This is a genomic window from Vagococcus jeotgali (assembly GCF_035918315.1).
GTDB classification, from domain to species: domain Bacteria; phylum Bacillota; class Bacilli; order Lactobacillales; family Vagococcaceae; genus Vagococcus; species Vagococcus jeotgali.
This window is the reverse complement of the sequence record NZ_CP142146.1, coordinates 1,614,800-1,845,485: the sequence shown is the minus strand read 5'-3', so window position 1 is coordinate 1,845,485 and position 230,686 is coordinate 1,614,800. Positions and strand designations below refer to the sequence as shown.

The 230,686-nt window shown below is 33.8% G+C and carries 219 protein-coding genes, 3 tRNA genes, 1 other RNA gene, 14 pseudogenes, 1 riboswitch and 4 other annotated features (2 of these 242 cut by a window edge); of the genes and pseudogenes, 175 read left to right on the top strand and 62 right to left on the bottom strand.

The window, feature by feature from the left end; genetic code table 11:
- Both VSF34_RS09175 and VSF34_RS09170 read left to right on the top strand, forming a co-directional pair.
- Window positions 1-1,155, top strand: partial view of a glycoside hydrolase family 3 C-terminal domain-containing protein gene (locus VSF34_RS09175; protein ID WP_326717003.1) — the end only. It extends 1,194 nt beyond the left edge of the window; only the last 1,155 of its 2,349 coding nucleotides appear in the window; the start codon falls outside the window, past its left edge; its stop codon occupies window positions 1,153-1,155.
- 438 nt (window positions 1,156-1,593) lie between these two features.
- Window positions 1,594-2,415 carry a phosphatase PAP2 family protein gene (locus VSF34_RS09170; RefSeq protein ID WP_326717002.1) on the top strand — a complete coding sequence of 274 codons (822 nt, stop codon included), beginning with the start codon at window positions 1,594-1,596 and terminating at the stop codon, window positions 2,413-2,415.
- Window positions 2,416-2,487: 72 nt separating this feature from the next.
- On the opposite strand, the gene VSF34_RS09165 is transcribed toward VSF34_RS09170, so the two are convergent.
- Window positions 2,488-2,868: a GNAT family N-acetyltransferase gene (locus tag VSF34_RS09165; protein WP_326717001.1), complete on the bottom strand. Its 381-nt coding sequence runs from the start codon at window positions 2,866-2,868 to the stop codon at window positions 2,488-2,490.
- Window positions 2,869-3,141: 273 nt separating this feature from the next.
- Between VSF34_RS09165 and VSF34_RS09160 the strand changes: the two genes are divergently transcribed.
- Window positions 3,142-4,194 carry an endonuclease/exonuclease/phosphatase family protein gene (locus VSF34_RS09160; protein ID WP_326717000.1) on the top strand — a complete coding sequence of 351 codons (1,053 nt, stop codon included), beginning with the start codon at window positions 3,142-3,144 and terminating at the stop codon, window positions 4,192-4,194.
- Between the two features lie 60 nt (window positions 4,195-4,254).
- Here VSF34_RS09160 and VSF34_RS09155 read toward each other — a convergent pair whose 3' ends face one another.
- Entirely contained in the window at window positions 4,255-4,848 is a 594-nt protein-coding gene (locus VSF34_RS09155) for a histidine phosphatase family protein (RefSeq protein WP_326716999.1), read from the bottom strand.
- 114 nt (window positions 4,849-4,962) lie between these two features.
- On the bottom strand, window positions 4,963-6,132 hold the full coding sequence (locus VSF34_RS09150; RefSeq protein WP_326716998.1) for an IS256 family transposase: 1,170 nt from the start codon (window positions 6,130-6,132) through the stop codon (window positions 4,963-4,965).
- A 115-nt stretch (window positions 6,133-6,247) separates the two neighbouring features.
- Between VSF34_RS09150 and VSF34_RS09145 the strand changes: the two genes are divergently transcribed.
- Window positions 6,248-6,754 carry an HD domain-containing protein gene (locus tag VSF34_RS09145; protein WP_326716997.1) on the top strand — a complete coding sequence of 169 codons (507 nt, stop codon included), beginning with the start codon at window positions 6,248-6,250 and terminating at the stop codon, window positions 6,752-6,754.
- Window positions 6,755-7,086: 332 nt separating this feature from the next.
- On the opposite strand, the pseudogene VSF34_RS09140 reads toward VSF34_RS09145, so the two are convergent.
- The 4 genes and pseudogenes from VSF34_RS09140 to VSF34_RS09125 form a co-directional block, all read right to left on the bottom strand.
- Window positions 7,087-8,328, bottom strand: a pseudogene (locus VSF34_RS09140) (IS256 family transposase).
- 135 nt (window positions 8,329-8,463) lie between these two features.
- A complete protein-coding gene (locus tag VSF34_RS09135; protein ID WP_326716996.1) occupies window positions 8,464-9,147 on the bottom strand; it encodes an ABC transporter ATP-binding protein in 684 nt (227 codons plus the stop codon).
- Between the two features lie 4 nt (window positions 9,148-9,151).
- Window positions 9,152-10,216, bottom strand: coding sequence for an ABC transporter permease (locus tag VSF34_RS09130; RefSeq protein ID WP_326716995.1), 1,065 nt, complete (start codon window positions 10,214-10,216; stop codon window positions 9,152-9,154).
- A gap of 117 nt (window positions 10,217-10,333) precedes the next feature.
- A complete protein-coding gene (locus tag VSF34_RS09125) occupies window positions 10,334-10,963 on the bottom strand; it encodes a TetR/AcrR family transcriptional regulator (protein ID WP_326716994.1) in 630 nt (209 codons plus the stop codon).
- Window positions 10,964-11,125: 162 nt separating this feature from the next.
- On the opposite strand from VSF34_RS09125, the gene VSF34_RS09120 reads away from it, so the two are divergent.
- From VSF34_RS09120 to VSF34_RS09095, 6 genes are all read left to right on the top strand, one after another.
- Entirely contained in the window at window positions 11,126-11,761 is a 636-nt protein-coding gene (locus VSF34_RS09120; protein WP_326716993.1) for a DUF1054 family protein, read from the top strand.
- 109 nt (window positions 11,762-11,870) lie between these two features.
- On the top strand, window positions 11,871-13,883 hold the full coding sequence (metG, locus tag VSF34_RS09115) for a methionine--tRNA ligase (protein WP_326716992.1): 2,013 nt from the start codon (window positions 11,871-11,873) through the stop codon (window positions 13,881-13,883).
- 93 nt (window positions 13,884-13,976) lie between these two features.
- Window positions 13,977-14,753, top strand: coding sequence for a TatD family hydrolase (locus VSF34_RS09110; RefSeq protein ID WP_326716991.1), 777 nt, complete (start codon window positions 13,977-13,979; stop codon window positions 14,751-14,753).
- Entirely contained in the window at window positions 14,746-15,318 is a 573-nt protein-coding gene (gene rnmV / locus VSF34_RS09105; protein ID WP_326716990.1) for a ribonuclease M5, read from the top strand. The genes VSF34_RS09110 and rnmV overlap by 8 nt, the downstream gene beginning before the upstream one ends.
- Window positions 15,315-16,196 carry a 16S rRNA (adenine(1518)-N(6)/adenine(1519)-N(6))-dimethyltransferase RsmA gene (gene rsmA, locus VSF34_RS09100; protein ID WP_326716989.1) on the top strand — a complete coding sequence of 294 codons (882 nt, stop codon included), beginning with the start codon at window positions 15,315-15,317 and terminating at the stop codon, window positions 16,194-16,196. The genes rnmV and rsmA overlap by 4 nt, the downstream gene beginning before the upstream one ends.
- Before the next feature lie 37 nt (window positions 16,197-16,233).
- A complete protein-coding gene (locus VSF34_RS09095; protein WP_326716988.1) occupies window positions 16,234-16,797 on the top strand; it encodes a hypothetical protein in 564 nt (187 codons plus the stop codon).
- A gap of 89 nt (window positions 16,798-16,886) precedes the next feature.
- Here VSF34_RS09095 and VSF34_RS09090 read toward each other — a convergent pair whose 3' ends face one another.
- Window positions 16,887-17,993, bottom strand: coding sequence for an ABC transporter ATP-binding protein (locus tag VSF34_RS09090; protein ID WP_326716987.1), 1,107 nt, complete (start codon window positions 17,991-17,993; stop codon window positions 16,887-16,889).
- 161 nt (window positions 17,994-18,154) lie between these two features.
- A riboswitch (THF riboswitch) is annotated at window positions 18,155-18,259 on the top strand.
- 31 nt (window positions 18,260-18,290) lie between these two features.
- Between VSF34_RS09090 and VSF34_RS09085 the strand changes: the two genes are divergently transcribed.
- The 3 genes from VSF34_RS09085 (at window position 18,291) to VSF34_RS09075 (ending at window position 20,153) form a co-directional block, all read left to right on the top strand.
- The gene (locus tag VSF34_RS09085) at window positions 18,291-18,815 is read left to right on the top strand and encodes a folate family ECF transporter S component (RefSeq protein ID WP_326716986.1); all 525 of its coding nucleotides are present in this window, start codon (window positions 18,291-18,293) and stop codon (window positions 18,813-18,815) included.
- Window positions 18,816-18,905: 90 nt separating this feature from the next.
- The gene (locus tag VSF34_RS09080) at window positions 18,906-19,586 is read left to right on the top strand and encodes a YjjG family noncanonical pyrimidine nucleotidase (protein ID WP_326716985.1); all 681 of its coding nucleotides are present in this window, start codon (window positions 18,906-18,908) and stop codon (window positions 19,584-19,586) included.
- Window positions 19,587-19,667: 81 nt separating this feature from the next.
- Window positions 19,668-20,153: an LURP-one-related family protein gene (locus tag VSF34_RS09075; protein WP_326716984.1), complete on the top strand. Its 486-nt coding sequence runs from the start codon at window positions 19,668-19,670 to the stop codon at window positions 20,151-20,153.
- 84 nt (window positions 20,154-20,237) lie between these two features.
- Here VSF34_RS09075 and VSF34_RS09070 read toward each other — a convergent pair whose 3' ends face one another.
- The gene (locus VSF34_RS09070) at window positions 20,238-20,720 is read right to left on the bottom strand and encodes a nucleoside 2-deoxyribosyltransferase (protein ID WP_326716983.1); all 483 of its coding nucleotides are present in this window, start codon (window positions 20,718-20,720) and stop codon (window positions 20,238-20,240) included.
- A gap of 147 nt (window positions 20,721-20,867) precedes the next feature.
- On the opposite strand from VSF34_RS09070, the gene VSF34_RS09065 reads away from it, so the two are divergent.
- Complete coding sequence (locus VSF34_RS09065; RefSeq protein ID WP_326716982.1) at window positions 20,868-21,965, top strand: 3D domain-containing protein; 1,098 nt, start codon at window positions 20,868-20,870, stop codon at window positions 21,963-21,965.
- 91 nt (window positions 21,966-22,056) lie between these two features.
- On the opposite strand, the gene VSF34_RS09060 is transcribed toward VSF34_RS09065, so the two are convergent.
- From VSF34_RS09060 to VSF34_RS09050, 3 genes are read right to left on the bottom strand one after another with little or no spacing between them, the layout of a single operon-like run.
- Window positions 22,057-23,280: an ABC transporter permease gene (locus VSF34_RS09060; protein ID WP_326716981.1), complete on the bottom strand. Its 1,224-nt coding sequence runs from the start codon at window positions 23,278-23,280 to the stop codon at window positions 22,057-22,059.
- Entirely contained in the window at window positions 23,273-23,989 is a 717-nt protein-coding gene (locus VSF34_RS09055; RefSeq protein ID WP_326716980.1) for an ABC transporter ATP-binding protein, read from the bottom strand. Before VSF34_RS09055 ends, VSF34_RS09060 begins: the two co-directional genes overlap by 8 nt.
- A 3-nt stretch (window positions 23,990-23,992) precedes the next feature.
- Window positions 23,993-25,162, bottom strand: coding sequence for an efflux RND transporter periplasmic adaptor subunit (locus VSF34_RS09050; protein ID WP_326716978.1), 1,170 nt, complete (start codon window positions 25,160-25,162; stop codon window positions 23,993-23,995).
- Window positions 25,163-25,337: 175 nt separating this feature from the next.
- Here VSF34_RS09050 and VSF34_RS09045 point away from each other — a divergent pair.
- The 3 genes and pseudogenes from VSF34_RS09045 to VSF34_RS09035 all read left to right on the top strand — a co-directional run bounded on the left by VSF34_RS09045 (window position 25,338) and on the right by VSF34_RS09035 (window position 27,515).
- Window positions 25,338-26,283 (top strand): annotated as a pseudogene (locus VSF34_RS09045) (ring-cleaving dioxygenase).
- A 12-nt stretch (window positions 26,284-26,295) separates the two neighbouring features.
- The gene (locus tag VSF34_RS09040) at window positions 26,296-26,901 is read left to right on the top strand and encodes a flavin reductase family protein (RefSeq protein WP_326716977.1); all 606 of its coding nucleotides are present in this window, start codon (window positions 26,296-26,298) and stop codon (window positions 26,899-26,901) included.
- A gap of 14 nt (window positions 26,902-26,915) precedes the next feature.
- Window positions 26,916-27,515 (top strand): alpha/beta hydrolase, encoded by a 600-nt coding sequence (locus VSF34_RS09035; RefSeq protein ID WP_326716975.1) that lies wholly within the window; start codon window positions 26,916-26,918, stop codon window positions 27,513-27,515.
- Between the two features lie 12 nt (window positions 27,516-27,527).
- On the opposite strand, the pseudogene VSF34_RS09030 reads toward VSF34_RS09035, so the two are convergent.
- The 5 genes and pseudogenes from VSF34_RS09030 to VSF34_RS09015 form a co-directional block, all read right to left on the bottom strand.
- Window positions 27,528-28,277: pseudogene (locus VSF34_RS09030) on the bottom strand (YibE/F family protein).
- The gene (locus tag VSF34_RS09025) at window positions 28,267-28,605 is read right to left on the bottom strand and encodes a YibE/F family protein (RefSeq protein ID WP_502628175.1); all 339 of its coding nucleotides are present in this window, start codon (window positions 28,603-28,605) and stop codon (window positions 28,267-28,269) included. The pseudogene VSF34_RS09030 and the gene VSF34_RS09025 overlap by 11 nt, the downstream one beginning before the upstream one ends.
- Window positions 28,590-28,769: a hypothetical protein gene (locus tag VSF34_RS09975; RefSeq protein WP_502628176.1), complete on the bottom strand. Its 180-nt coding sequence runs from the start codon at window positions 28,767-28,769 to the stop codon at window positions 28,590-28,592. Before VSF34_RS09975 ends, VSF34_RS09025 begins: the two co-directional genes overlap by 16 nt.
- Window positions 28,770-28,807: 38 nt before the next feature.
- Window positions 28,808-28,987, bottom strand: coding sequence for a hypothetical protein (locus VSF34_RS09020; protein WP_326716974.1), 180 nt, complete (start codon window positions 28,985-28,987; stop codon window positions 28,808-28,810).
- 27 nt (window positions 28,988-29,014) lie between these two features.
- Window positions 29,015-29,185 (bottom strand): hypothetical protein, encoded by a 171-nt coding sequence (locus VSF34_RS09015; protein WP_326716973.1) that lies wholly within the window; start codon window positions 29,183-29,185, stop codon window positions 29,015-29,017.
- A gap of 206 nt (window positions 29,186-29,391) precedes the next feature.
- Here VSF34_RS09015 and VSF34_RS09010 point away from each other — a divergent pair, with 206 nt between their 5' ends.
- Window positions 29,392-31,614, top strand: a complete 2,223-nt coding sequence (locus tag VSF34_RS09010) for an NlpC/P60 family protein (RefSeq protein WP_326716972.1) — start codon at window positions 29,392-29,394, stop codon at window positions 31,612-31,614.
- Between the two features lie 157 nt (window positions 31,615-31,771).
- Here VSF34_RS09010 and VSF34_RS09005 read toward each other — a convergent pair whose 3' ends face one another.
- Genes VSF34_RS09005 through VSF34_RS08990 form a run of 4 tightly spaced genes read right to left on the bottom strand, consistent with a single transcriptional unit; the run spans window position 31,772 to window position 34,379 of the window.
- Window positions 31,772-32,401 (bottom strand): ECF transporter S component, encoded by a 630-nt coding sequence (locus VSF34_RS09005; RefSeq protein ID WP_326718066.1) that lies wholly within the window; start codon window positions 32,399-32,401, stop codon window positions 31,772-31,774.
- Window positions 32,402-32,416: 15 nt separating this feature from the next.
- On the bottom strand, window positions 32,417-32,953 hold the full coding sequence (locus VSF34_RS09000) for a flavoprotein (RefSeq protein ID WP_326716971.1): 537 nt from the start codon (window positions 32,951-32,953) through the stop codon (window positions 32,417-32,419).
- The gene (locus VSF34_RS08995; RefSeq protein WP_326716970.1) at window positions 32,946-33,716 is read right to left on the bottom strand and encodes a phosphopantothenoylcysteine decarboxylase domain-containing protein; all 771 of its coding nucleotides are present in this window, start codon (window positions 33,714-33,716) and stop codon (window positions 32,946-32,948) included. Before VSF34_RS08995 ends, VSF34_RS09000 begins: the two co-directional genes overlap by 8 nt.
- Before the next feature lie 33 nt (window positions 33,717-33,749).
- Window positions 33,750-34,379 carry an NAD-dependent epimerase/dehydratase family protein gene (locus VSF34_RS08990; RefSeq protein WP_326716969.1) on the bottom strand — a complete coding sequence of 210 codons (630 nt, stop codon included), beginning with the start codon at window positions 34,377-34,379 and terminating at the stop codon, window positions 33,750-33,752.
- 150 nt (window positions 34,380-34,529) lie between these two features.
- On the opposite strand from VSF34_RS08990, the gene VSF34_RS08985 reads away from it, so the two are divergent.
- The 9 genes from VSF34_RS08985 (at window position 34,530) to VSF34_RS08945 (ending at window position 43,579) form a co-directional block, all read left to right on the top strand.
- Window positions 34,530-35,330, top strand: coding sequence for a TIGR00282 family metallophosphoesterase (locus VSF34_RS08985; protein ID WP_326716968.1), 801 nt, complete (start codon window positions 34,530-34,532; stop codon window positions 35,328-35,330).
- 16 nt (window positions 35,331-35,346) lie between these two features.
- Window positions 35,347-35,745 (top strand): YlbF family regulator, encoded by a 399-nt coding sequence (locus VSF34_RS08980; RefSeq protein ID WP_326716967.1) that lies wholly within the window; start codon window positions 35,347-35,349, stop codon window positions 35,743-35,745.
- Between the two features lies 1 nt (window position 35,746).
- Complete coding sequence (mutS, locus tag VSF34_RS08975; RefSeq protein ID WP_326716966.1) at window positions 35,747-38,332, top strand: DNA mismatch repair protein MutS; 2,586 nt, start codon at window positions 35,747-35,749, stop codon at window positions 38,330-38,332.
- A 16-nt stretch (window positions 38,333-38,348) separates the two neighbouring features.
- Window positions 38,349-40,280, top strand: a complete 1,932-nt coding sequence (gene mutL, locus VSF34_RS08970; RefSeq protein ID WP_326716965.1) for a DNA mismatch repair endonuclease MutL — start codon at window positions 38,349-38,351, stop codon at window positions 40,278-40,280.
- Between the two features lie 12 nt (window positions 40,281-40,292).
- Entirely contained in the window at window positions 40,293-40,844 is a 552-nt protein-coding gene (locus VSF34_RS08965; RefSeq protein ID WP_326716964.1) for a Maf family protein, read from the top strand.
- Between the two features lie 4 nt (window positions 40,845-40,848).
- On the top strand, window positions 40,849-41,277 hold the full coding sequence (msrB, locus tag VSF34_RS08960; protein ID WP_326716963.1) for a peptide-methionine (R)-S-oxide reductase MsrB: 429 nt from the start codon (window positions 40,849-40,851) through the stop codon (window positions 41,275-41,277).
- A 112-nt stretch (window positions 41,278-41,389) separates the two neighbouring features.
- Window positions 41,390-42,007 carry a Holliday junction branch migration protein RuvA gene (ruvA, locus tag VSF34_RS08955; protein WP_326716962.1) on the top strand — a complete coding sequence of 206 codons (618 nt, stop codon included), beginning with the start codon at window positions 41,390-41,392 and terminating at the stop codon, window positions 42,005-42,007.
- Window positions 42,008-42,069: 62 nt separating this feature from the next.
- On the top strand, window positions 42,070-43,032 hold the full coding sequence (ruvB, locus tag VSF34_RS08950) for a Holliday junction branch migration DNA helicase RuvB (RefSeq protein ID WP_370659287.1): 963 nt from the start codon (window positions 42,070-42,072) through the stop codon (window positions 43,030-43,032).
- Between the two features lie 109 nt (window positions 43,033-43,141).
- Window positions 43,142-43,579 carry a CsbD family protein gene (locus tag VSF34_RS08945; protein WP_326716960.1) on the top strand — a complete coding sequence of 146 codons (438 nt, stop codon included), beginning with the start codon at window positions 43,142-43,144 and terminating at the stop codon, window positions 43,577-43,579.
- 35 nt (window positions 43,580-43,614) lie between these two features.
- Here VSF34_RS08945 and VSF34_RS08940 read toward each other — a convergent pair whose 3' ends face one another.
- Window positions 43,615-44,262, bottom strand: a complete 648-nt coding sequence (locus VSF34_RS08940) for a hypothetical protein (RefSeq protein ID WP_326716959.1) — start codon at window positions 44,260-44,262, stop codon at window positions 43,615-43,617.
- Window positions 44,263-44,452: 190 nt separating this feature from the next.
- On the opposite strand from VSF34_RS08940, the gene queA reads away from it, so the two are divergent.
- The 7 genes from queA to VSF34_RS08905 all read left to right on the top strand — a co-directional run bounded on the left by queA (window position 44,453) and on the right by VSF34_RS08905 (window position 53,094).
- Complete coding sequence (gene queA / locus VSF34_RS08935; protein WP_326716958.1) at window positions 44,453-45,487, top strand: tRNA preQ1(34) S-adenosylmethionine ribosyltransferase-isomerase QueA; 1,035 nt, start codon at window positions 44,453-44,455, stop codon at window positions 45,485-45,487.
- Between the two features lie 16 nt (window positions 45,488-45,503).
- Window positions 45,504-46,649 carry a tRNA guanosine(34) transglycosylase Tgt gene (tgt, locus tag VSF34_RS08930; RefSeq protein ID WP_326716957.1) on the top strand — a complete coding sequence of 382 codons (1,146 nt, stop codon included), beginning with the start codon at window positions 45,504-45,506 and terminating at the stop codon, window positions 46,647-46,649.
- A 78-nt stretch (window positions 46,650-46,727) separates the two neighbouring features.
- Window positions 46,728-47,111 carry a preprotein translocase subunit YajC gene (gene yajC, locus VSF34_RS08925; protein ID WP_326716956.1) on the top strand — a complete coding sequence of 128 codons (384 nt, stop codon included), beginning with the start codon at window positions 46,728-46,730 and terminating at the stop codon, window positions 47,109-47,111.
- A 242-nt stretch (window positions 47,112-47,353) separates the two neighbouring features.
- Window positions 47,354-49,957 carry a bifunctional acetaldehyde-CoA/alcohol dehydrogenase gene (adhE, locus tag VSF34_RS08920; protein WP_370659286.1) on the top strand — a complete coding sequence of 868 codons (2,604 nt, stop codon included), beginning with the start codon at window positions 47,354-47,356 and terminating at the stop codon, window positions 49,955-49,957.
- Between the two features lie 172 nt (window positions 49,958-50,129).
- The gene (gene mreC / locus VSF34_RS08915; RefSeq protein ID WP_326716955.1) at window positions 50,130-50,996 is read left to right on the top strand and encodes a rod shape-determining protein MreC; all 867 of its coding nucleotides are present in this window, start codon (window positions 50,130-50,132) and stop codon (window positions 50,994-50,996) included.
- Entirely contained in the window at window positions 50,996-51,523 is a 528-nt protein-coding gene (mreD, locus tag VSF34_RS08910) for a rod shape-determining protein MreD (protein WP_326716954.1), read from the top strand. Before mreC ends, mreD begins: the two co-directional genes overlap by 1 nt.
- A 143-nt stretch (window positions 51,524-51,666) precedes the next feature.
- Window positions 51,667-53,094, top strand: a complete 1,428-nt coding sequence (locus tag VSF34_RS08905) for a C40 family peptidase (RefSeq protein WP_326716953.1) — start codon at window positions 51,667-51,669, stop codon at window positions 53,092-53,094.
- A gap of 148 nt (window positions 53,095-53,242) precedes the next feature.
- Here VSF34_RS08905 and VSF34_RS08900 read toward each other — a convergent pair whose 3' ends face one another.
- The 3 genes from VSF34_RS08900 to VSF34_RS08890 all read right to left on the bottom strand — a co-directional run bounded on the left by VSF34_RS08900 (window position 53,243) and on the right by VSF34_RS08890 (window position 56,568).
- Window positions 53,243-53,353, bottom strand: coding sequence for a transposase (locus VSF34_RS08900; RefSeq protein ID WP_370659285.1), 111 nt, complete (start codon window positions 53,351-53,353; stop codon window positions 53,243-53,245).
- Entirely contained in the window at window positions 53,349-54,386 is a 1,038-nt protein-coding gene (locus tag VSF34_RS08895) for an ISL3 family transposase (protein WP_326718064.1), read from the bottom strand. Before VSF34_RS08895 ends, VSF34_RS08900 begins: the two co-directional genes overlap by 5 nt.
- Window positions 54,387-54,756: 370 nt before the next feature.
- Complete coding sequence (locus VSF34_RS08890; RefSeq protein ID WP_326716952.1) at window positions 54,757-56,568, bottom strand: M3 family oligoendopeptidase; 1,812 nt, start codon at window positions 56,566-56,568, stop codon at window positions 54,757-54,759.
- A 98-nt stretch (window positions 56,569-56,666) separates the two neighbouring features.
- On the opposite strand from VSF34_RS08890, the gene VSF34_RS08885 reads away from it, so the two are divergent.
- The 11 genes from VSF34_RS08885 to VSF34_RS08835 all read left to right on the top strand — a co-directional run bounded on the left by VSF34_RS08885 (window position 56,667) and on the right by VSF34_RS08835 (window position 64,138).
- Window positions 56,667-57,161, top strand: coding sequence for a VanZ family protein (locus VSF34_RS08885; RefSeq protein ID WP_326716951.1), 495 nt, complete (start codon window positions 56,667-56,669; stop codon window positions 57,159-57,161).
- A gap of 55 nt (window positions 57,162-57,216) precedes the next feature.
- Window positions 57,217-57,939 carry a YebC/PmpR family DNA-binding transcriptional regulator gene (locus VSF34_RS08880; protein WP_326716950.1) on the top strand — a complete coding sequence of 241 codons (723 nt, stop codon included), beginning with the start codon at window positions 57,217-57,219 and terminating at the stop codon, window positions 57,937-57,939.
- 132 nt (window positions 57,940-58,071) lie between these two features.
- Window positions 58,072-59,022: a competence type IV pilus ATPase ComGA gene (comGA, locus tag VSF34_RS08875; RefSeq protein ID WP_326716949.1), complete on the top strand. Its 951-nt coding sequence runs from the start codon at window positions 58,072-58,074 to the stop codon at window positions 59,020-59,022.
- Window positions 58,940-60,040, top strand: a complete 1,101-nt coding sequence (gene comGB, locus VSF34_RS08870; RefSeq protein WP_326716948.1) for a competence type IV pilus assembly protein ComGB — start codon at window positions 58,940-58,942, stop codon at window positions 60,038-60,040. The genes comGA and comGB overlap by 83 nt, the downstream gene beginning before the upstream one ends.
- The gene (comGC, locus tag VSF34_RS08865) at window positions 60,040-60,342 is read left to right on the top strand and encodes a competence type IV pilus major pilin ComGC (protein WP_326716947.1); all 303 of its coding nucleotides are present in this window, start codon (window positions 60,040-60,042) and stop codon (window positions 60,340-60,342) included. Before comGB ends, comGC begins: the two co-directional genes overlap by 1 nt.
- Window positions 60,329-60,799 carry a prepilin-type N-terminal cleavage/methylation domain-containing protein gene (locus tag VSF34_RS08860; RefSeq protein ID WP_326716946.1) on the top strand — a complete coding sequence of 157 codons (471 nt, stop codon included), beginning with the start codon at window positions 60,329-60,331 and terminating at the stop codon, window positions 60,797-60,799. The genes comGC and VSF34_RS08860 overlap by 14 nt, the downstream gene beginning before the upstream one ends.
- The gene (locus tag VSF34_RS08855) at window positions 60,783-61,082 is read left to right on the top strand and encodes a hypothetical protein (protein ID WP_326716945.1); all 300 of its coding nucleotides are present in this window, start codon (window positions 60,783-60,785) and stop codon (window positions 61,080-61,082) included. Before VSF34_RS08860 ends, VSF34_RS08855 begins: the two co-directional genes overlap by 17 nt.
- A gap of 35 nt (window positions 61,083-61,117) precedes the next feature.
- Window positions 61,118-61,510, top strand: a complete 393-nt coding sequence (locus tag VSF34_RS08850; RefSeq protein WP_326716944.1) for a competence type IV pilus minor pilin ComGF — start codon at window positions 61,118-61,120, stop codon at window positions 61,508-61,510.
- Entirely contained in the window at window positions 61,479-61,817 is a 339-nt protein-coding gene (locus VSF34_RS08845) for a hypothetical protein (protein ID WP_326716943.1), read from the top strand. Before VSF34_RS08850 ends, VSF34_RS08845 begins: the two co-directional genes overlap by 32 nt.
- A gap of 111 nt (window positions 61,818-61,928) precedes the next feature.
- On the top strand, window positions 61,929-62,939 hold the full coding sequence (locus VSF34_RS08840) for a class I SAM-dependent methyltransferase (RefSeq protein ID WP_370659254.1): 1,011 nt from the start codon (window positions 61,929-61,931) through the stop codon (window positions 62,937-62,939).
- Window positions 62,940-62,953: 14 nt separating this feature from the next.
- Window positions 62,954-64,138 carry an acetate/propionate family kinase gene (locus tag VSF34_RS08835; RefSeq protein ID WP_326716942.1) on the top strand — a complete coding sequence of 395 codons (1,185 nt, stop codon included), beginning with the start codon at window positions 62,954-62,956 and terminating at the stop codon, window positions 64,136-64,138.
- A 50-nt stretch (window positions 64,139-64,188) separates the two neighbouring features.
- On the opposite strand, the gene VSF34_RS08830 is transcribed toward VSF34_RS08835, so the two are convergent.
- The 4 genes from VSF34_RS08830 to VSF34_RS08820 all read right to left on the bottom strand — a co-directional run bounded on the left by VSF34_RS08830 (window position 64,189) and on the right by VSF34_RS08820 (window position 66,512).
- Window positions 64,189-64,659 carry a universal stress protein gene (locus VSF34_RS08830; protein ID WP_326716941.1) on the bottom strand — a complete coding sequence of 157 codons (471 nt, stop codon included), beginning with the start codon at window positions 64,657-64,659 and terminating at the stop codon, window positions 64,189-64,191.
- A 15-nt stretch (window positions 64,660-64,674) separates the two neighbouring features.
- Window positions 64,675-64,932: a hypothetical protein gene (locus VSF34_RS08825; RefSeq protein WP_326716940.1), complete on the bottom strand. Its 258-nt coding sequence runs from the start codon at window positions 64,930-64,932 to the stop codon at window positions 64,675-64,677.
- A 70-nt stretch (window positions 64,933-65,002) separates the two neighbouring features.
- A non-coding RNA gene (gene ssrS, locus VSF34_RS09970) (6S RNA) lies at window positions 65,003-65,191 on the bottom strand.
- Window positions 65,192-65,252: 61 nt separating this feature from the next.
- A complete protein-coding gene (locus tag VSF34_RS08820) occupies window positions 65,253-66,512 on the bottom strand; it encodes a replication-associated recombination protein A (protein ID WP_326716939.1) in 1,260 nt (419 codons plus the stop codon).
- 116 nt (window positions 66,513-66,628) lie between these two features.
- Here VSF34_RS08820 and VSF34_RS08815 point away from each other — a divergent pair, with 116 nt between their 5' ends.
- The 13 genes and pseudogenes from VSF34_RS08815 to tnpA all read left to right on the top strand — a co-directional run bounded on the left by VSF34_RS08815 (window position 66,629) and on the right by tnpA (window position 78,103).
- Entirely contained in the window at window positions 66,629-67,105 is a 477-nt protein-coding gene (locus VSF34_RS08815) for a DUF3013 family protein (protein WP_326716938.1), read from the top strand.
- Window positions 67,106-67,120: 15 nt separating this feature from the next.
- The gene (gene prmA, locus VSF34_RS08810) at window positions 67,121-68,068 is read left to right on the top strand and encodes a 50S ribosomal protein L11 methyltransferase (protein WP_326716937.1); all 948 of its coding nucleotides are present in this window, start codon (window positions 67,121-67,123) and stop codon (window positions 68,066-68,068) included.
- 3 nt (window positions 68,069-68,071) lie between these two features.
- Window positions 68,072-68,830: a 16S rRNA (uracil(1498)-N(3))-methyltransferase gene (locus VSF34_RS08805; protein ID WP_326716936.1), complete on the top strand. Its 759-nt coding sequence runs from the start codon at window positions 68,072-68,074 to the stop codon at window positions 68,828-68,830.
- Window positions 68,831-68,850: 20 nt separating this feature from the next.
- Window positions 68,851-71,067, top strand: a complete 2,217-nt coding sequence (locus VSF34_RS08800) for a RelA/SpoT family protein (protein WP_326716935.1) — start codon at window positions 68,851-68,853, stop codon at window positions 71,065-71,067.
- Between the two features lie 5 nt (window positions 71,068-71,072).
- The gene (dtd, locus tag VSF34_RS08795) at window positions 71,073-71,510 is read left to right on the top strand and encodes a D-aminoacyl-tRNA deacylase (protein ID WP_326716934.1); all 438 of its coding nucleotides are present in this window, start codon (window positions 71,073-71,075) and stop codon (window positions 71,508-71,510) included.
- Window positions 71,511-71,652: 142 nt separating this feature from the next.
- On the top strand, window positions 71,653-72,684 hold the full coding sequence (locus VSF34_RS08790; protein WP_326716933.1) for a DUF916 domain-containing protein: 1,032 nt from the start codon (window positions 71,653-71,655) through the stop codon (window positions 72,682-72,684).
- Between the two features lie 29 nt (window positions 72,685-72,713).
- The gene (locus tag VSF34_RS08785; protein WP_326716932.1) at window positions 72,714-73,337 is read left to right on the top strand and encodes a hypothetical protein; all 624 of its coding nucleotides are present in this window, start codon (window positions 72,714-72,716) and stop codon (window positions 73,335-73,337) included.
- 4 nt (window positions 73,338-73,341) lie between these two features.
- Window positions 73,342-74,439, top strand: coding sequence for a WxLIP family cell surface protein (locus VSF34_RS08780; RefSeq protein WP_326716931.1), 1,098 nt, complete (start codon window positions 73,342-73,344; stop codon window positions 74,437-74,439).
- Window positions 74,439-74,663, top strand: a complete 225-nt coding sequence (locus tag VSF34_RS08775; protein WP_326716930.1) for a hypothetical protein — start codon at window positions 74,439-74,441, stop codon at window positions 74,661-74,663. The genes VSF34_RS08780 and VSF34_RS08775 overlap by 1 nt, the downstream gene beginning before the upstream one ends.
- A 27-nt stretch (window positions 74,664-74,690) precedes the next feature.
- Complete coding sequence (locus VSF34_RS08770) at window positions 74,691-75,044, top strand: LPXTG cell wall anchor domain-containing protein (protein WP_326716929.1); 354 nt, start codon at window positions 74,691-74,693, stop codon at window positions 75,042-75,044.
- A 312-nt stretch (window positions 75,045-75,356) separates the two neighbouring features.
- Window positions 75,357-76,414: pseudogene (locus VSF34_RS08765) on the top strand (IS30 family transposase).
- A gap of 178 nt (window positions 76,415-76,592) precedes the next feature.
- Entirely contained in the window at window positions 76,593-77,363 is a 771-nt protein-coding gene (locus VSF34_RS08760; protein WP_326716927.1) for a WxL domain-containing protein, read from the top strand.
- A gap of 266 nt (window positions 77,364-77,629) precedes the next feature.
- Window positions 77,630-78,103: pseudogene (gene tnpA, locus VSF34_RS08755) on the top strand (IS200/IS605 family transposase).
- Between the two features lie 240 nt (window positions 78,104-78,343).
- On the opposite strand, the pseudogene VSF34_RS08750 reads toward tnpA, so the two are convergent.
- A pseudogene (locus VSF34_RS08750) lies at window positions 78,344-79,302 on the bottom strand (IS30 family transposase).
- Window positions 79,303-79,556: 254 nt separating this feature from the next.
- Here VSF34_RS08750 and VSF34_RS08745 point away from each other — a divergent pair.
- Entirely contained in the window at window positions 79,557-82,838 is a 3,282-nt protein-coding gene (locus VSF34_RS08745) for a MucBP domain-containing protein (RefSeq protein ID WP_326716926.1), read from the top strand.
- A gap of 308 nt (window positions 82,839-83,146) precedes the next feature.
- Here VSF34_RS08745 and VSF34_RS08740 read toward each other — a convergent pair whose 3' ends face one another.
- Window positions 83,147-84,223 (bottom strand): ISL3 family transposase, encoded by a 1,077-nt coding sequence (locus tag VSF34_RS08740; protein WP_326718062.1) that lies wholly within the window; start codon window positions 84,221-84,223, stop codon window positions 83,147-83,149.
- 268 nt (window positions 84,224-84,491) lie between these two features.
- Here VSF34_RS08740 and VSF34_RS08735 point away from each other — a divergent pair.
- Window positions 84,492-85,621 (top strand): annotated as a pseudogene (locus tag VSF34_RS08735) (IS3 family transposase).
- 124 nt (window positions 85,622-85,745) lie between these two features.
- Here the strand turns inward: VSF34_RS08735 and VSF34_RS08730 are convergent.
- The 4 genes and pseudogenes from VSF34_RS08730 to VSF34_RS08715 all read right to left on the bottom strand — a co-directional run bounded on the left by VSF34_RS08730 (window position 85,746) and on the right by VSF34_RS08715 (window position 89,250).
- On the bottom strand, window positions 85,746-86,990 hold the full coding sequence (locus VSF34_RS08730; protein ID WP_326716925.1) for an ABC transporter permease: 1,245 nt from the start codon (window positions 86,988-86,990) through the stop codon (window positions 85,746-85,748).
- Window positions 86,983-87,885: an ABC transporter ATP-binding protein gene (locus VSF34_RS08725; protein ID WP_326716924.1), complete on the bottom strand. Its 903-nt coding sequence runs from the start codon at window positions 87,883-87,885 to the stop codon at window positions 86,983-86,985. Before VSF34_RS08725 ends, VSF34_RS08730 begins: the two co-directional genes overlap by 8 nt.
- 9 nt (window positions 87,886-87,894) lie before the next feature.
- On the bottom strand, window positions 87,895-88,239 hold the full coding sequence (locus VSF34_RS08720) for a PadR family transcriptional regulator (RefSeq protein ID WP_326716923.1): 345 nt from the start codon (window positions 88,237-88,239) through the stop codon (window positions 87,895-87,897).
- Window positions 88,240-88,291: 52 nt separating this feature from the next.
- A pseudogene (locus VSF34_RS08715) lies at window positions 88,292-89,250 on the bottom strand (IS30 family transposase).
- A gap of 278 nt (window positions 89,251-89,528) precedes the next feature.
- On the opposite strand from VSF34_RS08715, the gene VSF34_RS08710 reads away from it, so the two are divergent.
- The gene (locus tag VSF34_RS08710) at window positions 89,529-90,806 is read left to right on the top strand and encodes an ISL3 family transposase (RefSeq protein ID WP_326716709.1); all 1,278 of its coding nucleotides are present in this window, start codon (window positions 89,529-89,531) and stop codon (window positions 90,804-90,806) included.
- Between the two features lie 221 nt (window positions 90,807-91,027).
- Here VSF34_RS08710 and rpsD read toward each other — a convergent pair whose 3' ends face one another.
- Window positions 91,028-91,639 carry a 30S ribosomal protein S4 gene (gene rpsD / locus VSF34_RS08705; RefSeq protein ID WP_326716922.1) on the bottom strand — a complete coding sequence of 204 codons (612 nt, stop codon included), beginning with the start codon at window positions 91,637-91,639 and terminating at the stop codon, window positions 91,028-91,030.
- Between the two features lie 333 nt (window positions 91,640-91,972).
- On the opposite strand from rpsD, the pseudogene VSF34_RS08700 reads away from it, so the two are divergent.
- Window positions 91,973-93,260, top strand: a pseudogene (locus VSF34_RS08700) (ISNCY family transposase).
- A 121-nt stretch (window positions 93,261-93,381) separates the two neighbouring features.
- Here the strand turns inward: VSF34_RS08700 and VSF34_RS08695 are convergent.
- Window positions 93,382-94,104 carry a DUF6681 family protein gene (locus VSF34_RS08695; RefSeq protein ID WP_326716921.1) on the bottom strand — a complete coding sequence of 241 codons (723 nt, stop codon included), beginning with the start codon at window positions 94,102-94,104 and terminating at the stop codon, window positions 93,382-93,384.
- Window positions 94,104-94,643 carry a hypothetical protein gene (locus tag VSF34_RS08690; RefSeq protein ID WP_326716920.1) on the bottom strand — a complete coding sequence of 180 codons (540 nt, stop codon included), beginning with the start codon at window positions 94,641-94,643 and terminating at the stop codon, window positions 94,104-94,106. Before VSF34_RS08690 ends, VSF34_RS08695 begins: the two co-directional genes overlap by 1 nt.
- Before the next feature lie 205 nt (window positions 94,644-94,848).
- Between VSF34_RS08690 and VSF34_RS08685 the strand changes: the two genes are divergently transcribed.
- From VSF34_RS08685 to VSF34_RS09955, 3 genes are all read left to right on the top strand, one after another.
- A complete protein-coding gene (locus VSF34_RS08685) occupies window positions 94,849-96,015 on the top strand; it encodes a WxLIP family cell surface protein (protein ID WP_326716919.1) in 1,167 nt (388 codons plus the stop codon).
- Window positions 96,016-96,620: 605 nt separating this feature from the next.
- A complete protein-coding gene (locus VSF34_RS08680) occupies window positions 96,621-97,121 on the top strand; it encodes a hypothetical protein (protein WP_326716918.1) in 501 nt (166 codons plus the stop codon).
- Window positions 97,122-97,360: 239 nt separating this feature from the next.
- A complete protein-coding gene (locus tag VSF34_RS09955) occupies window positions 97,361-97,423 on the top strand; it encodes a hypothetical protein (protein WP_370659284.1) in 63 nt (20 codons plus the stop codon).
- A 149-nt stretch (window positions 97,424-97,572) separates the two neighbouring features.
- Here the strand turns inward: VSF34_RS09955 and VSF34_RS08675 are convergent, their stop codons facing one another.
- Entirely contained in the window at window positions 97,573-98,028 is a 456-nt protein-coding gene (locus tag VSF34_RS08675; protein ID WP_326716917.1) for a helix-turn-helix transcriptional regulator, read from the bottom strand.
- A 219-nt stretch (window positions 98,029-98,247) separates the two neighbouring features.
- A pseudogene (locus VSF34_RS08670) lies at window positions 98,248-99,377 on the bottom strand (IS3 family transposase).
- A gap of 148 nt (window positions 99,378-99,525) precedes the next feature.
- On the opposite strand from VSF34_RS08670, the gene VSF34_RS08665 reads away from it, so the two are divergent.
- The 5 genes and pseudogenes from VSF34_RS08665 (at window position 99,526) to VSF34_RS08645 (ending at window position 104,188) form a co-directional block, all read left to right on the top strand.
- The gene (locus tag VSF34_RS08665; RefSeq protein ID WP_326716916.1) at window positions 99,526-99,984 is read left to right on the top strand and encodes a hypothetical protein; all 459 of its coding nucleotides are present in this window, start codon (window positions 99,526-99,528) and stop codon (window positions 99,982-99,984) included.
- 99 nt (window positions 99,985-100,083) lie between these two features.
- Window positions 100,084-101,361: an ISL3 family transposase gene (locus VSF34_RS08660; RefSeq protein ID WP_326716709.1), complete on the top strand. Its 1,278-nt coding sequence runs from the start codon at window positions 100,084-100,086 to the stop codon at window positions 101,359-101,361.
- Between the two features lie 71 nt (window positions 101,362-101,432).
- Window positions 101,433-101,633, top strand: coding sequence for a hypothetical protein (locus tag VSF34_RS08655; RefSeq protein ID WP_326716915.1), 201 nt, complete (start codon window positions 101,433-101,435; stop codon window positions 101,631-101,633).
- A gap of 69 nt (window positions 101,634-101,702) precedes the next feature.
- Window positions 101,703-102,832, top strand: a pseudogene (locus VSF34_RS08650) (IS3 family transposase).
- A 186-nt stretch (window positions 102,833-103,018) separates the two neighbouring features.
- Window positions 103,019-104,188, top strand: coding sequence for an IS256 family transposase (locus VSF34_RS08645; protein WP_326716914.1), 1,170 nt, complete (start codon window positions 103,019-103,021; stop codon window positions 104,186-104,188).
- 514 nt (window positions 104,189-104,702) lie between these two features.
- Here VSF34_RS08645 and VSF34_RS08640 read toward each other — a convergent pair.
- The 3 genes from VSF34_RS08640 to groES form a co-directional block, all read right to left on the bottom strand.
- Window positions 104,703-105,944 carry an IS256 family transposase gene (locus tag VSF34_RS08640; protein ID WP_227258472.1) on the bottom strand — a complete coding sequence of 414 codons (1,242 nt, stop codon included), beginning with the start codon at window positions 105,942-105,944 and terminating at the stop codon, window positions 104,703-104,705.
- Between the two features lie 204 nt (window positions 105,945-106,148).
- Complete coding sequence (groL, locus tag VSF34_RS08635; protein WP_326716913.1) at window positions 106,149-107,777, bottom strand: chaperonin GroEL; 1,629 nt, start codon at window positions 107,775-107,777, stop codon at window positions 106,149-106,151.
- A gap of 31 nt (window positions 107,778-107,808) precedes the next feature.
- Window positions 107,809-108,093: a co-chaperone GroES gene (groES, locus tag VSF34_RS08630; protein ID WP_326716912.1), complete on the bottom strand. Its 285-nt coding sequence runs from the start codon at window positions 108,091-108,093 to the stop codon at window positions 107,809-107,811.
- Window positions 108,094-108,376: 283 nt separating this feature from the next.
- On the opposite strand from groES, the gene VSF34_RS08625 reads away from it, so the two are divergent.
- The gene (locus VSF34_RS08625) at window positions 108,377-108,874 is read left to right on the top strand and encodes a CPBP family intramembrane glutamic endopeptidase (RefSeq protein ID WP_326716911.1); all 498 of its coding nucleotides are present in this window, start codon (window positions 108,377-108,379) and stop codon (window positions 108,872-108,874) included.
- A gap of 81 nt (window positions 108,875-108,955) precedes the next feature.
- Here the strand turns inward: VSF34_RS08625 and VSF34_RS08620 are convergent, their stop codons facing one another.
- Window positions 108,956-109,591 carry a redox-sensing transcriptional repressor Rex gene (locus tag VSF34_RS08620; RefSeq protein ID WP_326716910.1) on the bottom strand — a complete coding sequence of 212 codons (636 nt, stop codon included), beginning with the start codon at window positions 109,589-109,591 and terminating at the stop codon, window positions 108,956-108,958.
- Window positions 109,592-109,853: 262 nt separating this feature from the next.
- On the opposite strand from VSF34_RS08620, the gene VSF34_RS08615 reads away from it, so the two are divergent.
- From VSF34_RS08615 to VSF34_RS08580, 8 genes are all read left to right on the top strand, one after another.
- Window positions 109,854-111,068, top strand: coding sequence for a CinA family nicotinamide mononucleotide deamidase-related protein (locus VSF34_RS08615; RefSeq protein ID WP_326716909.1), 1,215 nt, complete (start codon window positions 109,854-109,856; stop codon window positions 111,066-111,068).
- Window positions 111,069-111,158: 90 nt separating this feature from the next.
- Complete coding sequence (recA, locus tag VSF34_RS08610) at window positions 111,159-112,208, top strand: recombinase RecA (RefSeq protein ID WP_326716908.1); 1,050 nt, start codon at window positions 111,159-111,161, stop codon at window positions 112,206-112,208.
- Window positions 112,209-112,554: 346 nt separating this feature from the next.
- Window positions 112,555-114,108 carry a ribonuclease Y gene (rny, locus tag VSF34_RS08605; RefSeq protein WP_370659253.1) on the top strand — a complete coding sequence of 518 codons (1,554 nt, stop codon included), beginning with the start codon at window positions 112,555-112,557 and terminating at the stop codon, window positions 114,106-114,108.
- A gap of 118 nt (window positions 114,109-114,226) precedes the next feature.
- The gene (locus VSF34_RS08600; protein WP_326716906.1) at window positions 114,227-115,102 is read left to right on the top strand and encodes a helix-turn-helix transcriptional regulator; all 876 of its coding nucleotides are present in this window, start codon (window positions 114,227-114,229) and stop codon (window positions 115,100-115,102) included.
- Window positions 115,103-115,176: 74 nt separating this feature from the next.
- Window positions 115,177-116,268 (top strand): Gfo/Idh/MocA family protein, encoded by a 1,092-nt coding sequence (locus VSF34_RS08595; protein WP_326716905.1) that lies wholly within the window; start codon window positions 115,177-115,179, stop codon window positions 116,266-116,268.
- A complete protein-coding gene (locus VSF34_RS08590) occupies window positions 116,265-116,990 on the top strand; it encodes a ThuA domain-containing protein (RefSeq protein ID WP_326716904.1) in 726 nt (241 codons plus the stop codon). The genes VSF34_RS08595 and VSF34_RS08590 overlap by 4 nt, the downstream gene beginning before the upstream one ends.
- Window positions 116,987-117,955 (top strand): sugar phosphate isomerase/epimerase family protein, encoded by a 969-nt coding sequence (locus VSF34_RS08585; protein WP_326716903.1) that lies wholly within the window; start codon window positions 116,987-116,989, stop codon window positions 117,953-117,955. The genes VSF34_RS08590 and VSF34_RS08585 overlap by 4 nt, the downstream gene beginning before the upstream one ends.
- An 11-nt stretch (window positions 117,956-117,966) precedes the next feature.
- The gene (locus VSF34_RS08580) at window positions 117,967-118,998 is read left to right on the top strand and encodes a Gfo/Idh/MocA family oxidoreductase (protein WP_326716902.1); all 1,032 of its coding nucleotides are present in this window, start codon (window positions 117,967-117,969) and stop codon (window positions 118,996-118,998) included.
- A 104-nt stretch (window positions 118,999-119,102) separates the two neighbouring features.
- Here VSF34_RS08580 and VSF34_RS08575 read toward each other — a convergent pair whose 3' ends face one another.
- Together VSF34_RS08575 and VSF34_RS08570 are read right to left on the bottom strand one after the other, a co-directional pair.
- Window positions 119,103-121,040, bottom strand: coding sequence for a heavy metal translocating P-type ATPase (locus VSF34_RS08575; RefSeq protein ID WP_370659252.1), 1,938 nt, complete (start codon window positions 121,038-121,040; stop codon window positions 119,103-119,105).
- Window positions 121,041-121,334: 294 nt separating this feature from the next.
- Window positions 121,335-121,913 (bottom strand): GNAT family N-acetyltransferase, encoded by a 579-nt coding sequence (locus VSF34_RS08570; protein ID WP_326716900.1) that lies wholly within the window; start codon window positions 121,911-121,913, stop codon window positions 121,335-121,337.
- Window positions 121,914-122,233: 320 nt separating this feature from the next.
- On the opposite strand from VSF34_RS08570, the gene rplK reads away from it, so the two are divergent.
- The 5 genes from rplK to VSF34_RS08545 all read left to right on the top strand — a co-directional run bounded on the left by rplK (window position 122,234) and on the right by VSF34_RS08545 (window position 126,263).
- A complete protein-coding gene (gene rplK, locus VSF34_RS08565) occupies window positions 122,234-122,656 on the top strand; it encodes a 50S ribosomal protein L11 (protein WP_326716899.1) in 423 nt (140 codons plus the stop codon).
- 105 nt (window positions 122,657-122,761) lie between these two features.
- Entirely contained in the window at window positions 122,762-123,451 is a 690-nt protein-coding gene (rplA, locus tag VSF34_RS08560) for a 50S ribosomal protein L1 (protein ID WP_326716898.1), read from the top strand.
- A 59-nt stretch (window positions 123,452-123,510) separates the two neighbouring features.
- Window positions 123,511-123,638 (top strand) — a sequence feature (ribosomal protein L10 leader region).
- Between the two features lie 37 nt (window positions 123,639-123,675).
- On the top strand, window positions 123,676-124,176 hold the full coding sequence (gene rplJ / locus VSF34_RS08555; protein WP_326716897.1) for a 50S ribosomal protein L10: 501 nt from the start codon (window positions 123,676-123,678) through the stop codon (window positions 124,174-124,176).
- A gap of 59 nt (window positions 124,177-124,235) precedes the next feature.
- Window positions 124,236-124,604 carry a 50S ribosomal protein L7/L12 gene (rplL, locus tag VSF34_RS08550; protein WP_326716896.1) on the top strand — a complete coding sequence of 123 codons (369 nt, stop codon included), beginning with the start codon at window positions 124,236-124,238 and terminating at the stop codon, window positions 124,602-124,604.
- Window positions 124,605-124,808: 204 nt separating this feature from the next.
- Window positions 124,809-126,263, top strand: a complete 1,455-nt coding sequence (locus tag VSF34_RS08545; protein ID WP_326716895.1) for a nicotinate phosphoribosyltransferase — start codon at window positions 124,809-124,811, stop codon at window positions 126,261-126,263.
- 87 nt (window positions 126,264-126,350) lie between these two features.
- Here the strand turns inward: VSF34_RS08545 and VSF34_RS08540 are convergent, their stop codons facing one another.
- Complete coding sequence (locus VSF34_RS08540) at window positions 126,351-128,261, bottom strand: fructose-1,6-bisphosphatase (protein WP_326716894.1); 1,911 nt, start codon at window positions 128,259-128,261, stop codon at window positions 126,351-126,353.
- A 143-nt stretch (window positions 128,262-128,404) separates the two neighbouring features.
- Here VSF34_RS08540 and VSF34_RS08535 point away from each other — a divergent pair, with 143 nt between their 5' ends.
- The gene (locus VSF34_RS08535; RefSeq protein WP_326716893.1) at window positions 128,405-129,094 is read left to right on the top strand and encodes an O-methyltransferase; all 690 of its coding nucleotides are present in this window, start codon (window positions 128,405-128,407) and stop codon (window positions 129,092-129,094) included.
- Between the two features lie 43 nt (window positions 129,095-129,137).
- On the opposite strand, the gene VSF34_RS08530 is transcribed toward VSF34_RS08535, so the two are convergent.
- A tRNA-Arg gene (locus VSF34_RS08530) sits at window positions 129,138-129,211 on the bottom strand.
- Between the two features lie 300 nt (window positions 129,212-129,511).
- On the opposite strand from VSF34_RS08530, the gene VSF34_RS08525 reads away from it, so the two are divergent.
- The 4 genes from VSF34_RS08525 (at window position 129,512) to rpmA (ending at window position 131,257) form a co-directional block, all read left to right on the top strand.
- Entirely contained in the window at window positions 129,512-130,126 is a 615-nt protein-coding gene (locus VSF34_RS08525) for a TetR/AcrR family transcriptional regulator (protein ID WP_326716892.1), read from the top strand.
- Window positions 130,127-130,207: 81 nt separating this feature from the next.
- Window positions 130,208-130,280, top strand: a sequence feature (ribosomal protein L21 leader region).
- Window positions 130,281-130,300: 20 nt separating this feature from the next.
- A complete protein-coding gene (gene rplU / locus VSF34_RS08520) occupies window positions 130,301-130,609 on the top strand; it encodes a 50S ribosomal protein L21 (protein ID WP_326716891.1) in 309 nt (102 codons plus the stop codon).
- 23 nt (window positions 130,610-130,632) lie between these two features.
- Entirely contained in the window at window positions 130,633-130,959 is a 327-nt protein-coding gene (locus tag VSF34_RS08515) for a ribosomal-processing cysteine protease Prp (protein ID WP_326716890.1), read from the top strand.
- Between the two features lie 22 nt (window positions 130,960-130,981).
- Entirely contained in the window at window positions 130,982-131,257 is a 276-nt protein-coding gene (gene rpmA, locus VSF34_RS08510) for a 50S ribosomal protein L27 (protein ID WP_326718061.1), read from the top strand.
- A gap of 134 nt (window positions 131,258-131,391) precedes the next feature.
- On the opposite strand, the gene VSF34_RS08505 is transcribed toward rpmA, so the two are convergent.
- The gene (locus tag VSF34_RS08505; RefSeq protein WP_326716709.1) at window positions 131,392-132,669 is read right to left on the bottom strand and encodes an ISL3 family transposase; all 1,278 of its coding nucleotides are present in this window, start codon (window positions 132,667-132,669) and stop codon (window positions 131,392-131,394) included.
- A gap of 206 nt (window positions 132,670-132,875) precedes the next feature.
- On the opposite strand from VSF34_RS08505, the gene VSF34_RS08500 reads away from it, so the two are divergent.
- The 10 genes from VSF34_RS08500 to recN all read left to right on the top strand — a co-directional run bounded on the left by VSF34_RS08500 (window position 132,876) and on the right by recN (window position 141,273).
- Window positions 132,876-133,940, top strand: a complete 1,065-nt coding sequence (locus VSF34_RS08500; RefSeq protein WP_326716889.1) for a M24 family metallopeptidase — start codon at window positions 132,876-132,878, stop codon at window positions 133,938-133,940.
- A gap of 67 nt (window positions 133,941-134,007) precedes the next feature.
- On the top strand, window positions 134,008-134,436 hold the full coding sequence (locus VSF34_RS08495; RefSeq protein WP_326716888.1) for an Asp23/Gls24 family envelope stress response protein: 429 nt from the start codon (window positions 134,008-134,010) through the stop codon (window positions 134,434-134,436).
- Window positions 134,402-134,875: a transcription antitermination factor NusB gene (nusB, locus tag VSF34_RS08490; RefSeq protein ID WP_326716887.1), complete on the top strand. Its 474-nt coding sequence runs from the start codon at window positions 134,402-134,404 to the stop codon at window positions 134,873-134,875. The genes VSF34_RS08495 and nusB overlap by 35 nt, the downstream gene beginning before the upstream one ends.
- Before the next feature lie 71 nt (window positions 134,876-134,946).
- On the top strand, window positions 134,947-135,810 hold the full coding sequence (gene folD / locus VSF34_RS08485) for a bifunctional methylenetetrahydrofolate dehydrogenase/methenyltetrahydrofolate cyclohydrolase FolD (protein ID WP_326716886.1): 864 nt from the start codon (window positions 134,947-134,949) through the stop codon (window positions 135,808-135,810).
- Window positions 135,810-137,132, top strand: coding sequence for an exodeoxyribonuclease VII large subunit (xseA, locus tag VSF34_RS08480; RefSeq protein ID WP_326716885.1), 1,323 nt, complete (start codon window positions 135,810-135,812; stop codon window positions 137,130-137,132). Before folD ends, xseA begins: the two co-directional genes overlap by 1 nt.
- A 50-nt stretch (window positions 137,133-137,182) precedes the next feature.
- Window positions 137,183-137,377 (top strand): exodeoxyribonuclease VII small subunit, encoded by a 195-nt coding sequence (locus VSF34_RS08475; RefSeq protein ID WP_326718060.1) that lies wholly within the window; start codon window positions 137,183-137,185, stop codon window positions 137,375-137,377.
- Between the two features lie 2 nt (window positions 137,378-137,379).
- Window positions 137,380-138,282: a polyprenyl synthetase family protein gene (locus VSF34_RS08470; RefSeq protein ID WP_326716884.1), complete on the top strand. Its 903-nt coding sequence runs from the start codon at window positions 137,380-137,382 to the stop codon at window positions 138,280-138,282.
- Complete coding sequence (locus VSF34_RS08465) at window positions 138,279-139,106, top strand: TlyA family RNA methyltransferase (protein ID WP_326716883.1); 828 nt, start codon at window positions 138,279-138,281, stop codon at window positions 139,104-139,106. Before VSF34_RS08470 ends, VSF34_RS08465 begins: the two co-directional genes overlap by 4 nt.
- 12 nt (window positions 139,107-139,118) lie before the next feature.
- Window positions 139,119-139,565 (top strand): arginine repressor, encoded by a 447-nt coding sequence (locus tag VSF34_RS08460; protein WP_326716882.1) that lies wholly within the window; start codon window positions 139,119-139,121, stop codon window positions 139,563-139,565.
- A 13-nt stretch (window positions 139,566-139,578) separates the two neighbouring features.
- A complete protein-coding gene (recN, locus tag VSF34_RS08455; RefSeq protein ID WP_326718059.1) occupies window positions 139,579-141,273 on the top strand; it encodes a DNA repair protein RecN in 1,695 nt (564 codons plus the stop codon).
- 180 nt (window positions 141,274-141,453) lie between these two features.
- On the opposite strand, the gene VSF34_RS08450 is transcribed toward recN, so the two are convergent.
- Window positions 141,454-141,573 (bottom strand): DUF4044 domain-containing protein, encoded by a 120-nt coding sequence (locus VSF34_RS08450; protein ID WP_326716881.1) that lies wholly within the window; start codon window positions 141,571-141,573, stop codon window positions 141,454-141,456.
- A 266-nt stretch (window positions 141,574-141,839) separates the two neighbouring features.
- Between VSF34_RS08450 and VSF34_RS08445 the strand changes: the two genes are divergently transcribed.
- The 17 genes from VSF34_RS08445 (at window position 141,840) to ileS (ending at window position 159,590) form a co-directional block, all read left to right on the top strand.
- Window positions 141,840-142,211, top strand: a complete 372-nt coding sequence (locus VSF34_RS08445) for a DUF3397 domain-containing protein (RefSeq protein ID WP_326716880.1) — start codon at window positions 141,840-141,842, stop codon at window positions 142,209-142,211.
- Between the two features lie 197 nt (window positions 142,212-142,408).
- On the top strand, window positions 142,409-142,840 hold the full coding sequence (mraZ, locus tag VSF34_RS08440; protein ID WP_326716879.1) for a division/cell wall cluster transcriptional repressor MraZ: 432 nt from the start codon (window positions 142,409-142,411) through the stop codon (window positions 142,838-142,840).
- Window positions 142,841-142,860: 20 nt separating this feature from the next.
- Window positions 142,861-143,826 carry a 16S rRNA (cytosine(1402)-N(4))-methyltransferase RsmH gene (rsmH, locus tag VSF34_RS08435; protein WP_326716878.1) on the top strand — a complete coding sequence of 322 codons (966 nt, stop codon included), beginning with the start codon at window positions 142,861-142,863 and terminating at the stop codon, window positions 143,824-143,826.
- A gap of 1 nt (window position 143,827) precedes the next feature.
- Window positions 143,828-144,214, top strand: a complete 387-nt coding sequence (locus tag VSF34_RS08430) for a cell division protein FtsL (RefSeq protein ID WP_326716877.1) — start codon at window positions 143,828-143,830, stop codon at window positions 144,212-144,214.
- Window positions 144,214-146,109 (top strand): peptidoglycan D,D-transpeptidase FtsI family protein, encoded by a 1,896-nt coding sequence (locus tag VSF34_RS08425; protein WP_326716876.1) that lies wholly within the window; start codon window positions 144,214-144,216, stop codon window positions 146,107-146,109. Before VSF34_RS08430 ends, VSF34_RS08425 begins: the two co-directional genes overlap by 1 nt.
- Window positions 146,109-147,074 (top strand): phospho-N-acetylmuramoyl-pentapeptide-transferase, encoded by a 966-nt coding sequence (gene mraY / locus VSF34_RS08420; RefSeq protein WP_326716875.1) that lies wholly within the window; start codon window positions 146,109-146,111, stop codon window positions 147,072-147,074. Before VSF34_RS08425 ends, mraY begins: the two co-directional genes overlap by 1 nt.
- A 15-nt stretch (window positions 147,075-147,089) precedes the next feature.
- A complete protein-coding gene (gene murD / locus VSF34_RS08415; RefSeq protein ID WP_326716874.1) occupies window positions 147,090-148,460 on the top strand; it encodes a UDP-N-acetylmuramoyl-L-alanine--D-glutamate ligase in 1,371 nt (456 codons plus the stop codon).
- Window positions 148,457-149,548 (top strand): undecaprenyldiphospho-muramoylpentapeptide beta-N-acetylglucosaminyltransferase, encoded by a 1,092-nt coding sequence (gene murG, locus VSF34_RS08410; protein WP_326716873.1) that lies wholly within the window; start codon window positions 148,457-148,459, stop codon window positions 149,546-149,548. The genes murD and murG overlap by 4 nt, the downstream gene beginning before the upstream one ends.
- Before the next feature lie 21 nt (window positions 149,549-149,569).
- On the top strand, window positions 149,570-150,568 hold the full coding sequence (locus VSF34_RS08405; RefSeq protein ID WP_326716872.1) for a cell division protein FtsQ/DivIB: 999 nt from the start codon (window positions 149,570-149,572) through the stop codon (window positions 150,566-150,568).
- Between the two features lie 134 nt (window positions 150,569-150,702).
- Complete coding sequence (gene ftsA / locus VSF34_RS08400) at window positions 150,703-152,037, top strand: cell division protein FtsA (RefSeq protein ID WP_326716871.1); 1,335 nt, start codon at window positions 150,703-150,705, stop codon at window positions 152,035-152,037.
- A 21-nt stretch (window positions 152,038-152,058) separates the two neighbouring features.
- Window positions 152,059-153,327: a cell division protein FtsZ gene (ftsZ, locus tag VSF34_RS08395; RefSeq protein ID WP_326716870.1), complete on the top strand. Its 1,269-nt coding sequence runs from the start codon at window positions 152,059-152,061 to the stop codon at window positions 153,325-153,327.
- The gene (locus tag VSF34_RS08390; protein WP_326716869.1) at window positions 153,287-154,027 is read left to right on the top strand and encodes a YggS family pyridoxal phosphate-dependent enzyme; all 741 of its coding nucleotides are present in this window, start codon (window positions 153,287-153,289) and stop codon (window positions 154,025-154,027) included. Before ftsZ ends, VSF34_RS08390 begins: the two co-directional genes overlap by 41 nt.
- A 19-nt stretch (window positions 154,028-154,046) precedes the next feature.
- The gene (locus VSF34_RS08385) at window positions 154,047-154,643 is read left to right on the top strand and encodes a cell division protein SepF (RefSeq protein ID WP_326716868.1); all 597 of its coding nucleotides are present in this window, start codon (window positions 154,047-154,049) and stop codon (window positions 154,641-154,643) included.
- 19 nt (window positions 154,644-154,662) lie between these two features.
- A complete protein-coding gene (locus VSF34_RS08380) occupies window positions 154,663-154,932 on the top strand; it encodes a YggT family protein (protein WP_326716867.1) in 270 nt (89 codons plus the stop codon).
- Window positions 154,933-154,953: 21 nt separating this feature from the next.
- Entirely contained in the window at window positions 154,954-155,736 is a 783-nt protein-coding gene (locus tag VSF34_RS08375; RefSeq protein ID WP_326716866.1) for a YlmH family RNA-binding protein, read from the top strand.
- A 15-nt stretch (window positions 155,737-155,751) separates the two neighbouring features.
- Window positions 155,752-156,537, top strand: a complete 786-nt coding sequence (locus tag VSF34_RS08370; protein WP_326716865.1) for a DivIVA domain-containing protein — start codon at window positions 155,752-155,754, stop codon at window positions 156,535-156,537.
- Window positions 156,534-156,748 (top strand) — a binding site (T-box leader). (Overlaps the previous gene by 4 nt.)
- 55 nt (window positions 156,749-156,803) lie before the next feature.
- Window positions 156,804-159,590, top strand: a complete 2,787-nt coding sequence (ileS, locus tag VSF34_RS08365) for an isoleucine--tRNA ligase (RefSeq protein ID WP_326716864.1) — start codon at window positions 156,804-156,806, stop codon at window positions 159,588-159,590.
- Between the two features lie 285 nt (window positions 159,591-159,875).
- Here ileS and VSF34_RS08360 read toward each other — a convergent pair whose 3' ends face one another.
- Both VSF34_RS08360 and VSF34_RS08355 read right to left on the bottom strand, forming a co-directional pair.
- Entirely contained in the window at window positions 159,876-160,463 is a 588-nt protein-coding gene (locus VSF34_RS08360) for an FUSC family protein (RefSeq protein ID WP_326716863.1), read from the bottom strand.
- Between the two features lie 11 nt (window positions 160,464-160,474).
- Window positions 160,475-161,110, bottom strand: a complete 636-nt coding sequence (locus VSF34_RS08355; protein ID WP_326716862.1) for a hypothetical protein — start codon at window positions 161,108-161,110, stop codon at window positions 160,475-160,477.
- A 115-nt stretch (window positions 161,111-161,225) separates the two neighbouring features.
- Between VSF34_RS08355 and VSF34_RS08350 the strand changes: the two genes are divergently transcribed.
- The 18 genes from VSF34_RS08350 to VSF34_RS08265 all read left to right on the top strand — a co-directional run bounded on the left by VSF34_RS08350 (window position 161,226) and on the right by VSF34_RS08265 (window position 178,340).
- The gene (locus tag VSF34_RS08350; RefSeq protein WP_326716861.1) at window positions 161,226-162,185 is read left to right on the top strand and encodes an aromatic acid exporter family protein; all 960 of its coding nucleotides are present in this window, start codon (window positions 161,226-161,228) and stop codon (window positions 162,183-162,185) included.
- Window positions 162,186-162,298: 113 nt separating this feature from the next.
- Window positions 162,299-162,859, top strand: coding sequence for a hypothetical protein (locus tag VSF34_RS08345; protein WP_326716860.1), 561 nt, complete (start codon window positions 162,299-162,301; stop codon window positions 162,857-162,859).
- A gap of 5 nt (window positions 162,860-162,864) precedes the next feature.
- Window positions 162,865-163,629 (top strand): M15 family metallopeptidase, encoded by a 765-nt coding sequence (locus tag VSF34_RS08340; protein WP_326716859.1) that lies wholly within the window; start codon window positions 162,865-162,867, stop codon window positions 163,627-163,629.
- A 7-nt stretch (window positions 163,630-163,636) separates the two neighbouring features.
- Complete coding sequence (locus VSF34_RS08335; protein WP_326716858.1) at window positions 163,637-164,266, top strand: glycoside hydrolase family 73 protein; 630 nt, start codon at window positions 163,637-163,639, stop codon at window positions 164,264-164,266.
- Window positions 164,267-164,290: 24 nt separating this feature from the next.
- The gene (locus VSF34_RS08330; protein ID WP_326716857.1) at window positions 164,291-164,986 is read left to right on the top strand and encodes a beta/alpha barrel domain-containing protein; all 696 of its coding nucleotides are present in this window, start codon (window positions 164,291-164,293) and stop codon (window positions 164,984-164,986) included.
- Between the two features lie 6 nt (window positions 164,987-164,992).
- The gene (gene lepB / locus VSF34_RS08325) at window positions 164,993-165,814 is read left to right on the top strand and encodes a signal peptidase I (protein WP_326716856.1); all 822 of its coding nucleotides are present in this window, start codon (window positions 164,993-164,995) and stop codon (window positions 165,812-165,814) included.
- Between the two features lie 16 nt (window positions 165,815-165,830).
- A complete protein-coding gene (locus VSF34_RS08320; protein ID WP_326716855.1) occupies window positions 165,831-166,616 on the top strand; it encodes a bifunctional hydroxymethylpyrimidine kinase/phosphomethylpyrimidine kinase in 786 nt (261 codons plus the stop codon).
- A 107-nt stretch (window positions 166,617-166,723) separates the two neighbouring features.
- Complete coding sequence (locus VSF34_RS08315; RefSeq protein WP_326716854.1) at window positions 166,724-167,110, top strand: DUF1149 family protein; 387 nt, start codon at window positions 166,724-166,726, stop codon at window positions 167,108-167,110.
- Window positions 167,111-167,247: 137 nt separating this feature from the next.
- Window positions 167,248-169,305: a coiled-coil domain-containing protein gene (locus VSF34_RS08310; protein WP_326716853.1), complete on the top strand. Its 2,058-nt coding sequence runs from the start codon at window positions 167,248-167,250 to the stop codon at window positions 169,303-169,305.
- Window positions 169,306-169,324: 19 nt separating this feature from the next.
- Entirely contained in the window at window positions 169,325-171,502 is a 2,178-nt protein-coding gene (locus VSF34_RS08305; protein ID WP_326716852.1) for a Tex family protein, read from the top strand.
- 17 nt (window positions 171,503-171,519) lie between these two features.
- Window positions 171,520-171,954 (top strand): SprT family protein, encoded by a 435-nt coding sequence (locus VSF34_RS08300; RefSeq protein ID WP_326716851.1) that lies wholly within the window; start codon window positions 171,520-171,522, stop codon window positions 171,952-171,954.
- Window positions 171,955-172,001: 47 nt separating this feature from the next.
- Window positions 172,002-172,087 (top strand) — tRNA-Leu (locus VSF34_RS08295).
- A gap of 74 nt (window positions 172,088-172,161) precedes the next feature.
- Window positions 172,162-172,989 (top strand): DUF72 domain-containing protein, encoded by an 828-nt coding sequence (locus VSF34_RS08290; protein ID WP_326716850.1) that lies wholly within the window; start codon window positions 172,162-172,164, stop codon window positions 172,987-172,989.
- Window positions 172,990-173,003: 14 nt separating this feature from the next.
- Window positions 173,004-173,846: a Cof-type HAD-IIB family hydrolase gene (locus tag VSF34_RS08285; RefSeq protein WP_326716849.1), complete on the top strand. Its 843-nt coding sequence runs from the start codon at window positions 173,004-173,006 to the stop codon at window positions 173,844-173,846.
- A gap of 217 nt (window positions 173,847-174,063) precedes the next feature.
- Window positions 174,064-174,783, top strand: a complete 720-nt coding sequence (locus VSF34_RS08280) for an ATP-binding cassette domain-containing protein (protein WP_326716848.1) — start codon at window positions 174,064-174,066, stop codon at window positions 174,781-174,783.
- Window positions 174,784-174,788: 5 nt separating this feature from the next.
- On the top strand, window positions 174,789-175,466 hold the full coding sequence (locus VSF34_RS08275; protein WP_326718058.1) for a methionine ABC transporter permease: 678 nt from the start codon (window positions 174,789-174,791) through the stop codon (window positions 175,464-175,466).
- A complete protein-coding gene (locus VSF34_RS08270; protein WP_326718057.1) occupies window positions 175,466-176,302 on the top strand; it encodes a MetQ/NlpA family ABC transporter substrate-binding protein in 837 nt (278 codons plus the stop codon). The genes VSF34_RS08275 and VSF34_RS08270 overlap by 1 nt, the downstream gene beginning before the upstream one ends.
- A 313-nt stretch (window positions 176,303-176,615) precedes the next feature.
- The gene (locus VSF34_RS08265; protein WP_326716847.1) at window positions 176,616-178,340 is read left to right on the top strand and encodes a septation ring formation regulator EzrA; all 1,725 of its coding nucleotides are present in this window, start codon (window positions 176,616-176,618) and stop codon (window positions 178,338-178,340) included.
- Window positions 178,341-178,486: 146 nt separating this feature from the next.
- Here the strand turns inward: VSF34_RS08265 and VSF34_RS08260 are convergent.
- A pseudogene (locus VSF34_RS08260) lies at window positions 178,487-179,785 on the bottom strand (ISL3 family transposase).
- 253 nt (window positions 179,786-180,038) lie between these two features.
- Between VSF34_RS08260 and VSF34_RS08255 the strand changes: the two are divergent.
- The 9 genes from VSF34_RS08255 (at window position 180,039) to VSF34_RS08215 (ending at window position 189,803) form a co-directional block, all read left to right on the top strand.
- Window positions 180,039-181,190: a cysteine desulfurase family protein gene (locus VSF34_RS08255; RefSeq protein ID WP_326716846.1), complete on the top strand. Its 1,152-nt coding sequence runs from the start codon at window positions 180,039-180,041 to the stop codon at window positions 181,188-181,190.
- A gap of 13 nt (window positions 181,191-181,203) precedes the next feature.
- Window positions 181,204-182,421, top strand: coding sequence for a tRNA uracil 4-sulfurtransferase ThiI (gene thiI / locus VSF34_RS08250; protein WP_326716845.1), 1,218 nt, complete (start codon window positions 181,204-181,206; stop codon window positions 182,419-182,421).
- Window positions 182,422-182,563: 142 nt separating this feature from the next.
- A complete protein-coding gene (locus VSF34_RS08245) occupies window positions 182,564-183,220 on the top strand; it encodes a redox-sensing transcriptional repressor Rex (protein ID WP_326716844.1) in 657 nt (218 codons plus the stop codon).
- 77 nt (window positions 183,221-183,297) lie between these two features.
- Window positions 183,298-183,789, top strand: a complete 492-nt coding sequence (gene tpx, locus VSF34_RS08240) for a thiol peroxidase (RefSeq protein ID WP_326716843.1) — start codon at window positions 183,298-183,300, stop codon at window positions 183,787-183,789.
- 42 nt (window positions 183,790-183,831) lie between these two features.
- Window positions 183,832-184,022: a binding site (T-box leader), on the top strand.
- 58 nt (window positions 184,023-184,080) lie between these two features.
- Window positions 184,081-186,726 (top strand): valine--tRNA ligase, encoded by a 2,646-nt coding sequence (locus tag VSF34_RS08235; protein ID WP_326716842.1) that lies wholly within the window; start codon window positions 184,081-184,083, stop codon window positions 186,724-186,726.
- Between the two features lie 13 nt (window positions 186,727-186,739).
- Window positions 186,740-188,032, top strand: a complete 1,293-nt coding sequence (locus tag VSF34_RS08230) for a bifunctional folylpolyglutamate synthase/dihydrofolate synthase (RefSeq protein WP_326716841.1) — start codon at window positions 186,740-186,742, stop codon at window positions 188,030-188,032.
- A 4-nt stretch (window positions 188,033-188,036) separates the two neighbouring features.
- Window positions 188,037-188,702, top strand: coding sequence for an HAD family hydrolase (locus VSF34_RS08225; RefSeq protein WP_326716840.1), 666 nt, complete (start codon window positions 188,037-188,039; stop codon window positions 188,700-188,702).
- Between the two features lie 51 nt (window positions 188,703-188,753).
- Window positions 188,754-189,440, top strand: a complete 687-nt coding sequence (radC, locus tag VSF34_RS08220; RefSeq protein WP_326716839.1) for a RadC family protein — start codon at window positions 188,754-188,756, stop codon at window positions 189,438-189,440.
- A gap of 162 nt (window positions 189,441-189,602) precedes the next feature.
- Window positions 189,603-189,803 (top strand): cold-shock protein, encoded by a 201-nt coding sequence (locus VSF34_RS08215; protein ID WP_326716838.1) that lies wholly within the window; start codon window positions 189,603-189,605, stop codon window positions 189,801-189,803.
- A gap of 119 nt (window positions 189,804-189,922) precedes the next feature.
- On the opposite strand, the gene rnjA is transcribed toward VSF34_RS08215, so the two are convergent.
- Both rnjA and VSF34_RS08205 read right to left on the bottom strand, forming a co-directional pair.
- Window positions 189,923-191,596 (bottom strand): ribonuclease J1, encoded by a 1,674-nt coding sequence (rnjA, locus tag VSF34_RS08210; RefSeq protein WP_326718056.1) that lies wholly within the window; start codon window positions 191,594-191,596, stop codon window positions 189,923-189,925.
- A gap of 2 nt (window positions 191,597-191,598) precedes the next feature.
- A complete protein-coding gene (locus tag VSF34_RS08205) occupies window positions 191,599-191,814 on the bottom strand; it encodes a DNA-dependent RNA polymerase subunit epsilon (protein ID WP_326716837.1) in 216 nt (71 codons plus the stop codon).
- Between the two features lie 883 nt (window positions 191,815-192,697).
- Between VSF34_RS08205 and VSF34_RS08200 the strand changes: the two genes are divergently transcribed.
- From VSF34_RS08200 to VSF34_RS08125, 16 genes are all read left to right on the top strand, one after another.
- The gene (locus tag VSF34_RS08200) at window positions 192,698-193,171 is read left to right on the top strand and encodes a pilus assembly FimT family protein (protein ID WP_326716836.1); all 474 of its coding nucleotides are present in this window, start codon (window positions 192,698-192,700) and stop codon (window positions 193,169-193,171) included.
- A gap of 108 nt (window positions 193,172-193,279) precedes the next feature.
- Window positions 193,280-194,053, top strand: coding sequence for a prepilin peptidase (locus VSF34_RS08195; protein ID WP_326716835.1), 774 nt, complete (start codon window positions 193,280-193,282; stop codon window positions 194,051-194,053).
- Between the two features lie 95 nt (window positions 194,054-194,148).
- Window positions 194,149-194,370, top strand: a complete 222-nt coding sequence (locus VSF34_RS08190; RefSeq protein ID WP_326716834.1) for a hypothetical protein — start codon at window positions 194,149-194,151, stop codon at window positions 194,368-194,370.
- 169 nt (window positions 194,371-194,539) lie between these two features.
- A complete protein-coding gene (locus VSF34_RS08185) occupies window positions 194,540-195,529 on the top strand; it encodes a hypothetical protein (protein WP_326716833.1) in 990 nt (329 codons plus the stop codon).
- A 270-nt stretch (window positions 195,530-195,799) separates the two neighbouring features.
- Window positions 195,800-196,504 carry a DNA/RNA nuclease SfsA gene (gene sfsA / locus VSF34_RS08180; RefSeq protein ID WP_326718055.1) on the top strand — a complete coding sequence of 235 codons (705 nt, stop codon included), beginning with the start codon at window positions 195,800-195,802 and terminating at the stop codon, window positions 196,502-196,504.
- A gap of 17 nt (window positions 196,505-196,521) precedes the next feature.
- Window positions 196,522-197,550, top strand: coding sequence for a Gfo/Idh/MocA family protein (locus VSF34_RS08175; RefSeq protein WP_326716832.1), 1,029 nt, complete (start codon window positions 196,522-196,524; stop codon window positions 197,548-197,550).
- A gap of 2 nt (window positions 197,551-197,552) precedes the next feature.
- Window positions 197,553-198,842 (top strand): DEAD/DEAH box helicase, encoded by a 1,290-nt coding sequence (locus VSF34_RS08170; RefSeq protein ID WP_326716831.1) that lies wholly within the window; start codon window positions 197,553-197,555, stop codon window positions 198,840-198,842.
- Between the two features lie 16 nt (window positions 198,843-198,858).
- The gene (locus VSF34_RS08165) at window positions 198,859-201,516 is read left to right on the top strand and encodes a sigma-54-dependent transcriptional regulator (protein ID WP_326716830.1); all 2,658 of its coding nucleotides are present in this window, start codon (window positions 198,859-198,861) and stop codon (window positions 201,514-201,516) included.
- 83 nt (window positions 201,517-201,599) lie between these two features.
- Window positions 201,600-202,769, top strand: coding sequence for an IS256 family transposase (locus tag VSF34_RS08160; protein WP_326716335.1), 1,170 nt, complete (start codon window positions 201,600-201,602; stop codon window positions 202,767-202,769).
- Between the two features lie 330 nt (window positions 202,770-203,099).
- Window positions 203,100-204,500 (top strand): PTS sugar transporter subunit IIC, encoded by a 1,401-nt coding sequence (locus VSF34_RS08155; protein WP_326716829.1) that lies wholly within the window; start codon window positions 203,100-203,102, stop codon window positions 204,498-204,500.
- 46 nt (window positions 204,501-204,546) lie between these two features.
- Window positions 204,547-204,732, top strand: a complete 186-nt coding sequence (locus VSF34_RS08150) for a DUF3188 domain-containing protein (RefSeq protein WP_326716828.1) — start codon at window positions 204,547-204,549, stop codon at window positions 204,730-204,732.
- A gap of 70 nt (window positions 204,733-204,802) precedes the next feature.
- Window positions 204,803-205,861, top strand: a complete 1,059-nt coding sequence (locus VSF34_RS08145) for an IS30 family transposase (protein WP_326716671.1) — start codon at window positions 204,803-204,805, stop codon at window positions 205,859-205,861.
- Window positions 205,862-205,971: 110 nt separating this feature from the next.
- Window positions 205,972-206,385, top strand: coding sequence for a DUF3284 domain-containing protein (locus VSF34_RS08140; protein ID WP_326716827.1), 414 nt, complete (start codon window positions 205,972-205,974; stop codon window positions 206,383-206,385).
- A 92-nt stretch (window positions 206,386-206,477) separates the two neighbouring features.
- Window positions 206,478-206,798 carry a PTS sugar transporter subunit IIB gene (locus VSF34_RS08135; RefSeq protein ID WP_326716826.1) on the top strand — a complete coding sequence of 107 codons (321 nt, stop codon included), beginning with the start codon at window positions 206,478-206,480 and terminating at the stop codon, window positions 206,796-206,798.
- Between the two features lie 26 nt (window positions 206,799-206,824).
- Complete coding sequence (locus tag VSF34_RS08130; RefSeq protein ID WP_326716825.1) at window positions 206,825-207,145, top strand: PTS lactose/cellobiose transporter subunit IIA; 321 nt, start codon at window positions 206,825-206,827, stop codon at window positions 207,143-207,145.
- 110 nt (window positions 207,146-207,255) lie between these two features.
- A complete protein-coding gene (locus VSF34_RS08125) occupies window positions 207,256-208,215 on the top strand; it encodes an IS30 family transposase (protein WP_326716323.1) in 960 nt (319 codons plus the stop codon).
- A 119-nt stretch (window positions 208,216-208,334) separates the two neighbouring features.
- Here VSF34_RS08125 and VSF34_RS08120 read toward each other — a convergent pair whose 3' ends face one another.
- Both VSF34_RS08120 and VSF34_RS08115 read right to left on the bottom strand, forming a co-directional pair.
- A complete protein-coding gene (locus VSF34_RS08120) occupies window positions 208,335-209,630 on the bottom strand; it encodes a PTS sugar transporter subunit IIC (RefSeq protein ID WP_326716824.1) in 1,296 nt (431 codons plus the stop codon).
- Between the two features lie 25 nt (window positions 209,631-209,655).
- A complete protein-coding gene (locus tag VSF34_RS08115; protein WP_326716823.1) occupies window positions 209,656-209,958 on the bottom strand; it encodes a hypothetical protein in 303 nt (100 codons plus the stop codon).
- 313 nt (window positions 209,959-210,271) lie between these two features.
- Between VSF34_RS08115 and murQ the strand changes: the two genes are divergently transcribed.
- The 6 genes from murQ (at window position 210,272) to VSF34_RS08085 (ending at window position 215,355) form a co-directional block, all read left to right on the top strand.
- Window positions 210,272-211,168: an N-acetylmuramic acid 6-phosphate etherase gene (gene murQ, locus VSF34_RS08110; protein WP_326716822.1), complete on the top strand. Its 897-nt coding sequence runs from the start codon at window positions 210,272-210,274 to the stop codon at window positions 211,166-211,168.
- 17 nt (window positions 211,169-211,185) lie between these two features.
- Entirely contained in the window at window positions 211,186-212,091 is a 906-nt protein-coding gene (locus VSF34_RS08105; RefSeq protein ID WP_326716821.1) for a BadF/BadG/BcrA/BcrD ATPase family protein, read from the top strand.
- Window positions 212,091-213,182, top strand: a complete 1,092-nt coding sequence (locus tag VSF34_RS08100; protein ID WP_326716820.1) for a DUF871 domain-containing protein — start codon at window positions 212,091-212,093, stop codon at window positions 213,180-213,182. Before VSF34_RS08105 ends, VSF34_RS08100 begins: the two co-directional genes overlap by 1 nt.
- Before the next feature lie 22 nt (window positions 213,183-213,204).
- A complete protein-coding gene (gene anmK / locus VSF34_RS08095; RefSeq protein WP_326716819.1) occupies window positions 213,205-214,341 on the top strand; it encodes an anhydro-N-acetylmuramic acid kinase AnmK in 1,137 nt (378 codons plus the stop codon).
- Window positions 214,342-214,361: 20 nt separating this feature from the next.
- Window positions 214,362-215,228 carry a MurR/RpiR family transcriptional regulator gene (locus tag VSF34_RS08090; protein ID WP_326716818.1) on the top strand — a complete coding sequence of 289 codons (867 nt, stop codon included), beginning with the start codon at window positions 214,362-214,364 and terminating at the stop codon, window positions 215,226-215,228.
- Window positions 215,229-215,281: 53 nt separating this feature from the next.
- Window positions 215,282-215,355 (top strand) — tRNA-Arg (locus tag VSF34_RS08085).
- A gap of 143 nt (window positions 215,356-215,498) precedes the next feature.
- Here the strand turns inward: VSF34_RS08085 and VSF34_RS08080 are convergent.
- Together VSF34_RS08080 and VSF34_RS08075 are read right to left on the bottom strand one after the other, a co-directional pair.
- On the bottom strand, window positions 215,499-216,776 hold the full coding sequence (locus VSF34_RS08080; protein WP_326716709.1) for an ISL3 family transposase: 1,278 nt from the start codon (window positions 216,774-216,776) through the stop codon (window positions 215,499-215,501).
- Between the two features lie 136 nt (window positions 216,777-216,912).
- On the bottom strand, window positions 216,913-218,151 hold the full coding sequence (locus VSF34_RS08075) for an aminopeptidase (RefSeq protein ID WP_326716817.1): 1,239 nt from the start codon (window positions 218,149-218,151) through the stop codon (window positions 216,913-216,915).
- A 275-nt stretch (window positions 218,152-218,426) separates the two neighbouring features.
- Between VSF34_RS08075 and VSF34_RS08070 the strand changes: the two are divergent.
- The 4 genes and pseudogenes from VSF34_RS08070 to VSF34_RS08055 all read left to right on the top strand — a co-directional run.
- Window positions 218,427-219,467: pseudogene (locus VSF34_RS08070) on the top strand (IS256 family transposase); the annotation flags it as partial.
- 107 nt (window positions 219,468-219,574) lie between these two features.
- Window positions 219,575-220,633 carry an IS30 family transposase gene (locus tag VSF34_RS08065; protein WP_326716671.1) on the top strand — a complete coding sequence of 353 codons (1,059 nt, stop codon included), beginning with the start codon at window positions 219,575-219,577 and terminating at the stop codon, window positions 220,631-220,633.
- Window positions 220,634-220,709: 76 nt separating this feature from the next.
- A pseudogene (locus VSF34_RS08060) lies at window positions 220,710-220,850 on the top strand (IS256 family transposase); the annotation flags it as partial.
- 148 nt (window positions 220,851-220,998) lie between these two features.
- Entirely contained in the window at window positions 220,999-221,577 is a 579-nt protein-coding gene (locus VSF34_RS08055; protein WP_326716816.1) for a TetR/AcrR family transcriptional regulator, read from the top strand.
- A gap of 53 nt (window positions 221,578-221,630) precedes the next feature.
- Here the strand turns inward: VSF34_RS08055 and VSF34_RS08050 are convergent, their stop codons facing one another.
- Both VSF34_RS08050 and VSF34_RS08045 read right to left on the bottom strand, forming a co-directional pair.
- Window positions 221,631-222,950 carry an ISL3 family transposase gene (locus VSF34_RS08050; RefSeq protein WP_311873860.1) on the bottom strand — a complete coding sequence of 440 codons (1,320 nt, stop codon included), beginning with the start codon at window positions 222,948-222,950 and terminating at the stop codon, window positions 221,631-221,633.
- 185 nt (window positions 222,951-223,135) lie between these two features.
- Window positions 223,136-223,585, bottom strand: coding sequence for a flavodoxin (locus tag VSF34_RS08045; protein ID WP_326716815.1), 450 nt, complete (start codon window positions 223,583-223,585; stop codon window positions 223,136-223,138).
- Window positions 223,586-223,738: 153 nt separating this feature from the next.
- Between VSF34_RS08045 and map the strand changes: the two genes are divergently transcribed.
- A complete protein-coding gene (gene map, locus VSF34_RS08040; RefSeq protein ID WP_326716814.1) occupies window positions 223,739-224,491 on the top strand; it encodes a type I methionyl aminopeptidase in 753 nt (250 codons plus the stop codon).
- 13 nt (window positions 224,492-224,504) lie between these two features.
- Entirely contained in the window at window positions 224,505-225,551 is a 1,047-nt protein-coding gene (locus tag VSF34_RS08035; RefSeq protein WP_326716813.1) for a YihY/virulence factor BrkB family protein, read from the top strand.
- Here VSF34_RS08035 and VSF34_RS08030 read toward each other — a convergent pair.
- Window positions 225,548-226,684 (bottom strand): glycosyltransferase family 4 protein, encoded by a 1,137-nt coding sequence (locus VSF34_RS08030; RefSeq protein ID WP_326716812.1) that lies wholly within the window; start codon window positions 226,682-226,684, stop codon window positions 225,548-225,550. The two genes, VSF34_RS08035 and VSF34_RS08030, sit on opposite strands and share 4 nt — an antisense overlap.
- Before the next feature lie 181 nt (window positions 226,685-226,865).
- On the opposite strand from VSF34_RS08030, the gene VSF34_RS08025 reads away from it, so the two are divergent.
- From VSF34_RS08025 to VSF34_RS08010, 4 genes are all read left to right on the top strand, one after another.
- Complete coding sequence (locus VSF34_RS08025; RefSeq protein WP_326716811.1) at window positions 226,866-228,011, top strand: LCP family protein; 1,146 nt, start codon at window positions 226,866-226,868, stop codon at window positions 228,009-228,011.
- Window positions 228,012-228,193: 182 nt separating this feature from the next.
- Entirely contained in the window at window positions 228,194-229,216 is a 1,023-nt protein-coding gene (locus VSF34_RS08020; protein WP_326718054.1) for an ABC transporter ATP-binding protein, read from the top strand.
- Window positions 229,197-230,330: a CDP-glycerol glycerophosphotransferase family protein gene (locus VSF34_RS08015; RefSeq protein WP_326716810.1), complete on the top strand. Its 1,134-nt coding sequence runs from the start codon at window positions 229,197-229,199 to the stop codon at window positions 230,328-230,330. Before VSF34_RS08020 ends, VSF34_RS08015 begins: the two co-directional genes overlap by 20 nt.
- Window positions 230,327-230,686 carry the beginning of a WecB/TagA/CpsF family glycosyltransferase gene (locus VSF34_RS08010; RefSeq protein ID WP_326716809.1) on the top strand. 381 nt of this gene lie beyond the right edge of the window, so only the first 360 of its 741 coding nucleotides appear in the window; it begins with the start codon at window positions 230,327-230,329; its stop codon lies beyond the right edge, outside the window. Before VSF34_RS08015 ends, VSF34_RS08010 begins: the two co-directional genes overlap by 4 nt.

The window sequence follows — 230,686 nt, the reverse complement described above, 5'->3', positions numbered from 1 at the left end:
GTTGATACTGTTTTATTATTTGTTGGATTAGATGAGTCGATTGAAGCAGAAGGAATTGACCGTAAAAATTTAAGTCTACATCAAAATCAACTAGATTTAATCAATGTAGTTACAGCGATGAATAAAAATGTCATTGTCATTTTATCAGGTGGTGGCGTTATTGAGATGCCGTTTATTAATCAAGTCAAAGGTGTGATTCATACTTATTTAGGTGGTCAAGGAATGGCAGAGGCGATTGTTAATACATTAACAGGACAAGCTAACCCAAGTGGTAAATTGACAGAAACATATCCATTTAAATATAGTGATTTACCAACGGCCAAATACTATCCAGGTATGGAGAGAACAGCTGAACATAGAGAATCTATTTTTGTAGGTTATCGTTATTTTGAAACAGTAGATAAACCAGTATTATTCCCGTTTGGTTATGGGTTATCTTATACAACATTTGAATACAGTAATATTGTATTAAAAGATAATAGTATTTTTGTTGATATCACAAATACAGGTCAATACGCTGGCGAAGAAGTGGTTCAACTCTATATTGAAAAAGTAGATCATGTTAATTTTAGAGCTAAAAAAGAATTGAAGAATTTTACTAAAGTTTATGTACCTGTTGGCCAAACTAAAACAGTTCGTTTTGATTTAGTAGATATTGATCTATCATTTTATAGCATTGATGCTAAAAAATGGGAAGTTGAAAAAGGTGAATATCATATTCATATTGGAGCATCATCAAAAGACATTAAAGAAACCATTAGTGTTGATGTTGCTGGAGTAGAATCAAGAGAATATGCTCAATTTGTTTACCCGACTTATTTTTCAGGTGAGGTAAGTCATGTACCTGATGAGGAATTTTACCGACTACTTGGTTTTATCCCGTCAGAAGTTCTATGGAATGAAGCTGATTTATTAGGAATGAACGATACTATCTCCCAAGCTCGTCATAAGCACTGGCTAGGTAAGGGAACGTATGGTGCTGTAGCTTTAGTTCGTGATGGGTTTATGAAAGTAAACAATCCAATTTGGTCAAATAATATGTATTTTATTCTAAATATGCCATTTAGACAAATCGAGAGGTTTACTGGTGGTAAAATCAATGACAAGATGGTAAAAAAATATTTAGAGATTATTAATAAACCAACTAAAAAATAAAGAATCACATGATGAAGAATGTAAGGATTATTTACTACCTTTCCCAGTAGTAAATAAACAAGAAAACTTATCTTTTTCGTCTCTTTATAAGATATGACTATTGTAATAGTTAGCCATATTCTATAAGGGATGCTCTTTTTGATTGATATTATTAAGTTAAGAAGTAATAACTTATAAATAATTTATCCTCGTTTAAATGTATTTTCCCAAAAAATCAAAAGGTATGATGTGTAAAATTTAATTTTTAGATATTCTACTAACTATTATTGCAATATATTAGATAGTGATATTTAGTTGGTATACCTGAGTTCTCAAAATATATTGAAACTCAGGTTGTTTATTTTCTAAGTAGAGAGGGTGACATAGGTTACATGAGTTATAAATAGTCAGTTAAGTCATATCCAGTGATCATAATTAAAATAAAAAGGAGTATCGTGTATGAAAAAAACATATAATATTTTGGGGTTAGTGCTATTATTGTTACTTATTATTGGAACATTTTTTGATTTAGGAATTGCTAAAGTGGTTTTTATTGAAGGAAACGCGTATTCATATGCTTTTGAGCATTTAGCACCGGCAGTTTATGGGACTATTTTAATGATATCTGTGTCCTTAATGTTGTGGACTGTCGATGTTAAGCAGGAAAGTAAGTTGAAACTAATTTGGTTCATTATTCTTTATCTATTATTTACAGCTTTTGGTTTATTAATGTGCTATAGCTACTTAGGTTTATTTGGTGCTATTTATTTTGTAGTAGCAGTGGTTGTTACATTTATTTATGTCAGAAAGATACCAACAGATTCAGTCAGATTATATAGACGTGTGGGGGCGACAATATTACTTACTGCTTTATGCTCGATGATTGTGGTAGAATCTATTAAACCAATTGTCGGACGTGTGAGATTTAGAGCTATGCAAGGAGATTATAATCTGTTTACAAGATGGTATGTTATTAATGGTGATAAATACTTACCTGTTGTGTCTTCTATGGAAGAAATCAAATCATTTCCATCTGGACATTCACAGTGGGCAGGAACAACGCTTACAGTTAGTTTACTAGCAGCAGCTCTACCAAAATGGCGTCATAAAGAAAAAACAGTATTCTTGATTGCATTATTATATGCAGTCATTGTCATGAGTAGTCGTATGTTACAAGGTGCGCATTTTTTATCTGATGTAACTGTCGGGTTTGGATTCTCATTTTTATTTTTTATATTATTCCGTCAATGGCTCTTAAAAAAAGAATCACCAATAGATTAATATTTGAATAGAGAAAAGAAGAGGATGACGGTTTAGTCATCCTCTTTACTGCTATTAGTAAGTATTGTCGTATTAAAGATTATCTAAATAGAAATAGATATCTTTTTTATTTTCTTGAGGCGTTCCTTGATAGACTTTAGTATCTAATCCACCAATATGAAAGCCAGCACTTAGATAAAATAGGCAAGCTCCTAGGTTATTATCTTGAGCTTGAGTGTAGAGACCAATATAACCTTCTTGTCTTGCTATTTCTTGAGCTTTTTCGATTAATAATTGTGCAATTCCAAGACCTCTACATGCCTTAGCTACTTTCAAGTCATAGAGATATAAGTATTTGAAAAAAGCACGCTGCACAATAGCCAGACCGACACATTCATTGTTGATATAAGCACCAATGAAAAAGCTATTTTGACTTAGTTCATCAAAATCATAATTTTTATTTGGAAATGTCATGTCAAAGGTTTCATCAAATAACTCAGTCGTGTAACCTCATTTTTCTCCCATGTAATCAGGAATCATGCGACCAAATGAAGTAAATGGTTCATTTTTAATATTAATATCTGCTTCATTTTTTTTTGGTAATGATTCTAATATCGATGTTCTCAGACATATAACAACCTCCTAAAACTTGTTTTTATTTGGTTGATTATAGCATAAATATGAGTCGTTTTTTTAGATTAGATTTAGTAAACTGTAGCAAAGAATATAGATGAGTGAGGAAAACGCATGAAAAAATTAAGTAAAATCATTGGGAGTATTGTTGCAGTAGTACTGATACTACTCTTAGTATTTGTTTTATTTTTATCTATCAATGAGTACAAACCAAAAGAGGTGGAACAATTAACCCCGATTAGTGGTCATAAAAAGATTAGTCAAGATGATTTGATGTCATTGCTAAGCTTTAATATAGGTTATGCTGGTCTGTCTGATTCTGAAGATTTTTTTATGGACGGTGGTAAAAAAATAGAACCGGCAACAAAGCAATTGGTGGAGGAAAATTTAGAAGGGATTACAGATGTTTTACAAGATAACCCTGCAGATGTTTATCTATTACAAGAAGTTGATCATGATTCTAAGAGATCAAAATATATAAATCAAGAGGATTATCTGACAGAAAAATTGGGTATGGATAGTGTATTTGCTTATAATTTTAATGTTCCTTACGTGCCGTTTCCGTTGCCACCAATTGGGCGAGTTGAAAGTGGTATTATGACGATGACAGACTTTGAAATGACCTCAGCCAGTCGAATTGCTTTACCAAATCCTTTTAAGTGGCCAATTAGTATGGCGAATCTAAAACGAGCATTACTAGAGACAAGGTATGAGGTTGAAGGGACAGATAAGGAATTAGTTATCTATAACTTACATCTTGAAGCATATGACAATGGGGATGGTAAGGTTGAGCAAAGTAAATTACTAAAGAAGTATTTAGAACAAGAGTATAAAAAAGGCAATTATGTGATTGCTGGAGGAGATTTTAACCAAGTATTTGAGGGAAGTCACGTGTTTCCTGACACAAAACAAGAAGGTTGGCACCCTGGGAATCTAGAGAAAACTGATATTCCAGCACATTTTACTTTTGCCTTTGATGATGAGTATCCAACGGTTCGTGTGTTGAATCATGAATATACTGGAGATTATAATACCTCGCAAGTTTATGTGATTGACGGGTTTATTGTATCTGATAATGTCAATGTTAAAGAGGTATCTGTATTAAATCAGAATTTTAGATATTCAGATCATCATCCAGTGAAAATGGAAGTAGAACTTGGAAAATAATAGATCAAAAAGACACGCCTAGTTGTGGAAACGAGGTGTGTCTTATTTTTTATGTATGAATTAGTTGTTTTCATCTAGACTAATATTAGAAAAATCATGATTAATAATCTCTTTTGAAATAAAGGTATCATCTAGATATTCATATGCCATAATAGAGCAATTTTTAATACTACCATGTCGCTTAACAGGGCTGAATTCTTCCCATTCTCTATAAAAGTTAGCAATACTAGCCCCGTGAGATACAATTAAAATGTGTTGTTTATTAGAATGCTTAGCAATATCAGTAACAGCCTGATTAATTCTTTTAGTGAGGTCAGTTTGTGATTCACCACCAAATTGAACAAAGAAGTCGCCATAAGGTAGAGGCGGATTTAAATGCTCGCCTTCTCCCTCATAAGTACCAAAGTTCCATTCTCTTAAATTTTTGTGAGTTTTAAAAGGTAAGTCAGTTATCAGTTGGAGAGTATCAATGGCTCTTTCAGAAGTTGAAACGAAAGCCTCGTCAAGTGGTATATTAGCCTCTTTAAAATAACGACCAGCTATTTTAGCTTCTTCCACTCCTAAATTAGTTAGAGGAGAATCACAAAATCCCTGTATTTTGTGTTGTAAATTAAATAGTGTTTGTCCATGTCTTACTAAATAAATCATTGTCATATAAATAGCCCCCTTTTTCTAATTATAGTTTAACTAATTACAGTCAATAATAGTAGGTAATCAGGTTGCGTCAAGAATTATGTGTAAATGGAAAATCCATTCCATTATTTTAAGTTAAAACATTGATTCTAATGTATCTTGAATTTCCTTAAATCCTTTATGCACTCTATCTAAAAACTTTTGGTTATATTCATTGAACTGAGAAACAAGGAATCTCTCCAGAGATTCTTCATTAGGAAATTGTTCTTTTCTCTTTGTATATTTTTTTAACTGTTTATTGAATCCCTCAATCAAGTTAGTTGAGTAGATAGTTCTTCTGATTGATGGCGGGAAGTTATAGAAAGTTAATATAGCAGGATTCATGAGTAACTTCACAACTCGTGGATACTGCTTTTTCCATTTTTCTGTCATAAAAGTTACTTGTTCAATTGCTTCCTCTTTTGAAAGAGCTTGATAGACAGTTTTAAAATCATCACAGATTTCTTTTCTATCCTTAACGCGAACTTTATGAGCAATATTTCTAGAGACATGAACACAACATTGTTGAAATTGAGCATTTGGATAGACACTATGGATGCTATCGTGAATACTGCTTAAACCATCAGTTACAACTAATAAAACCTCTTCTAAACCACGGTCTTTTAGGTCTTGAAGTATCTCTTTCCAAATGTAGGCAGATTCAGTTGGAGCAATAGTAAATCCTAGAACTTCTTTGGTTCCATCTAACCGGATACCAATTACTATGTAAATAGCTTCTTTTGCTACAGTTTTCCTTTTTACTGGAATATGAGTAGCATCCATAAAAACAACTGAGTATTTAGCCTCTAAAGTTCTTTCTTTAAAAGCTAAAACATCTTCAGATACAATTTTACTTATGTTTGAAATAGTTTGTGGCGTGTAATAATGACCATACATCTTTTCAATTAAATCAGAGATTTCAGACATCGTTATTCCTTTTTGAAATAGCTGAATAATAGTCGTTTCTAAAGAGTCATTGGTTCTTTTATAAGCAGGTAATGTTTGTTGAGAAAACTCACCATTCCTATCTCTAGGGATTACTAAATTTAGTTCTCCATACTCCGTTTGAAATGAACGTGAATAATTCCCATTTCGGGAATTACCTGAATTAAATCCAGATCTATCATATTTTTCATAGTCAAGAAATGCTGTCAGTTCAGCTTTTAATAATGAATTAATAGCTAGCTCTAAATGATGGCGAAACAAATCATCTAAATCACCTTTATTGATTAGTGTTTCCATAATTTCTGTAGTAAAATTATTCATGAGAAAGTCCTCCTCTAAAATTTCTGTGTGGTAACTTTAATTTTACAGAATGGACTTTCTTTTTTTCTATCTATTTTTGTTTAGTTTATTTATGATAGTATAAGAGATGAAGATGATGACAAGTTTACAAGAAAAACAATTAGTAAGTATCTATGATTACACGTCAACTAAGTTAATATCTGATAAAACAGGACATGATATGTCTCATATTAACCGAATCGTTAGGTATGCTAAGGATATTCAGAAAAAAGAAGAGGGTTCTGAATTTACTATTTTATCAGCTGCTATATTGCATGATGTCTTAGATGATAAATTAGTGGATAATCCTGAAGAAGCAGAAAGAGAATTGATTGACTTTTTATATGCTATTAAGGTTTCCAGTATTGATATAACCCATATTTTAGAATGCATATCTAAAATATCTTTCAGTGGGCAGTTAGGTAAATGTGATACTTTAAGTTTAGAAGCGAAGATTGTACAAGATGCAGATAGACTAGATGCCATTGGTGCTATAGGAATTGCTAGAACATTTTATTACGGTGGAGGTGCGGGGCATATTATGTATGATGATGATATCTTGCCAAGAGAGGACATGACTAAAAAGGAGTGTCGAATTAATTAAACGGTTATTAATCATTTTTATGAAAAACTATTCAAGCTAGGTGAGATGATGCAAACTGAGTCAGCTAAAGAATTAGCTGTTGAAAAAACTGATTTTACGAGGAATTTTGTTGAAAAATTTGAAGCGGAGTGGGGATAAAAAAATAAGGCTAGGGTTTGTCAAGTTAAGTGTGTAAATTCCTTAAAAATAAAAATAGAAACTCAATTTGACAATGAGTCGTCCTGTGATAATCTCTAGGAATAAGAGGGTATTTTTAATAAACCTCTTGTCCCGATAAAAAATCGCAGGACGAGAGACTCGTTGTCAAATTTTATATGTCTCACTTATTTTGATTAGTAACGATTATATTTTTCGACACGTTTTGAAAAAGAGTCGTTGACCGTTAATTGGTTAAGCACCATAGCTCAATTATGAACATGCCCACCTTCCCATTTACTTTGAAGTTCTTTCACTCGAAGATATAATAGCTTAAGAAGGGCATTCTCATTAGGGAAAGCTCCTTTTTTAGTTACCTTGCGGAAACTAGAGTGAACACTTTCTACAGCATTTGTCGTGTACATTATTTTTCGAATAGCTGAGCCGTAATCAAATAATTGTTCGACATGGTGGAAATTTCTTTTCCAAACATCAATAGCTCCAGGATAGACTGCCCACTTTGTTTGAAAGGTATCAAAAGCTGTTTGAGCCGCTTTTAAAGAGGAGGCACTGTAAAAAGACTTCATATCCTTACAAACCTCTTTATAACTTTTACTTGGCACATAACGAAGGGCATTTCTAACTAAATGGACCAGACAACGTTGAACGACAACACCTGTGAAAATAGCTTTGGCTCCATTCTCAAGCCCTGATACACCATCCATTGAAATAAACAAAATATCTTCAACGCCACGCTCTTTAATCTCATCAAAAATCTGCATCCATCTATTTTTCGATTCTGTTTGATTTAGCCAAAGACCTAGAATTTCTTTATTTCCTTTTAAATCATAACCAAGAATTGTATACACCGCACATTCTTTCACTTCATGATTTTCTCTTAGAGTGACATACATACAATCGACAAACAAGAAGGCATAGCATTTGGCCAGAGGTCTGATTTGCCATTCCTCAAGTTCTGGTAATATTTGATCTGTGATATCCGATACCATATCATGAGAAATAGTAAAACCATAAATATCTTCAATTGTCGAGGCAATATCTCGTTGACTCATGCCTTTGGCATACATAGAAAGAACTTTTCCTTCAATACTTGAAACGTCTCTGCTTCTTTTAGGAATGATTTCTGGCTCAAAAGAAGCGTCTCTATCTCTAGGAACCTGAATGTCTAATTCACCAAAACTTGTTTTTAATTTTTTATTTCCATATCCATTCCGTCTGTTTTGAGTTTCTTTTTCTTGTCTTGACTGATTCTCATAACCTAAATGATTATCTAATTCTCCACGAAGCATTGCTTCAAACATCGGTCCAAAAATATCTTTTAGGGCTTCTTGCATGTCTTCAACCGATTCTGGTTGATAGGCATCAATAATTGATTGAGCTAACTTCGCTGATTTTTGATCTTTTTTCTTTTTTGTCATGACTTACCACTCCTTTAATCTATTGTAAAAAAAGAAAAACCGCGAAGCAACCCACTACCTAGGATGGTAGGTTACTTACACGGTTTATATTACACTCTCTAAGGCTATGCCAAATTTAGCATAGCCTTGTTTTTATTATTTAAAATCTAACACTTCACTAAGAGTTCCATCTTCCATTTTAAAGACCTTATCACTCCATTTAATCATACGCTGATCATGAGTTACCATAATCGTTGCTTTATTTTTTTCATGGGCTTCTTTAACAAGTAATTTCACCACATTATAAGCATGTTCCGTATCTAAGCTAGCTGTGGGCTCATCTGCTAAGATTAAGCTTGGATTGTTATATAAAGCACGTCCAATAGCAACACGTTGACGTTCTCCTCCTGATAAGTCACTTGGGTAGTTTTTTCTTAGGTGATCAATGTCAAGTGAGTTAAGTAAATCATCTAAACGCGTTGTATCTGTTTTTTCTTTTTTTATTTTTCCAACCAACGTAAATTGATCTTCAATAGTTAGAAACGGGATCAAGTTAGAACTTTGTAAAATAAAACCAATCTCATCGAATCTAAGCTGGGCACGGTTTTTTTCTTTTAGAGAAGTAAACTCTTTATTATTAATCGTCATGCTACCAGAAGTAGGTGTTTGAAGTCCTCCAGCAATAGTTAAAAACGTACTTTTACCAGAACCAGAAGGGCCGATGATACTGACGAATTCTCCTGCATTGACGGTAAAATTTAAATCATGAAGTGCTGTGACTTCGTTATGACCTTTACCGAATTTTTTTGTAATATGTTCCATTGTTAAAATAGGTTTCATTATTTTACCCTCCGATTGCATTTATTGGATCGACTTTGTTTACAGTAATAGTTGAGAATAAACCACCAATGATTGAAACGATTATTAAAATAACACCATAAATTAGCCATTGTTTGATATCAATTGCAAAAGGCATAGCAGCAGGAAAGACAAAGCTTAACCCATAAGTGACAACAGCGGCAAGTACGACACCAAATACACCAACTAAAAATGATTGAGCAATAATTGATTTAGAGATAAACCAAGTGTTAATACCTTGAACTTTCATGACACCAAATATGGCTGTTTTTTGTAGGGTGATGACATACATAAAGATCGCAATAACAGCAGCAGCAATGACAAATAAGAAGTAAATCATGGCGTTTAGCGTTAGACTTTGTTCAGAGTATCCAGGTAAATTTTCAATTAATTCTTGAGTTGATAATCCTACTAAATGGTCACTATCTAGATTTGTAGTACTGTTGGTTAAAATAGCATTGATTGGAAAGTTCTCATTTTGAGCTACCATTTGTTTACCAAATTTAAGTTCAGCTACGACCTTAACAGAACCATACATCACAGGTGTGACAACATATGATGTTTCAGGAAAAATACCTACGACTTTTACTGGTGTCTCTTCACTACCTAATGTAATAGTATCTCCAATGTCATAACCTTTATCAGCTAAGTTTTGTGAAATAACAACTTCATTTTCCTTTTTAAATGGTTCACCGTGAGTCATCTCTGGTAAGAAAAAAGCATCAGTAGTTGTACCAAAAAAGGTGATATTTGTTTTATCACTACTATCTCCAATAGCGCTACTATAAATACCTAATGGTGATTTGTCATTTGAGCTGACAAATTCTAAATCTTCCATACTTAACTGAGAGGCAGCCAGGACTTTATTTGATTCTTCAGATAAAACAATTTCTTTGGCATCCCACTGATCTATCACTTGTCTAAATTCAGTAGATAAACCATTTGCTAGACCTGATAGTAAAAAAACAACTAGACTGATTAAAAACATAATCCCGATAATCAAGGTATAACGTAGCTTTGAATATGTCATTTCTTTTAATGCTAGAAACATGATACAAACCTTCTTTCTGTAATTAGTGACAATTTGTCACTTTTATTTATAAAAAAAACGAGTTACTTAGGGCATTTAATTTAATTCCTAGATGAATTAAATTAATAAAACCATTATCTATGATTTTAGTCCATTTAGCAACCATTTTGTTTTGTAACGATAATCCTTAATTAGCTCCTCTTGATACCAATCGTTTACAATATAATCGGAAATAGAAGTCATCACAAGCTCCATAATAAAATAGAGTAGGCTGACGGCTTCATCAGTATCTTGAATAGCAAACTGATTTTTTTCAAGGAGAGTTATCCATTCTATTAATTCTTTAGATGAGGTAGATAAAGGTCTTCTTTTTATTGTTTGTTGTTCGCCTGAGTGAGTTAAAAGTTTCAGTCCCTTGTAATAGGGATGACTCACATCTAGAGAAGTACACCAAACTAAATATTGTTCAATGCCTAAAAAGAAATTTTCTTGATGCTGTCTAATATGAAATAAAATATCTTGATGAACAACCAGGGCGTGTTTTCTAACGGTATATTCATAAGCATCTTCTAAGTCTTCGAAATATTTATAAAAAGCACCACGAGACATATTCATCTGCTCCACAATTTGTGAGACGCTCACTTGACTAACTGGTTGATTAAAAAAAATATCTAAAAGGATATTGTCTATCCTAGTTAGCTTATCTAAGGGAAGATTTAGGAATGTTTCCTTAGGCATAATACCCCTTCTTTCTAAAAAACTTGTCATTATTCGTCATTATATTAGCATTTTTCTTTAATAATCACAAATTAATCACGTATAATGAATCATGTAAATAAATCATTAACTGAGTTAGAGTATAGACTTAGAATATGAATAAAATATAGAGTTTTTATGAGGGAAAAATAAATTTGGAAAAGGTGTGTATTGATGAAAATGTTTGATGATAAGTCATTTGATGTGTTTAACATTGAAGGATTAGAGGCAAGAATGGTTGGGATTAGAGAGGTGATTCAACCGATTTTTAATGAATTAGACACTTATTTTGTAGACGAGTTGTCTTCTGAAGTCGGGGAAGTCTTACCTATACATATCGCCCAACATAGAAGAAGAACAGCGAATGCTCCTGATTTTACATGGAGTGCCATGGGGGGAGATAAACGTGGCTATAAAAAATACCCACATTTTCAGTTAGGTATCACCCCAGAGTATGCGCTCATGTGGTTATCATTTATTGATAATCCAGAGTTTGAAGTGGATATGGCTGAGTTGATGCTAGAGAACTTAGCATGGTTTACTCAGTTGCCTAGTGAGATGATGATAAATACAGATCACACTAAAAATAATTATCATAGTTTAGAAAAGGAGCAACTGGTTAAAGATTTAACTCGGTTTAAAACGGTGAAAAAAGGAGAATTTCAAATAGGTAGAGTTTTAACTAGGGAAAAATTAGTTAAATTAAGTCAAGATGAAGCTAGAGAATATATGTTAGAAACTTATAAATCTTTAGTCCCGATTTACTTAGCTTGTATGTCTTTAAGACAAGCTAATACAAGTAAATCTTAATGAATAATGAATTTACCTTTAAGACTAAACCTTCATTATAAAGTATGCTATAATGGACGGGATTATACGCTACAGAGGCTAGTTCTTTGTTAATTTAGGAGGAAGAAAAGTGGAGGAGAAGCAAACATTTTATATCACAACCCCCATTTATTACCCAAGTGGAAAATTACATATTGGAAGTTCATATACAACAATTGCTTGTGATGCTATGGCGCGTTACAAACGATTAAAAGGATTTGATGTGTTTTATCTAACAGGTCTTGATGAACATGGGCAAAAAATTGAGCAAAAAGCAGATGAATTAGGTATTGAACCACAACAATATGTGGATGATATGGCGATGGATGTTAAAAAATTATGGAAATTATTAGATATTGATTATACAAAATTCATCCGTACAACAGATGTTGATCATAAACAATCTGTTCAAAAGATATTTAACCAGTTACTTGAGCAAGGTGATATCTATTTAGGTGAGTATGAAGGGTGGTACTCTGTATCAGATGAGGAGTATTTCACAGAAAATCAATTAGCAGAAGTCTTCCGTAATGAAGATGGAAAAGTAATTGGTGGGCGTGCACCAAGTGGACATGAAGTAGAGCTTGTTAAAGAACAAAGCTACTTCTTTAAAATGAGTAAATATGCTGATCGTTTAGTGAAGTACTATGAAGATCATCCGACATTTATTGAACCTGTTTCAAGAAAAAATGAAATGCTGAACAATTTTATTAAACCAGGCCTAGAAGACTTAGCGGTTAGCCGTACGTCGTTTACTTGGGGAGTTCCTGTTGAAACTGATCCAAAACATGTGGTTTACGTGTGGATTGATGCATTATCAAACTACATCACAGCTCTAGGTTATGGAACTGATGACGATGGCAATTTTGAAAAATATTGGCCAGCAGATGTACATATGGTGGGTAAAGAGATCATACGTTTCCATACGATTTACTGGCCAATTATGTTGATGGCACTAGACTTACCCCTGCCAAAACAAATTTTTGCTCATGGTTGGTTAGTGATGCAAGATGGTAAGATGTCTAAATCAAAAGGTAATGTGGTTTATCCAGAGATGTTAGTTCGTCGTTACGGATTAGATGCTCTACGCTATTACTTAATGCGCGCTATACCATTTGGTTCAGATGGTGTGTTTACACCTGAGGATTTTGTGTCCCGTGTTAACTATGATCTAGCTAATGATTTAGGTAACTTACTAAATCGTACGATTGCTATGGTAAATAAATACTGCGGCGGTCAAGTTCCAAAATATGCGTCACAAGTCACAGCTTTTGATAGTGAGTTATCAACAACCGCAGCAGATATCATCGGTAAATATAATAAAGCGATGGAAAAGATGGAATTTAATATAGCTTTAAGTGAAATCTGGAGACTTATCTCAAGAGCGAATAAGTATATTGATGAAACTGAGCCTTGGGTATTAGCAAAAGATGATGAACGTAAAAAAGAGTTAGATAGTGTGATGGTTCACTTATCTGAAAGTTTACGAATTGTTGCGATTTTACTACAACCAATCATGACTCAAACACCAAAAGAAATTTTCCGTCAATTAGGCCTAGATGAAAACTCTGCTTCTATGGAAGATATCCGTTTTGGCGATTTCCCGGAAAATACAACAGTGACTAGTAAAGGGACACCAATCTTCCCTAGATTAGATGTAGAAGAAGAAGTTGCTTATATTAAAGAACAAATGGCTCAAAGTATGACATCATCTACAAATTCAGAAGAAGAGTGGGTACCTGAAGAGGTAGAACTTATATCTGCTAAAGAAAAGGCTGTTAAATTTGATACGTTTGAAGAAGTGGAGCTTAAAGCTGCAGAAGTACTTGATTGCCGTAAGGTTGAAGGAGCAGATAAGTTACTCCAATTTAGGTTAGATGCAGGAGATAAGGGTGACCGCCAAATTTTATCAGGTATTGCTGAATATTACAGTGATCCAATGGAACTTGTTGGTAAAAAAGTAGTCATCGTAGCTAATCTAAAACCAAGAAAAATTCGTGGTCATATTAGTCAAGGTATGATTTTGTCAGCTGAAAATGCAGACGGAACACTCCATGTCGTTGAGGTGCCTAAAGTAGTAGAAAATGGTGCTTTAATTGGCTAGTTTATAATGAAGTAAAACATGATAAAAAATAAAAGAGGCTGACTTTTTTGGTCAGCTTTTTTTCTATCCCAATAGATAGAAAGGACGAGATAAATGATTTTTGATACACACACACATCTTAATGCTGAACAATTTAATGATGACATCCCAGAAGTTATTGAAACAGCTAAACGTCTTGGTGTAAATGAGATGGCAGTCGTTGGTTTTGATACGCCAACTATTTATAAATCACTGAGCCTAAGTCAAGAGTACGATTTTATTTATAGTATTATTGGCTGGCATCCAACTGAGGCTGGTAGTTACAATAAGGAAATTGAGACCAGATTACAAGAACAATTAACCCGTGACAAAATCGTTGCTTTAGGTGAGACTGGATTAGATTATTACTGGATGAAAGATGATAAATCTACTCAAGAAAAAATATTTAGACGCCAAATAGCGATTGCTCGTGAGATGAATTTACCAATTAGTATTCATACAAGAGATGCGATGGAAGATACGTATAAGATATTAAAATCTGAAAATATCTCTGATATTGGTGGGATTATGCATAGTTTTAGTGGCGATGGTGAATGGGCAAAACGCTTTTTAGATTTAGGTATGCACATTTCATTCAGTGGAGTGGTGACGTTTAAAAAAGCCTTAGAAGTTCAAGAAGCAGCTAGCATTGTACCTCTTGATAAGATGCTAGTAGAAACAGATGCGCCTTATCTTGCGCCAGTACCTTATCGTGGTAAGCGTAATGAGCCTGGCTATACGCACTATGTAGTCGATAAAATTTCTGACATCAGACAACTACCTTATCAAGGGGTAGCAAGACAGACAACTGAAAATGCACATCAATTATTTAGGATTGAAACTAATGAATAAATTGGATATTAAAGAAATTATTGTGGTTGAAGGACGAGATGATACAAAGCGTATTCAGCAGTACGTGAATGCTGATACAATTGAGACAAACGGCTCAGCGATTGATAAAACAATTATTGAAAACATTAAACATGCACAAGAGGTTCGCGGAGTGATAGTTTTTACTGATCCAGATTTTCCTGGTGAAAAAATTAGAAAACAAATTATGATGGCCATACCTGATGCTAAACATGCTTTTATCTCAAGAAAAAATGGTGAATCTAGGAAGAAGAGAAGTAGTTTAGGTGTGGAGCATGCTAGTAGGGAGGTTATTATTGAAGCCTTACAATCAGTAGCAACTCCGCAAAGCAATTCTTTTGAGTCATCTATTACGACAGAAGATCTTATTAATTTTGGCTTAATTGCAGGTAGTGGGTCAAGACGGCGACGTGAGGAATTAGGAGATAGACTCCGTATTGGCTATACTAATGGTAAACAACTAAAAAAACGCTTGAGTATGTTTCAAATTAGCACAGAAAAATTTCTAAAAACAATGCAAGATATTATAGAGGAGGAGAAAGTATGACAGACTATAAAGATATAGCAACGCCAAATAGAACTAGAGAAATATTGAAAAAACACGGTTTTTCATTTAAAAAAAGTCTGGGACAAAACTTCTTAACAAATCCAGGGATTTTAGGTGAGATTGCTGAAACTGCAGAATTAACTAAAGATGATAATGTAATTGAAATAGGACCAGGGATTGGAGCCTTAACAGAACACTTAGCAAGAGATGCTGGTAAAGTGTTGGCTTTTGAAATTGATCAGCGTTTAATCCCTGTGTTAGAGGATACACTTAGTCCTTATGAAAACGTGACGGTTATAAATGAAGATATTTTAGAGGCTGATATCGTTAGTGAGTCTGAAAAAGTATTTGGTGAGGCCAAAGACATTAAGGTTGTAGCTAATTTACCATACTACATCACCACACCAATCATGATACATTTACTAATGTCACCACTTGATATTAAGACGATGGTTGTGATGATGCAAAAAGAAGTAGCAGATAGAATGAGTGCTAAGCCCTCAACAAAAGCTTACGGATCACTATCCATTGCCGTTCAGTACTATATGGAAGCAAGTCTAGCTTTTATTGTACCAAGAACAGCTTTTGTCCCACAACCCAATGTAGATTCTGCTATTATTAAACTAGAAAAACGTGATACACCTTTAGTTGATGTGATTGATGAGGAATTCTTTTTTGATTTGACACGTAGCGCTTTCCAGCAACGCCGTAAAACATTGTGGAACAATTTATTAAATCGCTTTGGTAAAAGTGATGAAGTAAAAGAGTGGTTAGAAGTATCTCTACAAGAGGCTAATATTGATCCAAAACGTCGGGGTGAATCTCTAAGTATCGAAGAGTTTGGTGCTTTAGCTAATGCTTTAATTAAAAATAAATAGGTATGCTTGATTATAAGACATATGATGGAGAAAAATAATGAGAAGAAGTTCTGCACAACCCATGGTTTATGCATCATTTTTAATTGCATTAGGGATTTTAATTCCTATCATGATGCCAGTTAGAATTGTTATTGGTCCAGCTTCTTACACTTTAGGTAGTCATATTCCAGTGATGTTAGCTATGTTTATCTCACCTAAAGTTGCTGTGATGGTCGCATTAGGGACAGCTTTTGGATTTTTTTTGACTGCTCCTTTTATTATTGTGATGAGAGCTTTTACCCATGTTGTTTTTGCTTATTTTGGAGCTCTTTATTTGGAAATGAGTCCCCAAAGTATTCAATCAAATAAAAGAATATGGGTATTTAATGTTGTGTTAGGGGTTTTACATGCAGCTTGTGAAGTTTTAGTTGTGACAATTTTTTTCATGATGGATAATTCAGGAGAGGCTGTATACACACCAGCCTTTTTTCAGACGGTGATTGTCTTAGTTGGATTTGGTGGCTTTATTCATAGTTTAATTGATTTTTCTTTATCTTTAATTATTGCTAGAAAAATAGGGAATAGATTTAAGTTCCCAACATTTTTAGAAGCTACTAAATAAAATATATAAAAGCCCTGTTAATTTCCTAAGCGGAAGAAATTAACAGGGCTTTTTAACTTCACTAATAAAAGTGAAAATAGGGAATGATTTTAGCGAATCACTTGTTCTGTTTCTGTATCAAAGAAGTGACTCTTATTTAAATTGAAGGCAAGTTCAATGACTTCACCAGGTGAGTAAGCTGATCTAGCATCTACTTTGGAGATGAATTCAGTGTCGCCTGTTCTAGTATAAAGCATTGTTTCAGCACCTAATAATTCAGATACCACAACTTCAGAGCTGACAACACTGTGAGGTGCCGCTTCTTTAGCAATTGGTTCTGTATGAATGTCTTCTGGACGAATACCAAAGATTAGTGGTTTACCGACATAACCTTTTTCACGTAAGACTTTAAATTTACCTTCAGGAATTTGTATGCGTAGTTCAGTGCCATCACTAATATACCCATTTTCATCTAATGTGACATTAAATAAATTCATAGCAGGTGATCCGATAAAACCAGCTACAAAGACATTGTCTGGTGTGTCATAAACTTCTTTAGGAGTTCCAATTTGCTGAATGAAACCATCTTTCATAATGACAATTCTATCAGCCATAGTCATGGCTTCTGTTTGGTCATGGGTTACATAGATAGTTGTTGTTTCTAAACGACGGTGTAATTTAGCGATTTCAGCACGCATTGCTACACGAAGTTTTGCATCTAAGTTTGATAAAGGCTCATCCATTAAGAAGACTTTAGCATCACGAACAATAGCACGACCTAGGGCCACACGCTGACGTTGTCCTCCAGATAGGGCAGCAGGTTTACGTAGTAAGTAATCAGTTAAACCTAAAATCTCACCAGCATTTTCTACACGTCGTCTAATTTCTTCTTTGTCATATTTACGAAGTTTTAGACCAAAAGCCATATTATCGTAAACTGTCATATGAGGATATAAAGCATAGTTCTGGAATACCATAGCGATATCACGGTCTTTTGGTGCAACATCATTAACAAGACGATCCCCAATCCATAATTCACCTTCTGAAATATCTTCAAGACCTGCGATCATACGTAGTGTTGTTGATTTACCACAACCAGATGGTCCAACGAATACGATGAATTCACGATCTTCTACATTTAAGTTAAAGTCTGTAACCGAATAATTTGGGTTACCTTCGTATTTTTTATAAATATGTTTTAAGGCTATTTCTACCATTATATAGTACCTTCTTTCGCTTGATTGAATACATAAAGTATAACCAACATGTAATGCGCTTACAATGTGAAAGGTGACTATTTATTTTCGTCATAGTGACAAAAGAGTCTGTGAACTTGTTTTTTTTATCAATATATGTTATAGTCAATATTGAAAAAATAAACAGAGTAGGACATATAGCGTTAAGTGTTACTAAGATGGGATGTTGCTTAGTAAACGAAAGATACATTTTTTGTATTTGCGATTATATGACCGCATTCGCTGCATACGTGTAGCAGCTCTAAAGGAGATGCTAGAATGGAAAAGAATAGATTTACCGCAAAATCGGTTGCTTTAATGGGGGTATTAATGGGGTTACAAATTATTTTGACTAGATTTGTCTCCATACAATTACCTACTGTTCGAATTGGTTTTGCTTTTATTGCTGTTGTACTTATGGCTATGATGTTTTCACCGGTTATTGCTGGTGTTGCTAATGCCTTAGCAGATTTTATTGGGATTACTTTATTTCCAGTATCTGCTGGATTTTTCCCAGGATTTAGTGTGTCTGCTTTTTTAACAGCCTTTTTATACGGTGTTTTTTACTATAAAAAGGAAATAACCTTAACAAGGATTATCATTGTCAACTGTATAGTGACGATTTTTGTTAATTTAGGTTTAAACACATTTTGGTTGTACTTAATGTATGGTCCAGGGATTGTTGCCAGTATTCCAAGTAGAATAGTAAGTTCACTCATATTACTTGTAGTTCATATTATTGGTACGTATTGGATTGTCAATGTCAATGTTATTAAACAACAATTATTGCGTTTTAATTCTTAAAAAGACATTTTATAAGGGGCCTTGATAGACAAGGTCTCTTTTTTTTGATATAAAACAAGTAATCAAATTATTTAAAAAAGGAGCCGTCACATGTCTAAATATAAGTACGTTATTTTTGATATTGATAATACCTTACTAGATTTTAGTAAGTCAGAATATAAAGCACTACAAAAAGTATTTGCTAAACAGGGTGTGGTTTTTAATGAGGAGACCTTTGAGCAGTATAAGAAAATCAACGGAGAGTTGTGGCATCAACTTGAAGAAGGGAAAATTAGTAAGGAGTATTTATTAGAGCAACGTTTTTACCGTTTCTTTTTAGAACATCATATAGTCGTTAATGGAGCCAAGGTTGACCAAGATTTTCGCCACTATTTAGAAGAAAATAATGATTTAATGGATGGAGCCATTGAATTATTGGAAGATATCAAAGGAAAAGGGTATACTGTATTTGCAGGGACAAATGGTATAGGTAGTACACAAAGAATTCGTTTGAAAAATGCACAAATGGATCATTTTTTTGACGAGTTATTTATATCTGAAGAAGTTGGGTTTGAAAAACCAGATGTTAGATTTTTTGATTATATTTTTAATCAGGAAAGAATTACTGATAAATCAACAGTTATTATGATAGGGGATAGTTTGACATCTGATATTGAAGGAGCAAGACGAGTAGGGATAGATTCTATTTGGATTGAAGATGGTAAAGAACTACCAGAAGATTTCGCATCAAAAAAAGTTCGTTTTTTGAATGAAATATCCCAAATAATATGATAAAGATGAAAGTGTTATGGCCTTTATGTTACAATTAGGTTAGAAAGCTATGAAAAATTGTATGTGAAAAGAGGTGAGAACGTGCGTCAATTATTTATATTAAGGAAAGAATTTACTACAGAACATAACATACCTGTTACAAATCGAAAAGGTGACATCCAGTATACTATTAAACGTATAGGAGAGGGTGAAAAAGAGTCTTATACTATTTTAGACTATTTGAATAATGAAGTCTTACATGTTAACAGTGAGTTTCAAGATGGTCAAATAAAAGTAGGTGTGTGGACTGAAGAGAAATGTTTGTTTACAGTTAAACAAACTCATAACTCTTTGGATGAAGCTTATCAGATTATGGACTCTATGCTAGATATCTATGGTGATTGGCGTACACTAGATTTTGACATAAATTCTGGGTATAGGAAAGTAGCAAAAGTTAGAAACAGATGGATTTCATTTGGTGATGCCTTAGAATTAACAGTCTTTGAAAAGTCTAGTGAAGTAATCTCTTTAGGAATTTTAGTTGCTTTAGAATCCATTTGCCAGAAAGATTACATGTCATCTAGATAGTTGAAACATGCCCATATATATTGTCATAAAACAAATTAGACACTACTAAAGCAGTTTTTCTACTGCTTTAGTAGTGTTTTTTTATTATTTAATATATTCAGTAATAGCATCAATGACGTCATCTTCATTCGTTACGATAATACCATTTAGTTTAATTAAGCCAACTGTATATAAGTTAACATATGGAAACTGAGATTCTGCTACTTCAGACAAAGCTTTTAACTTTGATTTATTTGTTGCTCCATCTTGTCTACTATCTGTAAATAACCCAACAATTGGAATACCAGCTTGATAAGCGACACCAATTTCTGAGGCAACCCCGACATCAATGGTTGCTCCGTCTAATATTGCAATCATGAGATGACTTTGTAACAAAGCATTTGTATCAAATGTTGCAATCATTTTTGAGTCTGCAAAGCTGTGTTTATCATTGATAACTAATTGTTCCTGTGGTAGGTATACGTTAATTTCAGGGTATGATTCTCTTATTTTTTCAACAAAAAGTTCATTATAAGTTCGCTCCATATTTGAGAATAAAGGGCTTGCAAAGTAGATTGTTTTTGACATTAAATCTCTCCTAACTGTTACATGATTATGTATAGCATATCTTAAAATGTAACAATTTGTAAAGAGAATGTCATAATATCCAATGAGCTATCTTGTATAATGAAAAAAGAATATGGACGAGACAGTAAGAATGAAAGGTGTTGTCGATTGTTGAAATCAAAAAGGATAACCATTGCAATCATGAGTTTAATGGTATTATTTAGTTCTCCAGTGTCATTACTTGCAGCAGCAAGCGAAAGTGATGTCAAGAAGGAAAGTGTTGAGATTAGTACAAAAATAGATAAAGCATTAGATGATGTTAATGCTAAGTATCGTGATGTAGAAAATTTAAAAACAGAAGTATCAAAAACAGAAAGTTCAATTGAATCAACAGAGCAAGAAATCAAAGATACTCAAGTTAGTATTAAACGTCGGAAAGAGTCAATTGGTTCACGTATGCAAAACATTCAATCTAATGGAAGTAGTATGAGTGTGATTGATGCTTTAATGAATTCTAATAGTATTTCTGATTTTATTAATCGTGCTTATGCGATTACTGTTTTACAGGGTGCTGAAAAATCTAAAGTGGATTCATTATCACAAGATCAAGAGCATTTAGAAAAATTAAAATCTGAGCTAATAAAAGATAGAGAAAATTTAGCTATGAAACAAGCAGCTGTTGAAGAAGAAACAATGATATTAGAAAATCAAGTATCTGATTTAAAAGTTGAATTATCTTCAAATGAAGCTCTGCTTAATAAATTAGCTAATGAACGTATCGTCAAAGAAGTTAGGAAAGAAAAAGAAGCTATTAAAGAAACGACTAAAGCAACTAAAGAAGAAAAAGAAACAAGCCACTCAAGTGAAGAAGTATCAGAATCATCAAGTAGTGCGTCATCTTCAGAAGTAAGCTCAGAAACAAGTGAGTCAAGTGAAGAGTCAAAACCAAGTGATAATGGTCCAAGTCCAGAATCATCAAATGGTGGTACGACTATGACGATGGAATCAACAGCTTACTCTTACAGTGAAGCTGGAGCATCGCATTTAACAGCAACAGGAATTGATTTAAGAGAGAATTCTCGTGTTATTGCTGTAGATCCAAGTGTTATCCCTTTGAATTCATTAGTTGAGGTATCAGGCTATGGTTTTGCTATTGCGGCTGATACGGGTGGAGCAATTAAAGGTAATATTGTTGATGTTCATTTTAATACAGTAGAAGAATGTAATAACTGGGGTCGTCGTATGGTAAGTGTCACAGTTCTATAAATATAATAAGCCTACCAAGAAATTATTTCTTGGTAGGCTTATTTTTTTTAATACACTAGAGTATTTAGATTATACTGTGAATTAATAATTTTTATTGATAAATGGCTTTGATAGGATCCATCTTAGCAGCATTGATTGCTGGAATGACACCAAAGAATAGACCAATACCAGCTGAAATACTAGCTGAAATCATTGCCATTTTAGGACTAACTACAGCTTGGACGCCAGGTACTAGACTGGTTAATAGACTAGCAAATCCCCAACCAAGAAGTATTCCGATAATACCACCAATTAAAGTAATAAAGGCAGCTTCTAGTAAAAATTGAATTAAAATATTAGCAGGCTTTGCCCCAATTGCTCGCCTAATTCCAATTTCTCGTTTACGTTCTGAAACAGAGACATACATAATATTCATCACGCCAATTCCACCAACAAGCAGAGAAATAGCTGTAATCAAAATTAAACCAGAGATAACAGCTTGTAGCATTTGCTCTATTTGCTGGCGCATCTGTTCGTTTGTTCTATCTTCTTCAAACTTTCCAACCAAATCTGGATGGTATTCTTTTAATAAATCATTGGCAGCTGTAATGACAGCCGTACGATCAGCTGAAGGTGCTACCTTTAAATTAATGGCATTAATAGGTTTGTTTTTGGCTAACTCATTATAAGCTTTTTTAGGGACTGTGTTGGAAAAAACAGAATCATCTGTAATCATATCACTGCCCCCAATTTTTTTCTTAACACCAATGACTTGAAATTTTTCCCCATCAACATCAATAGCCCGTCCAATAATATCTTCTGGTTTTTTGACATTAAGAGCAGTTTGCATGGTGTCATAGCTTAAAATAATATTATTTCGATCCATATCATCTTCAGAAAAATCAGAACCAAAAGCTATGGTTTTATCAGGAGACGTATATGGCTTGATTTGTCCACTACCAATAGCACTAAAATATGAAATAGTAGCTGTAATACTCTCGCTAGAGGCAAATCCGTAACCATAATCTGCAGAAATATTATCTACACCATCTAGTTTTCTTAGAGTTTTTAAATCAGATCGACTAAAAGCAAAGGTTTCTAGAGAGACTTCATTAGCACTTGTTTCATCATCCATATCTACATTATAGATTAAGCGAGCGGTAGAAGCATCAGTAGACTCCAACACTTTCATACTACTTTGCTTCATCCCCTCACCAATGGCTGAGACTGTCACAACAGCTGCAATCCCAATTATAATACCAACCATAGTTAGAAAAACTCTAAGTTTATGAGCTCTCAGACTTAGAAAAGTACTTAGCAATAAATTTTTAACCATTTAAATACTCCTCCTCATTTAAGAAAATGCCATCTTTCATATAAATCACTCTAGTCGCATATTTTCTCATATCAGGATCGTGAGTGACCATTACAATGGTTTTTCCTTGTTTGTTTAAATCAGATAAAATCCCCATAATATCACGGCTAGTCTGACTATCTAGAGCACCAGTTGGCTCATCTGCCATAATTAGTAGAGGATCATTCACTAACGCTCTGGCAATGGCAACACGTTGTTGTTGTCCGCCTGATAATTCGGTTGTTTTAGAGTTTTCTTTTCCTTCTAAACCCACTAGTTTCAGGTACTCTTCAGCTATTACTTTACGCTCAGATTCCCGGCGCTTACCTTCATAAATCATAGGTAGCTCTACGTTTTGTCTAACATTTAGTGATTGGATTAAGAAGAACTGTTGAAAAATAAAGCCGACATATTTGTTTCGTAAATCAGATTTTTGATTTTCACTTAAAGTCGATACATCTTGATTATTAAATAGATAAGCCCCGTCAGATGATTGATCTAAAAAGCCGATAATATTCATTAAAGTTGTTTTTCCGCTACCTGACTTTCCCATAATCATTAGAAATTCACCTTGTTCAATAGTTAAATTTAACTTTTTCAATACATGGAGCTGCTCTTTTCCTACAGGGTAATATTTATCCATCTCCACAATGTTAACTAAGGGAGTGTCTTGTTTGATATTATCAGTCATAAGTTATTCCCCCTCACTCATTTGTGTACCAGATTCATTAGTATTCCCTTCAGCATTTAGCATTTCACCATTTTTAAGCTCACGATCACTTTTAACAATCACTTTATCTAAACTCTCAAGTCCACTAGTTACTACAACATGATCTTTAGTAGCACCTTTGTCTGTTGTGGTGATATTTTTTCTAAGGACTGTACCAAAATCATCCACTAACACATAGGATTGTTTTTTATCTTTATCTTCTTTAACTGCTGATTTAGGAACCTCTATTTTTTGTTTATCTAATTTAATAGAAGCTTGGACGTGGAATCCTTGTTTAACATTTTTTGTGTCTTTTAAAGATAATTTGACAATATATTTTGATAAACCACCTTCACTACTACCTCCAGCTCCTGCAGCAGGTGTTTCTTGAATAGGTGTGTTTGAAACATAGATAACTTCACCTTGATACACTTCATTACTAGCAATCATTTTCACTTCAGCTGGTTGCTTTTCTTTTACTTTAATCAAATCTTTTTCATTGACGTCACCTTCTACATAAAAATCATTAGAAGTTAAAGTCATGATAGCACTATCTCTATTTTGCTCTTGAGGAATAATCACTTGGCCACTAAAAGGAGCAGTGACTTGATTAACTTGTTTTTCGTTAAGTTCGTTGACTTGTGTTTGTAATTGTCCGATTTTAATATCAAAACTACCTAAATCATACTTTAGTTCAATGGACTCTCTAGATGGTGCCCCTGTATCTTGTCCTTCTTCAACTTGCTCACTTGCTTTGTTTAATTCATCTATTTCTAATAGCATTTGCTTTCTAGTTTTTTCTTTTTCTGCTTGAGTTGATTCTATTTGAAAGTTCAACTCGCTAATTTGAGTACTAGTGGCTTCATCTGTGTATTGGTACAAAAGAGTTCCCTCTTCGACATTTTCTCCGTTTTTTACTTGTAGTTTACCTAATTTACCCAGAGAATTGTCTTGAATGAATTCTTTAGATTTAACAGGTGTCACCATACCATTAATAAAAACTTGATCCACATCAGCTACTGTGAAAAATTCAATATTATTTTCTGGCAGAGTATCTTGTTTATTATTTTTTCCAATTCCCATACTAAATAAAATCACAACAACAATAATGACTCCAATAATACTACCAATAACAATCTTTTTCTTTTTTGACATCTTGGTACCCCTTTTCTATTTATATAATGTTATTGTATAAGAACTTTTTCAAAGGCACATCAGCCATAAGACCTATAATTGATATTATAAAACAAAAAAGTTGCTTACTTTTAGGAAGTGATTTAAAGTAAGAGTGAGCCTTCAACTAGGAAAAAAGAGAAAAGAGGAATGAATAATGCAAGCTAATCACGAATTATTAGGGATTCATCACATGACAGCTATGACAAGTGATGTTCAGAAAAATTATGAGTTTTTTACTAAGGTGTTAGGAATGAAGTTAGTCAAAAAAACAGTCAATCAAGATGATATTCAGACCTATCACACGTACTATGCTGATGATATCGGTACACCAGGAACAACGATGACGTTTTTTGATTTTCCAAATAGCCCACAAGGTATACCAGGAACAAATGCTATTACTAGAACAAGCTTTAGGGTACCTAGTGATGAAGCACTTGAATATTATAAAAGATATGGGTGTATTTCATGATGAGATAAGTGAAGAATTTGGTAAAAAGATATTAAAGTTTCAAGATGCAGATAATCAGCGCTATCAATTGATTTCTGATAGGTATAATAGCGGTATGTTACCAGGAACAGCATGGATTGGTGGTCCTGTGCCTGAAGAATTTGCTATTTACGGCTTAGGACCAACGGAAATATCAGTTAGTTATTTTACTGAGTTTAAAGATGTTTTGGAAGGTATTTTTGGTTTTAAAGAAATAAACTCTGATGGAAATCGTCACTTATTTGAAGTTGGGGAAAAGGGCAGTGGTGCTCAAGTCATTTTAGTTCATGATGACAAGTCTCCTGATGCTAGGCAAGGGTACGGAGAAGTACATCATGTAGCTTTTCGCCTAAGTGAGCAGGCTGGGCTTTATGCTTGGAAGGATATCTTTGATAAACTTGGACTACCAAATTCAGGTTATGTAGATCGTTTTTACTTTGAATCTTTATATGTAAGGATTGGTCATATATTAATAGAACTTGCAACAGATGCTCCTGGTTTTATGATAGATGAGGAGTATGACGAGTTAGGAAAAACTCTATCATTAGCTCCATTTATTGAAAATAAGCGAGAATATATTGAGAAGAGTGTGAAACCATTTGTGACAGAATAAGGAGGAGAGTAAATGTTAAGTATTAATCCAAACCAACTAAGTGATAGGGAACGTTATAAATTGTTAATAGGAAGTATTATTCCTCGTCCTGTTGCATTAGTGAGCACATTATCAAAAGAGCGGGTCATTAATTTAGCACCGATTAGTTATTTTAATATTGTCTCAGCTACCCCACCAATTGTATCCTTGTCAGTTTCAAGAAGGCAAGGGAAAATGAAAGACACAGCCAAACATTTATTAAATCAAAAAGAAGCAGTGATTCATATCATTGATACATCTATCGTCAATGATGCCAATGAAACAGCTGTGGAATTTTCAGAAGATAAAAGTGAGCTAAGCGTGACTAATTTTTCAGTGGTGCCATCAAAGATTATTAATACACCAGGGATTAATGAGGCTAAGATTAGATTTGAAACGAGTTTATATGACCATATTGAAATTAAAGAACAAGATCAAGTTAGTAATGATTTATTTTTATTGAAATTAGAGCAATATTATATTGAAGAAGCTATTTTTGAAGAGGGTAAAATTGACCCTCTTGGACTAGATCCTATTAGTCGTTTAGCAGGATCAACTTATGCTACTTTAGGGAAGTTATTTGATTTAGAGAGACCATAGAAAAGAGGGGGATTATGAAACATATTTTTATACAAGGTGAGAAGAGTCAACCGGTTTTTGTGTTACTTCATGGTACAGGTGGCTCAGAAGAGTCATTGATTGACGTAGGAAATAAGTTAAATAGCAAAGCCTCTCTTTTAGGTATTAAAGGTGAAGTTAATGAGCAAGGAATGGCTCGTTATTTTAGAAGACTTAGAGAGGGAGTTTATGATGAGGTAGATTTATATGAAAAAGGTATGTTACTTAATCAGTTTATTAAACAAGCTTCCAGTGAGTATCATTTTTCTTTAAATGAAGTGGTATTAGTGGGCTATTCTAATGGTGCCAATATTGGTCTTCATTTATTATTAAATGAAGCTAGTGTGTACCGCCAAGCTATTTTATTTCACCCCATGTACCCACTTAGTCAGATTAAAGAAGTCACCTTATCTAAGACGAAGGCATTTATCAGTTTTGGAATAAATGACCCTATCGTGCCTTTAGAGGAGAGTCAGCATGTGATTGATATATTAAGAAATAGACAAGCAAGTGTTGAAATATTTGAAACTATTGGTCATAATTTAAGTCTTGAAGAGGTAGAAGCAACAAAGAACTGGTTACAAAAAGAGGTTTAAAGAAGTCCTTCTTTAGGCCTCTTTCTTGCTTTTAAGGAAGACCCAGATAGTTAAGGGAACAGAGGTAACAATGCTAATGGCACTTAAAATAATAGCGATGATTTCTTGAACTAATAATTTGTTATTTAAAATTTGTTCTAGAGGGGAATTTAAATCGAAAAGCCAAATAAAAAGAGCTAGTTGGCTACCGACTGTAGCAAATAGTAAAGTATTAATAGTCGAGCCTAAAACATCTTGACCCACAATAAAGCCTGAATGTCACCATTCTTTTAAGCTAATATGTGGCAGTTATGTTTTTATTTCAACCATTGCAGCAGTGATAGAAATAGTCATGTCATTAACAGCTCCTATCATGACTATAAGTAAGACAGATGCGCTTAGCTCAGTAAAAGAAAGACCGATCTTTAAAGAATATATATCCATCTCCATAAGCCCTTCCATAGGTAACCCTTGACTATGGGAAATTGAGATGATGTAGTAAATAGGATAAAGCATTAAAGTGATGACTAGTGAGCTACTTATAAAGGCGGTTTTACTAGCTAAAGTGATACTGTTAATATTGAATAAATTATTAGCACTAATTAACAACGCAACTACATAGGTAAGTAAAATAGGAGAAAAACCTAGATTAATGAAGACTAGCATAAAAAATAATAAGGCAAGATTTACTCCTAAAGTTACTAAAGTAATCAGGCCTTTTCGATTTTGAAAATACCATAAAAGTCCAACTAATATAATAAACAAGACTAAATTAACGCTCATAAGACACCTCTTTTGTGAAGAAATAGCTCGCCAGATGACTTGTGATAGGAATGCTTAAAACAATGCCAATACTACCTACTAAGGCCCTTGTTACTTCTAATGATAAGGAAACAGGAAAGGTAAAATTAAATGACATATCATTTCTTAAAAAAATAAGTGCCATAGGAATAGAACTACTTAAATAAGAGAAGAACATGATATTAACCATAGGACCAACAATGTCACTTCCTACTTTTAAGCCAGATTGATAGAGTTGAGCTTTGGTTTTTTCTGGTTCATAAGAGATGATTTCTCCTAGTGAAGAGCTAAGTGTTATGGCAATATCCATAGTTGCTCCAATAAGCCTACAAGTAGACTGGTTAAAAATAGCATATGCTGAGGTCTTGTAATTAACTCCATCTGTTCATAATGAAGTCCTCCATGTTTAGTAATGGTTATAACACCAAGACCAATTAAAAAGGTAATTAAAGTAGAACAATATGTAGATAAGATTGCAATCCGTGTTTTCTTATACCAACCATTGGCTAGTATTAAAGTAAGGCTAATGTTGTATCTCTTTTTGAATCGATAATTGAGGCTTGGTTTATATCTTGATTGGGAATAGATAGAAAAAAAATGTCTCCAGTTTTATACTGTTGATCTTCAATAAGAGATTGGCTATAAGTATTGCTTATGGTTATTGTTTTATGCTGATACTTACTTTGCTTCAAAAGGACCTCTAGTTTCTGAGTAGTTAGCTAATCAGTGTTATGATGTTCATCTTTTGTATCTGTCTGACTAAGAACTTGTATTGTGGTAATTTCACCTACAGCTTGTGTGTAAGCATCATATTGATATGTGTGATAGATCCAAATGAGATTTAAAAATAGTAAACAAGTAGCAAGGACTAGCCATAAGCGTTTCATCATTATAATAAAGCTCCATTTTTCTAAATTTGTTTTTTTAAAGTGTAACACAATGTATCGGGCAAAAAAATAAGAAGTTAGCCAATATCAACTAACTTTTTATTTTATAATAACTAAACATTTTTTATAAATAAATGGGATAGTATCTAGTTTACTAAAGTTTTTTATACTATAATGAGACTATCATTACTAATGGAGAGTGGTAAAATATGAAGAAAAAAAGTTGGTTAACGGGGTTACTGTTGTTATCCCTTTGTTTTCCTAGCGCTGTTGGAGCAAGTGAAGAAACTAAAAGCTCATCTAGTGTAGATATAGTCGAACAAACAAGCAGTGAAAGTATCATTCAAGAAAGTACAAGTACCACAGAATCAGTAGTAGAAAGTATGACCCAAGAGTCTAGTGATACAACAACAGATTCAACAGTTGAAAGTAGTACTTCCTTAGAAGAGGAACCGACAAAGGAACAAGAGGTTACAGTGACACGAGAAATTGAATCTTTTTATGTCAGTGTGACGTCAGAGCATGATGATATATTTGATAAAGTAGGCGGGGTAGTGATTGGTAAAACAAGTCAGTTAGTTAATCACACCTTTTTAGTTTCTGAAGCAGTTGAGGAAAACGGAGAAACTTATTATGCTTTATACAACGGTAAAAATAAATTAGAGGGTTACGTCTTAAGCACAGCAGTAAAAAAAGCAGATGGAGCCCAAGGGATTTACATGAGTTTTGGTAAATACGTCACAATTAAGAATTCTACAGATAAAGTTTATCAAAATTTTGATTGGAAAGTTAGAACAACGACAGATAAAATCAAAAATAAAACTTATTTAGCAAAAGGTTATTATCAACATATTGACGGTCAAGTCTACTATAGTCTTTATGATGATAAAGGTAGTTGGCAAGGTTATGTGAACGCTAAAAGTACTAAAATTGCCCCTGGTAAAGAAGGATTTCCCATTAAGATGGATGAATATGTGACTATCACAAAGAAAAATTACCAAGTATGGGAAAATTTTAAATGGGTAGAAAAAAACAACTCAAGCAATATTTTGAATAATTTATATCAAGTAAGAGAGCGTTTTGAGCATATGAATGGGTCAACTTATTACTCTTTATATGATAATAAAGGGAAGTGGATGGGCTATATCAATGCTAATGGTGTAACTAAAGCTAGTGGTGCTCAAGGCCCTTGGATTAAGGAAAACAAATATGTTACTGTATCAAGTAATAATTATGATATGTGGCAAAATTTTAATTGGGTGAAGAAGCAGTCATCAAGCAAGTTATACAATAAAACATATAAAGTAACAGGTAAGTACAAACATTTTAATGGTTCAACTTATTATTCTTTATATGATAACAAAGGTAGTTGGCAAGGTTATGTCAACGCCAATGCAACGAAAACGGGTAACGGAGCTCAAGGAGCATTTATCTCAGATAATCGTTATGCAACTATTACAAAGAAAAACTATGATATGTGGCAAAACTTTAGCTGGAAACAAAAATCTAAAACCAATGGTATCTATCATGAAACACTACAAATCAGAGGGTACTATAATCATTTCAATGGCTCGAAGTACTATTCTTTATATAATAACAAGGGGACTTGGAAGGGGTATTTAAATTCAAGTGCTGCTCAAATAGGAGATGGAAAACAAGGTATCTGGCTATCTTCAAATGATGCTGTAACTATTAGCAAACGTAATTATGATATGTGGCAGAATTTTAGTTGGAAAAAGAAAAACAATACGAATCAGTTTATCAATCAACGTGTTCGTGCAAAAGGGTATTATAATCACTTTAATGGAGATAGATATTATTCAATATATAACAACAACGGTACATGGTTAGGTTACTTAAATTCAAATGCTGTAAGCTTTAAACGTACAGTAGGAGATTTTTTAGGAACAGATCGCAATCGTTTAGTATCAAGGTTAAAAAGTCATGAAAATGACCGTTTTTACTTAGGAACACCTTATCGTAGCTTAAATGGTAACCCATATAATAGAGGCTATGTCATGAGTCCAAACGGAGCACCAACTGGCTTTGGTCCTGGTATGAATTGTACAGGTTTTGTAGCCTATGCTTATCAAGATGGTGGTGCTAACTTAAATAAAATCACATCAGCTTCAAATCAATGGGGTGGTATTGGTAATGCTTATAATTGGCGTAATGCACTAACTGCTAATACTGATTATCAAGTGTTTAATTCAATTAATCAATTATTATCAAGTGGACAGGCAAAACGTGGTGATATTTTATACTTTGAACCAAACTATAACCTTCCAGGTCCAGATCCACATATTGGTATCTTCTGGGGAGCTAATGGAAAAGATAATAAAATCTGGCATTCAACATATCCAGTAAATAATATTTCTCATATTTATTCTGGAACACCATTTACTAAAATTTATTTATTCTCATTAGACTAGACATAGTTAAAAACCACCAGGGTCAAGTAATTACTCATGACCCTAGTGGTTTTTTATAATATGGAGAAAAAGTGATGAGAGCACCTGGACTGATGTCACTCACCTAGTGTCGTTGTTGTAATTAGTATAGCATGTTAGTCATTTATGCCTATGGGTCTTAGGGCTGATTTTTATTATACATCTTTAAAAGTGGCCCTGTCATAGCAGCTACAACAATACCTGCAACAAGGGCTTCAGGTACTCCGTTAATAAAGATAACACTAAGAACAGCATTATAAAGACCACCGCCTACTGAGATACCGGTCACTTGTGCGTAGGCTGATTGGAATAAAAAGTATATTAAATTCATAACTAGTAAAGTATTAACTAATGACCCTGCTACACCGGAAATGAAAAGTGACCATTTCTGAGATAAGGTGCCATCAGGTTTATATAGCCACTTGTAAACATAATAAGGGATAATGCCTACAAGAACACGTGGTATTAAGGCAATGACCACAGCCCATAAACTTCCTTGTGTTGTTCCAATAACCGGAATAAACGGTGAAAAGGCAAAGGATAGGATGGAAGGTGTGATTGTGTTAACTGTCATACTAAGTAGTCCAAAGACTAATCCTAAAAAAGCCCCAATTCTAGGACCAAGAATAATAGCCCCTACAATAACTGGAATATGAACTAGTGTAGCTTTGATAATGCCAAGATTTAAAAACCCTAGTGGTGTAAATGAAAAAATAATGATGAAGGCTAGAAAGATAGCCGTTAAAGTTAGACGTCTTGTTTTCAAAATGTAACTCCTTTGATTTTAAAATAATTGTTTATTGATAGCATCAATGATGACATTAATATCAGCTAAAGCCCCTTTTCCATAATCTCCACAAGCAAGTAAACTTTCTTTAGGCTCGATGATAGTATAATCATACTTTTCAAGTGTTGTTAAATTATCAACCATAGCAGGGTTTGAATACATATAGGTATTCATCGCTGGGGCAATAAGTTTAGGGATATCATGAACAGCCATGGCTGTTGTAGATAGCATATCATCACAAATCCCATTAGCGATTTTACCAATAATATTAGCTGTAGCTGGCGCGATTAAAAATAAATCAGCTCGTTTTACTAAATCGATATGATTTATTTCGAGTGGGTTTTGCTCAGTCATCACATCAAGGTGAACTGTCTCTTTAGATAAAACTTGCAGTGTTAGAGGTGGAATAATTTTGGTGCTGTTTTTTGTCATGATAACTTCCACATCAATTTGTTGTTTTTTAAGTTGACTGATTAAATCAGCTGCTTTGTAAGCAGAAATACTGGCAGACACTCCAAGTAAGACTCTAGGCATGTTTTTTCTTCCTCTCTAAGATGACTTCCATCAATCCATTAGCAATATCTTCTTTTGTAAAAAAGTTTTTTTCGATTCCTTTGCGGCTTACTAGAACTGCTTCATGTTGATTATCATTGATATTAGTCAAATCATTAGCAACAATGAAGTCAGCTTGATTTTTTTCAATACTTTCCCTAGCATTTTCCACAAGCTCACTCTCAGGGACATCCACTAATAATTTGAAGCCTATTAATAACGTATCTGGTTGCCAATGTTTAATTTGATGAATAATTTTTGGTGCCTTGCCTAAGACAACAATGAGTTGCTCACTAGTTGATCTAATTTTTTTCTCAGCTGTCGTTTGACTAGTATTGTATTGAGTCAGCTCTTTTGCGATGAGATTAGTGAGCGTTGCTTCATTTAGATCAGGTGTATGGTGGATTGTTTTAGCTAGTTTTTTAGCTAAATCGACTTCTGAGATAGTGTAATCAAGCTCATAATCACTCACTGCCATACTATGAATAACTGCTGTAATTGATTCATGAGTTAATAATCGCTTCATAGTATACTCTAAATCTCTAACAGAAGAAATAGGGAAAAACAATATATTTGATAGCTCTGGTAATACGGCATTTGGTCCATGAATGTAAAAAACAGTGTCACATTCGGGACTCATTTTTTCAGCAATTTGTTTACCTAATCTTCCAGTGGCGTGATTAGCTAAGTATCTCACTGAATCAATCGCTTCAACGGTTCCTCCTGCTGTAATTAAAATGTTCATGATAAAACCTCCATCTGATAATTATGAATTCTTTTATTTTGTTAAATCGATTAAACGACTATCTCCTTTGGCTGTTTTCAAGCAACTAATTATCATGTTTGCTAGTTTGTCTACTGGAACAGGGTAAACTTGACTTAGTAAGCATTTAAATAAAGGGAATTGATACCCAAATTGTATGATCTGTCCTTGTCGTTTTTTTAGCCCCCAATTATCATCTACCACTAAACCTGAGCGGATAATAGTGATATCACTACCTCTTGTTAAAGCTTCTTGTTCAGCTTGTTTCTTTGCTTTAATATACCCAATTGGTCCTAATTTAGCAGATAGAAAGAGATAAGGGATTTGTTTCTCTTTTGCCCACTGACTAATCAAGTGATTGGTGTTAACAATCATATCATCATAAGTTTGAGAGGCTGATTCAAAAAAAATACCAATTAAGTTCAGACAATAATCTACATCAAGCAAGTCTTTTTGCCAAGAGGTATCCTCTAACACATCATAGGATTTCCAAGTCATATTAGGATGATCCATCCACTCTTTATGGGTCTTTGGTTGACCTCCTCTAGAGATACTAATGACATGATAGGAGTGCTCAAGAGCTTTTTGACAGACTTTTCTTCCAATAAAGCCACTACCACCAAAAATAACAATAGTTTGAGTCATAAAGTGTCATTTCTCCTTTTACATGAGACTTTTTCTCATTTTAACATAAACCAATGAGAATAACAGAGAGATGTTTCTTGTCTTCTTTTCTTTACCTTGTAAAATTGTTAAAATGAGAGGTAGAAGTTAATTTAGAAATGAGGCAGACAGATGCGTTTATTATTTGTAGGAGATGTAGTAGGTTCAATGGGAAGAGATGCCATTAGTACTTACTTACCAAAATTAAAGAAAAAATATCGTCCACAGGTGACGATTGTTAATGGTGAAAATGCGGCAGGTGGCCGTGGTATCACAGAAAAAATATATAAAAAAATTCTTCAAGACGGAGCAGATGTTGTTACTTTAGGAAACCATGCTTGGGATAACCGTGAGATTTTTGAGTTTATATCAGATGCTAAAAAGCTAGTTCGTCCTGCTAATTTCCCAGAAAAAACAACACCTGGGCAGGGGATTGTCTATGTTAAAGTTAATGCAATTGAACTGGCAGTCATTAATTTGCAAGCTAGAGTATTTATGGTAGCTGTTGATGATCCTTTTGAAGTGATTGATAGATTAGTAGAAGAGGCATCACAAAGAACACCACATATTTTTATTGATTTTCATGGTGAGGCGACAAGTGAAAAGCAGGCACTAGCTTGGTTTTTAGATGGTCGTGTATCAGCTGTTGTGGGGACACATACTCACGTTCAAACCAATGATGCTAGAATTTTACCTAAGGGGACTGCTTATTTAACAGATGTTGGTATGACTGGTCCTTATGACGGCATATTAGGTATGGAAAAGTCAGCTGTGATTGATAAATTCAGAACAGCTCTACCACACCGCTTTGAAGTGGTGAGTGAAGGACGAGAGATTATTTCTTATTGTGTGATTGATACTGATGACAAGACAGGCCATGCTAAAAAGATTGAAGCAGGCGTGATAAATGCTGATCATCCATTTAGAGATTAGTCGGAGGTGTTCTTAGATGGTTGATAAAAAATATGAGTATGAGCCTGTTTTAGATCAAGTGTTTTATAGGTTATTAGAAAAATTAGCTCATCATGATACGATAAAAGAGTATCGTAAATTAGAGCGTCAAATAGGTGAGCATGATGGTTTACAACGACTGGTCGATGACATCAAAGCACAGCAAAAAGAGATGGTCAGGTTTGATCATTATGATAAACCAAATGCTTACAAAGAAGCGAAACGACTAGCTGATGAGAAACAACAACAATTTGATAATCACCCCTTAGTGATTGCTTATCGTGAAAGTTTAGTTGAAGCTAATGACTTATTGCAACACGTGACTAATCGCTTGCAAAAAAAAGTCAATGACTCACTAGAAAAAAAATTAAATCAAAAAGAAGAAGGTGAAAAATAAGGTGGAAAAGAAAACAAAGCATACCCCTATGATGGAGCAATACTTAGGTATTAAAGCACAATATCCAGATGCTTTTTTGTTTTATCGTCTAGGTGATTTTTATGAAATGTTTTATGAAGATGCCCAAGAAGTCTCTCAATTACTTGAAATCACATTGACTAGCCGGAATAGAAATGCTGATGATCCTATTCCCATGTGCGGTATTCCTCATCATTCGGCTCAAGGTTATGTGGAAACATTAGTTGAGATGGGTTATAAAGTAGCTATTTGTGAGCAAGTAGAAGATCCTAAAGAAACAAAAGGCATGGTGAAGCGAGAAGTTGTTCAACTCGTTACACCAGGTACTATGCTAGGTTATGGTGAGCTAGAAGCCAAAGTTAATAATTTTTTAACAGCTCTAGTTTATGATGATACAAATAGCAAATATGGTTTTGCTTATGCTGATTTAAGTACAGGAGAGATCAAAACGACGACTTTAGATAACGATGAAGCTATCAAAAATGAATGTAGTAGTTTAGAAACGAAAGAAATTGTAGTAGATGATGCTATCCCTGAAGAGTTGACAAACTATTTTGAGGCCCGTAACATTTTGATATCTAGACAAAGTAAGGTAACGCATCAGGCAGAATTAAGTTATTTATCCGAAAAAGTAGAAGATGAACTAAGTCAATCTGCTGTTCAGCTATTACTATCTTATCTAGGAGAAACTCAAAAACGCCAGTTAAGTCATTTACAACAAGCTAAAACTTATGAACCGAGTCATTTTTTGAAAATGGATTATTATTCAAAATATAATTTAGAACTAACCCAATCCATTCGTGGAAAAGATAAAAAAGGGACATTGATTTGGTTACTGGATGAGACAAAAACAGCTATGGGTGCTAGGTTATTGAAACAATGGATCGATAGACCGCTGATTAGTGTGACAACTATTGAGCAACGTCAAGCAATGGTTGAAAGTTTTATTTCAGCTTATTTTGAGCGCATGGATTTAAAGGAGCACTTAAAACATGTGTATGATTTAGAGCGTTTAGCAGGACGAGTAGCTTTTGGCAGTGTCAATGGTCGTGATTTGTTACAACTTAAAAAATCTTTAGAACAGATACCGGTTATTCGAGAGCTTTTAATTGGTATTAATCAAGGTGAATGGGATAATTTATTAAAAATGGTGACACCAATGGATGACTTAGTGGGTGTGATTCATCAAGCCATAAATGAGGATGCACCTTTATCAGTTACAGAAGGTAATGTGATTAAGGATGGATTTAATCAAGAGTTAGATACTTACCGTGATGCTATGAAAAATGGGAAAAAATGGTTAGCTGAAATGGAAGCTAGGGAGCGTGTTGAAACAGGAATTAAAACGTTAAAAATAAAATTTAACCGAGTATTTGGTTACTTTATTGAAGTGACAAAAAGTAACGTTCAAGACGTTCCAACTGGAAGATATGAACGTAAGCAAACCTTAGCAAACGCAGAGAGATATATCACACCTGAGTTAAAAGAGATGGAAACGTTAATTTTAGAAGCTGAGGAAAAGTCACAAGAATTAGAATATCAATTATTCTTAACTATTCGTGAGGAAGTTAAATTAAGTATTAGTGCCTTACAAACACTAGCACAGTCTGTAGCGACTATCGATGTGTTACAAAGTTTTGCAGAAGTTAGTGAGACGTATCGATACGTTAAACCTAGTTTATCTGCCACAGAGTCAACTATTGACATTATTGATGGTAGACACCCTGTTGTTGAAAAGTTTTTAGGGCATCAAGCTTATGTGCCAAATGATATTAAGTTAGACCAAGAAACGATGATTTTACTTATAACCGGACCTAATATGTCAGGCAAAAGTACCTATATGAGACAACTTGCCTTAACTGTCATCATGGCACAAATTGGTTGTTTTGTACCTGCCAGCTCAGCAGTGTTGCCAATCTTCGATCAGATTTTTACTAGAATTGGGGCATCAGATGATTTGATTTCAGGTCAAAGTACGTTTATGGTAGAGATGATGGAAGCCAATCAAGCTTTGAAACATGCTACATCTAGAAGCTTAATTTTATTTGATGAGTTAGGTCGTGGGACAGCGACTTATGACGGAATGGCACTGGCTCAAGCGATAATTGAGTACATTCATGAACACGTCAAAGCGAAAACATTATTTTCGACTCACTATCATGAAATCACGAGTCTAGAAGAGGAGTTACCCGCTCTTAAAAATGCCCATGTAGGTGCTATTGAAAAAAATGGTGAGTTAGTCTTTTTACATAAAATGTTATCAGGACCGGCAGATAAAAGTTACGGTGTTCATGTAGCTAAACTTGCTGGATTACCAGATAAGTTGTTGGTTCGTGCTAGTGATTTATTAGAGGCATTTGAGTCTCAAACCATAGAGTTAAGTCGTGCTAAGGAGAATAAGGCTATACCTGTAGCAAGTGGTTTAGTGGAAGAAGCTCAGTTAAGCTTGTTTTCAGAAGTAGATGAAGCACAAGAGGCTGTTATTGATGAATTAAAACAATTAAATTTATTAGATATCACACCTCTGAAGGCATTAAATATTTTATCTGAATTACAAAAGAAAGTATAAAGAAGGGAATAATCAAATGGCAAAAATTGAAGAGCTTTCTCAAATATTAGCCAATCAGATTGCCGCTGGAGAGGTAGTGGAGCGACCTGCTTCAGTTGTTAAAGAATTAATAGAAAATGCTATTGACGCAAATAGCACACAGATTGATATATTTATTGAAGAAGCAGGTCTTAAAACTATTCAAGTTATTGATAACGGAGATGGTATTGAAAGTGATGATGTTCTTAATGCTTTTAAGCGTCATGCTACAAGTAAGATTCATAATAGAGAAGATTTATTTAGAATTCGTTCTTTAGGTTTTCGGGGAGAGGCTTTACCGAGTATTGCCTCTGTGTCTGAAGTGACACTAGAAACGTCGACAGGAGAAGAAGGGTCATTTGTCTTTTTATCAGGAGGTGAGCTTAAGGAACAAAAGCCTCATTCTTTAAGAAAAGGAACTAATTTGACAGTGAGCCAGCTCTTTTTCAATACACCAGCTAGACTGAAGTATGTGAAGACTCTACAAACTGAAACATCAAATGTGATTGATGTGGTCAATCGATTGGCAATGAGTCATCCGAGTATTGCCTTTAGATTAGTTCATGATGGTAATCAGTTGCTAAAAACACTAGGGAATGGTGATTTAAAACAAGCTATTGCGGGTGTTTATGGTGTAGCGACTGCTAAGAAAATGATGCAAGTTACAGGAGATGATTTAGACTTTAAGTTAGTGGGGTATGTGTCATTACCAGAAGTCACAAGAGCTAGCCGTAATTATATTTCTATTATGATTAATGGCCGCTACATTAAAAATTTTGCTCTTAATAAAAGTATTGTTGAAGGTTACGGCTCTAAGCTAATGGTTGGCAGGTTTCCTATTGCTGTCTTATCTATTGAAATGGATCCACTTTTAGTAGATGTGAATGTTCATCCGACAAAACAAGAGGTGAGGCTAAGCAAGGAAAAAGAATTAGTGGAGTTGATTAAGCGAAGTATCTCCAGAGCTTTAGGTGAGGAAGTTTTGATACCTCGAGTTAACGACACTAAACCTTTTAGAAGAGAAGTAGAGTCAGAGAGTACTTTAGAGCAGACAAGTTTATCTTTTCATTCTACCAAAGAAAAATTGACGCCAAAAATAAAAGAGACTAACTTAGCTTATGATTCTAAAACAGGTGATTTTTATCTCAAAAATGAAGAACAAGTATCACCTTCTTTTGTTGAGAAACCACAAGAAGATTCTGATTCACTAAAACCTTTTACTGTACATGAAGACATACGTTTAGCAAGTGAGATAGACCAAACTGTTCATTCACTCAAAGATGTCCCAGTTATTGAAGCTGATCAATTAGAACCTATTGAAGAGGATATACCTAGTCATGAGTTTCCGGATTTAGAATACTTTGGACAGATGCATGGCACTTATTTATTTGCTCAAAGTAGGGAGGGTCTCTATATTATTGATCAACATGCAGCCCAAGAACGAATTAAATACGAATATTTCAGGAAAAAGATAGGTGAGGTGACTGATGATTTACAGCAATTACTTGTACCAATTGTGCTAGAATTTCCAAAAGATGAATACTTTCGTATTAAAGAAAACATAGCTGTTTTTGAAGAGGTGGGAATTGAACTTGAAGACTTTGGTAAGCAAAGCTTTATCGTACGCTCACACCCGACTTGGTATGAGCCAAACCAAGAAGAGGCCGCTATTCATGAAATGATAGCTATTTTCTTAGAGGAAGGTAGAGTAGATGTAGCCAAGTTTAGAGAAGACACAGCGATTATGATGAGTTGTAAACAATCGATTAAAGCTAATCATCATTTAAATGATATCCAAGCAAGATCCTTGTTAGAGGAGCTTAAATTATGTGATAATCCCTTTAACTGTCCTCATGGTAGGCCTGTTTTAATCCATTTTAATAATCAAGATATGGAAAAATTATTCAAACGAATTCAAGATCCACATTAAGGAGATGATAAGATGATTTTAGCTTCACAATCACCAAGACGAAAAGAATTATTATCAAAAGTGACAGGTCATTTCACTATTGCTCCAGCTAACATAGATGAAACGGTAGATATTAATGAAACACCAAAATACTACGTTGAGCGAATGGCTAAAAATAAGGCTGAAAAAATCAAAGAATTATATCCTGATGAGGTGATTATTGGGTGTGGCACAACAGTTGTACTTGGTGATACCATTTTAGGTAAACCAATTGATGATCAAGATGCCTATGCCATGTTATCTTCTTTAAGTGGTAAAACACATCAAGTGATGACAGCAGTGTGTGTCATCACACCAGAAAACGTATATGAGCACACAGAGATAGTAGATGTTGTGTTCTATGAATTAGAAGATGGACATATTAAGCAATATATTAAATCTGGTGAGGCTAGTGATAAAGCAGGTGCTTACGGGATTCAAGATCAAGGGAGCTTATTTGTAAAATCAATTTCTGGTGATTATTTTTCAGTTGTTGGTTTACCGATTGGTTATTTAAATCAATTATTTACTGAGTTAGGTAGGTGAGAAGATGACAAATCAAGATGACTTAAGAAAACGATTAACACCGATTCAATATCAAGTAACTCAAGAAAATGGAACAGAGTATCCTTTTACAAGTGAATACGATGCTTTATTTGATGAGGGGATTTATGTGGATATTGTCAGTGGGGAACCTCTATTTTCTTCCCTAGATAAATATGATGCAGGTTGTGGGTGGCCTTCATTTACAAAACCAATTGTTACTTTAAAAGAACTAGAAGATACTAGTTTGACTCGTGTTAGAACGGAAGTAAGAAGTGAGCAGGCCAACTCTCATCTAGGTCATGTGTTTCCTGATGGCCCAGTAGAAGCAGGTGGTTTACGTTACTGTATTAACGGTGCAGCTTTAAAGTTTATCCCAGTATCAGAGCTTGAGAGTCAAGGCTATAAAGAGTATTTAACTTTGTTTAAATCTTAAATAAAAAGATGGAGCTGTACTAAAAGTCAGCTTCATCTTTTTATTAGCTATACCTGAAAAGTCTATTGTGGTACAATTTATGGGAACATGCGTACGGGAAAAGGAGATTATTATGTTTGAATATATGACAGGGGCAGTGACATTTATCAGCCCATATTACATTGTGTTAGATGTTAATAATATTGGTTATCAGATTGCTGTAGCGAATCCCTTTCGCTACTCTAGCAAGTTAAATCAGGAAATTAAAATCTATATGCATCAAGTAATTCGAGATGATGCCCACACCTTATATGGCTTTTCATCTTTAGAGGAAAAACAATTGTTTCTAAAAGTGATTAGTGTATCAGGGATAGGGCCAAAAAGTGGTCTAGCTATTATGGCTTTAGATGATCATGTAGGTTTAGTCAATGCTATTGAGTCACAAGATGCTACGTATTTAACTAAATTTCCAGGTGTCGGGAAGAAAACAGCTCAACAATTAATTTTAGACTTACAAGGTAAATTAGATGATGTGGCCATTGATTTAGTTAAAACACCAGTGGCAGGCTCACAAGAAAAACTATTTGCCACAAGTACTTCTCCTTATCTAGATGAATCCCTTGAGGCACTAAAAGCTTTAGGTTATTCTGAAAGAGATATTAAACGAATTAAGGGAGAGCTTGAAAGTCATCATGATAAAACAACAGATGAGTATTTGCGTATTGGTTTAAAATTATTAATGAAAAAATAAGGAGGTAAACTTACGTGGAAGAAGAACAACGTATTGTCTCTTATGAAAGCCACGAGCATGAGATGGAAGATGTGGCAGAGAAAAGTTTACGACCAAGCACCTTATCCCAATACATAGGGCAAACAAAAGTCAAAGAAGAGCTTCATATTTATATCAAAGCAGCTAAGCAAAGACAAGAGGCTCTAGATCACGTATTATTATACGGACCACCAGGGTTAGGGAAAACGACTATGGCCATGGTTATTGCTAATGAAATGGATGTTCAAATTAAGACGACTAGTGGTCCAGCCATTGAGAAACCTGGAGATTTAGTAGCAATATTAAACGAATTAGAACCAGGAGATGTGTTGTTTATTGATGAAATTCATAGATTACCTCGTGTAGCAGAAGAATTATTATACTCTGCTATGGAGGATTTTTATGTGGATATTATGATAGGTCAAGGGCCAACTTCTCATCCTGTTCATTTTGAATTACCTCCCTTTACTTTAGTTGGGGCCACTACAAGAGCAGGCATGTTATCAGCACCTTTAAGGGATCGTTTTGGTATTGTGTGCCACATGGAATATTATGAAACAGAGGATTTAAAAGAAATTGTCCTGCGTTCTGCTGATATATTTGATGTGACTATTGAGGAAAGTGGTGCATATGAAATTGCTTTAAGATCAAGAGGAACCCCTAGAATTGCTAATCGTTTATTAAAGCGGGTGAGAGATTTTGCTCAAGTAAAGAGTGAGGGGCTTGTGACGGATGAAATTGCTGATGAGGCTCTAAAGATGTTACAAGTGGATCATAAGGGATTAGATTATGTGGATCAAAAACTATTAAAAGCTATGATTGAATTATATGACGGTGGTCCGGTAGGGTTGACAACGATTGCAGTTAACATTAGTGAGGAGCGGGAAACTGTTGAGGATATGTATGAGCCATATCTTATTCAAAAAGGTTTTATCAAGCGAACGTCAAGAGGAAGAGTAGCGACTTATCTAGCTTATGAACATTTAGGATACGACTGGAAGGAATAAAATTAAATAATTATTAAATGACTTAAGAAACGAAGGGTTATTATTAGAACTTTCTTATGTTTTAAGGTATACTAGATGTATCATGAGATTAAGAAAGGGTTTGACAAATATGAAAAAATCAAACGTAATTTTAGGAATCGCAGTGGGAGTAGCAGCAGGTTATGCCTATGCTGTATGGAAAAAAATGCAAGAACCTCAATGGAACAAACAATCTATTAAAGGTCATGCAGAAGAATTCGCAGGACATGTCTTGCATAATGATGACTTAGCAAGAGAAGGTAAGATGGATCAAGTGATTGGTGCTTCTCGTGCCGTTGCTAATGATATTACAAAACAAACATCTCAAATCATTGATGATGTGATTGGTACTGGAACAAGTATGATGGTTAAAGGTAAATTAGATGAAGTTGAAGGCAAACATAGTGGCGACAAAATCTTAAAAACAAAAGGGAATGTCGAAGAAGTAGTAGGTGCAACACAGTTTACTAAAGAAAAAATCGACAACCATTTAGAGAAAAAACACGAAGCACATCAAGATAATAAATAATAAATGAAAAAAGAAAGCTAGACAGCTTTCTTTTTTTATTTGCGTCTAGAGCTTGAATGCCATTTTTTTACTTGTTGGCGCTTGATATAGGCATCATGCTTTTTGTGAGTAGGTTTTTCTTTAAGTGAATTCTTGGAATAAATATTAATAGTGGAAACTAATAAATCGAAAATAAGTAGGATCCCTAAACAGAAAATTTCTAGAAAAATAATGACAATTAATTTTTGGAAATGCTCTGGTAAAAAAGTTAAATCCAGTAAGGGAATACAAAATGAGTAAATATTAATTGATAACCAAATCATTGCCGTAAACAGCACTCGCCCCAAATAAATTTCTCTAATATTGTTATTAGGATCAATCTCATCATTAGTAAATAAACTATTAGAAATATTAGATGTCGTTAAAAGTAGAGACAAAGCAGTTAGTGATACGGGAAAATATGAAGCTATTTTCACATCTTTTAAGTCAAAAATAAAAAGAGCGCAAATGAAAAAAACTAATAGAATAATATTTTTTGTTGTTGTAAAAATCAAAGGGTATGCCTTTTTTATCAAAGTATGAATGGCTTTTCTATTTGAGTCGATTCGTTTTAGCTTAGCGTTACGACTAGTTTTGACTAAAATATACCAAAATACTAAAAAGATGAAGAAGGTGAGAGCTTCGTAAATACTAGATTTAAACATATTAAGTTCATATCTCCTTTAACAAGTTTTTTTTATTATACCAAATAACTATCTTTTTATCTTCTACTGTCTTGATGGATATATCTTTTTATTGGAAATATATGAGTTAATACTTGGGACTATTTTTATTTTGAGATAAAGATGATAGAATACTACAGAAAGCTTTTTTGAAAGGAAATAGGTGTTCAAGATGACATTAAAGACAACAGATTTTGATTTTGATTTACCAGAGGAGTTGATTGCTCAAACACCTCTAGAAAATAGAGCAGCCTCAAAATTATTAATCTTAGATAAAAAAACAGGTCAAATAGAAGACAAAGAGTTCCCAGCGATTATTGAGGAGCTGCACCAAGGAGATGCTCTTGTCATGAATAATACTCGTGTGTTACCTGCCAGACTTCACGGAGAAAAACCAGAGACAGGTGGACATTTAGAAGTACTTCTTTTAACAAATACAACAGGTGACACATGGGAGACGTTAATCAAGCCAGCTAAACGTGCTAAAAAAGGAACAGTGATTTCCTTTGGTGATGGTAGGTTAACAGCTGTGGTCGATGAGGAGTTAGAGCATGGTGGCAGAATTATTACGTTTTCCTATGACGGGGTATTCCTAGAAATATTAGAATCTCTTGGAGAGATGCCACTACCTCCTTATATCAAGGAGCGTTTATCTGATAGCGAGAGATACCAAACAGTTTATGCTAAGGAAAATGGTTCAGCAGCAGCCCCTACTGCAGGACTACATTTTACACCAGACATTTTAGAGAAAATTCAACATAAGGGTGTGAAACTAGTCTATTTAACTCTTCATGTAGGCCTTGGAACATTTAGACCTGTGAGTGTGGATGATTTAGATAATCATCATATGCATAGTGAATTTTATAAATTAACTAAAGAATCGGCTGAGACTTTAAATGAGATTAAGAAAAATGGAGGCAGGGTTGTTGCTGTGGGAACGACATCGATTCGGACTCTAGAAACCATTGGCACTAAATTTGATGGTAAACTTGAAGCAGATAGTGGTTGGACAGATATTTTTATTAAACCAGGTTATAAGTTTAAAGTTGTGGATGCTTTTTTAACTAATTTCCATTTGCCGATGTCAACACTCATTATGTTAGTCAGTGCTTTTGCAGGAAAAGATAATGTCATGCATGCCTATAAACACGCTGTAGCTCAAGAATATCGTTTCTTTAGCTTTGGTGATGCTATGTTTGTAAAATAGAGAGGAAGATAAAAAAATGACAGAACCAGCGATTAAATATCGTTTAATAAAAAAGGAAAAACATACAGGAGCTAGATTAGGTGAAATTATTACACCTCACGGAACATTTCAAACGCCTATGTTTATGCCAGTAGGAACGCTTGCTACAGTTAAAACTATTGCACCAGAAGAATTGAAAGAGATGGATGCTGGTATTATTTTAAGTAATACTTATCATCTATGGTTACGTCCTGGTGAGGATATTGTAGAAGAGGCTGGTGGCTTACATAAATTCATGAATTGGGACCGTGGTATCTTAACAGATTCTGGTGGATTCCAAGTCTGGTCACTTTCAGATATGCGTCAAATTGAAGAAGAAGGGGTTCATTTTAGAAATCATTTAAACGGCTCTAAAATGTTCTTATCACCAGAAAAAGCGATTAATATTCAAAATAAATTAGGACCAGATATTATGATGAGTTTTGATGAGTGTCCTCCTTTTGAAGAGAGTCATGATTATGTTAAAAAATCGATTGAAAGAACATCACGCTGGGCAGAGCGTGGGTTAAAAGCTCATAAAAATCCAGATCGTCAAGGCTTATTTGGTATTATTCAAGGAGCAGGATACAAAGACTTACGTGAGCAAAGTGCGAAAGAATTAATTGGGATGGACTTTCCAGGTTACTCAATTGGTGGATTATCTGTAGGTGAGCCTAAAGAAGAGATGAACCGTGTTCTAGAATACACAACGCCTCTAATTCCTGATGATAAACCAAGATATTTAATGGGTGTTGGGACAGCTGATTCTTTAATTGATGGGGTAATCAGAGGAGTTGATATGTTTGATTGTGTCTTGCCAACACGTATTGCTCGTAATGGTACTTGTATGACAAGTCAAGGTCGTTTAGTTGTAAAAAATGCTAAGTATGCCCGTGACTTCAGACCTCTTGATGAGAAATGTAACTGTTACACTTGTCGTAATTATTCTCGTGCTTATGTTCGTCATTTGATTAAATGTGATGAAACATTTGGTATTCGTTTAACGTCATATCATAATTTATATTTCTTAACAAATTTAATGAAACAAGTTCGTCAAGCTATCATGGATGACAATTTATTAGAATTTAGAGAAGCGTTTTTCGAAGAATATGGTTTTAATAAAGAAAATGCTAAGAATTTCTAAATTTTGTTAAAATAAGTATAGTTAATTGGTTAAAAATTTGTTACAGTTATCTGTGAATAAGAAAAGTGAGGTGTAAGCATGGGAGGATTAGCAAATTTTTTACCACTACTATTAGTTTTAGGTGGGATGATGTTTTTTATGAATCGTACTCAAAAGAAACAACAAAACCAACGCCAACAATTATTAGATAGTGTAAAACCAGGAAGCGAAATCATCACGATTGGTGGATTATACGGTATTGTCCATGAAATCGATACAGATAAAGGAACAGTCACAATTGATTGTGAAGGTGTTTATTTAGAATTCGAACGCGGTGCTATTAAAAATGTAAAACCAAGTGATACCCCAGTAGCAGAAGTTGTGACAGAAACAGTGACAACAGATGTTGCAGATGACACAGTAGTGGAAGAAGACACGACTGAAGTTATTGAAGAGCAAGTAGAATCAGAAGAAAGCAAATAAGCTTTCTTCTTTTTTTATAAAACCCATGTGATTTTTTTATCAATCATAGGGATATCTTTCTTTTTATAAGGTTATTTCAATATGTTTATTTCTAAAACAAACCTTATTTAAACAACGAAGCGCTTCGGAAAACGTATTCATTTTGTTAAAGTGGAAAAAATCACAAAAAGATGTTTACAAAAGGATCGATATGTTGTATATTTTGTTTGTGAAGTAAATAACGAATTTTTCTGGAGGGTATTATTTTGAAAACAAAAGATAAAAAAGTTGACGTAGTAGTAGAAGAGACGATTACTGACAAGATTGACCAATTAGTTGCTAACGCACAAGTTGCCTTAAAAGAAATGAAAACATTCGACCAAGAAAAAGTGGATCATATCGTTCATCAAATGGCCATGGCAGCTCTAAATGAGCATATGCCTTTAGCTAAAATGGCTGTTGAAGAAACTGGACGTGGTATTTATGAAGATAAAGCGATTAAAAATATGTTTGCCTCAGAAAGCATTTGGAATAATATTAAAAATGATAAAACTGTAGGTGTCATTAGTGAAGATAAACAAAAAGAAATTATAGAAATAGCTGATCCAGTAGGTGTAATTTGTGGGGTAACACCGACAACAAACCCGACATCAACTACTATTTTTAAAGCGATGATTGCAATTAAAACTCGTAATCCAATTATTTTTGCTTTCCATCCATCAGCTCAAAAATGTTCAGCAGAAGCAGCACGAGTTGTTCGTGATGCAGCCGTTAAAGCGGGTGCTCCAAAAGACTGTATTCAGTGGATTGATACACCATCTATTGAAGGAACAAATGGTTTAATGAATCATGAGGGTGTAGCAATAGTTCTTGCAACAGGTGGGTCTGGTATGGTCAAGGCTGCTTATTCAACGGGTAAACCAGCTCTTGGGGTGGGTCCAGGTAACACACCAGCTTACGTTGAGAAGTCAGCTAAAATAAAACGAGCTGTTAATGATTTAATCGTGTCTAAATCATTTGATAATGGGATGATTTGTGCATCAGAACAAGGTGTCATCGTTGATTCAGAAATTTATGATGATGTGAAACGTGAATTTGAAGCACACCAAGTTTATTTTGTTAAACCTGATGAATTAGAAAAATTAGAAAACGCTGTGATGAATGAAGCTAAAACAGCTGTTAATCCAAAAATTGTAGGTCACTCAGCTGTCTCTATTGCAAAAGATGCTGGTATTAATGTACCTGAGGGAACAAAAATTTTAGTAGCAGAACTTGATGGGGTAGGACAAGATTACCCATTATCAAGAGAGAAATTATCTCCGGTCTTAGCAATGATGAAAGCTGAGAACACAGAGCATGGTTTAGAGTTATGTGAAGCAATGTTACGTTTAAACGGAGAAGGACATACAGCAGTCCTGCATTCTGAAGATGAGGATTTACACTTAGATTTTGGACTTAGAATGAATGCTTGTCGTATTCTAATCAACTCACCAGCAGCTCAAGGTGGTATTGGTGATATTTATAATGAAATGATTCCATCATTAACATTAGGTTGTGGCTCTTATGGTAAAAACTCAGTATCTAAAAACGTGACGTCAGTTAACCTAATTAACACAAAAACTGTAACGAAACGGAGAAATAATATGCAATGGTTTAAATTACCTGAGAAAATCTATTTTGAGTTAAATTCTCTACAATATTTACAAGATATGGATGATATTGAACGTGCGTTTATCGTGTGTGACCCTGGTATGGTGGAATTAGGCTATACGGACCGTGTAATCAATGAATTGATGAAACGTGAGAAACCAGTAACCTTTGAAGTGTTCTCAGATGTTGAACCAAACCCTTCAACAAATACAGTGTATGCTGGAACTGAGCAGATGGCTAAATTTGAACCAGATACTATTATTGCTATTGGTGGTGGTTCAGCAATGGATGCAGCTAAGGGTATGTGGTTATTCTATGAACATCCAGAGACAGAATTCTTTGGAGCAAAACAAAAATTCTTGGATATTAGAAAACGTGCTTATAAAATTCCAAAAGCTAAAAAAGCTAAAATGGTAAGTATTCCAACAACATCAGGGACAGGAGCTGAAGTAACACCATTTGCAGTTATTACTGACAGTGAAACACATGTGAAATACCCACTAGCAGATTACGCCTTAACACCAGATGTAGCGATTATTGATCCACAATTTGTATTAAGTGTACCGGCTTCTGTAACGGCTGATACTGGAATGGACGTGTTAACTCATGCTCTAGAATCATATGTATCAGTGATGGCAAGTGATTACACTCGTGGATTAAGTTTACAAGCAATTAAGCTAGTCTTTGATAATTTAGAAGATTCAGTGAAACGACCTAATTTAGAAAATCGTGAAAAAATGCATAATGCTTCGACAATGGCTGGTATGGCATTTGCCAATGCTTTCTTAGGAATTTGTCACTCAATCGCTCATAAGATTGGTGGAGAGTATAACATCCCACATGGTCGTACGAATGCTATTTTACTGCCACATATTATTCGCTATAATGCTAAAGACCCATCAAAACATGCTATCTTCCCTAAATATGATTACTTTAGAGCAGATCAAGATTATGCTGATGTGGCTAGGTATTTAGGTCTAAAAGGCGATACAAATGAGGAACTAGTAGCAGCCCTTGCTGAAGCTGTTTATGATTTAGGTGTTCGTTGTGGTATTGATATGAACTTAAAAGCACAAGGTTTAACTCAAGAAGTATTAGATAACACAGTTGATCGTATGGCAGAGCTTGCTTATGAAGATCAATGTACAACAGCTAATCCAAAAGAGCCATTAATTAGTGAACTAAAACAAATCATTATTGATGCTTATGAAGGATAATCTTTTATGAAAGTTGCTGATAGAAACGTTTCGTTTCTATCAGTTTTTTTGTCTATAGCCTCATTTTATTAATTTTTTTGAAACATGTCATAGATTTATGGCTAAATAAAAGGAATAATGATAGAATAAGACGGATGTATATTCAGTTATAGAAGAATTTTGAGGTGAAGAAGTGAAAAAGTTTAATTCAAGTCGAAATATTATTATTGCCATAACTGTTGCAGTAATTATTGTATTACTAGTGACGTTTAGTGCTATTCAGAGAAATGATAAAAATAAAAGTATGCCAGGTCAATCACAAATCAACAACGCTGTTGCTCAGATTGATAAAATTATCAAGGCTCCATTTAGAGGCTTAGAAAATGGCGTCAGAAGTATTAATAATTTATTTAATACTTACTCTGAAAATGAAGCATTAAAACGTCGTATGGATCATAGTTTGACGATTGAAACAGAATTAGCAGATCAAAAAGCTGAAAATGAGAAACTAAAAGAACAGTTAGACTTATCTAAGACATTAACTGATTATGAAACAGTTAATGCTAATGTGATTAATCGCTCTCCTGATAGTTGGCAAGATGTTTTGATTATTGACAAAGGGACAAAAGATGGTGTCGAGGTTAATATGGCTGTCATGGGTAATAAAGGTTTAGTAGGACGTGTGATCATTGCTGAAGCCAACAGTGCTAAGGTAGAACTATTAACGACTCAAAACCAAAATACTAACCATTTTCCTGTTAAAATTAACACAAACGGTAGTAAAAAAGCCTATGGTCTGATGGAGTCGTACAACAGTAAAACAAATACGTTAGTTGTCTCTCAACTGACAACAGTTGAGGATGTTAAGAAGGGTGATGCTGTTGTAACAAGTGGTTTGGGTAGTAATTCACCAGAAGGATTAGTTGTTGGTGAAGTGACAGAAGTTAAAAAGAGCAAAACAGGTTTAGATTCAGAAGTATTAGTCACACCTGTTGCAGATATGTATGATGTAACACATGTGACAGTTATTAAACGCTTAGTCGGAACAGGAGAAAAATAATGAGCGAATCAAAATATTTCTCTTACTATCTACCAATCTTATTGTTTATCACGATGTTAGTAGATGCGCATATTAGTAGTGGATTGATGAGTTTGTTTGCTGTACCTATGACTTTTACTAGTAATTTAACCCTTCTATTATTTATGTTTTCAACATTTAAAGTAGGCAAAGTCTATTTAACTAGTTGGGCAGCTGTTATTGGCTTGTTGTATGACTCATACTTTTATAATGTTATAGGGATTAATCTGATTTTATATCCTTTACTAGTTTTATTGATGTATCTTTTGTTTGAGCATGTTATTCCTAATACATTTACATTGATATTAAGTTTTATCGTATTTGTGACATTATTATCCATCGGTAGAGTTTTATTATTAACAGCCTTTAATTTAACGAATACAACGTTCTTAGACTTTTTTACTAGAAATTTAACGCCTACCTTGTTGATTAACACACTCTATATCACATTGTTTGTTATTCCATTATCTAAATTATTCGGATTAAAAAAGAAAAAGAAGGCACGTTGAAATACTTTTGTAACATTTCTATTATATGAGTGACATGTAGGTGTGTTACAATGACCTTGTCGTTGAAATTAAAAGTTAAATTAATCAAGAAAAATACATTTGAAATTACTAGAAGATATCTATTACATGGAGGAAAATAAAACGTGAAAAAGAAAATTCTATCAACTTTATTATTAAGTAGTATTGTTATAACATCAACATCTGGTGCCTTTGTTGCACAAGCAGCAGATGCTAATTCAAAAATTGCTGAGCAAGACCAAAAAATTAGTGCTTTAGCAAGTCAAGAAGCACAGGCTCATGAGCAATTAGCTTCTATTCAAGAAAACATTTCATCTATTCGTGAAGAAGCAGAATCTCTACAAGGTGAACAAGCAAAATTAAGTAAAGAAATCACTTCATTAAATGGTGAAATAAAAGATTTAGAAAAACGTATCCAAAAACGTGATGCATCTATTAAAGAGCAAGCTAGATCTGTACAAGTAGATTCAGCAAATTCTAACGTTGTAGATTTAGTTTTAAATGCTGATTCTGTATCTGATGCTGTTACTAAAGTAGTAGCTGCTACTCGTCTAGTAGGTGCTAACAACTCAATGATGAAAGAACAAAAAGCAGATAAAGATGCTGTTGTTGAGAAAAAAGAAACTGTTGAAAAAAAAGCAGCAGTTGTTCAAGAAAATGCTGTAGCTCTAGAAGCTAAAAAAGGTGAGTTAGAGGACCAAGAATTAGCACAAAAAGCAGCTGTAAGTCAAATTTCAGCTGAAAAAGCAACTGAAGAAAGTAAAAAACAAGAATTTGTAGCTGAACAAAAAGCTGCAGAAGCACAACGTGAAGCACAACGTCAAGCAGCTGAGAAATCAGAAAAAGCAGCTAAAGAAGCAGCTAAACAAGAAGTTGTAAAAGAAGAAGCAACTAAAGAAGAAACTGTAAAAGAAGAAACAACAACATCATCAGTTGTAAAAGAAGAAGCAACTAAAGATGAAACTGTAAAAGAAGAAACAACAGTATCAACTCCAACAGATGAAACAAGCGAAAATACAAACAACAATAGTTCAGAAGAGGTTGTGAATACAAATAACAACGATAACTCTTCTACAACTCAAGATAATGGCGATTATGAAGTAGAAGAAGAAGTATCAACACCAGCACCATCAGCACCATCAACACCATCAACACCAGCTCCAGCACCAAAACCATCAACACCAGCACCACCAGCTGCAAATGGTAGTGCAGTAGTTGCTGAAGCTTATAAATACATTGGTGTTCCATATGTATGGGGCGGAAAAGATCCAAGTGGATTTGACTGTTCAGGTTTTACTTCTTATGTATATCGTCAATCAACTGGTAAAGAAATCGGTGGTTGGACTGTACCTCAAGAAAGCGCTGGAACTCAAATATCTCTAAGTCAATTAGAACCAGGAGATTTAGTATTCTGGGGAGCTAGAGGAGCGACTCATCACGTTGGTATTTATGTAGGTGGTGGACAATATATCCATGCACCACAACCAGGTGAATCAGTAACAGTTCAAAGTATTTCAGCATGGTCTCCAGATTTTGGAGTACGTGTAAACTAAGAAATTATTTAAAAAGGAATGACTTAATTGTCATTCCTTTTTTTGTCTTAACTTAACTTTTTTTGGCTCTTCGTCAAATCGTGTTGATATTTAAAAATTGATAAAATAAGGGCATTAGAAGAAGGGGGATTTTTCCTCCTTCTTCTTTTTAATTAAATTGAAATGATTGACCTTGAATAAGGAAAATCCGTCGCTTAAAAGTTAAGAAATTTCGGTAACCATAGGCTGTTGGTTTGATAGCTTTGATTCGGTTGTTAATTCCTTCTAAAAAACCATTTGAATAAGAATAATTTAAAGCATTGGTAACAACCTTGCCTGAAGGTTTGGAATGTTTTGAACTTGGCTTTAAATTCCTTAGGAAGCTCATTAGAGATAGGATGGGTTAATTCTAAAAATAAGTCTGAATCCTTTGTTTCATAAGCATATTTTAACTCTTGTATATAATCATATGCGATTTTTATAGTTGAGTTATAGGAAAGAAGTTCTTCAATGACACCAACTTGTGTCATACTTTTATTGAAAAGAGGATAATTACTATATGTAGTGGCACTTAATTGACTAGAGTCTTTTAAAAATAGTTTCCAATATTTTTTTATTCTCCGGTATTGTTTTGCTTCTTCATTATCATAACGTTTTAATTGATTCATTTCTTTTATTCTTAGTTGATTAAAAGAACGATTGATATGCTGAATGATATGGAATCTATCTGTCACAATTTCTGCATGTGGAAATACAGTTTTAAGAAGGCCACCGTAGTTGGCATTCATATCCATGACGAGAAACTTCACTTTTAACCGCTCTTTTCTGGAGTATTTCAGGAAGTACTTAATAAGAGAGAAGAGGCGTCTATCTGGTAAAATATCAATAATCTTTTTACTTTCAGCATCAGCACAAATAAAGCTCATACCAGATTGACATGACTTAGTTGATTTAAATTCATCGATACATAGTACTTTTGGTAGATGTTGAAAGTTGGTTAGACAGTGGTTGGTAAAGTCGTATAAAACACGTTGTACCGTGTTATCAGAAACATGATGGAATCTAGCAATCTCTTTTCTTGAACGATCTTCTTTCAAATCTAAGGCGATTTGATACTTTAATGTTTTCGATATATGACAATAGTCATCGACTAACGCAGTATCAGCACTGAATGTTGTATGACATTCTTTACATAGATATCGTTCTCTTTTAAGTTCTAAATAAGTTGTGATCCTATTAAACTCTGGTAGCTGTGTTTTAGTAGTATAAGTACCATTTTTAACACACGTATTCTGATGACAAGAGGGGCATATTCTGTCTGGAGACGTTAGTCTTCCCCTTATTATATTTGAGCGTCTACCTCTAATAGTAGCCTCAGTTAACCAATCTTTTTCAAAAATAATAGATTTGTCTGTTAAATTAAGTCATTTTCTAGTATGATTATCCATGGGAACATCCTCCTGATAATTTGGTTTTTGTCGACTTTATTTTATCATGTTTGGATGTTCCTTTTTGTATTTAAAAACAAAAAATCGTGTTAATGGAAACTATCCATCAACACGATTTATTATAGACCCATTTATTTTAATCCAAGAGGCTAGGTTAGATATTATCATTTAGTTATACATAATTATTCATGTAGAAAAATAGAGGCTGGATTTTAAGCTAGCCTCTATTGAAATGTTATACATATGGTTTGGTTAATTCTAAAAATTCGTTGACGTCTTTAATAATGATATCAATACCAGCTTGCCAGAAGTCAGGTTTAGTTAAATCAATACCTAAATGTTTTAGAGCTAGTTCTTCTGTTGTCATAGACGCAGTATCACGTAGTAAAGCAACATATTCATCTTCAAATGACTTACCTTGTTTTGCAGCATGAGCATAGATACCTAGACTAAATAAGTAACCAAATGTATATGGGAAATTATAGAAAGGTACGCTATCAATGTAAAAATGTAATTTGCTTGCCCAAAAATGTGGATGGTAAGATTCAAGAGAGTCTTTATAGCTTTCTTTTTGAGCTTCTAACATTAAGTCAGTGATTTCTGTATCTGTCAGTACTTTATGTTTTCTTGCTTCATGATAGTTATTTTCAAAAATAAATCTAGCATGGATATTCATAAACATGGCAATCGCATTTTGAATTTTAATATCTAATAAATTAATTTTTTCTTCTGTTGATGAAGCTTGTTTAAGTGTCGCATCAGAAACAATCAATTCAGCAAAGGTACTAGCAGTTTCTGCCACGTTCATAGCATAATCTTGGCTTATTGCAGGTAAATCCCACATAACGTGTGAGTGGTAAGCATGTCCTAGTTCATGAGCTAGAGTAGATACTTCATTCACTGATTCTCCGTAAGTCATAAAGATACGTGACTCCTGACTTTCAGGAAATCCAGTGCAATAACCACCAGGGCGTTTTCCAGGACGATCTTCTGCTTCGATCCAACTTTTTTCAAATGTCATTTTAGCAAAATCAGCCATTTTAGGACTAAAGTTATTAAAGTTCTCTATTATAAAATCTGCTGCTTCATTAAAAGTATAACGTTTTTCTTCAAAATCACCTAAAATAACAGGAGCATCTTGATCTTGCCACTCCATTTTTTCTTTTCCAAACAAATTAGCTTTTCGTGTTAAGAAATCAACGAATGGTTGTTTATTAGCTGCGATAGCATCCCACATAGCAGTCAATGTTTTTTCTTGCATACGGTTGTATTCTAAAGGAATTTGTAAGTGATCTGTGATACCATGAAGTTTATTATTTGTTAGACGGTACCCATCAAGGTGATTTAAGGTATCTGCAAATAATGGTGCTTGCTGAGACCAAACTTCCTCCCACTTGTCAAATAAACGTTTACGTGTATCACTATCAGCACTGCTCATCATTTTATTAAAAGCCTGTCCAACAGATAGTTCAATAACTTCACCATCTTCTTCAAAAGGAATGGTAATATTGGCTACAATCGTATCGTAATGTGTACTCCAAGCATTAAAGCCATCTGTGGAAAGTTGGTTAATGATTGTTTCTTCTTCTTCACTTAACAAACGTTTGCCAGTATGTCTTGTTTCTTCTAGATTAAAAGTAACTCCTTGTTTTTTTGCAATAGGTGTTTCTAGAAGTTGAGACCAAGTAGCATCAGGCATAGAGGTAAGTTTCTTCGTCAGTAAGACTTCAGCATTTTGAAAACCAGTATGTTTAGTGTATAATCCAGCAAGTAAACTACCAGCTTCTTTGTTAGAGACATCAGCAGATTGAATGGCATTAACAAAACTAAATGTTTGTCCCAAACCATTTGAAACCTTCTCTTGAACAGTCATGATTATTTCAAATTGTTTAAACTCAGGTTTATCAGTGTCAGGATTCCAATCAGTCACGAGTGTTTGGTATTCTGTAATTTGATCATCCAGAAGTAAAATACGTTGTTTTAGAGCTTCAGATTCGACTCCTCCATCAAAGATTGAGTCTAAATCCCATGTTAATGAATATGTCATAATAGTATCCCCTTTCAATATGTAATTGTTATTATACACTAAAAATTAAAAAATAATGATAAAAATGCGGTTTAATTTAAGAAAACGAGGTATTTATAATGAAAAAACAGTTTAAATCAGGTTATGCTTATTTAATTATTTGCTGTTTGATTATGTTAGTTTTATTTATCAGCTCTTCTCAAACCTATGAACAACAAAATTCAGTCCCTTTTTTAGAAAATTGGTTACCAGGGGAACCTTTTAAAGAAAGTTTATCATCTATTGAATTTTCCTATGCTAATTCGGTAGTGAGTATTAAAACCATGGGTTATGCTAAGTTTATTGAGTTTTTTATTCGAAAAGGAGCCCATTTTTTTACTTTCTTTGTTCTAGGTGGTAGTTTATTTTTAGTGTTAAAACCTAAACTAAAACCAGTGTATTTAGTTGCTATTATCTCTTGGTTTAGCGCCACAGGATATGCTGCTATGGATGAATTCCATCAAATGTTAACAGGAGGTCGAACCCCTTTATTTCAAGATGTGATGCTAGACAGTTCAGGGGCATTAACTGCTTGTGTGGTGTTGTTAATTTGGTTTTTAGTTAGGAAAAAATAGACATTAAAATATGCTATGATATAAGTAATAACTAAAAAGAAAGTAGGGATTTAGTATGGCGGGACATTCTAAGTGGAATAATATAAAAAATCGAAAAGGTGCTCAAGATGCTAAACGAGGTCAAATTTTTCAAAAACTAACACGCGAGATCTATGTGGCAGCAAAAGCAGGAGGGGCAGATCCAACAACTAATCCTTCGCTAAGGCTAGCTCTAGATAAGGCAAAAAGTGCCAATATGCCAAATGATAATGTCACCAGGGCAATTAAAAAAGCGACAACTGCTGGTGAAGGTGAACAATATGATGAAGTTGTTTATGAAGGGTATGGTCCAAGTGGTGTTGCTATTTTAGTTCAAACATTAACTGATAATAAAAATAGAACATCGACAAACGTACGAGTAGCCTTCAATAAAAATGGTGGATCTCTTGGCGAAACTGGTTCAGTAGCTTATATGTTTGATCGAAAAGGTTATATAGCTATTGAAAGAGAAGAACTAGATGTGGATGAAGATGTGATGACGATGAGTGTGCTTGAAGCAGGTGGGGAAGACATTATCATATCAGATGATGTGTTTGAGATTTATGCAGAAGCTAGTGACTTTACTCAAGTCAGGGATGCCTTAGAAGCAGAAGGTTACGTGCTGGCACAAGCAGAATTGACAATGGTGCCTCAAGTTTCAACGACACTTTCTGAGGGTGATAGTGATATTTTACAAAGTATTGTAGATGCTTTAGAGGATGATGATGATGTATCAGAAGTTTATACATCTGCTGAATAATAGGTAAGAGAAATTGAGTAGTTTTGATCATGGTATTTAGTGATTAAAACTACTCAATTTTTTATACAAAAAAATAAAAATTAAATATTTAGCGAATATATTAAATAAGCAAGTAAGTTTAGGGGGGAGGAGATGAAACAACTTGTTAAGCGTTTGATTCATTATGGGTATAAGAACAAAATGAGTGATTTATACATTTTACCAAAGAAAAAAGGATACCATTTGTCTTTTCGTTTTCATTTAGAAATAAAGGATTATGAGTACATAGACAAAAAAACTGGAGAGCAACTTATTTTGTACTTTAAGTATTTAGCAGGTATGGATATTGCTGAAAAGAGAAAAGTTCAGATGGGTTCAACATCAGTTAAGGTGAAGCAACAAACTTATCGTATCCGCTTATCAACAGTCGCCGATTTTTTAAATCGTGAAACATTGGTGATTCGTTTTCTTTATCCAATTAAAACAACAGAAGATATCGCATTTATTGATCAAAAACAATTTGAAAGTCTTAAAACAATGATACCAAGACAAGGATTATTTATTTTTGCTGGTCCTACAGGGTCGGGTAAGTCAACGAGCACTCATTTATTACTACAAGAATTAATTCATTTAAAACACAAACAAGTCATAACAATTGAAGACCCGGTTGAGATTGAAGATGATGATTGTGTTCAGTTTCAAGTAAATGAAAAAATTGGTTTAACTTACCAAGAGTTAATCAAAGTTTGTTTAAGACATAGACCAGATGTATTGTTGATTGGTGAAATCAGAGATAGTGAAACAGCCAAAATGGCAGTTCGTGCTGGTTTAACAGGACACTTAGTATTTTCAACGATTCATGCTATGAATCAAAAAGGTGTATTGATTAGATTGAAAGAACTAGGGATATCTGATCAAGATATTAAAGAAAGTGTGAAAGGAGTGGTTTACCAAGAGATGATTCCTATGAAAAATCATGAATATGGTGTGTTATATGACATATTAGATAATGAGGAAAATAATGAGTGGGAAAAAAACTTACAATTGGCGTATAAACAAGAAAAAATCACTAAAGAAGTTTTGGAAATCTATAAAAAAAGGTGAGAAGTCAAATAGGTTTAGTAAATTAGAAAGACAAAGATTTATGACGCTGTTAGGGGAACTTTTAGACAATGGCTTTAGTTTAGAACAAAGTATTCATTTTATGATGATGGTATCTAAGAAACAAAAAGGGAAGCTTCGTTATATTGAAAAGAGATTACTAAAAGGTGACACGTTAGCAAAAAGTTTAGAAACATTAGGGTTTACGAAAAATCAATTAGCTCCTTTGCGTTTTGCTGAAATTCATGGGGATATGGTTTCTACCTTGAAAAGAATGTCAAAACAAATGAGTGAAAAAGGAAAACAGCAAAAAGATATGCTAAAGATACTAAGTTACCCGGTAACTTTATTGCTATTTTTAGTCTTGATGCTAATAGGTATGAAACAGTTTATCATACCGCAATTATCTAGTTTATCCATGGATCAAGAGTCATCTGCTCCCAAGTCTTTTGCCTGGCTAGATCAAGGGTTGAGGTGGGGTAGTTTGTCTATATTGGTAGGATTACTGACTTTCTTTTTAATCATAAAATATCTAGGTGAAAAATCAGAAGTTATTAAAATGAATTTTTTAGCTAAGACACCTATTGTTGGGAAGTTAGTAACCAGTTATTACACTGCCCTTTTTGCAACAGAATGGGGGAATTTATTATCACAGGGGATGACATTTAAATCTGTTGTTTTAGTGATGGAACAAGATGGGTATTCACCTTTGATGCAAGAGATGGCACGAGAAATTCAAAGGGAAATCGAAAGAGGCTATTTTATGAATGAGCCGATGAAACAGTGGCATTTTTTAACTCCAGAATTGACTTTGATTATCAGGCAAGGAGAGGTAAATGGTAGGCTTGGGGAAGAGCTTGTCATGTATGGGAAAAAAGAATGGGAAACTTTTATTAGTGAGGGGGAGAAAATCATTCAATATCTACAACCAATGACGTTCATTTTAATAGCAGTCTTAATTGTATCTATTTATGGATCACTATTATTACCAATCTATGGTGGAATGGGAGAGTTTTATTGATGATTTTAAAAAAATGGAAAAAAGAAAATGATGGTTTTACTCTTTTAGAGATGTTAATTGTACTATTAGTTATAGCTGTATTACTTATTTTATTTGTTCCTAATTTAACCAAACAACAAGCAAGTATTAATAAACAAGGTGATGATGCTTTAGAAAAAGTTATTCAAACCCAAGCTGAGATGTATTATTTAGATAATTCAAAAAGGGCACAAAGTTTAGATGTGTTAGAAAAAGGCGGGTATATATCCAAAGAACAACAAGAAAAAGCTGAAAAAATAGGTATTACTCTTGAAAAGGATTAAAGATCAACAAGGCTTCACTTTGTTTGAGAGTGTTTGTGTGTTATTGATAGTTAGCATTCTTAGTATCATACCTGTTTTAAAATATACTCAGTGGCAACAACAACGAAGTATTAATCAGCAATTAAATCAATTTGAAAGATTATATGAAAAATGTCAGCAACATGCTATTATGACAGGATTTCCTAGTCTTATCGAGGTAGATAGTAATAGGCAGTCTATTTTTTTTACATATTCAAAAAATGGTAAAAATCAAATGGAGATATTAAATATTGGCAATGGTTTAAGTGTTCAGGTATATAAATTAGAAGGGATAGATAAATTAACGTTATCTAGTTCTACTGGACGTCCTTCATCTCTTATGATATTTACTTTTATTGATGTTGTTAACCAAGTTAGTATCGAATATAAAGTGCAGATGACCAATAGTAAGGTGATGCGACATGAAGAAAAATTGTGAGGGTTTTTTATTATCTGAAGCATTATTAGCTATGTTTATTGTCACTGTAGGGATATTGTTTATGTTGGATAGTCTTATTTTTTTAAGGGAACAAACAAAAAGACAACAAGATATGTTAGAACTTGCTATATTTGCTTCGGAGATAGTCAAATTTGACTTGTCAGAAACAAACGAAGCTGTTCAAGAAAAATGTGAGTTGTTTGGTATTAAGATAATAGAAAGTGGTGATGGTCAATTGATTTTAGAAAAGCAAAATGTCATCCTAGATCTTTCTCGGAAATAATTCATCAAGACAGTGGGTTCACTTTGTTAGAGAGTATGATAACTTTAGTAGTTACCATGAGTTTATTAATATTTGTGACACCATTTATAACATTACTAACCCAGATGGAAGCTCTAGAAAATCAAAAAGATTATGTTGAGTTACAAATAGGTAAAAGACAATTAGATCATGATATTAAAAAAATGCGATTTAAAGAAATCAAAGATGGGAAGAAATTACGATTTTTTGTTAAACCTCAACCAAATAAGAGCGATGTAGTAGAATATAATCACTACAATGACATGTTACGACAAACACCAGGCCATCAACCGCTTATTCAAGAAGTAGTTGATGTGGGTTTTACCGAGTACGAAGAGATGATTAAAATGACAATAACCTTAACAGGAGGCGATACATTTGTTTATTTCTTGGATAAAGGGGGATTATAGGGGTGGCATAGCCACCCCTTTTATTTGTTTAATGGCTATGATTACGATTAGTTTTATTTATTTCATTGATGATTATTATCATAAGCAAGATATATTGAAAGTGAGTACTGATGCTTATTTATGTGACATATTAATGCAGTACGGGGAAGAAGAATCTGAAAATGTAGCAAAAGGCGAAATGGTAACTCTTGCATACACTGTAGGAGAGGTTGTTATTGATAAGCGAAGTGAGTATTCTTTTTATAGTATATCCTGTTATTTAAAAAGTGGTTTTGAACAGAAAAAAACGCAAAGATATGAAACTTAAAAAGAAACCTTTGATAAATATATTTTATGCTTGTTTACCTTGAATTATTCACATTCTTTCGCTAAAATGGGAAGGTAGGAGATTTATAAAATCAATAGTGAGGTGGGCAACTTGTCTCAAACGAATATTGAGCTAGGCTTTGAGTATATGAGTGAGTCTGTGATGATTTTACAGCAGAAACTAGAGACTTCTTTTTTTGATGCATACATTGAAAATGGTGAAAACATATTAGATAATGGGAAGGTCCGTGTTATTGATAATGTTCCTAGCCCAGTAGATGTTGAAAAACTAGAAAAATTATACCAAGAAATTTCAAAGCTTGATTTATCAAAAGAAGATAAACGAAAAATTACTCAACTAACTTTACTAAAAGGGCTACAAGAAGAACCACTTCAGGCTAATCATCAACTAACACCAGATAGTATTGGTTTTTTATTTGTCTATATCATTGAGCAATTAATGAAAGATAAAAAAGAATCCGTGGTCATTGGAGACCTAAGTGTTGGAATGGGTAATTTATTGTATACTATTTTGGCTAATCTATCCTTAGCTGGTTTTACCTCCTCAGGTATCGGAGTTGATACTGATGAGTTACTACTACAGATTGCAGCTATTGATAAAAACTGGATTGATTTAGATGTCTCTTTAATACATAAAGATAGCTTGAGTGACTTACCAATTGATCCGCTAGATGTCGTTGTGGGGGATTTGCCGATTGGTTTTTATACTAATGATGAGCAAGCTAAGAACTTTACAACCTCAGTTGCTGATGGGCATAGTTACGCGCATCATTTATTAATGGAGCAAAGCATGAATTATGTAACAAATGATGGTGTTGGGTTATTTTTATTACCTAACAATTTCTTGGAAACAGAACAAGCACCTGCTTTAACAAAGTGGTTAAAAGAGAGTGTTTATGTTCAGTCAATTTTGAGATTACCAACTTCTTTATTTAGTCAAGAAAGTTTAGGGAAATCAATTGTCTTACTACAACACAAAGGTGAGCATGCCAAACAAGCCAAGGAAGTCTTAGTAGCAGAGATACCATCTTTAAAAGATAGTGAAAGTGTCATTAATTTTGTGAGTCAATTTCGCCAGTGGAGCGAAGATAATATATTCTAAAAGGAGAAATACACATGTCAAAAACAATCGCAATTAACGCAGGTAGCTCAAGCTTAAAATGGCAATTATATAATATGCCAGAAGAAACAGTTATCGCTAAGGGAATCGTAGAACGTATTGGATTAAATGATTCAATCTTTACAATTAAATATGGTGATGGTGAAACTTATGAAGTTGTTCAAGATATTGAAAATCACGATATCGCTGTAAATATGTTATTAGAACAATTAACAGAACTAAATATTATTGACTCATTTGATGAAATTACAGGAGCTGGTCATCGTATTGTAGCTGGTGGAGAGCATTTTAAAGAGTCAGCTATTATCGATGATGAAGCTTTATTATTAGTTGATGAGTTAGCAGAATTTGCTCCATTACATAACCCAGCTGAAGCACAAGTAATCCGTGTTTTCCAAAAGTTATTACCAAAAACATTAAACGTTGGGGTGTTTGATACATCATTCCATACAACAATGCCAGAAGTTAGCTATTTATATAGTATTCCAACTGAGTATTATGAAAAATATGGTGCTCGTAAATATGGTGCACATGGAACGAGTCATCGCTATGTGTCTGAAAGAGCAGCAAAAATGTTAGGTAAACCAATTGAGGATACTAAAATCATTACATGTCATTTAGGTAATGGTGCTTCTATTACAGCTGTTGATGGTGGAAAATCTGTTGATACTTCTATGGGATTCACACCACTTGCAGGTGTTACTATGGGAACTAGATCAGGGGACATTGACCCATCACTTTTACAATATTTAATGGGCAAATTAGGTTTAACTGACATTAAAGATATGATTAACATTTTAAATAAAGAATCTGGACTTTTAGGTCTTTCAGGTGTATCAAGTGATATGCGTGACTTAGAGGCATCTACAAAACCATCAGCAGAACTTGCACTTGAAATTTTTGCAGACCGTGTTCGTAAATATATTGGTAATTATGTAGCGACAATGAACGGTGTGGATGCTATTGTCTTTACAGCAGGTATTGGTGAAAATGACATTAACATGCGTAAAGAAATTATTGATGGCTTAACTTGGTTTGGTTGTGACATCGATCCTAAGAGAAATGATGTTCGTGGTGTTGAGCGTGTGATTTCTACTGATGATGCTAAAGTTAAAGTACTTTTAGTACCAACAGATGAAGAATTAATGATTGCTCGTGATGTGGAAGCTTTAAAAAAATAAATAAATAAAAATGACTTTGGCTTATTTGTTACATAAGCCAAAGTCATTTTTTATTTGTCAGATTTAATGGGGTTGTTATTCATATCCGTTCTAACGATCAACACGTCACATGTTGCATGACGAGCTACATAGCTAGAAACAGAGCCAATCAAGATTCTCTCCATCGTATTAAGACCTGTGGCACCTAACATGATTAAATCAATATTATATTTCTCTTGTAACTCATTAGATAAAACACGTTTTGGAATACCTACTTCAATGATATCAATCACATCAGTTAAGCCATTATTATGAGCGTAGTCTGTGTATTCTTTTAATGTCTTGTTTGCTTCACTAGCAGCATCTTTTTCTAAAGTTTCATCATATGATGTCATTGATTCAAAAGCTCTCATGTCAATGACGTGTACAATATATAAGGTTGCATTGTTTCTTTTAGCTACATCAACAGCCTTATTCAAAGCAGATTCTGCTTCTTTTGATCCATCGACGGCGACTAAAATTGAGTTGTATTGTTTTAACATAGTGATCACCTATCCTTAAGATTTCATATTGTTTGCAATTTTTGTACTGAAGATAGCTGAGATGATTAAGACAATAGCTACATAAACTAAAAGAATCATCTTAGTGGGGATGAAGATGCCAAGGATGATACCCATACAAGCTAGAGTGATAAACCAAATAGCTAAAGTTGATATATTTTTACTGTTATCTTGAGTGAATAACAGGAGTAGTTGTTCTTTTTGTTTGTTTAAGTAAATACCAATAAATATGAGAACAAGTGCAAATAATAACATAATAATTCGATACAATTATATCACAGCCTTTTCTAAAAACGCATTTATTTAAATATGAAAGCAAAACAAAAAAATATCCGTAGATGCCGTTTTGTATCCCTGATGGTTGAACCCGCGAAATATGCAGGTGGGAATCTTGACCAGTATCGCAAACTACCAAATGACAAGGCATGTTTTTGACAAAGGTACGTTAATTCCCAAGGTAAAACGATTTGTTCGGTCAACACTAATGGGGATACTGCGCACATCACAGATATCTTCTATATATATACTAACATAGGATAATAATTTCTTCAATTATTACGTTACGATTTTTTAATCTACTTTAATTGTTCCAGTTGTTTTTTTAAAGCGGATTCATATTTACCAGTTGTTTTAGGTATATAGTAGCGTTTATTTTTTATTTTATCTGGTAAGTATTGCTGTTTAACCCATCCATTTTGGAAATTATGAGGGTATTTGTAACCAACTCCGCGGTTTAATTTTTTAGCACCACTATAGTGAGCATCTTTCAAATGACTAGGAACTTCTCCAGCATTTCCTTGCCTGATATCTTGAATGGCATTATCTATGGCTTCAATGCTAGAATTAGATTTTGGAGATAAGCATAAATCAATTACAACTTGGGCTAGGGGAATTCTAGCTTCAGGTAACCCTAGTTTTTCAGCAGCTTGAACAGCAGAAACGACTCTAGCACAAGCCCCAGGGTTTGCTAAGCCAATGTCTTCATATGCTGTAACAAGAAGTCGTCTACATAAAACAATCAATTCCCCAGCTTCGACTAGTCGTGCCATATAATGAAGGGCCGCATCCACATCACTTCCTCTAATAGATTTTTGAAAGGCAGAAATAACATCATAGTGAGCATCTCCATCTTTGTCATGTAGTAGAGCTTTTCTTTGAACACATTCTTCTACAACATCTAAAGTTAAATTAATCACACTGTCTTCATCTGGTTTTGTTGATTTAACAGCTAACTCAAGTCCATTTAACGCACTTCTCAAGTCACCATTAGTTGCTCTTGTTAAATGAGTCATAGCCTCAGGTGCAAGATTAATCTTAAGATTTCCAAATCCTTCTTCTGGATCATTTAAAGCTGTGCTAATAGCTTGTTCGATCTCTTCTTGAGCGAGTGAATGCACTTCAAAAATTTGAGTTCGACTTCTAATGGCTGGATTGATCGAGATATAGGGATTTTCTGTTGTCGCACCAATTAAAATAATTTGTCCGTTTTCTAAATGTGGTAATAAAAAATCTTGTTTGGGCTTGTCTAAGCGGTGAACTTCATCTAGTAGTAAAATAACAGTCCCACTCATTTTTGCCTCTTCTACTACAACTTGTAAATCTTTTTTTGTGTCTGTTGCTGCATTAAGCATACGAAATGCATAGTGAGTTGATCCTGCAATAGCACTAGCAATACTTGTTTTTCCAGTACCTGGAGGACCATATAAAATCATGGAAGTCAGTTGTTTAGCATCAACCATTCGGCGAATAATTTTTCCTTCACCAACTAAGTGTTGTTGACCCACAACGTCATCAATATTTTCAGGTCGCATGCGATAAGCAAGTGGTTTATTCATCCTAAGTCCCTCCTTGAAGATAATATTCATTATAACATAGGATTGTTATTGGCAAATGTAGGGAACTTTTGTATGATAATAGAAAGACTGAAAAGAAAGTATAAGAGGAAAAAATCATGAGTAAAGAAAACATGTTAGATTATTTAGAAAACTCATTAATAACGTCATTTGGAGATAGAGAGTTCGCAATTGATTGGGATGTAAGAGAGCATCGTATCGAAGTACTTTTTAGATTATTTGCTGAAAATAAAAAAGGCAATGTGATTGAGGATGAATCAGGAGTCCAATCAGAAGAAGCTTATATTGAATTTGAAGATAGCTTAGTTTTTTATTCAACAGATAAAAAAACACCAAGTAAAGAGGATTATTTGACTATAATTCCTTTTGATAGAAAAAAAGGCATAGAAAAAGGTATAATTGAAGCAGTTACTACTTATTTAAATGACGTATTAGTAGATGGTGAAGTTGATTTATTGGATTTTTTAACAGATGAGAGCATTGAAAGTTTTGAGCTTATTTGGAATGAAGAAGATTTTAATCAAGTAAAAAAAGAGTACCCAAATAAAACGTATGTATCATACCCGAAATATTAAAAGGAGATTATTATTATGAAATGGAATCAATTATCTGTTATCACATCAAGTGAAGCAGTTGAAGCAGTATCTAGCATTTTAATGGAGGCAGGCGCTAATGGGGTAGCTATTGAAGATTCTCTTGATTTAGTTAATTTTAAGAGTGACCCGTATGGTGAAATTTTAGATAAAGAGACTTTTGAACATCGAAAAGAAGGGGCAGAAGTTATAGCGTATTTCCCAGAAACTTTATTTTTACCAGAAATCATTCCAGGTATTGAACTTAAAATAAATGAACTTAAAACATTTGGTTTAGATATTGGTGAGAATACAGTGACTGCAAGTGAAGTAGAAGAAAGTGACTGGGCAACGGCTTGGAAAAAGTATTATCACCCTGTTAATATTAGTCGTTATTTAACGATTGTTCCGGAGTGGCAAGATTATACTCCGCATAATAAAGACGAGCATATCATGTATCTTGATCCAGGTATGGCCTTTGGTACAGGGACGCACCCGACAACAAGACTAACACTACAAGCTCTTGAAGTGACACTCAGAGGGGGAGAGATTGTACTAGATGTTGGGACAGGTTCAGGTGTTTTAAGTATTGCTAGTAAGTTTTTAGGAGCTAAAGACGTTCATGCTTATGATTTGGATGAAGTTGCAGTAAAGCAAGCTAAAGAAAATATGAATTTAAATCCTATAGCTCAAGATGTATCAGTTTCAGCAAATAACCTGTTAGTAGGTATTGATATTAGTGCTGATGTGATTGTGGCAAATATCTTAGCAGATATTATTATTTTAATGTTAGATGATGCTTACCGTTGTCTAAAAGATAATGGGACTTTAATTGTTTCAGGTATTATTGAAGACAAACTACCTCTTGTTTTAACAGAGCTTGAAATACATAATTTTAAAGTCGATCAAACCTGTAAACAACAAGATTGGTATGCTTTAATTGTTAAAAAGAATGTTGAGGAATAAGATATGCAGCGCTATTTTTTAGAAGAAGATTATATAGAAGGTAATCCTTTAACTTTAATAGAGGAAAATTACCATCATGCAGCTCGCGTGATGCGAATGAAGCTAAAAGATAAGTGTTACCTATCTTTTATGAATGATCAGACAATCGTGGCAGAAGTGATTGAAATTGATGGTAATACCATTACTTTATCTGAAGTATCAAAAGAAGTGATGGATAAAGAATTACCAGTTTCAGTAACCATTGCCTGTGGTTATACAAAAGGTGATAAGTTAGAACTTGTCGCCCAAAAAGCCACAGAACTGGGGATGGATAGATTGGTTGGTTTTCCAGCACAAGCATCTGTTGTTAAATGGGATCATAAAAAATTAAATAAAAAACAAGAGCGCTTATCCAAAATAGCAAAAGAAGCAGCAGAACAGTCTCATAGGCAATCTGTGCCAGATATTGAGTTGTTCTCAAGCTATCAAGAACTACTAGAGAGTCTTAAATACTATACTTACGTGCTGATTGCTTATGAAGAGTCAGCAAAAAGTGGAGAAGCTAGTCAATTTGCTAAAGTGGTAAGTCGTTTAGATACTAAAGACAGAGCACTTATTATTTTTGGACCAGAAGGTGGTCTATCACTAAAAGAAGTACAAGAAATAGAGGATGTGAACGGAGTACGTTGTGCGTTAGGGCCTCGTATTTTAAGAGCAGAGACAGCCCCAATGTATGCCTTATCAGCTATTAGTTATGAATTAGAATTACGTCGACAGCTTTAATTAAAAGGAGGAGAAAAAAGATGCCAAAAGAAAAAGATCTAACAGCTGAAGAAGTCATCAAAATGGTCTCCACCTATATGAGCGAAGAACATGTGGCTTTTGTTCAGAAGGCCTGTGATTATGCTACAAAAGCCCATATTGATCAGTTTAGAAAATCTGGAGAACCATATATTATTCATCCTATCCAAGTTGCAGGGATTTTAGCTGAGTTAAATATGGATCCACACACCGTTGCCACTGGTTTTTTACATGATGTGGTGGAAGATACAGATGTGACTCTACAAGATTTGGAAGATGAATTTGGAGCAGATGTTGCCAATTTAGTTGATGGTGTGACTAAATTAGGAAAAATCAAATATAAATCTCATGAAGAGCAGCTAGCTGAAAATCACCGTAAGATGCTTCTTGCTATGTCACAAGATTTACGTGTGATTATGGTGAAACTAGCAGATAGAGTTCATAATATGCGTACGCTTCATCATCTAAGAGAAGACAAACAACGACGTATTGCTAAAGAAACCATTGAAATTTATGCTCCCCTTGCTCATCGTTTAGGTATTAGTTTGATTAAATGGGAACTAGAAGATCGCTCACTTCGTTACTTAAATCCTAGACAATATTACCGAATTGTCCATCTTATGAAATCAAAACGTGGTGAGCGTGAGGCCTATATAGAGCAAGCTGTCAATGAAATTACAGAAGCAACAGAAGAATTAGGTATTTATGGTGAGATTTATGGTAGACCTAAACATATTTATTCGATTTATTTAAAAATGCATGACAAGAAAAAAGAGTTTGCTGAGATTTATGATTTACTTGCCATGCGTGTGATTGTGGACTCGATTAAGGATTGTTACGCTGTGCTTGGTGCCATTCATACAAAATGGAAACCACTACCAGGAAGATTTAAAGACTATATTTCAGTTCCTAAAACGAATATGTATCAATCACTTCATACGACAGTCATTGGTCCCAATGGTAATCCGATTGAAATACAAATCAGAACACATGATATGCATCAAATCGCCGAGTTTGGTGTGGCTGCTCATTGGGCTTATAAAGAAGGTAAAACAGAAGAACAAAAAGATGATAATGCTAATCAAATTAGCTTGCTTAGAGAAATTATTGAACTTCAAGATGAGAGTTATGATGCATCAGAGTTTATGGATAGTGTTAAAGGTGAGATTTTTAGTGATAAGGTCTATGTCTTTACACCAAAGGGGGATGTGACAGAACTTCCTAAGGGATCTGGTCCACTTGATTTTGCGTATAATATCCATACGGAAATTGGAAATAAAACCACTGGTGCTAAGGTAAATGGTAAGATGGTACCACTTGATTACAAACTTAAGAATGGTGATATCATTGAAGTCTTAACGTCAAGTAACTCTTTTGGACCTAGTCAAGACTGGGTTAATATGGTAGCCACAAGTAAAGCCAGAAATAAAATCAAGCGTTTCTTTAAAACTCGTGACCGTGATGAGAACGTGGAAAAAGGGAAACAACAACTTGAAAAAATGTTAGTGGATAATGATTTTCCACTTAAAGAATTTTTAAGTAAAGAAAAACTAAATGATGCACTAGAGCGCTTTAATTATCAACAAGTAGATGATCTGTATGCTTCGATTGGTTTTGGTGAAGTCACCACACAAGTTGTTTACAATCGTTTAACTGAAAAAGAGCGTAAAGAGCGAGGTATCAAAAAGCAACAAGAGGAAAATGAGGAATTATTAAAGCAAGCACCTCACAAAAAAGAGACTAATAAAATGACTATCCGCCATGAGGGTGGTGTCGTTATTCAAGGGGCAGATAATTTATTGATTCGCCTAAGTAGATGTTGTAACCCTGTTCCAGGAGATGATATTGTGGGGTACATTACAAAGGGGCGGGGAGTATCTATTCATAGACAGGATTGCCCTAATATGAATCATTCGCCAGAAACTAAAGAAAGACAAATTGATGTTTCTTGGGAGAGTGCTGCTGCAAATAGTGAACAAGAGTATAACGCTGATTTAGAAATTTTTGGTTATAACCGAACAGGACTTTTAAATGATGTGTTACTTGTAGTCAACGCTAGTACTAAAAAATTAATTAGTATCGATGCTAAGCCTGCTAAAAATAAAATGGCAGTGATTCATTTGACAGTATCGATTAAAAATTTAGCACACTTAGAACAAATGGTGGACAAAATCAAGATTATACCTGATGTCTATAGTGTGAAAAGAACGAAAGGGTAAGGATTATGAAAGTTGTATTACAAAGAGTGACTCACTCTAGTGTCAGTGTAGAAGACAATCAGTTGGCTAGTATTGGACTTGGTTATATGTTACTAGTTGGTGTTGAGGAAGGGGATACGACTGAGACTGCGACTTATTTAGCAAATAAAATTAGTAAACTTAGAGTATTTGAAGATGATGAGGGGAAGATGAATTTAGATATTCACCAAGTAGAAGGACAAATTTTATCTATTTCTCAGTTTACTCTTTTGGCTGATACTAAAAAAGGAACTCGCCCAAGCTTTACTAAAGCAGGGGATCCCAAAGAAGCTGAAAAATTATATAATTTTTTTAATAAGAGTTTAAGAGAAACTGGTCTAGAGGTATTTGAAGGTCAATTTGGGGCACATATGGTTCTTGATATAAAAAATGATGGACCATGCACCATTATTTTAGAGAAATAGAACATGGTTATTAAACCTGTCATTTAGGTAAATTTTTTAAATAGCTAGGTATCTATTAGTCTTATAGGTTTATAAATTAAGTGGATTATGGTATGATAGGGTTGAATTATGATTATAATGAATGATACAGAATGTGAGGAATATGATGCGATGTAAACTAAGTATCATCTACCTTTTTCTGATGGCTCTGTCCCTGTCTTTATTAGGTTTAGGAATTGTGGTAGATGCTAGTAGCGAAGGGTTTAGTGTTAGTGTAACAAAACCACCTAGTCAAGTAGATGATAAAGTAGATTATTTAGATCTTAGGATAGAACCATCAAAAAAAGATAAACTTGAAGTAACAGTGATTAATAACTCTAAAGATGATCCTATAGAGATTGATATTAGTTATAACTCTGCTACGACTAATAAAAATGGGATTATCGAGTATGGCAAGTCTGATGCTAGATTATCTGATAGCTTACAGACCCAGTTTCAAGATGTCGTAACAGGTCCAAAACAAATCACGTTAAAACCAGGTGAGACAAAAGTGTTGAAGTTTGACATCACGATGCCAGATGAAAAATTTGATGGCTATATCGCAGGTGGGATTGAATTATCAGAAAAACTTGCCAAGTCAAAAAAACCATCAGTTGTGACTGAGTTCAGCTATAAAATTGGTATGAGACTGAGTCAAAATGACAATAAAGTAGATTCTGAGCTGATTTTTAAAAAAGTTCAAGCTAGCTTTGTCAATTATGAGCCGGCTCTTTTAATTACTATCGATAACGTTCAGCCTGAATATATTGAAGCATTAGAGATGAGTGTAGATGTTGTTCCAATTGGTAAGGAAGTCGTATTAGCAAGTGCTAGTCTTGACAGCTTACGAATTGCCCCAAACTCTTTGTATGAGTTCCCTTTATTTTTAAAAGAGCCCATGTTAAAAACGGGAAGATATGAAGCTATTATTAATTTAAAAACGGGAGACGGGTATACAAGAGAGTGGCGGGAGCCTTTCTACTTTGACCAAAATAGTGTCATCATAGAAAATACTCCAGAAGAGAGCAACAAAAGTAATAAAGCAGTGATTATTTTAGCTACGGTGATTGTTTTAGCCGTTATCATTATTTTGATTGTCTACTTTGTCATATTAAAACAAAAAAATAAAAAAACACCGCCTCATTTGAGAAGGTAAAGGTGTAAAAAGAATCAAAGGAGCTATATATGGATAAGGAAAAGAGAAATAATAATATGTATTATATTATTAATATAATATGTATTGTAGCCTTAATCGTATTTACTTATATGTTTCTAAATTTTTATAACACAGAAGCAGTTGAGTTTATCACAGAAGGTGCTAGAAAAGATGTTCAAGTTTTAGAAATATACAGCTTTAGGGGAAGCCAGTTAAACATGTATTTTTTAATTGACTTCATTATCATGACTGTGTCAGTATTTATGCTCTACTTAAGCTATTTACGCGGATTTAAAACAGATAAAATATTAAGTATTATATTAGCTATTACGATTATTGGTAGTCTATTAGCAAGTTTTACTACAGTTCTTTGGTTAATTATTTTAGGTCTGTTTATTTTAGCCTTAGTTATAAACTTCATTATCTATATCTTATCTAATAAAAACGAAAAACATTTTGAAGATGAGGTTCTTTATGAAAAAGACGGGTTTAAAACGGAGCAAGAAGCAAAAGAAGCCGTAAAGAATTATATGAAAGAACAACAAGAAACTTATTCCAAAAAGAAAATCAGAGTTGATTATGAAATAAATAAAACAGATGCTGGCTATGAATTTGTTGTCTTTGTAGCTGAAGGCAAGACGGGTAAGGAGTAATATGATGAAGAAATTAATAAAAAGACTGTTTTTCTTAGTAGCACTGATAAGTCTGTCTGCCGTAACAGCTCAAGCAGTCGACAGGGAAGAGGGAATTGGTTTTCAAATTAAGCCAGTTTTTAATTCTAATCAAATTGATCCCAGTGTGTCTTACTTTTATACAAAAGTAGAACCAGGGCAAGAACAAAAAATTGAAGTGATTGTAGAGAGTAATCGTAAAGCCCCAGCAACGTTAGCTGTGGAGGTATTAGATGCTTATACTGGTAATAAAGGAACAATTGCTTATGGAACACAAGAAAAAATTGGTGAGAGTGATCCCACTTTAAAAAATCCAGTGTCTCAACTAGTGAAACCAGAAACGGAAAAACTGACAGTTCAAGATTTTGAAAGAAAAGTAGTAACATTTACTATTACACCTCCTGCTGAAAAATTTGAGGGTGTGAAAATGGGATCAATTCGTTTTATGCTTGTTGATGAAGACGAAGATGCCGCTATGAAAAATAATATTGCTTTAGAGACAGGTTTAATCCTTGCTTCAAATGGTGAGCAATTTAATAATGGTAAAGATTTAAAGATGAATGGTGTGAAAGCAGAACTTGTGCGTGGTCAAAAAATGGTTATTGCCAACCTGCAAAACCCAGAACCTAAAACACTAGAAGGATTAACGATTGATGCTAGACTAAAGGACAAAAAGTCTGGTAAAATAATAAAGAATAAAAAAATTAATGGTGCTGCAATGGCACCAAATAGTAATTTTGACTTTGAGATGGCCTTTGGTTTACAAGAGCTTCCAACAGGTCAGTTTATCTATGAAATGAAAGTCAACAATGACTTTTATAATTGGGATTTTAAAGAAGAATTTGAAATCACAGGTGCCCAGGCCAAAAAGATTAATAATGAGAGTGCTTTTAACATCGATGTTCCTTTATGGATTAAAGTAGTAACAGGTGTACAGGTGTTACTAGTAATCATCATATTAGTTATGATTATTGTTCGTCGTAAGGGGATGAGTGAACAACTAAAACGCCAAAAACGAAAAGGCTCAAACCGTAAACATCAATCTGGGCGTAAAAAGAGCTCATCTAGAAAAGGAGGGGCATAATGGGTAATTATTTATGGGTTTATATTATTGGAGCTGTTGCTTTTGTTACGTTATTGATTTTTCTAATTACCTTTCCTAAGGATCATTCTTATATTAAGAAATTAAAAAAATCAAAAACAAATTATTTATTAAATTTTAGTTTACTGATTTTTTCTTTAGCAGATATTGGTTTAATTATTTACCTGTTTATGTTACTGAAAGATCAAGTTGAAGTCTTTTCATAAAACTAAGCATTTAAAGGAGGTGTTTTAATGAAAAAATATGGCACATATTTCTTTATAGCAATATTAATGATGGCCATGGTTCCTATGACAGTATTGGGAGTGACAGAAGCAGATAGCCCTGTCTCTGTTCAAATCGGTGAAATAGAAAAACCTAATCCAAAGCCAGAACCAAATCCCAAACCTAAGCCACCTGTGGATGTTTATAAGCCAGCACCTCCCAAAGATGGTGGTGGACGTTTACCTCAAACAGGAGAGATGATTCAAACTTTAATTTTTCTATTAATTGGTGTGAGTGTCATTTTAATCGTTATTGGTTTAATCGTGATGAAGCAAATCTTTGGTCGAGATTTTGATGAGTTTGAAGATGTAGCAACTTTATAAAAAAGAGGGTGACCCAAAAGTCTCTTGAATAAACACAAAAGGAACAAAATCTTTTTTGATTTTGTTCCTTTTTTTGACGAAAAAAATAGCACTATCCTTTATAATTAAAGTATCCACACAAAAATTAAGAGGAGTGCTATTCATGTATAAAAATTATAACACGAAACAGATGACTTTATCATTAAATCTAGAAGTTTATTTAGAAGCTTAGTTGTAAAATCAAGTTAGCCACTCTAAAATAATAAAAAAACACCATGGTAAAAATTCGTGTATCATTGAAGTAACTACCCAACAACGAAAGGAATTTTTATCATGGTGAAAATTAAGAATAACACAAAGACATCTAGTTATAAACATCTTCCTTAAAGGAAAGGCAGCTTATTGAAGTTTGGCATAATATGGGAGACTCTAATAGAGAAATTGGTAGACGATTAGGCCGACACCATCAAACAATAAGTAATGAGCTTAAACGAGGAACGACCACGCAAATCAAAGAAAATAAGAAACCTAAACAACTCTATTTTGCTGATACGGGGCAAGCTAAATACATAGAAAACAGGAAACGCTGTGGTTCGAAATCTAAGCTAGTTAGTGCTGTTGATTTTATTAATTATGCTTGTAAACAAATGATAGACTTTAATTGGTCACCAGATGCAATTGTTGGCTTTATCAAGTCTTTAGGGACTTGGGATAAACCTATTGTTTCTACTAAGACACTTTATAACTATATTGATAAAGGTTTTTTACCGGTCAGAAATCATCATCTCAAGATGAAAGTTAGACTATCACCTAAAAAGAAAAGAAGTCGTCAGCATAAAAAAGCTCTTGGAAAATCAATTGATGAACGACCTAGCAAAATTGATTCTAGACAAGAGTTTGGTCATTGGGAAATAGACAGTGTCATTGGTTCAAAATCTAAAGATGATAATGCTCTACTTACACTTGTTGAAAGAAAAACTCGCTACATGATTACTGTTGTTCTAGATGATCATACTGAAGAGTCTGTTAGTTACGCTATTAAACAGTTAAAATATGAGTTTGGAAGAGCCCGATTTAGTAGCATATTTCAATCGATTACTGCTGATAATGGCAGTGAATTTAGCTCACTTGATGATACTCTGCAACAAATGACTGATATCTACTTTGCTCACCCTTATTCATCTTGGGAACGAGGAACAAACGAAAGACATAATGGTTTATTACGGCAATTTGTTCCGAAAGGAACGCCTATCTGTCACTACTCAAAGCAGTTCATACAACTGGCTACTGAAAAAGTTAATCTTTTGCCGCGTAAAATTTTAGACTATAGACAACCAGCAACATTATTTTTAGAAGAAATTCAAAATCTAAAGATCAAAACATGTTGGTAAGTAAGGGGTTCAATAAAATAACACTGATATTTAGATATTTTTACCAGAGTGGCTAACTTAATGTTGCAATTTAGAAGTTAAAAAAATTGATTTTTTTTTTGTAAGATGATATAATTGAATTATCTGATAGGTAGTTTTATCAGAAAAAAAAGAATATGATATAAGGAGAGGAAATAATATGAAAAAACAAATTTTAGGTTTTGCTCTTGTTGCAACAAGTGTTTTAGCACTTGGAATTAATGCAAATGCTGCTACTGAAGCTACTAGTGAAGTAGGAGTTGGTTTCCAAGAAGACTCAAATACAACTGACCCAACTGAACCAGGGGAGGCTAGAGGTAGATTATCTCTAAAAGGTGTTCCAACTGCATTCCAATTTGGTAATAAACACAAAATCACAACAAACGGAACTATGGCATTCCCAGTAGTAAATACTGGAGCAACTGATGCTCGTGAATTAAACGTTTATGATGACAGACCATCTGAAGTAAAAACTGGTTGGGTATTAAGTGGTGAATTAAGTGATTTAGTAGCTACAAACGATCCAACTAAAACATTAAATGGTGCTCTAGATTTTAGAATGAATCAATTAATGGCCTATAAAGCTAGTTTACCACAAGGTGCTACAGCAAGTACTCCTTTAGAGTTTCCTGAAAATCCATATACAGATACTAATAGTAAGATTGTAACAACTGCTGTCGCACCAGGAATTGACTTCATCAAAGCTAATGCTGATGGACGTTCTGAAAGTGTGGAATTAGAAATGGGTGGCGATCCAGTTAACCTATTTGGTATCCAAGGTGGAGATAATGTTTACAAAGGTGGTATCGTGACTCAATTAACTGATATCGACTTAGTAGTTAAAGGTGGAGCAGAAGCTCAAACTGACTACACTGGTGAAGTAACTTGGAAATTATCTGAAGCTTATACTGGTTCTACAACTACTCCATAACGGTTAATCTAACCTAAAAAATGTTTGATTATGCTCATACGATAAAAACAGGCTCTTTGTCAACTACTGTTGGTGAGAGAAAAAAACCGTTAAAATGAAGATCTAGAAAACATCTGTTTTCTAGGTCTTTTTTATATGTACTGAAAACCACCTGCTATGCAGGTGGTTCTAAAGAGCTTCTAGCGTGGTATTAAAAAAGCCTCCTAAGATGATAAGATAGATTTGGTTTCCCGACCACAAACTATCAAATCACAAGGAGGTTCCTTATGAAAAAGGACAATCAAAGTTTATCACACACAACATGGAAATGTAAGTATCACATAGTTTTTGCTCCTAAATATAGACGCCAAATAATTTATGGAAAGTACAAAAAAAGCATAGGAGAAATATTACGAGATCTATGTGAAAGAAAAGGTGTTGAAATTATTGAAGCGAATGCTTGTAAAGATCATATCCATATATTAGTAAGTATACCACCTAAACTAAGTGTTTCTAGTTTTATAGGGTATTTAAAAGGTAAAAGTAGTTTAATGATTTTTGATAGGCATGCAGAATTGAAATATCGTTATGGGAACAGAAAATTTTGGTGTCGAGGTTATTATGTAGACACAGTTGGTAGAAATAAAAAACAAATTGAAGAATACATAAGAAATTAAATTCAAGAAGATTATGTAGCAGATCAACTTACGTTATTTGAAGAGTATGATCCATTTACAGGAGAAAAAAACAAAAAGAATTGAATAAGTAATCCTTTTAGGATTAGCGAGTAAATGTGGTGCACGAGGGGAACCATTCAGTAAGCCTTTTAGGCTTAGGCCGGAAAAAGAGGCTTCCAGCCGAAGAACAAACCTCCAGTTCACACTGGAGGTTTTGATTGGGCTCTTCGTCAAATCGTGTTGATATTTAAAAATTGATAAAATGAAGGCATTAGAAGAAGGGGGATTTTTCCTCCTTCTTCTTTTTAATTAAATTTTCATTTGTCAAATTAAGCTAGACAAAATGTCATTGTCTACATATCTCAAAAATACTTCTAATGGTGTTTTATAGTTTAATGATTTTCTAGGAATATTATTTCTTTTGGATGCAACAGATTGAATGAAAGATTCATCAACTTCGTTGAAATCCATTTTCTTAGGCAATCCATCCTTACGCAATAGCCCATTAGAATTTTCATTTAAACCTCGTTGTGAAGGTGTACCAGGGTCAGCAAAGTAGATATCAATATCATTTAAGTTACTGATAGATTTCCAGTTAGAAAATTCTTTGCCACAATCAAATGTGATAGATTTAAACAAGTGATTAGGGCATTTTTTTAACCATTCATTTAAGCTATTCTCAATATCTATAGCGTGTCTTCCTGTTGGCTTCAAGGTAATAATAACTTTTGATAACCTTTCAACTAATGTAATAACAGCACTGTTATGATTTTTCCCAACAATAGTGTCACCTTCTAGGTGACCAAATTCACTTTGAAACTCGTTATGCTCAGCGTCTCTCTGATGAATGGTTTGTTTAAATGCTTGTTTACCTCGTTTTTCTTTATGCCCATTAGGTTTTCTTTTACCTTTCATTGGTAAAGTTGTGGAATCAAAAGATTCACGCGAGAACAATCTATAAAGTGTCCGAACAGAACAAGAAATAGAAATCTCATCATGACCGATAATCACGTCAGGAGTCCATCCTTGAGCCACTTTGTTTTGAATATATTTTGTTTCATTATCAGGTAAAGAAATAGGACGCCTTCCACATTTCTTTTTATTTTTTTGTATCTTTGATAGTAATCTAGAATAGATAATCCCTCATTTAAAGCGTTGTAAACATTATAAATAGTTTGTCTTGATCTTTTTAAAGTATCAGCAACATGTTTAACTTTTTTAGCTTGGTGATAATAAGATTCTATTAAAACAAGCTCGTCTGTAGTAAGCTGTACATAGGTCATTTGTGATCACTCTCCTTGTTTTCTTTCGTCGGAAATACAATTTGGACAATTTGAGTGTATCACAAATGATTTTTTTATTTGTCTAGCTTAATTTTACAATCGGCGTTTTACAGAATGGACTTTCTTTTTTTCTACCCTAAATTTCTATTTACACAAAATATTTTACGCTATCTGATTTTTAAAAATGAATTAATATGTTATAATTAATGTTAATAAGGAACTGTGACTAATAAACAAAAGGGGGACTTAATTCTATGAATAAAAAATATATAAAATATATAAAATATTTATCACTAATTTTTATAATATCTATTTCATTTGGAATAACAAGTTTTGCAAATGAACTTATTTATGAAACTAAACAAATTACATCGACTGATAATGAGGCTTTAACTGAACAAGGTATTTTTAATGACGGATGGAGACTGGGAACCTATAGTGAGAGTGCTGGATACTCTCCTGGTAGATTACCTAATAATGAATTATTTGAAAAAAATTTAGACACAGGATGGTACCAGAGTCCTGAGCGACTTACTGTACCGGGCGAAAAAGGAAGAACTCCTATGTATATTGGATTCCACTTTTCAAGTACTGGACACTTGATGTTTGGAAACAATTTAGATGGGAAAGATGATACACAATATAAGAATTACCTAAAGGCAGAAGATAATGTAGCTGTCCTTGCTAAGGAAGGAATACCAGTAGTACCTGATACGGTATTAGAGCTCAGTTTTGACTATTTTAATGTTCAAATTAATGGTACTATCACTTCCAATAATTTGATATTAGCTTTTTTTAAAGATGAAAATGGAGAGCAAATAGGTGATAAATCAGCATACATCAATCCATTCATAAATTCTGCGGGTGAACAGAGAAGACATGAGAGAAAGATTAGGGTACCAAAAGATGCTGTTTCTATGTCTTTACAATTTTATCCATTAGACCGTTCACTTCCATGGAGATCCTCACAAATAGTAGTTTCTAACTTAACAATTTACGGCGAAAAAGTGGCTAATGAAAAAAGTGCTCCTGTTAAAGTTATTCATAAAGATGAAAAAACGGGTAGAATATTAAAGACTGAAGAATTCACTGGATCTATTGGCTCATTTTATACAACCTCTCCTTCTGATTTCACAGGATACCAATGGAATGAGATCGCCCCTGAAAATTCTATGGGGATATTTACTAAGTTGCCTCAAACAGTTATTTATGAATATGAACCTAAATCTGAAGGAAAACCAGTATACATTAAGTTTTTAGATAAATTATCTCAAGATGAAATAGCTGAAGATGAGGTGATTGAAGGCCCTATAGGTTCAGTATACAAAGCACAACCGAAGGAGATAGAAGGATATGAACTTACTTCACCTTTTCCAGAAAATGAAGAAGGAAGAATAAGTGATGATGTACAGACGGTTACTTATTATTATGATAAAATAAATAAAGTTCAATGGTTACCATCATATTCAAAATGGAAGAATTCCAATACTGCTACAATTCCTAAAGAAAATGCTTTTGTGATGATGTATTCAGATAAAACGAAGGTAGAAGAGTATTCTGATGGCATTAAGATGGATGAGGCTTTACAAAAAGATGGTGATAACGTGCAATTTGATCCAACTAAAGGAACACAGTGGATTAGATGGTCGAATGTTGGTTATTATAAAGGACAAAATATTGGAGTGAAACTAAGTGTCACACCTGATAAAGATAAACCTGGTCCAGTATCAGAATGGAATTTTATTGGTTTTAGGAACAGTGATTTTCTAGATGTTGCGGCAGATAAAGAAATGGGACACCTAGATGTTAAATATGAATTTTTAGATGAGAAGGGTCAACCCATTGAAATTAGTGGTTATTGGACGATGGGTGGACTAAACGATTCTAAATTAATTAAATTAAAAACAAGTCAGTTTGATTATTTATTTAGTACGCCAGCTACTGGTGACAATCCTATCTTGATAAGTTATGAATTGAATGGTGATATAATTGAAATGACTGGGCATGGACATGATGCAACTGATGAGGTTCCTGCAAAGCCAGAAAATCTGATACCTAGTCAACTTGAAGTGACAGCGACGTATACAGATCAAACTTCATTTTCTTATGTGATGTCTTCGACACCAAATAATCCATTTAAGAATTCTTTGTTGTCTTACAATAGTTCTTCAATCGCTAAAGTCGGTATTTCTGATCCTCAACCAATTGATCAGACAGTGAAGAGCGTGACGAAAGATAATCGTGACAAGCTGACCAATGAATTTGTCCAACAAATCCCTTACGAATCAAGTGGTAATCGTAATCAAAATATGACATGGACAGTTTCAAATATTGAAAATGATGATGTGTTTAAAACAGGTGTATGGCAAGTCTATGATGAAACTGGTAAAGAACAAACAGATTTATTTGAATTTGACAAGGTCAATCAGACGATTAAGCCGAAAGATTTAAAAAATAGTAACTTATACAATCACTACTACAGATTTGTTTATAGCTTGCCATTTGATGAATCAAAAGAAATCCAAGAAAATCAGTTAGTTGAACAAAATAATGGGAAGTATCTAAATTATAGCCAAGATATTTCATTAACAGTGGATAAGCTATCTCCAGTAGTAGCGACACCTACAACGGATATTAATTTCATGGCTACGATTAATTATAGTTACACAGATGAAGAAGGTAAGCCAATTACTATGGATGGTCTAGCTAAAACAGGAACTGGTTTGATCACTCAGCCTTATCCAGTAAATGAAGCGCCAGACATTCAAGGTTATACGTTTAATAGGTCAGAACCAAGTGATTTAATGAATAAAAAAATTCTTTATACCGATAACCCTGTGAACTTCATTTATGATAAAATAAATAAAGTTCAAATGACCGTTAATTATTATCAATTAGACCGTCAAGGAAAAGAGACAACTCATAGAGTTATAGACGATTTACAAACCGGTAATACTGTTGAAGCATTAGTTGAAGAAGTTGAAGTAGGTAAGAAAATTAGTGAGTTTATCCCTCAACCAGACTTTAATAGTTATCTTTATAAATCATCTATAGTGACAAATGATGTGACGAATGAATCCATTGAAGATGATATTGTTCCAATGAATGATTTTACAGTAAATCGTTACTATCAACCATTAGAAAATTTAAGTGTGCCGAAGACAATATCATTTGGTGAAAAAAATGCTCAAAGATTAAAAGATGAATATTCTGTCAAAAATGATCCTTCACCAATCGGTTTAACCAGTGGTTATTCAGATGTTAACTGGTCTCTGCATGCAAGTAGTGATGGACTATTCTCAGAAGGTACGAAGACAAGATTATTGTCAGACATGTACTTTAGATTAAACGATGAAAAAATGATAATTAATGAAGAAGATACGGTATTAGCTTCCCAGGTAAACGAGCATTATTATGATTTACCACTTGTGACAGAAGATAATAAGGAAGGTCTGTTTTTAAAAATTGGTAATAGTGGAACAAAAGACTCTAAGTATAGTGGAAAAATTAAATTTTCCATGGTAACTGGACCATAATCAATGAATTAGTGATTTGTTCAAGGAATTCAGACTTCAATATTGTATTTTGTTATTAATCTAATTAAAAAAGAATCACCTTTTTATGTTGTATGTCATCAATCCTAAAAGTTAGATGTTTTTGGATTATGACATTACTCAAAAAAGGTGTTTCTTTTGGCTCTTCGTCAAATCGTGTTGATATTTAAAAATTGATAAAATAAGGGCATTAGAAGAAGGGGGATTTTTCCTCCTTCTTCTTTTTAATTAAATTGAAATGATTGACCTTGAATAAGGAAAATCCGTCGCTTAAAAGTTAAGAAATTTCGTTAACCATAGGCTATTCGTTTGATAGCTTTGATTCGGTTGTTAATTCCTTCTAAAAAACCATTTGAATAAGAATAATTTAAAGCATTGGTAACACCTTGCCTGAAGGTTTGGAATGTTTTGAATTTGGCTTTAAATTCCTTAGGAAGCTCATTAGAGATAGAATGGGTTAATTCTAAAAATAAGTCTGAATCCTTTGTTTCATAAGCATATTTTAACTCTTGTATATAATCATATGCGATTTTTAGAGTTGAGTTATAGGAAAGAAGTTCTTCAATGACACCAACTTGTGTCATACTTTTATTGAAAAGAGGATAATTACTATATGTAGTGGCACTTAATTGACTAGAGTCTTTTAAAAATAGTTTCCAATATTTTTTTATTCTCCGGTATTGTTTTGCTTCTTCATTATCATAACGTTTTAATTGATTCATTTCTTTTATTCTTAGTTGATTAAAAGAACGATTGATATGCTGAATGATATGGAATCTATCTGTCACAATCTCTGCATATGGAAATACAGTTTTAAGAAGGCCACCGTAGTTGGCATTCATATCCATGACGAGAAACTTCACTTTTAACCGCTCTTTTCTGGAGTATTTCAGGAAGTACTTAATAAGAGAGAAGAGGCGTCTATCTGGTAAAATATCAATAATCTTTTTACTTTCAGCATCAGCACAAATAAAGCTCATACCAGATTGACATGACTTAGTTGATTTAAATTCATCGACACATAGTACTTTTGGTAGATGTTGAAAGTTGGTTAGACAGTGGTTGGTAAAGTCGTATAAAACACGTTGTACCGTGTTATCAGAAACATGATGAAATCTAGCAATCTCTTTTCTTGAACGATCTTCTTTCAAATCTAAGGCGATTTGATACTTTAATGTTTTCGATATATGACAATAGTCATCGACTAACGCAGTATCAGCACTGAATGTTGTATGACATTCTTTACATAGATATCGTTCTCTTTTAAGTTTTAAATAAGTTGTGACCCTATTAAACTCTGGTAGTTGTGTTTTAGTAGTATAAGTACCATTTTTAACACACGTATTCTGATGACAAGAGGGGCATATTCTGTCTGGAGACGTTAGTCTTCCCCTTATTATATTTGAGCGTCTACCTCTAATAGTAGCCTCAGTTAACCAATCTTTTTCAAAAATAATAGATTTGTCTGTTAAATTAAGTCACTTTCTAGTATGATTATCCATGGGAACATCCTCCTGATAATTTGGTTTTTGGCGACTTTATTTTATCATGTTTGGATGTGAATAGGTTACACTTAGTTGAACAATAAAGATAAGGTGTCTATACTTAATAAAAAACAAAGTAGGAGCTTATTTCATGACAACTAACAGAAAACCAAGACGGACCTTCAAAGAATCATTTAAGAAACAAATGGTGGAACTGCATAAATCAGGAAAACCTAGAAAAGATATTTTAAGAGAATATGACCTGACACCATCAACCTTTGATAAATGGGTAAAACAATATAATCAGTCAGGATCATTCAAAGAGAAAGATAATTTGACACCAGAAGAAAAAGAGTTGCGTGAATGACGAAAACTAAATAAAGAACTGATGATGGAGAATGATATTTTAAAGCAAGCGGCGCTGATATTCGGACGAAAGTAGAAGTTGTTAGGGAAAACAAAAAGAAGTATAGTGTATCAGCGATGTGTCGAAAATTAGAAATTTCTCGTGGGGCTTATTATTATGAAGTCAAAAGAAAAAAATCAGAAGCTATTGTTGAAAAAGCAGTCATTGAGTCATTTACAGATAGCCGTAACTCCTACGGAGCAAGAAGAATTAAAGATGATTTAAACGATCAAGGATTAATTGTTTCAAGAAGAAGGATACGACGAATCATGAATAAGTTTAATTTCATTTCAAGCTACACAACACTGAAATTTAAACCTCAAGCAACGACTAAAAATGAACAGAAAATCGATAATGTTTTATCACGTCAATTTGATAAAATGCAACCTATGGAAGCTTTAGTGACAGATTTAACCTATGTTAAAGTAGGCAAAAAGTGGCATTATGTCTGCTTTATTCTCGATTTGTTCAATCGAGAAATAGTTGGGCATTCTAGTGGTCCTAACAAATCTGTGGACCTTGTGCTACAGGCAATCGGAACGATTGAACAGCCATTAGATGATGTTGAAATTTTTCATACAGACCGAGGAAAAGAATTTGATAACCAAAGTATTGATGAATTATTGGATGTGTTTCAGATAAAACGGTCTTTATCACGTCCTGGCTGCCCCTATGACAAGGCTGTGGCAGAAGCAACCTATCGAGCTTTTAAAATTGAGTTTATTTACCAACAATCTTTTGACTCATTGTTTAAACTACAATATGAGTTAATGGATTATGTCAATTGGTGGAACAAGTTTAGAAAACATGGCAAGCTTGGCTATCAATCCCCGATTAATTACCGTTTAGATTGGGAGTTGAAACAGGTTATTTAGCAGAACATAGAATAACTATCTAAATAAAATAAAGACCTTATAATTTTTGTACAGAAAAGTGTTGCCAATTCAATGTTCCTTTTTGTATTTAAAAACAAAAAATCGTATTAATGGAAACTATCCATCAACACGATTTATTATAGACCCCTTTAAAGACTTGCATCATACTCTTATCACTATAAATTAAAACTGTTGATTTATAAACTTTTGCTGAAAATTTAAGAAGCAACACACTCGCCAAGACTAACAGGCCTAAAGAAATAAGAATTTCTGGTATTGTCACATTACCATTAGCAATTCTTATAGGCATTGAAAAAGATGAAAAGAATGGGACGTATGAAAAGACTCTAATCAAGATGTTATTTGGGCTCGATAAACCTAGTAACATTGTCGGCAGTGAAGCTATCATAATTAAGTAAGTCACTGGAGTTACAGCCTTAGCTGCATCTTCTGACTTACTAACAAGAGATCCTGTAAAAGCTGAGAGAATCGTATATATCAAAACACCAAACAATAGATATAGTAAATTATAACCCAATATCCCTCTAACCAACTCACCCATTGATACATTAGCTAAAAATGATTTCACCATAGGCATGTCTTTAGCTAGTATATATCCTACAATACCTGATAATAAATAAATCAAAACTTGAGTTAAAATGACCAAAAAGATCCCCATGATTTTACCATAAAAATGCTTAGCAGCTGTTGTGCTTGATAAAATAACCTCCATAATACGCGTGCCTTTTTCGCTAGCTACTTCCTGAGCAGTAATTGAAGCGTAAAGTAAGACAATCATATACATAGCTAAAACAATAAAGAAACCAACTAAAATAAGAGCTTTTCTATCATTTTCACTTTTAACTAAGACGCCATTCTTTAGAGAAACTTGGTTTTCAGATAACTCTGGATGAGATAATAATTCAGCCACTTGCCCTTCAGATAGACCTAATTTTTTTGTATTAAGTGCTAGCTGAATACCATTTAAAGCTTCAAAAAGCTGTTGCTCTTTATCTACTCCTAACGTTTCAAAACCAGTGTACTCACCTTTTAGCTGATGATCTGCCACACTCACTTCTAAATAACCATCAATTTCTTCAGCTTCCATAGCCACTTTGGCCTCATCCACTGAATCAATTGATTTATTAATATCAAATTCTTGTTGAGCTGTTAAGATAACGGCCTCTCTCAACGTTTTTTCTTGACTGACAATAGCAATCTCGTTGACTGGATCCAATTTAGTACTAATATAGCCTGAGCCTATAGAAAATAAAATTAACACAAAAGGAGCCAGAACCATCATCACAAAACTTAAAGATTTCACATTTTTTTTATACGTCTCAAGAGCTACTACCCAAAATTTATTCATTCTCCTCACCTACTTTCAGTTTAAATATATCCTCTAAAGTGGGTGGTTGTTGATTAAAAATTTGGATATAATCTGACTTTTCTAAAGCAAGTTTAAATATATCTTGCCCTATTTCTGGTTTATCTAATTTAATTAAATAGTGATTGTCACCTTTTTTATCTAATATTGTCACACCATTTATCTCTAGCAACTCCTCTTCACTGAGCTTGCTTTCGATTTCTAAAAAAGTTCTCCCAAAACTCTCACGAATTTCTTGAACATCACCATCTAAAACAGTTTCTCCATCTCGAAGCATTATTAAATGGTCACAAATTTTCTCCACATTTTCCATATTGTGACTTGAAAAAATCACACAAGACCCTTTCTCTTTTAGCTCTAAAATCCCAGTCTTGAGTAATTCAGCATTCACTGGATCTAGACCACTAAAAGGCTCATCTAAGATAACTAATTTTGGATTGTGAATCAGTGTGGCAATCAACTGGACTTTTTGTTGATTTCCTTTAGATAAAGATTTGACTTTATCTGTTTTTTTACCTTTTACTTGAAATTTTTCCATCCACTCATCAATTAATGGGACAATCTCTTCTTTCGCCTTACCACGTAGGCGACCAAAATAAATTAATTGATCCTCAATGGTGACTTTTGGGTAAAGACCACGCTCTTCTGGTAAGTAACCAATGATATTATAATCCTCTTCAGTAATCGGTTCACCATCCCAAAAAATAGTCCCACTATCTGCATCAATAAAATTTAAAATCAAACGAAACGTCGTGGATTTCCCTGCCCCGTTTTGACCAATTAATCCTAAAATTTGACCATTTGGTATCGTAAAACTCATCTCATCGACTGCCGTCATGTCTCCAAAACGCTTCGTTAGGTTTTTCACCTCTAACATGCTACTCCCTCATTTCTCATTAAAATCAGATTCTTCAATAATACCTCTAGCAGAATTACCTTTTAGTAAAGCCTCTCCCACTTCAGCAAATAACTGCCTACGCTCAACTTCAAGTTTTAATTTTTCTAAACCAAGATTTGTAATAACATACATTTTTTTGCGATTAATATCTTGTTTTAATGAAATATCACCACTATCGACTAATTTTTTTAAAATCGTGTACATACTAGCTGGTCCTATTTTAATCTGACCTGTAGACGTATCCTCAATGACTTTCATAATTCCGTAACCATGTCGCTCTTCTAGTAAACTTAGCAAAATCAAATAAGTTGAATCTGTCATTGGTACATTCATACTAGCCTTCCTTTCAACTTTTCTCCTTATTAATATATCATAATTTCATTTGTCAAACTAAGCTAGACAAAATGTCGTTGTCTACATAGCTCAAAAATGCTTCTAATGGTGTTTTATAGTTTAATGATTTTCTAGGAATATTATTTCTTTTGGATGCAACAGATTGAATGAAAGATTCATCAACTTCGTTGAAATCCATTTTCTTAGGCAATCCATCCTTACGCAATAGCCCATTAGAATTTTCATTTAAACCTCGTTGTGAAGGTGTACCAGGGTCAGCAAAGTAGATATCACTATCATTTAAGTTACTGATAGATTTCCAGTTAGAAAATTCTTTGCCACAATCAAATGTGATAGATTTAAACAAGTGATTAGGGCATTTTTTTAACCATTCATTTAAGCTATTCTCAATATCTATAGCGTGTCTTCCTGTTGGCTTCAAGGTAATAATAACTTTTGATAACCTTTCAACTAATGTAATAACAGCACTTTTATGATTTTTCCCAACAATAGTGTCACCTTCTAGGTGACCAAATTCACTTTGAAACTCGTTATGCTCAGCGTCTCTCTGATGAATGGTTCGTTTAAATGCTTGTTTACCTCGTTTTTCTTTATGCCCATTAGGTTTTCTTTTACCTTTCATTGGTAAAGTTGTGGAATCAAAAGATTCACGCGAGAACAATCTATAAAGTGTCCGAACAGAACAAGAAATAGAAATCTCAGCACGACCGATAATCACGTCAGGAGTCCATCCTTGAGCCACTTTGTTTTGAATATATTTTGTTTCATTATCAGGTAAAGAAATAGGACGCCTTCCACATTTCTTTTTATTTTTTTGTATCTTTGATAGTAATCTAGAATAGATAATCCCTCATTTAAAGCGTTGTAAACATTATAAATAGTTTGTCTTGATCTTTTTAAAGTATCAGCAACATGTTTAACTTTTTTAGCTTGGTGATAATAAGATTCTATTAAAACAAGCTCGTCTGTAGTAAGATGTATATAGGTCATTTGTGATCACTCTCCTTGTTTTCTTTCGTCGGAAATACAATTTGGACAATTTGAGTGTATCACAAATGATTTTTTTATTTGTCTAGCTTAATTTTACAATCGGCGTAATTAAATATGTCACGCTATGATATACTTTTTTAACATAAAAAGGGTCTATAATAAATCGTGTTGATGGATAGTTTCCATTAATACGATTTTTTGTTTTTAAATACAAAAAGGAACATCCAAACATGATAAAATAAAGTCGACAAAAACCAAATTATTAGGAGGATGTTCCCATGGATAATCATACTAGAAAATTACTTAATTTAACAGACAAATCTATTATTTTTGAAAAAGATTGGTTAACTGAGGCTACTATTAGAGGTAGACGCTCAAATATAATAAGGGGAAGACTAACGTCTCCAGACAGAATATGCCCCTCTTGTCATCAGAATACGTGTGTTAAAAATGGTACTTATACTACTAAAACACAACTACCAGAGTTTAATAGGGTCACAACTTATTTAGAACTTAAAAGAGAACGATATCTATGTAAAGAATGTCATACAACATTCAGTGCTGATACTGCGTTAGTCGATGACTATTGTCATATATCGAAAACATTAAAGTATCAAATCGCCTTAGATTTGAAAGAAGATCGTTCAAGAAAAGAGATCGCTAGATTCCATCATGTTTCTGATAACACGGTACAACGTGTTTTATACGACTTTACCAACCACTGTCTAACCAACTTTCAACATCTACCAAAAGTACTATGTGTCGATGAATTTAAATCAACTAAGTCATGTCAATCTGGTATGAGCTTTATTTGTGCTGATGCTGAAAGTAAAAAGATTATTGATATTTTACCAGATAGACGTCTCTTCTCTCTTATTAAGTACTTCCTGAAATACTCCAGAAAAGAGCGGTTAAAAGTGAAGTTTCTCGTCATGGATATGAATGCCAACTACGGTGGCCTTCTTAAAACTGTATTTCCACATGCAGAGATTGTGACAGATAGATTCCATATCATTCAGCATATCAATCGTTCTTTTAATCAACTAAGAATAAAAGAAATGAATCAATTAAAACGTTATGATAATGAAGAAGCAAAACAATACCGGAGAATAAAAAAATATTGGAAACTATTTTTAAAAGACTCTAGTCAATTAAGTGCCACTACATATAGTAATTATCCTCTTTTCAATAAAAGTATGACACAAGTTGGTGTCATTGAAGAACTTCTTTCCTATAACTCAACTATAAAAATCGCATATGATTATATACAAGAGTTAAAATATGCTTATGAAACAAAGGATTCAGACTTATTTTTAGAATTAACTCATTCTATCTCTAATGAGCTTCCTAAGGAATTTAAAGCCAAATTCAAAACATTCCAAACCTTCAGGCAAGGTGTTACCAATGCTTTAAATTATTCTTATTCAAATGGTTTTTTAGAAGGAATTAACAACCGAATCAAAGCTATCAAACGAACAGCCTATGGTTACCGAAATTTCTTAACTTTTAAGCGACGGATTTTCCTTATTCAAGGTCAATCATTTCAATTTAATTAAAAAGAAGAAGGAGGAAAAATCCCCCTTCTTCTAATGCCCTTATTTTATCAATTTTTAAATATCAACACGATTTGACGAAGAGCCCTTTAAAGAAGCACTTAAAGCATCTAAATGATATGCAAACTGATTTGGAAATTTATTTTCTAAATCAGTTTTTTTATACAAAAAAAGACTTAAAAGGCCAAAGCCTTTTAAGTCTTTTAAAGGTATCTTGTATAAGATTATAGTTTTTGGTTGTAGTACTCAACTACGAATGCTTCATCAATATCTTGTGGTAATTCATCACGTTCTGGTAAACGGATTAAGCTACCTTCTAATTTTTCAGCATCAAAACTAACGTAAGCTGGACGACCTAATGTCGATTCAACAGCTTCTTTAATGATAATCATATCTTTAGATTTTTCACGGATAGAAATAACTTGTCCAACACTTACTTCGTAAGAAGGGATATCAACGCGTTTTCCATCTACTAAAACGTGACCGTGGTTAACTAACTGACGTGCTTGACGACGAGTTGAAGCTAAACCTAATTTGTAAACAACATTATCTAAACGTTGGTCTAATAAGATCATGAAGTTAACACCATGTTTACCTTCTCTGATTTTACCAGCTCTAACGAATAAATTACGGAATTGACGTTCGTTTAAACCGTACATATGACGTAATTTTTGTTTTTCTGTTAATTGCATACCGTATTCAGATGTATTTCTTCTTTGGTTTGGTCCGTGTTGACCTGGTGCGTAAGGGCGACGTTCTAATTCTTTACCAGTTCCTGATAATGAAATTCCTAAACGACGAGAGATTTTCCAACTTGGTCCTGTATAACGTGACATAATATGATTCCTCCAATAAATATATATTTTTTTTGGAGTAAAATAATTTCTTGAAAATATTAACAGTCGTCTAGTTTATTCTTCAATCTTCACCTTTGCAGCCGCGGTTACGCAATTGAACCCATCGTGGCAATAAACAAATCAACGAGCTATCTACTTTCTAGCTGCATTATTTTACACAAAGAGTATTATACTTCATATTAGAAGAATTAACAAGTCTAAATTGCAACATTAAGTTAGCCTATCATTCGAAAGTGATAATGTCCTAAGTAGGTCGAAAGACAAAATGTCCCAAAATGATAAAATAACTTTATGAAAAGGATAAATCTAACAATGAATGAAACCAAAAAGTATCAAGTTATTAAAGCTGTCGCTGAAAATAAAAAACAAAAAAAGAGAGCTAGTGTTGAACTTAATTTATCTATACGACAAATTAACCGTTTAGTGAAATCATACAGGGAAAATGGTAAATCAGCATTTGTCCATAAAAATCGAGGGAGAAAAAATAAGCACTCTGTGCCTGAAAAAAGTAAAACAACAAATAATCACTAGTTATCAATCGTTTAGTATTAAACCAAATATTAGGCATTTTACTGAAATACTGAAAAACGACCATCATATCTGTTATACAGATACTACAATTAGAAGCATCCTGTACAAAGCAAAAATACTTTCACCAAAAGCTCAAAAAAAGACAAAAAGAAGACTCAAACAATTAATAAAGCAAGAAGGTCAACAAACCAAACAATCAGAAAACCTATTGGTTCCAAGAGCTGAAGACTACCTAGAACTCCCTGAAAAGACCCATCCTAGTCGACCTAGAAAAAAATACAAAGGAGAATTAATTCAATTAGATGCTAGTTCATATAATTGGTTTGGAAATCAAATAACTCATCTTCATTTAGCTATTGACGACGCATCAGGTAATATTGTTGGCGCTTATTTTGACCAACAGGAAACGCTCAATGGTTATTACCATGTTCTTCATCAAATTCTGACAAAACAAGGGATTCCTGCCACTTTTCTAACAGATAAACGAACCGTCTTTTAGTACAACAAAAAATCAACAAAAGCTGTAGAAGAAGATACGTTCACGCAGTTTGGGTTTGCTTGTCATCAATTAGGTATTGACATAAAAACATCCTCTATTCCTCAAGCGAAAGGTCGTGTAGAACGTTTAAATGAGACAGTGTAGTCAAGATTGCCTGTTGATCTTGAGATAGCAAATATACATTCTATAGAGGAGGCTAATCAATTTCTATCTACTGTCTCTCATCGTATCGTCGATAATGGCCATCATATTAAGTATCAAAATAAATGTTATCTTCCAACGGAAGGTAGTAGCGACAAATATTTTACAAGGAAAACAAAAGCATTAATTATAAAAGCTTTTAACGGGGAGATTTATGTTAATATAGCAGAAAAAATTTATCCTACTAGACGATTAAAAACCCATGAGACCTATTCAAAAGAGTTTGATGGGGTTTCTTCAGATATAAAAAAAGAAAGACGCAAGTACATTCCACCACAGTCACATCCGTGGAAACTTGAGTCTTTCAAAAGGTATCTTCAAAGTATTGACCGTACTATCGAAGAATATGAGGCTGAAAAAACAGCCTGAAACAAAAAGTACCTTATTTTACCAATAATGGTCACATTAGTGCAAGTTTTACGCAGTAAAGATTGCGCTAATGTGAGCCCTCATTTTGGGACATTTTTATGTTCGATTGACAGGAAAATTTTTAAGGAGTAGCTGTTTCATCATCAATTGTCTCATCATCTAAATCTTTTACTCTAAGTTCTAATGAGTAAGGTTCTTTATAAATGACACCATCTAATTCATAAGCGCCTCCCTTAACAAAAACACCTAAAGGAACAAGAGTATCAGCATCTTCATCAACATGGATGGTAGCAACCTCTTTTAAATCAGAATAACTACTACCAATAAACAATTGTTTTTTTCTAATTTTGTAGTAAGGAATTAACGTGTATTTATCAAGTTCAAAAGTATGTTCTTGAAGTGCTGTTGCAGTGATATTATGTTGATTAACTAAGGATTCGATGACTTGCTCGATAATCATATCACTATCTTTATATAACTGAATATCAAGTTGTTTTCCTTGAATAATTGGTTTTCCATTTTTTGGTGTTGTTCCGTCAAAAGTGACATCCTCAGGTACAATATCTTCGATAAAGTTAGTGACATCCCACTTTACTTTTTGATTTTTAAAGTAGTAAATAAAGTTTAGAACAATAAAGTAAGCTAGAATGATGAAAATACCAACATAGATAAAAGATTTAACATAGTTGCCGTTTCGGTAAAATCCTCTAGCAATTCTTAAAATATAGAGGGTTGATAAACCACTAGCTACTGTTAAAATTTTATTTTGAAGTCTTGGATTAATATTTAAGTAATTCAAAAATTTAGTCACATTAGTCAATAACAACGCAATTAGAGCTTCCATTAAGACATGTCTCCTTTATCATCGTTATTTTTTTGTGAAACACCAGCATCATTAACTGTATCTGGATTTTTATCAGGGTTTTCCTCGTTTTTCCCTGGTTTATCTTTTCCTGGCTTGTTAAAGGTATCTGGTTGATTCTGATTATCCTCATCAGCAGCTGGTGTGGCTTCACTTGATTCAGTCGTACCAGACTGTTGTACATCTTCACTTGACTCTTCTATTTTAGAGTCTGGAGTTGAACTATCTGCTGTTTTTCGATTTTTTTTGGTTTCATCAGATTCTTTTGTTTTATCTCTATCTGAATTTATTTCTTCTTTCTTATTATCCACCTTTTCACGCTCACGAGATTCCTCTGTTAGTTGACTAGAGTCTTTTATTTGTGTATCTTCCGTTTGTTGGACTTCTTCAACCTTAGGCTCTTCAGGTGGTTTGTAGCTTTTTCCATCAACCACAGCAGTTGTTGCACTAATACCTAAAGAAATACTTAAAATAGCAATAGGTTTTAAAAAAGGTGCAACGACTTTTTTTGATTTTGGCATAAAAAAACTCCCTTCAATGATTATGCTCATCTTTATCATAGCAAATATCTTTGAAATAAAAAAGAAAAGGGGAATAAGTTTATATTAAATCAATTAATTTTTTAAGCTTATCAATTAATCAAGGCAATATAGCAAAGTAGTATCTAAATATAAAAGGTGATACAATGAGTCTATTAAAAAATGTATCGTATGAGGGAGCGGCTTTATGCAACGTAAAAGATTAAGTTTAGTTATTTTACTTGGCTTTATAATGTGTTTTGTTTTTACAAGTAAACAGGTTAGCGCTAAAGAGATGCCATTTTCTGTTTCTACACAACAATCCAAAAATCAGCGGGATAAAACGAAGTCTTATTATGATTTACGAGTTAAACCTGGAACGGTTGAGCATTTGGAAGTAGATATTCAAAATAAAACAGATCAAAAAATGACGGTGAGTATTTTAGCTAATACAGCTATTACAAATAATAATGGTATTATTGATTATAGTAAAACATCTCCAAAACTAGAAAAATCATTAAGTATCCCTTTTTCTAGCTTAGTGGATGACATACCAGATGTTGAGTTAGGAGCTAATGAATCAAAAACAGTTAAAATACCTGTTAAAGTCCCAGATAAGCCATTTGATGGTATCGTTTTAGGTGGCTTACATTTTTTTGAAAAAAATAATCGTGATACTAAAGAAGAAGTAACAGATATTCAAGCAAAAAATAATTTTTCTTATGTCATAGGAGTTAGACTTTCTGAAAATGACAAGCAAGTTCCAGTACAATTAAATTTACTAAGTGTTCAAGCAAGTCAGAGGAACTATAAAAATATCATAGCTGCTAAATTACAAAATCCAGAACCACGTATTTTAAGCCATTTAGAGATTCAATCAGAAGTTTATATGGCTAAAGGAAAAAAAGAACCTATATACACTCACCAAACAAAAGATATGAGTATGGCACCGTATTCAAGTTTTGAATATGAAATTCCTTTAGATTCAGAGCGTTTTAAGGCAGGTGATTACCTATTACATTTAGTCGCTAAAACTAATAACCGTGAGTTTGAATTTCAAGAACCTTTTACAATCACTAAAGAAGAAGCCAGTCGGTTAAATAGCACCATGGTAGGTGGCAAATCTAAGCCAACACATACATTGCTAATTATAGGTGTGATTGTAGTTGCATGTATTTTAGTTGTGCTCTTTATTGTAGTAAAAAATAGAAAAACTAATCATCCTGTAGCCAAAACAGACAGAGAAAAGCGTATGTTGGCAAATAAAAAAGGACAAGCAAACAAATCTGTATTTTCTGTTTTTAAACTTACTAAAAATACTAAGTCATTAAAATCCTCCCGCCATGAACGACTTGGTGATAAAAATAAAAAGTAAAGTATTTAAGTACAAACAAGTATGTTAAAAAATATTTATGGATTAGTTAATAGTCTATTTATATGAAAACCCCACATGAGAATTAATTCTCATGTGGGGTTTTCTATATTATTATAGGTCTAAAACGTAGTTTACATCATACCGCCCATCATTGATGATAAAGTTAGGTTTTTAGGTTTAACCTACTGTTAAAACATAAAAAAATAACGAAAACACAGTTAAAGACGAATGTTTAATTAGTTATTAAATTTATAGTTAAGTTTATTTTGGTGGTTATTGGGTTTTACATCACAATTCACATCTAAATATAAAATAGCTTCTCTAGTATTGTCAGTAACTATAGAAAGATTTAAAATTTATCTTCACTGATTTCATCACAAAATACATCTAAATCCACATCTAGCAATGTCTTTGGCTTCTAACTATGTAACTAATACGTTGTTTTTACAACGTTCTTGAGTGGGGAAGTATAGAATTTGGATGTAATGATTTTTGGTTTACGTTGCACCTTTTCTTGGTTTGAGTCATCGAAGATTATTTAATTTATAAAATTTGAAATATGATATGATTAAATTAATAGAGAAAGTGAAGAAGGTGTTTCAATTTTGATTATTGATGGTAAAGAAATCAATTTTTTTCAGGACAGAAATGATGTGTCCAAAAGGTATTATGAAATTATTTCACAAAGTATAAGAGAAGGTCTAAATAAAATATCAGCTGTTCAACAAGTAAAATCTAGTGTTTCTAAAACAACGGATTCTTTTTACTTTGAAGTGAAAATGAAATACTTGAATAAAATTATAACTATTTCTCTAAGGACTCATTCACCTAAAGAAAGAAAAACTAATTACGTTTATCTTTATATTCCAAACTATAAAGAAGTAAGTAGTTTAGTGGAAAGTACACAGCTTAATTTAGTTAATCACTACAATAGATTAGCTGAGGAAAATAATTTTCCACCTATTAAGGCACCAAATAAAAATCAAGAGATAATAAAACAACCACGAAAAAAAGAAATTAAACGAAAATTAAGAGGAACCAAAATAGAACTGTTAGATGTTCAGACTAATTCGTTTCAGTCTTTTTTAGATGAGTTTAATAAATAGTTGGAGATTTTTTGTTATGTAATTGAAAATTAGAAGAGCTAGCTGTTTGATGATAGGTAGGTTGTGTCTATTTTGTAAAGAACTAATATTTATTCATGAAATTATGTTATACTGTCGTCAGTAGAATATAGAGGTGAAAAAGATGGTGGCTAAACTCTTGAAAGAGGGTGATGCCTTTATGATTATAATTACAGGCTGTACCCTAGAAAGGACTAGCTTTGTCAGTATACGAAGCATTAATGTTTGCAATTAGTTTTGCAATGTTAGTGATTGCGATATTGAAATTTAATCAAAAAAAATAACCATCTTCTAACTTTGGCGAGTTAAGATGGTTAAGCACATTTTATAAAGCCACCGTCTTTTTAACGGCTAATTCTACTGCAAGAGGCATATTAGCGTATGCCTCTTTTTCTACGTCTATAATACCACATATTGGTATTATTTCCAAATGTTAATCGTCAGTAAGGTCAAGAACAAGATTACGATTACTTTTTGCTTTTTTAATTTCATCTTCTGATAACTGTATATCTTTAAAATTGTACTTAACAGTCCGTAATGATATATTAAGCCGAATAGCAATTTCTTCTAATGTTGCTCCTCTTGTATATAATCTTTTTATTGCTTCTTTTCGTTTGTTGATATTTTCTTGCTCTAAATTTTTTGTAGTTTTGTATTGAAAATTATTATGTCTAGTCGAATTTAGAAAGTCATTAAGATTTTTATTATTAGTTTTTTCAATAGTTAAATAGTAATAATTTAAGAAGGAAATCATATTATTATCCGTAATATCTTTTTTAGTTAGGTTCAGTGAATTATAAATATTTTCAATTGATAGTTCACTTGTTAAATATTTAAAAGATTTACTCTTAAATTCTTGTCTGATAATCAATGCTTCCTGTATTCCCAATAATACTGTCTGATTTATTTTTATTTTATGTTTACTTTGTTCAATGAATGCTTTTGAATAAGTAAACTCTTTATTTAGTGAAACATGGGCTGTTGATAGTAATGCCTCTTCTAATAATAATAGTCGGTCAAAGTTAGGTACTGGTAGTGAATTGGCAACACTTTTCTGTACAAAAATTATAAGGTCTTTATTTTATTTAGATAGTTATTCTATGTTCTGCTAAATAACCTGTTTCAACTCCCAATCTAAACGGTAATTAATCGGGGATTGATAGCCAAGCTTGCCATGTTTTCTAAACTTGTTCCACCAATTGACATAATCCATTAACTCATATTGTAGTTCAAACAATGAGTCAAAAGATTGTTGGTAAATAAACTCAATTTTAAAAGCTCGATAGGTTGCTTCTGCCACAGCGTTGTCATAGGGGCAGCCAGGACGTGATAAAGACCGTTTTATCTGAAACACATCCAATAATTCATCAATACTTTGGTTATCAAATTCTTTTCCTCGGTCTGTATGAAAAATTTCAACATCATCTAATGGCTGTTCAATCGTTCCGATTGCCTGTAGCACAAGGTCCACAGATTTGTTAGGACCACTAGAATGCCCAACTATTTCTAGGTTGAACAAATCGAGAATAAAGCAGACATAATGCCACTTTTTGCCTACTTTAACATAGGTTAAATCTGTCACTAAAGCTTCCATAGGTTGCATTTTATCAAATTGACGTGATAAAACATTATCGATTTTCTGTTCATTTTTAGTCGTTGCTTGAGGTTTAAATTTCAGTGTTGTGTAGCTTGAAATGAAATTAAACTTATTCATGATTCGTCGTATCCTTCTTCTTGAAACAATTAATCCTTGATCGTTTAAATCATCTTTAATTCTTCTTGCTCCGTAGGAGTTACGGCTATCTGTAAATGACTCAATGACTGCTTTTTCAACAATAGCTTCTGATTTTTTTCTTTTGACTTCATAATAATAAGCCCCACGAGAAATTTCTAATTTTCGACACATCGCTGATACACTATACTTCTTTTTGTTTTCCCTAACAACTTCTACTTTCGTCCGAATATCAGCGCCGCTTGCTTTAAAATATCATTCTCCATCATCAGTTCTTTATTTAGTTTTCGTCATTCACGCAACTCTTTTTCTTCTGGTGTCAAATTATCTTTCTCTTTGAATGATCCTGACTGATTATATTGTTTTACCCATTTATCAAAGGTTGATGGTGTCAGGTCATATTCTCTTAAAATATCTTTTCTAGGTTTTCCTGATTTATGCAGTTCCACCATTTGTTTCTTAAATGATTCTTTGAAGGTCCGTCTTGGTTTTCTGTTAGTTGTCATGAAATAAGCTCCTACTTTGTTTTTTATTAAGTATAGACACCTTATCTTTATTGTTCAACTAAGTGTAACCTATTCAGTTAATTCATCTGTTGCGTTAGTAAGATTTATATGGGATACATACAATGAAATAAGTAATTAGGAGTTAAAAATGATTAAAGATAAATATTATTATTTTACTAATAGGACAAAAGAAATAAAAATAGCAGATTTAAGTTTAGAAGAGAAAATAATGGTAGAAAATTACGTTGAAAAAACAAGACATTTCGTAGAATTATTTAGGCTGTATAAGGTATTTAGATGTAATCTAAATCTTATGCTTTCCGACTTTATTATTTATACGAACGATTCAATACTCCATAAAAGAATGAGTTTGAATGAAGAAGAAATGTATACATTAATTAATACTTATACTGTAAATTTAATAAGTTCTGGAAGAGTGTTGGTAGAATCTATAGAAGTATATTTTAAAAAAAATATGAAAGAAAAAGACTACATTGATTTCAGAAAACTTAGTTCTAGTAAAGTTTATGATGAATTTTTTTCTTATAGGTTTTTAAACCTACTAAGAAATTATTCTGGGTCTATAATAAATCGTGTTGATGGATAGTTTCCATTAATACGATTTTTTGTTTTTAAATACAAAAAGGAACATCCAAACATGATAAAATAAAGTCGACAAAAACCAAATTATTAGGAGGATGTTCCCATGGATAATCATACTAGAAAATTACTTAATTTAACAGACAAATCTATTATTTTTGAAAAAGATTGGTTAACTGAGGCTACTATTAGAGGTAGACGCTCAAATATAATAAGGGGAAGACTAACGTCTCCAGACAGAATATGCCCCTCTTGTCATCAGAATACGTGTGTTAAAAATGGTACTTATACTACTAAAACACAACTACCAGAGTTTAATAGGGTCACAACTTATTTAGAACTTAAAAGAGAACGATATCTATGTAAAGAATGTCATACAACATTCAGTGCTGATACTGCGTTAGTCGATGACTATTGTCATATATCGAAAACATTAAAGTATCAAATCGCCTTAGATTTGAAAGAAGATCGTTCAAGAAAAGAGATCGCTAGATTCCATCATGTTTCTGATAACACGGTACAACGTGTTTTATACGACTTTACCAACCACTGTCTAACCAACTTTCAACATCTACCAAAAGTACTATGTGTCGATGAATTTAAATCAACTAAGTCATGTCAATCTGGTATGAGCTTTATTTGTGCTGATGCTGAAAGTAAAAAGATTATTGATATTTTACCAGATAGACGTCTCTTCTCTCTTATTAAGTACTTCCTGAAATACTCCAGAAAAGAGCGGTTAAAAGTGAAGTTTCTCGTCATGGATATGAATGCCAACTACGGTGGCCTTCTTAAAACTGTATTTCCACATGCAGAGATTGTGACAGATAGATTCCATATCATTCAGCATATCAATCGTTCTTTTAATCAACTAAGAATAAAAGAAATGAATCAATTAAAACGTTATGATAATGAAGAAGCAAAACAATACCGGAGAATAAAAAAATATTGGAAACTATTTTTAAAAGACTCTAGTCAATTAAGTGCCACTACATATAGTAATTATCCTCTTTTCAATAAAAGTATGACACAAGTTGGTGTCATTGAAGAACTTCTTTCCTATAACTCAACTATAAAAATCGCATATGATTATATACAAGAGTTAAAATATGCTTATGAAACAAAGGATTCAGACTTATTTTTAGAATTAACTCATTCTATCTCTAATGAGCTTCCTAAGGAATTTAAAGCCAAATTCAAAACATTCCAAACCTTCAGGCAAGGTGTTACCAATGCTTTAAATTATTCTTATTCAAATGGTTTTTTAGAAGGAATTAACAACCGAATCAAAGCTATCAAACGAACAGCCTATGGTTACCGAAATTTCTTAACTTTTAAGCGACGGATTTTCCTTATTCAAGGTCAATCATTTCAATTTAATTAAAAAGAAGAAGGAGGAAAAATCCCCCTTCTTCTAATGCCCTTATTTTATCAATTTTTAAATATCAACACGATTTGACGAAGAGCCATTATTCTCAACATGGACATTTACCAGTAGAAGTTAATGAAGGTCGTGTGAGTTTTAATTTAGATGAGATATTGAGCAAGCCTCATATAAAATTAAATAAATCTTTATTAAAAGAAATGGGGGAAATTAAGGAAGAGATAGTAAAGGAATTAGACAATAATCCACATATATCTTATTTATATGAATAGGTTACACTTAGTTGAACAATAAAGATAAGGTGTCTATACTTAATAAAAAACAAAGTAGGAGCTTATTTCATGACAACTAACAGAAAACCAAGACGGACCTTCAAAGAATCATTTAAGAAACAAATGGTGGAACTGCATAAATCAGGAAAACCTAGAAAAGATATTTTAAGAGAATATGACCTGACACCATCAACCTTTGATAAATGGGTAAAACAATATAATCAGTCAGGATCATTCAAAGAGAAAGATAATTTGACACCAGAAGAAAAAGAGTTGCGTGAATGACGAAAACTAAATAAAGAACTGATGATGGAGAATGATATTTTAAAGCAAGCGGCGCTGATATTCGGACGAAAGTAGAAGTTGTTAGGGAAAACAAAAAGAAGTATAGTGTATCAGCGATGTGTCGAAAATTAGAAATTTCTCGTGGGGCTTATTATTATGAAGTCAAAAGAAAAAAATCAGAAGCTATTGTTGAAAAAGCAGTCATTGAGTCATTTACAGATAGCCGTAACTCCTACGGAGCAAGAAGAATTAAAGATGATTTAAACGATCAAGGATTAATTGTTTCAAGAAGAAGGATACGACGAATCATGAATAAGTTTAATTTCATTTCAAGCTACACAACACTGAAATTTAAACCTCAAGCAACGACTAAAAATGAACAGAAAATCGATAATGTTTTATCACGTCAATTTGATAAAATGCAACCTATGGAAGCTTTAGTGACAGATTTAACCTATGTTAAAGTAGGCAAAAAGTGGCATTATGTCTGCTTTATTCTCGATTTGTTCAATCGAGAAATAGTTGGGCATTCTAGTGGTCCTAACAAATCTGTGGACCTTGTGCTACAGGCAATCGGAACGATTGAACAGCCATTAGATGATGTTGAAATTTTTCATACAGACCGAGGAAAAGAATTTGATAACCAAAGTATTGATGAATTATTGGATGTGTTTCAGATAAAACGGTCTTTATCACGTCCTGGCTGCCCCTATGACAACGCTGTGGCAGAAGCAACCTATCGAGCTTTTAAAATTGAGTTTATTTACCAACAATCTTTTGACTCATTGTTTGAACTACAATATGAGTTAATGGATTATGTCAATTGGTGGAACAAGTTTAGAAAACATGGCAAGCTTGGCTATCAATCCCCGATTAATTACCGTTTAGATTGGGAGTTGAAACAGGTTATTTAGCAGAACATAGAATAACTATCTAAATAAAATAAAGACCGTATAATTTTTGTACAGAAAAGTGTTGCCAATTCAATATACAGATAGCGTAAAATATTTTGTGTAAATAGAAATTTAGGGTAGAAAAAAAGAAAGTCCATTCTGTAAAATTAAAGTTACCACACAAAAATTTTATAGGAGGACTTTCTCATGAATAATTTTACTACAGAAATTATGGAAACACTAATCAATAAAGGTGATTTGGATGATTTGTTTCGCCATCATCTAGAGCTAGCTATTAATTCATTATTAAAAGCTGAACTGACAGCATTTCTTGACTATGAAAAATATGATAGATCTGGATTTAATTCAGGTAATTCCCGAAATGGGAATTATTCACGTTCATTTAAAACGGAGTATGGAGAACTAAATTTAGTAATCCCTAGAGATAGGAATGGTGAGTTTTCTCAACAAACATTACCTGCTTATAAAAGAACCAATGACTCTTTAGAAACGACTATTATTCAGCTATTTCAAAAAGGAATAACGATGTCTGAAATCTCTGATTTAATTGAAAAGATGTATGGTCATTATTACACGCCACAAACTATTTCAAACATAAGTAAAATTGTATCTGAAGATGTTTTAGCTTTTAAAGAAAGAACTTTAGAGGCTAAATACTCAGTTATTTTTATGGATGCTACTCATATTCCAGTAAAAAGGAAAACCGTAGCAAAAGAAGCTATTTACATAGTAATTGGTATCCGGTTAGATGGAACCAAAGAAGTTCTAGGATTTACTATTGCTCCAACTGAATCTGCCTACATTTGGAAAGAGATACTTCAAGACCTAAAAGACCGTGGTTTAGAAGAGGTTTTATTAGTTGTAACTGATGGTTTAAACGGTATTCACGATAGCATCCATAGTGTCTATCCAAATGCTCAATTTCAACAATGTTGTGTTCATGTCTCTAGAAATATTGCTCATAAAGTTCGTGTTAAGGATAGAAAAGAAATCTGTGATGATTTTAAAACTGTCTATCAAGCTCTTTCAAAAGAGGAAGCAATTGAACAAGTAACTTTTATGACAGAAAAATGGAAAAAGCAGTATCCACGAGTTGTGAAGTTACTCATGAATCCTGCTATATTAACTTTCTATAACTTCCCGCCATCAATCAGAAGAACTATCTACTCAACTAACTTGATTGAGGGATTCAATAAACAGTTAAAAAAATATACAAAGAGAAAAGAACAATTTCCTAATGAAGAATCTCTGGAGAGATTCCTTGTTTCTCAGTTCAATGAATATAACCAAAAGTTTTTAGGTAGAGTGCATAAAGGATTTAAGGAAATTCAAGATACATTAGAATCAATGTTTTAACTTAAAATAATGGAATGGATTTTCCATTTACACATAATTCTTGACGCAACCAATATACAATTGCAGATTATAATAGGTGTGTAATTAAAATTTATTTTGATTATATTGATGCTATAAGAGAAGATTTAAAGAAAGTAGATAAAAGTGTCAAAAAACTTGTACTTAATAATCCTGATATTAAATTCGAAGGTCAAGTTTATTATAAGGTTGAAGATGAGATTACACATTGTTTTAATCCCGATGATAATATTTTGGGCTTTTTTTCAGAAGTAAAAAAAGAAGTAAGAAAAGATTTTATTAAAGAAGAAGAGGAACTATTAAGAATAAAAAGAAGGGTTTGTCAAGTTAAGTGTGTAAATTCCTTAAAAATAAAAATAGAAACTCAATTTGACAATGAGTCGTCCTGTGATAATCTCTAGGAATAAGAGGGTATTTTTAATAAACCTCTTGTCCCGATAAAAAATCGCAGGACGAGAGACTCGTTGTCAAATTTTATATGTCTCACTTATTTTGATTAGTAACGATTATATTTTTCGACACGTTTTGAAAAAGAGTCGTTGACCGTTAATTGGTTAAGCACCATAGCCCAATTATGAACATGCCCACCTTCCCATTTACTTTGAAGTTCTTTCACTCGAAGATATAATAGCTTAAGAAGGGCATTCTCATTAGGGAAAGCTCCTTTTTTAGTTACCTTGCGGAAACTAGAGTGAACACTTTCTACAGCATTTGTCGTGTACATTATTTTTCGAATAGCTGAGCCGTAATCAAATAATTGTTCGACATGGTGGAAATTTCTTTTCCAAACATCAATAGCTCCAGGATAGACTGCCCACTTTGTTTGAAAGGTATCAAAAGCTGTTTGAGCCGCTTTTAAAGAGGAGGCACTGTAAAAAGACTTCATATCCTTACAAACCTCTTTATAACTTTTACTTGGCACATAACGAAGGGCATTTCTAACTAAATGGACCAGACAACGTTGAACGACAACACCTGGGAAAATAGCTTTGGCTCCATTTTCAAGCCCTGATACACCATCCATTGAAATAAACAAAATATCTTCAACGCCACGCTCTTTAATCTCATCAAAAATCTGCATCCATCTATTTTTCGATTCTGTTTGATTTAGCCAAAGACCTAGAATTTCTTTATTTCCTTTTAAATCATAACCAAGAATTGTATACACCGCACATTCTTTCACTTCATAATTTTCTCTTAGAGTGACATACATACAATCGACAAACAAGAAGGCATAGCATTTGGCCAGAGGTCTGATTTGCCATTCCTCAAGTTCTGGTAATATTTGATCTGTGATATCCGACACCATATCATGAGAAATAGTAAAACCATAAATATCTTCAATTGTCGAGGCAATATCTCGTTGACTCATGCCTTTGGCATACATAGAAAGAACTTTTCCTTCAATACTTGAAACGTCTCTGCTTCTTTTAGGAATAATTTCTGGCTCAAAAGAAGCGTCTCTATCTCTAGGAACCTGAATGTCTAATTCACCAAAACTTGTTTTTAATTTTTTATTTCCATATCCATTCCGTCTGTTTTGAGTTTCTTTTTCTTGTCTTGACTGATTCTCATAACCTAAATGATTATCTAATTCTCCACGAAGCATTGCTTCAAACATCGGTCCAAAAACATCTTTTAGGGCTTCTTGCATGTCTTCAACCGATTCTGGTTGATAGGCATCAATAATTGATTGAGCTAACTTCGCTGATTTTTGATCTTTTTTCTTTTTTGTCATGACTTACCACTCCTTTAATCTATTGTAAAAAAAGAAAAACCGCGAAGCAACCCACTACCTAGGATGGTAGGTTACTTACACGGTTTATATTACACTCTCAAAAAGAAAGTTAACTAGTTCACATCACATTCCACATCAAAAAACCACATGAGAGTAAAATCCTCATGTGGTTCTTTTTATATCAACGTAAGTCTTTTAAAGAGTTTACATCATACCGCCCATCATTGATGGATCCATACCACCTGGCATAGGAGGCAGGTCATTAGATTTAACATCTGCAATAACACCCTCAGTAGTTAATAATAAAGCAGCAACACTTGCAGCATTTTGTAAAGCTGAGCGACTTACTTTAGTTGGATCGACAATACCTGCTTCAATCATGTTTACCCACTCATTTGTTTTAGCGTTATAACCTATACCAGGCTTAGCATGTTTTAGCTTGTCAACAATAACAGAGCCTTCCATTCCAGCATTTTCTGCGATTTGACGAACAGGCTCTTCTAATGCACGTAGGACAATATTAATCCCAGTTTGCTCATCACCGTCTGCTTTTACATTAGATACTTTTTCAAGTACATTGACAAAAGCTGTACCTCCACCAGGAACGATGCCTTCTTCAACAGCAGCACGAGTTGCATTAAGCGCATCTTCAATACGTAATTTTAACTCTTTTAATTCTGTTTCAGTAGCTGCTCCGACTTTAACAACAGCAACACCACCAGATAATTTAGCTAAGCGTTCTTGTAATTTTTCACGGTCAAATTCTGATGTTGTATCAGCTGCTTGAGAACGGATTAATTCAACGCGGTTTTTAATAGCTTCTTTATTACCATTTCCTTCAACAATTGTTGTTGTATCTTTTGTAATAACAACTTTACTTGCACTTCCTAAAGCTTCTAAAGTTGTATCTTTTAGGTCTAAACCTAATTCTTCAGTGATAACTGTACCACCAGTTAAAACAGCAATGTCTTCAAGCATCTCTTTACGTCTATCGCCAAAACCTGGTGCTTTGACAGCTGCGACATTGAATGTTCCTCTAATTTTATTTAAGACAAGAGTAGGTAGAGCTTCCCCGTCAACATCATCAGCAATAATAACTAATGGTTTGTTTTGTTGTAAAATTTGTTCAAGTAAAGGTAAAATATCTTGGATATTAGAGATTTTTTTATCTGTAATTAAAATATATGGACTTTCTAAAACAGCTTCCATTTTGTCATTGTCTGTTACCATATATTGAGATAAGTACCCACGATCAAATTGCATCCCCTCAACAACTTCTAATTCTGTTTCAATTCCTTTAGATTCCTCAATTGTAATAACTCCGTCGTTACCAACTTTAGCCATAGCCTCAGAAATCAAAGTACCTACAGTGTCACTACCAGAAGAAACAGCTGCAACTTGAGCAATTGATTCTTTAGAATCGACTTGTTGAGATAAGTCATGTAATGCTTTAACAGCTTCTTTAGTTGCCATTTCAATTCCTGTACGAATTCCAATAGGATTAGCTCCAGCTGTCACATTTTTTAACCCTTCACGAACAATCGCTTGAGTTAACACAGTAGCAGTCGTTGTACCATCTCCAGCAATGTCATTTGTTTTTGATGCAACTTCAGCTACTAATTGAGCTCCCATGTTCTCAAAGCGGTCTTCTAATTCTACCTCTTTAGCAATTGTCACCCCGTCATTTGTGATGAGTGGTGAACCAAATGATTTATCTAAAACCACATTACGTCCTTTAGGTCCTAATGTTACTTTTACAATATCTGCTAGTGTATCAACACCACGCATCATTGAGCTACGTGCGTCTTCAGAAAATTTAATATCTTTTCCCATATTATTCCACCTCGTTAATTTTTTTTATTTATTATTCTACGATTGCGATGATATCTTGTTCATGAAGAATTAAGAAATCTTCGCCTGCATCTGTGATTTCTTGACCAGTATATTTTTCAAATACGACGGTTTGACCGACTTCAACACTCATAGGTAAAACTGTTCCATTATCTAATGTACGTCCATTTCCAATAGCAACAATTGTTCCTGTTTGAGATTTTTCTTTTGATGCAGATGTTAATACCAACCCGCTAGCAGTAGTTTCCTCTGCTTCTTGTACCTTAATCATAACACGATCTCCTAATGGTTTTAACAATGTGTATCCCCCCGTAATATTTCAAATTTTAGCACTCGATATATTCAAGTGCTAATTACACTTACTATAATACCTATTAACTATTTTTTTTGCAAGTAAAATGCGCATATTTTTAAAGAGTATGCTATTATATTTTAGAAGTGAGAGGGGTTAGTTTATGTCGATTAATAAAAATATGCTTTGGAGTGTTTTTTTCTTTCTGTTCGCCATTAATATGCCGGTATATGTCACCGCATTTTTTCCTAACTTACTAATTCAAATAGTGATAATACTGTTAATTTATATGATATGTACCAGTTTAGTCGTATATATATATTATCAAACGGCTCAAAAAATTAGTTTATCAAAAGTGTTGACTAGTAAAATTTTATTAAGTGGTATATTTGGTATGTTAGTAGGAGTTTTATTTCAATTTTTTATGATTTGGTTGAGTCATTTTGTTATCCAAAGGACACAAATTCCTTTTAATATGCTAAATCAATTGCCTATTAGTCAAGGAAATAGTTGGTTGTTACTTATTCCGATTGTATTTGTTCCTATTATGGAAGAGTGTGTATTTCGTTATAGTATGATTAATTTTCTAAATCAAAAGTTACCTGTAACTTTTTCTATTTTGATCAGTTCGCTTTTATTTGCTTTGATGCATGGCGGGGGACATATTTTAACTTACACAGGATTAGGCATTTTATTTTATTTCATTTACCATTACTCAAAAAGTCTCATCTCACCAATAATAGCTCATGTTGGAATGAATTTATTAGTTATTTTATTTAATATTTAACTAAAATAAAAAAATACACCCCACAAGGTTAGATGTTTAGTTCTAACTTTGTGGGGTGTGTGGGTACTACAGAACCTCTTTTTACTCTTCGTTATAATTTGATAAGAAGTAAATTAATGTTTGCATTTCATTAGTTAAATCAACATTTTGAATTTGAACACCTTTTGGAACATCTAAACTAATAGGTGTAAAATTCATAATCCCTTTGATACCAGCCTCAACCAATTTTTCAGCATTTTCTTGAGCTGATTCTGGTGGGACAGTTAGAATAGCGACTTCAATATGTTGATCACTGATTTGTTCAATCAACTCATCAGAATGATAAACAGGGACACCATCTAATATACGTCCAACAATATCTTCTTTAACGTCAAAGGCAGCACTAATACGAATACTGTTACTTTGATGAAATCTGTAATTAATTAAGGCATGTCCTAAGTTACCAACACCGACTAAAGCAACATTAGTTAAACGGTCTTCACTAAGTGTTTTAGCAAAAAAATCCATCAATTTTTCGACGTCATAACCATAACCACGTTTTCCCAACTCTCCAAAATAAGAAAAATCACGACGGATAGTAGCACTATCTACTTTAATCGCTTCACTTAATTCAGTTGATGATACCTTTTTTTTCCCCGACGTATGTAAAAATTTCAAGTATCTATAGTATAATGGAAGCCTTTTGGCAGTTGCCTTTGGAATATTTGTTTCTTTCATATCGTTCAATTCCTCACTTTTTTCCTTAATAGAACTTTGCCTATTTCATTCATAAGAATACCTGTGATGGCTGATAAAATCAATAATAAAGCTTGTATTTTTAGGAATTTATCACTCTAGCATGAGGGTTAAATGAAAAATTGCGAATAATATCACACAGTATCAAAATGAGGTTAATAGAAGTTTTTAAAAATATGTTCGTTGAAAGTCTGTGATAGAATGAAATAAGATTAGCGTATTTTATAAGTAGTGGGGGATGGATATGAAAACAGAGTTAATTATAGTCGGTACAGAATTATTACTGGGACAAATTATTAATACGAACGGCGCTTTCTTATCAAAAGAACTAGCAGATTTAGGTTATGAGGTTTATTTTGAAACGACAGTTGGCGATAATCAAAATCGGCTACTTGAAACAATCAAGCTAGCTTCATCAAGAAGTGAATTAGTTATTTTATGTGGTGGTTTAGGACCAACAACAGATGATTTAACAAAAGAGAGTTTGAGTAAATTTATTGGAGAAAACTTAGTGTATGATGAAGTAGCTCTTGAGAAGATTACTCATTTGTTTTCATCTACTGATAAAATCATGCCAGAAAACAATAAAAAGCAAGCACTAACTTTTGCTGATGGCGTAACAATCCAAAATCCAACTGGCCTGGCTTGTGGTTCACTTATTAAGCATCGAGATACTTATTATTTAACGCTACCTGGACCACCAAGGGAATTAGAGACGATGTTTAGGCAAGAAGTTATCCCGCTTTTAATAGAGTTATCACCAAGTCACCTACATTTAAAATCAAGGTATTTTCGTTTTATTAATATTGGAGAGTCTCAAATTGTGACAGATTTAGCTGAATTGATTGACCATCAAAGCAATCCCACTATAGCACCTTATGCTAAGTCAAATGAAGTGATGTTAAGAATTACCGCACAAGCTGTGACGGACGTTGATGCCAAAGTGTTACTTGATAAGATGGAAGTAAGTATTATGGAAAAAGTTGGGGAATTTTTCTATGGTTACGGAGAAAATCTGACTATTCAAGAGGTTGCTATAAATGAGCTATCTCGGAAAAACAAAACGTTATCAATTATTGACTTAGTAACAGGTGGTGATATCTATTTACAAGGGACTCACACATCAAGTGCTAAAGGTGTTTTAGTAGGGTCTATCGCAGTCCCTAATATAAAAGCACTTGAAAAAGTACTAGCTGCAAATCTAATAGCTGAAGCTAAAGAGATGGATACTTTAATTGGCAAATTAGGAAATCGGTTGTTTGGCTCAAATTATTGTTTAGTCATTCTAGGAGATCTATCAAAAGTTGAAGAGCGCTTGCCTGAGGGAATTATTTATTTTAGCCTTATTAGCAAAGATAACATTATAAAAGAAGAACGAGTTATTAAACGTGATTTGGCATATATTAAAAATGGAGCCTTAAAGCATGGCTATAACTTAATTCGCAATGCAGTAAAATAAAAGCGAATATTTGTTCGCTTTCCTATTGCTTTTTCTATTTAAAAAAAGTATGATAACAAGTGAAGAGAAATGAAACTGGAGGTATTACATATGTCAGATAATCGCCAAGCAGCCTTAGATGCTGCTTTAAAGAAAATAGAAAAAGATTTTGGTAAAGGTTCTGTAATGAAATTAGGAGAAAAAGTTGACACGCAAATTTCAACGATTTCTAGTGGCTCACTTGCTCTTGACTCAGCATTAGGTGTAGGTGGCTACCCTCGTGGAAGAATCATTGAAATTTATGGGCCTGAGAGTTCAGGTAAGACAACAGTAGCTCTACATGCTATTGCAGCTGTACAAAAAGAAGGTGGAACAGCCGCATTTATTGATGCAGAGCATGCCTTGGATCCAAAATATGCTCAAGCTTTAGGAGTTAATATTGATGAGTTATTACTATCACAACCAGATACAGGCGAGCAAGGATTGAATATTGCTGAGGCTCTAGTTTCTAGTGGTGCGATTGACATTGTAGTAGTCGATTCTGTGGCAGCCTTAGTACCAAGAGCTGAGATAGATGGCGAGATGGGGGATGCTCATGTTGGGCTTCAAGCTCGTTTGATGTCACAAGCATTAAGAAAATTATCTGGAACGATTAATAAAACTAAAACAATAGCTATCTTCATCAACCAAATTAGGGAAAAAGTTGGGGTTATGTTTGGTAATCCAGAGGTAACACCTGGTGGCCGTGCTTTGAAATTTTATGCAACAGTTCGTTTAGAAGTACGCCGTGCAGAACAATTAAAAACGGGAACAGATATTATTGGGAATCGTACTAAGATAAAAGTAGTGAAAAATAAAGTAGCGCCACCATTTAAAGTAGCTGAAGTTGACATTATGTACGGAGAAGGCATTTCTCAAGAAGGAGAACTACTTGATATGGCATCTGAAGAAGATATTGTCAATAAGAGTGGTGCTTGGTATTCATACCAAGAAGAGCGCATCGGTCAAGGAAGAGAAAATGCTAAGAAATATTTAGCAGATCACCCTGACATGATGGAGGAAATCTATAATAAAGTACGTATTGCTTATAATATTGATGATGTAGAAGTAGTTGAGGAAGAAGTAACAGAAGACATAGCTCTAGATTTAGATAAAGAATAATATAAATTCAAAAAACTCGCCTTTAAATTAGGTGAGTTTTTTATATGTAGAAAACACCTAATTTAATAACAATCCTTATAATGATAATAAACTCAAAAGAAAACAAGAACTTTAAAACTTTATGCCTATTAATAGTAAAAAAACCTCTGTTTTAATTTGATTTTGTTGTTTAGCAAAGTAGTTAGGGAGTCATGACAATTTACTTTTTAAGTTGACACTCCATATAACAAAGCTTAGAATGGATAGTGTATAGTTTATCTATATATTTATATTTTTTCATTAAAAAAGTTTTATTTTATAAAGTAAACAAAATAAAATAAAGAAAGATAGTATGGAGGTGTTTTTTATGACTACGGTACTCCTCACTATCATCGGTTTAATTGTAGGTCTAGCAATTGGCTATGTTATTGTAAAGGCTCGGTATGAGAAATCGATAGCAGGAGCTAATAATACTGCTAGTGGCATTATCGAACAGGCGCAAAAAGAAGCTGAAACTCTTAAAAAAGAGTATTTGTTGGAGGCGAAGGAAGAGAATCAACGACATCGACTAGAAGTAGAGGGTGAACTAAGGGAAGAAAGATCTGAGCTTAAGAGTCAAGAAAATCGTTTGCTGCAACGAGAAAGTAATCTTGATCGTAAAGATGATTTCTTAGAAAAGCGTGAGCGTTCAGTAGAGGAAAAAGAAGAAAAAGTTGATTCGAAAAAACAATTAATTGATGAACGAGAAAAAGAAGTATCAGTTTTAATATCGAAACAACAAGATGAGCTTGAGCGAATCGCAGAATTATCGCAAGATGAAGCAAAAGAGATCATCATGACAGAAACAAAAGAAGAACTAACTCATGAAAGAGCAGTGATGGTTAAAGAAAGTGAGCAACGTGCTAAAGAAGAAGCTGATCGTAAAGCACGTAATATACTATCTTTAGCGATTCAAAGAAGTGCAGCTGATCAAATTTCAGAATTAACTGTAACAGTCGTTAACTTACCAAATGATGATATGAAAGGTCGCATCATTGGTCGAGAGGGACGTAATATCAGAACACTAGAAACGTTAACAGGTATTGACTTAATTATTGATGATACTCCTGAAGCAGTGGTTTTATCAGGTTTTGATCCAATCAGACGTGAAATCGCTCGGATGACTTTAGAAAAATTAATTCAAGATGGCCGTATTCATCCTGCTCGTATTGAAGAAATGGTTGAAAAATCTCGTAAAGAAATGGATGAACGTATTCGTGAATACGGGGAGAATGCTGCATTTGAGGTTGGGGTTCACTCGCTTCATCCAGATTTAATTAAGGTTCTAGGTAGATTGAAGTTTAGAACTAGCTATGGACAAAATGTCTTAAATCATTCGATTGAAGTTGCTAAACTAGCTGGTGTATTAGCAGCAGAGGTTGGCGAAGATGTGACACTAGCAAAACGAGCTGGCTTACTACATGATATTGGTAAAGCACTAGATCATGAAGTAGATGGCTCTCATGTGGAGATTGGAACTGAACTTGTTAGTAAGTACAAAGAAAATACTGTTGTGATTAATGCTGTTGCATCCCATCATGGTGATATTGAAGCAACTTCTGTTATTTCAGTTTTAGTAGCAGCTGCTGATGCATTGTCAGCTGCTAGACCAGGTGCTAGAAGTGAATCACTAGAAAATTATATCAAACGTTTAGAACGTTTAGAGCATATTGCTAATGACTTCCCTGGAGTTGAGCGAAGTTTTGCAATTCAAGCCGGTCGTGAAATTAGAGTGTTAGTTAAACCAGAAGAGGTTTCTGATGATGAGGCGATTCTACTAGTTCGTGATGTTAGAAAACGTATCGAAGACGAATTAGAGTATCCTGGACACATTAAAGTGACAGTGGTACGTGAAGTTAGAGCTGTTGATTACGCGAAATAAAAAGAAAATAGTATGGGTCAAAAGTTGTTTTACCCCTAGCTATGACAAGTGCTTGGGTAAGCAAAAAAAGAGGATGACTTTTGAGTCATCCTCTTTTTTTGAGTTAGGAGTGGGTGTGTTGAGTTTATATTTAGAAATTCCAAGTTGGGATAATATGCTACCTTTTCGCTCATTTGAAGACTTAGGTAAAACAGTTGTCCCACCTCATTGGCATAAGGAAATTGAGATTATTTATGTGAAAAGTGGATCAGCTTATATTGGTTATGATGAACAATTGATTCAGGTACGTGAAGGTGAAATTTTTGTATTTGGTAGTGGAGAGTCTCATTATTTTTTAGCTTCTCCTGATAGTGTTCGTTTAGTTTATCAATTTGACTTACTCCTTTTTAGAGATCAATATTTAGAAAAACTAGATTATAAGGAGTTGATACGTTTATTTGAAACTAGTGAAAATCATAGTGTAAACTGGCCGAAAAATGTCACGGTGAGTATTCAAGAGATTTTAGAAATGTTATTTGAAGAACCTATGAAAAGACGTATCGGTTATGAATTTTCTTTAATCGGTCTGCTTCATCAATTACTCGTCTTTTATTTTAGAGAGATACCTAAGAAGGCAAAGACTTTAGAGATAGGTAATTTTGTTGAAGCAGTTAATCAAAAAGAAACACTTGAGCGTCTAAATAATATTTTTATTTATATAGAAACTCATTCTCAAGAAAATATTACTTTAGAGGATGTAGCTAAACATGTAGGGTTTAGTCCTCACTATTTTGCACGCTTTTTTAAAAAAAATACAGGACAGACATTTATTCAATTTTTAACAGAGTACCGGATTAGTCAGGCTAAAAGTATGTTGAGTAAAGAGAAAATGCCTATGATTGAAGTATCTGAAAAATCAGGATTTAATAGTGTTAAGACGTTCCATCATGTTTTTAAAGAGCAAGTTGGCATGTCTCCTCTAAAATATCATAAGTCAATATTCGGGAATAATTGACTTTAAATACAGGAAGAAACCCCTATCAATATTGTGTATGATAAGCACAATACGACATTGATGGGGATTTTTTTATGGTATTAAAAGTTGGAATTATTGGTTGCGGGGGTATTGCTAATGGTAAACATATGCCTGCTCTAAGCAAAATAGAAGAAGTTGAAATGGTTGCTTTTTGTGATGTGTTGGAAGATAGAGCTAGGAAGGCAAAAGAAGATTACGGGACAAGTGAATCACTTATTTATACAGATTATCAAGAATTACTTCTTAACAAAGAGATTGATGTCATCCATGTTTGTACACCCAATAACACCCATGCCGAGATTTCAATTGCAGGTATGAAGTTAGATAAACATGTGATGTGTGAAAAACCAATGGCTAAAACAAGCCAAGAAGCAAAAGAGATGATTGAAGCACAGGTGGAAACAGGGAAGAAATTAACAATTGGTTATCAGAACCGCTTTACAACAGCAGCTACTTATTTGCACGAGGTTTGCAAGGCCGGTGAATTAGGAGAAATTTATCTAGGGAAAGCTCATGCTATTAGGCGACGTGCTGTACCTACTTGGGGTGTGTTCTTAGATGAGGAAGCTCAAGGTGGTGGTCCTTTGATTGATATTGGAACTCATGCGCTAGATTTAACGCTTTGGATGATGAATAATTATAAACCAAAATATGTAGTAGGAAATACTTATCATAAATTATCTCAAACAAAAGATGCAGCTAATGCTTGGGGATCGTGGGACCCAGAGGAATTTACAGTAGAGGACTCAGCTTTTGGTTTCATTACTATGGAAAACGGTGCAACTATTACACTTGAATCTAGTTGGGCTTTAAATAGTTTAGATATTGGTGAAGCTAAAACAAGTTTATCAGGCACAAAAGGTGGTGCGGATATGCATGATGGACTGACTTTAAATGGTGAAGACCGTGGTTTGTTATATGAAAAGAAAATTGAGCTTGAAACAGGTGGTGTTGACTTTTATGATGGTGCAGGAAGTGATCCAGCTTATCTAGAAGCTAGGTCCTGGATTGATGCGATATTAAATGACACACCACCCATTGTAAAACCAGAAGAAGCTTTAGTTGTTACTGAGATATTAGAAGCAGTTTATGAGTCTGCAAAAAGCGGAGAACCTGTCTTTTTAAAAAAGGAGGCGAAAAAATGATTCATGTTACAGTGTGGAATGAGTACCGTCATGAGTTAAGTGATGAACAAGTTAGACAAGTTTATCCTAACGGTATCCATGAACAATTAAAATTTTTTTTACAAGAAGATTTTACAGTTAAAACAGCAACCTTAGATGAACATGAACACGGATTAAGTGAGGATGTGTTAAACGAAACTGATGTTCTAATTTGGTGGGGGCATATTGCTCATAGTGAAGTTCAAGATAGTATAGTAGATCGTGTTCACAAACGTGTATTAGAAGGTATGGGGCTGATTGTCTTACATTCAGCTCACATGTCTAAAATTTTTATGAAACTAATGGGAACATCTTGTGATTTAAAGTGGCGTGAAGCAAACGAGAAGTGTCGTATATGGAATGTAAATCCTTCTCACCCAATCGTTGAAGGGATTGGGGAATATATTGAATTAGAGCAAGAAGAAATGTACGGGGAGCACTTTGATATTCCGGCTCCTGATGAGTTAATTTTTATTAACTGGTATCAAGGTGGCGAGGTGTTTAGAGGAGGATGTACATATAGACGTGGCAACGGTAAGATTTTTTATTTCCAACCAGGACATGAAACATACCCGTCATATTACCATCCTAAAGTTCAGCACGTCATAAAAAATGCTATCAAGTGGTGTAGTCCAACGGAAAATACGTATCCGACATATGGTAATGCGCAACCTTTAGAAAAATTAGAGGAGGAAAAGTTATGAAATTAGGTGTGTTTACCCCATTGTTTAATCATTTAACTTTTGAGGAGATGATTGAGGTTGTCTCTGAAAAGGGACTAGACATGATTGAGATTGGTACAGGAGGTTCTCCTGGAAACGCTCATTGTGATGTAGATAAATTACTGGCTAGTAGTGAGGCAAGAGCTGATTATTTACATAAATTAGCAGACAAAGGCCTAAGCATCAGTGCTTTTAGTGCTCACCATAATCCGATTTCTCCTAATCAAGCAGAAAGCCATGAAGCAGATGAATTACTTAGAAAAACTATTAAACTAGCTTCTTTGATGAATGTTCCTGTTGTTAACGGTTTTTCAGGGGTAGCTGGAGGGAATAAAACAGATACATCTGTCAATTGGCCAGTACTACCTTGGCCAACTGAGTACGCAGATATTTATCATTATCAGTGGGAAGAAAAATTAATTCCTTATTGGAAAAGTATTAACGCAGATTGTGCATCAGCTGGTGTTGATATTGGAATTGAATTACATGGTGGGTTTTTAGCTCATACTCCTTATACGATGTTGAAATTAAGAGATGCTACAGGAAAACACATTGGATGTAACTTAGATCCATCTCATTTATGGTGGCAAGGGATTGATCCGGTTGCAGCCATTAAAATATTGGGCAAAGAAAAAGCAATTCATCATTTTCATGCAAAAGACACTTACTTAGATCAAGATAACATTAATATGTATGGCTTAACTGATATGCAACCTTATAGCGATGTAGCGACAAGGTCATGGACATTCAGATCAGTAGGGTGTGGACATGATTTGAAAGAGTGGTCAGATATGATTAGTACTCTTAGAATGTATGGTTATGACTATGTTTTAAGTATTGAGCATGAAGATCCTTTAATGTCGATTGAAGAAGGATTTACTCGTGCTGTGACAAATTTAAAATTCATCATGATAAAAGATGAACCAGTAGATATGTGGTGGGTGTAAGGAGGAGAGTTATGTTAAATATTGGTATTATTGGTTATGGTGGTATGGGTAGTTATCATCATCAGCAGTTAATTAAAGAAGAAGATCAAGTAAGTGTGACGGGTGCTTTTGATATAAAAGTGGATAGACTTGATTTAGCAAGACGAAATGGTATTAAGACTTATCATTCTTTAGATGAGTTATTAAGAGATGATACAATTGATGCTGTACTTATTGCCACACCAAATGATAGTCATAAAGAACTGGCGATTAAAGCGATGGAGCAGGGTAAGCATGTTGTTTGCGAAAAACCAGCTATGATGAGTGTCAAAGAACTTGACGAGGTATTAGATGTTTCAAAAGAAACAGGTAAGACATTTATGGTTCATCAAAATAGACGTTGGGATAGCGATTTTTTAATGATTAGGGATTTATACAATCAAAAGCAAGTCGGAGATCTCTTTCAAATAGAAACACGAGTTCACGGAGCTAATGGTATACCTGGAGATTGGCGCCACATGAAAGTTCATGGTGGTGGTATGCTATTAGACTGGGGAGTTCATTTATTAGATCAAATACTATTTATGGTGAATAGTCCAATCAAAGAAGTTTCTTGTGATTTGAGTTATGTTTTGGGAGACGAAGTAGATGATGGATTCATTGCTTATCTGACTTTTGAAAATGGAGTTAGGGCTCTTGTTGAGGTGGGGACAACAAACTTTATTAAATTACCTAGATGGTACGTCAAAGGACTCGAAGGAACAGGGGTTATTTATGATTGGGATTTATCTAATAAGCTAGTAAAGCAAACAGGAGCGATTGACCACCATAATCTTGTTCCGATTAAAGCAGGTCAAGGGCTAACGAAAACGATGGCACCGCCTTCAGAAGAAGCGGTGACTGAGCTTGATTTTCCCCCCGTAGCAGCTGACTTCCCTAATTTTTATGCTAACTTTTATGATGTTGTCGTTAATCATCAAGAACCGGTTGTTAAAAACGAAGAGGTTAGACGTGTGTTAGCATTAATTGAAACATTATTTGATGAAGCAGGTCAAATAGATTAAAACAAAGAGGATGACTTTTTTAGCCATCCTCTTTGTTTTTTAGTTCATCTCCAATTATTCAGAGTAAAACGATTTTTAATTTATCTTGTTATTTAATTATTTATTTAGTGAAGTGGTTTTAATAAGCGTAAGCCATTTAGTAGAACAACGATTGTGCTACCTTCATGAGCTAAGACTCCAATTGGTAAATTCATTTTACCAAAAATATTTAAGGTAACTAAGAGTAACACGACACTCATTGAAAAGACAATATTTTGCATAACAACTTTATCTAATTTTTTAGACAAGCGGTGTGCATAACTTAATTGTGTTAAATCATTTTTCATTAAGACCACATCAGCTACATCAATTGCCACATCAGTTCCTTCACCTATAGCCACACCAATGTCAGCCTTAACAAGAGCAGGAGCATCATTGACCCCGTCACCTACCATAGCAGTTAATCCGTACTCATCATGTAATTGGGTAATGATTTTTGATTTATTTTCAGGTAACACGTTACCAACGACTTGATCCATCCCTAAAGAGTGAGCTACAGCTTCTCCTGTTGTCTTAGCATCTCCTGTGATCATAGCAGTGTGTACCCCTGCTTGTTTCAAATAATTAATGACTTTTTGAGCTTTTGGATTTGGTAAATCCATCATAGCAATCAGACCGACAACATCATCATTATCAGAGAAATAAACAACTGTTTTACCTTCTTTAGTATATTGATTGTTAAATTTTTCGATATCTTTTGGTACTTGAGTGAACTGACTAGGTTTTCCAATGCGATAAGTATGTTTATTGTAATGTGTTATTAGACCTTTACCAATTTCATTTTCAATGGTAACGTCCAAATCTGTGGTTGTCACAATGGATTCGATAATCGCATTTGCTAATGGGTGATTAGCTTTTTTTTCCATAGCTACGATAATGTCTGAGTAAAATGATATTTGATTATTGACTGTATCAATAAAATGAACATCTGTTACTTTTGGTTTACCTTCAGTTAAAGTACCTGTTTTATCAAAGGCGATTGCTTTAATATCTGAAAGGTTTGATAAGTAAGATCCACCTTTAAATAAAACGCCACGTTTAGCCAAGTTAGAAATAGCCGAAAGAGTAGCAGGAATATCGCTAGCAGCTAAAGCACAAGGAGAAGCAACTGTTAGAAAAACCATTCCTTTATAAAAACTTTGGTCAAAAGTATAATCTAGTAAATAAGGAGTTGCGATAATGTAGATAGCTACAATTATTAAAACAGCCGTAACATATTTAGGTTCAAAACGTTTAATTTTTGTTGCAGTTTTGGATAGGTTACTTTGAGATTCATTAACTAATTTTAAAATTTTAGCAAAAACAGTATCAGAACTATCTTTTGTTACTTCCATAATAAAGGTTCCATCCCCGTTAATGGTACTTCCGTAAACCTCATCACCGACTGTTTTTTCAGCAGGAATACTCTCCCCATTAATTGAAGACTCATCAATGGATGTGTAGCCTGTTAAGATTTTACCATCTGTTGGAATTTGATCCCCGTTTAACACTTGCAGATGATCCCCAATTTTGAGTTTAGATACATCAACTACCTTAATTGTTCCATCTGGTTCGATTAACCTAGCCTTAGTTGGGTTCATATTCATTAAAGCTGTTATTTCTCTTTTACTTTTTCCTTCAACGTACTCTTCTAAAAAGTGTGCTGCTGAGAAAATTAAAATTAACAATGCTCCTTCTTTAAAATCTCCGATTAAAGAAGCACCTAGAGCTGCTAGAGCCATTAAAACATGGACGTTTGGTGTGAACTTTTTATTTCGTTTTGTTTCGACATATGTATCTTGAAATCCTTCGATAATGACGTGGTAGCCAGATAAAATAATCGTAGCAAAAGCAAAACTATTACTCCAAACTCCAGCAGGTAAGAAGAAGCTAATGATAAAAATAGCTAGTCCAACAAAAAATAATATTATCGGTGTTTTTCCGTGTTCATGTTGATCGCTATGAGAATGTGAACAACTAGATACATGAGTGTGTGCTGTGTGTTCGTGTGACATATTAATCATCCCTTTCGATTTTTAAAACATAAGTTTGCATTCATATGATTGTTTATTCATATATAGTATAAACTTTCTTAGAGAAAAAGGCAAACGAAAGGTTAGCAAACATAATGAGTGATAGCGGATATCTTAAGGTGGTGATTTCTGTAATAAAAAAGAGTAGATTTCTCTATTTCAAAAATCTAACTTTTAGGTTTCACTACATTCCTTTCTATTGATATTGTTTATTATTTTTATTTAATGAAAAGAGTCTACCAAAAACGTGAATAGAGCATTCAGTTTGGTAGACTCTTATATTAATTATGTGATGTTATCCAACTTTTTTTGTAAATGTTCATAGGCGTGATTAGCAATAGTTAACTCACCTACGTTTTCAAAACCGCTTCTAAGGTAGATTTGTTTAGCATGTTCATTAACTTTGTCAACGTTTAAACCAAGGACTTGTTTATCACATTGTTTTGCCAAATCAGCAATAGCATTTAATAACTCAGATGCTACACCTTGACCTCTAAAATCAGGTGAGGTAACTAATGTATCAATATACCACTCATTTTGGAACACTTCTGGTTCAGTAAAGAGTTTAAACTCTTCAGAAAGATTATTTTCTGATAAAACAGTAATAAAAGCGTTGTCGATATCATTTTCTAAATGATCGGGAAATCCAAAGACAATACCTGCTACAGATCCATTTATTTCTTTTACTAAGGCGTTACGGAAACCGTAACGGTAAGCTTCATCTTTCATGTAGGACTGAACAAGTAAGTCTCTTACTTGTTCTTCAGGCAACCTATTAAAGATATCAAGGTCCATATCCTTCAATACTATCATAATTAAATTAGCTGCCTCTAGAGCATCTTCTGGTCTTGCAGGGCGAATCATTAATAACAACCTCCTAGGTAATTTCATCTGTATCGTATCACGATTGTATTGTATCACGATTTTTAAATAAGTTCCATTTAGGTGAATTATCAACAATGTTTAATAAATGAAGCAGTTTATTACGTAAATTGAATCAGTTAACAAATATTTGATGTATATGAGAGTTTTGAAAAAATTTAAAAAAGGTCTTGCAATTTTTATAAAACAAAGTATAATTTTGAAGAGCGTGTATAACACGTACTTCTAGATTAGATAGAAGTGTGGGAGGAGAAATTTTCATCTCCATTAAACCACATCACGGACTCAAGGAGGTATGTCTCGTGGCAAAAAAAGTAGAAAAATTAGTTAAGTTACAAATTCCTGCAGGGAAAGCAACACCAGCTCCACCAGTAGGTCCAGCTTTAGGTCAAGCAGGTATCAACATCATGGGATTCACTAAAGAATTCAATGCACGTACAGCTGATCAAGCAGGTTTAATTATTCCAGTTGTAATCTCAGTATATGAAGATCGTTCATTTACTTTCATTACAAAAACACCACCAGCTGCAGTATTATTAAAAAAAGCTGCTAACGTGGAAAAAGGTTCTGGAGAGCCAAACTCTAAAAAAGTTGCTAACGTAACTAAAGAGCAAGTAAAAGAAATTGCTGAAGCAAAAATGGCAGATTTAAATGCAGCTGATGTTGAAGCAGCTATGCGCATGGTAGAAGGTACTGCGCGAAGCATGGGAATCACTGTAGGTTAATTCTTACAAGATTCACTAAGTAGTTGCTTCTCAGTCGAATTACATGTATTCATGTGATTACGTGGGAGGTACAACCGTTATAACCACAATCAAGGAGGAAACAAAATGGCTAAAAAAGGTAAAAAAATGCAAGATGCATTAAAAAAAGTAGATGAAACAAAAGTATATCCGGTAGCAGAGGCAGTTGCCTTGGCAAAAGAAACTAACTTTGCAAACTTTGACGCAACAGTTGAAGTAGCTTACCGTTTAAATGTAGATCCTAAAAAAGCAGATCAACAAATTCGTGGTGCTATGGTATTACCAAATGGTACAGGTAAAACACAATCTGTTTTAGTATTTGCTAAAGGGGAAAAAGCTAAAGAAGCAGAAGCTGCAGGAGCAGATTTTGTTGGTGAAGCAGACATGGTTGAAAAAATTAAAGGTGGATGGTTTGACTTTGACGTTGTCGTAGCAACACCAGACATGATGGCGCAAGTTGGTCAATTAGGACGTGTATTAGGACCTAAAGGATTAATGCCAAACCCTAAAACTGGTACTGTAACAATGGACGTTACTAAAGCTGTTGAAGAAGTAAAAGCTGGTAAAGTAACTTACCGTGTTGACAAACAAGGAAATGTTCATGTACCAATCGGTAAAGTTTCATTTGATGATACTAAATTAATTGAAAACTTTGCAGCTTTAAATGATACAATCTTAAAAGCAAAACCTGCTGCAACTAAAGGTAACTACATCCAAAACCTAACTGTTACAACAACAATGGGCCCTGGTGTAAAAGTTGATCATTTTTCAATTTAAGAAAATTTAAGAAAAAGCAGAAATATAGTTGACCTAGATAACTGTAAATGTTATAGTTGTCTAGGTTAAATATTATGCCGAAGACAGTAGGTGGTTTTAGACCTTAATTTCCTACCGAGGACAATGATTAGATATGATCAAGAGTCCCTCTATGTCAACGGTGGCATGGGGTTTTTTATATTTTAGGAAATCTCACCATCTATTAATTCAGGAGGTGAAAATAAATGAGTGAAGCATCAATCATCAAAAAAGCACAAGAGGTTGACGTGATTAGTGAAAAAATCAAAGAATCTGCATCTGTAGTCGTTGTTGATTACCGCGGACTAACTGTTGAGGAAGTTACTGAATTACGTAAACAATTACGTGAGGCAAACGTTGAGATGAAAGTTATTAAAAACGGAATCTTACGTCGCGCTGCTGTACAAGCAGGCTTAGAAGGAATGGAAGATGTGTTCGTAGGACCTACAGCTGTAGCGTTCAGTATGGAAGACGTTGTTGCACCTGCTAAGATCATGAGTGACTTTTCAAAAGAAGCAGAAGCATTAGAAATTAAAGGTGGTATTGTGGAAGGTAAAGTTTCTTCAGTTGAAGAAATTAACGCTTTGGCAAAATTACCAAGCCGCGACGGTTTACTTTCTATGTTACTATCTGTACTTCAAGCTCCTGTCAGAAACGTGGCTTATGCAGTCAAAGCTGTGGCAGAAAAAGAAGAAGAAGTAGCTTAATTGCTGCTTAAAACAAAAAAATTAAATAATCGAAAGATTTAAAATGGAGGAAACATATCATGGCATTAAACATTGAACAAATTATTGCTGATTTAAAAGTATCAACTATTATCGAATTAAACGACTTAGTTAAAGCTATCGAAGAAGAATTTGGTGTATCTGCTGCTGCTCCTGTAGCTGCAGCTGGTGCTGCAGACGCTGGTGCTGCTGCAGAACAAACTGAATTTGACGTAGAATTAACTTCTGCTGGAGATTCAAAAGTTAAAGTTATCAAAGCAGTTCGTGAAGTAACTGGTTTAGGTCTTAAAGAAGCTAAAGCTTTAGTTGATGGAGCTCCTTCAGCAATTAAAGAAGCAGCATCTAAAGAAGAAGCTGAAGAAATCAAAGCTAAATTAGAAGAAGTTGGCGCTTCAGTTACAGTTAAATAATTTAACTTTCAAAAGAGAAGGGAAACCCCTTCTCTTTTTTTATTGGGAATTTTTTATATTAAATCTCGTATCTATCAACAATACAAGAACATTTTTTTGTGTAAACCCTTAAAAAAAATGGTATGATAGAGCCAGTATTAGGTCAGTTTTAATTAGTTTATCATTGTAAAAAATATTAAAAAGGCGATAGAATTGGAGAAGTTTATGAATAAGAGATACCAAGATGATAGTTTAGCGTTGCATACAGACTTATATCAACTGAATATGATGAAAACATATTGGGAGTTAGGACGAGCTGATAAACATGCAGTGTTTGAATGTTATTTTAGGAAAATGCCCTTTAAAAATGGTTATGCTATTTTTGCTGGATTAGAGAGAATCATTGAGTATTTAGACAACTTAAAGTTTAGTGAGTCTGATTTAACATACCTAAGAGAAGTGATGGATTACCCTGAGGCATTTTTAACCTATTTAAAAGAGTTTAAATTTAGTTGTACGGTTCGCTCTGCTGTAGAAGGTGAGATGGTATTTGCTGATGAGCCTCTACTGCAAGTAGAAGGCCCTCTAGCGCAGTGTCAGCTTGTTGAAACGGCTATTTTAAATATAGTTAATTATCAAACTTTGATTGCCACAAAAGCAGCTAGGATTAGTTCTGTGTGTGAGGGTGATGGCGTTATGGAATTTGGAACAAGACGTGCTCATGAGCTTGATGCAGCGATTTGGGGGACTAGAGCAGCCTATATTGGTGGATTTGATGCCACAAGTAATGTGAGAGCTGGGAAAATTTTTGGTATTCCTGTAGCTGGGACTCATGCTCATAGTTTGATTCAATCATATTTGGATGATTATGAAGGATTTAAAGCTTACGCTAAAACCCATAAAGACTGTGTGTTTTTAGTAGATACATTTGACACGCTACGCTCAGGGGTACCAAATGCGATTCGGGTAGCAGATGAAATGGGAGATAAAATTAATTTTTTAGGAGTTAGAATTGATAGTGGGGATATGGCTTATATTTCTAAGAAAGTTCGGCATCAACTAGATGATGCGGGCTATCCTGATGTTAAAATTTATGCTTCAAATGATTTAGACGAAGCAACTATTTTAAATTTAAAGATGCAAGGTGCTAAAATTGATGTTTGGGGTGTTGGGACCAAGTTGATTACAGCCTATGACCAACCAGCTTTGGGTGCTGTATATAAGATTGTATCAATTGAAAATGACGCAGGTAAGATGGTAGATACTATTAAGTTGTCAGGAAATGCTGAGAAGGTATCAACTCCAGGGAAAAAACAAGTGTGGCGAATTACTGGAAAAAAAGATGGAAAATCAGAAGGGGATTATGTCACTCTTTGGACGGAAGATCCTAGAGAAAAATCTGAACTATATATGTTCCATCCGGTTCATACCTATATCAATAAAACTGTTACTGATTTCGTTGCTAGACCTATTTTGCGTGATATTTATGATCAAGGAAATAGAGTTTATGAGGTACCTTCTTTGATGGAAGTTAAACTGTTTGCTCAAGAAAACAAAAATTCTTTATGGGAAGAGTATAAGCGTAATCTAAACCCTCAAAAGTATCCAGTTGACTTATCCCAGGAATGTTGGGATAACAAAATGGCTATTATAAAAAAAGTCAGAGGCAGAGTTCATTAGTTAACACGTTTTAGGAATGGATCATCTCATTTTAATAAAAGATACTTGCTATGACACAACATGTGCGAATAGCAAGTATCTTTTTTGTTAAGTTAAAAAATTGAGTAAATTGGTTAGGTCGTTAATGGATTCTTGAAGTTGTTGACCAATTGTTGTGTCTTTCACTAACTGACGTTTAGTTGGTTGATCCACTAGGCGTTTAATGGAGATAATGTCATCGTGCTGGGTAATAACGTCATGAACGGAAGAAAAAGGCTTGTGTGCTACAAGTTGCATACCATAAGAGTTATACAGGAGTGTGTAACCGGCTAAACCAGTCATTTTTTGATAAGGTTTAGAAAAACCACCATCAATCACTAACATTTTTCCTTCAGCTTTAATAGGGCTTTCTCCTTTTATTTCTTTAACGGGTGTATGCCCGTTTATCAAATGACTATGCTCGCTAGATAAACCGAATTCTTTCAAAATACTTTGAATAATTTGCTTGTCTTCACGTTTAGCGTAATAAGGGTTTTTTTCCTCTAGATGTGTCGTAGTATCTTGGATGAAATATCGTTCAAAAGTCGTCATTTCTTTTTTTCCAAATAAAGAAGATAATTCCCCAGTCCATAAATACCAAATTAAATCAGTAGCAAAATCTTCACGTTCTTTTTTGTTTTTATAAGCAGATCTCAAATTATCTTCAAAAAAGTCTAATAATTCCCTGCCTTTTAACTGTTGGTTTTGAATGGTGAATGTTTTAAGAGAACCATCCTCATTTAAAGGGATGCACCCATGTAGTAAGAGATTGTTGTTGTAAATCAGGTACATGCTACCTTTTTTCATTAGAAAATCAATATGTCGCTGTAATTTCTCTGAATGAATAAAGTTATGGACTAATTTGTCGATAATCACTTTTTCTTCTTGTGTTAATTTTGAAGGGTTAACTGGATCAATTGTCTTGAAACAGGTATTTGTTAAGGAGTAGTGTGTGCCTTTAATTGAGATACTAGATGTGTTGTAATCGATTTTATTTAATAATTGTCGATGTTCCATCTTGAATTCAGGTCGTCTAGTTATCAATTGTTCTTCTAGTTTGAACTGCAAAATAGCTGATGCTTGATGAATATTGGTTATCTCTAAAAGATCTTGTTTTTTTGAGTCTTTACTTGTTTCTGTCTTAGGTATAAAAGCTTTGTTTTCAGTATAGTGCTGATTAGCATAGGTTGATAAAGATCGTAAGTTAATACCATATGTATCTTCAATGATATCTAAATTATTATATCTTGCACAAATTCTAATGATTGCCATAATACAAATAGGAGAACCTGCAGCAGCTCCTATCCAAATGACATCGTGGTTACCCCACTGAATATCTACAGAATGATAATTAATAAGCGCTTCCATGATGTTGTCTGGTTCTGGTCCTCTATCATAAATATCTCCAACGACATGAAGGTGGTCTACAACAAGTTCTTGAATGGTATAGCATAAATCGGTAATCAAAGAGTCTGATTGGCCTAGTTGTATAATGTCTAATATGATCTGATTATAGTAGTCTGTTTTATTGTCGTTATCCTTAATTTGATACAGTAATTCCTCGATAATATAAGCATATCTTTGTGGTAGAGCTTTTCTAACTTTAGAGCGGGTATATTTTCTACCAGAGTGTTTTGTCAGCTCGATTAACTGATCAATAGTGACCTCAAACCATTCTTTATTTAATTCGGTATTCAAGTGATTTAATGTTTCTTCTGGGTAGTAAATTAAGGAAGCTAATTCATTTTGTTCGTAACATGTTAACTGTTCTTTGAATACTTCTTTGATTTTTTCTTTAACACTTCCTGAACCGTTTCTTAAAATGTGTTGAAAAGCATTAAATTCCCCGTGTAGATCACTAACGAAATATTCAGTACCTTTAGGTAAACGTTGGATTGCTTTTAAATTAATAATTTCTCTAATGATACTTTCTTTAGTTGGGTAAGATTTGGCTAGTAAAGATAAATATTTGTTATTCATTACGACTATACCTTTCTGAGTTTTTAAATTATAATAGTTCAAAAACAAAAAATAGTCAAATCTATACCAATTATTATAAAGTGTGATTGTAATTCGTTTGAGAAATTTGTATAATTTATTGGTAAGTAAGAAAGGGGTTTGTTATGAGAAATGAAATGATGCATCGTTCGGTTTTGTCGGATGATATTTTGACTTTAGTTAGAAAAAGACAACCTGGTATGACAGGAATGTTAGGAGAAGTGCAAAAAGAAGCGACAGAATCAGGAGTTCCGATTATTCCTAATGAAACAGCGACTTTTTTGAATTTTTTCCTAAAGCAAATTAAAGCTAAAAATGTGTTGGAAATTGGAACAGCTGTGGGTTTTTCAGCAAGTTTAATGGTGGAAGCTATGGGTGAGGGAAGTCATGTGACGACTATTGACCGTTTTGATGTCATGATTAGAAAAGCTAAATTGACCTTTGAAAAAATGGGGATTAGTGAGCAGGTGACTCTTTTAGAAGGAGATGCTAAGGATGTTTTATCGACTTTAACTGGACCTTATGACTTTATTTTTATGGATAGTGCTAAAAGTAAATACATTGAATTTTTGCCAGATTGTTTAAGGTTGATAAAAAAAGGTGGTTCCGTGATGTTGGATGATGTGTTTCAAGCTGGGACGGTCATGCATGACATTCAGGATATCCCAAGAAATCAAAGAACTATTTACCGAAAATTAAACTTGTTGTATGACACAGTTCTTAATCATCCAGATTTAACTGTGACTATTTTACCTTTAGGAGATGGTGTGTTATTAATTTCTAAAGATGTAGAGGAAATAGAGTTAGGCATATAAAAAACAGGATTGCCCCAAAAGGCAACCCTGTTTTTTTATATGACGTCGCAGGAGGGATTCGAACCCCCGACCGTTCGCTTAGAAGGCGAATGCTCTATCCAGCTGAGCTACTGCGACTGGTTTGTTTGGTGCTCGTTACCGAACAACATAACTATCATAATCAATTTTAAGCCGATAGTCAATATTTTTTTAAAAAAATTTTAATATTTTTTTAGGCTCCCCAAAACCTTATAAACCCTAACAAACAGATAAGACTATTAAATGAAATAAGAAGAATATGTAGAGTTTAATTGAACACTTACGAATAATGCTAGACAAAAAGGAAATACTTGTTATATACTAACCTCAGTATTGTTGAAAGAATTGGGAAGCTTTAAACAATAAGATAATCAATTTGAATGTTAAGGGGAATGAAAAATGGGGAAAATTGATCCACGAGTGATTAAAACTCGTAAAAAATTGAGACAGGCTTTTTTAGATTTGTTAAAAACACGTAGTTTAAGTGAAATGAATATTAAAGATTTAACAAATCGTGCAGGAGTTACTAGGGGAACGTTCTACTTACACTACCGAGATAAAGATACGTTTATTGAAACAATTATGGAAGAGATCATCGAAGACTTTTATAATGATGTTGTCATTTATAAAGCCTATGATGAGGATGAAGATAAAAAAATTCCACAAATTGTTTTAGATCGAGTATTTTCTTATATCGGGCAGTCACCAGAATTTTTTGTAACATTGCTTAAGGAAAATGATGCTGAGAAGTATCGTCTGTTATTCAGTGATAGACTATATGATTATCTTTTAGAACACGTTAATTATGGGAATTCAATTCCAGTAAGAAAAATGCCGAAAGAATTAATAAATAACTTTATTGCTTACTCGCTACTTGGAATTTCTGATGCGTGGGTAGTAGAAGGACAAATTTATGCAAATCATTATATCGCAACTATGGTAGCGAAAATGTATCGTTCTGATTTATTTGAAGAAGTTGGTCTATCTGACTTTTTTGTATCAGAGTCTGCATAAAAAATATCAAAAAGAAAGGTCGATATTCTATTGACCTTTCTTTTTGATTTTGGTATAATTCTAATGTTGTATTTGTGTGCACCACAACTACAACCGCACGGAGCAAGTTTTAAAGAGCTTATGCCACTTGTAACGGCGTGTCTATAGTCAATGAAAGGGAGGTGCGAAGCAAACATGTACGCTATTGTAAAAACTGGTGGAAAACAATTAAAAGTTGAAGTAGGTCAAGCAATCTACGTTGAAAAATTAGACGCAGAAGCTGGCGAGAAAGTTGTGTTTGATGAAGTCGTTTTAGTAGGTGGAGATTCAATGAAAGTTGGTACTCCAATCGTCGAAGGTGCAACTGTTGAAGGAACTGTTGAAAAACAAGGAAAACAAAAGAAAGTTGTTACTTTCAAATATAAAGCTAAAAAAGATTCTCATCGTAAACAAGGACACCGTCAACCATACACTAAAGTTATGATCGACGCTATCAACGCTTAAGATGAGAAAGTAGGGGGCTCATTGTGATTGAAGCTAAATTTAAACAGTCTAAATCAGGTGATTATGTTTCTTTTGAAATAAGTGGTCATGCAGGGTCTGGCCCTTTTGGTTATGATATTGTGTGTGCTGCTGTGTCAGCATTATCAATTAATACAGTCAATAGTATTAATCAATTAGCTGAGTACATACCTTTAGTTGAATCAGAATCTGGTTATTTGTATTTCGAAAGATTACAAGAGCTGTCTGATGAACAAATAAGGGTAACTAATTTACTTGTTGAAAGCTTATTAATTGGCTTAAAAGCAATTGAGACCGACAATAAGACATTTATAAAGACTCAAAGTGAGTAAGGAGGTGCATGTCATGTTAACAATGAATTTACAATTATTCGCTCATAAAAAAGGTGGGGGTTCTACAACTAACGGTCGTGACTCTCAATCAAAACGTTTAGGTGCTAAACGTGCTGATGGACAAACAGTAACTGGAGGTTCAATTTTATACCGTCAACGCGGAACTAAAATTTATCCAGGTGAAAACGTTGGTCGTGGTGGAGACGATACATTGTTTGCTAAAGTGGACGGTGTTGTTCGTTTTGAACGCAAAGGTCGTAGCAAAACTCAAGTATCAGTTTACCCAATCGCAAAATAATATTTGTATCTAAAGCAACTTGTTCTTAGGAGCGGGTTGCTTTTTTATTTGGCTCTTCGTCAAATCGTGTTGATATTTAAAAATTGATAAAATAAGGGCATTAGAAGAAGGGGGATTTTTCCTCCTTCTTCTTTTTAATTAAATTGAAATGATTGACCTTGAATAAGGAAAATCCGTCGCTTAAAAGTTAAGAAATTTCGGTAACCATAGGCTGTTCGTTTGATAGCTTTGATTCGGTTGTTAATTCCTTCTAAAAAACCATTTGAATAAGAATAATTTAAAGCATTGGTAACACCTTGCCTGAAGGTTTGGAATGTTTTGAATTTGGCTTTAAATTCCTTAGGAAGCTCATTAGAGATAGAATGAGTTAATTCTAAAAATAAGTCTGAATCCTTTGTTTCATAAGCATATTTTAACTCTTGTATATAATCATATGCGATTTTTATAGTTGAGTTATAGGAAAGAAGTTCTTCAATGACACCAACTTGTGTCATACTTTTATTGAAAAGAGGATAATTACTATATGTAGTGGCACTTAATTGACTAGAGTCTTTTAAAAATAGTTTCCAATATTTTTTTATTCTCCGGTATTGTTTTGCTTCTTCATTATCATAACGTTTTAATTGATTCATTTCTTTTATTCTTAGTTGATTAAAAGAACGATTGATATGCTGAATGATATGGAATCTATCTGTCACAATCTCTGCATGTGGAAATACAGTTTTAAGAAGGCCACCGTAGTTGGCATTCATATCCATGACGAGAAACTTCACTTTTAACCGCTCTTTTCTGGAGTATTTCAGGAAGTACTTAATAAGAGAGAAGAGACGTCTATCTGGTAAAATATCAATAATCTTTTTACTTTCAGCATCAGCACAAATAAAGCTCATACCAGATTGACATGACTTAGTTGATTTAAATTCATCGACACATAGTACTTTTGGTAGATGTTGAAAGTTGGTTAGACAGTGGTTGGTAAAGTCGTATAAAACACGTTGTACCGTGTTATCAGAAACATGATGGAATCTAGCGATCTCTTTTCTTGAACGATCTTCTTTCAAATCTAAGGCGATTTGATACTTTAATGTTTTCGATATATGACAATAGTCATCGACTAACGCAGTATCAGCACTGAATGTTGTATGACATTCTTTACATAGATATCGTTCTCTTTTAAGTTCTAAATAAGTTGTGACCCTATTAAACTCTGGTAGTTGTGTTTTAGTAGTATAAGTACCATTTTTAACACACGTATTCTGATGACAAGAGGGGCATATTCTGTCTGGAGACGTTAGTCTTCCCCTTATTATATTTGAGCGTCTACCTCTAATAGTAGCCTCAGTTAACCAATCTTTTTCAAAAATAATAGATTTGTCTGTTAAATTAAGTAATTTTCTAGTATGATTATCCATGGGAACATCCTCCTAATAATTTGGTTTTTGTCGACTTTATTTTATCATGTTTGGATGTTCCTTTTTGTATTTAAAAACAAAAAATCGTATTAATGGAAACTATCCATCAACACGATTTATTATAGACCCTTTTATTTCCTTTTCGTTTTATTTATTCATTATATTTGCTATAATGTATAGAAGAACAACGAAAAGAGGCGACGTAAATGATAGAACGTGTGGAAAAATTACGAAGCAAGATGAGAGAGCATGATCTTGATAGTTTTTTAATTACTAACGAGTTTAACTTGCGTTATTTAACAGGGTTTACTGGGACGACAGGTTTAGCACTGATTACTTTAGAACACGCTTATTTTGTCACAGACTTTAGATATACAGAACAAGCAAGTGAGCAGTGTGAAGGTTATAAAATTATTAAAAATGTTAAACCTTTATACGAAGAATTAGGAGATTTAGTTAACCATTTAGCTTTAGCTAATATGGCTTTTGAAGAACAAACTGTAACGTTTTTCCAATATACAGAATTAGAAAGATTAGTTGAGTGTGATTTAATTCCAGTTACAGGTATAATTGAGTCATTACGTGAAGTGAAAGATGTTTCTGAAATTGAAACAATCCGTAAAGCTTGTCAAATTGCAGATTCAGCTTTTGAGCATATTTTAACATATATTAAGCCTGGTATGACGGAGATTCAAGTTGCAAACGAGCTAGATTTTTATATGAGAAGTCTAGGAGCTAGTGGTGTTTCATTTGAAACGATTGTAGCAAGTGGTTTAAGGTCAGCTATGCCTCATGGTGTTGCTAGTGACAAGGTTATTGAAGAAGGTGATTTTATCACCATTGACTTTGGATGCTATTATGACGGGTATGTATCTGATATGACTCGTACTATTTCTTTAGGTGAACCAAGTGATAAGTTAAAAGAAATTTACCAAATTGTAAAAGGTGCCCAGCAACGTGTGTTGGATGTAGCAAAACCTGGTATGACAGGTATTGAGCTTGATGCAGTAGCTAGAGATTATATTACAGAACATGGATACGGTGAAGCGTTTGGTCACTCGACAGGGCATGGTATTGGTTTAGAGATTCATGAAGGGCCTAATGTTTCTAAAGTGGCGGATAAAGCTTTTGTTCCAGGTAATATCATTACAAATGAGCCAGGGATTTATTTGCCAGGTATTGGTGGAGTTAGGATTGAAGATGACATGTTGATTACTGAAGATGGTATGGACCGATTGACACATTCAACAAAAGAGCTTATCATCTTATAGAATATAAGAATCAACTAAGTGATAAATAAATCAGTTGGACTAAGCGTAACTTAAAGGAGGAATTCTGATGACAGAAAATAAAAATTTAGTATTAGATAGTCAAAATCAAGCAGTTGGTGGAGAAATTGTCGTAGCTCCTGAAGTGTTAGAAGTAATTGTTGGTATTGCAGCATCAAAAGTTGATGGTGTTTATGCTATGCGTGGTACCTTAGCTTCAAATGTAACAGAATTATTTGGTATTTCTGTTCATGATAAAGGTGTTTCTTTAAAAAATGATGAAGGTGCTATCAAGATTGATTTATATTGTTACTTAGATTATGGTGTATCTGTACCTAAAGTAGCGATTGATATGCAAGAAAAAGTGAAACAACAAGTTTTATATATGACAGATTTAGAAGTATCAGAGGTTAATGTGCATGTTGTCGGTGTTGTACCAGAAAAAATCACATTGCCAGATTTAGATGAATTATTTGATACAGAAGACGAGGAAAAGTAAAGTGGAGTTAACTAGACACCAATTAAGAGAAGTAGCATTTCAAGCGATGTTTTCAATGATGTACCAAGATGATGTATCAATGACTGATGCTATGCGTTATACATTACTACTTGCAGACAACTCATTGACTGAGGAGGAAGAGATTGTTATTCCTTTATATGTTGATGCTGTTGTAGCAGGGGTGAGCGAAAAGCAGGAAGAATTAGATGGTGTGATTGAAAAGCATTTACGTGGTTGGAAAATCAACCGAATTGCAAAAGCAGATTTAATTATTTTAAGATTAGCTATTTTTGAGATGTTATATCTACAAGATGTGCCAAATAAAGTATCCTTAAATGAAGCTTTAGAATTAGCAAAAACATACACAGATGAAGAATCAAAACGTTTCATTAACGGAGTGTTATCATCTGTTATGGCAGAAATCGACTCTAACAAGTAGAAACTTGTAAGAGTCTTTTTTTTATACTATTTTATGATAAAATGAATAAGAAGAAATGAGGGGGAGTAGACATGGCTAAAAAATTAGATGGACGTCAACTAGCAAATAAGATGCAATTAGAGTTACAAGAAGAAGTGTCACGTTGGTCAGAGAACAATCAGCGGCTGCCAAAACTTGTTGTGATATTAGTAGGTGAAGATACAGCTAGTCAAGTTTATGTTAGAAATAAAGAAAAAGCAGCTAAAAAAATAGGGATACTCTCTGAAGTTGTTAAATTAAATGATACTATTTCAGAAAAAGAATTATTAAGTTTGATTGCAACCTATAATGCAGATGATACAGTTGATGGCTTACTAGTTCAGCTTCCTTTACCAAAGCAAATTAATGAGGAACATGTTTTGCTAGCGATAGATCCTAAAAAAGATGTGGATGGATTCCACCCGATGAATGTAGGTAAATTATTTGTTGGTAGTCCTAACATGGTGCCTTGTACACCGTTTGGGATTGTAACGTTACTAAAGGAAAATGGTGTAGTATTAGCAGGTAAAAAAGTGGTGATTATTGGTCGTAGTAATATTGTAGGAAAACCTTTAATGCACTTGTTGCTACAAGAAGATGCTACGGTAACTATTGCTCACTCAAAAACGAAAGATTTAAAAGCTGAAACATTAACAGCAGATATTTTAGTTGTTGCCATAGGACAAGCTGAAATGATCACAGCAGATTATATCAAGCCAGGTGCAGTTGTAGTAGATGTAGGGATGAATCGAAATCATGAAGGTAAGTTAGTTGGGGATGTTAATTTTAGTGAGGTAGAGCCTATTGCTAGTTTCATCACCCCAGTACCAGGTGGCGTTGGTCCCATGACGATTACTATGTTAATGGAGCAAACAGTTAGACAAGTAAGAGAAGAGAATCAAAAGAGGTCTTTATAATGAGTGTGGATTATTTATCAGTAAGTGCCTTAAGTGCCTACTTAAAGCGTAAATTTGAAGCAGATCCTTATTTAGGAACGGTTTATTTAACTGGAGAAATATCCAATTTTAGACCAAGAGCTAATAGTCATCAATATTTTAGTTTGAAAGATGAAAAAGCTAAAATTTCAGCTGTTATGTTCAAATCAGCTTTTCAAAAGTTGAAGTTTCAACCGGAAGAGGGAATGAAAGTTCTGGTTATTGGTCGAATCTCTCTTTATGAGGCGACTGGACAATACCAAATCTATATTGAACATATGGAGCCTGATGGTATTGGCGCCTTGTACCAAGCTTATGAGAAATTAAAATCAGATTTAGAAAAAGAGGGAGTGTTTAGAGAGTCGTTTAAACAACCTCTAGTAAGATTTCCTAAACGAATAGCAGTCATCACCAGTCCTAGTGGAGCGGTGGTTAGAGATATTATGACAACGGTTGAAAGGCGTTATCCCATTGTTCAACTTGTTGTTTTCCCAACTTTAGTTCAAGGGGACAAAGCTAGTGGAGATGTGGTTAGGCGAATTGAGGAAGTTAATGAATTAGGTGACTTTGATACGATTATTGTGGCTCGTGGTGGTGGATCAATTGAAGATCTGTGGCCCTTTAATACTGAAGCTGTAGTGAGAGCAGTTTTTGAATCAAGAATTCCTGTGATTTCATCAGTAGGGCATGAGACAGATACGACATTAACAGACTTAGTAGCAGACGTTAGAGCAGCGACACCAACAGCTGCAGCTGAATTAGCTGTACTAGTTTTACAAGATGAACTACTAAAAATATCAGAAAAGAAAGCAAGATTGTTTAATAGTTTTAACCAGCAGTTAAAACGCAAGCAAGACAAATTAAATCATTTAACAGCTTCAGTGATATTCAAACAACCAAGAAGATTATATGAATCCTTTTATTTACAATTAGATGGATTGGATAGACGATTGAAGCAAATTATGGAATCAACCATGATGCTTAATCAGCGAAAGTTTGATTATTTGAGTAAAAAACTTGATCGGCAAAATCCGATTGATAAAGTGGTTCATCTAAAGAAGGATGTCGCTTATCAGACTAGACAGTTACATTTTTTAAGTGAGCACTTTATTAAAAATGAAAAAGTACGATTACATAATTTAATAGAAGCTCTGGATTTACTTAGTCCTCTAAAAACTATGAGTCGTGGGTATAGTTATGTGACAAAAGAAGATGCAATCATAAAAAGTGTGGCCGATGTCAATAAGGGTGATGACGTGATAATTCATTTAAGTGATGGAGAAGTTAGAGCAAAAGTAGAATAGAGAGGCGTGTGGATATAGTGGAAAAAGAAAAACAAACATTTGAGGCATCAATGGTAGAACTTGAGAGTATCATTAAGAGTTTGGAAGTCGGAGATGTCCCTTTAGAAAAAGCCTTAGAGCAATTTAAAAGAGGAATGGAATTAAGTAAAGAGTGTCAAGATACTCTAGCTGATGCAGAGGTGACGCTGACTAAAATGATGACAGATGATGGGCAAGAAGTTGATTTTTCTGTTAAAGGAGATTAACTATGAAACAAACTTATCTTCGATTTCAAGTAGAGCAAAGTCAACAAGTTCAACAAACGATAGTTGACTTTTTAAAAGAGAATACAATAAACGACGAGCTGACATCTTCTATGATTTACTCTATTGAAGCTGGAGGGAAACGATTTAGGCCGATGTTGTTCTTATCAACTTTATTATTTTTAAAAAAAGACATTGAGTTGGTAGACTATGATATTGCTGGTGCAATTGAAATGGTACACACTTATTCATTGATTCATGATGATTTACCTGCTATGGATAATGATGATTTAAGGCGAGGTAAGGCTACAAACCATGTTGTTTATGGAGAGAGTACAGCTATTTTAGCAGGAGATGGCTTGTTAACGGAGAGCTTTCATTTGATTAGCTCGTCTCATATCAAACCTAATTATGCTATCCTTTTAGTGAAAGAGTTAGCGCAAGCATCAGGAGGTAGTGGTATGATTTCGGGGCAGATGGCTGATATTGCTGCTGAAAAGCAGCAAGTTTCTTTAAGTACTTTACAAAAAATCCATAGTGAAAAAACAGGTGCTTTAATTGTAGCAGCAGTAAAAATGGCTTGTTTAATGTGTGATACACCAAAAGAGCTGACAGACTTTTTAATTGGGTATGCAGAGCATATTGGTCTTGCTTTTCAAATTAGAGATGATTTATTAGATGTTTTGGGTAGTGAAGCTGATATTGGAAAACCAATCGGCTCAGACGTTGGCCTTGGTAAATCAACTTATGTTTCATTACTGGGTATTCATGGAGCTAAAATAGCCTTTGAGAAAGAGTGTCATAAGTCAAGTGAGATGCTAGAAAAAGCTAAGTTGCATATAGGATATAACGCAGAAGAGGTAACGTATTTAGATGACATGTTACAACAGTTAAAGGAGAAAATATGAGTAGTAAAGTAGGAAAAGAGCGTGTTGACGTTTTGTTAGTACAACAAGGCTTGTGTGACACTAGAGAAAAAGCAAAAAGAACAGTGATGGCAGGACTAGTGTGTGATGAAAAAAACATTAGATATGATAAGCCAGGTGAGAAGATACCAGTAGATACTGTGTTGAGGTTGAAAGGTCAAGTTTTAAAATATGTATCTCGTGGTGGGTTGAAGTTAGAAAAAGCTAAAGATGTTTTTGGAATTGATTTTTCTGATAAAATTTTGTTAGATATAGGGTCATCAACAGGTGGGTTTACAGACGTTGCTCTACAAAATGGTGCTGTAAAGAGTTATGCACTTGATGTGGGATCTAATCAATTGGCTTGGAAATTAAGACAAGATGAGCGAGTTATCGTAATGGAGAAAACAAATTTTAGATATGCTTTGCCTGAAGATTTTAAAATGGGACAACCCACTATCTCTACTATTGATGTATCTTTTATCTCTTTAAGATTAATTTTACCTGTTTTAAGAAAAATTTTAGCAGAAGATGGTGAAGTAGTTGCTTTAATTAAACCTCAATTTGAAGCAGGAAAAGAACAAGTAGGTAAAAAAGGGATTGTAAGAGACTCTAAAGTACATGAAATGGTATTAGAGACGATGCTAACAACTATGTCGGAGTCAGGATTTGATATTTATCAGCTAGACTTTTCTCCGATTACTGGTGGCGATGGAAATATTGAATTTTTAGCTTACTTAAAACCAGCAACTGATATGGGTAGTTATCTTGGAGAAGAGTCTATTCCTGATTTAGTAGCACGAGCTCATAGTCAATTAAAAGGATAAGAGGCGGGGGAATTGAGAAAAAAGGAACGCCAAAAATGGATAAAACAAATGATTGGGCAAGAGAGTGTTAGTAAGCAAGAAGAGTTAGTTTGTTTGCTTCAAAGACACGGGGTGCCAGTAACCCAAGCTACCGTTTCCAGAGATATTAAGGATTTGAATTTAGTTAAGCATGTAGATGATGATGGAAGTTATCGCTACGGGTTACCTAAAACAGATACAATAGAAAAACGTCGTTTAGAAAAAATGATTAAAACGTCTTTTGTTAAAGTAGAAGTGATGAATAATATGCTCTCTTTAGTAACTACACCAGGTAGTGGGGTTGCTATTGGCAAACTGATTGAACATGTTTATCATGAGGAGTTGTTTAGTATTATGACGAATGACGATAAAATATTAGTCATTACTAGAAACAATGACCAAGTAAAAATGATTGAAAAAGAGTTAGTAGCAATGAGATGAGAAGGTGAATAAAATGATTCAAGAGTTAACTGTACAAGATTTTGCGATTATTTCTAATTTGAATATTCCTTTTAAAGACGGAATGACAGTGTTGACTGGTGAAACAGGAGCAGGGAAATCAATTATTATTGATGCTATGGGATTACTTGTTGGTGGTAGAGGCTCTTCTGATTATATTAGAGACGGGAAAGAAAGGTGCCGGATTGAAGGGTCCTTTTATATAAAGGATACCCTTCATGCTTTGCAATTTTTAAAAGAGCGAGGTATTGATATAACAGATGATATGGTTGTTATCCAAAGAGAGATTTATCGATCTGGTCGTAATAACTGCCGGGTTAATGGTCAACTTGTTACAACGAAATTTTTGAGAGAATTAGGTCGTTTTTTAGTGGATATTCATGGTCAAAATGAACATCAAGAATTGATGCAACCACATAATCATTTGAAATTGTTAGATCAGTATGCAACATCTGGTCTGCATAAAAAACTAAAGGATTATCGTGAAAAGTTTCATATCTATAAATCATTAAATGATCAACTCATTAATTTAGCTCAAAATGAAAAAGAACAAGCCCAAAGGATTGATATGTTGATGTTTCAACATAATGAAATAGAGGCTGCTCAATTAATTGAGGGTGAAGAAGAGCAGTTAATTGAAGAGCGGCGCAAACTGATGAATTTCCAAAAAATTTCAGAATCCTTGTCTAAAGCCGGACGTTATTTAGAGTCTGAGGAGATAAGTGCTGTGTCTTTAGTAGGTAGTGCTATGAGCGATATGGAACAAATCGAGGAGATAGACACTGTATACCAAGATACAGCTGACTTGTTGCGAACAGCCTACTATTCTTTGCAAGAAGCATCAGGCAATATAGCTGACTCTCTAGAGAGTTTAGAAATGGATGAGTCGAGACTACTTGAAGTAGATAATCGTCTAGATCTCATCCGTCAACTAAAACGTAAGTATGGTGAGAGTGTCATAGATATTCTGAATTATTTTGAGGATATTAACAAGGAGTTATCGTTAACATCAGTTGATAATTTAAGTGTAGACGACTTAGAGCAAAAGTTGAACAAATTAAAAAAAGAATTACAAGTATTAGCAAATGAGCTGACCCAGATGAGAGAAGTAACGGCTAAAAGTTTGGAAGAGGCCATAATGAAGCAGTTATCAGAACTCTACATGGCTCAAACTGTCTTCTCAGTTAAGTTTACTAAAGCTGCTGACTTTCTAGAAACAGGGCAAGACAAAGTGGAATTTTATATTTCAACTAATGTGGGTGAATCTTTAAAACCATTAGCTAAAGTTGCTTCTGGTGGTGAGTTGTCTAGGATGATGTTAGCTTTGAAAACTATTTTTTCTAAAACTCAATCAATTACAAGCATTGTGTTTGATGAGGTTGATACAGGAGTAAGCGGACGTGTTGCTCAAGCGATTGCTGAAAAAATTCACCAGATCGGTTTGAATTCTCAAGTGCTATGTATCACTCACTTACCACAAGTAGCAGCCGTTGCGGATACTCAGTATTTTATTAAAAAAGAAGTGAAAACAAATCGAACAGAGACAATCGTGCAAGATCTAACAAAAGAGCAAAGAGTGAATGAGATTGCTAGAATGCTATCAGGTAGTGAAGTGACGGAACTTACAAAAGAACATGCAAAAGAGTTGCTTGCATTGGCTAAAAGGGAGTCAAAAAAGAGGCTGACTTAATATAAAGTTCGCCTTGGAAATTAGATTTTTCATCTAATTTTCAAGGTGAGCTCTAAAAGTCAACCTCTTCTTTGTCTGTTTTGAATGATTCGTCATAGTAAGGAGGAAAATCCTGTCCCTGTTATGAGTTAACTAATCTATAAGTCCGTTGAATTCTAACGACTTTTGAGTTACTATGTTTTAAATGATTCCTAAAGCAGCAAGGGCTGTTAGGACAGCACCACCGATAATAGCAAACAACATCACCCAAATAACGACTGTTGTAATTTTTTCAAATGTTGATTTTGGTTTTTTATCCACTGTGTTCCCACCTTTATTTTAACAATATGTCTGTTAGTATTCTACACTGTTCTAAGCAAAAATAGCAAGTAAATCCTTAATTTTTAAAAACTATCTAAAAAAAATTGAAAGAGGAAATAATATTGCTTATAATGAAAAGAGAGAAAAACACAGGAGTGTCATACTTGTTACAAAGATGTTTTGATTTGTTAAGGTCTTGTGACCTACTTTATTAAGATATTACCTATACTTCATGTGTGAGTGTGAAAAGAGGAGTTAAATAAATAATGCCAACCTTTAATGCAATGATGTTATTTTGGTACATGTTTCCATTTGTTATCTATTTATTAAGTAGTATTATAACGAAAAAAATGGGTCTATATACACGCTACGGTATCAAAGCACCAGATATATCAATTCCCTTTTTCTTAATAGGAATTCATTACGTATCTGTGGGTACCTTTGATGAAAGTTTTTTACCCTATGTTTTTTTGATGATCTTCTTAGTAGGAATGATTGTTGCAGTGTTTCAAACATATCATTTTAAAGAGATCAATTACAGGCGCTACTTTAAAATGTTTTGGCGTATTATCTTTCTTGTTACGTTATTAGTTTATATTTTGTTAATTATTGTGAGCATCATTATGTTTTTACGATAATTTAGAAAAATGAGGGCTATGGGACTAAAAGGACAACTTTGAATGAACAAATCGACACTCTAGATATTTAGAAGTCGGTTTTTTTTTATTTGGCTAGGAAAGCTTCTGTGAATTCCTATTTTTTTCTTAAGACGGTGGTAGAATGTGGGGGAATGTGGTAGACTTATGCTAGTGAATGGTGATTGAGGTGACCGACCATGTTTATGGGTGAATTTCAGCATAACATCGATAGTAAAGGGCGTTTGATTGTGCCTTCCAAGCTAAGAGAAGATCTTGGTAATAAGTTTATTGTAACAAGAGGAATGGATGGATGTCTGTTTGGTTATACGCTAGAAAGATGGTCACAATTAGAAGAGAGCGTCAAAGAAATGCCACTCACAAAAAAAGACGCGAGAACTTTTGTCCGATTTTTCTATTCAGCAGCGACTGAATGTGAAATTGATAAACAAGGTCGAATAAACCTGCCTTTAAAGCTTAGAGAATTTGCAGCGATTGAAAAACCCTGTGTGATTATCGGGGTATCAGATCGAATTGAAATTTGGAGTGAAGAGCGGTGGCTAGCATTTTCAAAAGATGCAGAAGAAAATTTTGATGATATTGCAGAAAGCCTAATCGATTTCGGACTTTAGTCAAATAATGGAGACTAATTATGACAGAAAATTTTAAACATACAACTGTACTGCTAACAGAAACAGTCGATGGACTTGAGATAAAAGAAGATGGTATTTATGTTGACTGCACACTAGGTGGTGCGGGTCATAGTCAGTATTTGTTATCTAAGTTATCAAAAAAGGGCCATTTATATGCTTTTGATCAAGATATCACAGCAATTGAAAATGCAAAAATTAAATTAGAAAAAGAAATAAAAGAAGGTAAAGTTACCTTTATTCAGAGTAACTTTAGATATTTAAAGCAAGAGTTAAATGACTTAGGGGTCTTTGAAGTTGATGGGGTACTTTACGATTTAGGTGTGTCATCGCCACAGTTAGATGAAGCCCAGCGAGGGTTTAGTTATCATCAAGATGCGCCTTTAGATATGCGAATGGACCAATCAGCACCTCTGACAGCTCAAGACGTTGTCAATGATTATACTTATGAGCAATTAGTTAAGATTTTTTTTAGATATGGTGAGGAAAAATTTTCAAAACAAGTAGCTCGTGGGATTGAAAGAGTTAGAGAAACAAAACGAATAGAGACGACTGGTGAACTAGTAGATATTATTAAAGATGCTATTCCAGCTCCAGCTAGAAGAAAAGGTGGTCATCCGGCTAAACGGATTTTCCAAGCGATTCGTATTGAAGTTAATAGTGAGTTAGATGTGATTGGAGAGTCATTAGAACAAGCAATTGAGCTACTTAAACCAGATGGTAGAATTAGTGTGATTACGTTTCATTCTTTAGAAGATAAGTTGGTAAAAAATATCTTTAAAGAATACAGTACTCCGCAAGATTTCCCACCAGGTTTACCTGTCATACCAGTGGAGTACCAACCAGATTTTGCTTTAGTTAATCGTAAACCAATGACAGCTTCAAAAGAAGAATTAGAAGATAATAATAGATCACGAAGTGCGAAGTTGCGTATAATTAAAAAAATAACATCTGAAAGGAAGGGTTAATATGTCTTTGCCAAATAAACAATCTGTTGACTATTCTGAGCAACAGACATCGATACCTTCTGGGGATGACCGCCATCTAGAAGAAGTGCAAAAGCATAATGCACCTCAAAGTAGGTTAAAAAAAGTGAGTAAGTTAGAAAAAATTATCTTTGCATCATTAATTGTGACCTTTTTATTAATGGCGGTGGCAACTATTCGAATGACGACTGCTGTTAATCGTGAGGAAGAAGCTATTTCAACGATGCAAGTAGCACAAAAAGAAACACAAAAAGAAATAGATAAATTAGAACAAGAAAAAAGCGAACTATTAAAGTCTGAACGTGTGAAAGACATAGCTGAAAAAGCAGGTATTGAGCTTCGTGAGGATAACATAAGGAAAATTAAATAATGGATAAAATAAAACTTTTTTTGAAAAATATAAATAAAAAAATTCAACAAAATAGTTTAACACCAGCAGGCAATAGAAAGAAAGTGGGGATTATCCTTTTTTATGCTTCTATTGCCATCTTTATGCTTTTTGCCGTGAGATTAACTTATGTTATATCGGTAGGAAAAGTGGGTACCGGTAGTCTTGATGCCGAAAGACAAAAAATATATCAAGGAAGTAGCGTCATTAAAGCGAAGCGTGGGACCATTTATGATCGTAATGGACAACCTCTCGCAGAAGATGCTGCTTCTTATTCGTTATATGCAGAGTTAAGCAAAGATTACATTGGTATTAATGGTGTTGAACTTTATGTTCACGATGATGATCATGAACAAATTGCAGATATTTTAAATAAATACACAGGTATGGATAAAAAACTTGTGTTAGAGCAACTAACACCCAAGAAGAATGATAGTGGGAAACCAATTAATACAGTTGAGTTTGGTTCTAAAGGGAAAAATTTAAGTTTAGAAACGAAAACAAAAATTGAAGAAGCCTTAGAAAAAGAGAAGATTACTGGTATTTATTTTAAAGAACACCCTGATCGTATGTATCCTAACGGCAATTTTGCTTCATATTTTATTGGATATGCTCAACCTGAAAATACCGAGGCAGAGGATTCTAAATTAAGTGGTAAAAATGGTATGGGGATTGAAAATGCGTATGATGAGGTATTAAGAGGAACAGATGGTTTTAAGTATTTCCAAAAGGATAGCAAAGGAAACGAATTACCAGGATCAGAAGTAGTTGAACAAGAAGCTCTTGATGGTCAAGATATTTATACGACTTTTGATAGTAATTTACAAGTACGCCTTGAAGACGTTATGGATAGTGTATTTGAAAAGGCTCATCCAGAAGATATGACAGCGATACTTATGGAAGCCAAAACAGGAGATATTTTGGCAGCTAGTCAAAGGCCAAGTTTTGATCCGCAAACAAAAGAAGGGCTTGTTGCTAAAAAAGAACAGCCAGATCCTGTTTGGGAAAATCTTTTAGTTCAAAGGCCATATGAACCGGGATCAACGATTAAACCTTTCACAGTAGCAGCAGCTATTGATTCTGGAAATTACGATGCTAATGCGACATTTAATTCTGGAAGAATGGATTTATATGATGCAACGATTAGTGATTGGATTCCTGATGGGAAAGGCCTGCTAACTTATCGCCAAGCACTTTCTTGGTCAAGTAACGTAGGGATGGTTTTACTCGAGCAAAAGATGGGGAATACATGGCTAGAATATCTACAACGCTTCGGATTTGGTCATTCTACTGGATCAGGATTACCATTGGAAGCACCAGGGGATATTCGTGATAAAAATGCAGTTGATACAGCGATGACAGCTTTTGGTCAAGCTATATCTGTGACAAATCTTCAAATGATGCAGGCTTATACAGCTTTGACGAATGAAGGTAAAATGTTACGTCCTCGCTATATTAAACAAATTATTGATAGTGAGGGAAATGAAAAGGAAATTCCAGTTGAAGTAGTAGGAGAGCCAATAAAAGCTTCAACAGCTAAAACAGTACTAGAGTACATGCAAGATACTGTTACTGATGAAGTGTACGGGACAGGGTATGGGATTTATAATATTGAAGGTGTGAATGTATCAGCTAAAACAGGGACAGCACAGATTTTTGAAAATGGTCAGTTGTTAACTGGAGCAAATGATTATATTTATTCTGTAGTTCAGATAGCACCAACAGAAGATCCAGAGTATATCATGTACGTCACCATGAAAAAACCAGTTATAACTGGTGAGTATGGTTCACCAAGTGAATTAATTTCAGAAATTTCAAATGGTATGCTAAAGCATGCATTTAAAGTGGACACGACAACAAACGAAGGAGAAGAGTAATGAGTGGAGCGAAACTATTAATTCCTATCTCACTGGGGTTTGCCTTTGTTTTAATGGCAATGCCTCAGTTTATAGGGTATTTTAAAATGAAAAAGATGGGTCAAGCAATTAGGGAAGAGGGCCCCCAAGGACATTTAGCCAAAACAGGAACACCTACTATGGGTGGTGTGGTTTTTTTAATCAGTATTGTTTTATCATCTATTATTATGGGGATATGGCAAAAAGAGTTAACACCATCATTTTGGAGTGTTATATTCATTTTAACTCTTTACGGTTTGTTAGGTTTTTTGGATGATTTTATTAAAGTGTTTAAAAAGCGTAATATGGGTTTGAATTCCAAACAAAAGTTAATTGGTCAAATTATTGGTGGAATTATTCTTTATGCCATTATGAAGATGGATGGTATGTCGGATGAGTTGTTTATCCCATTACTAGGTGATGTTAATTTAGGATTCTTCTTTGGAGTATTTGCAGTTATTTGGTTAGTTGGTTTTTCAAATGCTGTCAATTTAACAGATGGTATTGATGGTCTTGTAGCAGGACTTGGGACTATATCATTTGGAACGTATGCCATTATTGCTTATAACCAGGATCAAATTGGTGTGCTTCTCATTTGTTTAACAACAGTTGGTGCTCTTTTAGGGTTTTTAGTCTTTAATAAAAAACCAGCTAAAATTTTTATGGGGGACGTCGGATCGTTAGCCCTTGGAGGTATGCTTGCCGCTATCTCGATTTTACTACATCAAGAGTGGACGCTACTTTTAATTGGTTTAGTATACGTACTAGAAACCTTAAGTGTCATGTTACAAGTTGCTTCATTTAAATTAACGGGAAAAAGAATTTTTAAAATGTCTCCAATTCATCATCACTTTGAATTAAGTGGCTGGTCGGAATGGAAAATAGATATTGTTTTTTGGATAGTAGGATTGGTTATGTCAGCCATCACACTGGGAATTTTATACTAAGGGGAATCGATGAGGATGAAAATATCAGATAATTATAAAGGGAAACATATTTTAGTGTTGGGGTTAGCTAGAAGTGGTATGGCAGCAGCCAATTTACTACATGATTTAGGTGCTAATGTCATCGTTAATGATGCTAAAGAATTATCAGATAATCCAGCTGCACGTCAGTTACAAGAAAAAGGTTTAACTGTTGTGACAGGTGGGCATCCTCTTGACTTACTCAATGATAATATTGAGCTTATTGTTAAAAATCCAGGGATTCCATACACGAATCCTATTCTCGAAAAAGCAATTGAAAAAGAAATACCAATTATTACAGAAGTTGAATTAGCTTATCATGTGTCTGAATCAGAAATAATAGGTATTACAGGAACTAATGGTAAAACTACGACAACATCAATGATTAAGGCTATCTTTGATGTTGAAGAAAAAAACAAAGCTTTACTTGCAGGAAATATAGGTTTTCCAGCAAGCGAAGTGATTGTTGAGGCAACTAGAGAACAAGTTTTAATTACTGAATTATCTAGTTTTCAGCTAGTTGGGACAATTGAATTTAGACCAAATATTGCCGTCATTACGAATTTATTTGAAGCACATATTGATTACCATGGTACAAGAGATGAATACGTCAAGGCAAAATGGCATATTCAGCAAAATATGACAGAGTCAGATGTTTTGATTTTTAATGGTGATCAAGTTGAATTGTTGGAGCTAGTTAAGACAACTAAAGCCACAGTGCTACCTTTTTCAGTAGAAAAAGTAGTTGAGGACGGCTGTTACTTAGAAGATGATTATCTAATTTTCAAAGGTGAGAAGATTATGAGGCAAAAAGAGCTTGGCGTGCCAGGTATCCATAATATCCAGAATGCCTTAGCTGCTATTGCCGTTTGTAAGATTTATGGTGTGTCAAATGAATCTATTAAGACGGGTTTGACTCATTTTTCAGGAGTACCACATCGCACAGAATTTATTGGAGAGTATAATGGTGTTAAAGTTTATAATGATTCAAAAGCAACTAATATATTAGCTACTAAGCGTGCACTTAGCGGTTTTGATAATGAGCATGTAGTATTAATTGCTGGTGGTTTAGATCGTGGTAATTATTTTGAAGAATTGGAGCCAAGTCTTGAAGGGTTGAAATCAATCATAATATTAGGAGAAGCTAAAGATAAGATGGCAACATCAGCTAGACATGTGGGTGTGACAAACATTATATTAGTAAATACGATGGCAGAAGCTGTTGAAAAAGCCTTAGAACAGGTGAAATCAGAGGATGTTTTATTACTATCACCAGCTTGTGCTAGTTGGGATATGTACCCAGATTTTGAAACAAGAGGCGACGATTTTGTAGCAGAAATAAATAAGCAAGTAGGTAAAGATAAATGAAAGTATTAGTATCAGGTGGTGGTACGGGTGGTCATATTTACCCAGCAATCTCCATTGTTAATTATATGAAAGAAAAATACCCAGATGCAGAATTCTTGTATATTGGAACAGAAAAAGGATTAGAAAGTCGTCTAGTACCAGAGCAAGGGATTCCTTTTGAAACTATTTCTATTCAAGGTTTCAAGCGCTCTATATCCTTAGATAATTTTAAAACGATGTATTTGTTTTTAAGTAGTATTAAATCAGCTAAAAAACTAATTAAAGATTTTCAACCAGATGTTGTGATTGGGACAGGCGGTTATGTGTGTGGTTCAGTTGTTTATGCAGCAAATAAGTTAGGTGTTCCAACCATCATTCATGAACAAAATAGTGTGGCAGGGATGACCAATAAATTTTTATCTAAGTATGTCAATAAAATAGGTATTTGTTTTCCAGATGCGGCAGATTATTTTCCAAGTGAAAAAGTAGTGTTAGTCGGCAATCCTAGAGGTCAAGAAGTTGCCGGAGTTAAGCCATCAAATATATTAATGAATTTTGATTTGGATCCTGATAAACCAACAGCTATTATTTTTGGTGGGAGTCGCGGAGCTCAGACAATCAATAATGCTATGAAAGAAGCTCTTCCTTTATTAGAAGATAAGCCTTATCAAATTCTTTATGCTTCAGGGTCTATTTATTTTGATGAATTTGATGAATATCAGGAACAATTAGACACGTTGAAAAATGTAAAAGTTGTGCCTTACATTGATAATATGATTCAAGTTTTAGTCAATGGAGATGTTGTAGTAGGGCGTGCTGGTGCAACTAGTATTGCTGAAATTACTGCTCTTGGTCTACCATCTATTTTAATCCCTAGTCCCAATGTAACAAATGATCATCAAACAAAAAATGCAAAAAGTTTAGTGGATCAAGGGGCGGCATTAATGATTAAAGATACGGCATTAACTGGAGAAAGCTTAGTAACTACTCTTGATCAGGTGATGTTAAATCAAGGTTTAAGAGAAAAAATGGCAAAAGCTTCTAAACAAGAAGGAATTCCAGATGCTACTGATAGAATGTATCAAGTGATTCAAGATTTAACTAAGTAAGAGTTAGGAGGCTAGTGATAAATGACAAAGCAACATGATGGTAGCTCTTCTCAAGATAAAAATGAGATGACGATTACAAGTCAACAAGAAGATAAACAAGAAAATGGTTCTACTGAGAAAAAAAGTCATAAGAGCCACCAAAACAAGCAGTCAACTGTATCATCAAAAATGCAAATTTTATCTCCTTTTGATGGGTTAAGTGTGTCAGAAGAAAAAACTCTTGTTAGGCGATTATCGTTTATTCTTATTAGTCTGACACTAGCTGTATTAGTTACCCTTTATATAATCTCTCCTCTTAGTAAGCTAGATAGAATAGTGTTAAGTGGGCTAGAGCATGGTAGTCCAGAAGAAGTAATAGCTACATCAGACTTACAAACAGGAAAAAGTCTGTGGCCTCAATATTTTGACAGGCAAGCAGAGATGAGTCGAATTGTAAAAAAAAATAAAAGAATTAAGTCTGCTGACTTGAAGTTAAAGAAACTAAATCAATTTTATGTTACAATCACAGAATACCAAACAGTAGCCATCGTTAAAAATAAAGAGACGAGCTACCCTGTTTTAGAAAATGGTAAAGTAGTAGAAGAAGCTGTTAGAGAATCTGATAATAAATACCCAGTTTTATTAAATTTTGAAGAAGGTGAGAGTTTGGATGCTTTTTTAAAAGCTTATCAAACATTTTCTCCAGATTTAAAAGGAAAAATTATTGACATTGAATCACTAGCAACCAAAACGAATCCATTTCGTGTAAAGTTTAAAATGAAAGATGGAAATGAAGTTATTGGTCTTTCACCGACAATCGCTGATAAGATGGTATTTTATGATAAGATTGCTCGCGAAATGAAAGAAAATGGTGTGATTGATATGGAGGCTGGTGCCTCTGGGATTTATTCTTATCCGTTTAAAAAAGATGAAAAAACAGATGAAACACAAGATACAGCAGAAGATACAGACATAAATGACACCATAACAGGCGACGAAACAAATGAAGTGGATGGTATTGCTGAAGAATGGAACGAATAATTTTAACAATGAAAAAAAAAATAACAAATGAAGTATTCTTCTTTATTTCATAAGCCTTTATATGATAGAATGGTGTGAGGTATTATGCATAATAGAGGAAGACTCTGTTAGAAAAGTAGGAGGGAAAACCTTTCATGGCAAAAACAGGTATATATGTGAGTCTAGATATCGGAACAACATCAGTGAAAGTTGTTGTAGCTGAATACATAGAAAATCAAGTGAACATTATTGGTGTGGGGAATGCTAAATCAAACGGATTAGACCGTGGTATTGTGATTGATATCGATAAAGCGGTACAGTCTATTCAACGTGCGGTAAAACAAGCTGAAGAAAAATCAGGAGTACAAATCAGAAGTGTCAGTGTCGGTATTCCAGCTAACTTATTAGAAGTTGAAAAATGTGAAGGTATGATTGCAGTTAACAGTGAATCAAAAGAGATTACTGATAAAGATGTGAAAAATGTAGCATCAGCAGCAGTTGTTAGATCAACACCTCCTGAAAGACAAGTGATTACTTTAATTCCTCAAGAATTTAAAGTAGATGGTTTTGAAGGAATTAAAGATCCAAGAGGGATGATTGGTGTACGTTTAGATATGAAAGGTTTATTATTCACAGGGCCTAAAACAATCGTTCATAATATTCGCAAATGTGTGGAAAAATCAGGACTTGCGATTGATGAGATGGTGATTACACCGCTTGCTTTAGCATCATCTATTTTATCTGATGGTGAAAAAGATTTTGGAACAACGATTATCGATATGGGTGGTGGTCAAACAACCACATCTGTTATGTATGAAAGAGAATTGAAGTTTGCTCACGTTGAGCAAGAAGGTGGCGAGTTTGTCACAAAAGATATCTCTGTTGTCTTAAATACATCTTTATCAAATGCCGAAGCTTTAAAAATTAACTATGGCTATGCCTATCCAGAAAGAACATCTTCAAATGAAGAGTTCCCAGTGGATGTTATCGGTAAAAATGAGCCGGTGAAAATTGATGAAAGATATTTATCAGAAATCATCGAAGCTAGAGTTGAGCAAATCTTCTCTAAATCAAAAGCACTACTGGATAGTATTGATGCCTTAGATTTACCTGGTGGCGTTATCTTAACGGGTGGGGCTGCAAGTTTACCTGGTGTCGTTGAACTGGCTGCTGATATGTTTGGAACAAACGTTAAATTATACGTACCAAATCATATGGGGCTTAGAAATCCAGTGTATGCTAATTCAATTGCTATTGTAGAATACGTAGCACAACTTGATGAAGTATATCATGTAACAAAACTTGCTATAACAGGTGAGAAGAAAAAACATATAAAAGCAAATCGCGAAGTACACATGGATACAGTAAAACATGAGAAAATCGTAGAGAAACCACAAGAGCCTATTGTAGAAGTCAAACAAGAAGATCCAGAGACTGGTGAAGGTTTTGGTAGTAAAGTAAAAGGTTTCTTATCTAACATATTTGACTAATAAACTAGGGGGAAACAAATAATGGAATTTTCATTAGATAACACAGTGAACACTGGGGCCGTAATTAAAGTAATCGGTGTCGGTGGCGCTGGTGGTAACGCTGTTAATCGTATGATTGATGAAGGCGTAAAAGGTGTAGAATTTATTGTTGCAAATACTGATGTTCAAGCATTGCAACACTCAAAAGCAGAAACAGTGATTCAATTAGGACCAAAATTTACTAAAGGTTTAGGTGCAGGCTCACTACCAGACGTTGGTGAAAAAGCAGCTGCTGAGAGTGAAGACCAACTTGCAGAAGCTCTAAGTGGAGCTGATTTAGTGTTTATTACTGCTGGAATGGGTGGAGGAACTGGTACAGGGGCTGCTCCAGTTGTAGCTGGTATTGCTAAAGAGCAAGGTGCTTTAACTGTCGGTGTCGTAACACGTCCATTTAGTTTTGAAGGACCAAAGCGTAGCCGTTTTGCAGCAGAAGGTATTTCTGCTTTTAAAGAAAATGTTGATACATTAGTTATCATTTCAAATAATCGTTTACTAGAAATTGTTGATAAACGTACACCAATGTTAGAAGCTTTTAGAGAAGCTGATAATGTTTTAAGACAAGGTGTTCAAGGTATTTCAGATTTAATTACATCTCCAGGCTATGTTAACTTGGACTTTGCTGATGTGAAAACAGTAATGGAAGATCAAGGAACAGCTCTTATGGGTATTGGTGTTGCTAATGGTGAAGACCGTGTTATTGAAGCAACAAGAAAAGCAATTGCTTCTCCTTTACTTGAAACGTCAATTGAGGGGGCTGAACAAGTTCTATTAAACATTACAGGTGGATTAGACATGACACTATTTGAAGCACAAGATGCTTCTGAAATTGTAGCTAGTGCTACAGGTGGTGATGTTAATATTATTTTAGGAACATCTGTCAATGAACAATTAGGTGATGAAATTATTGTTACTGTTATTGCAACAGGAATTGATCCTTCTAGAAAAGAACAACGTGGTGGTGTGAATCGTAGCAACGTGACGGGACAAAATGGTGTTGTTCAACAACGTGTTGTAAGACAAACACAAGAAGTTATTCGTGACAGGGAAGTTCCAGAAGTTGAAGAAACAGTGACTGAAACAAGTGCTTTTGGTGATTGGGATATCAGAAGAGAGCCAAATACTCGTCAAATTCCAGATCAAGAGGAGTTTGAAACAATCGAGAAAAAGGATTTTGATAGTTTAGTTCAAGATACTGATTTCCATGCTGAAGATGAGATTAGTACACCGCCATTCTTTAGAAGAAAAAAATAAGGAGGACAGTGGATTGATTATACAACAATTACAACAAAATATTGAAAATATTCAATGTCGTGTTGATAAGGTTTGTCAAATCAGTCACCGCTCCATTGATAGTGTTCAAACGATTTGTGTGAGCAAGTCTGTGGATGAGTTAACAACAAAGGCCGTTGTGGACCTTGGTGTGACTCATCTTGCAGAAAATAGGACAGAAAAATTTTTAAAAAAGTATCAAGCTTTAGAAAGTTACCCTAGTCTGACGTGGCACTTTATAGGAAATCTTCAAAGACGAAAAGTAAAAGACGTTATTAATAAAATAGATTATTTCCATGCCTTAGATACACAACGTTTGGCGAATGAAATCCAGAAAAGAGCAGAAACATCAATCAAATGTTTTGTACAGGTGAATATATCTGGTGAGGAATCAAAACAAGGTATATCTCCAGAAGAAGTGAATTCATTTATTCAAGACTTAAAGAAATTTGATAAAATTGAAGTTGTAGGCTTAATGACTATGGCTCCAATTGATGCAACTGTTGAAGAGTTGAAATATTACTTTTCCGGGATGAAGAAGTTGCAAACACAAATAGCTAGTAAAAAGCTGACACATGCCCCTTGTACAGAATTAAGCATGGGGATGAGTAGAGATTTTGAGGAAGCTATTGAGTGTGGCTCTACTTTTATCCGAGTCGGGACGGATTTTTTTAAAAAATAGGAAAAAAGAGGTGATGGAGATGAAATTATTCAAAAATCGTGATATTGCTGGATTTTTTGGTTTAAATAGTCAGGATGATGAATACGATGAGCATATTTTTGAAGATGAACTGGTGGAAGAGGATGAGCAAATAGAAATAGATGATGAGCCTGTAAACCAAAAACAGCAAGAAAGTACTGAGATGGGATCAGGTGTATCATATGACACAGAAAAACTTGAGAACACTCGTAATTATCGTATTTCGGAAGAGCCAATTAATCGCTATAAAAACGAAAAAGTTGTTAAAATGGATAATTATCAGTCACCTTCATCAGCAAACAAACGAATTAGTACGCCAAAGCAAAATCGTAAAATTTCTGTTTATGAACCTCGTGCGTATAAAGATTGCCAACATATCGCTGAGGCTCTATTTAGAAAAGAGATAGTCATTGTCACCTTTACCTTGATGGAGGAATTCCAAGCAAGGCGAGTTGTAGATTTTGTCACAGGGACAATTTATGCAATTGATGGTGACATTCAAAGAATAGGTGATGAAATTTTCATTTGTACACCAGCTAATGTCGATATTGACTCTAGTGTTGCAAAGAGTTTAGTTTCAACTCACTTACCTAACTAATAAGGATGTGTTCAATTAGATGGCATTGATAATTATTGTTTCTAAAGCCATAGAAATATATACGTGGGTACTTGTTATTTATGCTTTATTATCTTGGTTTCCAGGTGCCTATGATAGTACGCTTGGCAAATTCATTATAAAAATATCACGTCCCTATTTAAGTTTATTTGAACGTGTTAGATTGAATGTCGGACCAATTGATTTTACAATTATTGTAGCAGTATTCGTTTTACAACTTGCAGGACGAGGCTTAATTTTGTTATTAAGTAAAATATTAATGATGGTTTAATAAGGAAAGGATGTGAGTTTTTTGCAAGCTAATGTGTATCAGCATTTTCGCAAGGACGAGCATCCTTTTATTGACCTTGTTTACAATTGGTTGGAGACAGTTGAGATGCAATATGCTCCAGTAGTAACAGAGTTTCTAAACCCAAGAGAAGCCTTCATTTTGGAGTCTTTGATTGGGAAACAAGAAGATGTGTCGTTCTCATTTTTTGGAGGATTTATAGAAGCTGAGAGAAAATGTGCAATTATTTACCCAACTTACTATGAACCAAAAGAAGAAGATTATGAGATTGTCATTTATGATATTCAATATCCAGTTAAATTTGGTCAGTTATCTCATGGTAAAATCTTGGGAACATTGATGAGTACAGGAATCAAACGAGAGTATATTGGTGACATTATCACTGATGGGAATAATTGGCAAGTATTCGTTAAGCGCTCAGTGGCTAATTATATATACCAACAAATTGATAAAATAGGCTCTTTTGGTGTTAAATTTAAAGAAGTAGACTGGCATGATATTCTAAGTCCTATTGAAGAATGGCAGTTAGAAGATGTGACGGTTAGTTCTTTAAGAATTGATAATATTATCTCATCAGTATATAATATCTCTAGACAAAAGGCTAAACTTGCAGTAGAATCAAAAAAAGTTAAGCTAAACTGGGTAGAAATGGAACGAATTGATCTTCCAGTGGATTATTTAGATATCATCTCCGTTCGTGGAATGGGACGAATTCAAATATTAGAAACATTAGGAAAGACACGAAAAGATAACATTAGATTAAAAATTAGAGTATTAAGAAAGTAGTAGGGGTGTATAAATATGTCAATTAAACCAATAGATATTACGAATAAAAGTTTTAATTCAAAATTTAAAGGATATGATCGTGATGAAGTTGATGACTTTTTAGATCAAGTTGCTTTAGAAGTTGAAAAATTAACACAAGAAAACAAAGAATATGAAAAAGAAGTACGTCAAGCTAATGAAAAATTAAGTTACTTCTCAGAGTTAAAAGATTCATTAAATCAATCTATTATTGTTGCTCAAGATACAGCAGATAAGTTAAAAGAGAATGCTTCAAAAGAGTCAGATTTAGCCATTCAACAAGCCCAAGCTCAGTCAGAAGATATTCTAGCACACGCTAATAAAATGAGCGATGAGTTGATTAGTGGTGCGACTAACAAAGCCAATGAAATTTTGATGGAAGCAAGCGAGCGTGCTAGACAATTAGCTGTTGAAACAGATGATTTGAAGAAAAAAACACGTGTATTCCACAGAAACTTATCTGTATTAATTGAATCTCAATTACAGATTGTTCAAAATGAAGAATGGGATGAAATCTTGAAACCATTTGGTGCATATGTTGATAGCCATCATGCTGCCTTTAAAGAAGTACTAGAAGCAGTTGAATCAGCTAACACAGCACCTGTCACTGAGACAAAAGGTATTGCAATCGAGGTTCAACCGACATTTAACACAGAACCACAACAAAAAGAACTAACACCAGAAGAGCAATACAGAGAAAATGTTAGACTTGCAAAAGAAACAGCAAAAAAAGAACAACACCAAACAGATAGACCAGAGCGTGCTAGTCGCGACCGTGTCTAATCGAAATGAAACAGAAAAGTCATTGTTATCATTTCCAGTGAGCTAGGGCTAAGTGGAAACCTAGTAATCCCTGACAATGAAAAGATCCTTCATTTATAGAATGACTGAAAAAAGTAAGTCATTCCGGTTAAACCCGTTATCCTTATCAAGAGAGTATGCTTATTTTAGTATACTAAATATTGGGTGGTACCACGCTAACTTCGTCCCTGTTTATCAGGGGGGGAGTTTTTTTATTGTCTATTACTATTAAAAAGGAGTTTACGCATATGAAAATGAAAGAAACACTACGTCTTGGAAAAACAAGTTTTCCAATGAGAGCTAACTTACCCGTTAGAGAATTAGACTGGCAAAAAGATTGGGAAGAAGTGGATATTTACGAAGAACGTCAAAAAATAAATGCTGACAAGCCAACATTTATTTTACATGATGGGCCTCCCTACGCTAATGGTAATATCCATTTGGGACATGCTTTAAATAAAGTAAGTAAAGATATTATTGTTCGTTATAAGTCTATGTCAGGTTTTCGTGCTCCTTTTGTACCGGGATGGGATACTCATGGTTTACCAATTGAGCAAGTGCTAACCAAAAAAGATGTTAAGCGCAAGGAAATGCCAAGAGCTGAGTATTTAAAAATGTGTGAAGAATATGCTTTAAGTCAAGTAGATAAACAACGTGAAGATTTTAAACGACTAGGTGTAGCAGCAGATTGGGAAAACCCATATGTTACATTGACACCAGATTATGAAGCAGCACAAATTCGTGTTTTTGGGAAGATGGCTGATAAGGGTTATATTTATAAAGGATTAAAACCAATTTATTGGTCACCATCAAGTGAATCATCACTTGCCGAGGCAGAAATTGAGTATAAAGATGTTAAATCTCCATCTATTTATGTTGCTTTTGATGTTTTAGATGGTAAAGATATGTTAGATGATGACACACAATTTGTTATTTGGACAACAACACCTTGGACATTACCTGCTAACTTAGCGATTAGCGTGAATGAAAACTTTACTTATGTTGTTGTTGAAGCAGATGGTAAAAAATATGTGGTTGCAAAAGACTTACTAGAGACAGTAACCAATGCAATTGGTTGGGAAAATGTAGCAGTTGTGAAAGAATTAAAAGGGTCTGATTTAGAAGGAATGGTAGCAAAACATCCGTTTTATGACCGTGAATCAAAAGTATTGGCTGGAGATCATGTGACACTTGAAGCAGGTACAGGATTAGTTCATACAGCTCCAGGACATGGTGAGGATGACTATATTGTTTGTCGCAAGTATGGTATTGACGTTATTTCACCAGTTGATGGCCGTGGGGTATTTACTGAGGAAGCACCAGGTTTTGAAGGGATCTTCTATGATAAAGCTAATCCGATAATCACAGAATTATTAGACGAAAATGGTCACTTATTGAAACTCGACTTCTTTACTCATAGCTATCCGCATGACTGGAGAACTAAAAAACCAGTGATTTTCCGTGCAACACCACAGTGGTTTGCTTCAATTGACAAGTTTAGAGAGGATATTTTAACTGAGATTGACGGTGTTGATTGGATTATTCCTTGGGGGCGTACCCGTTTGTATAATATGGTGCGTGACCGTGGTGATTGGGTAATTTCAAGGCAAAGAGCCTGGGGTGTACCTTTACCAATTTTCTATGCTGAAAATGGAGAAGCTATTATCACACCAGAAACAATTGATCACGTAGCAAATTTATTTAGCGAGCATGGCTCAAGTATTTGGTTTGAAAAAGAGGCAGTAGACTTATTACCAGAAGGATTCACTCATCCAGGTAGTCCAAATGGAGAGTTTACTAAAGAAGATGATATTATGGATGTTTGGTTTGATTCAGGATCATCTCATGAAGCAGTTCTTCGTGGTAGAGAAGATCTAAGTTTTCCAGCCGATTTATACTTAGAAGGATCTGACCAATACCGTGGTTGGTTTAACTCAAGTATCACAACGAGTGTTGCAATTAATGGTGTAGCACCTTATAAAGCTGTATTATCACAAGGGTTTACACTAGATCCACAAGGGCGTAAACAAAGTAAATCTCTTGGCAATACGATTGAACCAAATAAAGTGATTAATCAAATGGGAGCTGATATCCTGCGTCTGTGGGTGGCTAGTGTGGATTATGAGTCTGATGTAAAAGTAGATATGAACACATTAAATCAAATCTCAGAAGTTTATCGAAAAATTAGAAATACAATGCGTTTCCTTTTAGCTAATACAAGCGATTTTGATGCTAAAGTAGATCGTGTTGCTTATGAAGATTTACGTTCAGTTGACAAATACATGATGATCAGATTAAATCAAGAAATCAAAACTATTCGTGATCAAGGTTATGACAAATACTCATTCCAGACAGTTTACCGTGCCTTTGTTAACTTCTGTACGAATGATTTATCAGCCTTCTATTTAGATTTTGCTAAAGATGTCGTTTACATTGAAGCTGGAATGAGCCGTGAACGTCGTGCTATGCAAACAGTATTCTATGATATTTTAGTGAACCTAACGAAATTAATGACACCACTTATGCCTCATACTGCTGAGGAAATTTGGTCTCACTTACAAGAAGAAGAAAAATATGTTCAGTTAACGGAAATGCCAGGCTATCAAGAATTTGCTAATCAAGAAGAAATTCTAGAGCTTTGGGAAAATTTCATGGAAATTAGAAGTAAAGTATTAAAAGCCTTAGAAGAAGCAAGAGATAATAAGTTAATTGGTAAATCATTTGAAGCCAAAGTCACACTTTTCCCTAATGAGCCAATGAGAATGCTTTTAACAGCATTAAATACAAATCTTGCCCAAGTTTTAATTGTATCTGATTTAGAAGTAGCAAGACCAAATACAGAAATACCTGAAGCAGCTGTTAAGTTTGATGATATTGCTGTTTTAGTTGAGCCTGCACCAGGAGAGACATGTCAGCGTTGTCGCGCGATTAAAGAGGATGTAGGAAGTCATAAAGATTTACCTACTTTATGTAATCGTTGTGCTGCAATTGTAGAAGAGATGTTTCCAGACGAAGTTAGAGAAGGATTAGAGTAAAATAAAAAATCTAGTGAGAAGGTCAAATTGTAGTGAACCCTAAAAGTTAGATCTTTTTGGAGTAGAGAAATCTACTCCTTTTTTTATGTTTTTACATTGCCATTTTTAGCTGAAAATTAACTGGACTTAATTCATCTTTTTTCATCAATAAAGAGTAACTAACATCCTTTTTATGATACCCTTAGACAACCTTAAGCTTAAAATTATAATCATATTTTGTCATAAAAGTACACCCCTAAAGTTAGATTTTTTGGCCTAACTTTAGGGGTGTACAATAAATTAGATTTAATCACTAGATTTTTTAATTTTATTAATATCTTCTTGAAGTTGTTTGATTTCTTGCTCTTTATCATAGATTTGTTGTTCTTTTTCTTCAATAGACTCTTCCTTATCTTCTAAGGGAGATTTAATGATATAGTTCCAAAAAATAGCGATGAAGGTACCGATGAAAGTATCAACTACTCTATTAATTGCATAGATAAAATAATTAGAATCTGGTATAGAAAAAGAAATAAATAATAGTGTCGCAACACCACCAATGATACCATTTTGATTATTCATTCTTGTCGAAACAACAATAGTTAAAATAACAAAAAAAGGGACAAGAAAAATTTGTGCAAGGCTCTCATGAGTGAAATATTGTAAGATGACGTAGTAGAGTAGGCCACTAACACCACCAAGTGTATTGCCAAGAATTCTAGATTTACCAAAACTCATGGTTGAGGATAAATCTTCTCTTAGGGCAAAAACAGCTGATAAGGTAGCGACCATGGGAGAACCACGGTGAGTGATATGAAATAAAATAATGCAACACATCACAGCAATTGCTGTTTTAAATGTTCTTAGACCGATATGGGTTTTTCCGATATTCATAAATCAAACTCCTATTTGTGTGAGGGGGATTGTGCAGATTTTTGAAAGTTATTAATTAGGTCTTTAGTGTATAAAATATTACTACAAGTTTCTTCAGCTAGTAAAATGATAGAACCATTTGTTCTTTCTAATAGAGGCATCTTCTCAACAATAGCCTCTTCATTTAGATCTTGATAGAGTTCTTTTTCTTGGCTTAGACTAGATTCCATAAAGGGTTTTATGGCTTCAATATTATTAATAATAATATCTAAGCTATCTCTAATGGTCGTAAGAGCTTCATTATCAACATCAACTGCTTGATTATTTACGATACGCTCTAGTTCTTTTTTATAACTGCCAAGTTTCTTTTTATCCTTGTTTATCTCTTCAAGAATATCAACGCGTTTTGAATAATTTTTAAATAATTCACTGTCTTCTTCTTTTAAAATATTATCACCAGCGAATTGTTCAATATCTGTTTCATAAGCTTTGATTATTTTTTCAGATAGTGAAATAGTACTTTGCATTGTGTCATATTGATTTGTTAATTGTTTAGACAACTCTTTTGTTGTATCAAGGGATTGTTCAAGTTCTTGAGTCATACCACAAGCAACTAGTGTCATTAGGGACAAGGTAAAACAGATAACTAGTTGAATTTGTTTTTTCATAGTTCACTACCCTCCTTATTTATTCCATGATAAACGAAACCTAGGCTTTATGCTAGTATTTGACGAGAAAGTTTTTTTGATTTTTAATAGAAGTAAAGTAATTATTCAGGAGGATATGATGAAAATTGGTCTTAGAACACTTAAAACAGTTGTGAGTGCCACATTAGGTATTGTCATTGCCAATTATTTTGGCTTAATGTTTCCAGCAACATCCGGCATTGTAGCGATATTAAGTGTTACAAATACAAAAAAATCATCTTTTAAAATTGGAATAGGTAGATTAGTAGCATTTGTAGTTGCCACACTGATTGCTTTGTTTACTTACCATTTGTTAGGTTATACAGCATTAGCTTTTGGTTTATTTTTACTATTATTTATTCCTATAGCAGCTAAATGGCAAATGCCAGAAGCTATTCCGGTTAATTCTGTGTTAATGACTCATTTTTTAAATGAACAGTCTATGAGTCCGTATTTAATAGCTAATGCTTTTTTTCTGTTATTAATCGGAGTAAGTTTAGCTTTAGTAGCTAATTTATACATGCCAAACAAAGAAGCAGCTATCTTGGAAAATAAAGTCCAAGTAGATGAGACTATTCAACTACTTTTAAAGCAATTAGGTGAGTTGTTAATGAGTCCTCATCAGACACTAAAATGTGATGATTTATTTAAAGAATTATCACAAGAAATTAAACAAGGTAGAACTTTAGCAAAACAAGATTTAGAAAATAAACTGTTAAATCAAGACAGCTATTTACTAAATTATTTTAATATGAGAAAACATCAGTTTAATACGTTAGAAGATATGTACCAATTGATTCAACATATCAGGGTGGAAGAAGACATAGCTATGATTGTTAATGAGTTGTTAATTGATATCTCTAAATCTTATTCTGAAGCAAATGATGCTCTAGGATTGAAACAACAAGTATTGGATGTGTTTCAGATTTATGAACTAAAACCTTTACCTACTAGCCGAGTAGAGTTTGAAAACAGAGCTAAATTATATCAATTGTTATTAACGATTCAAAGTTTCATAGATATTAAAGTTAACTTTTTTGAATTGAATCAAAAGTAGTTTTTTTCTTTAAGCTTTTTTTAGATATAGAGAGGAAAAGGTGCAAAATGGGGAAGAAAATAGTAGAATGGAATATATAAGTAAAAAGCAAAGACAAAGAAAGGAAGAGACTTATGCATACTGCAATGGTTAATATTATTTTAGATCGTATTCAAGATCAATACGTGAGTGAAGAATTATTTTGTCATGATGTATTAGATTTATCAATAGATAAATGGACTGATTGGAAGAGTGGTAATAAGCCATTACCTACTGATAAAATGCAAAAAATCAAGGGTTTATTTTCAGATTATGAATGGATGTTAATTCAAAAAATTATTAGTCAAACTTTAGTATTTCCAGAAAAGAGAAATTTTGCGGTTATGGAATACAAACATTTAAAATCTGTGATTGCTACAACATGGATTAAATCAGGTATTGCAAAAGTCGAATTAATTGCTGAACAACGATTTAGTAGTGAAGATATTTTAACTACTTCTCAAAAAAGAGTGATTAATTTACGTATTATTATGTCCTATGATGAATGGGGTTATGATGATATTTTAGAATTTTTCATGCCAAGTGTTGTCCAACAACAAATAGAGGAATCAAAAGTGGATTTACTTGAATGGTTAGATGAAAACTTAGTGAATACATATACAGATAAAAGTGGGAATAGTGAGGAGAACGAGTAGTACCTATGGCAAAGAAGTTATTTTTTGGGTTGATTTTGTGTTTTATAGCCTTTTCAATTGTGTTCTACGTTCAAAAAAAACCAGAATTAGTTAGTCATCAAACCAGTGATTCAAGTGCTATGATAAGTAGTTCAGAAACTAGGGATAATGAAACAACCAGTACTAGTGAAAAACCAATATATCCAGGACGTGCGGATGATTGGGAGTTGTTGGTTGTTAATGAAAAACATAAAATAAAAGAAGAACCAACTGATTTAAAAGAACTACCAAACGGAATGCAGATTGATTCCAGAATATTTGATTCATATGAAGCATTAAACAAAGCAGCTAAAAAAGCGGGATTTGACTTAACGATCATATCTGCTTACCGCTCCGTTGCAGAGCAAGAAAGTATTGTTGCTCGTGATACTCAAAGTTACTTAGACCAAGGTTTTTCTGAGGAAGAATCAAAAAAAAGAGCGATGGAGTATTTAACAGTACCAGGGCTTAGTGAGCATCATACAGGTTTAGCAATGGATGTGTTGGAAGAAGATTGGTACAATGATGGCAATATGTTGGAAGAGGAATTTGGAGAAACAAAAGCAGGAAAATGGTTAGATGAAAATGTTTGCCATTATGGTTTTGTCATTCGTTATCAAAAAGGTAAGGAAAAAATCACAGGGATCAATTATGAGCCATGGCATATTCGCTACGTAGGTAAAGAAAATGCTGAATATATGAAAGATCATGATTTAGTGTTGGAAGAATACGTAGAACAAATAAAGAAGTAGGTAAATTATGACAAGACGACAAATAAAAAAAAATAGACGTAAAAAGAAGTTTCCACCAGTTTTTATTATTGGTGGACTTTTACTCGTGGCAACTATTGTGGTTTTTTTCATTAGTTTAGCAGGACTTAGTGATACTAAGGTGATTGAATACAAAGAACCTAATAAAACACATGATCAACTTAGTTTTATTGATGAATTAGTTCCTGTTGCTAAAGAGATGGAGCATAGTCATGGTGTCTTACCTAGTATTATTTTAGCCCAAGCGATTTTAGAGTCGGATTGGGGAACGAGTGAGTTAGGCGCAACTTACAATAATTTATTTGGAATTAAGTCCTTCTCACCTAATGATGATTCGGTTAAATTAGAAACAAAGGAATTTAAAGATGGTAAGTGGATTACGATTCAAGCTAATTTCAAAGTATATGCTAGTTGGGAAGATTGTATTAGGGATCACACACAGTTATTTGTTAATGGAGTAGATTGGGATCCTTATATTTATCAAGGAGTCTTACTAGCTGATGATTATAAAACAGCAGCAAAAGCCCTCCAAGTTTCAGGTTATGCAACAGATCCAACGTATGCTAGTAAGTTAATTGGTATTATTGAAGAATATGATTTAGATCAGTATGATAGTTAAAATTTGATAGTATAGGTGGAGAAGATGAATAGAGAAAAAAGAATTGCTCCAGAAATTGTCACAAATCTTAGAAAAGACATGATTCATGTTCCTAGTGTGATTCGGGATTGTTCAGGAATCAAAATATATGGTAAGCGAATTAAATCAATTTGTTATTCAACAGATATTGCCATTATTAGAAACATTGATGCTGATGCGATTATTGCTGTGTATCCTTTTACGCCACACCCAACTATTACAAAAGCGATTATCGAATCAGCTGATGTTCCAGTTTTTTCTGGTGTTGGTGGAGGATTAACTCAAGGAAATCGTTCGGTAAATATGAGTATGTTTGCTGAGGCAAATGGCTCTTTAGGTGTAGTGGTAAATGCCCCGACACCTAAAGAGACAATTTATGATATTTCTCAAATGGTGGATATTCCGATTATTGGGACTATCACGAGTGAATTTACAGATATAGATGAAAAAATTAATGCTGGCGTTCAGATTTTAAATGTGAGTGGTGGGAAAAATACAGCTAGCATCGTCAGACAAATCAGAAAACGATATCCATTATTTCCGATTATGGCTACTGGTGGACCTACAGAGGCTTCCATTCAAGAGACGATTGATGCTGGAGCAAATGCTATTACTTATACACCACCATCAAATGGAGAACTCTTTAGTAAAAAAATGGAGCATTACAGAGAAGTAGAAAAGGAAGAGAAGAATGAGTCGTGATAATGAGTGAAAAAGAAAAAAAAGACTACGTCATCAAATCAATACAGAAAACGTCGGTCACAAGCTAGAAAAATGCGACAGGTAAATCAGGGTGAACAATCTGATCAGTTAAGTATCTCACAATCACCAAATAAACAGGTTAAAAAGCAAAAAGTTAATCGCCATTTAGTCCATGAATTGGACAAGCAAAAAATTTCTAGTGAGTTAGAAGAAAAAAATAAGTTCCATCAAAAAATAACTGATAAACAAGAAAAACGTCGTAAAAAAAATAAATTCAGTCAATTTTTAAAAATATGTCTGTGGTTAATATTGTTAATTATCATTGGTTTGGGTGTGTTTTATTCTTTTATATTTGATTTGACTACTGTAGAAACTAAAGAGATGGGACACACGCTTCAAGTAGGTGAGAAGGTGTTATATCATCAAAAAGATATGAACCGCTTTAGTGTGGTTAAAGTGAATGATGAAGGCAAAAGTTATTGGTCAAGAATCATTGGCATTCCTGGGGACACTCTAGAGATGGAGAATGATACATTATACATTAATGGCTTGGTGTATGAAGAGCCTTATTTGAAAAGTAATTATTTAGATTTTAAGTTAGATAAAAAAAACATGTCAAAAAATTATACGAAATCATTTAATATGACAGACTTCTCTAATGATGGTGAGATAATAGAAGTCATTCCAGAAGGCTACTATTTGGTTTTAAGTGATGACAGAGAAAACGATGTCGATAGCCGTTTTAGTGGTCTAGTTAAGGCTAAAGATATTGAAGGCGTAGCGACTCTCATTATTTGGCCTCCATCAAGAGTAGGGGCACTAAAGTAAGTTAGGTGGTAGAGTGATGAAGAAGATTCTAGCGATTTCAGGATCAGATACTCTTAGTGGTGGTGGCTTACAAGCTGATTTAAGAACCTTCTATGAGTATGGTTTACAAGCAAAACAATTATTAACTTGTATGGTGACTATTGATCAGCTGGTAGACGGTGTGACGGTATATGATTTAAAAAAAGAGGTACTCATTAAAGAATTAGACTTTATCAAAAAACAAAAGCTAGATGGTATCAAAGTAGGTATGCTAGCTAATTTAGAAACGGCCGAATTAATATCAGAGTATTTGTCTACTCAAGATAGACCAGTAGTATTAGATCCTGTTTTAGCGTTAAAAGAAAGTCAATACACAGGAAATAAGGAAATTGTTCCTTTTTTTAAAAAAGTGTTGTTACCTAAATCGACTGTCACAACACCTAATTTAAGGGAAGCAGAACTACTTAGTGGCATATCATCTATTAAAACGACTGATGAGATGAAAGAGGCAGCTAAAATTATTTTTGAAACGGGTGTGACTTATGTCGTTATAAAGGGCGGAGAGCGACTGGACAAACAAATTGCCAGAGACATTTTATATGATGGCCACATGTTTGTTCAATATGACAATCCCATCATTAACAATGGCTATATCAACGGGGCAGGATGTACATTTGCTTCTGCCATTTGTGCTAATCTAGTCAATCAGTTACCAATAGAAAAGGCAGTGGCTGATGCTAAAACGTTTGTTTTTAATGCCATTGAAAACGGAGTGACCTTTACTCCTGAATTGGGCAACGTTTGGCAACAAGCAAAAGAATAGATAAATACTTAGAGAAATGTAAATTAAACTTTTCATTTTAAGCGTTTATCGTGTAAAATGGTAGTTAGAAATGATAAATATGAGTATATGATTTAGGAGAGAATAATATGGAACTATTGAGACAAAAAGAATTTGTACAGAATTTTCATTACGATGCACTGGCAAAAGACCATAAAGAAGAAACAGCAATTAACGTTAGTCTAAATCCTTTTGAGATAACAGAAGAGATGGACATTGATGCACAAAACAACTCTGTCTTAGGTCTAAGAGTAGAGTTTAATATTGCTATGGATGTTTTTAAAATTTCAGGAGATGTGGCTCAATTTGTACAAATTGTTGGTCGTAAAATTGAAAAAATTGAAGATCTAACACCTGATGAGGTAAATGAATTAGCGCGTCCTTTATTTGTTTTAATTGAAAGATTGACTTATGATATGACTGAGATTGCTTTAGATAAACCAGGACTTCAATTGAATTTTTCACAACAAAATTAAACAGCTTAAAAAATAAAGGAATAGGTAGTCCATTTATTTAAGTGTGATACCCTGATGACAAAAAGTTTGTAAATAAATGAAAAGGTTGACTTTTAGGTCAGCCTTTTATGGTGATAAGAAGGAGGGAAGTGATCAAAGTGGATCATGAATTTACATTAATAGACATTCGTTTATTTAAAAAAGAGAGAATCGAACCAGATAAAAGTAGTCAGTTGTACATAGAAAATAATCAGGAAATACCCACCTTACTAAATCAACTTGAATTGACTTTTACTAAGGAATCAAAGGAGAATTTCTATCGGTATAATCAATTATTTTTAAGTAATTGGAATCACTACTTACCTGATTACCAGATTATTTTAGCTTTTGATACATTATCAGATAAAGATTATCCAGTTTTATGTGTGACTTTTTCAATAAAAGAGTTATTAACGAGTATGGAGATGGAGATGTTGTTTGATACCATTAAATATATGGTTGGGGAGAGTACTCTTGGTATTAATCAGAATGTACCTACTCAAGCTAAAGTACTGACAGAGGTAGAAGAGCAAGTAGTTTCTAATGATGACCAACATATGATGGAGTTATTACGTCAACAAGTAAAAGAGCAACAAGATACTATTATTGAGCTAGAAAACCGAGTATTAAAACAAAACGTTATGTTAGAGAGGTCTACTGAGAATAATTCCACTGAACATATTAAAATTAGTGATCAGCTTTTTGCTTTAGAAAATGAAAACAGTGAACTTTATGAGCGACTAAAACAAATGACTAAAGATAGCGTTGAGCTTGATGAGTATAAAGAAAGTGTAAAAGAAGCTCAAAAAATTATTACTCATTTTGAAACAAAGGTAGAAAGTGAGAAAAATAAACGTCGAAAACAAGCACGATATTTTAAGAAGAGATTAGAATATAGAGACTTGTTAAATCAGCAACTAGACCGGGCAAATCGTCAACTTAGTGATCGATTAAAAGAATTTCAAAGCCATCCTGATAATCATAAAAAGGTAAAAGAGCTAGAACAAGCTCTAGCTATTAATCAACAGGAGAATTTAGATTTGACCCAACAAGTTAATGAGTACGAGGTGACTATTGAACAGCTATCTCAAACGAATGAGCGTCTAACTCAAAATATTGAGCAGATGAAAGAGTATCATGATGAGAGAATCACCAATAAAAATAAAGATATAACAGATAGACAAGCCGTGTTACAAGAGCAGATGGCTCAACTCCAAAAAGACTATACAACGTTACGAGAAACGCTAGAAAATGAGCGTTCCCAGTCAAAAGAAATGGTCGGGGAGTACTCTAGTCAGGCACAAAATTATGTGGAGCAACAAGAAGAGTTAGTGGCAGCTAAAAATCAGATTGTATTACTGGAAGAAAAACTTCAAGTAAGCCAAGAACATTATCAGATGCAAGTAAACCAGTTTAAAATGGCTTTTTCTCAGTTGCAGACAGACAATAAGCGTTTGAATAAAGATAGTCAATTGTATCAAGAAGAGATGAATGATTTAACACAAGAGATGGACGAGCTAAATCAAGAATTAAAAGATTTACAAGCATTTATTATTGATATTTTAGAGTATAATATGTCAAAAACAGATACAGAATCAAAAGAAGAAGAAAAAGAGATATCAGGAATGATTGAAGCAAAAGAAATGCTTGATGCCCAACACCTTATTTCTCATATGTATCAACAGGAAGAAGAAACAAGAGAGCCTGCCTATGATGATGATGATTTGTATTATGAAAAAGACCCTTATGTCATGCAAGTAGAACAGACTGAACTATTTAGCTCAGGATACAATCATCAAAAAGAAGATGAGGCAGATATTGAAGGGTTATTCAAAGCTTCAGATGTAGCAGAAAGTGTTGATGTGAAACTGGAAATCACGTCATACAAACAAAGTCATACAGAACTTAAGTTTTTAGAATATCGCTGGCAACAAGTTAGGGCTGTCCATAAGGATAAGACTAACGTGGTATTTTTAGATTGGTGTGAGCCATATATTTCTGATGTAAATAATTTCTTGGATGAGTTACAAGGTGTTGTCAAACATCCAATTTTTTCCAAAAAATATGTCCAACTTCCAAAAGATGCTAAATTAAGATTAAAGGCTTATAGTGCCCTTTCTGTTTATTTAGAAACATATTATTTAAAAGCTTCATCAAATAAAAAACAGTATTTTTAAATTAGGAGACGAATAATTAATGAGCCAAGATAAACAAGTCAATCATATTCTAGAAAAAGAACTGGATAGTATTAAGCCTAAGTACATCCACGCCGTTTTAGAGTTATTAGCTGAAGGTAATACAGTCCCCTTTATTGCTCGTTACCGTAAGGAGCAAACAGGTAGCTTGGATGAAGTTCAGATTAGAGAAATAGAAGAACGTCATGCTTATATCAAAGGATTAGTTAAGCGAAAAGAAGAAGTGATTCGTTTAATCGATGAACAAGGGAAATTAACAACTGAGTTAGAAAAAGAGATCAATAGTGCTAAAAAAATGCAACGAGTGGAAGATTTATATCGCCCGTTTAAGCAAAAACGCCGTACTAAAGCGACGATTGCAAAAGAAAGTGGCCTAGAACCCTTTGCCAACTGGTTACTAACTTTTCCAGAATCAGGAGATATTGACCTGGTAGCTAGTGAATACATTGATGTGACAAAAGAAGTTCATTCAACTGAAGATGTACTAGCAGGTGCTCATGAAATAATCGCAGAGATGATTAGTGATGAACCAAGTTACCGTGAATGGCTAAGAAATATGATGAAGAAAACAGGTATTTTTAGAGCAGTTGAAAAAGATAAATCTCTAGATGAGAAACAAATATTTTCTATGTATTATGATTTTAGTGAGCCAGTTTACAAAATGGCATCTCATAGAGTTTTAGCTGCTAATCGTGGTGAAAAAGAAGGTATCTTAAAAATCTCTATAGAATTTGATCAAAACCGAGTGAATCAATACTTTGAGCGCCATGTTATTAAGAGTGAGGCAAGTATTGCAACACCGATTATCCGTCAAGCATATGAGGATAGCTACAAACGTTTTATAGGTCCTTCAGTTGAGCGTGATATTCGTAATGACTTAACAGAAATAGCTGATGAACAAGCTATTTCAATATTTGGTGAGAACTTGAAAAATTTATTGTTACAACCGCCTTTAAAAGGAAAAATTGTACTAGGTTTTGATCCAGCTTATCGAACTGGTTGTAAATTAGCAGTAGTAGATGAAACAGGTAAGTTACTAGCAGTACAAGTAATCTATCCACATAAACCAGCTAATGCTACAAAGCAGCTAGAAGCTAAAGAAGAATTAATTAAATTAATTAAAGAGTATCAAGTTGAAATGATAGCTATTGGTAATGGGACAGCTAGTCGTGAGTCTGAATCTTTTGTTGCTGAAACATTAAAAGAGATAGGGCAAGAAGTTTTTTATGTCATAGTGAGTGAAGCAGGTGCATCTGTCTATTCTGCTAGTGACATAGCTCGGGATGAGTTTCCTAGTTTACAAGTTGAAGAGCGAAGTGCTGTTAGTATTGGTCGTAGATTACAAGATCCTTTAGCTGAATTAGTAAAAATTGATCCAAAAGCAGTCGGTGTGGGTCAATATCAACACGATGTAGCACAAAAACGTTTAAGTGAGCAACTAGATTTTGTAGTTGAGATGGTAGTTAACCAAGTAGGTGTTAATGTCAATACAGCTAGTGCTCAGCTACTTCAACATGTGGCAGGACTTAATAAAACGACTGCTAAAAATGTCGTGATTTATCGTGAAGAAAATGGTGTGTTTAATAGTCGTTCAGAACTTAAAAAAGTGCCTCGCTTAGGACCAAAAGCTTATGAGCAGGCAGTGGGCTTCTTACGTATTCCTGATGCTAAAAACATGTTAGATAATACAGGGATTCATCCAGAAAGTTATCCTTTAGTGAAAGCTTTGGCTAAAGAATTAAACTTTTCTTTAGATGCACTAGGTACAGAAGAGGTTAATCAGCATCTAGCACATGTTTCTATTGAGGAGATGAGTAAGACTCTAGACGTTGGCTCAGAAACCCTAACAGATATCTTAGATGCTCTAAGACAGCCAGGTAGAGATATGCGTGATGAGTTAGATGCTCCTATCTTAAGAAAAGATATTATGAACTTGAAAGATTTAGTTCCTGGAATGGAATTGGATGGTACGGTACGTAATGTTGTTGATTTTGGGGCATTTGTTGATATTGGGGTAAAACAAGATGGTTTAGTTCATATTTCAAGATTAAGTGAATCCTACATCAAACACCCAACAGATGCAGTAGCTGTTGGAGATGTGGTTCATGTTTGGATTATTGATGTTGATGTTTCAAAACAACGTATTTCACTATCTATGATTGAACCAAAAAACAAATAATTTAGGAGGGTGTGAGTGTGACAAATGAGGAATTACAACATCTAGTCGAAAACATTTCTTTGAATTATTTTCATAAACCCTTTTTGCATCTTGCAACCTTTAATAAGCGATTAAAAACAACTGGTGGGAGGTATCATTTATCTACTCACCAGTTAGATTTTAATCCTAAAATATTAGCTGTTTATGATGAAGCAGTTCTAATTAGTATTATAAAGCATGAATTATGTCACTATCATTTACATTTAGAAGATAAAGGATTTCAACACAAGGATAGAGCGTTCAAAGAATTACTTGCTAAAACAGGTGGATCGCGTTTTACACCTCCTTTAACTAAGGATAAAAAAAAGTATCAGATAGAATGCTTAGATTGTCATCATACTTTTTATCGTCAGAAACGGATGAATTTAGAAAGATATCGGTGTCGTTGTGGTGGTAAACTAGCTTACAGGTAGCAAACGAGATAGATTGAGCAATTTATGTTAAACTATTTATTAGAGAAGCGAAAATGGCGGAACTGGCAGACGCGCAAGGTTGAGGGCCTTGTGGAGAGTATTCTCTGTGAGGGTTCGAATCCCTTTTTTCGCATCAAAAAAGTGTCAGGTGATTTAGTAACCTAGCACTTTTTTATTATAAAGTAATAAGTAAAAGAGAGGGTTATTGTGATAAAAATAGGATTAACGTCGTTTAACGAGCATGGATCATTACTAAATAAAAATAAATTAACACTAGGTGAGTACGCATCTGTTTTTCCTGTGGTGGAGATGAATACATCGTTTTACGGGATAAAGCCCAAATCAGTGAGCAAAAAATGGGTTCAAGAGACACCTAGCGAATTTAAATTTATCGTTAAAGCATTTAAAGCCATGACCAAACATGCTAATTGGGAAGATTATTATCAAAGTGAAGAAGATATGGATCAGGCTTTTTTTGAGTTTATCTCACCCTTAGTTGACACTAATCGTTTAGAAGCTATTTTATGTCAATTCTCTAGTTATTTTACTTGTACAAAAGAAAATGTTGATTATTTAAGAAGGTTACGCCAACGTTTTCTCGGCTTACCCTTAGCCATTGAACTTAGAAGTGATAGTTGGTATCAAGCAGACTTTCAAGACAAGATGTTACAGTTTATGAGGGATCATCATTTATCTTTGGTTATTGTAGATGAGCCCCAAGTGCCAATTCATTCTGTTCCTTTTTTAAAAGAAGTGACTAGTGAGTCTTTAGTTTATGTTAGATTACATGGTAGACAAAAAGCACACTGGACAACAGAAGATTTAGATTGGCGTAAGAAAAGAAACTTATATTGTTATAACTCAGCTGAATTAAGCCAGTTAGCTCAAGAGGTATCTGATTTACCAGGGAAAAATAAAGTTGTTATTTTTAATAATAATTCAGCAGGAGATGCTGCACCAAATGCTTTATTATTTAAAGAGATGCTAAATATTGATTATATAGGATTAAATCCGAGTCAAACAACATTATTTTAGAAAGAGGGAGTAGGATGATTAAAGCAGTTTTTTTTGATATTGATGGGACGTTATTAACAAGTAAAGGGACATTATCACCACTAACTATTCAGGGAATCAAAGACTTAAGAAAAAATGGTATCAAATGTTTCATCGCCTCAGGTAGAGGACCAATGAGTATTGATAGTTTAGTTGGTGAATTAGATTTAGATGGTTATGTGTTATTTAATGGTCAATTAGTTTTTTCACACGATAAAGGAATTTATCAAAATCCTTTTCCAACTGATACAGTAAAAGATTTGGCTATATATGGTGATTTAGAAGACAAACAGATGATTTTTGGTGGAAGAAAAACGTTTTATGGTAGTGAATCTATGAAAATTGGGCAAAAAAAGTGGATAAATGCCTTAACTCATGTGGTATCAAAATCAACCATGTTTAAAATTGCTGACAAAGGTGCTAATTTATATCCAAGTGCTGATTTATTTATAGATTTACCGATTTTTGATCAACCTATTTATCAAGTGGTGATGAAAAGTCCGCTAGAAGAGCAAGCAACTCTTGAAAAAGAATTTCCAACTTGTACGATTACAAGGTCTAATCCTTTTTCTGTAGATATTATTCCAAAAGGTGGGTCTAAACTAAAAGGCATTGAAAAAATGGTTGAGTATTTTGGTATTGAATTATCTGAAACCATGGCTTTTGGAGATAACTTTAATGACGTAGAGATGCTAAGAGGTGTTGGTTTAGGTATTGCGATGGGGAACTCTCCTGAGCAAGTCAAGGTATTAGCAGATGAGGTAGCAGGTAGTAATGATGAGGATGGTATTTATTACATGTTAGCTAAACAGCATTTAATTGGTCAAAAAATAAAATAAAAAACAAAATTGTTTCTATTTCAAAGAGATAAAAAGTTGTTAAATACTGTTAAATAAAGATTTTTCACAAAAAGTAAGGGAATCAGTTGTGACTGTTTCTCTTACTTTTTTTGATTGCATTGCTATTTAGGTAGCTAGGGGCTACTATTATGCCTGTCGACAATAAATAAAAAAATAACACATATGTGAAAAAAAACAATCAAAATAGGGGATAATCATGATAAAACTAGAACATGTCAGTAAGTATTATGAATCATTTTTATTAAATGATATCTCAGTTGAAATCCCCTCTGGACAACTAGTGGGTATTGTTGGACAAAGTGGTTCTGGTAAATCAACGTTACTTAAGTTACTCAATCTAACTGAAGTTCCTGATCAGGGCAACATCATAATGGCAGATAAAGAGGTCTCGACATTACCAAAAAATCAAATAAGAAAAGTAAAACATGACATTGGCATGATTTTTCAAGATTATCACTTATTAAATAATTTAACTGTTTTAGAAAATATTTTCTTACCTCTTAAATTATTAGGAGATAAGGATAAAACAAAGGCTTGTAGATGGTTAGATAAAGTAGGTCTACTAGAGTATCAAGAAAAATACCCATCCCAATTGAGTGGTGGTCAAAAACAACGTGTGGCAGTTGCTAGGGCTTTAGTAAACAAACCTAAGTTAATACTACTAGACGAGGCGACAAGTGCTTTGGATGATCACACAACTCATTTAATTTTAGAACTAATAAAAGAAGTTCATCAAGATTATCAACCAACTATTTGTTTTATCAGTCATGAGTTAGATAGTGTGAAATATTTATGTGAGAGATGTTTAGTGTTAGATAAGGGGAATCTGGTAGCTGATATTCAAGTAAACCAGTCAAGTCTAGATACACTAACTGAGACGTATAAAGAAAAAGCCATTAGGAGATTAGAAACATGAGTAACATGAGTCATTATGAGAGTATTAGTTATTATTTTCCTGAACTAGTGATGTCTTTAAAGCAAACACTTCTGATGGTATCCATCGCTATGGGGATTGGTGGGGGGCTTGGACTTTTAATTGGGACACAGCTTTTTTTAAGCCAGATGAATCAAAAAAAATCATTATCTGTCAGTTACATTATCCTAAATAGTTATGTTAATGTTATCCGCTCATTTCCTTTTTTGTTATTAGTGGTAGCTTTAATCCCTATGACAAGGTGGTTAGTTGGGACTGGATTTGGTCCTATTGCTGCTTCTGTCTCCCTAAGCGTTGTATCTATTGCCATATATGCTAGGTTAGTAGAGCAAGTTTTACTAGATATACCAGTAGGTGTGTTAGAGTTAGCAGATTGTTTAGGTGTGAGTTCTTGGCAGTTTGTTTATCACTTTTTATGGTTAGAAGCTAGAAGTGGATTAGTTCTAAGTTTAACGTCAATGTTAATAAGCCTTGTCTCCTACTCGACAGTTATGGGAGTAGTTGGTGGAGGAGGAATTGGTGATTTTGCGATTCGATATGGGTATCAGCGTTATGAAACAGCAGTGATGTATACAGCTGTTACGATTATGATTTTAATCGTTGGTTTGATCCAGTTTATAGGATCATTTATAGCAAAAAAAATAGATAAAAGGATGGATAGATGATGAAGAAAGGTTTGAAATGTTTAGCTTTAATAGGTTTAGTCGTAAGCTTAGCAGCTTGCTCAAATAATGAAGCAGCAAACAAAGAAGCAACTGCTAGTCATACTAAAGAGGATAAAGTTATTAAAGTGGCTACTCAAGCACCACCTATGACAGATGTTGTGTTAGCAGCTAAAGATGCTGCAAAAAAAGATGGCTGGGATATTGAAATTGTATCAGTAAATGATAATATCCAATATAATGAAATGTTAAAAAGTAAAGAAGTTGATGCTAATTTTGCACAACATAAACCTTATATGGAAAAATTTAATGAAGAAAAAGGTGCTGATTTAGTGGCTATTCAGCCGGTTTATGATGCTAAAGTAGGCTATTATTCAAAAGATTATAAAACCATTGAAGAGTTACCTGATGGCATGACAGTAGCTATTCCAAATGATGTGTCAAATGAAGGTCGTGCTTTAGCTATGTTAGATGAGCAAGGACTGATCACGTTAAATGATGGGGTTGGATTTAATGGTACCATTAAAGATATTAAAGAAAATCCAAAAAATATTGAATTTCTCCAAGTTGACCTATTGAACTTAGCAGAGGCGTATAATGAAAAAAAGGTAGCCTTAGTTTATAATTACCCAGCTTATATTGCTAAAGTTGGCTTGACACCAGATGATGCTTTGTTTTTAGAAAATAAAATTGATACTCGTTTTGCTATTAGTTTAGTTGCTAGACAAGATAATGAGAACTCTGAAAAAATTCAAGCTTTAAAAAAAGCTATGACTAGTCAAGAAGTTAAAGACTATCTTGAAAAAGAGCATGGTAATACTGCTGTGCCATCATTTTAAATTTAAATATCAACACTAGCTATGGTTATTTGTAAAGACTAATTATAGTTAGTGTTTTTATATTTAATACAAATTAAAATATTAAAAAAATTGAAAATAAGTGATAAGGTCATGAAAAAATCTGATTTTACAGAATAAATTAGTGATACAACTTTGTGAGTGTGCTATAATACTTCATAGATGTAAATTTTCTAATATACAGATCAATAGCGTGTTAATAGATTTTCATAAATCTCCATGAGAGAGATATTAAAATCTTTTTTTCTGGTGAGTGAAAGGGTAGTGGTCACAAACATTATATGGAGGAAATTTAATGAATACAACAGCCTGGCTATGGATATTACTGATAATTATTATCATTGTAATAGCCGCTTACTTAGTGGCATATTTCATGCGTCGTAAAAATCAAGAACAACTGGAGGAGCTTGAAAAACGCAAGACTGCATTGTTTGATTTACCTGTTTTAGAAGAGGTAGATGACGTTAAAAAGATGCATTTAGTAGGGCAAAGCCAAAATACTTTCAGAGAATGGAACCAAAAGTGGATTGACATATCTACTATATCTTTTGCCGAGTTAGAAAGCCTTATTTTTGAAATTGAAAGTTTAAATGAAACCTTCCGTTTTATGAAAGTTAAAGAAGCATTGGAAAATGCCAATGTGACGTTAACTGAGATGGAAAAAGAAGTTCAAGAGATTCGCCAAGGACTAAAAGATTTAAGAGAGAGTGAAGAACGTAACTCTGAAGCTGTTCAAAAAGCCTTAGATTCTTTTGAAATCATTGAAAAATCTGTAACTGCAACACCTGAAAAATACGGAAGTGCTTACGGAGAACTTGAAAAACAAATTCAAAATATCGAGCGTGAATTTACACAATTTGTTGCATTAAATACGGCGGGTGACCCGATGGAAGCTCGTAGCGTACTGGAAAATGCTGAGAAGAAAACATATGAAATCCAAAAAACGATTGTTGAAATCCCTCCGTTGTTTGATACATTACACAATGTATTCCCTAAACAATTAAAGGAAATTAAAGAAGGTTACGAGTCACTTAAAAAAGACCACTATGTTTTTGAGAGTGACATCGTTGAAACTAATGTTGAAAAGCTAGAAGAAAAAGTTCAATCAACTCTTAAAAACTTAGAGAAGTTAGAAGTTGAAAATGTTGCTAAATTAAATGTTGAAATTTCAAAAGAGATTGATCATTTATATGACATTATGGAAAAAGAAATTTCATCTAGAACTTATGTAAACGAGCAAAAAGTAAGGTTAGTGAGCTTCTTAGAGCATGTTAATAAAAACAATCATTTATTAATGATTGAATTGGATCATGTGTCTCAAAGTTATATTTTAAATAACAATGAATTAGGTCGTGTTCGAGGCTTCCAAGCTCAAATTGAAGAGATGGAAAAAGATTTTAAGGAAACAGAAGAGAAAATCACTAATAAAGCTGCTATTTATTCACAAATAGCTGCCTTTTACCGCGAGAGTCTAGCCCGGTTGAAAGATATCGAACAAGGGCAAATCGAGATAGGTCATGCTGTTAAGGACTTTGCTCCAAGAGAGCGTGAAGCTATTAAGAAAGTTGATGACTATGAATTAGAATTGCGTATGTTAAAACGTTATGTTGAAAAGCAACGCTTACCTGGAATACCAAGCAGTTATTTAGAATTTTTCTTTGTAACTGGTGAGAGAATTGAAGAACTAAGCCAAGAGCTTAATAAAATAAGAATAGATATGAATCATATTGCACGCCTGGAATCACTTTGTGAGGAAGATATTAAGACATTACGTGAAAAAACGGATGACTTAATTGATAGTGCTGCTTTAACTGAACAAATGATTCAATATGCAAACCGCTTCCGTTTTTCTCATCCAGAAATTAAGCAAGCTATTGATCGTAGCTTGAGTTTATTCTCAAGAGAGCATCAATACCAAGATGCTCTAGATGTTATCTCTGGTGCTATTAATAAAATTGAACCAGGTGCATCTGAACGTATTAGAAAATATTATTTTAATAATAAAGAAGAAATCAATTAAGCTTTATAAAAGAAAGTGATTGATGATTTAAAAAATAGTAAGCCTTTTTAGGTTTACTATTTTTTTGAGCTCTTTGTCAAATCGGACTGATGAGACAAATATTGAAGATGATGGATTTGAGAATTTTCTCAAATTCATCATCTTTTTTAGTTATTCAATTGTGACAAGATTGTGACAAGGCCGTTTATCATAAAAATTCTTATCCTCATATTACTAAAAGATTTGAAGTCATAAGATACTCTTTTTAATGTCTTAATATGAGTATTTTTAGCTTCTATTTTTCCGTTAGAATACTTATACGTTAAGCATTACGAATCCCTTCTTCATAATTAATCAGATTTTCAATCTTCTGTTTAAATAGTAGATCTAAGGTAGTCGGTAAGTTCTTTAATAAATCAAAAAATGAGTCTGAATCTTTATTTCTAAAGTGATAGGTTAATAATTGAAACACGCCATAGGCTTCTTTTAAGTCTGTAGAAAATGATAAAAAACGATCAATCATCATTGATTCTGTTAGAGGAGGAAACTTAGGTGAAGGAAAGCTTCTCCAATTTTTATATTCTGAACTAGAAACAGTCATTTGATTCTTTAATAGGTATTTCCAATTTACTTTTAGCTTATTGGCTTCAGAACGCTGATAATTCTTTACTAATTCTTTCATTTCCCTGACTCTAAAGTCATTAAAAGCTTGGTTTAAGTGTTTAACGATATGAAACCTATCAATGATTAAAGCTGCACAAGGAAAGATTTTTTTAGTTAACTGAAAATAAGCCGCATTCATATCTGTCACTAGAAATTTTACCTATTCTCGTTTCTCCTTGGGAGAACGATTGAAGTAATTCATTAGTTTATCAAGTCTACGACTAGGAGGAACATCAACCAGTTCACCGGTTTCACCATTGGCACAAATAAAACTCATTTTATCTTCATAGGTGGCATGAGATCTGAATTCATCAACCATTAGAACTTTTGGAAAAGAGCGCGGCTTAAGTGTTTCAGGTAAATATTTCTCAACGGACTTAAGAACTCTTATAACAGTCGTAAGTGACACATGACATATTTTAGCGATAACAGTCATGGATATTTTTTAGGTTAATAATTCCAATATTTTGAAAGTCATGAATCGGCTAATGAAGCAATTTTCTTCAACGATAGAACATTGAGTTGTCCAATGTTGGTGGCAGTTTTTACAAAAATATCGTTGTTTTTTTTAGCTTTAAAATAGTTGGAATGTTTTGATATGATTCCAAACGAATTGTCACTTCTTTTTTCCCATTTTTTACAATGGTTTTCTTTTCATCTGCATCGTTCGCATGAGACTGACAATACTTACAGGTCGTAAGCTTAGGTGAGTAGGTATCAGTGATAATTAATGTGTTCACACCTTTGTATTTTCCTTCTTCAACACAAGTTAAATTTAAATCTTCATCTTTAATTCGCAACATTTTTTGATATGATTAGTCATGACATGTCGTCCTTTCTATTTAAGATTTTGGTTGGTACTTTAATTTTACTAGATAGACGACATGTTTTTCTACTTAAATAAACTAAAATAGGGCTGATGAATCAAAAATGATTCATCAGTCCTATAAATTATAGAGCCAATAAAACTGTACCTACTCTCTTTTTTGAAACAAGTTGCTGATTACTGCCTAGCACGTTATAATAAATAGTGAATTTTTAGAAAAGAGTGACGATATGATATATTTTGATAATAGTGCAACAACTCCGATTAGCCCACAGGCATTGGATACGTATGTAAAAATGAGTCAACGATTTATAGGTAATCCATCTAGTTTACACAGACTTGGACAACAAGGTAGTACGTTACTTGAAAAAGCTAGAAAACAGATTTCAGACACTCTAGCTGTTTCTTCAGACGAAATTTATTTTACAAGTGGTGGGACGGAAGGTAACAATTGGATTTTAAAAGGGACAGCGATTGAAAAAAGAATGTTTGGTAAACATATGATCATCTCAAGCGTAGAACATCCTTCTGTTAGTGAAACAGCTAAACAATTAGAAAGCTTAGGTTTTGATATATCTGTAGCACCAGTTACAAGTGAAGGCTTGATTGATGTAGAGTCCTTAAAGTTACTTATTAGAGATGATACGATTTTAGTATCAACTGTAGTCGTTAATAGTGAAGTTGGTATCAAAGAGCCGGTTAAAGCCATCAGTGAACTTCTTGAAGATTATCCTAGTATTCATTATCATGTGGATGCTGTACAATCTATCACAAAGGTTGATGTTAGTGAATGGTTGACAACTCGCGTTGATTTTGCAACATTTTCGGCTCATAAATTTCAAGGTCCAAGAGGTGTTGGGTTTATTTATTGGAAAAAAGGAAATAAGCTGGCGGCCTTATTAAATGGCGGTGGGCAAGAAAAAAACAAACGTAGCGGGACAGAAAACTTACCAGGAATTGTAGCTAGTGCTAAAGCTCTTCGTCTGGCTAATGAGGATGCTGATTTTAAAAATAATAAAATTCAAAAATTAAGAGAGGCCTTAGCAGAGGGTTTATCTCAATTTGAAAATGTGACTATTTTTTCTTCTTTAAATAAAAATATATCTGCCCCTCATATTTTGACATTTGGAATCAAAAATTTACGTGGTGAAGTACTTGTTCATGCTTTTGAGGAAAAAGACATTTACCTCTCAACAACAAGTGCTTGTTCAAGTAAACAAAAGAGTTCACATAGTACACTAAAAGCAATGGGAGTTGCTCCCAAACTAGCTGAAACTGCCGTTAGAGTGAGTCTAAGTGATAAGAACACTATGGCAGAAGTTGAGCAGTTCTTAATTATTTTCAATCAGCTATATCAAAAATTTTCAAAAATACATTCATAAAAAGGAGTAAGCAATGAAAGCGACAGAAATCATGATTCGCTACGGTGAATTGTCAACAAAAGGGCGTAATAGAAAGTTATTTATTAGTCAGCTAGCTCATAACATAAAGAAAAGTTTGTACTCTTTTCCAGATGTCAAAATTAATAGTGACCGTGATCGTATGCATTTAACTTTAAATGGTACAGATGATCAAGCAGTGATGGAAAGACTGATACCAATTTTTGGTATCCAAAGTTTTTCTCCTGTTGTAAAAGTTGAGAAGGATCCAGAGATTATTTGTCAAACAGCTACTGAAATGGTAAAAGATATGTTTACTCCAGGTCAATCATTTAAAGTTCAAAGTAGACGGTCTGACAAACAATTTGTTTGGGATAGTAATGAGTTAAACCGTGAAGTAGGCTCTGCTATTTATAAGGGAGTTGAAGGTATTGAAATTAAAATGGTTCAACCTGATATTAGAGTTGATGTAGAGGTTCGTAATGAAGCAGCATACTTATCTTGTGAAACAGTTTTAGGTGCTGGAGGTTTGCCTGTTGGATCAAGTGGTAAGGGTATGCTTATGTTGTCAGGTGGGATTGATTCACCTGTTGCAGGGTATTTAGCAATGAAGCGTGGTATGGAAATTGAAGCAGTACATTTTTATAGCCCGCCATACACAAGTGAACAATCACTAAACAAGGCTAAAGATTTAGCTGTCAGGTTAACTCCTTATGTTGGTGGTATCAAATTTATCACCGTACCTTTCACTGAAATTCAAGAAGAGATTAAACAATCCATTCCACAAGGTTACTGGATGACGGTGACAAGAAGGTTTATGATGCGTTTGACAGATGCTATTAGAGAACAACGTGAAGGTTTAGCTATTGTTAACGGTGAATCTCTTGGTCAAGTAGCATCACAAACAATGCATAGTATGTTAGCAATCAATGCTGTGACGACAACACCTGTCATTAGGCCTGTGATTACTATGGATAAATCAGAAATTATTGAATTAGCTGAAAAAATTGATACTTTTGAATTAGCAGTTCAACCTTTTGAAGATTGCTGTACAATTTTTGCTCCACCTGAGCCAAAAACAAAACCCAAATTAGATAAAGTTGAAGAATTTGAAGCACGTTTAGATGTTGAAGGATTGATTCAACGATCTTTAGCTGGGTTTGTTATAGAAGAAGTTAAATCTGGTGATAAATTCTTAAATCAAGAAACCACAGACATGGCAGAGTTATTTTAACTAATAAAACACCCCTTAAATAAAAGTGCGAATGATGCTTATTATTTAAGGGGTGTTTTTTCACACAGCAATTGAAATAGAATTGAATAAATGCTAAACTAAATGTGAATGAAATCACAATTTTTAGGGGGCGTCTTGTGGTATGGTAGAGAAGACTAAAATGATTCCAAAAGCAACAGCCAAGCGTATTCCATTGTACTTTAGATATTTGAAAACTTTAGAAGATGCAGGTGTAACAAGAATAAAATCAAGTGAATTTAGTAAAATGATTCAAATCCCATCAGCAACAATTAGGCGAGATTTTTCCCATTTTGGCGAACTTGGGCGTAGTGGATATGGTTATGATGTGCCTTATTTAATCGAAGTTTTTAGTGAGATTTTAAGCACTGATATTGAAAAAAGAATTGCTTTAGTTGGTGTAGGTAATTTGGGTAAGGCACTTGTCACAAATAATTTTAGACGAAATAATAATTTAAATATTGTAGCAGCTTTTGATACTGATCCAGAATTAATTGGAGAAAAAGTTAATGGTATTGTTATTCAACAAATGGAAGATATGAAGGTTGTGATAGAAAAAGAGGCCATCACAACAGCCATTATGACAGTACCTAGTAGTAAGGCTCAAAAAGTTATTGATGAATTAGTGTCTTCTGGTGTAACGGCAGTTTTAAATTTTGCCCCAAAACGTGTCAAAGTTCCTAATAATGTTCAAGTCCAATACATTGATCTAACGACAGAGTTATTAACACTTATTTATTATGATGAAAATTATAATCATGCTGATTTAGAATCACTGTAATAGATAGGCATCTCTTTTGTGTATTTCAGATATATTCTTTATACTAGTAAGTAACTTATAAAGAAGGAAGTGTCAGTATGAACGTTACATTAAAAGGTCAAGAAGTTGAGTTAAAAGGAACACAACCAAAAATTGGCGAAAAAGCACCGGATTTTAATATGTTAGATTTATCTGATGAGGTTGTAACACTTAGTGGTTTAAAAGGGAAACCAGTTATTATTAGTGTTGTTCCAGATATTGATACAGGTATTTGTGCCCTACAAACAACACGTTTTAATCACGAAGCAGCAGATGTTACAGATATTAATTTTGTAACAGTTTCAAATAACACAAAAGAAGAGCTAGCTAATTGGTGTTCAGCTAAAGGTGTCGACATGACAATGTTACGTGATGAAGATGGTAAATTTGGTGAGGCTTATGGTTTACTTATTCCGGAAATTAATCGTTTAGCTAGAACGATTATTGTCGTTGATCAAGATGGTGTGATTAACTATATGGAAATTGTTCCAGAAGTATCAAGTGAGCCAAATTACGGAGTAGCACTTAAAGCTGCAAAAGAATTAATCTAGGTTTGACGCGATAACAAAAGCATTGTAGAATATAGTCATACATCAACTGCTAGGAAAAAGAGGAGTAATACTTGGAAAAGACTCAGAGAGAAAATGCTAGGCTGAAACATTTTCCTTTGAAGAGTATGAAGGTTGCTTTGGAGCAGTGACGGATTTGTGACCGTTATCTCACAATTGAGATAGGTTTTTTTACCTATGAATATAGGTGGTACCACGATTATATCGTCCTAAAGTAGACATACTTTAGGGCGTTTTTTTTTATTTTTTTAGTTAGGAAGGGAAGGCAAAGTAATGAGTGAAACAAGCAATAATTTAGCACCAAAATTTGATTCAAAAGAAGTAGAGCAAGGTAGATACGACAAGTGGTTAGAACGAGACTTGTTTAAACCAAGTGGTAATTTAGAGGCTGAACCATATTCAGTTGTTATCCCACCACCAAACGTGACAGGAAAACTACATTTAGGTCATGCTTGGGATACAACCTTACAGGACATGATTATTCGTCAAAAAAGAATGCAAGGCTATGATACGCTATGGCTTCCTGGTATGGATCATGCCGGTATTGCAACTCAAGCTAAAGTTGAGGAAAAATTACGCGGAGAAGGTATTAGTAGATATGACTTAGGCCGTGAGAAATTTATCGACACAACAAAAGAGTGGAAAGAAGAGTATGCAGGACATATTCGTGAGCAGTGGGGAAAATTAGGGTTATCACTTGATTATTCTCGTGAACGTTTCACACTAGATGATGGCCTGTCAGAGGCTGTTAAAAAAGTCTTTGTAGGTCTATATGAAAAAGATTTAATTTACCGCGGAGAATATATTATTAATTGGGATCCTCAAGCAAAAACAGCTTTGTCTGATATTGAAGTGATTCATAAAGATGTTGAAGGTGCTTTTTATCATATGTACTATCCATTAGCTGATGGTAGTGGTAATTTAGAAATTGCAACGACTCGTCCTGAGACGATGCTTGGAGATACGGCAGTTGCTGTTCATCCTAATGATGAGCGTTATCAAGATTTAATTGGTAAGACAGTGATGTTACCAATTGTAAATCGTGAAATTCCCATTATTGCTGATGAGTATGTGGAGATGGATTTTGGAACAGGTGTCGTAAAAATTACCCCAGCCCATGATCCTAATGACTTTGAGGTTGGTAATCGTCATGACCTACCTCGTATTAACGTGATGACTGATGAAGCCATTATGAATCAGTTAGCTGGTAAATATGAAGGTATGGACCGCTTTATAGCTCGTAAAGAATTAGTAAAAGAGATGGATGAGTTAGGTTTATTAAAAACAATTGAAAAAATGACACATAGCGTTGGTCACTCAGAACGAACTGGTGTCGTTATTGAACCACGTCTTTCAACACAGTGGTTTGTTCGTATGGAAAAATTAGCAGAAACAGCAATTAAAAATCAAGAAACTGACAATGCTGTTAATTTTTACCCACCACGCTTTAATCAAACGTTCTTAACATGGATGGAAAATGTACACGACTGGGTTATCTCTCGTCAGCTATGGTGGGGTCACCAGATTCCTGCTTGGTACCATAAAGAAACAGGTGAGATGTATGTGGGCACTGAGTCTCCAGTAGATACTGAAAACTGGATACAAGATGAAGACGTCTTAGATACATGGTTCAGCTCAGCTCTATGGCCATTTTCTACTATGGGTTGGCCAGATCTTGATTCAGAAGACTTTAAACGTTATTTCCCAACAAATACTTTAGTCACAGGTTATGATATTATTTTCTTTTGGGTAAGTCGTATGATTTTCCAAAGTTTAGAATTTACTGGAGAAAAACCTTTTGATAATGTCTTAATTCATGGCTTAATTCGTGCTGAAGATGGACGTAAGATGAGTAAATCTTTAGGTAATGGAATTGACCCAATGGATGTCATTGAGCAATACGGTGCTGATGCCCTACGTTGGTTCTTATCAAACGGGTCTACACCTGGTCAAGATATGCGTTTTAGTTATGAAAAAATGGATGCCTCTTGGAACTTTATTAACAAAATTTGGAATGCTTCACGTTTTGTTTTAATGAACGTCGAAGGGATGACTATTGACGAGGTAAACTTAGATGGACATCAAACAGTTCCTGATAAATGGATTTTAACACGATTAAATGAAACGATTGAGCGTGTGACGTATTTCTTTGACCGTTTTGAGTTTGGTGAGGCTGGTCGTTATTTATATAACTTTATCTGGGATGATTTTTGTGATTGGTATATTGAGATGAGTAAGGACGTCTTATTTAGTGACGATGAAGTCCAAAAACAAATGACAAGAAGTGTCTTAGTTTATACACTAGATAATATTTTACGCTTACTACACCCAATCATGCCATTTGTTACAGAAGAGATTTGGGAGAAAATCCCTCATTCTGGTGAGTCAATTGTCGTTGCCTCTTATCCAACTGTTAATCCAGAGCTGACAGATATTGAGGCAGCAGAAGGTATGGAAGTTTTAAAAGAATTGATTAGATCAGTTCGTAATGCTCGTGCTGAGGTAAATGCCCCAATGTCTAAAGAGATTACACTGTTAATCAAAACATCAAAAGATTCTGTAAAAGACTTTTTACTGGCTAATACAAACTATATTGAGCGTTTTTGTAACCCTGAAGTCTTAGAGATTGCAGATACAATTGATGTGCCTGATTTAGCTATGAGTGCTGTAATTACTGGAGCTGAGATTTATTTACCACTAGCTGATTTGATTAATATTGAAGAAGAGATTAATCGTTTAGAAAAAGAATTAACTAAATGGACTCAAGAAGTAGAGCGAGTTCAGAAAAAACTAAGTAATGAAAAATTTGTCTCTAGTGCTCCTGAAAAAGTAGTCGAAGCAGAACGAATGAAAGAAAAAGACTACTTGGAAAAACAAGCCTTAGTTACAGAGCGTATTGCATCATTAAAAAGTATTTAAGTAGGTGAGCAGATTGACTTATGAGTATGAGGACGTAGTGGCTTGGATACATGACAGATTAAAATTTGGTATCAGACCAGGGTTGATTCGGGTAGAAGAGTTACTAAATAGACTTGGTAACCCCCAGACGTCACTTAAAATGGTTCATATTGCAGGAACAAATGGAAAAGGTTCGACAACGACTTTTTTACGTTGCTTACTTGAAGAGCAAGGGTTAAAAGTTGGAACCTTTACCTCACCTTACATTGAATCATTTAATGAGCGTATTGCAATCAATGGTAAAGAGATACCAGATGAGGATTTAGTTGCTTTAGCTAAACAGGTGATTCCGATTGTCGAAGAGATGGATCGAGATGAGGTATTATTTAATACAGTTGAATTTGAAATATTAACGGCTATGATGCTATTATATTTTAAACAAAAAGAAGTAGATATTGTACTAGTTGAGGTTGGTCTAGGTGGTCTATATGATGCAACAAATGTGATAATACCCCTTATTTCTGTCATCACAACAATTGGAATGGATCACATGGATATATTAGGTCATACTATCAAAGAAATCGCTTATCAAAAAGCTGGAATCATTAAATCTCATGTCCCAGTTGTAGTTGGAAAAGTCAGTGATGAGGCTTTTTTTGAAATAGCTAGTATAGCTAGTGAGAAACACTCTGTTATTAAACGTCTAGGTGTTGATTTTGTAGGCCGAAAACGTTCTGTTCCTATAAGTTGGGGAGAAGTATTTGAGTACAAATCTCAAGAGTTAAGTTTGAAAGAGATTCATATTCCGCTCCAAGGTAAACATCAAATAGATAATGCGAGTGTAGCTATTGAAGTATTTACTTTATTAAGTCAAATGCTTTATTTACCAGTAAGAAATAGGGATTATCAAATAGGTTTATCTAAAGCAAGTTGGCCAGGTCGAATGGAGAAGGTATCTGATGAGCCTTTAATTGTTCTTGACGGAGCCCATAATGAAGCTGCTATTGATGTATTAGTAGATAATTTAAAAACAGAATTTAAAGATAAAAGAGTTCATATTATCTTTGGTGCTCTAGGGACAAAAAATGTTCTAGGGATGCTGCAAAAACTTGAAGAAGTTAAACAGGTGAATCTTAAAGTGATAACATTTGATTTTCCAAAAGCAATGAAGCAAACAGATTACGAAGCAATAGGGATAAAATCTTATAATCACTGGGAACAAGCACTTATTGCTGTGTTATCTGAGGTTGAAGGTGATGACTTGGTTTTAATGACAGGCTCCCTTTATTTTATTTCTCAAGTGAGACAAACATTATTAGGAGGATAAGAATTTGAAAAAAGTAAGTGGCGTTATTTTTGATATGGATGGGTTAGTATTTGATACAGAGTCAGTTTATTCTAGACAAAATATTGAAACATCAAAAAAATATAATATGACAGGTTATGATGCTGATTATTACTTATCAGAAGTCGGATTAGGTGAAGCAGCCGTTTATCAAAAATATTTAAAAGATTTTAAACATGTGGGTCAAGAAGATATTGATGCCTTTTTCGAAGATAGTCGTGAGGCTATTTGGAAAGAATTTAATGAGCAAGGAGCACCTTTGAAACCAGGTATTATGGAATTATTAACTTATTTAAATGACCATGATATTCCTTGTGTTATTTGTTCTAGTAATAAGCGTGTGGCAATTGACTTACTTTTAGAAAAAGCTAATATGACTCATTTATTTAAAGGGATTGTCAGTGGGGATGATGTAGAACATGCTAAACCTAATCCTGAAATTGTTGAAAAAGCAGTTGAGATGTTAGGGACGAAAAAAGATGAGACAGTGATGCTTGAAGATTCTCTAAATGGTATTAGAGCGTCCTACTGTGCTGGTGTGCCTGTTATTATGGTACCAGATTTGATTGCTCCTGATGCTGAAGTAGAAGAAAAAGCTTTTAGTGTTTGTCCAGATTTATTTAGTGTGTTAGATTTTGTGAAATCAGTTTAAATAAATAAACTTCCTGTTGCGTATATTTATAGCGTAGAAGGAGGTTTTTTTGTGAAAAATACATCTCAGGAGTTATTATTAATAGATCATTATAAACCAAGAGAGCGCCTAGTAAATTTAGGGGCAGATTCTTTATCAAACGAAGAGTTATTAGCAATTATCTTACAATCTGGCTATAAATCTATGCCTGTCTTAGAGCTATCTCAACAAGTTTTAGAAGAATGTGACGGACTATATGGTTTAAAAAATGCACATGTAGAGGAATTAGTGAATATTAAGGGGATTGGTGAAGCTAAAGCAATTCAATTAAAAGCCACTGTAGAATTAGGCAAACGATTAGCAGGGATTTCACAAAAAAAGTTTGGAAATATTAGTTCTAGTCTGAGCTTAGGCCATCAATTAATTGAAGAGATGAGAGGGATGACTCAGGAACATTTTGTTGTGCTTTACTTAGATGTAAAGTATCAAATCATCCGAAAAGAGACAATCTTTATTGGAACACTAAGTCAATCTATTGCTCATCCAAGAGAGATATTTCATTTAGCTGTGAGACTTTCTGCCTTTCGGATTATTTTAGTTCATAATCACCCATCAGGAGATCCCACTCCTTCTCCTCAAGATTTAGAATTTACAAAGCGGATGGTGGATTGTGGGAAATTGATGGGCATTGATGTCTTAGATCATTTAGTTATTGGGGAAAACACGTACGTTAGCTTTAAAGAAGAATCCTTACTTTAAGGAATAGAAAGGGTTTGCACTTGCACTTATGGTAAACTTGCGCTATACTTATTCTGTAATGTTGTTTTGAAACTCAATAGATGTTGTATATAATACCCTCTATCGACTGAAGGCAAGTATTACAAAAATTATCATGTGCTTAGGCACGAGGAGGATATAACAATGGCTCAAGGAAAAGTAAAATGGTTTAACGCAGAAAAAGGATTTGGATTTATCGAACAAGAAGATGGAAATGATGTATTCGTACACTTCTCAGCTATTGATGGTGACGGATTTAAAACATTAGAAGAAGGCCAACCTGTAGAATTCGAAATCGAAGAAACAGATCGTGGACCTCAAGCTGCTAACGTAACAAAAGCTTAATTTAAATCGATAATCAAAAGGAATCGCTGAAATTCAGCGATTCCTTTTTTCATATGTTATCATAGTAAAAAATCAAAATAAAACAGGGTAGGCTCAAAAGGCCTACCCCGTTTTATTTTCTATTTTGTTTCAAGTACCATTGGTAAAATCATTGGGTGACGTTCAGTTTGTTCTACTAAAAATGGCTGAACGGTGTTTACAATAATCTCACTTAATAACATTTCATCACAATGAGGTTCTTTTAAACCTTTGCGAATAGCATTAAATAATAATTTTTGTGTTTTTTGAATTAATTCCCCAGACTCACGCATATAGATAAACCCGCGAGATAAAATATCTGGACCAGCAACAATAGTTTGTGTTGTGTAATCAACTGTAACCACAGCTAAAACCAATCCATCTTCTGATAATATGCGGCGATCCTTTAAGACGATATTACCAATATCACCAATACCACTACCATCAACATAAATATCATCAGCATTAAAGTGACCAGCAATTCTAGCTGAATCAGCGGTTAGTGCTAAGACGTCTCCGTTTTCTAAAATAAAGCAATTTTCTTTAGGAATACCAGTTGCTTGTGCTGATTTTGCATGTACATTAAGCATACGATACTCTCCGTGAACTGGTACGAAGTATTTTGGTTGTAATAAGCGTAGTAGTAGCATTTGTTCTTGTTGTCCACCATGACCAGATGTATGGATGTTATTAACTTTACCATGAATCACATTAGCACCTGCTTCAGATAATAAGTTAATCAAACGATTCACACTTGCTGTGTTACCAGGAATTGGTGAGCTAGAGAAAATAACCGTATCATCAGGTTGAATTGAGATTTGGCGGTGAGTACCATTAGAAATGCGGCTTAGAGCAGCCATTGGTTCACCTTGAGAGCCGGTACATAAAATCATCACTTCATTAGCAGGGTATTGATTAATCTCACGAGCATCAATAAACGTATCATCAGGAACATTAATGTGTCCTAATTCACGGCCGTTGACAATTGCATTTTCCATGCTACGACCAAAAACAGCAATTTTTCGTCCAGTTTTAACAGCAGCTTCAGCTGTTTGTTGTAATCTAAAAATATTTGAGGCAAATGTTGCAAATATGACACGTCCCTCTACTTTTTCAATGATTTTTAAAATGGACTCACCAATGACTTTTTCTGATTTAGTAAATTCTGTGACTTCTGCATTAGTGCTATCAGATAGTAAACACAAGACACCTTCTTCACCAAGTTTTGCCATTTTATGTAAGTCAGCTGGTTTACCTACTGGTGTAAAGTCAAACTTGAAATCTCCTGAATAAACAATGTTACCTGATGGCGTTTTAACGACGACACCATTGGCCTCAGGAATACTATGAGTTGTTCTAAAGAAGCTGACAGATGTTTTACGAAATTTAATAACGGAATCTTCATTAATTTCATGTAGTTCAGCATCACGAAGTAGACCATGTTCATCAAGCTTATTACGAATTAAAGCCAAAGCAAGAGGCCCGGCGTAAATTGGAATATTAGCTTGGCGTAGTAAAAACGGAATCCCACCAATATGATCCTCATGACCATGAGTGATAACAAGTGCTTTTACTTTTTTGATGTTTTTTATAATATATTGGTAATCTGGAATGACATAATCGATACCTAATAGGTCGTCTTCTGGAAACTTAATCCCAGCATCAATTAAGATGATTTCATCTTGAAATTGAACCCCGTAAGTATTTTTACCGATTTCCCCTAGTCCTCCAATACCGAAAACACCAGTTTCGTTATTTTTTATTTGAGGTTTCATCATTAATTAAACTCCACAAGTTTAAAATCAGCATTTTCTTTTTCGTAATCTAGGTGATTACCTTCTAGGGGTTGAATAAGCTCGATATTGTAATTTGTGTTTTCATCAATAACTCGTCTTGCTGTCACATCAGAATCAGATTCGATGTAAAGAGATTTTGTTTTTTCCCTTTGTGGGCTTAGTTTTTTGTCCTCTTGATAATATACTTTATAAATCATATACATTCTCCTTTATATATCTATTTCAATAATAGTTTTTGGTTATTTTATTTGTAAACACAACAAACTTAGGTGCCCATGCACCTTACAATAAGATGGTCGACTGAAAAAAATTTTCTTAAGTCGACATGGAATCTAGTTGTATTCCACGAATGTCTATCTTTTCACCGTCTTGTTTTGGAGTTGTGTTCTCCTACATTAGTACTATTCTATCATAATTGAGAAAACTTGTATAGAAACAATACCTAAATACTCTAGGAAGACCAGTCGTTTAATAGGCTGTAGTAATGATATCACAGAAAAAATAAGTATAGAGTATAAGACTTAAAAACTAACGACTAAAGAACACTTTAAAGTAACTTATTAATTTGATTTAAGGTATATTTATTAAAAAATGAGATTATGAAAAAATTCTCTTTTTTTATTTAAAGTTATAATTTTTTTGAAAAAAATAAGAAGATGTAAATATTAAATAACCATTAAGAAAAGCTTAAGAATATGTTTTTCTTAAGCTTTTCTTAATAAAAATAACAAGCTAGAGATGTCGCTATTAAGTGTGACATCGTGAAAAATATGGCAAACTAAAAACATAACAGACGGAAATAAATAAATCGATTAAAAAAATCTTTATTAATATTTTTTTTTATAATATACTACTATGTGTTACGGAAATGTTTATTAACTAGGCCTAGTTATAAGTGTTGGAGGAAGACGTTTCATTTCTGTATACTATAACCTTTTGATACCAAACAATAGTCTGTTTTGAAGGAGTTAGATTGCTTTATAACGTTGTTCACAAATTATATGTTTTTAAAACGATTTGTTTTTTTCAAAAGAGCCGATTGAGTATTTAAAGGACCAAAAAAAGAGGAGAATGACAGACATGAACAAGTTTAAACAAGTGATGAAAGACGAAGAAGGTTTAACATTAGTCGAATTATTAGCAGTTGTAGTTATTATGGCAATTATCGCAGGTATCGCTGTCGTATCTATCTCAAGAGTTATCCAAAGAACACGTGAAGATGCCCAAGTATCAAACGTTCAACAAATGTTAGCGTCAGCTAATCTTTATGATATTGATACTACAGAAGGTTTAAATGTAGAGGACACACCATTATCTAAATTTGAAGAAGAAGGATCAATTAAAGCTATTACTTTCACAGATAAAAAAGCTGAAATTAAATTTAACAAAGATGAAAGAGATATTATTTCTGTTAGCTTACCTGCTGAAGTTTTACAAGCTGGTAAAAAGAAAAATATAGAACAAACTATTACTGAAAACCAAGCTGGTGGCTTAACAAGAGGCCAATTATTTAAAGATGGTGTAGGTAGTGAAACAACAGAATTAAGTAACTAATTAAAACTTAAAATCAAAACACAAAGACATGTTGATTAGGATTTGACAGATTCCACTGAAAAACTTGTCGAATCCTAATCTTGTTAGCTATAAGAAACGAGGAGAAAAATGACTATATCCACATGGGATTACGTATTAATTTACGGTTTATTATTTGTATTAGGTGCTTGTTTAGGATCTTTCTTTATTTTAGTTGGATCTAGAACAGCCAGAAAAGAGTCAATTGTCACACCAAGGTCACATTGTAACCATTGTCAACATGAGTTGAAATTTTATGAGTTAATACCTGTTGTATCATGGGTTACCTTAAGAGGAAAATGCTCTAAATGTCAGGCGAAAATTCCAGTTAAATACGTTGTATTAGAAATTATTTCAGGTCTTGCAATGATGAGTACATGTTTCTTACTAGCTTTTTCAAAAGAAGCGATTGTTGGACTGACGTTTTATTACTTGTTACTAACAATCACGGTTAGTGACATGGAAGAGCATAAAATACCTAATATTGTGTTATTACCCTTTTTAATTACAGGGTTAATTGAACGTTTTATTGTTTCTCAAACAGTTAATTGGTGGTTTAACCCATTACTTGGTTTTGTCGTTGGTTTTGGTGTGATGTTTTTACTTGGCTACTTTAGTGAAGATGGTATGGGTGGTGGTGATATTAAGCTATTAGCTGTTATTGGTGTATTTGTAGGTGCAGCAGGCGCTATAGCTACTTTAGTATTAGCTTCATTTATTGGTCTGTTTTATGCAATTTTTTCAGGACTTGCAGTCAAGAAAGGGAAAAAGATTCCTTTTGGCCCTTTTTTAGCCATTGGCGGACTAATGACATATTTCTTTTTATCAGGTCAATTAAATCAGTTACTACTAGCTTTGAGCTAGATACATTTAAGGAGGAAACATGAATAATTTTGTTAGTCCAACAGGTTCTAATTAAAATAGAGAATCATCCTAAAAAAATGAAGGCACATATTTTTATGGAGTTAGGAGAGAGCATTCAAGTCCCTTTTGATAATCCAACTTTTGATATTTTATCTATTCAATCTTCTACTATTATCACGGAAGAAGAGGAAGCTGATGTTAAAAAGAAAAAACGTCATAAAAAAAATAATCATACAATGAAAACAGAACAAGATGTCAATATTGTCGCAGCTATTATGTTACCTATGTTTGCGATGTATGATGCTGTTCAAGGCTAATGGTGATATTCCCCATGATAAAAGGACCAATATCATTGATTGATATTGTTATTTTTATGACCTGCTTTTATATGTCCGCCAAGTCATATTAGTGAAAATAGCCGTTTCGTTAAAGATTAGCTTAACTGGTTCGAAGAAAAAACATTATTTTTCTCAACTTATTTACTTAATGAAGTGGAATAAACAATCAGAACACGATAGAATAGAGTTAGAATATTTTCTATATGGTTTTCATGTAGAAATGATTCATATCAAGAACAGGTCAGAACTACTGAATTGGTATGACAAATATTTAGAAATAGGAAGGTGTTATGGTATGGGGCTATCAAAATTTAATTTTTTCAACCGTAAAGAAGGAGAAAAATATGAGTATGAGTATGAGTATGCATACGAATATGAATATGAAGACGATGATGATTACGACTATGACTATGAGGATGACAGTTATGACGATGAGTACGTAGAAGAAGAAATCATCACTAAAGTAGTGCCAAAGAAAACTCGTTCGAAAAAGAAAGAAAAGAAAAGCTATCCAAAATTAAAAAAACAAGATGTCAAAATCGAAGAAAAATTAATAGTCGTTGAGGAAGAAAACCCAGAAGATGAAAATGAGCGACTAAGAGAAATTATCTCAGAACAATCTGAGTACATTAATCAATTAATGGTCATTAAGAAAAAAACAGATAAAGCTCTAGAGCAAATGACAAGGTATACACAGTCTTTAAAATTAGAAAATGAAGATCTAACCAAGCAAATAGATACTCAAAAAGAGTTAATCGAAGTAGTAGATGCTAAGCAAATGATTGAAACAGAATTAGCTGTTAAAGAACTAGCTTTGGCAAATGAGGAAGTTATGGTATTAAGAGAAGCATTACAAGGTAATCAGAAATTAATGAAAGATTACCAAGCAGAAATTGAAAATTTAACTATTTTAGTTAATGAGCTGAAAAACCAACAACACTTTGATTTTTCTATTAAAGAATATGATGATACTGATGTGGAACTTGAAACATCTGAAGAGGCAGAATTAGTTAATTACTTAGAAGAAAATCAACGATTAACAGAAGTCATGCAGCGCCGATTAGACTCTGTAGAAGATGAATTAAAAGAGTTTAAGAGTAAGACAAAGCGTAAAAAGCGTAGTCAAGCAGGAGAATAAAAGGACTTAGAGGAGTCAATATGATAAGAGAAATCATTGATTGTTTAAATTCTTCTGAATATCTTTTAGTTGTCATAATTAGTCTAGGTTGCTTACTAGCACGTAGGTTAAGTAAGGAGTAAATTATCTCTTTAAGATGATACAAAATCAAAGACAGGGACTGACTAGAAAAGTCAGTCTCTTCTTTTATAGATAAATGGTATAAACATACCATCTACCTGATAAAAATGATATAATTTTAAATAGAGATGAGGGGGTGAGTCTATCGTGATGAAAACTTATGAATCGATCCAATTAGTCACCTTTTTAGAAAGACCAAATCGTTTTATTGCCTCGTGTGAGAAGAATGACGGAGAAGTGATTCGTGTTCATGTGAAAAACACAGGTCGTTGTCAAGAATTATTGATTCCTGGTGTGTTAGTAGCTGTCAATCACCAGCCCTTTAGTCACAGAAAGACTCATTATGATTTAGTTGCAGTCAATAAACAAGGTGCTTGGTTTAATATTGATAGTCAACTACCAAATAAATTAGTGTTACAAGGGTTACGTGACGGCGTGATTACTTTGTCTCAAATAAAGGGAAACGTCATAAATATCCAGCCGGAGTACACATATGGTGAGTCTAGGTTCGATTTTTTTATCGAAACAGATAGAGATGAGAAAATATTGGTAGAAGTGAAAGGGATGACCTTAGAGCATGATGAGATTGGCTATTTCCCAGATGCTCCGACACTTAGAGGATTAAAACATGTGGAGGGGTTACTTCAAGCAAGTAAAGAAGGTTTTAAAGTAGGTGTCATTTTTATCGCTCAGTTTGAAACTATTAAATACGGACAGATTAACGAGGAGATACAACCAGAACTGGCTAGTGTGATTGCTCTTGGACAAAAACAAGATAATCTTTTTGTGACAATTTATAATTGCCATGTGACTCCTAGTACAGTGACAATAATTGAAGAGAAACCATTTAGATAAAAGAAAGGTTGATAAACATGTTAAAATTAGGAATTATTGGGACAAGCTGGATTACGCATTCATTTGTTAATGCAGCTCTTGCTACTGGTCAATATGAATTAAGAGCAGTGTATTCAAGACAACTAGGAAAAGCTGAGAAATTTGCGAGTAAATATGAAAACCAAGAGAATATTGCTTTAATGACAGACTTATCAGAATTATGTGCTATGGCAGACTTAGATGTGGTTTATATCGCTTCACCAAACAGTTTACATTATGAACAGGCAAGACAATTAATGTCTGCTGGAAAAAATGTGATAGTGGAAAAACCAGCAGTATCAACAGTTGAGGAATTAGATGATTTAATCGAGTTATCAGAAGAAAAAGAAGTCTTTTTCTTTGAAGCTGCTAGACATATCCATGAAGAAAATTTCCAAAGAGTTGCTTCATTTTTGAAAAATAGAGATGACATATTAGGTGCTAATCTTTCTTTTAGAAAATATTCATCACGCTATGATGCTGTTTTAAGAGGTGAAGAACCTAATATCTTTTCACCGAAATTTTCAGGTGGGGCTATAATGGATTTAGGTGTTTACTTAGTTTATGCAGCTGTGGGCTGGTTTGGCATGCCAGAAGAGGCCTTTTATTTTAACAACCAATTACCAAATGGTGTGGATGTTATTGGGACGATGATTTTACGTTATCCAGGTTTTGATGTGACAATGAATACTGGTAAACATACTGAAAGTTATCTGCCATCTGAAATTTATTTAAGTGATAGCACACTTTGTTTAGATGCCATAAATAGTATTGGTAAGATTGTACAAAAGAAACGCGATAACGGAGATATTCAAGAAATCAATTTTGGTACAGATGTTAGTGAAGTTGATATGTATGAAGAAGCTTTAGCTTTTGCTGAAGTGATAAAAAATCCAATGAATGTAGAAAAAAATAAACAGTATCAAGACTGGATTCAATTATCAAGAGATGTTCATGAATTGATGAATAAAATGAGAAAAGATTCTGGAATTGTCTTTGATGCTGATAAAAAAGAAATTAGGGGTTAAATATGAGTATAGTTGAATTATATCCAAAAGAGTGGCAAGAGAAATGGGAAGAGAAGAAATTTAAAGATCCATCTATAATTCAAACATCTCTATATCCTTTAATCACAGAAGGAGAGAGTGTTTTAGGGATTTCTCCAACAGGATCTGGGAAAACATTAGCCTTTATCTTACCCTTATTACAACGAGTGATTAAGGGTGAGGGTAATCAAGTCTTAGTGATTTTACCTTCACAAGAATTAGCCAGTCAAGTGGCAGAGGTAACACGTGAATGGGCGAAGCCGCTTGATTTAAATGTTCAAATTGTTCTGGGCGGGGCAAATGTTAAAAGACAACTAGACCGCTTGAAAAAACGGCCAGAAATAATCATTGGTACACCGGGACGTGTGTTAGAGTTGATTAAGGTGAAGAAAATTAAAAGTCATCTAATTCAAACGCTAGTTTTAGATGAGGTAGATGATTTAGTCGCAGACACAGATTTTAATGCGACAAAAGGTATTATTAAAAGTGTGATGGCTGATACGCAAATTGTAGCCGTCTCAGCAACAGGTGAGCGAATCTTACCAGAGTTAGATACATTATTTAGGCAAGAACCAACTGTCATTGATGTGACAAATGAAGACACATCAAAAGGTTTGATAACTCATGGATTTATTATCACACCTAATAGAAAAAGAACAGAAGTGCTACGTCGATTAGCTCATGTTGAAGGATTTAAAGGGTTAGTTTTCTTTAACCAATTAGGAGAGTTAGGTACTGTTTCAGATAGGCTAGAATTTTTAGGTATTGATCACCAAACACTGGCTTCAGATCAGCATCAAGTTGAACGAAAACGTGCGATTCATGATTTTGAAAATGGACACACACCTTTGTTGTTGACGACAGACTTAGGTGCAAGAGGTCTTGATTTTTCAAATTTAGAATATGTTGTACAATATGACTTAGCTCGTGACACATCAGGTTACATTCATCGTGCAGGACGTGTGGGACGTATGGGTAAACCAGGTACTGTGATTAGTTTAATTAACGATACAGATCGCCGTTTTATTAATAAGGAATACAAAGAACTAGATGTTGTTGGTGTAGAATTATTTGCCAGTCATGGAAAGTTATTGGAAGAAAAACCAGATGTTATCGAAGAAGAAAAAGAAGAAATCAAAGAAGTATTTGTACCAAAAGTAAAAAAAGCTATGCAAAAACCAGCTCGTAAATCTAATACAGAACCTCCAAAAAAAATCAAAAAGAAAAATAGAGTGAAGAAACAAAAAAATAAAGGGGCAAAATGGAAGTCATAATGTGAGGAGTGAGGAGATGACGAGTCGAAAACAACAAGTACTAAATTTGATTAAGATATCTGATAGTTTAGTCGATGCTACCTATATATCAGAACAATTAGGGATAGATAGAAGCAATGTGAGTCGTTATCTAACAGAATTATACAAAGATGGGGTCGTCAATCGTACAGATGGGCGCCCTGTTCTTTATTCTGTAGATAAAAAGCAAGTAACACAGGAAGATTTGGTGACATTTGATTCTTTAGTTGGGAAAAATGAATCATTAGTAGTTTCCATAAAACAAGGAAAAGCAGCTATGCTATACCCACCTAATGGTCTGCATGCTCTCATTTTTGGTGAATCTGGTACAGGGAAATCGATGTTTGCGGAGTGTATGTATGAGTTTGGATTATCATCTGATAGTCTTACACCAGATGCTCCATTTGTATCATTTAATTGTGCTGACTATGCCCAAAATCCTCAACTATTATTTGGACATATATTTGGTGTGAAGCAAGGGGCTTTTACAGGGGCTGATGAGGATAAATTAGGATTAATCGCTAAGGCAGATGGTGGTGTTTTGTTTTTAGATGAAATTCACCGCTTGCCACCAGAAGGTCAAGAGATGTTATTCACATTTATTGACAAAGGCACGTATCGCCCTCTTGGTGAAAATAAAGATACATATCAAGCTACCGTGCAAATTATTGGTGCGACAACTGAAAAGGAGGAATTATTTCTAGATACGTTTAAAAGACGAATTCCAATGTTCATCACTCTACCTTCTCTCCAAGAGCGTACACTAGAAGAGCGTTATGACATTATCTCTTTATTTTTATCTCAAGAAGCAAATAGACTCAGTACACCAATCCATATTGAAAGAGAAGCAATTTTAGCTTTTATTTTATATAAAACCACTGGTAATATAGGCCAAATGAAACGTGATTTAAAATCAGTTTGTGCTAAGTCCTTTCTACATTACCGAACAACTGATGCTAAGCATTTAAGTATTGGCGTATCAGATTTGCCACTAACTATTCAAAAAGGTTTACTACATATTAAGGAATTACCCGAAAAATTTAATGCCACTATGGAACATTTTGACGAAGAGGTCATATACTATCCTGGCCAAGCGACAGTTGTCTGGCGTCAAGATGTCACTAAAGATATGGATGTCTACAATACAATTGATGATGAGGTGACTAGTCAGAATCTAGATGGCAATCAGCCGATTGACTTAGAGCATTTAATTAAAAAAAATCTTAATCAGTATTTTGATGTATACGTAGATGAACTCTCTCGAAATGATATTCATCAAAATTTGGTGCAAGCAGAGTGTTGGGAGATTGCAGAAGAAGTTTATTTAATTGCAGAAGAAAAATTGGGGAGAATATTTAATGATAAAGCTAAGTTTACATTTGCACTACATTTACAGAGTACCGTGGAAAGAATAAATAAGAATCAAACGATAAATCATCCTAATTTAAATGAGATAAGAAAAAAATATTTAAGAGAATTTCAGTTAGCAATTGAATTATCAAGTATGATTGAAAAAAAATTTGATATTGATATACCATTTGATGAAATAGGATTTATGACCATGTTTTTAACAACAAATTTGAGCGAGAATTCAGTTATTCATCAAGACAAAGTAAATATTCTATTACTAATGCATGGTAAGTCCACTGCAACTAGTATGTTAGAAGCAGTTCAAGAGCTATTAGGAGTTAGTGATGGTGTTGCTTTTAATATGCCACTATCAATGGAACCAACCCAAATATACGAGCAGATTAAACAGTATGTACAAGAAAAAAAGAATTCATTAAGTAAAGGATTACTTATTTTGACTGATATGGGATCTTTAGAGCGAATAGGAGTTATGCTGACAAGAGAGACTAACATACAAATTAAAACTGTCTCTTTTACATCTACGATGGTTGTGCTGGAGGCTGTAAGAATGGCAAGTAATGGTAAGGGTTTAAATGATATTTATAAGAGTTTGAAGATTTCTTTTGAAACAATAATACAACGTCAGTTTGAAGAAGTAATTGATGCTAGTATCAGTGGTACTTACAATGATGTAATTGTCGTAGCTTGTTTTACAGGAGAAGGGGTTGCCAATGTATTAAATGATAAATTACAAGGTATGTTACAGGATAAAAGCATCAAAATTATTCAATTACAATTTTTTAATAAAAGAAACTTTTTAACATCCTTAGCAGGTTTATCTAAAGAAAATAACATACTAGCTGTTGTTGGGACAGTTAAGGTAATGTACAACAACATACCATTTTTTTCAGCTTATGATATATTAAATGATAATCACATCGATTCATTTAGAAGAATAGTTGCTAAGGAAAATCATGTAGCCTCATCGATCGAAAAGGAACTCAAATATATTAGTAATATTGCTGAACTACAGCAGGAAGTTACAGTTTTAATCCAGAGTATTATTGATGTTTTAGGAATAAGAATATCTTTTGAAGTAAAGCAAGGTATTTTATTACATATAATATTTTTAGTCAATCACCTGTTACAATCTAAAGTAGATTTATCAATTCGGGAGGTAACAAAAGAACAAAGCTGCCCAAAAGACGATGATATCATTATGGTTTATAATGAATTAAAAGTTTTAGAAGATAAGTATGAAATATGCTTTTCAAATAAAGACGATAGGGTAAAATATTTTGTGTAAATAGAAATTTAGGGTAGAAAAAGAGAAAGTCCATTCTGTAAAATTAAAGTTACGACACAGAAATTTTATAGGAGGACTTTCTCATGACTCATTTTACTACAGAAATAATGGAAACACTAATTAATAAAGGTGATTTAGATGATTTATTTCGTCGTCATTTAGAACTCGCTATCAACTCATTATTACAGGCTGAATTAACAGCGTTTCTTGACTACGAAAAGTATGATAGAGCTGGATTTAATTCAGGTAATTCCCGCAATGGGAATTACTCACGTTCATTTAAAACAGAATATGGAGAATTAAATTTGGTGATTCCTAGAGATAGAAATGGAGAATTTTCCCAACAAACATTACCAGCCTATAAAAGAACCAATGATTCCTTAGAAACTACTATTATTCAGCTATTTAAAAAAGGGATCACTATGTCTGAAATCTCTGATCTAATTGAAAAAATGTATGGTCATTATTACACACCACAAACTATTTCAAACATGAGTAAAATCGTATCTGAAGATGTTTTGGCTTTTAAAGAAAGAACTTTAGAAGCTAAATACTCAGTCATTTTTATGGATGCTACTCATATTCCTTTAAAGAGACAAACCGTATCAAAAGAAGCCGTTTATATTGTGATAGGCATTCGATTGGATGGAACCAAAGAGGTTCTAGGATTTACTATTGCTCCAACCGAATCTGCTTATGTTTGGAAAGAGATACTTCAAGATTTAAAAGATCGTGGTTTAGAAGAGGTTTTATTAGTTGTAACTGATGGTTTAAGTGGTATTCACGATAGTATCCATAGTGTCTATCCAAATGCTCAATTTCAACAATGTTGTGTCCATATCTCTAGAAATATTGCTCATAAGGTTCGTGTTAGTGATCGACAAGAAGTCTGTAATGATTTCAAATTGGTTTATCAAGCAGCTTCAAAAGAAGAAGCTATGAATCAAATAAGTTTTATGATAGATAAATGGAAAAAGCAGTATCCACGAGTAGTTAAATTACTCTTGAATCCTGCTATATTAACTTTCTATAACTTCCCACCATCAATCAGAAGAACTATCTACTCAACTAACTTGATTGAGGGATTTAATAAACAGTTAAAAAAATATACAAAGAGAAAAGAACAATTTCCTAATGAAGAATCTCTGGAGAGATTCCTTGTTTCTCAGTTCAATGAATATAACCAAAAATTTTTAGGCAGAGTACATAAAGGATTTAAGGAAATACAAGATACATTAGAATCAATGTTTTAACTTAAAAAAATGGAATGGATTTTCCATTTACACATAATTCTTGACGCAACCATAAAGACGTGGAATCAATAAAAATTATGTTCATTCTTAATGGTCAAAAGTTTTAAATGAGTTTACACAATGTATAGAAGTTTAATATCTTTTGTTGAAAAAATTAAACTTCTGTACATTGTGTTTTTTTAGTGTGTATTTTTTTATGTTAGTGTGTAATCTAAAAACATAAGGAAACGCTTAAAAGTAAGCGTTTTTTTGGCACGGATATTGCTTTATTTAACAGAGGAGGGATAAAAGAAATAACAAATTTAGGACAAAATATAAGGAGGATGATTTATGGATAAGTTAACACAATGGATTGAAAAATATTTATTACCAGTTGCAGATAAAATTGGTAATGAAAGACATTTAATTGCTTTAAGGGATGCTTTTATAGGTGCGATGCCTGCAACAATGGCAGGTTCAATTGCAGTGTTGATAAATGCTATTATTCGAGATATGCCCACTCAATTTATTCCAAGGTATGATGCTAGTACGATACCAGTCTTAAAAGAGATAATAGCAATTAATGGATTTGTATGGAATGGAACATTAGCTATTGCTGGTTTAATTTTTGCTTTTTCTCTAGGTTATAATATATCTAAAGTATACGGAGTTAATGAACTAGCAGGGGGAATCGTTTCTCTGTCAGCACTTGTTCAGGGAATAGCATTCTCTGTCACAACAACAATTAACACACCAGTATCTGCACAACTGATGAATGAAATAAATGAAAAGTTTTCAGATGCAGGTTGGTCAGCAACACCTGAGGGGCTAACAGCTTCACAGTGGGGGTGGCTACAATTGTCTCACCTAGATGGGAATGCTTATTTTACAGCCATGATTCTAGGGTTTATTTCAACGATTATTTATGCTAAATTAATGCAAGCTAATATCACAATTAAGATGCCTGATTCAGTACCTCCAGCTGTATCTAAAGCTTTTGCAGCTATTATCCCAGCGACAGCAGCACTTTATGCTATTGCAATTTTTAACTTTATATTTGGTAAAATTTCAAATGGTATGTTATTTATTGATTGGGTACAAGAATTTATTGGAAAACCTTTACTTGCAATGTCACAAGGATTTGGAGCTGTTATTTTAGCTACAATCTTAATTCAAGTTTTTTGGTTCTTCGGCTTACATGGTATGAACATTTTAGCGCCAGTATTAGAAGGTGTGTGGGGAGTTGCTCAAATAACTAATATTAATCTATTTAATGATGGTGGGGCGACTCTAGTTAAGCAAGAAGGTTATATGTGGGTTAGAGGATCATTTGATGCTTATACAATGTTTGGTGGAAATGGTGGAACCCTAGTTTTAATCATTGCTATATTAATTTTTTCTAAACGTGCAGATTACCGAACAGTTGGTAAGTTATCGTTAGGACCTGGTATTTTTAATATTAATGAGCCAATCATGTTTGGTTTACCAGTTGTATTAAATCCAATCATGTTTATTCCATTTATTTTAGCACCTGTTGTATCAACATCAATTGGTTATTTTGCAACAGTCGCAGGCTTAGTAAACCCAGTTAATCAAGCAGTTGTTTGGGTGACACCACCATTTTTATTATCATTTTTAGCAACCGGTGGGGATTGGCGAGCACCTATTGTTACTTTAGTATCTATGATAGCGGCCTTTGTTATTTATGCACCATTTGTTATTGCAGCAAATAAAGCAGATATTAAAGGATAATTTAATGGTAATGATAACAATTATATGAAAGGTAGGAATAAGTCAGATGAGTAAGAATGGTCTTTTTTTAATAAGTATTGGTTTAATTATCTTTTTGCTTAGCTCTAACGCCGTAACTGGACAATATGATCTATTAAGTATTGTAACAGCAGTAACATTTATTATATTTGGAACAGTATTTATTTTAAAAAAAATGCTTAGTTGTAAAATCAAGTTAGCCACTCTAAAATAATAAAAAAACACCATGGTAAAAATTCGTGTATCATTGAAGTAACTACCCAACAACGAAAGGAATTTTTATCATGGTGAAAATTAAGAATAACACAAAGACATCTAGTTATAAACATCTTTCCTTAAAGGAAAGGCAGCTTATTGAAGTTTGGCATAATATGGGAGACTCTAATAGAGAAATTGGTAGACGATTAGGCCGACACCATCAAACAATAAGTAATGAGCTTAAACGAGGAACGACCACGCAAATCAAAGAAAATAAGAAACCTAAACAACTCTATTTTGCTGATACGGGGCAAGCTAAATACATAGAAAACAGGAAACGCTGTGGTTCGAAATCTAAGCTAGTTAGTGCTGTTGATTTTATTAATTATGCCTGTAAACAAATGATAGACTTTAATTGGTCACCAGATGCAATTGTTGGCTTTATCAAGTCTTTAGGGACTTGGGATAAACCTATTGTTTCTACTAAGACACTTTATAACTATATTGATAAAGGTTTTTTACCAGTCAGAAATCATCATCTCAAGATGAAAGTTAGACTATCACCTAAAAAGAAAAGAAGTCGTCAGCATAAAAAAGCTCTTGGAAAATCAATTGATGAACGACCTAGCAAAATTGATTCTAGACAAGAGTTTGGTCATTGGGAAATAGACAGTGTCATTGGTTCAAAATCTAAAGATGATAATGCTCTACTTACACTTGTTGAAAGAAAAACTCGCTACATGATTACTGTTGTTCTAGATGATCATACTGAAGAGTCTGTTAGTTACGCTATTAAACAGTTAAAATATGAGTTTGGAAGAGCCCGATTTAGTAGCATATTTCAATCGATTACTGCTGATAATGGCAGTGAATTTAGCTCACTTGATGATACTCTGCAACAAATGACTGATATCTACTTTGCTCACCCTTATTCATCTTGGGAACGAGGAACAAACGAAAGACATAATGGTTTATTACGGCAATTTGTTCCGAAAGGAACGCCTATCTGTCACTACTCAAAGCAGTTCATACAACTGGCTACTGAAAAAGTTAATCTTTTACCGCGTAAAATTTTAGACTATAGACAACCAGCAACATTATTTTTAGAAGAAATTCAAAATCTAAAGATCAAAACATGTTGGTAAGTAAGGGGTTCAATAAAATAACACTGATATTTAGATATTTTTACCAGAGTGGCTAACTTAATGTTGCAATTTAGATTTAAAAAAAAATAAAAAAAAGGATAATGGTGACCATGAAAATCATTAAAGAGCTAAATATACCATCTGCTTATTTGTACAAAGTAATAATCGATTCCGTAAGGTATGACGTTGAACAAGCTATAGGAGAACCTATTAGAGAGTGCCAACTGGAAAACCTGAGTTATGTTAAAGAGTTTGGGAAAAATAAACGTGCCAAGATTACCATACTTGAGATAGAAAAAAATAAAACATATAAATTTGAAACAGAAACGATAAACAATACTTTTATTAGTCAGTATAGAATTAATCAGTTATCAAGTACTATATGTCAGTTAACTTACTCAGAGGATAATTTAACAAGTAATAGCCTCCAAAAAATAAATGATAGAATGTTTGGTATATTTTTAGGTTATTTTAAGAAAAAAAGATTTATTCAGATGCTCAATGCAATTGAGCAATCATATTAAAAATACTAGATATATACCTGTACTTAATACAAGAAAAGGTATATAATGTAAGGAAGAAAGTTTCTAAAAAAAAGGGTAAAGGATGGAATAAAATGGCAGAAAAAACAATCATGTTAGTATGTTCAGCAGGTATGAGTACAAGTTTATTAGTAACAAAAATGCAACAAGCAGCAACTGATAAAGGTGTTGATGCTGAGATTTTTGCAGTATCTACGTCTGAAGCACCTGATCAAGTAGCGAAAAAGGAGATTGATGTCGTATTATTAGGACCTCAAGTTCGTTTTATGAAAAAACAATTTGAAGAAACATTTGGTCCTCAAGGAATTCCAGTGGAAGTTATCAACATGTCAGATTACGGTATGATGAATGGCGAGAATGTTTTAAATTCTGCTATAGAATTAATGAATAAATAAGAAAAAGATTTAAGGGGATTAATGTAATGGATGATAAAAATTTAGAGGCAATCATGGGTCTAATTATGAACTCAGGAAATGCCAAAAGTGATTCAATGGAAGCAATCCAAGCAGCAAAACAAGGAGAGTTTGAAAAAGCGGACGCTAAAATGACAGATGCAGAGGAGTCTTTAGTTAAAGCTCATCAATCACAAACAAGTCTTTTAACAAAAGAAGCACAAGGTGAGTCTATTGAATTGACACTATTGACAGTTCACAGTCAAGACCACTTAATGACATCCATTGCTTTTAAAGATTTAGCAAAAGAAATCATCGATGTTTATCGTCGTATGGATGTAGAAAAATAATAATACGCCGATTGTAAAATTAAGCTAGACAAATAAAAAAATCATTTGTGATACACTCAAATTGTCCAAATTGTATTTCCGACGAAAGAAAACAAGGAGAGTGATCACAAATGACCTATATACATCTTACTACAGACGAGCTTGTTTTAATAGAATCTTATTATCACCAAGCTAAAAAAGTTAAACATGTTGCTGATACTTTAAAAAGATCAAGACAAACTATTTATAATGTTTACAACGCTTTAAATGAGGGATTATCTATTCTAGATTACTATCAAAGATACAAAAAAAATAAAAAGAAATGTGGAAGGCGTCCTATTTCTTTACCTGATAATGAAACAAAATATATTCAAAACAAAGTGGCTCAAGGATGGACTCCTGACGTGATTATCGGTCGTGCTGAGATTTCTATTTCTTGTTCTGTTCGGACACTTTATAGATTGTTCTCGCGTGAATCTTTTGATTCCACAACTTTACCAATGAAAGGTAAAAGAAAACCTAATGGGCATAAAGAAAAACGAGGTAAACAAGCATTTAAACGAACCATTCATCAGAGAGACGCTGAGCATAACGAGTTTCAAAGTGAATTTGGTCACCTAGAAGGTGACACTATTGTTGGGAAAAATCATAAAAGTGCTGTTATTACATTAGTTGAAAGGTTATCAAAAGTTATTATTACCTTAAAGCCAACAGGGAGACACGCTATAGATATTGAGAATAGCTTAAATGAATGGTTAAAAAAATGCCCTAATCACTTGTTTAAATCTATCACATTTGATTGTGGCAAAGAATTTTCTAACTGGAAATCTATCAGTAACTTAAATGATATTGATATCTACTTTGCTGACCCTGGTACACCTTCACAACGAGGTTTAAATGAAAATTCTAATGGGCTATTGCGTAAGGATGGATTGCCTAAGAAAATGGATTTCAACGAAGTTGATGAATCTTTCATTCAATCTGTTGCATCCAAAAGAAATAATATTCCTAGAAAATCATTAAACTATAAAACACCATTAGAAGTATTTTTGAGCTATGTAGACAATGACATTTTGTCTAGCTTAATTTGACAAATGAAAATAATAAAAAACGACTATCTATATTAATAAGTAGTCGTTTTTTGTATAAGTAGATATAGAGAACTAAAAAACGAGAATGATCATTTTAAGAGTCATTCTCGTTTTTTTGATTATGATTTAGCTTCAGCTAAGCCTTTTTCTTTTGCAATTTCGTTTTGATCATAAATACGAACAAATGGATAGTAACAAACAACTGATATAGCAATTAAAATGATATTAAGAACAGCAGCTCGCCAGTCACCACCGGTAGCTAAGTAAGCTCCGATTGGCCCAGGTAGAGTCCATGGTGCTGTAAAGATAACTGGAGCAACTAGTCCAGCTTTAGTTACAAACCAAGCAACTGTTGCTAAAATCATAGGAGTTACGATAAATGGGATCATTAAGATAGGATTTAGTACAATTGGAACACCAAAGATAACGGGTTCGTTAATGTTAAAGATAGATGGTGTAATAATAGCTTTACCAAGTTTTGATCCATATTCTGATTTAGCTGTGAAAGCTAAAAGAATCGCTAGACCTAAAGTAGCTCCAGCTCCACCAATCCAGATAAACCATTGGAAGAAAGGTTCTGCAGCAATATAAGGTAAAGTATCTCCAGCTGCCTGAGCCGTTGTATTACCTTCTAGTAATTGTAACCATACTGGACGTGCAAGTGATCCTACGATGGAAACACCATGGATACCAAATACCCAGAAGAAAGTAATTAAGAAAATAAGTAAAAGAACACTTGGTAGTGAATCTGCAGCACTGACTAAAGGCGACACGATTTTACCAACAGCCATGTGCCAGTCGAATCCAATAAAGTAAGTAATAGTTGCCATACCTAAGATAACGATTAAAGTAGGTGTTAATGATTCAAAAGAACGAGCTACAGCAGGTGGTACTTGAGCAGGCATTTTTATTTTGAATTTTGATCTATCAGTCATTCGGTAAATCTCAACAGCAATGATAGCTGTAATAATACCTACGAACATACCACCACCACCAAGGTTAGCCATTGGTAGTACGAAACCTTCAACACCAGCATTAGCATCAGCTGGTACGTTTACAGGAACAAATGTTAATAAGAAAGCAATCGTTGCTAAAATACCACCAGAAACAACATCTAAATCATACGTTTTAGATAAACTTGCTCCAATACCAAAAGTCGCATATAAAGACATGATGTACATCGTCATACGATAAGGTAGTAAAATAGTTGCAGCATTTTCAGTTAAGAACTGTGTAATACCCCATGATTGAGGTAGAGGTGGAAAAGCTACGATTAAGAAAAATGATCCAATAATAATTAATGGTAGTGTAGCAATAATTCCATCACGGATAGCTCTTAAGTGACGTTGATTAGCGATCTTATCCATAGGTCCCGCTAGTTTTGAATCAATGAAATTAGTAAATTTTTCTAACATATTAGTGCTCCTTTTTATTTAAATTTTAAAAAATAAATCCTTTATATAACCAAAAATAAGAAAGAACTTCCAAAATAATGAAAGCAATAATTAAAGTTATCCAAAACGATTTAGAAATGCCTTTTTTAGTTTCAATAAAGCATTGGCTATAAGCAATAGCCCCCGCAATTAAAATGGGTAAAAAAATCATCGTAGCCAGACGTGTATCCCAGTTTAGCTCAAAGAAAAGATAGGGAATAAGTATCCCTCCTATTACACCAGCTAATAGAAGTAATGAAGCACTTTTAATTGAGAACTTTGGTACGCCGTTTGTTTTTTTGTCCATCATTATCTTAGTCACACCTCCAGACTTTTAGTTATCAGATTTTTTGAACGTTGATTGCAATCGGTTATCATTCAAATAATATGAGCTTATATCACACTAAAGTAAGCACTCACATTGTAAATATAGTATACATTAAATAAAAATAATTTCAATTAAAAATAATTAATTTTGAAATATTTTTTCTTTTGTAATCGTTATATTTCGAAAAAAATAAAAAATATTTGAAATAATATTTCATAAATGGTAATATCTACTTAAATATTGAGTATGAAACATATCATAAAGATGCTCAGGAAGAGAAGGATGTGGCGAGGTAATGCTAGAAAATTTAACAACAGAAAAAAGAAATGATTCAACTAAAAATTTAGATCGTTTATCAATAGAAGAAGCTGTCAATATGATGAACCAAGAGGACAGCCAAGTTATTACCGCTATTAAACAAAAAACAGGTCAAATCACCGCTGTTATTGAACAGGTAGTTCACTCATTAAAAGAAGGTGGTCGTGTATTTTATTTTGGAGCTGGTACAAGTGGGCGACTAGGTATACTTGATGCTGCAGAGTGTGTACCAACGTTTAGTACAGATCCAGAGCTTGTTAAAGGGATTATCGCTGGTGGAGAATCTGCTATGACTGTAGCAGTTGAAGGTGCTGAGGACTCACTAACATTAGCTGAGGAAGATTTTAAAGAACGACATTTAACAAATAAGGATATTGTCATTGGCATTAGTGCAAGTGGTAGAACACCTTACGTGATTGGTGGATTAAAATATGCTGCAACAATAGGTGCGACAACAGCTTCTATTTCATGCAACGAGCATTCAGAAATTAGCCAGTTTGCTAGCTATCCAATTGAAGTTTCACCTGGTCCAGAAGTATTGACCGGATCAACTAGACTTAAAGCAGGTACAACACAAAAGTTAATTTTAAATATGATTTCTACTATTAGTATGGTTCATTTTGGTAAAGTATATGGTAACTTAATGGTAGATGTGAAACCAACAAATGAAAAATTAGTTGAGCGTGCTAAAAATATTATCATGGAAGCAACTGGAGCATCAAGAGAAGTGGCAACGAAGTATTTTGAAGATTCTGACCAACAAGTTAAACTTGCTATTGTTCGTATTTTAACTAAAACTTCAAAAGAAGAAGGTCAACAGTTACTAGATAGCAATGATGGTTTTATCCGTAAAGCTGTGGATTCAAAAGAATAGGTAAAGGAATGAAATCAATGAACTATATTATTGGGGTAGATTGTGGTGGAACTAAAACAGAAGCAGTAGCGTATCATGCTGAAACAGGAGCCTGTCTTTATACTGCAACAACAGGCTTTGGTAATGTAGTTGTTGATTATCAAAAAGGCCTATCACATATTAAAGAAGCAATCGAAAAAATTTATTTACAGCTACCTAAAGATAATTGTATAGAGGTAACCTTGGGTGTTGCAGGGATTGATTCAGGTGGTTTAAGAGAGAAAGTAGCTGCTGATTTATCAGATAAACACACACGTATTATCTTGTTGAATGATGGACAACTCGCTCATTATGCGATACTCAAAGGCCGAGACGGGATTACTGTGACAGCAGGAACTGGTTCAGTTATTTTAGGACTTGAACAAAATGTGTGGTATAGAGTCGGTGGTTGGGGCCATTTGTTTGGTGATGAAGGAAGTGCTTATTGGATTGCTAAAGAGGCAATAAGTAAAAGTTTAGAAGATAGTGATAATAATAGACTTCAAAGTGATTTAACAAACTATTTATTTGAGTTTTTTCAAGTTGATACTGTTATGGATTTAGTCAAAAAACTATACAAGCTCTCTAAAGGTGAGGTTGCTAGTGCTACAGAATCTGTTGCAAAAGCAGCAGATAATGGGGTAGCTGAGGCAATTGAAATCTTGGAAGATGCAGGTGAAAAATTAGGGTTTAGTGTTAAACAAATGATTCAAAAAATGGAAATACCAACAACAAAAACACCAATTCCTTTAGGGTTAAATGGTGGAGTTGTCGAGAAGAATGAGTACGTTAAACAGGCGTTAATGGCATACTTATCTAGAGAAGATATCGTAGTAGAGTTATATCAAAAAGAAGTCTCCTGTGCTAAGGGAGCTTATTATCTATATGAAAAGGACGGAATATAATGAGAAAATTAGGAATTTCAGTTTACCCAAATCATCAATCAGTTGAGGATATTAAAGAATACATGACACTTGCAGCAGGTTATGGCTTTAGTCGTGTCTTTACGTGCTTATTATCAGTAGATCCTGAGAAAAAAGAGGAAATTGTAAGTGAGTTTTCTGAGACAATTAATCATGCAACGGCTTTAGGAATGGAAGTTATCGCTGATGTTAGTCCTAAAGTATTTGGTGAATTAGATATTAGTTATAAAGACCTATCTTTCTTTAAAGAAATTGGGGCAGATGGCATTAGACTAGATATGGGATTCACTGGTAATGAAGAGTCAATCATGACGTTTAATCCACAAGGTTTATCTATTGAGTTAAACATTAGTAACGGAACACGTTATTTAGAAAATATCTTAAGCTATCAGGCTAATGCAGATAAGTTACTAGGCTGTCATAATTTTTATCCGCATCGTTATACTGGACTTAGCTATGATCATTTCATTGAAACCAGTCAAGTTTATAAAGATCACGGAGTTCGTACCGCAGCATTTGTTAACTCACCAACAGCAAAAGTCGGACCATGGCCAGTTGAAGAAGGATTATGTACGTTAGAGATGCACCGTGAATGGCCGATTACGACACAAGCCAAACATTTATGGGCAACTGATTTAATTGATGATGTGATTATTGCTAATGCCTTTGCTTCTGAAGAGGAGCTAAAAGCATTGAGTGAAATTAATCCGTATAAATTAACCCTTGATTGTACTTTAGTAGAAGATATTCCAGATTTAGAGAAAGTTATCGTGTTAGATGAATTTCATTTCAACCGTGGTGATGTGTCTGATTACGTACTACGCTCAACTCAAAGTCGTGTGAAATATAAAGGGCATGAATTTAAACCTTTTAACACAAAAGATATGGAGCTAGGAGATATTATTGTGGAGACATCACTGTATGCTCACTACGCTGGGGAATTACAAGTCGCTTTATTACCAATGGAAAATTCTGGGAAAACAAATGTTGTGGGAGCTGTCACAGATGCTGATAAAATTTTATTACCATACATCAAACCATGGCAAAAATTTGCTTTCTCATTAGTAAAATAAAGACAAAGAAAGTAGGCATCCTATGCAATATGGTATTGGATTAATGTCAGGTACGTCTTTAGATGGTATTGATGTGGCTTTAGTATCTATAGACAATAACTTTTGTGAAGGGACATATACATTAGTTGATTTTATGACAGTCCCTTTTGAAGAACGGATCATTAAGCAAATTAAGCAAGCTATTGATGTGACTACATCTAATGTCTTACTGATTTGCAGCCTAAACATGGAGTTAGGTAAAATCTTTGGTCAAGCTGTAAACATGATGAAAGATAAGCATCAATTATCAGGAGCGGATATTTGGTTTGTCGCATCTCACGGACAAACCATTTACCATCATCCTATAAATCAAGGAGAATATGTATCCTCTACCTTACAAATTGGTGAATCTAGTGTGATTTGTGAAGTAACAGAGACAACTGTTGTGTCAGATTTTAGGTATCGGGATATGGCAGTAGGAGGACAAGGTGCACCAATTGTTCCATTTTCTGAGTATGTTTTATATAAAAGCCAAGATAAGCAACGTATCTTGCAAAATATCGGTGGTATATCTAATGCAACTGTGATTCCAGCTAATGGATCTATGGACGAGGTAGTCGCTTTTGATACAGGGCCTGGCAACATGATTATTGATGAATTTGTTCGTAGGTTTTATCAAAAAGAATATGATGATAAAGGTCATTATGCTTCTCTGGGTAAGGTAGATGAACTAGTGTTAAACGATATGTTGAATCATCCATTTATGAAAAAAAGTTTTCCAAAGTCTACAGGAAGAGAAGATTTTGGTGAACAGTACGTGGATGAATTATTGTCTACTCATCATTTAAATAGCAATGATTGGATAGCAACAGCGACTGCTTTTACAGCAAAAGCTATCAGAAAGTCTTTAGATAGTTATGTTAGTGATGATAGCCAAACAGAATTCATTGTTGGCGGTGGGGGAAGCTATAATCCTGTTTTGATTGAGATGATTAGAAAAGAAATGCCAAAGAGTGTCACTGTGATGATTCAAGAGGAAATTGGATTATCTTCTGATGCAAAAGAGGCTATTGCTATGGTAGTATTAGGACATATGACAATGGAGCATAAGCCAAGTAATGTTCCTAGTGCGACTGGGGCAAATAAGCCGGTTATATTAGGGAAGATAACGAACTATTAATTAAGAAAGTAGGGATGACCATGAAAAACAGAAATGTTCATCAACGAGTAGAAAGTATTTATAATGACTTAACAAGATCTGAGCGAAAAATTGCAGATTTGGTATTGGCAAGACCAGAAGATGTGATTAAAATGACTGCCAGTGAGTTAGCCGAAGAATCTGATACGTCTCCAGCTTCAGTGATTCGTTTTTGTAAATCAATTGGCATCCCTAGTTTTCCAGAATTAAAATTAGCTTTATCAGCGGAAAGAAAATCTGAGATACCTAATCACTATTCAGATATTTTACCAACAGAAAAACTATCTGATGTGAAAGCAAAACTTTTAGGCAATGCTTATCAATCGATGGAGGAAACGATTCAATTAATAGATGATAATGTGATTGTTGATGCCATTAATTTGATTGAAAAAGCTCCTTTTGTTTATGTTTTTGGTGTGGGATCATCCTTTTTAGTTGCTGAAAATATTGCTCAAAAGTGGAATAGGATTGGTAAGGTTTGTATCTGTTTATCAGATGTTCACTTACTTATTTCAAGTCTAGCCTCAGCAGCACCGGGAACAGTTTTTATCGGTATATCTAATTCTGGTGAAACGAAAGAAGTGCTAGCTTTAAATGAAGTTGCCAAATCATCTGGTATTAAAACGATAGGTATGACTCAGTTTGGTATGAACACGTTGAGTAAACAAGCAGATGTAGTGATTCAAACTATAAAATCAAAAGAAGGTGAATTAAGAAGTGCTGCCACAAGTTCTTTGATGTCTCAGTTTATCACGATTGATTTACTATTTTATGCTTATGTTCTAGGTAATTATGATGAACATATATCAAGCATTCATGATTCTAGACAGCTGGTTGATGAGTATAAACTAAGGTATGATAAAAAATAATCAGGTAAATCAGTAGACAAATGGCCTTAAAAGTGACAAAATAAATAAGTCATGTCCCAGTAGCTCAGCTGGATAGAGCACCGTCCTCCTAAGACGGGTGTCGTACGTTCAAATCGTATCTGGGACGTTTGTCGGTAACTATTATAAAAAGAAAAACAGGTGCCTTACTGGCACCTGTTTTTCTTTGGCTCTTCGTCAAATCGTGTTGATATTTAAAAATTGATAAAATAAGGGCATTAGAAGAAGGGGGATTTTTCCTCCTTCTTCTTTTTAATTAAATTGAAATGATTGACCTTGAATAAGGAAAATCCGTCGCTTAAAAGTTAAGAAATTTCGGTAACCATAGGCTGTTCGTTTGATAGCTTTGATTCGGTTGTTAATTCCTTCTAAAAAACCATTTGAATAAGAATAATTTAAAGCATTGGTAACACCTTGCCTGAAGGTTTGGAATGTTTTGAATTTGGCTTTAAATTCCTTAGGAAGCTCATTAGAGATAGAATGAGTTAATTCTAAAAATAAGTCTGAATCCTTTGTTTCATAAGCATATTTTAACTCTTGTATATAATCATATGCGATTTTTATAGTTGAGTTATAGGAAAGAAGTTCTTCAATGACACCAACTTGTGTCATACTTTTATTGAAAAGAGGATAATTACTATATGTAGTGGCACTTAATTGACTAGAGTCTTTTAAAAATAGTTTCCAATATTTTTTTATTCTCCGGTATTGTTTTGCTTCTTCATTATCATAACGTTTTAATTGATTCATTTCTTTTATTCTTAGTTGATTAAAAGAACGATTGATATGCTGAATGATATGGAATCTATCTGTCACAATCTCTGCATGTGGAAATACAGTTTTAAGAAGGCCACCGTAGTTGGCATTCATATCCATGACGAGAAACTTCACTTTTAACCGCTCTTTTCTGGAGTATTTCAGGAAGTACTTAATAAGAGAGAAGAGACGTCTATCTGGTAAAATATCAATAATCTTTTTACTTTCAGCATCAGCACAAATAAAGCTCATACCAGATTGACATGACTTAGTTGATTTAAATTCATCGACACATAGTACTTTTGGTAGATGTTGAAAGTTGGTTAGACAGTGGTTGGTAAAGTCGTATAAAACACGTTGTACCGTGTTATCAGAAACATGATGGAATCTAGCGATCTCTTTTCTTGAACGATCTTCTTTCAAATCTAAGGCGATTTGATACTTTAATGTTTTCGATATATGACAATAGTCATCGACTAACGCAGTATCAGCACTGAATGTTGTATGACATTCTTTACATAGATATCGTTCTCTTTTAAGTTCTAAATAAGTTGTGACCCTATTAAACTCTGGTAGTTGTGTTTTAGTAGTATAAGTACCATTTTTAACACACGTATTCTGATGACAAGAGGGGCATATTCTGTCTGGAGACGTTAGTCTTCCCCTTATTATATTTGAGCGTCTACCTCTAATAGTAGCCTCAGTTAACCAATCTTTTTCAAAAATAATAGATTTGTCTGTTAAATTAAGTAATTTTCTAGTATGATTATCCATGGGAACATCCTCCTAATAATTTGGTTTTTGTCGACTTTATTTTATCATGTTTGGATGTTCCTTTTTGTATTTAAAAACAAAAAATCGTATTAATGGAAACTATCCATCAACACGATTTATTATAGACCCTTTTCTTTTAAGCCCATTCACCATTTCTAAAAATAGGAACACGGCTACCGTCTTTTTTAATCCCGTCAATGTTCATCTCTTTTGATCCAATCATAAAATCAACATGAGTTTGGCTACGGTTTAAGCCAGCTTTTTCTAATTCTTCCTCGCTCATTGTAGTGCCACCTTGTAAGTTAAAGGCATAAGCAGAACCTAATGCTAAGTGATTTGAAGCATTCTCATCAAATAAAGTGTTATAAAAAGTAATACCCGATTGAGAAATAGGAGAACTATCTGGCACTAAAGCAACTTCACCTAAACGTTTTGCTCCTTCATCAGTTTCTAGTAATTTTAATAAAACATCTTGTCCTTTTTTAGCAGTCACATCAACAACTTTACCATCTTTAAAGGTAAATACCATATCTTCAATTGTATTTCCAGCATAGCTTAATGGTCTAGTACTAGAAACTACCCCATCTACACGGCGACAATCTGGTGCTGTAAAGACTTCCTCAGTAGGGATATTTGCCATAAAATGCTCACCACGAACATTATCACTTCCAGCACCTTCCCAGTTATGATTCTTAGGTAAACCAATAATTAGATCAGTACCTGGAGCTGTATAATGAAGAGAGTCAAATTGTTCTTTGTTTAACTCTTCAGCTTTTGTTTGCAGTGTCACATCATGCTCGTGCCATGCTTTGATTGGGTCTGGAGCATACATGCGACAAGCTTTAAAAATAGCATCCCATAAAGCATCAACTTGTGCTTGCTCAGAATCTAAGTTAGGAAATACTTTTTTAGCCCAACCAGGACTTGCAGCAGCAACAACCGTCCAACTAATTTTATTAGCTTGAGATGCTTTTCTAAGAGCAGACATAGCTTTTCCATTGACTAATTGGAACGTAGCCAAACGATCGCCATCAACACCAACAAAAGCATCAGGATCTTGAGAAACCACACTAATACGGCTTGCACCTTCTTCTACAAAAGCATCGACTTCATCAATTTTATATTGAGGAACATGACCAATGACGTCATCTTCAGCATATAAGAAGAAGTCGCGGCTAATTTCGTCATCTGACCATTTTACAATGACTTCCTTAGCACCTAGATGATAAGCTTCTTTGACAATGTATCTCGCTAAAGGGGCTTGATCAACTTGGATGTTTAGTACAACAGTTTGTGATTTATCAACATTTACTCCGATTTTTGTAATCAGTTCAGCATATTTTCTTAAAAGAAAATCAAAATTATCTAATGTCATATTAATTTAAACCTCCTAAATATTTGAATACTCTCATTTTAGCACAATGGTATGTTGGTAACAAGAATGATCATATGAAAAATAAAATACAAATGTTGTTTAATTCTTCATATTTATGTTTTTTTATCCTTAAAATAACACAAGGTTTAATATTTTTTTCAAAATTTAGATAGGGTAAAATATTTTGTGTAAATAGAAATTTAGGGTAGAAAAAGAGAAAGTCCATTCTGTAAAATTAAAGTTACGACACAGAAATTTTATAGGAGGACTTTCTCATGACTCATTTTACTACAGAAATAATGGAAACACTAATTAATAAAGGTGATTTAGATGATTTATTTCGTCGTCATTTAGAACTCGCTATCAACTCATTATTACAGGCTGAATTAACAGCGTTTCTTGACTACGAAAAGTATGATAGAGCTGGATTTAATTCAGGTAATTCCCGCAATGGGAATTACTCACGTTCATTTAAAACAGAATATGGAGAATTAAATTTGGTGATTCCTAGAGATAGAAATGGAGAATTTTCCCAACAAACATTACCAGCCTATAAAAGAACCAATGATTCCTTAGAAACTACTATTATTCAGCTATTTAAAAAAGGGATCACTATGTCTGAAATCTCTGATCTAATTGAAAAAATGTATGGTCATTATTACACACCACAAACTATTTCAAACATGAGTAAAATCGTATCTGAAGATGTTTTGGCTTTTAAAGAAAGAACTTTAGAAGCTAAATACTCAGTCATTTTTATGGATGCTACTCATATTCCTTTAAAGAGACAAACCGTATCAAAAGAAGCCGTTTATATTGTGATAGGCATTCGATTGGATGGAACCAAAGAGGTTCTAGGATTTACTATTGCTCCAACCGAATCTGCTTATGTTTGGAAAGAGATACTTCAAGATTTAAAAGATCGTGGTTTAGAAGAGGTTTTATTAGTTGTAACTGATGGTTTAAGTGGTATTCACGATAGTATCCATAGTGTCTATCCAAATGCTCAATTTCAACAATGTTGTGTCCATATCTCTAGAAATATTGCTCATAAGGTTCGTGTTAGTGATCGACAAGAAGTCTGTAATGATTTCAAATTGGTTTATCAAGCAGCTTCAAAAGAAGAAGCTATGAATCAAATAAGTTTTATGATAGATAAATGGAAAAAGCAGTATCCACGAGTAGTTAAATTACTCTTGAATCCTGCTATATTAACTTTCTATAACTTCCCACCATCAATCAGAAGAACTATCTACTCAACTAACTTGATTGAGGGATTTAATAAACAGTTAAAAAAATATACAAAGAGAAAAGAAGCTTAGTTGTAAAATCAAGTTAGCCACTCTAAAATAATAAAAAAACACCATGGTAAAAATTCGTGTATCATTGAAGTAACTACCCAACAACGAAAGGAATTTTTATCATGGTGAAAATTAAGAATAACACAAAGACATCTAGTTATAAACATCTTTCCTTAAAGGAAAGGCAGCTTATTGAAGTTTGGCATAATATGGGAGACTCTAATAGAGAAATTGGTAGACGATTAGGCCGACACCATCAAACAATAAGTAATGAGCTTAAACGAGGAACGACCACGCAAATCAAAGAAAATAAGAAACCTAAACAACTCTATTTTGCTGATACGGGGCAAGCTAAATACATAGAAAACAGGAAACGCTGTGGTTCGAAATCTAAGCTAGTTAGTGCTGTTGATTTTATTAATTATGCTTGTAAACAAATGATAGACTTTAATTGGTCACCAGATGCAATTGTTGGCTTTATCAAGTCTTTAGGGACTTGGGATAAACCTATTGTTTCTACTAAGACACTTTATAACTATATTGATAAAGGTTTTTTACCAGTCAGAAATCATCATCTCAAGATGAAAGTTAGACTATCACCTAAAAAGAAAAGAAGTCGTCAGCATAAAAAAGCTCTTGGAAAATCAATTGATGAACGACCTAGCAAAATTGATTCTAGACAAGAGTTTGGTCATTGGGAAATAGACAGTGTCATTGGTTCAAAATCTAAAGATGATAATGCTCTACTTACACTTGTTGAAAGAAAAACTCGCTACATGATTACTGTTGTTCTAGATGATCATACTGAAGAGTCTGTTAGTTACGCTATTAAACAGTTAAAATATGAGTTTGGAAGAGCCCGATTTAGTAGCATATTTCAATCGATTACTGCTGATAATGGCAGTGAATTTAGCTCACTTGATGATACTCTGCAACAAATGACTGATATCTACTTTGCTCACCCTTATTCATCTTGGGAACGAGGAACAAACGAAAGACATAATGGTTTATTACGGCAATTTGTTCCGAAAGGAACGCCTATCTGTCACTACTCAAAGCAGTTCATACAACTGGCTACTGAAAAAGTTAATCTTTTGCCGCGTAAAATTTTAGACTATAGACAACCAGCAACATTATTTTTAGAAGAAATTCAAAATCTAAAGATCAAAACATGTTGGTAAGTAAGGGGTTCAATAAAATAACACTGATATTTAGATATTTTTACCAGAGTGGCTAACTTAATGTTGCAATTTAGAAAAGAGAAAAGAACAATTTCCTAATGAAGAATCTCTGGAGAGATTCCTTGTTTCTCAGTTCAATGAATATAACCAAAAATTTTTAGGCAGAGTACATAAAGGATTTAAGGAAATACAAGATACATTAGAATCAATGTTTTAACTTAAAAAAATGGAATGGATTTTCCATTTACACATAATTCTTGACGCAACCAAAATTTATTCATGTTATAATGATAATATAGTTTAGGAGTATAGTTATTTATAGGTTTTTATAAAGTGTTTATGTTTAATATAGGAGGGGAAATCGTATGGCGAGACGTAAAACAATTACAAGAGAAAACATCTTATCTGCAGTCTATGATGTTATTTCTACTGAAGGATTTGAAGGATTTACTGCACGAAACATCGCACAAGCAATGAATACGTCAACACAGCCAATTTATCTTGAATTTAAGAATATGGATGAGTTAAGGGATGTATTTTTTAAACGAATTACGACGCATATACGCGCCGATATTTATGATAATGTTGTGACCGATGATCCAGTTGTTGATACTGTATTGAATTATGTTACATTTGCTAAAAATGAACCAAAATTGTTTAGAGCCGTTTTTATTGAAGAACACGATTCTAGGGAGCAATTAAGTAATTTTAGTAGGGATATTTTCTTAGAGAAAATGTCAGGAAATGAAGTCTATGATGTCTTAAATACAGAACAAAAAGAATCCTTATATTTAACGATTTGGATTATTGCAACTGGGCTTGCAGCCCTGGTTTCGGCTGGAAGAGCTTATCCAACTCAAGAACAAATTATTGGTATTGTTGAAAACACAGTTAAAATTTCAGCCCTTGAATCAGGTATAAGTTTTAAGTGGAAAGAGGAGTAGATAAAAAAAAGGGCTCTTTGTCAAATGATGTGGATGAGTAAAATTAAGTGAATTTAGGCAGCAGAAACCGAATGGTTTTTGCTGCTTTTTTGTTTGTCTTTAAAACTAAGTAAAATTCTGTATTTATAGTTCTGAAAATTTCTATAGCCGTAAGCTATTCGTTTGATTAATTTAATTTTGTTTATGGAACCTTCTAAACAACCATTTGAATAAGCGTATTTAAAGGTGTTTTCAATTCTTGGTAAATGCTTCTTTAGTGTTCGAATCGAGGTTTTCATTGGAATAGAGATATCTTCGTTAGCTAATAATAATAGATCAGAAAAAGTGTCAAAATCATTGTTTTTACTACAGTATAATAGTTCTTGATAAAGTTTATAAGTTTCTGATAACTCTTTGTTTAAGCTAAGTAAATAATCCATGACATCTGTTTCAGGTAAAATACTCTTAAATAAACGCTGATAACGATAATCTGTATAATTCAATTCATTAGAATCTTTTAAAAAGAGTTTCCAATATTTTTTTAGTTTTCGATAATTTTTCATGTCAGTTACATTCGATGTGCGATAACGATTCATCGTCTTAATTCTAGTTATGTTTAAAGAACGACTGATAAGTTGAACTAAGTGAAAGCGATCAATAATCACCTCAGCATTAGGAAATAGCCTTTTGGCTAATTTAAAATAGGCTGCATTCATATCAACGACAATTGTTTTTACTTGGCGACGAACCTTTAGAGAGTACTTAAGAAAGTGTTTCTCTAGTGTTAGCTTTTTATTATCAATGAGAATATCGATAATTTGGTGTGTAGAGGAATCAGAGTAAATAAAACTGTACTTGCCACTATTGTTTTTAACCGAAGTAAATTCATCAAAACAAAGGTTTTGAGGTAAATATAAAAATTGATTAGATAAGTCTTTACCACCAGATACTAAAATTCTATTAATCGTTGTTGATGAAACAAAATGTCTTTTAGCTAAATCTTTAAACGAGATAGCATCACTTAACTCAATAAGAATTGATTGCTTCACTCTTTTAGCGATAAAACAATGTTTCTCAATTTCTGAAGATTCAGCTAGAAAAGAGGAGTCACAATGACGACAAAGGAATCTCTGTTTCTTTAATAAAAGATAGGTTGGGTAGTGAGCCACACTTAACCACTTTATTCGAGAAGAAATAAACCCATTTTTCACAATAGAAAATTGTTCATTTTTAATGCCACAACAAGGACAAGCCGAAGGAGTGTAAGTAAGAATACCTTTATAAATCTTGGATCTTATCCCTTTAATAAGCTGTTCCTCACAAAAAATAGAATCGAAATAAATATTTTTATCTTTTAAATCTAGCGATAGTCGAATACAATGGTTATGAGACATACGAATCTTCCTTTCTAAAATTTGGTTTGGTCACTTTAATTTTAACGGGAAAGTTCGTATGTTTCTATTATTTTGTAAAAAAATAGATGCGAATGAATTTCTTCATCCACATCAAAAATTATACAACCAAAAAAAGAGATTCGCCTCTAGCGAACCTCTTTTTTTTTATGGTTTTTATCTCACAACTAATTGTTTGTGGCAGCTTTGACTAAGTCATCTGCAAACTTTTCTAAAGCCACAATATCATCCTCTTCAGCTGCTAAATCAACTTTAACGGCCTCAGCCCCCTTAATTGCACCCGTCTTTTCAAAGGCTACACCAAATTGGTCAACAACTTGACAGAAGAAAGGATAAAACGTGTCTCCAGAACCCACTACCCCGTAAGTTTTCCCGCTTAAATCAAGTTCTAATAAATCCTCATGAAAATCCACAATCTCATCAGGCAGCAATACATCATCATAAGTATAACTTGCTACCACACAAATATCGGCATCTAAAAACGTATCCGCATCAATTTGTGTACATTCATGAACTTCTACATCTATATTTAGCTCCTCTAGAGCCTCTGCAACAATATCAGCAATTTCTTCAGTGTTACCAGTTAAACTAGCATAAACAATTTTTGCTAAAGTCATCTGATTGACCTACTTCCTTTAATAAATTTAAATGCTCATTAGAATTATAACAAAACGATGAATGAATTCAATCATTGTTTTGAGGAACCTTTGTTCATTAACAAAGAGTATGCTAAAATGAGTAATGCAAAATGAGTGAAGGAGAGAAATAATATGATTACTTTAAAGTCTCCAAGAGAGATTGAAATGATGGGAGAGTCTGGACGACTTCTAGCAAGCGTACATGAAGCTCTAAGGGCATTTATAAAACCAGGTATTACAAGTTGGGATATTGAAGTATTTGTACGTGATATGATTGAAAAAAATGGTGGTATCGCTGCCCAAATTGGTTATGAGGGATATAAATATGCGACATGTTGTAGTATCAATGATGAGATTTGCCATGGTTTTCCTAGAAAACAAGTATTAAAAAATGGTGATCTTATTAAAGTTGACATGTGTATTGATTTAAAAGGGGCAATGAGTGACTCTTGTTGGGCTTATGTAGTTGGTGAGTCGACGCCTGAGATTGATAAATTGATGGCAGTTACTAAACATGCCCTATACTTAGGTATCGAGCAAGCGCAAGTGGGAAATCGTATTGGTGATATTGGTCATGCGATTCAGACTTATGTTGAAGGTGAAGGTTTTTCTGTCGTTCGTGACTTTATTGGACATGGTATTGGACCAACGATCCATGAAGGGCCTCCAGTTCCTCACTACGGTCAACCTGGAAAAGGTACCCGCTTAAAAGAGGGTATGGTAATTACCATTGAACCCATGGTCAACACAGGAACTTGGAAAATGAAAATGGAAGACAATGGTTGGACAGCTGTAACAGCTGATGGTGGCTTAAGTTGTCAGTATGAGCATACCATTGCTATTACTTCTGATGGACCCAAAATTTTAACACTACAAGATGAATAGGGGAACAAAAAACATGTTATCACCGGAAAAAAAGAGAGAGCTTAAGGACATGTTTTCTCTTTTCATGGAAACATTTCACGATTCTGAAATGAAAATCTATGCCATAGTCGTGACGTATTACATGCTCTTATCTTTTTTTCCACTGTTGATTGCTATTGGAAATATTTTACCGTTTTTACATATTAATGAAAACACGGTACTACCTTACATCCGAGAACTACTTCCACCAGATGTGTATGCGATTATGAATGATACAATAAAAAGTTTGTTGGAAACCAGTAGTGGTGGGTTACTATCTATTTCTGCTATTGGTACGTTTTGGGCAATTAGTAAGGGAATAAATGGTATCAGAATCAGCTTAGATAAAGCATATGGTATTGGGTATCAAAAAAAAGCATTTATCAAACGAATTGCTGCCTTTTTTATGGTTTTTCTACTACTATTAGCACTTATTGTGTTGATGTTTGCTATGGCATTTGGTCAGACGATTTTAGAGTATGTCTTACCTAGAATTGGATTGCCAAATGATATTCTCCATACCTTTAAAACACTAAGATGGCCTGTTACCTCAAGTATTTTATTTGTTACCTTAGTTTGTATTTACTACTTTGTCCCTAGTGCTAAAATTCATTTTAGAACGATCATTCCTGGAACAATTTTTACCACTGTTTCTTGGATGATTGTGACTCAGTTTTTTAGTTTATATGTGACCCATTTTTCTAAGAGAATCACTAGTTATGGAATTATTGGAGGTTTCATCATCTTCATGTTCTGGTTAGATATCGCAGCTTCTATTGTAATCATTGGTGGGATTATTAATGTGACTCTTGAGAAATTCTTTTATGGAAGCATCACAACAAAACAAACCAAACTAGGAACTTATATCCAAAAGAAAACAGGAGACATCAAACAACAAGCTGTTGCTAAGGCTAAAGGTCATAAGGCGAGTAAGTTGAAAACAAAAGCAGGTATCAAAGAAGAAGAAGAAGAAATCGAGCAACGGGCTCTAAAGCGTAAAGAAGAGCACGAAAAAAAGAAGGAAGACCACACTAAATTTTAGTGATTGTCTTTCTTCTTTTTTTTGTTACGTAAGACACGTTGTCTGTGAGCTTTATTACCAATAAATTTTAGACCATTTAAAAGAGGCCTACGATTTTCCCCAGATAGCTCAATCAATTCGATAAATAATTGAAGACCAAACAAGGAGGCGATGGTTAATAAAACAGTTGCCCATGTGTCTGTGAACATATATAAGAGAGAAATTAACGAAAAAATCATCGCCATGCAATAAATCATAAGAACTGCCCCGCGGTGAGTAAATCCAAGTGAGAGTAACCTATGATGCAAGTGCATTTTATCAGCCGATGAGATAGGTTCTTTGTTTAAAAATCGTCTAATCATAGCAAACACAGTATCTGTTAGAGGTACCCCTAAAATAATTAAAGGTGTTACTAAAGAAATAAAGGTAGCATTTTTAAGACCTTGTAAGGATAAGACGGAGATTAAAAAACCAAGTAACAAGGCACCAGTATCTCCTAAAAATATTTTAGCTGGATAAAAGTTAAAAGGGAAAAATCCAATAGTACCCATTAGTAGTGCAAAAATACTAAGAGGCACAAATAATTTAACAGCTCCCGTTGATGACCCAATATATCCAATAATACCAATGGTTGTTAAGGCAATAATAGACACACCTGAAGCTAGCCCGTCTAGTCCATCAATCAAATTAATGGCATTAGTCAGCCCAGCAATCCATAAAATAGTAACGGGATAACTTAACCACTGAAGTTGAATCGTCCCAAAATAAGGGATAGTGATTGAACTCATGGTAATATCAAAGACAAAGCAGACGTAAAGAGCTGCTAGGACAATGCCTACCATTTTCTGCTTAGGAGACAACTCGAAAATATCATCTAAGAGTCCTGTTAAGACCACAATACCAGATGAAATAACAAGGTTTAAAGCAAACTCAAAAGGAATATAGTTCCTAAAGAAAAATAGAACAGAGATAGAAAAAGCAATGTAGATAGCTAATCCACCAGCAGTTGGCATGGTTACTTTATTGACTCGTCTTTTATCTGGTTTATCTACCGCATTCATTTTAAAGGCTAGTCGTCTAACTATTGGGGTAATCAAGAAAGCTAGGATCATGGTTGCAATCAACCGTAAAGAAATCTCCATAAGAAAACTCATTTTCATAATACCTACTTTCATAATTCAATCATATTATACATGACATTAGATTGTTACACAATTTAAAGTTGGAATGAACACCTACCTTTAAAAAAGTATTAAAATTCATGAAATATTTTAAAATAACAAATTCTTATGCTATACTGCCTTAGATAAAAAGTGATAATTTAGGAGAAAAAAAGTGAAGAGAAAAGATAAAAGAACGCAAGAAGAAGAAAATTCTAATTTACCTTCTGTTGTTGGTACCAGAAGGAACTTAAGAAAACAATCTAAATCAAAGAAAAAGCGTATACCTATCATTATTGGTAAAGTATTGATTGTTGTTATACTATTTGCCGTGCTAGGTGTCGTTGTTTACGGTGTGAAAATGATGGTAGATGCCAATAAATTTTTAAATGATTCTTATCAACCAAGAGAAACAGCAGTCATTGAAGAGCAAGAAAAAATTGATGTTCAAAAAGAACCTATCTCGATTTTACTACTTGGTCTAGATGACAATGATGAGCGTGATATTGGTAGCGCTAGAACAGACTCTATGATTTTAGTAACGCTAAACCCACAAGAAGAATTAGTTAGTTTAGTTAGTATTCCTCGTGATACTTATACAACAATTGAAGCACCTGGTTATCAAGGAAAAGATAAAATTAATGCAGCTTTTGCTCATGGTGGGATTGATACAACCATCGAAACTGTCAGCAACTTAATGGATGTGCCGATTAATTTTTATGCTACAGCTGACTTTCAAGCTTTTGAAGATATAGTAGATGCTTTAGGTGGTGTAGAGATTGATGTCCCATTTACCTTAACTGAGCAAAACGCTAAAGGTGAAAAGGTAGTTGATCTAAAAGAAGGTCGTCACAACTTAAATGGTGAAGAAGCACTGGCTTTTGCTAGAACACGTTACGTTGATAATGATGTGGAGCGTGGTAAGCGTCAGCAACAAGTACTTGAAGCGATTGCTCAAAAAGCGATGAGTGCAGGCTCTATTGCAAAATATAAGAGTATTTTAAATGCCTTAGATGGTCATATTACAACAGATATGCCATCAAACAAGATCTTATCAGTTGCTCAATCAGGTTTAACTAAAGATTATAAGTTTGATTCATATGTCTTTTCATGGATGAGCTATGATTACATGCCGTATGGTGAGCCAATCAGTATGGTAGGACTACATCAAGATAGCATCGATTACATCTCACATCGTTTACGTCGTTCTCTAGATTTAGATGAACCAGACGAGCGTGATGAGCCTGGTTTTGTCTTTGAGTCAAATGGTATCATCGATCCAGGGACCTACCCAACAGATGGGTATGCTGTGGATAACTAAGTGATTTAAAGTTTGAAATCTAGTGGATTTCAAACTTTTTTGATTTTAATAATGATAAAAATTTTAACTTATTTTGATAAAAGTCTCGTTTTAGTGTAAAATCTCTATGAGGTTTTAATGAAGAGAAAGAATAGGATGGATCATAAGTGAAACAAGAAGATAATGCAAAAGTACAACTATCAATGATCACCAAAGAGTTTGATTTATATAAGAAAAAATCAGATAAAGTCAAAGCACTATTTAAATTTTCAGAAAAAAGTGTGCCACATTTTTGGGGCTTAAAAGGAATTGATATGACAGTCTACCCAGGTGAGGCTGTTGGCCTAATCGGAATTAATGGATCAGGTAAATCAACTCTATCTAATATTCTAGCAGGAATCATTCCACAAACAACAGGGGATATGGAGATTAACGGAGAAACGTCTATTATCGCTATTGGTGCAGGCCTAAAGCCCCAATTAACAGGTGTCGAAAATATTCGTCTAAAATGTTTGATGAGCGGTTTTACGAATGCTGAAATTGATGACATGATGGATGATATTAAAGAATTTGCTGATATCGGTGAGTTTATTAATCAACCAGTTAAAAATTATTCAAGCGGGATGCGCTCTCGTTTAGGTTTTTCCATTGCAGCGCATAATAATCCAGATGTTTTGATTATTGATGAGGCCTTATCTGTAGGAGATGACACCTTTTATCAAAAATGTGTGGATCGTATTTTACAATTTAAAAGTGAAGGCAAAACAATTTTTTTCGTGTCTCACTCACTTGCTCAAATCAAAACGCTATGTGATAAGGTAGCTTGGATTCATTACGGAGAATTAAGAGAATATGGTGAAACAGAAGAAGTTGTCAAAAACTATAATGAATTTATCAAATGGTTTAGAGGTTTAAGCGCTAAAGAGAAAAAAGAGTATCAAAATGAATACAAAGACAAACAAACAGCATTTAATGAAGAGTTATTAAAAGAAAAAGCCCTTGAAGCAGGCCATGATCAAGCAGTGTTAAAGGGGCCCTCAATCGGTAAGATGTCCTTTTTAACAAAAGTCGTTTTATTATTAATGATTATAGGTCTATTTGTTTTTGGAGCTATCAATATTAGTGGACGTTCGTTTAAATCATTTTTAACTCAATCAGAGCGTGATACTGTTGTTGTAAACACGACAGTATCCAAGGTTACTCCTTATGAAACAAAAAATAACTAGTCAGTTAAAAAACATGTATAGTCATACTGTTAGTGTGATGTCTAAAAAGAAAGAGTCAATACCACTTCAAGAAGGTGTGGCTTACCTCATGAGTTTTCCAAACAATGACAACGGACTCATTCAGGCAATACATGAAAAAGTCCCTGTAAGAGTCTATTATACGAGCTCCTGTTTACAAGAAGCAGAACGCTTAAAAGAAAAAGGCATTCAGATTTTCGACTTAAATCATCCTGTTAGTTTTTTAAAAAGTATGAAAGATATTGGTCGCTCTAAAGTAGTAGTAGCTGACAATTATTTTCCTTTTCTTGGGGATATAGCTTTTTCTAGCGAACAAACTGTTTTCTTATTATGGCATGCAACAGGTGCTATTAAACAGTTCGGCTTAGAAGATCAAAGTGTAGTAAGTAGAACAACGGATACAGATAAAAAGCGGTTTAAGCGTGTGTATGACTCATTTGATTATGTTTTTGTAGCAAGTGAGCGCATGGGAAATGTCTTTCGAGCTAGTTACGGCATGGCTGCTGAGCAGATGCTATTACTTGGGTTTCCAAGAACCGATTATCTCGTAAATGAGTCTGTCAAAAAAAAATCAAGTTCACGAGGAAGAAATATTGTGTACTTACCGACTTACCGAGGTAATGAGCAAGAATCATCTTGGCTGCTTGATTTACAGCGTGTTGTGGATAGCCTAGAGCCAGAAGATGAACTGTTAGTAAAACTACATCCTCATGTTCATTTGCCAGAAAAGAAGATTAACCAATTAAAATGGGTCCCATCCAATATGCCAGCAGATGCCTTGATTGAAATAGCAGATTGTTTGATTACAGATTATTCATCTGTAGCCTTTGATTACACACTTTGCCATCCAGAGGGACAGTTGATTATTTTTTGGCCAGATTCAGGACATTATAGAGAAACAACTGGGATTCAGTTGAATATCGAATCGGATTTTCCAAATAAAGTTTGTTATGATACTGCTAGTGTAATTGAGCAACTTCAGTCTAAAGAAATTGGCAATAATGAGCATTTTAATCGTTTATGGAATACATATAATGACGGCGTTGCAACTAGTCGTGTCGTTCAGGAAATAAAGAAAGCAGTGGAGAAAAAATGACAAGAAAAGTAGAGTACGTGTTAGACACACCAGTAGATTGTTTGACGATGTCAGATATCGAATCTGATATCACAAAACATATGGCACAGAAAAAAGCCATGGTCTTAGCAAGTGTGAACCCACAAATTATTTTAATGTCAGAGAAAAATCCGACTGTTAAGGCTTTTTTACAACAAGCTAGTCACAGGTTTGCTGATGGTATTGGTGTGGTTAAGGTATCTGGCTGGACAAATGGATCCATCAACGAGCGAATTGCAGGTATCGATGTGATGGAAAAAGTGTTAGAATATAGTGATGCTCATCATACGTCTATTTTTTTATACGGTGCAAAACCAGACGTAGTGAAAAAAGCCAGT

Excerpts from the sequence above, each read along its gene's own strand:
- VSF34_RS09170 (WP_326717002.1), top strand. The coding sequence starts at position 1,594 with ATGAAAAAAACATATAATATTTTGGGGTTAGTGCTATTATTGTTACTT.
- VSF34_RS09165 (WP_326717001.1), bottom strand. The coding sequence starts at position 2,868 with ATGACATTTCCAAATAAAAATTATGATTTTGATGAACTAAGTCAAAAT.
- VSF34_RS09160 (WP_326717000.1), top strand. The coding sequence starts at position 3,142 with ATGAAAAAATTAAGTAAAATCATTGGGAGTATTGTTGCAGTAGTACTG.
- VSF34_RS09155 (WP_326716999.1), bottom strand. The coding sequence starts at position 4,848 with ATGACAATGATTTATTTAGTAAGACATGGACAAACACTATTTAATTTA.
- VSF34_RS09150 (WP_326716998.1), bottom strand. The coding sequence starts at position 6,132 with ATGAATAATTTTACTACAGAAATTATGGAAACACTAATCAATAAAGGT.
- VSF34_RS09145 (WP_326716997.1), top strand. The coding sequence starts at position 6,248 with ATGACAAGTTTACAAGAAAAACAATTAGTAAGTATCTATGATTACACG.
- VSF34_RS09135 (WP_326716996.1), bottom strand. The coding sequence starts at position 9,147 with ATGAAACCTATTTTAACAATGGAACATATTACAAAAAAATTCGGTAAA.
- VSF34_RS09130 (WP_326716995.1), bottom strand. The coding sequence starts at position 10,216 with ATGTTTCTAGCATTAAAAGAAATGACATATTCAAAGCTACGTTATACC.
- VSF34_RS09125 (WP_326716994.1), bottom strand. The coding sequence starts at position 10,963 with ATGACAAGTTTTTTAGAAAGAAGGGGTATTATGCCTAAGGAAACATTC.
- VSF34_RS09120 (WP_326716993.1), top strand. The coding sequence starts at position 11,126 with ATGAAAATGTTTGATGATAAGTCATTTGATGTGTTTAACATTGAAGGA.
- VSF34_RS09110 (WP_326716991.1), top strand. The coding sequence starts at position 13,977 with ATGATTTTTGATACACACACACATCTTAATGCTGAACAATTTAATGAT.
- rnmV (WP_326716990.1), top strand. The coding sequence starts at position 14,746 with ATGAATAAATTGGATATTAAAGAAATTATTGTGGTTGAAGGACGAGAT.
- rsmA (WP_326716989.1), top strand. The coding sequence starts at position 15,315 with ATGACAGACTATAAAGATATAGCAACGCCAAATAGAACTAGAGAAATA.
- VSF34_RS09095 (WP_326716988.1), top strand. The coding sequence starts at position 16,234 with ATGAGAAGAAGTTCTGCACAACCCATGGTTTATGCATCATTTTTAATT.
- VSF34_RS09090 (WP_326716987.1), bottom strand. The coding sequence starts at position 17,993 with ATGGTAGAAATAGCCTTAAAACATATTTATAAAAAATACGAAGGTAAC.
- VSF34_RS09085 (WP_326716986.1), top strand. The coding sequence starts at position 18,291 with ATGGAAAAGAATAGATTTACCGCAAAATCGGTTGCTTTAATGGGGGTA.
- VSF34_RS09080 (WP_326716985.1), top strand. The coding sequence starts at position 18,906 with ATGTCTAAATATAAGTACGTTATTTTTGATATTGATAATACCTTACTA.
- VSF34_RS09070 (WP_326716983.1), bottom strand. The coding sequence starts at position 20,720 with ATGTCAAAAACAATCTACTTTGCAAGCCCTTTATTCTCAAATATGGAG.
- VSF34_RS09060 (WP_326716981.1), bottom strand. The coding sequence starts at position 23,280 with ATGGTTAAAAATTTATTGCTAAGTACTTTTCTAAGTCTGAGAGCTCAT.
- VSF34_RS09055 (WP_326716980.1), bottom strand. The coding sequence starts at position 23,989 with ATGACTGATAATATCAAACAAGACACTCCCTTAGTTAACATTGTGGAG.
- VSF34_RS09050 (WP_326716978.1), bottom strand. The coding sequence starts at position 25,162 with ATGTCAAAAAAGAAAAAGATTGTTATTGGTAGTATTATTGGAGTCATT.
- VSF34_RS09040 (WP_326716977.1), top strand. The coding sequence starts at position 26,296 with ATGTTAAGTATTAATCCAAACCAACTAAGTGATAGGGAACGTTATAAA.
- VSF34_RS09035 (WP_326716975.1), top strand. The coding sequence starts at position 26,916 with ATGAAACATATTTTTATACAAGGTGAGAAGAGTCAACCGGTTTTTGTG.
- VSF34_RS09025 (WP_502628175.1), bottom strand. The coding sequence starts at position 28,605 with ATGGATATTGCCATAACACTTAGCTCTTCACTAGGAGAAATCATCTCT.
- VSF34_RS09015 (WP_326716973.1), bottom strand. The coding sequence starts at position 29,185 with ATGATGAAACGCTTATGGCTAGTCCTTGCTACTTGTTTACTATTTTTA.
- VSF34_RS09010 (WP_326716972.1), top strand. The coding sequence starts at position 29,392 with ATGAAGAAAAAAAGTTGGTTAACGGGGTTACTGTTGTTATCCCTTTGT.
- VSF34_RS09000 (WP_326716971.1), bottom strand. The coding sequence starts at position 32,953 with ATGCCTAGAGTCTTACTTGGAGTGTCTGCCAGTATTTCTGCTTACAAA.
- VSF34_RS08995 (WP_326716970.1), bottom strand. The coding sequence starts at position 33,716 with ATGAACATTTTAATTACAGCAGGAGGAACCGTTGAAGCGATTGATTCA.
- VSF34_RS08990 (WP_326716969.1), bottom strand. The coding sequence starts at position 34,379 with ATGACTCAAACTATTGTTATTTTTGGTGGTAGTGGCTTTATTGGAAGA.
- VSF34_RS08985 (WP_326716968.1), top strand. The coding sequence starts at position 34,530 with ATGCGTTTATTATTTGTAGGAGATGTAGTAGGTTCAATGGGAAGAGAT.
- VSF34_RS08980 (WP_326716967.1), top strand. The coding sequence starts at position 35,347 with ATGGTTGATAAAAAATATGAGTATGAGCCTGTTTTAGATCAAGTGTTT.
- mutL (WP_326716965.1), top strand. The coding sequence starts at position 38,349 with ATGGCAAAAATTGAAGAGCTTTCTCAAATATTAGCCAATCAGATTGCC.
- VSF34_RS08965 (WP_326716964.1), top strand. The coding sequence starts at position 40,293 with ATGATTTTAGCTTCACAATCACCAAGACGAAAAGAATTATTATCAAAA.
- msrB (WP_326716963.1), top strand. The coding sequence starts at position 40,849 with ATGACAAATCAAGATGACTTAAGAAAACGATTAACACCGATTCAATAT.
- ruvA (WP_326716962.1), top strand. The coding sequence starts at position 41,390 with ATGTTTGAATATATGACAGGGGCAGTGACATTTATCAGCCCATATTAC.
- ruvB (WP_370659287.1), top strand. The coding sequence starts at position 42,070 with ATGGAAGATGTGGCAGAGAAAAGTTTACGACCAAGCACCTTATCCCAA.
- VSF34_RS08945 (WP_326716960.1), top strand. The coding sequence starts at position 43,142 with ATGAAAAAATCAAACGTAATTTTAGGAATCGCAGTGGGAGTAGCAGCA.
- VSF34_RS08940 (WP_326716959.1), bottom strand. The coding sequence starts at position 44,262 with ATGTTTAAATCTAGTATTTACGAAGCTCTCACCTTCTTCATCTTTTTA.
- queA (WP_326716958.1), top strand. The coding sequence starts at position 44,453 with ATGACATTAAAGACAACAGATTTTGATTTTGATTTACCAGAGGAGTTG.
- tgt (WP_326716957.1), top strand. The coding sequence starts at position 45,504 with ATGACAGAACCAGCGATTAAATATCGTTTAATAAAAAAGGAAAAACAT.
- yajC (WP_326716956.1), top strand. The coding sequence starts at position 46,728 with ATGGGAGGATTAGCAAATTTTTTACCACTACTATTAGTTTTAGGTGGG.
- mreD (WP_326716954.1), top strand. The coding sequence starts at position 50,996 with ATGAGCGAATCAAAATATTTCTCTTACTATCTACCAATCTTATTGTTT.
- VSF34_RS08890 (WP_326716952.1), bottom strand. The coding sequence starts at position 56,568 with ATGACATATTCATTAACATGGGATTTAGACTCAATCTTTGATGGAGGA.
- VSF34_RS08885 (WP_326716951.1), top strand. The coding sequence starts at position 56,667 with ATGAAAAAACAGTTTAAATCAGGTTATGCTTATTTAATTATTTGCTGT.
- VSF34_RS08880 (WP_326716950.1), top strand. The coding sequence starts at position 57,217 with ATGGCGGGACATTCTAAGTGGAATAATATAAAAAATCGAAAAGGTGCT.
- comGA (WP_326716949.1), top strand. The coding sequence starts at position 58,072 with ATGAAACAACTTGTTAAGCGTTTGATTCATTATGGGTATAAGAACAAA.
- comGB (WP_326716948.1), top strand. The coding sequence starts at position 58,940 with ATGAGTGGGAAAAAAACTTACAATTGGCGTATAAACAAGAAAAAATCA.
- comGC (WP_326716947.1), top strand. The coding sequence starts at position 60,040 with ATGATTTTAAAAAAATGGAAAAAAGAAAATGATGGTTTTACTCTTTTA.
- VSF34_RS08855 (WP_326716945.1), top strand. The coding sequence starts at position 60,783 with ATGAAGAAAAATTGTGAGGGTTTTTTATTATCTGAAGCATTATTAGCT.
- VSF34_RS08850 (WP_326716944.1), top strand. The coding sequence starts at position 61,118 with ATGATAACTTTAGTAGTTACCATGAGTTTATTAATATTTGTGACACCA.
- VSF34_RS08835 (WP_326716942.1), top strand. The coding sequence starts at position 62,954 with ATGTCAAAAACAATCGCAATTAACGCAGGTAGCTCAAGCTTAAAATGG.
- VSF34_RS08830 (WP_326716941.1), bottom strand. The coding sequence starts at position 64,659 with ATGTTAAAACAATACAACTCAATTTTAGTCGCCGTCGATGGATCAAAA.
- VSF34_RS08825 (WP_326716940.1), bottom strand. The coding sequence starts at position 64,932 with ATGTTATTATTTGCACTTGTTCTCATATTTATTGGTATTTACTTAAAC.
- VSF34_RS08820 (WP_326716939.1), bottom strand. The coding sequence starts at position 66,512 with ATGAATAAACCACTTGCTTATCGCATGCGACCTGAAAATATTGATGAC.
- VSF34_RS08815 (WP_326716938.1), top strand. The coding sequence starts at position 66,629 with ATGAGTAAAGAAAACATGTTAGATTATTTAGAAAACTCATTAATAACG.
- prmA (WP_326716937.1), top strand. The coding sequence starts at position 67,121 with ATGAAATGGAATCAATTATCTGTTATCACATCAAGTGAAGCAGTTGAA.
- VSF34_RS08805 (WP_326716936.1), top strand. The coding sequence starts at position 68,072 with ATGCAGCGCTATTTTTTAGAAGAAGATTATATAGAAGGTAATCCTTTA.
- VSF34_RS08800 (WP_326716935.1), top strand. The coding sequence starts at position 68,851 with ATGCCAAAAGAAAAAGATCTAACAGCTGAAGAAGTCATCAAAATGGTC.
- dtd (WP_326716934.1), top strand. The coding sequence starts at position 71,073 with ATGAAAGTTGTATTACAAAGAGTGACTCACTCTAGTGTCAGTGTAGAA.
- VSF34_RS08790 (WP_326716933.1), top strand. The coding sequence starts at position 71,653 with ATGATGCGATGTAAACTAAGTATCATCTACCTTTTTCTGATGGCTCTG.
- VSF34_RS08785 (WP_326716932.1), top strand. The coding sequence starts at position 72,714 with ATGGATAAGGAAAAGAGAAATAATAATATGTATTATATTATTAATATA.
- VSF34_RS08780 (WP_326716931.1), top strand. The coding sequence starts at position 73,342 with ATGAAGAAATTAATAAAAAGACTGTTTTTCTTAGTAGCACTGATAAGT.
- VSF34_RS08775 (WP_326716930.1), top strand. The coding sequence starts at position 74,439 with ATGGGTAATTATTTATGGGTTTATATTATTGGAGCTGTTGCTTTTGTT.
- VSF34_RS08770 (WP_326716929.1), top strand. The coding sequence starts at position 74,691 with ATGAAAAAATATGGCACATATTTCTTTATAGCAATATTAATGATGGCC.
- VSF34_RS08760 (WP_326716927.1), top strand. The coding sequence starts at position 76,593 with ATGAAAAAACAAATTTTAGGTTTTGCTCTTGTTGCAACAAGTGTTTTA.
- VSF34_RS08745 (WP_326716926.1), top strand. The coding sequence starts at position 79,557 with ATGAATAAAAAATATATAAAATATATAAAATATTTATCACTAATTTTT.
- VSF34_RS08730 (WP_326716925.1), bottom strand. The coding sequence starts at position 86,990 with ATGAATAAATTTTGGGTAGTAGCTCTTGAGACGTATAAAAAAAATGTG.
- VSF34_RS08725 (WP_326716924.1), bottom strand. The coding sequence starts at position 87,885 with ATGTTAGAGGTGAAAAACCTAACGAAGCGTTTTGGAGACATGACGGCA.
- VSF34_RS08720 (WP_326716923.1), bottom strand. The coding sequence starts at position 88,239 with ATGAATGTACCAATGACAGATTCAACTTATTTGATTTTGCTAAGTTTA.
- VSF34_RS08710 (WP_326716709.1), top strand. The coding sequence starts at position 89,529 with ATGGATAATCATACTAGAAAATTACTTAATTTAACAGACAAATCTATT.
- rpsD (WP_326716922.1), bottom strand. The coding sequence starts at position 91,639 with ATGTCACGTTATACAGGACCAAGTTGGAAAATCTCTCGTCGTTTAGGA.
- VSF34_RS08695 (WP_326716921.1), bottom strand. The coding sequence starts at position 94,104 with ATGGAAGCTCTAATTGCGTTGTTATTGACTAATGTGACTAAATTTTTG.
- VSF34_RS08690 (WP_326716920.1), bottom strand. The coding sequence starts at position 94,643 with ATGCCAAAATCAAAAAAAGTCGTTGCACCTTTTTTAAAACCTATTGCT.
- VSF34_RS08685 (WP_326716919.1), top strand. The coding sequence starts at position 94,849 with ATGCAACGTAAAAGATTAAGTTTAGTTATTTTACTTGGCTTTATAATG.
- VSF34_RS08665 (WP_326716916.1), top strand. The coding sequence starts at position 99,526 with ATGATTAAAGATAAATATTATTATTTTACTAATAGGACAAAAGAAATA.
- VSF34_RS08660 (WP_326716709.1), top strand. The coding sequence starts at position 100,084 with ATGGATAATCATACTAGAAAATTACTTAATTTAACAGACAAATCTATT.
- VSF34_RS08645 (WP_326716914.1), top strand. The coding sequence starts at position 103,019 with ATGAATAATTTTACTACAGAAATTATGGAAACACTAATCAATAAAGGT.
- VSF34_RS08640 (WP_227258472.1), bottom strand. The coding sequence starts at position 105,944 with ATGACAAAAAAGAAAAAAGATCAAAAATCAGCGAAGTTAGCTCAATCA.
- groL (WP_326716913.1), bottom strand. The coding sequence starts at position 107,777 with ATGGGAAAAGATATTAAATTTTCTGAAGACGCACGTAGCTCAATGATG.
- VSF34_RS08625 (WP_326716911.1), top strand. The coding sequence starts at position 108,377 with ATGATATGTACCAGTTTAGTCGTATATATATATTATCAAACGGCTCAA.
- VSF34_RS08620 (WP_326716910.1), bottom strand. The coding sequence starts at position 109,591 with ATGAAAGAAACAAATATTCCAAAGGCAACTGCCAAAAGGCTTCCATTA.
- VSF34_RS08615 (WP_326716909.1), top strand. The coding sequence starts at position 109,854 with ATGAAAACAGAGTTAATTATAGTCGGTACAGAATTATTACTGGGACAA.
- recA (WP_326716908.1), top strand. The coding sequence starts at position 111,159 with ATGTCAGATAATCGCCAAGCAGCCTTAGATGCTGCTTTAAAGAAAATA.
- rny (WP_370659253.1), top strand. The coding sequence starts at position 112,555 with ATGACTACGGTACTCCTCACTATCATCGGTTTAATTGTAGGTCTAGCA.
- VSF34_RS08595 (WP_326716905.1), top strand. The coding sequence starts at position 115,177 with ATGGTATTAAAAGTTGGAATTATTGGTTGCGGGGGTATTGCTAATGGT.
- VSF34_RS08590 (WP_326716904.1), top strand. The coding sequence starts at position 116,265 with ATGATTCATGTTACAGTGTGGAATGAGTACCGTCATGAGTTAAGTGAT.
- VSF34_RS08585 (WP_326716903.1), top strand. The coding sequence starts at position 116,987 with ATGAAATTAGGTGTGTTTACCCCATTGTTTAATCATTTAACTTTTGAG.
- VSF34_RS08580 (WP_326716902.1), top strand. The coding sequence starts at position 117,967 with ATGTTAAATATTGGTATTATTGGTTATGGTGGTATGGGTAGTTATCAT.
- VSF34_RS08575 (WP_370659252.1), bottom strand. The coding sequence starts at position 121,040 with ATGATTAATATGTCACACGAACACACAGCACACACTCATGTATCTAGT.
- VSF34_RS08570 (WP_326716900.1), bottom strand. The coding sequence starts at position 121,913 with ATGATTCGCCCTGCAAGACCAGAAGATGCTCTAGAGGCAGCTAATTTA.
- rplA (WP_326716898.1), top strand. The coding sequence starts at position 122,762 with ATGGCTAAAAAAGGTAAAAAAATGCAAGATGCATTAAAAAAAGTAGAT.
- rplJ (WP_326716897.1), top strand. The coding sequence starts at position 123,676 with ATGAGTGAAGCATCAATCATCAAAAAAGCACAAGAGGTTGACGTGATT.
- rplL (WP_326716896.1), top strand. The coding sequence starts at position 124,236 with ATGGCATTAAACATTGAACAAATTATTGCTGATTTAAAAGTATCAACT.
- VSF34_RS08545 (WP_326716895.1), top strand. The coding sequence starts at position 124,809 with ATGAATAAGAGATACCAAGATGATAGTTTAGCGTTGCATACAGACTTA.
- VSF34_RS08540 (WP_326716894.1), bottom strand. The coding sequence starts at position 128,261 with ATGAATAACAAATATTTATCTTTACTAGCCAAATCTTACCCAACTAAA.
- VSF34_RS08535 (WP_326716893.1), top strand. The coding sequence starts at position 128,405 with ATGAGAAATGAAATGATGCATCGTTCGGTTTTGTCGGATGATATTTTG.
- VSF34_RS08525 (WP_326716892.1), top strand. The coding sequence starts at position 129,512 with ATGGGGAAAATTGATCCACGAGTGATTAAAACTCGTAAAAAATTGAGA.
- rplU (WP_326716891.1), top strand. The coding sequence starts at position 130,301 with ATGTACGCTATTGTAAAAACTGGTGGAAAACAATTAAAAGTTGAAGTA.
- rpmA (WP_326718061.1), top strand. The coding sequence starts at position 130,982 with ATGAATTTACAATTATTCGCTCATAAAAAAGGTGGGGGTTCTACAACT.
- VSF34_RS08505 (WP_326716709.1), bottom strand. The coding sequence starts at position 132,669 with ATGGATAATCATACTAGAAAATTACTTAATTTAACAGACAAATCTATT.
- VSF34_RS08500 (WP_326716889.1), top strand. The coding sequence starts at position 132,876 with ATGATAGAACGTGTGGAAAAATTACGAAGCAAGATGAGAGAGCATGAT.
- VSF34_RS08495 (WP_326716888.1), top strand. The coding sequence starts at position 134,008 with ATGACAGAAAATAAAAATTTAGTATTAGATAGTCAAAATCAAGCAGTT.
- nusB (WP_326716887.1), top strand. The coding sequence starts at position 134,402 with ATGAATTATTTGATACAGAAGACGAGGAAAAGTAAAGTGGAGTTAACT.
- folD (WP_326716886.1), top strand. The coding sequence starts at position 134,947 with ATGGCTAAAAAATTAGATGGACGTCAACTAGCAAATAAGATGCAATTA.
- xseA (WP_326716885.1), top strand. The coding sequence starts at position 135,810 with ATGAGTGTGGATTATTTATCAGTAAGTGCCTTAAGTGCCTACTTAAAG.
- VSF34_RS08475 (WP_326718060.1), top strand. The coding sequence starts at position 137,183 with ATGGTAGAACTTGAGAGTATCATTAAGAGTTTGGAAGTCGGAGATGTC.
- VSF34_RS08470 (WP_326716884.1), top strand. The coding sequence starts at position 137,380 with ATGAAACAAACTTATCTTCGATTTCAAGTAGAGCAAAGTCAACAAGTT.
- VSF34_RS08465 (WP_326716883.1), top strand. The coding sequence starts at position 138,279 with ATGAGTAGTAAAGTAGGAAAAGAGCGTGTTGACGTTTTGTTAGTACAA.
- recN (WP_326718059.1), top strand. The coding sequence starts at position 139,579 with ATGATTCAAGAGTTAACTGTACAAGATTTTGCGATTATTTCTAATTTG.
- VSF34_RS08445 (WP_326716880.1), top strand. The coding sequence starts at position 141,840 with ATGCCAACCTTTAATGCAATGATGTTATTTTGGTACATGTTTCCATTT.
- mraZ (WP_326716879.1), top strand. The coding sequence starts at position 142,409 with ATGTTTATGGGTGAATTTCAGCATAACATCGATAGTAAAGGGCGTTTG.
- rsmH (WP_326716878.1), top strand. The coding sequence starts at position 142,861 with ATGACAGAAAATTTTAAACATACAACTGTACTGCTAACAGAAACAGTC.
- VSF34_RS08430 (WP_326716877.1), top strand. The coding sequence starts at position 143,828 with ATGTCTTTGCCAAATAAACAATCTGTTGACTATTCTGAGCAACAGACA.
- VSF34_RS08425 (WP_326716876.1), top strand. The coding sequence starts at position 144,214 with ATGGATAAAATAAAACTTTTTTTGAAAAATATAAATAAAAAAATTCAA.
- mraY (WP_326716875.1), top strand. The coding sequence starts at position 146,109 with ATGAGTGGAGCGAAACTATTAATTCCTATCTCACTGGGGTTTGCCTTT.
- murD (WP_326716874.1), top strand. The coding sequence starts at position 147,090 with ATGAAAATATCAGATAATTATAAAGGGAAACATATTTTAGTGTTGGGG.
- murG (WP_326716873.1), top strand. The coding sequence starts at position 148,457 with ATGAAAGTATTAGTATCAGGTGGTGGTACGGGTGGTCATATTTACCCA.
- VSF34_RS08405 (WP_326716872.1), top strand. The coding sequence starts at position 149,570 with ATGACAAAGCAACATGATGGTAGCTCTTCTCAAGATAAAAATGAGATG.
- ftsA (WP_326716871.1), top strand. The coding sequence starts at position 150,703 with ATGGCAAAAACAGGTATATATGTGAGTCTAGATATCGGAACAACATCA.
- ftsZ (WP_326716870.1), top strand. The coding sequence starts at position 152,059 with ATGGAATTTTCATTAGATAACACAGTGAACACTGGGGCCGTAATTAAA.
- VSF34_RS08390 (WP_326716869.1), top strand. The coding sequence starts at position 153,287 with ATGAGATTAGTACACCGCCATTCTTTAGAAGAAAAAAATAAGGAGGAC.
- VSF34_RS08385 (WP_326716868.1), top strand. The coding sequence starts at position 154,047 with ATGAAATTATTCAAAAATCGTGATATTGCTGGATTTTTTGGTTTAAAT.
- VSF34_RS08380 (WP_326716867.1), top strand. The coding sequence starts at position 154,663 with ATGGCATTGATAATTATTGTTTCTAAAGCCATAGAAATATATACGTGG.
- VSF34_RS08370 (WP_326716865.1), top strand. The coding sequence starts at position 155,752 with ATGTCAATTAAACCAATAGATATTACGAATAAAAGTTTTAATTCAAAA.
- ileS (WP_326716864.1), top strand. The coding sequence starts at position 156,804 with ATGAAAATGAAAGAAACACTACGTCTTGGAAAAACAAGTTTTCCAATG.
- VSF34_RS08360 (WP_326716863.1), bottom strand. The coding sequence starts at position 160,463 with ATGAATATCGGAAAAACCCATATCGGTCTAAGAACATTTAAAACAGCA.
- VSF34_RS08355 (WP_326716862.1), bottom strand. The coding sequence starts at position 161,110 with ATGAAAAAACAAATTCAACTAGTTATCTGTTTTACCTTGTCCCTAATG.
- VSF34_RS08350 (WP_326716861.1), top strand. The coding sequence starts at position 161,226 with ATGATGAAAATTGGTCTTAGAACACTTAAAACAGTTGTGAGTGCCACA.
- VSF34_RS08345 (WP_326716860.1), top strand. The coding sequence starts at position 162,299 with ATGCATACTGCAATGGTTAATATTATTTTAGATCGTATTCAAGATCAA.
- VSF34_RS08340 (WP_326716859.1), top strand. The coding sequence starts at position 162,865 with ATGGCAAAGAAGTTATTTTTTGGGTTGATTTTGTGTTTTATAGCCTTT.
- VSF34_RS08335 (WP_326716858.1), top strand. The coding sequence starts at position 163,637 with ATGACAAGACGACAAATAAAAAAAAATAGACGTAAAAAGAAGTTTCCA.
- VSF34_RS08330 (WP_326716857.1), top strand. The coding sequence starts at position 164,291 with ATGAATAGAGAAAAAAGAATTGCTCCAGAAATTGTCACAAATCTTAGA.
- VSF34_RS08320 (WP_326716855.1), top strand. The coding sequence starts at position 165,831 with ATGAAGAAGATTCTAGCGATTTCAGGATCAGATACTCTTAGTGGTGGT.
- VSF34_RS08315 (WP_326716854.1), top strand. The coding sequence starts at position 166,724 with ATGGAACTATTGAGACAAAAAGAATTTGTACAGAATTTTCATTACGAT.
- VSF34_RS08305 (WP_326716852.1), top strand. The coding sequence starts at position 169,325 with ATGAGCCAAGATAAACAAGTCAATCATATTCTAGAAAAAGAACTGGAT.
- VSF34_RS08285 (WP_326716849.1), top strand. The coding sequence starts at position 173,004 with ATGATTAAAGCAGTTTTTTTTGATATTGATGGGACGTTATTAACAAGT.
- VSF34_RS08280 (WP_326716848.1), top strand. The coding sequence starts at position 174,064 with ATGATAAAACTAGAACATGTCAGTAAGTATTATGAATCATTTTTATTA.
- VSF34_RS08275 (WP_326718058.1), top strand. The coding sequence starts at position 174,789 with ATGAGTCATTATGAGAGTATTAGTTATTATTTTCCTGAACTAGTGATG.
- VSF34_RS08270 (WP_326718057.1), top strand. The coding sequence starts at position 175,466 with ATGAAGAAAGGTTTGAAATGTTTAGCTTTAATAGGTTTAGTCGTAAGC.
- VSF34_RS08265 (WP_326716847.1), top strand. The coding sequence starts at position 176,616 with ATGAATACAACAGCCTGGCTATGGATATTACTGATAATTATTATCATT.
- VSF34_RS08255 (WP_326716846.1), top strand. The coding sequence starts at position 180,039 with ATGATATATTTTGATAATAGTGCAACAACTCCGATTAGCCCACAGGCA.
- thiI (WP_326716845.1), top strand. The coding sequence starts at position 181,204 with ATGAAAGCGACAGAAATCATGATTCGCTACGGTGAATTGTCAACAAAA.
- VSF34_RS08245 (WP_326716844.1), top strand. The coding sequence starts at position 182,564 with ATGGTAGAGAAGACTAAAATGATTCCAAAAGCAACAGCCAAGCGTATT.
- tpx (WP_326716843.1), top strand. The coding sequence starts at position 183,298 with ATGAACGTTACATTAAAAGGTCAAGAAGTTGAGTTAAAAGGAACACAA.
- VSF34_RS08235 (WP_326716842.1), top strand. The coding sequence starts at position 184,081 with ATGAGTGAAACAAGCAATAATTTAGCACCAAAATTTGATTCAAAAGAA.
- VSF34_RS08215 (WP_326716838.1), top strand. The coding sequence starts at position 189,603 with ATGGCTCAAGGAAAAGTAAAATGGTTTAACGCAGAAAAAGGATTTGGA.
- rnjA (WP_326718056.1), bottom strand. The coding sequence starts at position 191,596 with ATGAAACCTCAAATAAAAAATAACGAAACTGGTGTTTTCGGTATTGGA.
- VSF34_RS08205 (WP_326716837.1), bottom strand. The coding sequence starts at position 191,814 with ATGATTTATAAAGTATATTATCAAGAGGACAAAAAACTAAGCCCACAA.
- VSF34_RS08200 (WP_326716836.1), top strand. The coding sequence starts at position 192,698 with ATGAACAAGTTTAAACAAGTGATGAAAGACGAAGAAGGTTTAACATTA.
- VSF34_RS08195 (WP_326716835.1), top strand. The coding sequence starts at position 193,280 with ATGACTATATCCACATGGGATTACGTATTAATTTACGGTTTATTATTT.
- VSF34_RS08190 (WP_326716834.1), top strand. The coding sequence starts at position 194,149 with ATGGAGTTAGGAGAGAGCATTCAAGTCCCTTTTGATAATCCAACTTTT.
- VSF34_RS08185 (WP_326716833.1), top strand. The coding sequence starts at position 194,540 with ATGAAGTGGAATAAACAATCAGAACACGATAGAATAGAGTTAGAATAT.
- sfsA (WP_326718055.1), top strand. The coding sequence starts at position 195,800 with ATGAAAACTTATGAATCGATCCAATTAGTCACCTTTTTAGAAAGACCA.
- VSF34_RS08175 (WP_326716832.1), top strand. The coding sequence starts at position 196,522 with ATGTTAAAATTAGGAATTATTGGGACAAGCTGGATTACGCATTCATTT.
- VSF34_RS08170 (WP_326716831.1), top strand. The coding sequence starts at position 197,553 with ATGAGTATAGTTGAATTATATCCAAAAGAGTGGCAAGAGAAATGGGAA.
- VSF34_RS08165 (WP_326716830.1), top strand. The coding sequence starts at position 198,859 with ATGACGAGTCGAAAACAACAAGTACTAAATTTGATTAAGATATCTGAT.
- VSF34_RS08160 (WP_326716335.1), top strand. The coding sequence starts at position 201,600 with ATGACTCATTTTACTACAGAAATAATGGAAACACTAATTAATAAAGGT.
- VSF34_RS08155 (WP_326716829.1), top strand. The coding sequence starts at position 203,100 with ATGGATAAGTTAACACAATGGATTGAAAAATATTTATTACCAGTTGCA.
- VSF34_RS08150 (WP_326716828.1), top strand. The coding sequence starts at position 204,547 with ATGAGTAAGAATGGTCTTTTTTTAATAAGTATTGGTTTAATTATCTTT.
- VSF34_RS08145 (WP_326716671.1), top strand. The coding sequence starts at position 204,803 with ATGGTGAAAATTAAGAATAACACAAAGACATCTAGTTATAAACATCTT.
- VSF34_RS08140 (WP_326716827.1), top strand. The coding sequence starts at position 205,972 with ATGAAAATCATTAAAGAGCTAAATATACCATCTGCTTATTTGTACAAA.
- VSF34_RS08135 (WP_326716826.1), top strand. The coding sequence starts at position 206,478 with ATGGCAGAAAAAACAATCATGTTAGTATGTTCAGCAGGTATGAGTACA.
- VSF34_RS08130 (WP_326716825.1), top strand. The coding sequence starts at position 206,825 with ATGGATGATAAAAATTTAGAGGCAATCATGGGTCTAATTATGAACTCA.
- VSF34_RS08125 (WP_326716323.1), top strand. The coding sequence starts at position 207,256 with ATGACCTATATACATCTTACTACAGACGAGCTTGTTTTAATAGAATCT.
- VSF34_RS08120 (WP_326716824.1), bottom strand. The coding sequence starts at position 209,630 with ATGTTAGAAAAATTTACTAATTTCATTGATTCAAAACTAGCGGGACCT.
- VSF34_RS08115 (WP_326716823.1), bottom strand. The coding sequence starts at position 209,958 with ATGATGGACAAAAAAACAAACGGCGTACCAAAGTTCTCAATTAAAAGT.
- murQ (WP_326716822.1), top strand. The coding sequence starts at position 210,272 with ATGCTAGAAAATTTAACAACAGAAAAAAGAAATGATTCAACTAAAAAT.
- VSF34_RS08105 (WP_326716821.1), top strand. The coding sequence starts at position 211,186 with ATGAACTATATTATTGGGGTAGATTGTGGTGGAACTAAAACAGAAGCA.
- VSF34_RS08100 (WP_326716820.1), top strand. The coding sequence starts at position 212,091 with ATGAGAAAATTAGGAATTTCAGTTTACCCAAATCATCAATCAGTTGAG.
- anmK (WP_326716819.1), top strand. The coding sequence starts at position 213,205 with ATGCAATATGGTATTGGATTAATGTCAGGTACGTCTTTAGATGGTATT.
- VSF34_RS08090 (WP_326716818.1), top strand. The coding sequence starts at position 214,362 with ATGAAAAACAGAAATGTTCATCAACGAGTAGAAAGTATTTATAATGAC.
- VSF34_RS08080 (WP_326716709.1), bottom strand. The coding sequence starts at position 216,776 with ATGGATAATCATACTAGAAAATTACTTAATTTAACAGACAAATCTATT.
- VSF34_RS08075 (WP_326716817.1), bottom strand. The coding sequence starts at position 218,151 with ATGACATTAGATAATTTTGATTTTCTTTTAAGAAAATATGCTGAACTG.
- VSF34_RS08065 (WP_326716671.1), top strand. The coding sequence starts at position 219,575 with ATGGTGAAAATTAAGAATAACACAAAGACATCTAGTTATAAACATCTT.
- VSF34_RS08055 (WP_326716816.1), top strand. The coding sequence starts at position 220,999 with ATGGCGAGACGTAAAACAATTACAAGAGAAAACATCTTATCTGCAGTC.
- VSF34_RS08050 (WP_311873860.1), bottom strand. The coding sequence starts at position 222,950 with ATGTCTCATAACCATTGTATTCGACTATCGCTAGATTTAAAAGATAAA.
- VSF34_RS08045 (WP_326716815.1), bottom strand. The coding sequence starts at position 223,585 with ATGACTTTAGCAAAAATTGTTTATGCTAGTTTAACTGGTAACACTGAA.
- map (WP_326716814.1), top strand. The coding sequence starts at position 223,739 with ATGATTACTTTAAAGTCTCCAAGAGAGATTGAAATGATGGGAGAGTCT.
- VSF34_RS08035 (WP_326716813.1), top strand. The coding sequence starts at position 224,505 with ATGTTATCACCGGAAAAAAAGAGAGAGCTTAAGGACATGTTTTCTCTT.
- VSF34_RS08030 (WP_326716812.1), bottom strand. The coding sequence starts at position 226,684 with ATGAGTTTTCTTATGGAGATTTCTTTACGGTTGATTGCAACCATGATC.
- VSF34_RS08020 (WP_326718054.1), top strand. The coding sequence starts at position 228,194 with ATGATCACCAAAGAGTTTGATTTATATAAGAAAAAATCAGATAAAGTC.
- VSF34_RS08015 (WP_326716810.1), top strand. The coding sequence starts at position 229,197 with ATGAAACAAAAAATAACTAGTCAGTTAAAAAACATGTATAGTCATACT.